Here is a 230,686-nt window from a genome sequence, read left to right on the forward strand (position 1 = left end):
CTTCATCGGGGGCAGTGAGATTGATAATACCGAGAGCTTGTGAAAGTTCCATTTAAAAAGGGTCCATGTTGTGCATGAACCCTTTTTACACGAGCCACCGGATCGGTCAACTGATCCTTAAACGATCGGCATTAGCCGAATGGCCCCTTAGTTTTTATACAGATGGATCACTCAACACACAGAATACGCGTGGTGTTGGTGGTACCAATGGTACTCATCACATCGCCCTGGGTGACGATAACCAGATCGCCAGAAACCAGGTAACCTTTGTCACGCAGCAGGTTCACCGCATCGTTTGCTGCGGCAACACCGTCGCTTGGGCTATCAAAGAACACAGGCGTTACACCGCGGTACAAAGAGGTGAGATTCAGCGTGCGCTCGTGGCGAGACATAGCGAAGATTGGCAAACCGGAGCTGATACGAGAAGTCATCAGTGCGGTGCGGCCTGATTCAGTCATAGTGATGATTGCAGTAACACCTTTCAGGTGGTTTGCCGCGTACATCGCAGACATTGCAATCGCTTCTTCTGTGTTGTCGAACTGTACGTCCAAACGGTGTTTGGAAACGTTGATGCTTGGGATTTTCTCAGCACCCAGGCAAACACGCGCCATTGCCGCGACGGTTTCAGCAGGGTATTGGCCTGCCGCAGTTTCTGCAGAAAGCATTACCGCATCGGTACCGTCCAGCACGGCGTTCGCTACGTCCATGACTTCTGCACGAGTTGGCATTGGGTTGGTAATCATCGACTCCATCATCTGGGTCGCAGTGATAACCGCACGGTTAAGCTTACGCGCACGACGAATCAGGGTTTTCTGAATACCGACCAACTCTGGGTCGCCGATTTCAACACCCAAGTCACCACGGGCAACCATCACCACGTCTGATGCCAGAATCACATCGTCCATTGCCTCTTCACTGCAAACGGCTTCGGCACGTTCCACTTTAGCGACAATTTTCGCATCACAACCCGCTTCGCGCGCCAGGCGACGAGCGTAGTTCAGGTCTTCGCCACAACGTGGGAAGGAAACTGCCAGGTAATCAACGCCGATTTTCGCAGCCGTCAGGATATCGGCTTTGTCTTTATCGGTCAGCGCTTCAGCGGACAGGCCGCCACCCAGCTTGTTGATACCTTTGTTGTTCGACAGCGGGCCACCCACGGTGACTTCGGTGAATACTTTCATGCCTTGTACTTCGAGCACTTTTAACTGTACGCGACCGTCATCAAGCAGCAGGATGTCACCGGTTACAACGTCAGCTGGCAGACCTTTATAGTCGATACCGACTTTTTCTTTGTCGCCTTCGCCTTTGCCAAGGTTGGCATCAAGCAGGAATTTGTCACCAATATTAAGGAAGACTTTGCCTTCTTTAAACGTGGATACACGAATTTTTGGCCCCTGCAAATCGCCCAGAATAGCGACATGACGACCCAGTTTCGCGGCAATTTCACGAACTTTATCAGCACGGATCTGATGATCTTCTGCGGTGCCGTGGGAAAAGTTCATACGCACCACGTTAGCGCCAGCAGCGATAATCTTTTCCAGATTATTGTCGCGATCGGTGGCTGGGCCTAAAGTGGTAACGATTTTGGTTCTACGTAGCCGTCTGGACATGTATTACTCCGTTGACTGAAACAACTTTGGTGTTGCGTTAACAAAAGATTCGGAAAATCAGAATGCGTTAAAAACGCAAAGCAACAACTTAACCGAATGACCTAAAAAGTTACAGCTTTGTTATGGAAACTTAAGTGTTTTCGCCAGAAACAAACAGTCCCTTATCAAAACGCGATTCCTTGAGCGCTTCTTTGACTCGCTTCAAGTTATCTCTGAATTTTGCACCCCGGCGTAAAGTAAAACCGGTTGCCAGTACATCTATTACCGTTAATTGAGCAAGCCTCGACACCATGGGCATATAGATATCGGTATCTTCAGGCACGTCGAGTAATAAAGAGAGTGTCGCTTCGCGGGCGAGCGGTGAACCTTCTGAGGTTATCGCCAACACAATGGCATCGTTTTCACGCGCCAGTTGTGCGAGCTCCACCAGATTTTTAGTTCGCCCGGTATGCGAGATGAGTACAACGACATCTTCTTCACTACAATTCATGCAGCTCATGCGTTGCAAAACGACATCGTCAGAATAAATAACAGGTACATTAAAACGAAAGAATTTGTTCATTGCGTCATGCGCTACAGCGGCTGAAGAACCTAGACCGAAGAAAGCGATTTTTTTGGCCTGGGTGAGTAAATCCACAGCGCGATTGACTGCTGCCATATCCAATGATTGCCGTACCTGGTCAAGGCTTGCCATAGCGGATTCGAAGATTTTGCCGGTATAGGCTTCAACGCTATCGTCTTCGTCAACATTCCGGTTTACATAAGGAGTGCCATTCGCCAGACTTTGCGCTAAATGTAATTTAAAATCTGGAAAGCCTTTAGTTTCAAGGCGGCGGCAAAAGCGGTTGACTGTCGGTTCGCTGACATCGGCACTGCGGGCAAGGGTTGCAATGCTTGAGTGAATGGCATCTTGTGGTGCGGTAAGAATCACTTCTGCGACTTTACGTTCTGATTTGCTAAGGTGTTCCAGTTGAGACTGGATTTTGTCCAGCATATTCATAGGTGTCCGGCATTCATGGATTTTGTCGATTTCAACAAATGGAGAAATCGTGACGCGATTTAGCAAGAATATACGCTTGCCCATTAGTGATTGGACAAGTTAATCGATGTAAGGATGTTGTTTTTTTTCATAACATGATCAGTGTCTAACTTTCGACATGATATACATCAACAACGAAACTTCGAAAAATTCGATTTATTGCCGTGAAATGGCACTGGTGGCCAAATCTTGCCCATGAATGCGATCAAATAATGGCTGAAGACTTACCTGAATTCAGCAAAAGCAGTACATTGTTCTGTAATTAAATTACACACGGGCCGGTACATCCCCCCAATAATTCGAGTTGCAGCCAACACCTCTGCAACTTGAAGTATGAGCGGGAAAACCGGGACATCCGAAACGAGGAGAAAAGACATGGCGGTAACACAGACAGCTCAGGCATGTGACCTGGTGATTTTCGGCGCGAAGGGCGACCTTGCGCGTCGGAAACTTCTGCCATCCCTGTATCAACTGGAGAAGGCAGGGCAGATCCACCCGGAGACGCGCATCCTGGGCGTGGGCCGCGCTGATTGGGATAAAGAGGCTTATACCAAAGTAGTGCGCGAAGCGATCGAAACCTTTATGAAGGAAAAGATCGACGAAAGCCTGTGGGATAAATTGAGCAGCCGTCTCGATTTTTGCAACCTGGATGTTAACGATACTGCAGCCTTTACCAAACTCGGTAAGATGCTCGATCAGCAAAATCGCGTCACCATCAACTACTTTGCTATGCCACCGAATACTTTTGGCGCAATCTGCAAAGGTCTGGGCAAGGCGAAACTCAACGCTAAACCTGCTCGTGTTGTCATGGAAAAACCGCTAGGCACCTCGCTTGCGACATCCCAGGAAATCAACGACCAGGTTGGCGAGTATTTTGAAGAGTGCCAGGTCTATCGTATCGACCATTATTTAGGTAAAGAAACGGTACTGAACCTGCTGGCATTACGTTTTGCGAACTCCCTGTTTGCCAATAACTGGGATAACAAAACTATCGATCACGTGGAAATCACGGTAGCAGAAGAAGTGGGTATCGAAGGGCGCTGGGGTTACTTTGATCAGGCCGGGCAGATGCGCGACATGATTCAAAACCACTTGCTGCAAATTCTGTGCATGATTGCGATGTCTCCGCCGTCCGATCTCACCGCAGACCATATTCGCGACGAAAAAGTTAAAGTGCTGCAATCACTGCGCCGTATTGACCGCAGCAATGTGCGCGAAAAAACCGTGCGTGGGCAGTACACTTCCGGCTTTGCTCAGGGCCAAAAAGTACCTGGCTACCTGGAAGAAGAGGGCGCGAACAAGTCCAGCAGCACCGAAACCTTTGTTGCAATCCGTGTGGATATTGATAACTGGCGTTGGGCGGGTGTGCCGTTCTACCTGCGTACCGGGAAACGTCTGCCAACCAAATGTTCCGAAGTTGTGGTCTATTTCAAAAGCCCGCCACTGAACCTGTTCAAAGATTCCTGGCAGGATCTGCCACAAAACAAACTCACCATCCGTCTGCAGCCGGACGAAGGTGTAGATATTCAAGTGCTTAACAAAGTTCCAGGGCTTGAGCATAAGCACAATCTGCAAACCACTAAACTGGATCTGAGCTACTCCGAAACCTTCAATGAAACCCATCTGGCAGATGCTTACGAGCGCCTGTTACTGGAAACCATGCGCGGTATCCAGGCACTGTTCGTGCGCCGTGATGAAGTTGAAGAAGCATGGAAGTGGGTCGATTCCATCACCGAGGCGTGGGCTGCGGACAACGATGCACCTAAACCTTATCAGGCGGGTACCTGGGGGCCAGTTGCGTCCGTAGCAATGATCACTCGAGATGGGCGTTCGTGGAACGAGTTCGAATAAATCCGCGTCATCCTTCGAGTTGCAGGGGTGTTGGCTGCGCTCTCTCACCCGACAAATCGGCTGAAAGCTGATTTGAACGCTGCTTGCAGCGGCCCCAAGGGGTGAGGCCCATAAGTGGGCCGAGTAATCACTTACTTATGTAAGCTCATCGGGATTAATGAGAGACTCCTGTCTCTCACCGGAGGCCAGCCTTTGGCTGGTCAAATTCGTTCCCGACGAATTTGTCGCTGCGTTTGCCGCCTACCTGCAACTCGAATGATTTAGCGGATTGAATAGGTGTTATTTTGCAAAAACTGCGTAACAAATGATTCATATTTTACCGGTAACATGATCTAACACCCGTACTGTGAAAGTTTTTTAATTTAAAAGCCCTGACTGGATTCACCAGCAGGGCTTTTTTATTTACACTAGCTGAAGCGATTATGCCCTGATGGTACGGATTGCCGCCTCACGAGAAGAGAAAAGAGCCGGTAACGTCGACCACCTGCCCAAAGCGACGGCAGCCACTTTATGAGGACTTGTTATGAATCCTAATTTGTTACGCGTAACAAAACGCATCGTTGAACGCTCCCGCCAAACCCGCGAAGCCTATCTGGCACGAATTGAAAAAGCGAAGTCGAACACCGTGCATCGCTCTGAATTAGCGTGCGGCAATCTGGCACACGGTTTTGCCGCTTGTCAGCCAGAAGATAAAGCCGCGCTGAAAAGCATGCTGCGTAACAACATTGCGATCATCACGTCCTATAACGACATGCTTTCCGCTCACCAGCCGTATGAGTATTACCCTGACCAGATTCGCAAAGCATTGCATTCAGTGGGTGCGGTTGGGCAAGTTGCCGGTGGCGTCCCTGCTATGTGTGATGGCGTGACGCAAGGGCAGGATGGGATGGAACTGTCATTGCTGAGCCGCGAGATTATCGCAATGTCTACGGCAATCGGCCTGTCTCATAACATGTTCGATGGCGCGCTGTATCTCGGCGTGTGCGATAAAATCGTTCCGGGTTTAACCATGGCTGCATTGTCCTTTGGCCATCTGCCGGCGGTATTTGTGCCCTCAGGCCCAATGGCAAGCGGTTTACCGAATAAAGAAAAAGTACGTATTCGCCAACTTTATGCTGAAGGCAAAGTGGATCGCATCGCGCTACTGGAATCAGAGGCTGCTTCTTACCACGCACCGGGTACTTGTACATTCTACGGTACCGCCAACACCAACCAGATGGTGGTTGAGTTCATGGGCATGCAGTTGCCTGGTTCTTCATTTGTTCACCCGGATGCGCCTCTGCGTCACGAACTAACCGCTGCGGCAGCACGGCAGGTCACGCGTCTGACCGGAAATGGCAATGAGTGGATGCCGCTCGGTAAAATGATTGATGAAAAAGTTGTCGTAAACGGCATCGTTGCCTTGTTGACCACTGGTGGTTCAACTAACCACACCATGCACCTGGTGGCGATGGCCCGAGCGGCTGGCATTATCATCAATTGGGACGATTTCTCCGATCTTTCCGATGTGGTGCCATTGTTGGCACGTCTGTATCCAAATGGCCCGGCGGATATTAACCACTTCCAGGCTGCAGGCGGTGTACCAGTACTGATGCGTGAATTGCTCAAAGGTGGTTTGCTGCATGAAGATGTGAACACTGTAGCGGGCTTTGGTTTGCATCACTACACCATGGAGCCATGGCTGGATAATGGCCAACTGGCCTGGCGTGAAGGCGCAACAACCGCGCTCGATACTGATGTTATCGCGACCTTCGAAAAACCATTCTCAAAACATGGCGGTACAAAAGTACTTAGCGGCAACCTGGGTCGTGCAGTCATGAAAACGTCTGCAGTGCCGGTGGAAAACCAGGTTATTGAAGCGCCTGCTGTCATTTTCGAAAGCCAACATGACGTTTTACCTGCGTTTGAAGCAGGCCTTCTGGACCGTGATTGCGTGGTTGTTGTTCGCCATCAGGGGCCAAAAGCGAATGGCATGCCAGAATTACATAAACTTATGCCGCCACTTGGGGTATTATTGGACCGCTGTTTCAAAATAGCGTTAGTCACTGATGGACGGCTGTCGGGCGCATCCGGTAAGGTGCCCTCTGCAATCCATGTTACCCCAGAAGCTTATGATGGTGGGCTACTGGCAAAAGTCCGGGACGGCGATATGATTCGCGTCAACGGTCAAACGGGTGAACTGACATTGCTGGTCGATGATGCCGAGCTTGAAAAACGCACTGCATACCACCCGGATCTCAGCGCGGAACGCGTTGGCACCGGTCGTGAACTATTTAGCGCGTTACGCGAACAGTTATCTGGCGCGGAACAAGGCGCGACCTGCATTAAATTTTAAAGACCGGATGTAGCGGTTGCTGCTCTGGAAACGAATTATAAAGTTGGTTGAAGAGGCTTGAGATGAAAAACTGGAAAACTACTGCGGAACAGATCCTGAAAACAGGACCGGTTGTCCCGGTTATCGTAATTAACAAACTGGAACACGCAGTACCAATGGCTAAAGCATTAGTTGCTGGCGGCGTGCGCGTTCTGGAAGTGACTCTGCGTACTCCATGTGCAATGGATGCAATCCGTGCTATCGCTAAAGAAGTACCAGAAGCGATTATTGGTGCGGGTACCGTTCTGAACCCAGAGCAACTGGCAGAAGTTACTGAAGCTGGCGCGCAGTTCGCAATCAGCCCAGGCCTGACTGAGCCACTGTTGAAAGCAGCAACCGAAGGCTCCATTCCATTGATCCCAGGTATCAGCACTGTTTCTGAACTGATGCTGGGTCTGGACTACGGCTTGAAAGAATTCAAATTCTTCCCTGCTGAAGCAAATGGCGGCACCAAAGCACTGCAAGCTATCGCAGGTCCATTCTCTCAGGTTCGTTTCTGCCCAACTGGTGGTATCACTCCGGCTAACTACCGTGACTACCTGGCGCTGAAAAGCGTTCTGTGCATCGGTGGTTCATGGTTGGTTCCGGCTGACGCGCTGGAAGCTGGCGATTACGATCGTATTACTACTCTGGCTCGTGAAGCAGTCGAAGGCGCTAAATAACACGTCATCCTTCGAGCCGTAGATGCGTTGGCTACGTTCACTCACCCCGGTCACATAGTTATCTATGCTCCCGGGGATTCGTTCTCTTGCCGCCTTCCTACGACTCGAATGATTCGTGTTATTGAATCCCTGCTCAGATGAGCGGGGATTTTTTTATCCTTTGACGATTACCGCTTTGGTTGCAGCGATAGCATGTGCAATCGCATTTTCCACGCTGGAACCCGTTGCCAGTGCCACACCCATTCGGCGTTTACCGTTAATCTCAGGCTTACCGAACAGCCGTACTTGCAAACCTGCGCCTACTGCTGCACCCACATTGCCGAATTGCACGTTGTCGCTGCTCAATTCTGGAAGGATCACCGCAGAAGCTGCCGGGCCGTACTGGCGAATGTCACCAATCGGCAAGCCGAGGAAAGCACGGACGTGCAACGCGAACTCTGAGACATCCTGAGAAATCATCGTCACCATGCCAGTGTCATGTGGACGAGGGGAGACTTCACTAAAAATAACCTCATCGCCACACACGAACAGTTCGACGCCAAACAAACCGTAACCACCCAACGCCTTCACCACTTTTTCAGCGATTTCTTGCGCGCGGCCCAGAGCGATATCGCTCATTTTCTGAGGTTGCCAGGATTCGCGGTAGTCGCCATCTTCCTGACGGTGCCCGATTGGGGCGCAGAAATGCACGCCATCGACAGCACTAATAGTCAGCAGGGTGATTTCGAAATCGAAATTAACCACGCCTTCGACAATCACTTTGCCTTTACCTGCGCGACCGCCTTCTTGCGCATACTCCCATGCTTTGGCTAATTGATCTGCTGTGCGGATGAAACTTTGCCCTTTACCGGAAGAACTCATCACTGGTTTAACGATACAAGGCAGACCGATCTCTTCAACTGCCTGTAAAAATGCCTCTTCGCTTTGAGCAAAACGGAAGCTGGAGGTTGGCAGAGCGAGTTCTTCTGCTGCGAGGCGGCGAATACCTTCGCGGTTCATGGTCAGCTTTGTCGCGCGCGCGCAAGGTACAACGCACTGACCTTGCTTCTCAAGCTCAACCAACATGTCAGTGGCGATGGCTTCAATTTCGGGAACGATGAAATCTGGCATTTCTACAGAGACCAGCTTCTTAAGCTCGGCACCGTCGAGCATATTAATGACGTGGCTGCGGTGAGCGACATGCATCGCTGGGGCATCTGCATAGCGATCTACGGCGATAACTTCCAGACCAAGACGCTGGCATTCAATGGCCACTTCTTTTCCTAATTCGCCTGATCCTAACAACATGACACGTGTAGCTGACGGACGAAGTGCTGTTCCCAAAATTGACATAATCTGTATACCCGAACGGAGAAAATAGACCGGCGGATTATAAACGAAAACGTTTGCGTGCGCAGCGAATTTCCCACTTGCGATACAGGGGTAATATCATTACACTGTTTAAATAAACAGTTAAACCGGAGCTGCAAAATGGCGGTTGAAATCAAATACGTTGTTGTACGAGAGGGGCAAGAAAAAATGTCTTTTGCCAGTAAAAAAGATGCGGATGCCTATGACAAAATGCTCGATCTGGCAGAAGTATTGAGCGAGTGGCTCGTACACAGTCCTGTTGCTCTCGAAGAGGGGCAAAACGATGTGCTGGCTATGTGGATGGCAGAAAACAAAGACGTGCTTTCCTCCGTGCTTAAAAGCGGCAAATTGCCGGACGTGGAAAGTACTGAAACTGCCGGTGAAGTCGCAGATGAAGCCGATAACGCTGAAGAGTCTGTTGCAGACGATAAAGTGGCTGAACACCCGCGTAAGCGCACCAAAGCGGCATAAGTTTTAACGCGTCGGGTTACCGGCGCGGTTCTTTTCTCATCTTTAGCCTTATCAGACACTTCTTGACAGCCTTTGGCTTAACCTCAGATGTTAAGTTCTCACAAAGGGTGTCTCTAATGAGCAATTGGTTACAGCAGCTTCAGTCTATGCTGGGGCAAGCGACACAATCCATCCAGAATCACACTGGTCAGAATCAATCCTCACAAACTCCTCAGGGAAATAATTCTCAGGGGCTGAGTAAGTTACTGGTGCCTGGCGCACTCGGTGGGTTAGCGGGTTTGCTGCTGGCGAGCAAATCGTCACGGAAACTACTGACCAAGTACGGCACCAGCGCGTTATTGGTCGGCGGTGGTGCGGTTGCGGGAAGCGTACTGTGGAACAAATATAAAGACCGAGTGCGTGAGGCCCATCAGGGTGAGCCGCAGTTTGGGCAGCAGCAGTCGCCTGTCGATGTTCGTACTGAGCGCCTGATTACCGCTTTGGTGTTCGCTGCTAAAAGCGATGGTCATATTGATGATAAAGAACGCCAGATTATCGAGCAGCAACTACGTGATGCCGGTATCGAAGGGCCGGGGCGTAATCTCATTCAGCAAGCTATCGATCAGCCTCTTGATCCGCAACGCCTTGTGCAAGGTGTTAATAACGAAGAAGAAGCGCTGGAGCTTTACTTCTTAAGCTGCGCTGCAATCGACATCGATCATTTTATGGAGCGCAGTTATCTCAATGCGCTTGGGGATGCGCTAAAAATCCCGCAGGATGTACGCGAAGGCATTGAACAAGATATTCAGCAACAGAAACTAAATCTGCCGGGTTAATCCCGGCATTTTCCCTAAAATCCCACGTTACGCTTGCAAGGCTGTCTGAATTTGCCACCCTTACAGGGTGTTAACTCAAAAAGAAAAATGACATGCCACCAAAAGCAAAAAAAATCCCCCACACCATGACCATGCATGGTGATACCCGAATCGATAACTATTACTGGCTGCGCGATGATGAGCGCTCTGATGCACAAGTGCTTGATTATCTTCATCAGGAGAATGATTACGGTCATCAGATCATGAGTACGCAGCAGGCATTGCAAGAGCGCCTGCTCAAAGAAATGATCGATCGAATCCCCCAGCGTGATATTTCTGCACCGTATACGCAAAATGGTTATCGCTATCGCCAGATTTTCGAAACCGGTAATGAATACGCTATTTATCAGCGCCAGTCTGTGGTGTCGGAGGAGTGGGAAGAGTGGAGCACGCTGGTAGATGGCAATCGTCGTGCTGCCCACAGCGAGTTTTATACCATGGGCGGCATGAGCATTACCCCTGATAACACCGTCATGGCGCTGGCAGAGGATTTCCTCTCACGCCGCCAGTACGGCCTGCGTTTGCGCAATCTGGAAAGCGGGAACTGGTACCCCGAAGTGCTGGATAATGTCGAAAGTAGTTTTGTCTGGGCGAATGATTCCGCCACGCTTTATTACGTCCGCAAGCATCACAAAACGTTATTGCCGTATCAGGTCTGGCGCCACACTGTAGGGCATCCATCCTCCGAAGATGAATTAGTCTACGAAGAAAAAGACGAAATGTTTTATGTCAGTGTGCATAAAACCACCTCGAAACACTTCGTTCTAATTTATCTCAGCAGTGCTACCACCAGCGAAGTACTGTTGCTGGATGCCGAGCTAGTAGATGCGCAACCGCAAAGCTTTTTGCCACGCCGCAAAGATCACGAATATACCCTCGATCACTTCCAACATAATTTCTATCTGCGCTCGAATCGGGAAGGTAAAAACTTTGGTTTGTACCGCACAAAAGTGCGTGATGAAAGCCAATGGGAAGAGCTGATTCCTCCGCGCGAAAACGTCATGCTGGAAGGATTTACGCTATTTACAGATTGGCTGGTCGTTGAGGAAAGGCAGCAAGGGCTGACCAGCTTGCGTCAAATTAATCGCAAAACTCGCGAAGTGACGGGAATTGCTTTTGATGACCCCGCTTATGTCACCTGGCTTGGACATAACCCGGAACCGGAATCTTCTCGTCTGCGTTACGGTTACTCATCAATGACCACGCCAGATACATTGTTTGAGCTGGATATGGATACCGGCGAGCGGCGCGTGATTAAACAAACCGAAGTTGCAGGTTTTGACGCCAGTCATTATCGCAGTGAACATTTATGGGTCACAGTACGTGATGGCGTGCAGGTGCCGGTTTCTTTGGTTTACCATCGCGAACATTTCCAGCGCGGGAAAAACCCTTTGCTGGTATATGGCTATGGCTCTTACGGAAGCAGCATGGATGCGGATTTCAGTAGCAGTCGTTTAAGCCTGCTCGACCGAGGCTTCGTCTATGCCATTGCGCATGTACGCGGAGGCGGCGAACTCGGCCAGCAGTGGTATGAAGATGGTAAGTACCTGAAGAAGATGAACACCTTCAATGATTATCTGGACGTCTGTGATAGTTTGCTTAAACAGGGATACGGCAACGAAAACTTGCTCTATTCGATGGGCGGGAGTGCAGGCGGCTTACTGGTAGGGGCTGCAATTAATATGCGTCCGGGGCTGTTCCACGGTGTTGTTGCACAGGTGCCATTTGTTGATGTTTTAACGACGATGCTCGATGAGTCCATTCCACTCACGACTGGCGAGTTTGAAGAGTGGGGAAATCCGCAAGACCCTGAGTATTACCACTACATCAAACAATACAGCCCGTACGATCAAATCACCGAACAAGCCTACCCGCACATGCTGGTGACCACAGGACTGCATGACTCCCAGGTGCAATATTGGGAGCCTGCCAAGTGGGTCGCAAAACTGCGTGAATTACGTAGAGATGATAATTTGCTATTGCTATGTACTGATATGGACTCAGGGCATGGTGGGAAATCGGGCAGATTTAAATCTTACGAAGGTGTGGCTCTGGAGTTCGCTTTCTTGATAGCCCTGGCACAAGGAACTTTACCAGGGCGGGCGGGATAGGCTGTTACTAATCCTCGAGATAATGCTTTAATGTCATTCTAAGATCCGGCGCTAATTCTTTGATGTTATTCAACATCCATCGCAAGTAGCCCGGATCTTTATCTGCAATTTCCGCAATCGGCTCGCCGCGATATTTACCAAATGCCATGGTTTTCACAAGTGCAGGGCGACCTGTAATGGTCACCATTTGGTCTGGAGTCCAGCCTGACTCATCCATAATGCGAATCAATAAAGCAGCGGTGATATAGCAATCAAACAGCGCGCGGTGATGATGCAGTCCGGCAGGTGTTTCAACTTCCAGCTTGAGGGATTTATATAAACCCATATTGCTATATTTGATGCCAGGCCATAAACGACGCGCCAGTTTTACCGTGCAAATCCACTCGCTATCGGGCAGTTCAGGCAGCATGCGCTGGTCAAAACTGGCGTTATGAGCCACGTAGTACGGGCTGCCGTGATAGCGTGGAATAACATCCTCAATCCACGGTTTATCTGCGACCATCTCTTCGGTAATTTTGTGAATGGCCATCGCCTGGTAGCTAATAGGACGATCCGGGCGTACCAGGTCACTCATCGGATTAACAATCTTGCCATTGACGATATCGACAGAGGCAACTTCTACCACGCCACCCTGTAGACCACAGGTTTCAGTATCAATAATGCGCAGCATATCTACTCCATCAAGTCTTAGCGTATTTTCTTAATGCGCTAGCGTAATGGAATGATTTCACCGTGCCAACCTTTTGCATCACGTCTTCCAACTGCGAGTAGCTCGCCATGATCGGCACGAACCACTAATTCACCTCGATCGTCCCAACAAGCGCTGCGTCCCGCTGACCGATATTTGCCGGTAGAAAACGCATGGTTAGCTAATAAAACGGGTAAATTATATTTATGGGCCCAGCGTTGCAGATACATTTCATCTTTCTGGTAGGTGATTTCATTAATGAATTTTCCCGTGGCATAAAGACTTGCACCCATTTCAGCTGCACTACGTGGCCAGGTTTCTTCATCGCTGTCGGTGCTAAAACCCATTGCCACGCTACGATTGTGCAAACCTACCAATGGCGTGTGTTGATCGGGGAGATCAATATCGCAGGTTTGCGGTTTACAACAGGCAACTCGGGAACCATCAGGCAAAAAACCCACCGATCCTGGTGATATTCCTTGTTCACTGCGTAAGGGTAGACCCACAACAATAGTCATTTGGTGTTTTACCGCGGCATCTTGCAAAGGATTCAGGCGTTCATCGGTGAAGGGAAGGGCGCAGACGTGATGGTTGTCAATGTTAAAACCGGTGAGGGAAAGTTCGGGGAAAATCAGCAGATCTATTCGTTCAGCAACTGCGCAGCGAACAAAATCTAAATGATGTGTGATATTCGCATCGAGGTCATCGGGTGTGGCGCCATATTGCGCTGCAGCAACATTCCAGACAGGCATACGTTCTTCCTTAATCAATCTACCCAACGGCCATCATCCTATGGCCGTAACAGGTAATTCCTGTGTTTAGATATATAAACCGGGAAAAATCTTAACACCATTTTTGTCAGGAAGTTTAGTGGGGATAATATTTATTTCACTTTAGGTTCGTACGGCAGTTTGGACAAATTGACTGAAGCCAGTCGATGAGCAGTCAGTCTTTCTCTGAACCAGTCACGCAAATGCACAGGTTGCTCGCGTTCTACCACTTCGGCGATCACCGGCATATTGTAGCGTTCCTTAAATGCCACGCCAGCAGCCGCGAGATCGACGTTGATCTTATCCATTTCGTCCTGGGGTAATTCAGCAAGATTGTGATTCATATTGGCCTCGTGTTTTTTGCCGCAAAGGTACTTGTTGATATCCGTGATGACAAGTCTTTACATTCATTGATAGCTGTTCTCATCTCGACTTAACCTGGGCTCAAGGTTATCCTTTTGCCGTCTCGAATAAGAAAAAGGAATAGTTGATATGGCTTTCACCCGAACTCGTCTCATTACCATCGCCACTCTCTTTACCGCACTTACTGTTTCCAGCTCAGCTTTCGCGCACGCGCATTTAAAGCATCAATATCCAGCGGCAGATGCTGCGGTAACGGCTGCACCACAGGCGATTACCCTTAATTTCTCTGAAGGAGTTGAAGCGAATTTTAGCGGACTTACGCTCACCGGGCCACAGCAAACAGTCGTGAAGACTGGCACGGCTAAGCGCAACGAAAAAGATGATAAGCAGCTTATTGTTCCAGTCGAAGAGGCTATGAAACCGGGAGATTACCAGGTTGATTGGCATGTAGTATCCGTTGACGGACATAAGACGAAAGGGAAGTATCACTTCTCGGTGAAGTAAGCCGGATGCTACCAGGTTTCTATATCGCGCTGCGATTTATTCATTTTGCTGCATTAATGGTGCTGCTTGGCAGTACCATCTCATGCTCATTGCTTGCTCCTCAAGCGTTTAAGCCGGTTCTCATTCGCCGACTAAAATGGCAATGGCATTCCGCCGTCTGGATGACGTTGCTAAGCGCAATATTATTGTTATGTGCTCAGGCTGGGATGATGGGCAGTGGTTGGCGAGATGTCATTAATCCCCAGATTTGGTTGGCGGTTCTTGGAACGAGCTTTGGGTCCATCTGGTTGTGGCAGATATTATTGAGTGTGGTGACACTTGTGGTGTTGCTGCTTAAACCGCGCCCTTTGCAGTCAATGTTAATGATCCTTGCGGCGGCACAACTTATTTTGTTGGCAGGTGTCGGGCATGCCGCGATGCGTGAAGGGATTGTAGGTGGCTTACAACGCTTAAATCATGCAGTGCATCTTCTTAGTGCTGGCTGGTGGGCTGGCGGATTACTGCCGCTTTTGATGTGCATGCGCATGGCTCAAAAACCACGCTGGCGCGGCAGTGCCATTACCGCGATGATGCGTTTTTCGCGTTACGGGCATCTGGCGGTTGCTGCCGTAATACTCAGTGGACTAATCAACAGCCTGATGATTTTAGGCTGGTCTCTACCACTGGAAAGTAACTACATGCGCTTCTTGTTGGTGAAGGTTGCCTTTGTTGCCGTGATGGTTATCATCGCCCTGTATAACCGCTATTTTTTGGTGCCGAGATTTAATCGTATGCCAACAGCCACAAAACAGTTTATCCAGTTAACGTGGCTGGAAGTTATTCTGTCGGTGGTGGTGCTCCTTGCTGTTAGCATTTTCGCTACCTGGGAACCGTACTGAAGACGTTATTAGCTCAAGAGATATTCATGAAAAAAAGTATTTTGACGCTGTTATTGCTGGCTTGCGCAGGTAGTGCATTAGCCGCACCGCAAATTATCACCGTAAGCCGTTTTGAAATGGGTAAAGATAACTGGGCGTTTAACCGTGAAGAGGTAATGCTAAGTTGCCGCCCTGGACATGCGCTCTTTGCAATCAACCCAAGTACCTTGATGCAATACCCGTTAAACGACGTAGCGCAACAACAAGTGAGCAGCGGTAAAACCACTGGCCAGCCCATCTCCGTGATTCAAATTGATGATCCTAAGACACCGGGACAAAAAAAGAGTCTTGCTCCATTTATTGAGCGTGCTGAGAAATTGTGTAGCTAAAATGCGATAACTCACTAATTAAAAATAAAAAACCGCAATAACCGTAGACCGGATATTGCGGTTTTTGTCTAAAATATTACCTGCGCCGCAGTTTTTTTCTGAACACTTTTGCGCCGGACTGGAAAACCTGCGCCGGTAATCTATTCTTAGAAGGCAAGGCGATGTCTGCCTGCATTAATGCCAACTTTTAGCGCACGGCTCTCTCCCAAGAGCCATTTCCCTGGACCGAATATAGGAATCGTATTCGGTCTTTTTTTATTTATCTTTATATACAAGGACTTAGGTTGGTCGTTCCGAAATTTCTCCGAATTTCCATATCCGGTTTTTTTGCCCTGTTAAATCAATGTAAACATTTTCTCCCTCACATCCAAGTACTTTTCGAGCATTTTTGTAGGTGAAAGTGAGATGGTTTAAACTAAAAAAAACCAAAACACTCTTCAAAAACTCCTGTTTACCTGATGTCAGAACCCGTTAACATACTGAGCTTTTTATTAAATATCATTTCAGTAGGGACGGGATTTCAACCGTGGCGGATTATCATCCCTTAAATCTTCTGCGTTCACCTGATATTGTTCTCAGTTTTCCAGGTTTGTTTATTTTCCGCGAATAATTATAGTCTTGATTCATTTTTCGCATCATTAATGCAGCAGTCCCACCACTTATCGCACCCAAAGTATGCCCTGCCAACATTTATGTATTTGCTATGTTTTCTGACTGCGCTTCAATTTTCGATTATTTATCATTCTAATATGAGGTGGCAGTTTTGAGGAGATACTTAATTCTTTTAATATTTTGCTGTTCATTTTTAGTCTGTAGTTGGAGTTTCGGGTGCAAGTAGATAGCTATTTTTTTCTTTGATGAGATCATTTGACATGGGTTGCCGCATATTTTCACCAGTAGGAGAAATCTGGGACATGAACCATTTATTATATAACTCATCAAATCGTTTTGAGATAAACAGGTTTTTTAACTCATCATTGATGATGGACTCTATTTCATCTGCATCTTTAGCTATCACCATTCCATAGGGTATTACGTCACCAAATCCTTCAGCACTCATTTGATAGTCATCTCTGTCCGCCATTTCAGCTAACTTGCTATGTATGATAATGTCATCAGTGACAAATGCTGAGATGTGCCCTTGTTCTAGTAAATCAAATCCTTCATCGAAACTTCTCATCAGCTTAACAGAGATCGAATAGTTAATATTTTGGTTCATTGCAGAGAGTAATAATGCAGATGTTCCGCCACTAATAGCCCCTACGGTTCGCCCAGAGAGCATTTCGAGGCTATTTATATGCTGAGATTTTTTAGCCAGAAAATTTGTCCGTGTAAAAAACCATGGCTTTGAAAAAGTAACGAATTTATTACGTTGCGCTGTATTTCCGGCAATTGCGCAGAGAATGTCTGCTTTATGATGAGATATATATTCAAAGCGCGCGGCTGAGGCAACTTCTACCCATTGTATATTTATATTTGTGTTGTAGCGTTTTTTTATACTGTCGACAACCCCCTGGCAGATATCCACCGCCATGCCAGTCGGTTTTCCATTTACCTCCCAGGAAATAGGCTTGGAACTACCCACCCATGCCAAGGTAATACTATGCGTGCTAAGTATTTTATTAAGCACAGGATCGGCTACAGCATTGCTGCAAAAAAATATCATAGCAGCCAACATAAAAGAACCAATCATTTTACAATAAGTCAAATGACTAAACAAAAGTAAGCCCCCATTAATTAAAATGGCTAAAGTAAAATTATATTTTTCGAAAATATCGGCAGTATTGTAATTGCTTTTATGTTGGTTTACTAATAATTGTCTTTCTAATAATAGCCATTAATATCTATATTTGTGGCATGCCTCAATATTCATCATCCTGAAATCATCTACATGAATACCCATACAAGCCCAGAGGATAGGTCCGAGATAGGGGGCATATTAATTAGCATCCTTACTATCCTCTCTGTACAATCACGCCCGACCTGAAGTTCGCTACAACTAATAACGACAAACCTGCAAAGACAAACTATGACCACAACTCAAACTGAAACACATCGTCGGGAAAACTCTCTCGCCTCGGTTTTGCGTAGCCCGCGTTTGCTCGCGCGTGAATCCCTTGCGGGAGTAGTAACGGCATTGGCACTTGTACCTGAAATCATTTCATTCTCAGTCATCGCGGGGGTTGACCCGAAAGTCAGCCTGGTCGCCTCTATTGTGCTTTGTTTATCCATGTCAGTGCTTGGTGGGCGCCCCGCAATGGTGACAGCTGCTGCTGGCTCAGTAGCATTAGTTATCGGTCCAATGGTGCATCTGCATGGCGTTGAATATATTTTCCCTGCAGTATTGCTGGCAGGGTTAGTCCAGATTCTGTTCGGCGTCACAGGGCTTGCTCGTATGATGCGCTATATACCACTGTCAGTGATGACAGGGTTTGTAAACGCGTTGGGCATTCTCATTTTCTTTGCCCAGGTACCACATATTTGGGGGGATAACCCGCTGGTCTGGGGGCTGTTTGCGCTCACCCTGGCAATAGTGCTGTTTCTCCCTCGGGTATTTAAAATGGTTCCGTCGCCGTTGGTGGCGATTATTGTCATTACAGCGGGATGCATTGGGATGGGGTTATCTGTACCAACAGTGGGTGAGGCGGGACCAATGGCTACTGGATTACCCGGACTGACAGCGTTGTTGGTGCCCTTGAATCTGGATACTTTACGAATTATCTGGCCTTGCGCTTTGAGCATCGCCTTCGTTGGCTTAATGGAATCGTTGTTAACCGCCAAACTTGTTGATGAGCTGACTGACACACCTTCGAGTAAACGTCGTGAATGTTGGGGGTTGGGAGTATCTAACATATTCGCCGGTTTTTACGGTGGTATTGCCGGTTGCGCCATGATTGGCCAGACCATGGTCAATGTGGAACTTGGTAAGGGGCGTACACGTATCTCGACAATTGCTGCCGGCCTGGTGCTGTTGCTGTTAGTCACCGGTTTAAGCGAATTGATGGCAAAAATCCCGATGGTGGTTTTAGCCGGAATTATGGTGATTGTGGCGGTGAAAACGCTCAACTGGCACAGTGTTAAACCTGCTACCTTGAAAAGAATTCCATTTCCTGAAACTTTAGTGATGGTAAGCACTGTCGCAGTGACCGTTGCGACCGGGAACCTGGCGTTGGGTGTCGTCGGTGGCGTGGTTTTTGCGATGATCTTGTTTGCTCGCCGTATTGCCCACGTAGTACGCGCGGAAAGAACATTATCTGAAGACGGGCAATCTGTAAGATATACGGTAACCGGGCCGTTGTTTTTTGCCAGTAGCAACGATTTGGTTGAACATTTCCAGTATGCCGACGATCCGCAAAACGTGATTATTGATTTGTCTCAGGCTCAAATTTGGGATGTATCGACAGTTGCCGTGCTTGATGCTATCGAAACCCGCTATCAACGCTATGAAAGCAAGGTACAAATTGTCGGTCTCGATTTACGCAGCAGTGACTTCCACGAGCGGCTGAGCGGCAAAATTTGAATACCACTCACGCGTTAATCCAGATTTATTTGATGAGAAAATGGCAAAACTGTGAATCTGCCGTTATTTTTACAATGTTAAGGCTGCTAGATTAGCTTTAGTTCCAGAGTGAAACGGAGGTGCCAGATAGTTTTGAAACTGATCCTCAAAAGTAAACTGGTGGGTTCGTGGTAGGTTTAATGACCACATTCCCTTGGGGCGCAAGCCATATTTCATCGCTTTAAGAAGCGTAGTATTTACCAGATAACTCGTATCACCTCTCTAAAGGCTGCATTTATGCAGCCTTTTCTATTTGTGGCTCTGACTCGCTTTTCCTTCAATTTCCCTACTTTCGAATGCAGTGTGCTGATTGTGTCTCAAACCGTATGGCGGCAAAATAAGTAAAAAATCGTACGCCAATAATACGTTTGAAGGATATGAGCATGGTTAATGCAGCACCTCGTCTGGAAACTGAACGTCTAATTCTCCGCCATTTTACGCTGGATGATTTTCCGGCATTAGCTGCCTGTTGGGCGGACCCAGAAATGGTGAGGTTTATCGGTGGTGGACAACCGCAAGGCCCAGAAATGACCTGGGGAAGATTGCTGCGTTACATCGGTCATTGGCAGGCGATTGGTTACGGCTATTGGGCTGTCTTTGAAAAAGAGACTGAGCGTTATATTGGTTCGTTTGGTTTTCAGGACGCACAACGTGAGTTAACTCCGGTGCTTGAACTTCCGGAAGCGGGATGGTCACTGATTCCCGCTGTGCACGGTAAAGGCTATGCCAGCGAAGCGCTCAACGCAGTTCTGCAATGGGCGGACCGTGAGTTAGCGACACCAGTTTGTTGCATTATTGATGATGACAACCTGCGTTCTATCTATCTGGCTGAGCGATTTGGCTTCCAGTTCCAGCATTTTGTTGAATACCACGGTAAGCAAATCAAAATGTTCATTCGTCCTGCCCGCTAATCATTGCCCCCACTGGTTTATAATTAAGCAATTAATAAACAAAGTGGGGGCGATATGTATCAGCGAATAGACGGCGAAGAGTGGCGGCATGTGTTTATTGTTGGTGATTTACACGGCTGTCTCTCTGAATTAAGTAGCCAGCTTAAACTTCATCATTTTGATTATCATCAGGATTTACTTATCTCGGTGGGGGATCTTATTGATCGCGGTGCAAACAGCCCTGGATGCCTGGCACTGCTCGGTAGTAAGTGGTTTAAAGCAGTGAAGGGCAACCATGAAGCGATGGCTTTAGAGGCGCTCGACGAAGGTGAGGGAATGCTCTGGCAGATGAACGGTGGTGAGTGGTATCGGGAATTGCCAGAACAGCGTCAAAATAATGTGCAGCTAGCCTTACTGAAGTGCCGCGATTTGCCGTTGGTAATTGAACTTCATACGCATGACAAGACGCTGGTTATTGCTCATGCAGACTACCCTTCAGGGCATTACAGTTGGAATCAGCCCGTCGATGAACATTTACTGGTCTGGAGCCGGGATCGGCTTAATAAGAATTTACAGGGGCGAGGCGAGGATATCGGCGGAGCTGATGAGTTCTACTTCGGCCATACGCCGCTCAAAGAAGTGAGTCATTTTCATAATCAATATTATATTGATACCGGCGCGGTGTTTGGTAATAAGCTGACTATGGTGCAGGTTCAGTAACTCTACAACGAGCTGTATTCTTGCGCCGGGCGCCAGAAGCTATCAATAAAATCTTCAACCGGGAAACAGCCACCGTAGCGTATCCGCTGCTCATCCATAGCGAACAGGCACTGCTGTTCAGTATTAAAGACATCTACCACGATATCTTCGCAGCCGCCGTCCAGGTAGCAAACAAATAAAACCAACGCAAACATGATTGCCTTTGAGTTGCACCGTTTGGCTTAATTGTAGGGGAAGTCACGAGAAGAGGGTAATCAGTGCCAATTAATTAACCCGTCTGGGCGACGGGTCACTTTGAGTTATGCAAGACGCATGACCCAGGCATCAGATTTTTGGTCGTAATGTTGACGGTAGAGGACTGAATGTTCGCCATCGAGGACGGCGGGAATACTTGTTTCATCATCCCAGGCATCAAGTTGCATGCACAGGTCCGGGTCGGATTTACAAGGGATGCTCAACGTGCGGTCCCCTTGCTGCTCGCCATGTAATTCAGCATCATCAATTTCGAAGATGCCTATTCGTACGCTAGTTTTCGTCATCACGCTCTCCTTGGGTCTGGGTACATGTGGTATGACCAGTAAGGTCTCTCACAGTAGAGCGTAGACAAACGTACAAAAACTGCAAACTACATGGCGACTATTTTTTTACCCATCAGCCCCTGGCCGCAAACAGTTTTCCGTCGCGAACCAATTCACGCGGATAGCTATTTTTCAGGCGAGATCCAACTTTTCTTGCCAGACCAAGAGGTTGTCCCTGGTATGTCACGACAACCTCATTTAGCTCGGGGGATACATCTGGGTAAATATCGCGACCGTGATACCACTCGTCCGCTTCAAATTCAGTAAGCGCAAATCCTAGCGGTGAATCGCCAGGCACCAGGGCTATGACGGCTTCATGCTGCCAGCGATAGCCTTTGTTGTATTGCTCAGCAAGGCGTAAACCAATACGTGAAAATCGAACTTGGCCAAATAGCGGAATAATCTCTTTGGGGAATAGCCAGATTTCTTTATCTCTCAACCAAAGTTGTTGGTCATCTTGCCAGGCGATCCCAGACTGTTTTGCAGCTGCGGTCACTTCCGCAGCTTGTTTTCCATGCATTGGTACAAACGGGAATTTCCCAACTTTGTAACCTGGGGCCGGGAGCGCTTCTACGGATGCAGTTTTGCGCAGGCGTGCAACGAAGAATCCTTCGCAATCGTAAATTTGCGGGAAAACATGCAAGTAGCCTTCGGCGGTAATAGCTTTATTCGCTTCCGGGAATAAATCGTTAAGCGGGGCGATTTCAACTGCATCAGGCCACTCATCCAGTAACCACTGGCAAATCTGCTGATTCTCTTCACGGTTTAAAGTGCAGGTGGAATAGATCAACGTACCGCCGGGGCGCAGCGCATGAAAAGCGCTGGCAATAAGCTCACGCTGCGTATCGGCAATGCTGGCGGTGCTTTCTGGCGTCCAGTTGCGCAGGGCGTCAGGGTCTTTACGCACCACACCTTCACCTGAGCATGGGGCATCCAGCAAGATTGCATCGAAACACTCCGGTAGCGCAGCACCAAATACTCGGCCATCGAAATGTGTCAACGCGACGTTGCTGATACCACAGCGGCTGATGTTAGCGTGTAGCACTTTAACGCGACTGGCGGAATATTCATTGGCGAGGATTGCACCATGATTGCCCATACGCGCTGCAATTTGCGTGGTTTTGGAGCCTGGAGCCGCTGCGACATCCATAATTCGGTCCGGTTGATTGCCGTCAGCAAACAGCGCCGCAACGGGCAGCATGGAACTGGCTTCCTGAATGTAGAACAGGCCACTCAAATGTTCGGCAGTACTACCCAGCGGCAGGCTTTCTTCATCATCACGTTCAATCCAGAACCCTTCTGCGCACCACGGAATCGGCGTCAGATGCCAGTCATAAGAGGCGACAAGCGCAAGAAAATCATTGACCGAAATCTTGAGGGTATTAACACGCAAGCTGCGACGCAGTGGCCGCTGGCAATACTCGATAAAGCTCTCGATAGATTGATCTGCCGGGAGTGCATCGCGAATAACATCAAGAAAAGCTTGCGGGAGAAAGGCGGTGTGAGAATGAGCCACTAAGGAAGTCCAGAAAAAAATGAAGAAGGGATGGTAACACAAACGCCCCGGTGAGACACCGGGGCGAAGGTATTAGCGAGGCAGTGCGGTGCCCCATTGACGCCACTCTTTAGGCTCACTTTGCTCTAGCAGGAAATGTTTACCCGTTTCTGCTTTCGGCGCCAGTGGTGTACCAGGCGGCGTGGCGAAGGCGATACCACCGCGGATGAACTGGTTGAAGGTGCCGGTTTTCACTACACCACCCGTCAGACCGAAATCGAGACTATAACCAGAGGCCAGCCAGAATACTGAGCTATCACGCACCAGGTGCTGGAAGCGCTTGCTGATACGCAGTCCAACCATCACGCGGTCAGAGAGGTTGCCGAGGGTTAATCCGGTCACCGTACCTACTTCGATACCGCGGAATAGCACTGGCGTACCGATGTTTAATGCGCCCGCTTCAGTCACTTCTACTACGATGTTCAGACCGTCTGAGTAGCGGGAGTCAGTAATAGAGGCTTCCTGCAATTCGAAGTCACGACGTGCTGCGCCGCGGCCAGGTTCAACGTTGATATAAGGCTGGAGAATAGTATCGAGATTATCCACGCCGGAGGCCGAAATTTTCGGGGTGACGACAGAGAAGCGCGTGCCGCTGCGGGCAAATGTCTCAACAAACTCAGGGTAGAGTACTGCTTTGGCTTCTACTTCACTGCGTGAAGCTGTCAGATTCAGCGACTCAAGTTGCCCTATATTTATGCCCAGATAACGGATTGGCATACCGGCAGAAAGTTTACCAGCATCGAAAGTGTGCAGCGTTATCTGACTGCCTACCGCACGAGCGGCAGTTTCAGAGGCGTAGAGCATTCGCTTGTCGCCTTTTTTCAGGCCGACGCTGGCGCCGCTTAAGTTGTCGAAACTGATAGCACCTTTTAAGGCACGCGAAAGCGGGGAAGCCTGAACGGTAAGTCCACTGCCATTGAGTTGCACACGAGCGCCACCTTCGGCCCAGAACACGCTATTGGAGGTCAGCAGGTTACGGTATTCCGGTTTGATATTTACATCAATGTCAAAACTGTTAGCACGAGGACGTACGCTGATAATTTCCCCGACCTGGAATTTACGATAAAGCACCACGGAGCCGGTCTGAATATCTGGCAGGCTGGCCGCGGTTAACGTCAACGTGGTTGTTGGTAGGTCGCTCAGGCTGTTTTCCACCGCCTTTTCAAGGTTGGCATAGAGTGGATAGCTATCTTTCATAGCACCTTTGTTACCTGGAATGACTCTGACACCGCCGTTGACCCATTCGCTGGCGCTGGCACCCAGGAATTCAACGCCATCAATACCCAGCTTTACATCAATACGGCTGTTGACGACGAATTTGCTGTCGCCCTGAATCAAATGCCGATATTCAGGATCAATGGCTGCGGAGAAGCTGACGCCTTTGGCCGACAATTTGCGCTCAAGAATCTGCCCCACCTGCACACCATGCAAAATAATCGGCTGGCCTGCATCAATGCCATAACTTTCCGGTGCCGTCAGGTTCAGGGTCAGAACATCAGGCTGCTGCAAGAGAGTTTTATCGCTCGGGAAGACCACAAAATGGTTTTGCGGTTCACCTTCACCGGGTACCAATTCAAAAGTACTTCCCGTTAACAGGCTGCTGATATTCGGGTTGCTGAGGGAAATCTTAGGGCTGCGCAACTCAATGCGCGTCCCGCTCCGCATCAGATTGACCACGCTTGGGTCCACCGTCATTTGGCCGGTTACCGTGCTGCCCGGATTGAGGTTTAGTTTGGTCAGCGTTCCGACTTCAAGCCCTTGATACATCAGCGCAGTTGAACCGGCGTTTAAACCTTGTCCGCTCGGCAAATCAAGATCGATGATTACGCCACGCTGGCTATGCGCCAGATCTTCATACAGGCCAAACTCATCATCAGCTTTGGCTTCGGCTGAGTTTTCCGGCGAGTCAAAGGCGATAGCGCCGTTGACCAATGCCGCCAGGCTTTCTAGCTGAACTTGCGCACCGGAAAGACTGACGTTGGCTTTTACGCCGGATACGTTCCAGAAGCGGCTGCCTTTTTTCACCAGTTTGGTAAAGCGGCGGTCAACCAGCACGTCAATCGTCACGCCCTGCTGGTTCTTATTGATGGTGTAGTCATACACTCGGCCTACCGGAATTTTGCGGTAATAAACTAGCGATCCACTGTTGAGCGAACCTAAATCCGGTGCGTGCAAGTGAATCATCAGCTCGCCATTGTTAAGGCGATATTTCGGCTGGGTATCGAGCGCGGAGAAGTGATCTTTCGGCTCGCCTTTGCCCGGCATCATGCCGATATAGTTGCCGCCAACCAGCGCATCCAGCCCGGAAACACCCGCAAGAGACGCCTTGGGTGTGACCAGCCAAAACTGGGTATCTTCACGCAGCGCGTCTTTCATATCGCTTTTCACGCTGATTTTTACTTCGATTTTGCTCAGGTTTTTACTGAGGCTGACGCTTTGTACCGTACCGACTTCAACACCCTGGTAACGTACAGGCGTGCGCCCGGCAACGATGCCGTCAGCCGAAATAAAATCAATGGTCGCAGTCGTGCCGCGTTCTTCCCAGGTCGTCCACATCAGCCAGCCGGCAATCATCAGTGCGATAATTGGCAGTAACCAGAAGGGCGAAATACGGCGTTTAGTTTTAATTCGCGCTTCAGTCGGTGAAGCGGGCATTTCCTGACTCATGTGCGTCCCAAAGTAGTCGGCTATCAAGCCATTCGACTGCAAGAATAGTTAAAATAACCGCCGCGCCAAAATAAAACGCAGCCGGTCCCATAGTAAATGCCAATAGCTGGTCACGATTAACCAGCGACATCGTAAGCGAGATTACGAAGAGATCGAGAATGGACCAGCGCCCAATCCAGGTAATAAAGCGTAGCAGTGTTATCCGCGTCTTAAGCCCTTTCTCACATTTAAAATGAATGCTGACCAGCAATGAAATCAAAACGATAACTTTGATAAAAGGCACCAGGATACTGGCAATGAAAACCACAGCGGCGACGGCAACATTACTGCTGGCGAGGGAAAGAATACCGGAAAGAATCGTATCTTCCTGGCGTGAACCATTGACGTAAAGAATCGAAATTGGCAACAGGTTGGCCGGCAGGAGGAAAATTAACGAACCGATTAATGCTGCCCAGGATTTTTGTAAGCTGTGGCGACGACGAGCTCTTAATGGCACATGGCAACGAGGACAACGCCCACGGTTGTCAGGCACTCCTGTGAAATGGCAGCCAAGGCAAACGCGTAACTGGGGACCCCACGCTCGAGAAGGTCGCTGGGGATAAAAACGAGCCCATAGCTGTTCTACATTTAGGTGAATTAGGGTTAACAAGCTCAGCACCACTAATGCAATAAACGCCACGAGACCTACGCCCGGTTGGATAAATGCAAACTCTCTGACTTTGATGCAGGCCACACCGATAGCGACCAGGTAAATATCTAACATTACCCATTCTTTGAGCTTATCAAGCATGAGTAAGACCGGGCGTAAATTCATCCCAAGAATATTACCAAAGTAGAGGTAGGCAATTGCGGCGACTAATGTTGCTGGCGCACCCACAGCACAGAACAACACCATTGCGGCTGTCAGGGGATCACCCTGGCTAGTCATCTGCCATATGCCCTGGAACAAGTTGGCATCTATTCGCGTACCCAGTAAATAGATGCGTACCAGAGGCTCGGAAAAAGCGACAGGCATAAGCAGTAGCATGGCAATTGCCATCGCCGCCAGGCGAGTAAGTGACCAGTCGCGCCCATGGTAAACTTTGGCATCGCAGCGCGGGCAATACGCGCTCTGCGAGGATTTAACCGACGGTAACGAGAAAAGTGTATCGCATTGGGGGCAACGCTGATAACGTGCCTGCGGTACAGCATGGCTAATGGCGTGTATTTTCATGTGTCATCGTAAACAGGGAAAACCGCTGGCGCATGGGGTATCTCAATGGGTTATGAAATATTCGTTAAGCGTATAGTAATTCATTGAATGATACACCTTGTGGCATAAGGCATTTAATGCTTATTTTACTATGCTATGCAGTTGAGTAAGACAACATACTATGGTTAATCAATGAACAAAGAACAATTTTACGCGGACTTGAACCGCGATTTCAGTGCGTTAATGGCAGGTGAAACAAGCTTTTTGGCGACGTTGGCAAATACCAGCGCGTTGTTGTTTGAACGTCTCGAAGGCGTTAACTGGGCAGGCTTTTACCTATTAGAAGGCGAGACTCTGGTTCTGGGACCTTTCCAGGGCAAGATTGCTTGCGTTCGTATCCCGGTAGGAAAAGGTGTTTGTGGTACAGCGGCTTCCACTAAAAGCATCCAGCGCGTCGAAGATGTGCATGCTTTTGATGGTCACATCGCTTGTGACGCTGCCAGCAACTCCGAAATTGTCCTGCCGCTTACGGTAAATGGCGAGCTAATAGGTGTTCTGGACATTGATAGCACGGAGTTTGGGCGCTTCACACCTGAAGACCAACTCGGCTTATCTCAACTGGTGACGCAGCTTTCGCTGATGCTTGCCGACACGGATTTTAAAAAATTCTTCACTCGTTAGCATGATAAACAACGGATAACGTGGCATTTGCTGATAGCGTCATTATAATGTCGCCTGTTCATGCCTGCGGATTGTTGGCAACTCCGTTGTAATCAGGAAATTTCATGGAAAATCAACCTAAGTTGAATAGTAGCAAAGAAGTCATCGCCTTTTTGGCAGAGCGTTTCCCACAGTGCTTTAGCGCTGAAGGTGAAGCCCGCCCCCTGAAGATTGGTATCTTCCAGGATTTGGTCGCGCGCGTTGAAGGGGAGATGAGTCTCAGTAAAACTCAACTTCGTTCCGCGTTACGTCTTTACACTTCAAGCTGGCGTTACCTATACGGTATTAAAGTCGGCGCAACCCGTGTTGATCTCGACGGTAACCCTTGTGGTGAACTCGATGAGCAGCACGTAGAGCATGCTCGCAAGCAGCTTGAAGAAGCAAAAGCTCGTGTTCAGGCACAGCGTGCAGAACAGGCAGCGAAAAAGCGTGAAGCGGCTATTGCTAACGGCGAAACCGTTATCGATAAACCTCGTCGCGAACGCAAGCCTCGTCCTGCTCCGCGTCGTCCAGAAGCTACAGAACGTAAACCTCGTGTAGAAAAACCGGCGCCGCAAGCTCCGCGTGAAGAAAAACGCACTCCGGTTACAGACATTTCTGCTTTGCAGGTGGGTCAGGCAATCAAAGTCAAAGCGGGTAACAACGCGATGGATGCCACAGTACTGGAAATTACCAAAGATGGCGTCCGTGTACAGCTGACTTCTGGTATGGCAATGATCGTACGCGCAGAACACTTGCAGTTCTGAAACGGAGGCCAGACCCGGGCATGAACAAATTCTTTAAGCGTACGGCTGTCGCTAGTCTGTTGTTTCTTGCAGGTAGCGCACTGGCCGTCGAAAACATCACGCAAGCTTCTCAAATCCCGCAGTTAAAGGAAGAGACACAGCATGCAACGGTGAGTGAGCGTGTAACTTCACGCTTCACTCGCTCGCATTATCGTCAGTTTGACCTGGATGAAAATTTTTCCGCAAAAATTTTCGATCGCTATCTAAACCTCCTCGACTATAGCCACAACGTGCTGCTAGCCAGTGACGTAGAGCAGTTTGTGTCGCGGAAAAAACAGATTGGCGATGAATTGCGCACCGGTAAACTGGACGTATTTTACGATCTCTACAATCTGGCCCAACAACGTCGTTTTGAACGTTATCAATACGCGTTGAAGGTGCTGGAAAAACCAATGAATTTCACGGGTAACGATACCTTTAACGTTGACCGCAGCAAATCGCCGTGGCCTGCAAACGTTACAGAGTTGAATTCCCTGTGGGATAGCAAAGTTAAGTTTGACGAACTGAGTCTGAAACTGACCGGCAAAACCGATCAGGAAATTCGTGAAACGCTGACCAAGCGTTATCAGTTTGCCATTCGCCGTCTGGCTCAATCCAATAGCGAAGATGTTTTCTCGCTTGCGATGACCGCCTTTGCCCACGAAATCGACCCGCATACCAATTACTTATCGCCACGTAACACTGAACAATTCAATACCGAAATGAGTTTATCTCTGGAAGGTATTGGTGCTGTGCTGCAAATGGACGATGACTACACGGTTATCAACTCGATGGTAGCGGGTGGTCCTGCTGCGAAAAGCAAAACGATTACCGTTGGTGACCGTATTGTTGGTGTCGGCCAGACAGGGAAACCTATGGTTGATGTGATTGGCTGGCGTCTTGACGATGTCGTTGCGCTGATCAAAGGGCCAAAAGGTAGCAAGGTTCGCCTGGAAATCTTACCGGCAGGTAAGGGTACCAAAACACGTGTGGTTACGTTAACCCGTGAACGCATTCGTCTTGAAGATCGCGCCGTCAAATTGACGATTAAAACGGTCGGTAAAGACAAAGTGGGTGTCCTGGATATCCCAGGCTTCTACGTTGGTCTGACAGATGATGTCAAAGTCCAGCTTCAGAAGATGGAAAAACAGAACGTGAAGGGCGTGATCATCGATTTACGCTCTAACGGTGGCGGTGCATTGACCGAGGCTGTCTCACTTTCTGGCCTGTTTATCCCAAGTGGCCCAGTTGTTCAGGTACGTGATAACAACGGTAAAGTGCGTGAAGATAGCGATACTGACGGCGTTGTCTACTACAAAGGTCCACTGGTGGTGATGGTTGACCGTTTCAGTGCTTCGGCTTCTGAAATCTTTGCAGCAGCAATGCAAGACTATGGTCGTGCGCTGATTGTGGGTGAGCCTACCTTCGGTAAAGGCACTGTTCAACAGTACCGTTCTTTGAATCGAATCTATGATCAGATGCTGCGTCCGGAATGGCCTGCGCTTGGTTCTGTGCAATACACTATCCAGAAGTTCTACCGTATTAATGGCGGAAGTACTCAGCGTAAAGGTGTAACGCCTGACATCATGATGCCTACCGGTACTGAAGAGACTGAGACTGGCGAGAAGTTTGAAGATAATGCGCTCCCTTGGGATAGCATTAACGCCGCTACTTACGTTAAGTCAGGCGATCTGACTCAGTTTGAGCCGCAATTGCTTAAACTGCACCAGGATAGAATAGCAGCCGATCCTGAGTTCCAGTACATCATGAAGGATATTGCTCGCTTCAATGCCCTGAAAGATAAACGTAATATTGTTTCCCTGAATCTTGCTCAGCGTGAGAAAGAGAATCAGGAAGATGATGCTACGCGTCTGGAGCGGATTAATGACCGCTATAAACGAGAAGGAAAAGCACCGTTGAAGAAACTCGACGACCTGCCGAAGGATTATCAGGAACCTGATCCTTATCTCGATGAAACGGTTCATATCGCGCTGGATTTTGCAAAAATGCAGCAAGATAAACCAGCTGAGCAACCAGCTCCTGCTAAGTAACTCCTCCAACGGGCACAAAATTTTGTGCCCGTTTTTTTTACCTCTATCAAGCCGCGTAAATCAACCTCTCCTTTAATGTAAAGTTATGTATTATTAACTACTTGGCAACGATGAATGCTTGAAAATAGCAAGCTTGCCCCTACGATGTGGGGTAACGCAGAATGCGTATTTTTAACCGAGGTAAAAAGAAAATTATGATGCGTATCGGGCTTTTCCTGTTGACCAACCTTGCAGTCATGGTCGTTTTCGGGCTAGTGCTAAGCCTGACGGGGATCCAGTCGAGCAGCGTACAGGGTCTGATGATCATGGCGGTGTTGTTTGGCTTTGGTGGTTCAATCATCTCATTACTGATGTCCAAATGGATGGCATTGCGTTCAGTGGGCGGGGAAGTGATTGAGCAACCGCGCAATGAAACAGAGCGCTGGCTGATGGAAACAGTGCGCCAACAGTCTCAGCAAGCGGGTATCGCCATGCCGCAGGTGGCTATTTACCATGCGCCAGATATTAATGCGTTTGCCACAGGCGCTCGTCGTAATGCATCGCTTGTTGCGGTTAGCACCGGCCTTCTGCAGAACATGAGTCGTGATGAAGCAGAAGCGGTTATCGCGCACGAAATCAGCCATATCGCGAATGGTGACATGGTAACCATGACGCTGATTCAGGGCGTGGTGAACACCTTCGTAATCTTTATTTCTCGTATCATCGCGCAAGTCGCTTCTGGCTTCTTGTCTGGTAATCGGGATGAGGGTGAGAGCAACAACGGCAACCCGTTTGTCTATTTTGCCATTGCGACTGTGCTGGAACTGGTATTTGGCATTCTGGCAAGCATCATCACAATGTGGTTCTCACGTCACCGTGAATTCCATGCTGATGCTGGGTCTGCAAAATTGGTTGGTCGTGAAAAAATGATTGCCGCACTGCAGCGCCTGAAAACCAGCTATGAACCGCAAGAAGCCAGCAGCATGATGGCGTTTTGTATCAATGGTAAGGCGAAGTCTATGAGTGAATTGTTCATGACTCACCCGCCATTGGATAAGCGTATTGAAGCGCTGCGTAACGGCGAGTATCTGAAGTAGTCATTATCTGAAATGAAAAAGCGTGCCATCGCTGGCACGCTTTTTTTATGCCTGAGAAGTCGTAGGTTGGGACATGCGTAAACTGCTAACAATGGCGGCGATGGTCGCAAAACTCCCTGCCAGTAAAAGCGAGGCATGCGTTCCGTGAATCGCGAAAAGGTTGAACATCAAAGCCACCAGAGCTGCACCGCAACTTTGTCCTAACAATCGAGCCGTGCCTAACATGCCACTGGCACCGCCGCTGCGGTTACGCGGTGCTGATGAAATGATTGTGTGGTTATTAGGTGACTGGAACAAACCGAAACCAGCGCCGCACAAAAGCATGCGCCAGATGATATCGATATCGGTAGGGTTGTGCGGTAACAACGCTAAAGCAAATAAACCGAATGCCATAACAACAAGCCCGAGCCCACCCAGCAGCCCTGCATGTACTCGCCCAATCAAATGACCAGCAACCGGTGCCATTATCATTGTTGCAATTGGCCACGGAGTGAGAAGTAGACCCGTTTCTACTTCGCTGCGTCCTAATGTTGATTGCAAGAAAAAGGGAAGTGAAACCATCGCTAGCATTTGAGCAGCGAAAGAACAAACAGACGTTCCCATAGATAATGAAAATACAGGAATACGCAATAAATCCACGGGTAATAGAGGGAAGGGGAGTTTCAATTGGCGACGAATAAAGAAGAAGCCAATCACAGCTAATGCAACGAGCTCGGAAATGATCAACCATCCTGACTGCCCTTGGGCAAAACCACTAATTGCCGAGATCAGCAGGCCGAACGTCAAGGCATTCATAATCGCACTAGGGATATCGAAGCGTTGGCCTTGCGATTTTTGTTGATTGGGGGGCAGAAAACGAATTGCCAGCAATAGCGCGAGAATACCAATTGGCACATTAATCAAAAACAGCCATTTCCACGATGCGACAGAAAGAATCGCGGCGGCAATAGTGGGGCCGGCAGCTGAGGATACGGCGACAATAAACGAGTTAATCCCCATCCCACGGCCGAGATATTTTTGCGGATAGATAAGCCTGATGAGAGCAGTATTGACGCTCATTAATGCAGCACCGCCAAAGCCCTGAAGCACACGAGCAAACGTCAACATGGGCAATGAATTCGACAGCGCGCAGAATAACGATGTGATGCAGAACAGAATCAGTCCGCACTGATATACCCGGCGATAACCAAAAATGTCGCCTAAGAATGACATCGACAGTAACGAAATAATTATCGCGATTTGATAGCTGTTCACTATCCAGATGGATTCTGCCGGACTGGCGTTTAGTTCTCGTGCAATAGTTGGAAGTGCTACGTTTGCGATCACGCCATCCAGAACTGCCATTGTGATACCCAACGCAATGGCCAAAATAGCACCATAGCGCTGCGGTATTGGCAGCCCATCAGCAAGGGTTTTATCCATAAGGGAAATTTAACTTCATGGGTGATTTATTCGAAGAGCAATAATAATAGCACTAAATTTAAGGGATATGTCGCAGATTTGTAACGAAATAGAATAGATTCATTGCGATGACATGGTAGTCAACTTATACTAAAAACCAGTTCTGATTTTTATAAAACAAATGCGATCGAGGTGATTTAATGGCTATCGCAGATCTGGATAAACAACCTGATTCTGTCTCTTCTGTCCTGAAAGTTTTTGGCATTTTACAGGCGCTTGGCGAAGAACGCGAAATTGGTATTACTGAATTATCGCAACGCGTAATGATGTCAAAAAGCACCGTCTATCGCTTTTTGCAGACTATGAAATCCCTGGGTTATGTTGCTCAGGAAGGCGAATCTGAAAAGTACTCGCTTACCCTCAAGCTGTTTGAGCTTGGTGCGCGTGCATTGCAGAACGTTGATTTGATTCGTAGCGCAGACATTCAAATGCGAGAATTATCGCGTCTGACGAAAGAAACCATCCACTTGGGTGCGTTGGATGAAGACAGTATTGTCTATATCCATAAGATTGACTCAATGTATAACCTGCGCATGTACTCGCGCATCGGTCGTCGTAATCCATTGTACAGCACCGCAATTGGTAAAGTGCTTCTGGCGTGGCGAGATCGTAATGAAGTGCGTGAAATCCTTGCTGATGTGGAATATAACCGCAGCACTGAGCGTACTATCATGAGCACTGACGAATTGTTGGATGTCCTGGATACCGTGCGTGAGCAGGGTTACGGTGAAGATAACCAGGAGCAGGAAGAAGGTTTACGCTGCATCGGCGTACCTGTTTTTGACCGATTTGGTGTCGTTATTGCTGGGTTGAGTATTTCATTCCCGACACTTCGTTTTTCCGAAGACAGACTTCATGAATATGTAGCGATGCTTCATGACGCAGCTCGAACTATTTCTGAACAAATGGGTTATCACGAATATCCATTTTGATGAAATAGAAAACGCCGCTATTTAGCGGCGTTTTCTTTATATGTTCCTAGTTACCCGTATCGATAACTTCATCACTTTTACGCAATACTGGGCAATCGCTAAGTCCGATAATTCCACTACTGGTATGAACAAATTGTGCTGTGGTGACATTTCGAGCAGTTAGGTATTTGCATTGAAGCCCCATACCTGCAGCATTTTCATGACTTCCAATCAAAACTCCATATCCAGAGAGGAGTAAACCGATCCACAAAAGCGCTATTACAATAATAGTGCGGATCACAATACGCATAGGTACCTCTTATTATTAAGTAATTAGACTTCTAAGCGTAGCGGATTGCGCTGTAGTAGCAATGTGATGATTCTTAAATAATATACGTGAGAGTTATGTGTCGTTTAGGCTGTCTATGCCAGACTTTACAATAAATAGGAAAGAGGTGGAGAGAGTAGTGAGAAAGTACAGATGGCTTATTCTGATTGCAGTTTTTTTCGTCTGCCTGCTGCTATGGACCCAAATGGTCAACGTAATGTGCGATCAGGATGTACAATTTTTCAGCGGCATTTGTACAATTAATAAATTTATACCTTGGTAGTGTGTTTTTATCCACATAGTGCTTACCTTAAGACCCGGCAGGTGTAGAATAGTGCGTTTTGCTGAGGTGGTAATATGAACGAATTAAGTGTTGGCGCGTTGAATATCGTGTCCCTGACAGTTTCCCTGGTGGTACTGGTTATCGGCCTCGTAATGTGGTTCTTTGTTAACCGTGCGAGTAGCCGGACCAATGAACAGATCGAACTTCTTGAAGAGTTGCTGGATCAGCAAAAGCGGCAGACTGCTCTGTTACGACGTTTGTGTGAAGCGAACGAGCCTGAAGTAGTTAAGGAAGAACCAGAAGTAACAAAGGAAGATGACGAAGTGGAAGACGATTTTATTCGTCTGGTCGCTGAGCGTTAATCCTGATAAACCTGTTTGTGTTGCTGTGGAGTGACCATGCGGTGGAAAAATCCTTGGTTTGATCCCCTAAAATCTCATCACCTAATCGACGGTTTTCGTAATCTGGAGTCAAGCTTACGAAAACCGGGTGATGTTGAACGTTGGCGAAAAGAGCGAAAAGCGCAGGGATTGCCCCATCCTCCGAGTAATGGTTATGCCGCTTTCACTGAACGTTGGTGGCAAAAGGCTGAACTCCAGGGTAAGGATGATCGGCTATGGTGGTTAGGGCATGCAACGGTATTGCTGCGTATCAATGGTCTGTATTTATTGACCGACCCCGTGTTGTCCCAGCGAGCTTCCCCATTATCGTTTGCAGGTCCTGAGCGTAAGACTCCATCCCCAATTCATATCAGTGAATTGCATCAACTTGATGCCGTTTTGATTTCGCATAATCATTACGATCACCTGGACCGTTCCACCATTCGACAGATTGTCCGTCGTTTCCCCGATACTCATTTCTTTGTCCCGTTGGGCTTAAAACAGTGGTTTACCCGTCGAGGTATACGCCATGTGACTGAGCTTGACTGGTGGCAGAGCATTACCCTGCAAGGAATGACTTTTACAGCGGTGCCGGCACAGCACTGGAGCATGCGTTCATTCTGGGATCGTAACCGGAGTTTGTGGTGTGGGTGGATTATAGAAAGCAGCCACTTAAGGATATGGTTTAGCGGTGATACGGGCTATACAGCAGGACTTGCTGATATTGCTTTGTTCAGAGGCCCCCTGGATGCGGCATTGATACCAATAGGAGCTTATTCTCCACGCTGGTTCATGAGTAGCCATCATATGGATCCGCAGCAGGCGGTTACGCTTTGGCAGCAGTTGGGCAGACCTTTTACGGTTCCTATCCATTGGGGCGTATTTGAACTGGCTGATGAATCACTGGACATGCCTCCGCAAGAGCTACTAACCGCACTTGATGATGAAGGCGAGGAAAGCCGACTCTTTTCGCCGTTGTGTATTGGTCAAAGTTCACACTTATTTAAAATTAAGACTTAAACATTATTAAAAAATTTTAAGACGCTATTACGGACTATCTTTTGGTTACTTTATTACATCGAAAATATAGCGAAACGTTTTTATTGCCTCATCATGAAGCATGGGTTGATTAAACTTTCATTCTTTTGGTGCAATATAATCAGACAACCGCTCAAGGTTTATTCATTTTTCTATTCTCGCTATTTCTTATATCAATTCTATTGTTTTCGTAGCAAAGTGAAATTGTTCATTTTTTGCATAGCTATGCTAAAAAAATCATAAGCATAATGCCTATGATATCGACTTTTTCGCACTTCGCCTGGACGAAAACATATCTTTGGGCTATGGTAAAAACGTTGTCTGTGGTCGTCATATGAATGCACGGAATCATCTTTGTCTACTGTTAATCTATGCACAAATTGTGCATTTCATTTTCATTACAATATGAGTTTCGGAATTTGTGCGACAGATCGATACACGCCGAAAAATGGCTTGCCATTGATTGCGTTGTATGTGATAACACGTTGGGTTAAACGAGGTACAGTTCTGTTTATGTGTGGCATTTTCAGTAAAGAAGTTCTGAGTAAACACGTTGTCGTTGAATACCGCTTCTCTGCCGAGCCTTATATTAGTGCCTCATGCAGTAATGTCTCTGTTTTAGCTAAGTTATGCCTCCGGGCAAAGAAAACAATCTAAGGAATTTTGCAAAATGGCAAAGATTAAAGGTCAAGTTAAGTGGTTCAACGAGTCTAAAGGTTTTGGCTTCATTACTCCTGCTGACGGCAGCAAAGATGTGTTCGTACACTTCTCTGCAATCCAGGGTAACGGCTTCAAAACTCTGGCTGAAGGCCAGAACGTTGAGTTCGAAATCCAGGACGGCCAGAAAGGCCCTGCAGCGGTTAACGTAACTGCTATCTAATTCGGCTGAATTAGACCTGGCGCGAATAACGCCAAATTTTGATGAAAGCCTCGCTCTTGTAGCGGGGCTTTTTCATGTCTGAATGTTGACCATTATTTTTCTATGTGTTTCTGGAAAGCTCTCCCAGTTATGTCTTGTAGCAAAGCAGCGCATCTTGTAGCACTGTTCCTGTCCGGTTAGTTTCCCCATTATGTTTAAATTTTCAATCGCTTAGTTGTCGTTAAGGATTGAATGTGAGAAAAACCGCCCCTGGAATCGTGGGTAATTTTATTCAGTGGCGTTTTGCTCTTCTTTGCATCGCTATCTTTATGTGTCTGGTGTTCTTGCTGGGACGTGTTGCCTGGTTGCAAATCATCTCACCCGAAAATCTGGTCAAGCAGGAAGACATGCGTTCTTTACGTGAAGAACCCATTGTCGTACCTCGTGGAATGATAGAAGACCGCAATGGCAGACCGTTGGCGGTGAGCGTGCCGGTAAAAGCAATCTGGGCTGACCCGAAAACAGTAATGGAAAAAGGTGGCGTGCAAATCAGTAGCCGCTGGCAGGCCCTGGCAACAACCTTACACATGCCACTTAATGAAATTGCTGCACGCATTCGCCGTAATCCAGCCGATCGCTTCATTTACCTCGCCCGCCAACTTGATCCACAGCAAGCGCAATACATCGAGAGCCTGAAACTGCCAGGGATTTCATTACGGGATGAATCACGTCGGTTTTATCCCGCAGGCCATGTTGCAGCAAACTTGCTCGGTTTTACCAACATTGATGATCAAGGTATTGAAGGCATTGAGAAGAGTTTTAATCGCCAGTTGACGGGCAAAGCGGGCGAGAGACTGGTTCGTAAAGACAGGCATGGGCACGTCATAGAAAATATCACGGAAACTCCAGCAAACCCTGCTCATAACCTCATGCTAAGCATTGATGAACGACTGCAAACGGTGACGGAAGACGCACTGAGTAATGCTGTCTCCTGGAATAAAGCTGAATCTGCCGCAGCAGTTATCCTGGATGTGAATACTGGCGAAGTATTAGCGATGGCGAGTTGTCCGACGTTTAACCCAAATAATCGTGATGGTGCCACGCTGAACGATTTCCGTAATCGGGCAATTAGCGACACTTTCGAGCCAGGTTCAACCGTTAAACCGATGGTAGTCATGACCGCGCTGCAGCAGGGGATTGTTCAACCTGATAGCGTCGTGGACACCCATCCTTATACCATTGATGGTCACCGTATACGCGACGTCGGTTACTACCCGCAACTTACGCTGACCGGAATCCTGCAAAAATCGAGCGACACAGGGGTTTCACGCCTTTCTCTGGCGATGCCAATCCAAAAGTTGTTGGATACCTATAAGAACTTCGGTTTTGGAATGCCAACAGGATTGGGGCTGACAGGGGAAAGCAGTGGCCTGTTACCGCACCGTAAGTTCTGGGGAGAGTTGGATCGCGCCACATTTTCCTTTGGTTATGGTTTGATGGTCACACCTCTGCAACTGGCGCATGTTTACGCCACTATCGGCAGCTATGGCATTACCCGCCCACTTTCTATTACCCGTGTTGACCCGCCAGTCGTTGGGCAAAGGGTGATGTCTGAAACCATTGCCCATCAGGTTGAACATATGATGGAAAGTGTGGCACTGCCTGGCGGAGGCGGGATTAAAGCCGCGGTACGTGGCTATCGAGTTGCCATTAAAACCGGAACGGCCAAGAAAATTGGCGATGATGGCAAATACATCGACAAATACATTGCCTATACCGCAGGTGTCGCTCCTGCGAGTAATCCGCGCTTTGCGCTGGTGGTGGTAATTAACGATCCGGAAAATGGCGCTTACTACGGCGGTGCAGTTTCGGCACCGGTCTTCAGCCAGATAATGAGCGATGTGCTGCGTCTGGAGAATATTGAACCTGATGGTTTGCCACAAGGGGATACCAATTTAACGGTGTTAAATAAGGCTGTTGTCGAGGGTCCGGCAGGTTAGTGGCTTTTCGAAGCGGGGCGTAAGCGGTACACTTGCGCCCTTTACGATTGCCTGGAGTTCTTATGTCTTATCTTTGCCCGCTTTGTCATGCACCGCTTGATCCCGAGGGGAAGAGCTTTGTTTGCCCGCAAGGCCACCAATTCGATAAGGCAAAAGAGGGATATGTTAATTTGTTGCCGGTTCAGCATAAGCGTTCAAAAGACCCGGGCGATAGCAGCGAAATGATGCAGGCCCGCAGAACATTCCTTGATGCCGGGCATTATCAGCCGCTGCGCGATGCTATCTGCCTGATATTGGAACAGGCAGCACCGGTTACTTTGCTGGATATAGGCTGCGGGGAAGGGTATTACACTGCTGGTTTTGCACAGATTGTCGCAAAACATGAAGGAATGACCTGGGGATTAGATGTTGCAAAAGTAGCGATTCGCTACGGGGCAAAGCGCTATCCGCAGGTGCAGTTCTGTGTGGCATCAAGCCACCGTTTGCCGTTTGATGATAATAGTCTAGATGCCGTGGTGCGTATTTTTGCCCCGTGCAAAGCTGAAGAGCTAGCGCGGGTGGTGAAACCCGGCGGCATCGTCATCACCGCCACGCCGGGCCCACGTCATTTAATGCAGCTGAAAGGTTTAATTTATGACAATGTGGTGCTGCACAGCACCGAGTCCGAGTCTTTACCTGGTTTTATAGCAGAACAGACGCAGCGCATTGGCTGGCCGATGACGTTACAGGGAAATGAAGCGGTTGCGCTATTACAAATGACGCCGTTCGCCTGGCGTGCCCGCCCGGAAGTGTGGCAGGCTTTGACGGCTGAAACGGCATTCGCTTGTGAGACAGATTTTGTCATTTGCGTCTGGCGACGCGAATCATCAGTTTAATGTGCTGAAGTGGCTATAAAGAATCTGACAACCAATCCCAATTAGCACCACACCGCCGAGGATCTCGGCGCGCTTACCGAGCAGAGGGCCAATAAAGCGGCCCAGCATCATACCCAGCGTGGACATAATCATGGTCGCGCAACCAATGGCCAGAGCGGTTTCAATAATATTAACTTGCAGGAATGCGAGGCCGACACCGACTGCCATGGCATCAAGGCTAGTGGCGATAGCCGTGGTGACTAATAGCCAAAATCCATGACGTTGCAGCTTTGGCGCTTCTTCGTCATCGTTACCGCGCACACCTTCATAAATCATACGAATGCCGAGAAACACCAGCAGGATAAATGCAACCCAATGATTCCATTCCAGCACGACCTTGCTTGCCAGAAGACCCAGGCACCAGCCGATAAGCGGGGTGATGGTTTCGATGACGCCAAAGATAAGCCCGGTTCGTAACGCTTCGGAAAACTTAGGTTTATGGAGAGAGGCACCTTTCCCGATTGATGCAGCAAAAGCATCCATCGACATGCCAAAAGCGAGAATAATAGTAGCGGAGAGATTCATACAAATGCCTCAGTTGGGAATATCCATATACACGTCAACCATCCCCAACTTAAATGATGGTTACGTGCCTATGGTCTCGCCTACTCAGTATTTGAGTCGTACATGCCACGTTATAAATCTTGCTTAAACAAGTAACGAGTATGTTGACATGTACATTTTCGCAATCGCGAAAATCGGCTACTCCCCAACGACGGGCGCAACCTTAACATATTCTTTAAAGATAAAACAATAATTGAAGCTATTATTCTCAACGCTTAAATGATAACGATTTTCATTATCTTTAATTGATAAGCGAATCGTTAAAATAAGAGCACACTAATTGTGCGAAATAGCAGCGGCTATATTTTATAGATCGTACAAAAAATATAGGAATATAGACTTTGCTATGTTGTTAACCTATTGAGTCACAACCATTAACTTATAAATCTTCTCAAGGTCATCAATGTTTTTCACCCGGATGAGCAAGCGGCGTTGTTCTAATTGCAATACCAGAACACCATCCTCAGATAAATTCATTTCTTTAATTCGGGAATATAAAACCCATACATTCGCGAAGAAGAAACCTTCTGTTTTAAACAGTAGTTTAGGTTGTCTAATCCACGAAATATAAATAGCAATGAGTGCCAGCGCAGATAATAACCAGGTGGTGACCGGAGCGCCGCCAGAGGTGACGTTGTTGTAGATGAGGATAGCAACCAACCCGAAGAAAATGGTTCCGTCGATACGGTTGCGCCGCAGAAGGGGAACTTTTAGCAGGGTTTTGCCTTTGAGCTTATCCATGATGAACTCATCGTAAACCGCCCAGGCAAGCAACAGCACAATAAATACCAGCAGAACTACATCCGTCAAAGTCATAACACTACCTTCACTCTAAACAATAAAAAACCGGGGCAAGGGCCCCGGTTCGTATCACAAACTAATTACAGGCCTAGCAGGCCGATAGCATAACCGACAATACCAATAACGAAGAAGCCCATGATGATCCACAGCGCGTTGACTTTCTTACGCAGCAGCCACATACAAGCAAACGTTAACAGCAGTGGCACAAGACCCGGCATCAACTGATCAAGAATAGTTTGAACAGTGGTCACTTTCACAGCGCCAGTCTGGTCGGTAATCTTCGACACGACTAGCGGTATATTAACGTGTGTCCACTTGTTAACCAGCGCCCCCATGACAAACAGGCCGAGAATTGACGCCCCCTCAGTCAGTTTTTGCAGGAAGCCGCCGCCCATATCCTTAACGATATCGATCCCTTTGCGGTAACCGTAAGCTACACCGTAATAACGAGTCAGCAAACGCACAGCGTTAAACAGGATGAAGAACAACAGTGGGCCAAGCAGGCTACCGCTCATTGCGATACCAGCACCAAGTGCTGCGAATACTGGACGTACGGTACCCCAGAAGATAGGGTCGCCTACACCAGCCAGCGGCCCCATCAAACCAACTTTGATACCGTTAATGGCACCATCGTCAATCTCTGCACCGTTTGCACGCTGTTCTTCCATCGCCAGCGTAACGCCCAATACAGGAGCCGCAACGTATGGATGGGTGTTAAAGAATTCCAGGTGACGCTTAATTGCTTGTTTACGAGCATCGTTATTTTCAGGATACAGGCGTTTAATTGCCGGAATCATTGAGAAGCAGAAGCCCAACGCTTGCATACGTTCGAAGTTCCAGGAACCCTGGAAGAGGTTTGAACGCAGGAACACGCCACGAATATCACCTGGGGTGAGTTTCTTCTCGGTAGTCGTTGTTTTGGTGGTATCAACCATTTCGCTCACCTATTAATCTAATTCGTTATCGAGATCGTTAGCACCGGCAGCAGGTGCTGGAGCACCGGCAGAACGGTTGTATTTCGGGCTCAACTGGATGTACAAAATTGCCATCACAGCACCAATCACACCCAGTGCTACCAGGTTGAAGTTGGTGAAAGCCGCGGTAACGAAGCCCAGATAGAAGAATGGCATCAGGTAGCCTGCGCGCATCATGTTGATGACCATCGCATAACCCACAACAACAATCATGCCACCGGCGATGTTCAGACCGCTGGTTACCACTTCAGGAATGGCATTCAGCAGGTTCTGTACTTCACTAGTGCCGACGGAAACTGCGACGATAACGGCAGGGATTGCGATACGCATTGCTTGCAAGAACAGGGAAGAAACGTGAATCCAGGAGAGCGCCGATAGGTTGCCACTTTCGGCGGCCTTATCTGCTGCGTGCTGGAAGCCCACTGTAATAGTACGAACGATAATGGTCAGTACCTGGCCTGCTGCTGCCAATGGAATGGCCAGAGCGATACCAGAACCGATGCCCTGATGCCCGGCTATAACCAGTATGGTTGAGATAATTGACGCAAGTGCGGCATCGGGAGCAACTGCCGCACCGATGTTCATCCAGCCCAGCGCGATCATTTCAAGCGTACCACCGATAATAATACCGGTTTTCATATCACCGAGTACCAGACCGATTAAGGTACAGGCGACCAGCGGACGGTGGAACTGAAATTCATCGAGCACCGACTCCATACCGGCAATACAGGCTACGACAAACACCAGCACAATCTGAAGAGTGGTAATCTCCATTGTACTTCTCCTTAAACGTGTGACTTATGTGTGAAAACTGAGCAAAACGTAGAATTAAGCAAATCACATCAGTAATTAGCTTTTCACCTTCGCGATCAGATCCATCATTTTCAATTTTTGATCGGTTGAAACTTTACGGGCTTCGAGCTCAATGCCGCGCTCGTTAAGTTTCTTGAAGGCTTCAATATCTTTTTCATCGACAGAAATCGCGTTGTTAACCTGGGTTTTACCCTGGCGGAACGCCATACCACCGATATTGACTGACTTAATGTCCACTCCACCTTCCACGACGCGTTCAACATCGGTTGGGTTGGTGAACAGCAGCATCACACGGTCGCCTGCATATTTCGGGTTATTCCACACGCGAATCATTTTAGCGACGTCAACGACGTGTGCTGTCACACCAGGAGGAGCAACTTGCGTCAACAGTGTTTTACGCACGGTATCGGCTGCTACTTCATCGCTGACAACAATAATGCGTGTGACATTAGTTTCTTTGGTCCAACGGGTTGCAACCTGGCCATGAATTAAACGGTCATCTATACGCGCCAGACCGATATTCATGTAGTCCTTCGGACCCATTGGCTTGAGCGGTGCTGCGGCTTTAGGTGCAGCAACAGGCGCAACAGTTACAGCCTTTTCAACAGGTTTAGCTTTCAGGGCTTTAACCCCTTCACGACCTGTTTCAACAGCGATTGCCACTAACTCATCAAAGGAAGGGTTATCATCACGAGCCATCAGGGTTTCAACCAGCATCGGAATATTGACCCCGGCGACGACCTCGTAATGCTCTTTATCGACGACAATACGGCTGGCTGCATTAAACGGGCTACCACCCCAAGTATCGACAAGAAACAGCACACCTTTGTCGGTGTTCAGGTTTGCCAGTTGAGCGTTATATTTTTCAATAAGAGTTTCGGCGTTTTCACCGGGAACGAAATCTATCCAGCCAACGTTTTCTTGTTCGCCCAATAGCATTTCTGCGGTTTTCAGCAATTGTTCTGCTGCCCAGCCATGCGTGCCTATGACAATAGCAATAGTCACTTGCTACCTCCTGTGTTGGTATAGCCACACCCTTAAAAGGTGTTTTGTAGATTATCCGTTTCTCAAGCGAATCGATTCAGATAACGGTATGAGTAAAGATGTGTAACTTAAGACCGATTTATTTTAGTCAGTGAAAAAAATATTTTATGTGATGAAGATCCGTAATTTAGGTTTGCTAACAACTTAATGATTCGCCGGACAAATAATGAACGAGGTCAATGACAGTAAAATTGCAAAATCAGGTAAATCTTTGCAAAAGGGTATTTTGCTCTGATATTGTTTGCATCTCGTTTAATTGCTTAGGAGTAAAGGGCAGTAGCCCACCGTATGGACCGTCATCGACGTCTTTTCAATTTCAGGTCTGAAAACTCAGTCCTTCACATTGGCGTTCCACGCCCCGTTAATACCTCAATTTGCCTCTTTGCGTCCGCCTTGCGCGCGATGCCGATGAGTTATTCCCAAAGCAGGAGCTTGTCATGGAACTCTTAATGGATCCCCAAATATGGGTGGGTTTACTGACGCTGATTGTGCTGGAAATAGTGCTGGGTATTGATAACCTGGTCTTTATTGCCATCCTTGCAGACAAACTTCCACCAAAACAACGAGATAAAGCCCGACTTATCGGTTTATCCTTGGCTTTGGTGATGCGACTGGGCCTATTGTCGTTAATTTCATGGATGGTGACGCTAACGCAACCGCTGTTCAGTGTTGGCGAAATGACGTTCTCCGGGCGCGATCTCATTATGCTATTTGGTGGCCTATTCTTGCTGTTTAAGGCAACGACGGAGCTACATGAGCGGCTGGAAAACCGCCAGCATGATGATGGGCATGGCAAAGGTTACGCCAGTTTCTGGGTTGTGGTTTTACAGATTGTTATACTGGATGCGGTGTTTTCACTGGATGCGGTTATTACCGCGGTGGGCATGGTAAATCACCTGCCAGTGATGATGGCGGCGGTAGTTATCGCGATGGGTGTGATGTTGTTGGCGTCCAAACCGTTAACGAATTTTGTTAACCAACACCCTACGGTCGTCGTGTTGTGCCTGAGCTTCTTGTTAATGATTGGTCTGAGCCTGGTAGCAGAAGGCTTCGGTTTCCATATTCCGAAAGGTTACCTGTATGCGGCAATTGGTTTCTCGATAATCATCGAGTTTTTCAACCAGATTGCGCGCCGTAACTTTATTCGCCATCAGTCAAATGTGCCGTTACGTGCCCGTACGGCTGATGCGATTTTGCGTTTGATGAATGGCAAACGCCAACAGCGTTCGTCAAACGAAGACAACAAAACCATCACGCCAATTGAAGCAGAATCTTTTGCTGAAGAAGAGCGTTACATGATTAACGGTGTACTGACTTTGGCATCTCGTTCGCTACGCAGCATTATGACGCCGCGTGGGGAAATATCATGGGTTGATGCCGATAAAACCACTGCTGAAATACGCGAGCAGCTGCTGGAATCTCCGCATAGCTTGTTCCCGGTTTGTCATGGTGAGCTTGATGAAATCATCGGCATCGTGCGTGCCAAAGAGTTGCTGGTAGCGCTGGAAAATGGTGGTGATGTGGTTTCTATTGCTGCACGTTCACCTGCAATTGTGGTTCCGGAAACACTGGACCCGATTAACTTGCTGGGTGTGCTTCGTCGTGCTCGCGGTAGTTTCGTTATCGTTAATAATGAGTTTGGTGTGGTTCAAGGCCTGGTAACGCCGCTGGATGTTCTGGAAGCTATCGCCGGTGAATTCCCTGATGCCGACGAAACCCCCGAAATCGTGCGTGATGGCGATGGTTGGTTAGTTAAAGGTTCAACCGACCTGCATGCGATTCAGCAGCATCTTGATATCAACAATCTGGTGAATGATGAGGAAGACATTGCCTCTATCGCCGGTTTGGTTATCGCGGTGAATGGCCAAATCCCTAAAGTGGGTGATTTCATTGAGCTGGCTCCGCTACGCATCCAGATTGTGAAGGCCAACGATTACCGTGTGGACTTGGTTCGTGTGGTAAAAGAACGCTCTGAACATGAAGACGAAGAAGAGTAAATTAGCGTAGCGGGATAATGGGAATAACGTGACCATTCCTGCGTGGGGGCGGCGTGCTGCTCCCAAGCCAGCGTGGAAACTCCTTCAAAGGCATTGGCCGCGCATACAAAAAACCTTGTAGTACATTTACGCCGTGGTTACGCAGATACTCTGCTTGCTGCGGCGTTTCAACACCTTCCGCAACTAAGCCAATATGTAACCGCTGCGCCAGCGCAATAATAATGTCAGTCACTGTCGAATTGACCGCATCGGTCCCAATCGCTGCAGTAAACGACTTATCGATTTTCAGCACGTCTGGATTTAATGTTTCGAGATAAGCCAGTGAACTTTGGCCTGTACCGAAATCGTCAATGGCTAAATCGACCCCCATACGATGTAAATCGCGTATCACCCGAAGATCGACATCTGGTAAGGCATCACGCTCCGTAAGTTCAAGGGTGAGTTTCTGGATGGGGTGGACTGGAAACCAGTAGTGGCGCAAATCTTCGATAACTTCCCCATTATGGAAATGGCTAGCTGCGATATTGATCCCGATATTGAAATCAGGGGATTTCGGAAAGATATCAAGATTACGTACTGTTTCCGAAAGCACAAAACGTGTTAATGGTGCTATCAAATTTTGTTGTTCGGCAAGCGGGATAAAGACCTCGGGTGAAATCCAACCCTGGCGGGGATTATTCCACCGCAAAAGTAGCTCCACACCAACACATTGAAGATTACGTGAGCTGACGAGTGGCTGGCAAAAAACTTCGAACTCATCCAGGGCAAGCCCAAGATTAATTTCCCAGGAAAAACTCATTCGGTTCGCGGTGGCAAGCCACGTGATATAGCCAATTAACATGCTTAGGATCAGTGCCAGGGGCAGTTGCGTTGGCATATTTTGTAATGCTAGCTGACTGGAGGATGGGCCAATAATAGTGACGGAAAAAGGAAATATATCGGATTCCAGTTCATGGCTGACTTGCCCGTCGTCAACAGTAATTCGGGGTAGTAACCCTTTCCCATATTCATAATGTGAATCGGCGACATTTAACATCGCGCGGGAGACCCAGGGACGTCTGGGTTCAAGCATAAATCCCGATAGCAACTCAATATTTATAATTTGCATGACTCCGTCATGCTGACTATTGCGCAGAGGATGCCAGGACAGAAGAATCGGCGTGCCTTTAAGTAGCGTATGGTCTATCGAGAGGAATAAGAGTGGTATTGATGATGGCAAGCGCGGCTGGACCAGATCAATGGGTATTGAGCGTGGGCCAAAAATACTTGAGCAATAAAAGATATCATCCTTAATTAAGCCAATATCACGTACTGTTTGCATACGCGCCACTAATTCACGCATCCTCAGTTGCGCGGCTTCACATGATAACCCCATTAACTGCATCGCATCTTTGCTTGCCAGATCAAGCGGTACCAGGACGTTTTCAAGTGAACTGACTGCTCGTTGGTTAAATGCGTGCATACGTTGTTCATTTGAATCACGATCGGCAATATAGCGCGCGCTGAGTGTCAGCAGCAGGACTATTACGGCTAACGCAACGCAGACAGTTAAACGCCTGCGGCGATAATCTCTCAATATGCGTTGTGCCGTCTGCATCCGCGACCACCTTGTTTAGAACCGCGACCGAAATCGGCACACAGAACAATCCAAGTGTAGTGGGGGATTGGGTATCCGAAGGGAAAATCATACTTTTAGATGAGCGCTCATGGAGTCTTTCGTGCAAGCGTCGCAGACACGACGCTTGCTATTTTAGTGAATATTTAAATAAACATTTGGCTTATCAAACCCAGGTGCGTTTTAACCCCCACTTTCATAGCATCCTCATCCAACAGGAAGTGGGGATTGTGGACATTCCAAACAGCGCCTTTGTCGGGATTTCTACAACCGACGAAAATAAAGCATCCTGGAACATGTTGCTGATACGAAGAGAAATCCTCACTCCCAAATAACGGTGTTGTTACCGTGTGCAGCGTTTGAGGAGGGAAATTTTCTTCGATAACTTTGTGCGCAATCTCGCAGGCAGAAGCATGATTATTCCCTACGGCATAACCTGCTTGCCACTGAATATCAAAACTTGCTCCGTGAGCGGCAACAACTCCTGCAATCACTTGCTGCATGAGTTGCGGAACCTGCTCACGCACTTTTTGGTTGTGTGTGCGCAGTGTACCCGCAAGATGGGCACTATTCGGGATGACATTGTAGCTTTCACCCGACTGGAAAGTGGCGATGGTTAATACTGGCGCGTGCAGAGGGTCGAGCTTGCGGGCGACAATTTGCTGCAATGCGCTGACTATTTCTGCACCGATAACTATTGGGTCAATACACAGGTGCGGCATCGAGCCATGACCGCCTTTCCCGGTTATCACAATATCGAAATTATCGCTTGATGCGCTGAACACGCCTTCTTTCAGTGACAAGGTTTGCGTGGGCTTATCTGGCATCACATGCAGACCAAAGATGTATTCGACATCTTGCAGCACGCCCAAATTTACTAGTTCTTGAGCGCCGCCCGGCGGCACTTCTTCCGCATGCTGGAAAATAAAACGTACCGAGCCTTTGAGCTTGTCCTGAAAATGACACAGCACTTTTGCCGCACCCATTAACATCGCCGCATGGGCATCATGTCCGCAGGCATGCATCACACCAGGTTTACATGAGGAGAAAGCTTCGCCGCTCTCTTCCTGAATCGGCAGGGCATCAATATCCGCACGTAGTGCCCATACGGGGCCGGGGAGTTTTCCCCTTAATTCGGCCACAACGCTATTTGGTGTAAGACGACGCAACTCAAGCGGCCCAAAGCTTGCTAACTCTGCGGCGATAAAATCAGCCGTGGCTTGTTCCTGAAAAGAGAGGTCCGGGTTGGCATGAATATGCTGGCGCCAGCGAGACACGTCATGGGCCACTTCGTCAGTCAGAATATCGATATTGAAAGTCATAATAGCTCCGTTATTCGGTCACAGTGTTCAGCGCGGTTCTTTTTGCCATCAATGGTAAGACGGCCAGCGCTGCGCAGATCATCGACAAGGAAAGGAAGATAAACGTGGTGTAGTAGTCCTGGCTTGTGCCAATGAGGTAGCCCATCACGATAGGAGAAACAAAACCGCCCAGGGTACCACCGGTATTAATCAGGCCAATTGCCGCCCCCATGGTTTCTACTGGCAGGCGTTTCATCGGCAAAGTGAAAGCCGTGACAAAACTGCCCATCAAAAAGACCTGGCCAAGAAACAAGAACACACTGGCGGTGACGGGCGAAGGCATGTGGTAAATGGTGAAGATGCACAGAGCACTGGCTATAGAGCAGCCAACAATCACCAGTGGCTCGCGTCCCTGAAAATATTTACCGACCAGCCAACCGGTACCAAGCGATGAAATCCAGATACCTAAGCCTCCGGCAGCAATCACAAGCCCTGAGGTTTCAAGCGGCATATGGCGCTGTTGTACCAAAAACTTTGGTAGCCAGGCCATCAAGCCATAACTGGGAATATTGATGCAGAAGATAGAAACGAATAGCAGTATCACGGTTGGATTTTTCAACAGCGTGCGATAACTGGTGGTAGAGGTGGCTTTCGTCGTGACGGGTGGTTTACTCACCAGCATAAAGATAACTATGGCAACTGCGCATGCCATCAAACCGAGCCCGGCAAACGAGCCGCGCCAGCCAATATGCGTTAATGCGCTGACTGCCACCATCGGGCCAATGGTCATTGCAAGCCCGGCGGATGAGAGCAGGATTGATTGGGCGAATGTTCGTTTTTCAACGCTAAAGTTACTGACCACCGCTTTGGCGCAGGAACATGGGTATCCAGAATGACCGATTCCCGCCAGGAAGCGGAAGACTATCAACATACCAAAGCTTAACCCCAGAACACCGAAACAAAGCGCAAATCCACCGAGCAGGCAGAGTGAAGCAACCAGCATGCTACGAAAACCAATGCGGTCATTTAGCCAGCCTGCCGGTATCTGAAACAGTGAGTAAGAGAGGAAGAAAATGCCGGTGATGTACCCTAGTTGCTGTGTGGAGACGCCAAACTCTTTTTCGATAGGCAATAATGCGAAGCCCATCACCGTTTTATCTATATAGACAATGACATAGCCCAGAAATAACAGGAAAATCATCAAGGAGTGACTTTTTTTCATCGTGCGGACCCTTATGCGGAATTCCGTTCCAGGAGCGAATCGCCCCGTTGGTTGCAGCGTTCATATGGATAACTCTGATAGCTATATAAGCAGTGCGGGTATTCTCGCAAAAGATGCAATTTTGTTTGGGGTGATGCTTTTTATTGATAGGGGTGTGCATGAAGTATTTGCCGAAAATGCAGCAGTTACATGTCTTCAGACAAGTGGTGCGCAGCCGCAGCATCCGTGGAGCTGCGCGAGTAATGGGGCAATCTCAGCCGGCGGTGAGCAGAACATTACGAGAGCTGGAGCAAACTTTATCAGCACAACTATTTCTGCGCGGAAACGAAGGCATCACCTTAACTGAGGCAGGAGAGGCATTTTCCCGCCGGGCTGAGTGGATTCTGGAGGAACTACAGCGTGCGGCCGAGGAAGTGGAACAAATTAACCACTTTTCACAAGGCAAACTGACCATTGGTTTTTCATCATTGATTGCATTAAGTGTTTTTCCGGCCGTAGCTGACAGCTTTAAATCACGCTTGCCGCAAGCTAGTTTGCATATCAAAGAAGGGCAACTGACAACATTGCTGCCGCTATTGCAACAAGGAGAGCTCGATCTGGCTATTGGGACAATCAATCCTGCCAAAGTGCCGGAAGATGTCATTGTTGAGCCGTTGTTTAGCGCACCATTCTGCGTTATTGCCCGGCGTGAGCACCCCTTAGCGCAGTCGACATCACTTGCCCAATTACGTAGGGCGAAATGGTTATTACCGGAAGCAAATATCGGTTATTACCAACAGCTACAAGATGAACTCAATGAGTTTTATGGCCAGATGCATGAAGCACCGATTCGAACAGACTCAGTGATTTGTGGGCTCAACATGGTGCTGCATTCGGATTATTTGACGATAGTCGCCCGAGCGATGAGCACACCATTATTCTTACAAGACCGGCTGACCGTATTACCAATAACGACGCTGCCGTCGGCACAGTATTGCGTTATCTGGTCACAGAAGTCGGACTTAACAGCAACTGCGCGGCAATTTTTATTAGCGCTGCGTCAGCAGTGTCAAAATTATCCGTGGTAGGTTTGGCAGAGTAGGTTGGCCCTCTTTGCAGAGGGCCAGAAGGGATTAGTCACACTGTACTTTGATTGCCAGGCCGCCACGTGAAGTTTCACGGTATTTGGCGTTCATGTCTTTGCCTGTCTCGTACATGGTCTCGATAACCTTATCGAGAGAGACACGCGGTTCACTGGTACGGCGCATCGCCATACGAGTAGCATTAATCGCTTTTACCGAGGCAATGGCGTTACGTTCGATACAAGGCACCTGAACCTGGCCTGCAACCGGGTCACAGGTTAAACCCAGGTTATGTTCCATACCGATTTCTGCTGCAACACAAACTTGCTCTGGGCTTGCGCCTAAAATTTCAGCAAGGCCTGCGGCAGCCATAGAACAGGCCACGCCTACTTCACCCTGACAGCCGACTTCTGCACCAGAAATAGACGCATTCATCTTGTAGAGCGCACCAATTGCACCTGATGCGAGGAAGTAGCGGATATAGGTATCCGGGCTGACTGACTCGATAAAGTGGTCATAGTAAGCAAGCACAGCAGGAACGATACCGCAGGCACCGTTAGTAGGTGCAGTTACTACACGCCCACCAGCAGCGTTTTCTTCGTTAACGGCCAGCGCAAACATGTTCACCCAATCGACCACATTCATTGGGTCGTTAGACAGTTTATCGCTAGAAACCAGCATACGGCGCAATGCAGAAGCACGGCGTGGCACACGCAATGGGCCAGGCAGAATGCCTTCGGTGTTCACACCACGGTCGATACAGGCACGCATGGTCTGCCATACGTTGGCAAAATACTCTTCAATTTCTTTACGGCTATGCAAAGCCAGCTCGTTCTGCATGATCACGCCGGACAGAGACATGCCAGTTTCTTTGCAGTGCTTAAGCATCTCTTCGGCAGAATTGAACGAGTAAGGCACGACGATTTCGTCGGTCGCTTCTTTGCCGAAATGTTCTTCATCAACGATAAAACCACCGCCGATGGAATAGTACGTTTTGGTGTAGATCTCTTGATCGCCACTGAACGCGTGAATAGTCATGCCGTTTTCATGCAGAGACAGGTTGTCGTTGCGGAAACACATACCTGAATCTTTCGGGAAATCGACTTCATGGCGGCCCTGGGCTAGCCACAAACGACCACGGGTTTCAACATCACGGATAAACGCCGGGATTGAATCAATATCGACGGTCGCGGGTTCGTTACCTGCAAGACCCATGATAATAGCGATGTCGGTATGGTGCCCTTTACCTGTCAGAGACAGGGAACCGTAAACATCGACAGCGATACGCGTCGTGCTTTCCAGTAATCCTTTTTCGACCAGATCATCGACAAACAACTTACCGGCCTTCATCGGACCGACGGTATGGGAACTGGATGGCCCAATGCCGACTTTGAACATGTCGAATATGCTAATCACACAAAACTCCTTCCAAGGCACCAGATAAATAAAATTTGCTGCTGCAAAATCGCAGTCAGCTAGTTTAAAAATTTATTGCTCACTGTAGTAAACTATTCACATGAATTAAACTAATGGTTAACTGTAACTTGACTAATCCGGCCTGAAAATGCGGTTGTCGGGGGATAAGTCCAGAGTCATTCACCATTTCTTTTACCCATGATGCAAATAAGGGAATAAAACTTCAGCAAGACACTCTGCTAAATATAGCCGTTTTTACAGGATTAAAGAGTGATCAGGGTTCCACGCTTATCTGCAAGGCTAATTCACGGATGATTCCGGCCGTCATGCCCCAGACAAAATAGTGCTGATACCAGGAAAGCCAAACCCTGTGGGCGTTGCCACGACGGTGAATATCCAGCGGATGGTAACGGCCAAGTGTAAGGGCCTCCATCAATGGCATTTCAAATACTGCCGCGACTTCATCCTCGCTGGCATGGTAGGGCAAGTTGGGCGGAATGATGCCGACGACCGGGGTGACCTGAAATCCCGTAACGCTATCAACCGATGGCAAAGTACCAATCACTTCGACACTGTCAGGAGAAATGGCGACTTCTTCCCAGGCTTCGCGCAGCGCGGCCGCAATTAACGACTCGTCCGTGTCATCAACCGCCCCACCGGGGAAGGCCACTTGTCCGGCATGTTTGCGCATCATGGCAGAACGCTGTGTCAGCAGCAGTCCGGGTTGCGGGCGGCGGACGATAGGGATCAATACGGCGGCCTGGCGTTTATTACCGCTCATCCGCGTTGCTGGCGGTTGTAGCAGTTGAAAACGCGATAAAAAATCGTTCATGGTCAAGGAGGAACCAGACATTCATCAACTCTCTAATTGCGGCAGAATACGATTAACTTTATCAAAGGTTTCCTGATATTCCGCAGATTCAACACTATCGGCAACTATGCCACCACCTGCAGAGCAGTAAAGTTTGCCGCCTTCGGCAGTGAGTGTCCTGATGGTAATACTGGTGTCCATATTGCCGCAGAAGCTCAGATATCCAATGCTGCCACACCAGGCATTGCGCCGTTGCGGCTCCAGTTCTTCGATGATTTCCATGGCGCGGACTTTTGGTGCCCCGGTAATAGAACCACCCGGGAAGCACGCACGCAGTAAATCTGTTGCCTGTAGATGTTGTGGCAACTTTGCAGTGATCGTACTAACGAGGTGATGAACTGCCGGGAAGGGCTCGACAACAAACAGTTCTGGCACTTTTACGCTACCTGGCACGGCAACCCGGCCAATGTCATTCCGCAGTAGATCGACAATCATCAGGTTTTCGGCCCGATCCTTTGGCGAGTTGGCAAGTTTTTCAGCTTGCTGCGCATCGTCAATCGGATCGGTAAGGCGCGGCAAAGTACCTTTAATTGGGCGCGTTTGGATATTCTTGCCTTCGAGCAAAATAAAACGCTCGGGAGATAGGCTGAGAATTACGCTTTCCGGTAGACGAATAAAGGCGCTAAATGGTGCTCGATTAGCGGCATTCAGTTGCTCGAATGCTTGCCACTCATCACCTTCGTAACAGGCGTTAAAGCGCTGCGCGAGATTGACCTGGTAACAATCACCGCTTTTGAGATATTCCTGTACCTGCCGGAATTTAAGTCCATACTGCTCGCGGGTCATACTGGAGCGCCACGCGCTTGTCAGGCGAAACGGCTTAACAACCGGGGCTATTTGCGCTTCCAGCCAGTTAAGTCGTGCAGAACATTCACCCCAGCAAATAAGCGTGAGCTTTTTTAGTTTATGGTCGGCAATCAAAGCCCAGTCATAAATGCCAATTGCCATGTCCGGAGTGTTGAGATCGGCCTGTGCAATTTCTGGTACTTTTTCGAAATGACGACCCAGATCATAACCAAATAACCCTAACGCACCGCCTAAGAAAGGTAATTCCGGGTGAGTTGCTGATTGGTAGCCAAAACTGTCCAGCGTTTGCTGCAACAGTTGTAGTGGGTCGCTATGATGTGTCGAGCTGACTCCTTCCACGCAGATTGTCGTTTGAGCGCCACGGGTTACTAAGGTTGCACGCGGCTCGGCCACCAGAATATCAAAGCGATTATGGGGATGTTCAGCAAAACCGGAATGCAGCAGCATTGCCCATGGTTGCTGTGCAATAGCTTTGAAAGTGTGTTGAACGGCATTCGGATGCCATGGCAAAGTGCGAAAAGTTAGAGTTTGCAACGTCATAAACCACAACTAAAAAAGAGACAGATCATCCTGCTTACCTGGAAACCCTCTGGAATCAATGAAAGCAGCGTGAAATAATTAACCCAGGCAATGTAACAGGAGTCGAAAATGATTTCAGGATTACCCTCATTATCCCACGAGCAACAGCAAAAAGCCGTTGAGCGAATTCAGGAACTGATGGCTAACGGCATGAGTAGTGGCGAAGCTATTACTTTAGTGGCCGCAGAGATTCGTGCCAATCACACAGGTGAAATGGTCGCAGTCCGTTTTGAGGATGATGATGTCGGCGACGCAGAAAACGACGAAGACACCGCTAACGATGATGACGAAGAAGAACACTACGTCGATCATTACGAAGAAAACGACGACGATAAGTAAAGCGGGCCGCAGCCCGCGTAGTTTCAGACTGCTGCGATAATCTTAATTTCTACTTTGTAACGCGGATTCATCAATTTTGCCTGCACGGTACAACGTACCGGCGCATGGCCCGCGACTACCCACTCATCCCAGGCCTTATTCATCGCGGAAAAGTCAGTACTTTCTGGCAGGAAGATCGTGGTATCAAGAATTTTACTCTTATCGCTGCCTTGTTCGAGCAGAACTGCGTCGATTTGCGCAAGGGTGTTTGCGGTTTGTTCGTAAGCATCAGCATCCAGATTTTCCGGCACACCGGTATAGTACAGGGTGTTGTTATGAATCACCGCATCTGACCAACGTGCTTCCGGTTTTATACGCACAATACTCATTACTGTTTCCTTTTCAGCTCACTTATATTTGCGCTACAGCCTGCCACAATCTGCAGGTTGCTTCCACAGGCTTGCTGGATTAACACCGCTCACACTGACATAATCACTGTCAATAAACCCAGGGGGTATTGTGACAGACGATTTTGCAGCAGATGGCCAACTCGCCACGGCGATAAAAGGTTTTAAACCGCGTGAACCGCAACGCCAGATGGCACAAGCCGTCACCAAAGCTATTACTTCCGGACGAGAGCTGGTGGTGGAAGCAGGTACAGGCACCGGTAAAACCTACGCTTACCTGGCCCCGGCTCTGCGTTCAGGCAAAAAAGTCATTATCTCAACCGGATCAAAAGCTTTGCAAGATCAGCTTTTTTCCCGTGATTTACCCACCGTTGCAAAAGCACTCGATTTCAAAGGGCGGCTGGCGCTACTTAAAGGGCGATCTAACTATTTGTGTCTTGAGCGCCTGGAGCAAAATGCGCTGGCGGGTGGTGATCTTCAAGTCCAGACGCTGAGCGATATCGTTAAACTGCGTGGCTGGGCGATTGAAACCGTTGATGGAGATATCAGCACCTGCGCAAGTGTTGCTGAAGACTCAGCCGTTTGGCCAATGGTCACCAGTACCAACGATAACTGTCTTGGGCAAGACTGCCCGCTCTACAAAGATTGTTTCGTAGTTAAAGCACGTAAAAAAGCCATGGATTCGGATGTGGTGGTAGTGAACCACCATCTCTTTCTGGCCGATATGGTGGTGAAAGAGGGCGGTTTCGGTGAACTTATTCCCGAGGCCGAAGTGATGATTTTCGATGAAGCGCACCAAATCCCCGATATCGCCAGCCAATATTTCGGGCAGTCAGTTTCAAGCCGCCAGTTGCTCGATATTGCCAAAGACATCTCTATTGCCTATCGCACCGAAGTGCGTGATGCGCAGCAATTGCAAAAAAGCGCTGACCGTCTGGCGCAGAGCACACAAGATTTTCGTCTGCAAATGGGCGATCCTGGCTATCGCGGTAACTTACGTGAATTACTGGCTGAACCGTCAATTCAACGGGCCTTGCTGCTACTCGATGACGCGCTTGAACTTTGCTACGACGTCGCAAAACTCTCACTTGGCCGCTCCGCATTACTGGATGCGGCATTTGAGCGGGCAGTGATTTTACGCGGACGTATCAAACGACTCAAAGAGGTTGATACCCCAGGCTACAGCTACTGGTATGAATGCAATGCGCGCAACTTCACGCTTGCTCTGACACCGTTATCGGTTGCCGATAAATTCCAGGAAGTGATCAGCCAAAAAGCAGGAACCTGGATCTTCACCTCGGCAACGCTTTCAGTAAATGATCAACTTAGCCACTTTACTGAACGCCTGGGGATCGCTAACGCAGATACACTGTTACTAGCCAGTCCGTTTGATTACGCCAGCCAGGCATTATTGTGTGTGCCGCGTGGACTACCAACACCCAACCAACCGGCAGCAGGTAGGCATCTTGCCAAAATGCTCAAGCCGCTAATCGAAGCCAATAATGGTCGTTGCTTCATGCTGTGCACATCTCACTCGATGATGCGTGATTTAGCAGAACAATTTCGCGCCACCATGACGCTGCCAGTTTTACTGCAAGGTGAAACCAGCAAAGGCCAGCTATTGCAGCAGTTTGTCGATGCCGGTAATGCCTTGCTGGTGGCAACCAGCAGTTTCTGGGAAGGCGTTGATGTGCGCGGTGATGCGCTCTCCCTGGTGATTATCGACAAGCTGCCGTTTACCTCCCCTGACGATCCGTTGCTGAAAGCACGCATGGAAGATTGCCGTCTGCGTGGTGGAGATCCCTTTGAGGATGTGCAACTTCCTGATGCTGTTATCACCTTAAAACAGGGCGTAGGCCGCTTAATCCGCGATGTCGATGACCGTGGCGTGTTAGTGATTTGCGATAACCGACTGGTGATGCGTCCCTACGGTGCAGTATTCCTCAATAGCCTGCCACCGACGCCGCGTACGCGGGATATAAATCGGGCAGTTGAGTTCCTTAACTTCCGTCCGTCGCAGTAATTTGTGCCAGGCTATGGTATGATGCGCGCCGATTTTTGACCCCACTTTTTACCGCCAGAGGTTGGCAAATCATGCGAATTTTAGCCATCGACACCGCGACAGAAGCTTGTTCGGTTGCCCTGTATAACGAGGGGACTTCCTGTGCCCGTTTCGAACTCTGCCCACGTGAACATACCCAACGCATATTGCCGCTTGTCCGCGATATTCTCAATGAAGGGGGCGTTGGTCTGACCGCATTGAACGCCCTTGCTTATGGCCGTGGTCCTGGTAGTTTTACCGGCGTGCGCATAGGCATTGGTATTGCGCAAGGGCTGGCCTTGGGTGCTGAATTGCCGATGATTGGCATATCAACACTTGCCACCATGGCGCAAGGCGCATGGCGTGTGACGGGAGCTACCCGTGTGCTGGCCGCAATTGACGCACGTATGGGGGAGGTTTATTGGGCTGAATATCAGCGTGATGAAAATGGTGTCTGGCACGGTGAAGAAACTGAAGCGGTGTTAAAACCTGAAGCGGTTGCTGAGCGGTTGAAACAACTACAGGGTGAGTGGGCTACTGTTGGAACGGGTTGGCAGGCCTGGCCGGATATGGCTCAGGGCAGTGAACTGGTCATCCATGATGGAGAAGTCACCTTGCCTGCGGCGGAAGATATGTTGCCTTTGGCGATTCAGGCATTGAATGCCGGACAGACAGTTGCGGTTGAACATGCCGAACCGGTTTATCTGCGTAATGAAGTGACCTGGAAGAAACTGCCTGGCAGAGAGTAGTTCCCGACGTTTTCGTGAAGCGAAATTGCGTTAAGGAGAAAGGATATGGCTGGTTTACATGTCAGGATTGTTACCCGGGTTTTAGCCATCGCGGCAGTCATTGTGCTTAGCGGTTGCGTCAGCATACCTGATGCCATAAAAGGCACCAGCGCCATGCCTCAACAAGATTTAGTCCGGGTGATGAATGCACCACAGCTCTATATCGGGCAAGAAGCACGCTTCGGTGGGCGAGTGGTGAATATTGATAACAAGCAGGGCAGAACAAGGCTGGAAATTGCCACCGTTAATCTCGATGAAGGTGCGCGTCCAGAGTTAGGTGAGCCTTCCAAAGGGCGTATCTACGCGGATGTTAACGGTTTCCTCGACCCTGTAGACTTCCGCGGTCAGTTGATAACCGTGGTTGGCCCAATTACTGGTGTAGTTGAAGGTAAAGTGGGTGAGAGTGCGTACAAGTTTATGGTGATGCAGGTGAATGGCTATAAACGCTGGCGTGTCACTCAACAAGTGGTAATGCCACCGCAACCGATAGACCCGTGGTTCTGGGGCGGGCCGTATCCTTATCGTGGTCGTTACGGCTATGGCGGTATGTGGGGCGGCGGATGGTATAATCCAGGCCCTGCACAGGTGCAGACAATCGTAACTGAGTAACAAATTGCTTTACTGAAACGAAGAGGCAGCGGCATGTCCGCTGTCTCTTCGTTTTATCATGGAATAAAAATAATTAGTGATGCGCTTCGCAACCTTAAATCAGTCTAATTAATAAACTGGTACGCTGAGTTAATATTATGTTAACAGCGTGTTTATATATTGGGGTTGTGATGACGACGAATATTAAATTCAGAGGTGGATCCTTGAAGAAGGTTTGGCTTAACCGCTACCCAGCCGATGTTGCGGCTGAGATAAATCCTGACCGTTATCAGTCCCTGGTTGATATGTTTGAGCAAGCAACGGCACGTTATGCCGATCAGCCTGCATTCATGAACATGGGTGAAGTGATGACGTTCCGTAAACTGGAAGAGCGGAGCCGTGCGTTTGCTGCGTATTTACAACAGGGTCTGGGCCTGCAAAAGGGCGACCGTGTTGCGTTAATGATGCCGAACCTGTTGCAGTATCCGGTCGCGCTGTTTGGTATTCTGCGCGCGGGTATGGTGGTGGTGAATGTTAACCCACTGTACACACCGCGTGAGCTTGAGCATCAGCTTAATGACAGCGGTGCCAGTGCGATTGTGATTGTCTCGAACTTCGCTCACACCCTCGAAAAAGTAGTCGAAAAGACCCAGGTTAAGCACGTTATTTTGACGCGTATGGGCGATCAGCTCTCTGCGGCAAAAGGTACGTTGGTTAACTTTGTTGTTAAGTACATCAAACGTCTGGTACCGAAATACCATCTACCTGATGCCATTTCATTCCGTAGTGCTTTGCAACATGGCTACCGTCTTCAGTACATCAAGCCTGAAATCATCAACGATGACCTCGCATTCCTGCAATATACCGGCGGGACGACGGGGGTTGCCAAAGGGGCGATGCTGACACACCGCAATATGTTAGCGAATCTTGAACAAGTTAGAGCGGCCTACAGCCCGCTACTATTTGAACGCAAAGAGCTGGTTGTTACCGCATTGCCGCTCTACCACATCTTCGCTCTGACCATGAACTGCCTGCTATTTATTGAACTTGGCGGACAGAATTTGCTAATTACCAACCCACGTGACATTCCAGGGCTGGTTAAAGAATTAGCTAAATATCCATTTACCGCAATGACTGGCGTAAACACGCTGTTTAATGCGCTGCTCAACAACAAAGAATTCCAGCAGCTCGATTTTTCAAGTCTGCACCTTTCCGCGGGTGGCGGTATGCCTGTCCAGCAAGTAGTAGCCGAGCGTTGGGAAAAACTGACAGGACGCTTCCTGCTTGAAGGTTACGGTCTGACCGAGTGTGCCCCATTAGTGAGCGCCAATCCTCACGATATGGATTACCACAGCGGCAGTATCGGTTTGCCAGTACCGTCCACCGAAGTAAAACTCATCGACGATGAAGGTGAAGAAGTCCCTCCTGGCGAACCAGGGGAGCTTTGCGTCAAAGGCCCGCAGGTGATGTTGGGTTACTGGCAACGTCCGGATGCAACGGATGAAATTCTGCAAGACGGTTGGTTGCGTACCGGTGATATCGCGGTAATGGACGACGAAGGCTTTATGCGCATCGTCGATCGCAAAAAAGATATGATTCTGGTCTCAGGCTTTAACGTCTACCCGAACGAAATTGAAGACGTCGTTATGCAACATAGTGGTGTGCTCGAAGTTGCCGCCGTTGGTGTTCCGAGCGGTGCTTCCGGCGAAGCGGTAAAAATCTTTGTCGTGAAAAAAGATGCATCGCTCACCGAAGAGGCGCTAATTGTTTTTTGCCGCCGTCATCTTACTGGCTACAAAGTGCCTAAGCTGGTGGAGTTCCGCGAAGAGCTGCCAAAATCGAATGTAGGCAAAATATTACGACGAGAACTACGTGACGAATCGGTCAGTAAAGGCAACAATAACGCCTGAGCTCCGAGTCAGTCGCCCTAACGCCGGTTCTGCCGGCGTTTTTTATGGGCGCAAACCTAAGAGAACTGAATTTGACTTACCAAATGATTACTACCGATGAAGGCCTGGCTACCGTTTGTGAGGCTGCACGTCAATTTCCGGCTGTTGCGCTGGATACTGAATTTGTTCGTACACGGACATATTACCCGCAGCTGGGTTTGATCCAGCTGTACGACGGGGAAGCTGCTTCGCTTATCGACCCGCTGACGATTTCTGATTGGTCACCATTCAAAACGTTGTTGCAAGATACTGCTGTGATTAAGTTCCTGCACGCTGGCAGCGAAGACCTGGAAGTGTTCCTCAATGCGTTCGGCATGTTACCTGACCCGTTTATTGATACACAGATTCTGGCGGCCTTTAGCGGGCGTCCACTCTCTTGTGGTTTTGCCACCATTGTTGAGTCGTTTACCGGTATTGCACTGGATAAAAGTGAATCACGCACCGACTGGCTGGCACGCCCTCTGACTGAGCGCCAGTGTGATTATGCTGCCGCTGATGTGCTCTATCTGCTGCCTATTGCGCACAAGTTGATGGAAGAGACACAAGCAGCGGGCTGGATGGAAGCGGCCCTGGACGAATGCAACCTGATGGCTTCCCGTCGCCAGGATGTTCTCGACCCTGAAGAAGCCTGGCGTGAAATTGGTAACGCATGGCAGTTAAGAACGCGCCAGTTGGCTTGCCTGAAGAAACTGGCATCATGGCGTCTGCGCAAAGCGCGTGAGCGTGATATGGCGGTCAACTTCGTGGTGCGTGAAGAACACCTCTGGCAAGTCGCACGGTACATGCCAGGGTCTTTAGGTGAGCTTGAACACCTTGGCCTGAGCGGCAGCGAAATTCGTTTCCACGGCAAAGCACTTCTGGCTATGGTGGTCGAAGCCCAGGCATTGTCCGACGACGAACTGCCTGAGCCATTGAGCAATTTGGTTGATATGCCGGGATATCGCCGCGTATTTAAAGCTATCAAAGCGTTGGTTCAGCAGGTGAGTGAAACTTGTGGGTTGAGTGCAGAGTTACTCGCTTCACGCCGACAAATTAACCAGTTGCTGAATTGGCACTGGCAATTAAAAACCCAGACTACACAGCCGGAATTAATCAGTGGCTGGCGTGGACGTGTAATGGGTGAAGCTTTAAAAACGTTGCTGGCTGATTTTTAATATTTGCTGAAGGTTACTGGGAATAATTACAGGGTTTTTACCAGGTGGTAATTGAATATAGCCATTAACCTTTAAGAATAGTCTGTATTTAAACATTGTCAGTTCGTAAAAATAAATAAGCCTCCGGGATAATTCCAGGAGGCTTATTACGTAAAATGTATTACGCGGATTTGGTTGTTGCTTCCTGCGTTTCTGGCAACGTGACGTTAAGCTCCAGAACAGAAATATCGTCATCTTTTTGATCGAGAACGACTGTTAACATCTCAGGATCGATTTTTACATATTTGCAAATGACTTCCAAAATATCGCGTTTTAGCTGCGGCAAATAATGAGGTTCACTATCACCACGGCGACGCTCTGCGACGATAATTTGCAGACGTTCTTTTGCAATGTTGGCGGTGTTCTTTTTCCGTGAGAGAAAAAAGTCTAGTAATGCCATAACTTATCCTCCGAACAGGCGTTTGAGGAAGCCTTTCTTCTCTTCTTCAATGAAGCGGAAAGGGCGATCTTCGCCAAGCAGACGCTCAACAGTATCTGCATAAGCCTTACCAGCGTCAGCCTCCTGGTCAAGAATGACCGGCTCACCCTGGTTTGAAGCACGCAGCACAGATTGATCTTCAGGAATAACTCCGACCAATGGAATGCGCAGTATTTCCAGCACATCTTCCATGCTTAGCATGTCGCCGCGGTTTACACGGCCCGGGTTGTAGCGAGTTAACAGCAGGTGTTCTTTAATTGGCGATTCACCGTTTTCGGCACGACGAGATTTTGAAGAAAGAATGCCGAGGATGCGGTCTGAATCGCGCACTGATGAAACTTCAGGGTTAGTCGTGATAATTGCTTCATCAGCAAAATAGAGCGCCATTAATGCGCCTGTTTCGATACCTGCAGGTGAATCGCAAACGATAAACTCAAAGTCCATATTTTTCAGATCTTCGAGTACCTTCGCCACACCTTCGCGGGTAAGGGCATCTTTATCGCGGGTTTGCGATGCGGGAAGAATGTAGAGTTGCTCGGTGCGCTTATCTCGGATCAATGCCTGATTTAATGTGGCATCGCCTTGAATAACGTTAACGAAGTCGTATACCACGCGGCGCTCGCAACCCATGATTAAATCCAGGTTACGCAGGCCAATATCAAAATCGATAACGACGGTTTTTCTTCCCTTTTGGGCCAAACCCGTAGCGATGGCCGCGCTGGACGTGGTCTTACCGACGCCCCCTTTACCCGACGTAACAACAATAATGCGTGCCATAAAGGAATTCCTTGTTAAAAGGGCTTAATTCAAAGATTGAACGGAGAGAGCACCACTCGCCAAACTCAGGCGCGCCGCTTTCCCATAATAATTGGCTGGTATTTGTTCACTTAGCCAGTATTCTCCCGCTATTGAGACCAGCTCAGCAGCAAGATTAGTACAGAATATTTGTGCATCACGATCGCCACTGGCGCCCGCCAGAGCACGGCCACGCATCATGCCGTAAACATGAATATTACCATCTGCTATAAGTTCTGCACCGGCACTGACGTGATTGGTGATAATCAAATCACAGTTTGGCGCATAAATGCGCTGACCGGAACGAACCGGGGCATCAATCAAACGCGTTTTTGTGATCGGGGTAACAATTGGTTCTACTGGTGCCGCAACCTCAGCGGGAGTGGCCCTGGAACGCAAATTCTTTTCTTTCCCTTCAGTCAGAAGTGGCAAGCCAGCGAGTTCAATTTCCCTCTTCAAAGCTTCGTCTTTACAACCACTTATACCGACTACTCGCAAACCGGAAGCAACTACCGCTTGCTGGACTTTCTTCCAGTTAACTGAACCATCGAGGCTGGCAACATTCACCACCACTGGTGCATTTTTCAGAAAGGCCGGAGCCTGGGATACTTTGTCCTGAAGGGCCTGGAGAATGACTTCGGGTTGTGCATCATGTAAATGAAGCACTGATAAGGTAAAACTGCTGCCTTTTAACTCGATTGGCGTGTTTGACATCCTGGCCTTACTCAATTCAGTTTTAATCCCCACCTGTGTGGGACGATATTCCGAAGTACATCTGGCATGTTATAGTCACAGATATATTCAGGCAAGCCACCATCTGGCGAAAATAGAGTAAAAAAAATGTTTTGTGTGATCTACAGAAGTAGTAAACGTGACCAAACTTATCTTTATGTCGAAAAAAAAGACGATTTCTCACGCGTACCTGAAGAATTGATGAAAGGTTTTGGTACCCCACAATTGGCAATGGTATTACCGCTTGATGGGAGTAAAAAACTGGCTAATGCTGATTTTGATAAAGTAAAACAAGCTCTCAAAGATGTTGGCTATTATTTACAATTGCCACCACCGCCTGAAAGTTTGTTAAAAATGCATCTCGAAAACAGTCCGAAAAAATAAGTTTCAGACTACTGCCAAATCTTTCCTGAACATAAAGGTAGATGATATTTAGAACAAATAACCGCGGGGAAAAAGATGAACACTCCAGCAATTTGTTTGACCGTCATCACCTTTATGTTGACTAGTTTTAGCGCTCTATCTTCTGACGAGCAGGCGCAATCCATTGTTAATCCCTCAGTTGCGACGCAGCCAGAGACTACGCCTGCACCTACAACGCTTGCGCAGCAAGGGCGAAACCCCGCGGAATTTCCGGCCTTTGTTGAGACACTAAAAGAACAAGCCCGCCTCCAGGGAATTAGCGATAGCACCATCAACAAGGCATTCGCCAGCATTCATTTCGTTGATCGGGTCATCAAATCCGACCAGAGCCAGCTTGAAAAGAAAATCATGCTGGATGAATATCTCTCTCGGGTGATTACGCCACAAAAGATTGAACAAGCACGCGCGCAGTATCAGCTGCACCGAAATGAATTAGAAGCCATCAGCAATCGTACTGGTGTACAAAGTCAGTACATCGTTGCTCTGTGGGCGATGGAAAGCCATTTTGGCGAAATTCAGGGTAAAGAGGACATCGTTTCTGCGCTGGCAACGCTGGCATTTGAAGGGCGGCGTGAAGCGTTCTTTACCAAAGAGTTGATGGCTGCATTAAAAATTCTCGACCAGGGCCATATCACCGTGCAAGAGCTTAAAGGTTCATGGGCGGGGGCAATGGGGCAAAGCCAATTTATGCCAAGTTCCTATTTGCGCTATGGCGCGGATGGTGATGGTGATGGGAAAGTTGATATCTGGACTAACATCAGTGACGTTTTTGCTTCAACCGCTAATTATCTGGAGACTGAAGGATGGAAGGCGGGTGGAGAATGGGGCAGAGAAGTCACGCTTCCCGAAGGTTTCGATAGGTCGCTTGCCGGAACCAAAACAGATCAGGGTAAAACAGTCAGCCAATGGCAAAAATTAGGTATCACGTTAAAAGACGCAACCACGCCACCTGCACCTACTCGAAAAGCCTGGATTATCACGCCTGATGACAACCTGGGGCGCTCGTTCCTTGTCTACAATAACTTTCGTACCATCATGCACTGGAACCGCTCTTACTACTTTGCGATAAGCATCGGTACCATGGCAGATGCGATTGCACAATAACTCTTACACGTCGGTATTCAGCCGCAATTTTTTTCTCTAGTATCAAAGGTAATTAACACAACGACGCAGAGGAAAGGCATGTATCAGCATCATAACTGGCAGGGTGCGCTGCTGGATTTTCCGGTCAGCAAAGTAGTGTGTGTAGGCAGTAACTACGCAAAACATATCAAAGAGATGGGCAGTGCAACGCCGGAAGAGCCGGTGTTGTTTATTAAGCCCGAAAGCGCGTTGTGTGATATTCGCCAGCCGCTGGTTCTACCCCAAGGTTTGGGGTCGGTGCATCATGAAGTTGAGCTCGCGATTCTGATTGGATCTACGCTTAGACAGGCTACAGATGAGCATGTTACCAAGGCCATTGCGGGATATGGCATAGCGCTTGATCTGACGCTTCGTGACTTGCAGGGGAAATTAAAAAAAGCGGGTCAACCCTGGGAAAAAGCGAAAGGGTTTGACAATTCCTGCCCGATTTCTGGGTTTATTCCAGCCAGCGAGTTTAACTGCGATGCGCAAAATACGCCTATTGCATTAAAGATCAATGGCGAAGTTCGCCAGCAGGGCAGTACTTCAGACATGATCCATAAGATCGTGCCTTTGATTGCTTATATGAGCCGCTTTTTCACCTTACGAGCCGGTGATGTGATCCTCACCGGAACACCGGAGGGTGTGGGGCCGCTTGTGAGTGGCGACGAACTCGAAGTTAGCTTCGCAGACCGCAACTTAACCACCCGCGTTCTATAATCAATTTGCCGCCATAGGGCGGCAAAACTTGCATCTGTGTCCCAGACTGTTTATAAGGTGCGCTTGTTTTTTTATTACCGGACAAACATCATGACTACAGCACCGTTCTGGCAGCGCAAAACTCTTGACGAAATGAGTGACACAGAGTGGGAATCACTTTGTGATGGCTGCGGCCAGTGCTGTCTGCATAAATTGATGGATGAAGACTCGGATGAAATTTACTTCACCAACGTCGCCTGTAAGCAATTAAACATCAAAACTTGTCAGTGTAAAAACTACGAACGCCGCTTTGAGTATGAGCCAGACTGCATCAAGTTGACTCGTGATAACTTGCCAACCTTTGAGTGGTTACCGCACTCATGCGCGTACCGCCTATTGGCTGAAGGCAAGGACTTACCGGTATGGCATCCCTTGTTGACAGGTTCAAAAGCCGCAATGCATGGTGAACGGATTTCTGTGCGCCATATTGCAGTGAAAGAGTCAGAAGTAACTGACTGGCAAGATCATATATTAAACAAACCTGAGTGGGCAGACTAAACCACCAGCTTCGAGAAAGAACACAAAAATAAATCGTACAAAACGAAATATTTATGATACGGTGTTCTTTCAATAACAAATAAAAGTAGGTTTTTATCCAGTATTTAACATTTAAGTGTCCGTCATGTGGCGGTTCACAGTATCGCACCTCCCCTTACGATGTCCGAGAAACAAATCCCTATGGCGCTGTTTGTATCTTCTGTAAATCAGGGATGCACCTTCTTCATCGTCCGATGAGTGCGATTCATCAATATAGTGTAGCTGCTCGCTAAGAGCGAATTGCGCTGGTTTTGCTTTCCCCACTTCTGCACTGTTAACATTCAGCCTCCATAACGGAGGAATAATGAAAAAAATAACATTACTAATTGGGGCAATAATCCTCAGCGGCTGTTCATCGCCTGAGCCCGTGGCACCTAAACCGCCGCAGGTTATCGGCATGCCGAACCCGGCGTCAGTTTACTGCAAAGACAAAGGCGGTGAATTGAGAACGGTGAAAACCGATCTGGGTGAGCGTGGCGATTGCATATTGCCAAGTGGCGAGCGAATAGATCAGTGGACGCTTTATCGTCGCGACCACTAATAATAAAAAAAACCGCCGAGGCGGTTTTTTTATTTCTGCAAGATGAGATTAGCGACCGAACAGATCACGGCGTTTAGGTTTGAAAGGCTGAGCAATCAATACCAGCACGGCAATTACCAGGAAAATAGCAAAAATTCCCACCAACCACTGCACCATATCCAGCGTGAGGAATTCCCACTGGCGCACTGAACAGTCACCTGTTGCCACAAACACTGACGGTAACCACTTATCAAGCGGCAACCAGCTTGGGAAACGCGCGGCAAAGTCACAAGTCACAAACGGGGAAGGGTGAAGCTGAAGCATGGTGTGTTCCCACGCTAATTGCAGACCTTTCCCTGCACTGTAGATCCAAAGCGCAATTCCGGCATAACGCAGCGGTGTTTTTGGCGCAATGGCACCGACAATCCCTGCACCCATAATGCCAAACAGTGCGCAACGCTCGTAAATACACATAACACAAGGTTTCAGCATCATGACGTGCTGGAACCACAATGCCACCATTTCCAGGGCAAAGGCTGTTAATGCCAGTAGAAGCCAGGCACCGCGCCCACGGGAGCATTGGTTTAAATATCGCAACATAATCAGTATCCCTGCAGCATGCGTTGAGTCGGCAGTGTAAACGAATTCGATTTCTGCGCCAGTACGCACATCAAAATAACACGCTAATTGAATGTTATTCAGACAAATAAGGTAAACGGGCGCTATACCGCCCGTTAGAATAACTTAATGCGGTATGGCGTTCATCAACGGTGATGAAATCCAGCCGGCATGCAGCATCCATTCGGTTGCGGGTACGAGGCTAAATTCAACACCTAACAATCCAACGATGGTCAATACCAGCGTATACGGTAGAGCCATCAGCACCATACGGCCATAAGAAAGACGAATCAGCGGAGCCAGCGCGGATGTGAGCAGGAATAAGAAGGCTGCCTGGCCATTTGGTGTAGCAACTGACGGCAAGTTAGTACCGGTGTTAATCGCCACTGCCAGTAACTCAAACTGCTTGAGGTCAATAATGCCGCTGGTTAGTGCAGTTTTCGCTTCGTTGATATAGACGGTGCCGACAAACACGTTATCGGAAATCGATGAAAGGATGCCGTTAAATAAATAGAACAGCGCCAGTTGCGAATGTGGTTCGGCCTGCAATACAAACTGAATAACAGGTGTAAACAGATGCTGGTCAATTATCACGGCGACTACCGCAAAGAACACGGTCAGCAGGGCGGTAAACGGCAGCGCTTCGGTAAAGGCTTTGCCTATCTGGTGCTCATCAGTCACACCACATAATGAGGTGGCAAAAATAATCACTGAGAGGCCAATTAACCCTACTTCGGCTAAATGGAGTGCCAGAGCAATCACCAGCCAGATACCAATCAGTGCCTGAACGATCAGTTTTACACGATCCTGACGGGTGCGTTTTTGCGCACTTTTAGTGTCGTAGTCTTGCAAAATCCCACGTACCTTTTCTGGCAGTTTCTCACCGTAACCGAGTATTTTAGTGGACTCCAGCAATACACAAGTGAGTAAGCCGCAGATAAGAACCGGAATGGTCACCGGGGCCATACGCAGGAAGAAATCGCCAAAGTGCCAGCCAGCATTTTTCGCAATAATCAGGTTTTGCGGCTCGCCGACCATCGTCATCACACCACCCAGCGCGGTGCCCACACCAGCATGCATCATCAGGCTACGTAGGAAAGCGCGGAATTGCTCGAGTGTGCTGCGAGTGTCGGAATCAAGTTGGGTGTCATCCTTAATACCATCTTCAAGATCGCCAGTCGACGCGACGCGGTGGTAGATGTCATAGAAGCCAACCGCCACGCTGATGACTACAGCGACGACGGTAAGAGCATCGAGGAAGGCCGATAAAAATGCGGCTGCGATACAAAATGCGAGGGAGAGCAGAATCTTTGAGCGAATGCCGAGCAGGAGTTTGGTAAACACCAACAGCAGGAGCTGTTTCATGAAATAGATGCCCGCAACCATAAATATCAGTAGCAGCAACACTTCAAGATTTGATGCAATTTCTGCACGTACATGGTCTGGCGTTGTCATTCCAATGAACACGGCTTCAATAGCCAGCAACCCGCCAGGTAGTAGCGGATAACATTTCAGAGCCATTGCCAGAGTGAATATAAACTCGGCAACCAACATCCAGCCTGCAACGAATGGACTTACGAACCAGAATATTAAAGGATTTATGACTAAGAAAGTCAGTAAAGTCAGCTTATACCAATTAGGTGACTGACCTAAAAAGTTGCGAAAAAGCGCACGCCCCGTAGACATTTCCATCGTAGAATTTTCATGCTCCAGTTATCCGTAATATCTCAAAGTGCAGGCGAAGTGATACTTTCTCCCCAAAACTTAAAACAGAAATATTTCGGATAAAGATAAAGTTGCGTCAATTGAGTTGTTTCAGGTTACCTGCGCATAAGATATCAATCAAGGTATAGGAATATTCTTTGGTTGTGCGATGCTCTGCAAAATTAAACCATGATTCCAAATTTGGCGCCCCTCGCTGCTACCTGCGCCGCATGGCATCTGGTATGATGAGTCTCTTTAGCAAAACCTGTGTAATGGAAAGCATACTATGGTCATTAAGGCGCAGAGCCCGGCGGGTTTCGCGGAAGAATACATCATCGAAAGTATCTGGAATAACCGCTTTGCCCCGGGAACAATTCTTCCTGCTGAGCGTGAGTTATCTGAGCTAATCGGTGTGACCCGTACCACATTGCGCGAGGTGCTTCAGCGCCTGGCGCGTGATGGCTGGTTAACGATTCAGCATGGCAAGCCGACCAAAGTGAATAACTTCTGGGAAACCTCCGGTTTAAACATTCTGGAAACTCTGGCGCGTCTCGATCATGACAGCGTGCCGCAGTTGATTGATAACCTGCTGTCAGTGCGAACTAACATTGCGACCATCTTTATTCGTACTGCTGTTCGCCAGCATCCGGATAAAGCGCAAGAAGTGTTGGCTACCGCAAACAGCGTTGAAGATCACGCTGATGCGTTCGCTAAGCTTGATTACAACATTTTCCGTGGTCTTGCTTTTGCTTCCGGCAACCCAATTTACGGGCTGATCCTCAATGGAATGAAAGGATTGTATACCCGCATCGGTCGTCACTACTTCTCAAGTCCTGAAGCGCGCAGTCTGGCGTTAGGTTTCTACCATCGTCTGGCGGAAATTTGCCAACAAGGTTTGCACGATCAGGTATTTGATACTGTTCGTACCTACGGGCGTGAAAGTGGTGAAATCTGGCATCGGATGCAGAAAAACCTACCGGGTGATTTGGCAATGCACACCCGTTAATCTGGCCATGTCATCACCATCTGTAAAATGAAAAACGCTTCCTTCGGGAAGCGTTTTTTTATGCTTACAAACTATTGAGTCGCGGTGGGCAACGTTCGAGTAACTCAACGCTGCCATCTTCGTTTTGCTGTTCAAGCGTTACGTCAAAGCCCCACAAACGATGTACATGTTTGAGAACCTCACGACGCCCTTTATCTAGCGGAGCACGGTTATGCGGGATATAGCGCAGCGTCAGCGAGCGGTCGCCGCGTAAATCAACGTTCCAGACCTGAATATTAGGTTCAAGGTTACTGAGATTGTACTGTGCAGAAAGCTCAGCACGAATCTTGCGATAACCCTCCTCATTGTGAATCGCCGCAATTTCCAGATAGTTATTGCGGTCGTCATCCAGCACCGTAAACAGGCGGAAATCACGCATCAGTTTTGGCGACAGGAATTGGCTGATAAAACTTTCATCTTTGAAATCACGCATCGCGAAATGCAGCGTTTCCAGCCAGTCTTTGCCCGCAATATCCGGGAACCAGTAGCGGTCTTCTTCGGTCGGCGACTGGCAAATACGCTTGATGTCCTGGAACATGGCAAAACCCAGTGCATATGGGTTGATGCCGCTGTACCAAGGGCTATTGTACGGTGGCTGGAATACCACATTGGTATGGCTATGCAGGAACTCAAGCATAAAGCGGTCAGTCACTTTTCCTTCATCGTACAGATGGTTAAGGATGGTGTAGTGCCAGAACGTCGCCCAGCCTTCGTTCATTACCTGGGTCTGTTTTTGTGGATAGAAGTACTGGCTAACCTTACGCACAATGCGCAAAATCTCACGCTGCCAGGACTCCAACAACGGCGCATTCTTTTCCATAAAATAGAGCAGGTTTTCTTGTGGCTCTGAAGGGTAACGACGCGCTTCGGCAACCGTTTTTTCTTCTTCACGGCGTGGTAGGGTACGCCACAAGGTGTTCACCTGGCTTTGCAGGTACTCCTCACGACTTTTCTGCCGCGCAGTCTCTTCCTGCAACGAAATTTTTTGTGGGCGTTTATAACGGTCAACGCCATAGTTCATCAGCGCATGGCAGGAGTCGAGCAGGCGCTCCACTTCGTCCACGCCATAACGCTCTTCGCATTCGGTAATGTATTTACGGGCGAAGATCAGGTAATCGATAATCGAACTGGCATCGGTCCAACTGCGGAACAGATAGTTGTTTTTGAAGAATGAGTTATGCCCATAACAGGCATGGGCGATCACCAGCGCCTGCATCGTAATTGTGTTTTCTTCCATCAGATAGGCGATGCACGGGTTGGAGTTGATCACTATCTCGTAGGCCAACCCCTGTTGCCCATGTTTGTATAGCCGCTCCGTTTCAATGAATTTCTTACCAAACGACCAGTGCGGATAGTTAATCGGCATCCCAACGCTCGAATAGGCATCCATCATTTGTTCGGAGGTAATCACTTCAATTTGATGAGGATAAGTCTCCAGCCGATAGAGTTTGGCAACACGATCTATCTCGGCGAGGTAGACATCAAGCAGCTCGAACGTCCAGTCAGGTCCATCACTTAGACGTTTAGAATCCTTTGTGGCGGAATCAGTAACAATAGCCATCAGCGCGCCCTCATTGTTGGCGGCTCTCTCTGGATGGAAAGCCTCACTTTCAAGAATAGACAACTCCTGAAACTTAGCAGCGGCAAGCAAAATTTTTTCGACGCGATTAACGTATTTCAATGCCCCGCGTTTAACTCAATAAGTAGCATAATATTTTGTAGAAAATATTTTACCAGGCAGGAGATTCTAATTATCGATATGCGGCGATAACGGGGCAGGATGTGAGGAAAGTCACTATAACAAAGCCATATGTTGAATAACATTTTCAACTGAGTTATCAATTTGTAATCAGAAGATTATTCTTTTAGCTAAATGGTGGAATCGGTATGCGAGTTGTGGTGCTGGGAAGTGGCGTAGTCGGAGTCAGCAGTGCCTGGTATTTACGCCAGGCTGGGCATGATGTCACGGTTATCGACAGGGAAGCGGGGCCGGCAATGGAAACCAGTGCGGCGAATGCCGGGCAAATTTCACCGGGCTATGCCGCTCCGTGGGCGGCCCCAGGTGTGCCACTTAAAGCGATTAAATGGATGTTCCAACGCCATGCGCCGCTGGCGATAAGCCTCGACGGTACGCAATTCCAGCTCAAGTGGATGCTGCAAATGCTGCGCAACTGCGACATGCGTCATTACATTGAAAACAAAGGCCGTATGGTGCGCCTCGCGGAATACAGCCGTGATTGTCTGAAAGAGTTGCGACATACCACCAATATTCAATACGAAGGACGGCAGGGCGGCACGCTGCAACTGTTCCGTACCGCTCAGCAGTATGAAAATGCCGCCAAAGATATTGCAGTACTCGAAGATGCTGGCGTGCCATATCAATTGCTTGAGGCAAGCCGTTTAGCCGAAGTTGAACCCGCGCTAGCTGATGTAGCTCATAAGCTCACAGGCGGCTTGCGCTTACCGAATGATGAAACTGGCGACTGCCAGCTATTTACGCAAAACCTGGCTCAGATGGCGGCAGAGGCCGGTGTTGAGTTCCGTTTCAATACTTCGGTTGATCGTCTGTTGTACGAAGGCCAAAGTATTTACGGCGTGCAGTGCGGCAAAGAGGTCGTGAAGGCCGATGCTTACGTCGTTGCTTTCGGGTCATACTCCACCGGCCTATTGAAAAATATCGTTGATATTCCTGTCTATCCACTCAAAGGTTATTCGCTGACTATCCCCATTGCTGATGAGCAAGGCGCACCTGTTTCGACTATTCTCGATGAGACATACAAAATTGCTATCACGCGTTTTGACAAGCGTATTCGCGTTGGCGGAATGGCAGAAATTGTCGGCTTCAATACGGAATTGCTACAACCACGCCGCGAAACCCTGGAAATGGTGGTTCGTGATTTGTACCCGCGTGGAGGGCATGTTGAGCAAGCCACATTCTGGACGGGCCTGCGCCCAATGACGCCAGACGGTACGCCAATTGTTGGGCGTACACCGTTCAAAAATCTTTGGCTTAACACCGGGCACGGGACGTTAGGCTGGACGATGGCCTGTGGCTCGGGCCAGATGCTCAGCGACTTAATTTCAGGAACAACGCCCGCCATTCCCTTTGACGATCTCGCGGTTGCGCGTTACTCCCCAGGTTTTAGCCCGACGGGCTCGCAGCGTTTGCATAACGCTCATAATTAAATTTGAACAAGGAGAGGACAATGCCCCGTCCTGTTGTTGCGACGCTGAATCTCAGCGCGCTACGTAACAATTTAAATGTTGTTCGCCAGGCAGCTCCTCATTCGCGTGTCTGGTCGGTGGTTAAAGCGAATGCTTACGGTCATGGAATTGAGCGTATCTGGTCGTCGTTAAGGGAAACCGATGGTTTCGCGATGCTTAATGTTGAAGAGGCGATCCTGCTGCGTGAGCTAGGTTGGAAAGGACCGATTTTGATGCTGGAAGGGTTTTTCCATGCCGACGAGTTGCCGCTATTTGACCAGTATCGTTTGACCACCAGCCTGCACAGTAACTGGCAGGTAAAAGCTTTAGCTAATGCCAAACTCAATGCACCGCTGGATGTTTACCTGAAGATGAATAGCGGAATGAACCGCCTCGGGTTCAGCCCTGACCGCGTGCATTCTATCTGGCAGCAACTGCGTGTTATCCCAAACGTCGGTCAACTTACGTTGATGGCGCACTTTGCTGATGCAGAACAACCTGATGGCATCATTGAACCAATGAAGCGGGTAGTGCAGGCGGCTGAAGGTTTAGATTGCCCGCGCTCGCTCTCTAATTCGGCGGCAACGCTGTGGCACCCGGAAGCGCATTTCGACTGGGTGCGTCCAGGGATCATCTTGTATGGCGCATCGCCGAGCGGGCAGTGGTGTGATGTTGCCACCAGCGGCCTGCAACCGGTCATGAGTCTACAAAGTGAAATTATTGGCGTTCAGAACCTTAAACCGGGCGATACAGTGGGTTATGGCAGCCGTTATCGGGCAAGCGGTGAACAGCGCATTGGTGTAGTGGCCTGTGGTTATGCCGATGGTTATCCGCGTATCGCGCCGACGGGCACGCCAGTGCGCGTTGACGGCGTGCTGACTCACACTGTCGGTGCCATTTCCATGGATATGTTGACCGTAGATCTCACGCCTTGCCCGAATGCCGGGATTGGTAGTCCGGTCGAACTGTGGGGCAACACGGTGAAAATTGATGATGTGGCTCATGCCGCGGGAACGGTGGGATACGAATTAATGTGCGCTCTGGCACCGCGCGTGCCAGTAGTTACAACATCCTGATTATTGTTGCATTAACGCTCTTTTGCACATCGGTATTGGTATGGCGGGTAAGTTACATTACCCGCCATATTGTTTTATTACTCTGTCTCTTCACTCTCGACGCGCACACCAATCTTACGCACCTGGTTATCTTCTTTCTCGGCCACTGTCCATATCATGCCCGCGAACTCCACCTGGTCACCCACCACCGGCGCGCCGCCTAACATGCCCACCACAAACTCACCCAATGTTTGTCGAGTATTGACGTTATCATCAAGTTCAAGGCCGTAAATGGTCGCGACATCGCCAAACTGGGCGCTGGCTTCGAGAATAAAATCACCGAAGAAGCGTTGGTCGAGTGCCACTGGTGGCGACTGGCTAAACATCTTACCCAGAGCCGGTAAGTCGCGCTCACGACCAATGACGCAGAGCACATCACCCACTTGCAAACGCGTGCGGTCGCCTGGTTGCATCAGAACATTGTCACGGAACAAGGCGGCAATTCGTGTGTCTTTCGGCATTTTCAGATCCCGCAAAGAGGCACCGATGCACCATTTGTCTTCGCTAAGCTGATAAACGAACTGCTCCCAAGGGTTTTCCGGATGAATATCCAGGCCAACACGGGATACAGGCCAGCCGACAGGCGGAACCACAACTTTGGCTTTTTTCGCCGCCCAACCGAGTGACGTGCCTTGTAATAACAGCGACACCAGGACCACAAAGAAGGCGACATTAAAGAACAGGCGCGCATTTTCAAGGCCCGCCATCATCGGGAATACAGCAAGGATGATGGGCACCGCGCCACGCAGGCCGACCCAACTGATAAACACACGCTCGCGCAGGTTAAATCCACGGAACGGCAACAAGCCGAGGAACACAGACAATGGACGAGCAAAGAAAATCATCCAGACAGACAGCAGCAGTGCCGGAATGGCAATCGGCAACAGATCGGTTGGATTGACCAGCAAGCCCAGCACCAGGAACATGCCAATTTGCGCAAACCACGCCAGTCCATCAAAGTTTTGCAAGATGCCAAAACGACTGCGAATAGGGCGGTTGCCAAGCACGAAACCGCACAAATAGACCGCCAGAATACCGCTGCCGTTTAATGCGGTGGTGATGCCAAATACCATAATCCCACCGCTTAATGCCAGCAGTGGATACAACCCCTGCGGCAGGGTAATACGGTTGATCATTTGCAACAGCAAATATCCGCCGCCAAGGCCAAGCACAATGCCCAGACCAAACTGCTGAATAATATCCACCAGGAACATCCAGCTCAGGCCGGTTTGCCCATGCTGAATCATCTCGATAAGCGTGATGGTTAAAAACACCGCCATTGGGTCGTTACTGCCGGACTCAATTTCGAGCGTTGCGCCGACACGTTCGTTCAGCCCTTTGCCGCCGAGCAGCGAGAACACGGCTGCCGCATCGGTTGAGCCGACGATGGCTCCAATCAGCAAGCCTTCAATTAAATTGAGATTAAACAGCCAGGCTGCAGCCATGCCAGTCAAGCCTGAGGTGATGAGAACACCAACTGTGGCAAGTGATAGTGCGGGGCCAAGGGCTACGCGAAAGGAGCTCGCCTGGGTGCGCATGCCGCCATCAAGCAGAATCACCGCCAGCGCCAGGTTACTGATTAAATAAGCGAAAGGATAATTATCAAACGGAATGCCGCCAATACCATCGATCCCCGCCAACATACCAATAGCGAGGAAGATAACCAGAATGGGGATACCAAGACGAGAGGAAAATGAACTTAATAAGATGCTACAAGTTACCAGTACGGAACCTAAAATAAACAGACTGACTATTGCCCCTGCGTCCAAAATTATCTTTCTCCTTTGCGCCTGTATCTATTCGTGTGGAAAATATTAACACGGAAACTATTGATTCATCGTGCTATCTGAGGGGCTGAAACGACTTTTTTTACCTGATTACCGGATGGCCACTTACGGTGAGGCTGGCGGTTTGCCCGTCATGCTGTAGTTCACCAAAAGCTCCCAATGGCAGAGTGACGGTTTCTGGTTCATGACCAAACGGTAAACCGCGCAGCACGGGAATGGATAACCGCTGCTCTAACATGCGACACATTTCATCGAAATCATAACCGCCGTCGTAGTCACTTAACGTTGCCCCGTTGAAACTACCGAGAATCAGGGCCTTCTGACGCGCTAAAATTCCGGCGTGGTGGAGTTGCAATAACAGGCGCTCCACGCGGAAAGGATGCTCGTTAATATCCTCGACCACTAAAATGCCACCATCAATCACGTTGAGCCACGGCGACCCCAGCATTGAAACCAGCATCGCGAGGTTGCCACCCCACAGCGTCCCGCTTACCGAACATGCAGGCGTTGGGCTTTGCCAGGTGAGGGTAAACTGCGGCTCAGTAATCGCCTGCCAGAAATGCTGCCAGGTAAAGCTGTTTAACTCATCGGCACCAAAATTACCTGCAAGCATCGGCCCGCTGAAGGTAATGGCACCTGTCTGGGATAAGAGGGCTAACTGGATTGCGGTAAAATCGCTATGCCCGCAAATAATCGGTGTACGTTCGTGGAACGCGTGCCCAAGGCTCGAATAGTCAATATTTTCAAGCAAACGAGATGCACCATAACCACCGCGCACCGCCAGAACGATATCGCATTCCTTCGGGAGTGCGGATAAATCCTGAATGTCAGCAAGTCGTTGGTCGTCAGTTCCGGCGAAACGCTGAAAGCGCCGGGTCACGACGGATTGGTTTTCCACTCGATGGCCCGCGGCTTTCAGGCGTTCGATACCGCGCGCGGCAGCAGCCTGATTAACACAGAAACCTGAAGGGGCAATCAAACGAATCGTGGACATGGCATTTCCTTGCTGAAAGTGAATTGGTTATCATGCCGTTATCAAAGGTGGTTGTCATCCGCCAGGCGGCGATGAATCAATGTTGTTTACCCCACAAATTTCAATATTCCGGGTAATTTTATAAGGATAGATGCGTGAATATCAGATGGCTCATTGTAATGGTTTTGTTTTTAGCAGGTTGTTCAAGCCATACCACCAAACAGCCCGAGTGGGACCCTACAAAACCGGTGCAACGCGCATTAACCTGGATGCCAATAACCGATCAGGCGGCAAAAGAGTGGGGCGTTAGCCCGCGTGTGATTACGGCGATTATTGCTGTGGAATCAGGCGGTAATCCTACGCTTGTCAGTAAGTCTAACGCGGTTGGTTTGATGCAGATTAAAGCCTCAACAGCTGGGCGCGATGTGTATCGCCATCTGGGATGGGGCGGCGAGCCGTCAACCAGCGAGCTCAAAGATCCGGCGCGTAATATTTCGATTGGCACGGCTTATTTAAGTATCCTGGAACATGGCACTCTGGCTGGTATTGAAGATCCGCAAACTATGCAATATGCGTTGCTGGCTTCTTATGCCAACGGTGCAGGAGCTCTGCTCAGAACCTTCTCATCGGATCGCAAAAAGGCCATTAACGAGATTAACGACCTGAGCCCTGACGAGTTTTACGATTATATCGCGAAGAATCACCCGGCACCTCAGGCACCGCGCTATCTGTATAAGGTGTCGCGTGCTTTAAACGCTATGTAACAGAGCCCAGCCGCACGTCCCAGTCGCATCGTTTTCTATGCGTCTGGGGTTTGCGGCCTTGTCGCATTTATGCAAATCGCATTCTTTAGTGTCTGTCTTAAACTGTTTACTTCACTCGTTCTGCTTTTTCACGCGCCGATCGTTCCAGCGAGAAGATAATGCGCTGTAGCTCGCGCTCAACGGCCGGGTTTACATTCAGGAAGCGGAAACTCAGGCGAGGTGTGCTGATAGTCTGATTTTTACCGTCGATGACTTTTCGCTCCGAAAGCGTTATCAACTGCATATCAAAGTGAAACTTACCCCACTGCACTAAATCTATTTCCACCTGTGAGAAACGCATTCCTGCGCTCAACCCTTCTGGCAGAGGCCCGTCAAGCAGTGCGCCCATTCCCCCTAATGACAAATCACATAGCCTGAACTGGAAAGGTGAGCCATTAGAGAGCGTGGTATTGCAGAGGTAATAGGGCTGAAGTGGGGCACTGATACGAAAGTATTCCCGACGTTGTACGAACCACAAAGCGGGAGGTAGCGGGGCATGGAATGCCGGTAAGTTCAGGTAACTTATCACCTGCATCTTAGGCATTATAAATTCTACCTTTGCTCCTTCCGTCTCAGCGATGAACTGTATGTTGGTCGCTTTTTGCGCCGCCTGATTTTCATGCCCCTGGCTTCCAAAATCCACTATCAAACCAGTCGCCGTAACCTCAAGGATTTTGCTGATAAATTGCCCCGATGGCCAACTCAGACGAACCGGTACTTGGTTTTTATGGAGATCACGTAACACGCCTAATACTGCCAGAGGACTTTGTTTCAGAAACTGCTCGTTATAGTTACTCAAGGCCAGGTCCATGTTGTAGTTTTTTGAAAGCGGTAAGCAATCTTATCGGCAATAATGTAAAAAACTTAAGATAAATCTCAAGGCGCTATGCGGATAAATTCAATAACTTAGTGATGCCAGTCACATTTTCCTAACATTTGATTATACTTAGCGTACCGACAGACAAAACCCGCGGCGAAACTGATGTGGGTTCTGGCTTGTTACCACACACAATAATGAAGAGGATGTTCAACATGGGTATTCTGGCCTGGATTATTTTCGGTTTGATAGCTGGTGTTATCGCAAAACTAATTATGCCTGGTAAAGACGGCGGCGGTTTTATCGTGACCTGTATTTTAGGGATTATTGGTGCTGTCGTTGGTGGATGGATTGCAACATTTCTTCATATCGGCGGCAGTGTCACGGGCTTTAACTTGCCAAGTTTCCTTGTCGCAGTAGCAGGTGCGATTATTGTTTTGGTTATTTATCGCATGGTTCGCCGGTAACTATCCTCGTCATACTTGAAGTCGCCTCGGCGTTGGCTGCACTCACTCACCCCAGTCACTTACTCGAGTAAGTGACTGGGGTGAGTGAGTTTGCCGCCTTGATGCAACTCCAATTATTTAGAGCATAGGTCTTTACCTATTTTGTAACGGCCCCATTTGGGGCCGTTTTACGTTTACTACTTTTGCGTGAAGAAATCGTTGTACAACATGTAGAGATGCGCGGCGCTCCAGGAGAAATTCGGTGCCCCCTGTTGCGCGCCATTGAGCGGATTATAGTTCTCGCGAATTGGACCATCGCTCATCAGGCCATTGGCGTGGGCAAAGAAACGATTAGCCATCTCCACGGCATCGGCACGATAACCGTACCGCTCCATTCCTTTTAACCCGAAGTAGAATTGATCCACCCACACTCGTCCACGCCAGTAAATATCAGCACCAAATGCCGGATTCGTCAGTGCTGCAGTCCCTAATGGCACGTAAGTATTAAACTCTTTTGGATCTTTCATGACCTTCACGACGGCATCAGCATGGGATTGAGTGGCAGCACCATTAAATAACGGTGACCATCCTTCCGGTCCCTTGCCACGCGCAACTATAGGTTTGCCGGCACAGCCATTGGCCAAAGGTTTATCTTCAATCCGAATGTCGTAATAGAAGCCGGTGGCATCGTCAAACATACAGGTGTTGATATAGCTGGCCAGTTTCTTAGCGTGATGGCTAAAGCGTTGTTCATCTTGCGGTTTGCCGAGAATTTTCGCCATCTCAGCCAGGTAGCTGCTGTCGCTGTACATGTAACTGGCCTGGTCAACTGACTCCTGCAAAAGTGAAAAACCGACAAGGCGCCCATTTGAGTCGCGGTTTTCAGCAAACAGCACCTGCCAGTCTTCGCGTTTGCCGCCTTTATCCAGATAACGTTGCAGCTGGTCAGGGTCGATAAAGCCAAATACGGCAGCATCATCACGCCCGGACTCCCACGAAGCAGCAACCTGAGCCGGAATATCAATGCTGTCATACTTCCCGCTACGCAAAACCCGGTTGTAGTTCGCAAGCCCCACCATCTTCTGTTCTTTATTGCCGCGTTTGACGGTAAAGATCATTTCACCCTTTGCGGTGTTATGGGCTTTGTCACGAGTGGCACCATACTCAGGTACACCATTTCTGTTGTGGTCACGGTTACGTAACCACCAGTCATGATAAGCCACCAGATGCGGATACATTTCCTCAAGCCAGGTTTTATCCCCCGTGGTTTTGTAGACTTCCATCACAGACCATGCGGCAAGGCTTGGCTTGGTATTGCGTTCATTCCAGTTGCTGCCATCACCGCCACGCTCAGGGCTGGTGTTATAGGCAATCAAATCTGGAACAAAGCCCGCATCCCATGGGCGTAACGGGTCATCGGTTGGAATCTGCCAGGCGAAGACTGCGCGGATGTTATCTTTTGCCACGTCAGGATTGAAATGTGCCATAGCGTAAGCCTGCTTCCAGGTATCCCACGGCCAGGTCTGGTTACCGGAAAACCAGCGTCCAGTTACAGAGGGTGTTACGGAGTCAAATTTCATCGCACCTGCCACGCCACGCCAGTTTCCATTCAGCGTTTCGATAGCTTTTACTGCCACACGGGTTTGTGACGCCGTCGCGGCAGGGTTTTTTAGCCCTGATTTCAAATAACCTTCCCAACGCTGCTCGGATGCTGTCTGGTAGGGTTGGGGATGCTTGAGAATATCGGTGATTTTACTTTGTTCTTTTTGTACTTCAGCAGCCGTCAACAAATGAGAATAAGTGGTGTAGAGGGTGGTCGAGCCTTCAATGTTGGCTTTTGCAATAAAGCGGTGACCGTCAATTTGGGTGCGCATCGGCAGCGTTTTATGGATTTGGTACTGTGATTGACCAGAGGTCATCAGGTTTGAATCGGCACGCACTTTGCCAAAAGTGACATTCAGACCATCTGATGTGGCATGTAGCGTGCGGGTGTAGCCCGGGAACGCCTGCTCAATGGTTTCATCAGACTGAGGTTTTTGCTCCTGAAGATGATACTTCTCCAGTAACTCGCCATCCCAAACCAGCTCCAGCGGCGCATCGGTAGTGATTTCTGTTTCCAGCAAGGAAGTGCGTGATGTTACAAAGCGCAGCGTCATTTTCACTGTGACACCAGGGGAGGTAAGTGTCTGTATCAACGCCCCTGGAATGCTGTATGCCTTCATTGTAAATGCGATTTTCTTGCCGTTCTGGTACACACTCAGACGGTCGAAATTATTCGCCATAAAGTTGATGTACTCTTCGGTCAGCAAAGCTGGGCCTGGGAAACCACCCATCCCTTCGCTACTTGCTGGCAGCAAGTGCCCATGCCAGGCGCCATCATCAAAAAGCGGATTAAATCGTTGATGTTCGTCGAAATCGTAATCAAGCATCGCCTGTGGCGCGCCGGTGCGATCGATAACGTTCTGGAAATCATTGGCCTTTAATGTGGTGGTGTCGTGCTTTGTTGAATGGCAACCCGCGAGCACAAGCAGCATCGCGAGCGGGGCAAGACGGAAAATTGTTTTCATGAAGTATCCTTACCAGTAGAAATATTGCATCACGAAGACCGAATTGCTGGCCTCGGTGGTGTCGTTATCAAGATAAAAACGGCTGTCCAACGCGGTGGCGAACTTCCCGCCAAAATACTCATACCAGATACCAAACTGTGCATAAGAGGTTGTTTGATCCTCCTCAGTATCCAGTTCATGTTTTGCGTAACTGTATGCGGTAGAAAGATAAAAACCTTTAGCAGGCTCAATCATGCCGCTGACCATCATCCCGCTCTCACTACCAGGATTATTACCATCGCCTTTACCGGTATGGTGCCAGACTCGTCCTGCGAGGTGTTTACCCTGCAAACCCAGTAGATACATCTGCCCGGTACCGTCGGTCATTTCCAACCCGCTCAGCATGGTTAAATCATCGAGAATGTCGTACTGGAGGTAGCCATTGATCATCGCCTGATAGGTATATTTATCTGAATAGCGGTCATATTTACCGAAGTGCAACCACGCTTTGCTCTCGTCGACACGGCTCTCTGGAGCCGCTGTGACACTGTAATGCAGCTTCCCAGTCAGGTTTTGTATCTTAGCGGCGTAGGTTAAATCACGCGTGTTGGGGATGACATAACCATACTCCGGTGTGAAATCTCCCCACCATTGCAAATCATCCAGCGATGAATCGTTACGGGCACTTAAAATAAACTCGGTGCCTTTATCGGTACGATAGCCACCATAAAAACGGTTAATTCCACCTTCGAAACCGCCCCAACTGTGATCCGGCACCCAGGCATTACCATTATTGTCTGCCTGAACCGTCCAGCCTTCCCCATATAGCAGACCAAACCAGTTACCGTGTTTGACCTCAAGACCACCTTCGATATAAGTCCCGTCGCTGTATTTATGCTTGTCGTCGCCATTTAGGTAAACGCTGCCACCCAGGCCCATCTCGCCATAAAAACGAAAGGCGGTGTTACTTGTATCTGCTGTAAACGAAGGTGGTTGCGGAGTCTGGCGTTCTGCCGGAACAACGCTTTCCGCTGCCAGCAATGCCCCTGCGGGTGAGAACAGTAATAGCAGCGTTACCATAGAGAAAATCTTAACCATGTAATCCATTCCTTGTTGTTATTGCGGTTATCGATCCGTGGAATGCCGTTCATACTAGTTAAATATTTACTAAAATATACACTTAAATCGGTAAAGCGATAAGTGGATCACAATGCGAGTAGGGCTATACACGTAGTCGCAATGCCATTAAGCTATTGTTTTCACCTCTTGATTATTGGGATCTTATGGCTACATTGAAGGAAATCGCTCATGCGGCTCAGGTATCGGTGGCTACGGTTTCACGGGTCCTGAATGACGATCCCACACTGAGCGTGAAGAGTCAGACACGTCAGAAAATCCTCGAAGCGGCAGAGCGGCTGGAATACAAAGTCCCCAGCGCCAAACGCCAGGCCGGTCAACGTCTTACCTTTGCAGCTCTTTATACTCATGGGCAAGAGCTGGAAATCAACGATCCCTATTACCTGGCTATGCGCTATGGCATTGAAACTCAATGCGAAAAACTCGGTATTACGTTAGTTTCCTGTTACGACTTCAAAGGCGATCGCCCATTGGTGGCAGCCGACGGTTTACTGGTAATTGGTAAACCCCAGCCTGCAACACAGGCTGTGCTTGAGCAGCAGGATTTGCCATTGGTGTATCTTGATGGGGTAACTAACGATCCACGGTTTGACTGCGTAAGCGTTGATTTAGCGAAAATCAGCCAGAAAGTGATCGACTTCTTTATTTCACGTGGCTACCTGCGTATCGGTTTTATCGGTGGCAGGGACGACCCGGAATATGCCGATCAACGCGAACAGGCGTTTGTTGATTATGGGCGTAGTAAAAAAGTCGTTCAGCCGCAGGATGTTTACTATGGGGACTTTAGTAGCCAGGCCGGATACCAGTGCGCGATGAAAATGCTTGCATCATCAAGCGATTACCCACCAGCCTTGTTTGTGGCGACCGACTCTATTGCGATTGGTGTTTTACGCGCTCTGCACGAACACGGTATCAAAGTGCCAGAGCAACTGGCTCTTATAAGCGTCAACGATATACCTACCGCGCGCTTTGTTTACCCGGCACTTTCAACGGTCAGAATTCATTCCGAAACCATCGGTGCGCAGGGCGTTAACCTGCTGATGGAACGACTGCGTGATGATCGTACCATCCCGCTGTCGGTATTTGTCCCCAGCTCTTTGCAATTGCGTGACACGACAACATCTGAGTAAAATCAATAATTAATCTCATAAGCCCTGCTGGTTTCTTACACCAGCAGGGCTTTTTGTTTTATACCTCGTGTTGATTTATTGTGATCGCCACGTCATTTAGTAAACTTTAATTTTTAGTTTTACTAAATATTTACTATTGTTTGCCCATACCCACGTAATGAGGATGTTGGCGTGAACAATTGGGAAAACATAGAAAAACAATCTGAGAATCGACTGCCACCGCGCGCCTGGTTCCACGGTTATGACAGTGTTGAAAAGGCAAAAGAGCTAAACCGCGAGCAAAGCCTGGGCTTTTCGTTGCTAAGCGGGAAATGGGCATTTAACTATTTCGACCATCCACAAAAAGTCCCTGCCGAGTTTTACCACCAGCCTATGGCTGAATGGGGTGAAATTACTGTTCCGGGAATGTGGCAAATGGAAGGCCACGGTAAACTGCAATATACCGATGAAGGTTACCCGTTCCCTATCGATGTGCCTTTTGTGCCCACCAACAACCCAACCGGTGCTTATCAGCGCCAGTTTTCGCTACCGTCAGACTGGTTACAACGCCAGGTCATTATTAAATTCGACGGCGTAGAAACCTATTTTGAAGTTTATGTAAATGGCCACTATGTAGGCTTTAGCAAAGGCAGCCGCCTGAGCGCCGAGTTTAATCTCAGCCCGTATGTGAAGGCCGGGGAAAACTTGCTGAGCGTCCGGGTGATGCAATGGGCTGACTCCACCTATATCGAAGATCAGGATATGTGGTGGATGGCCGGTATTTTCCGTGATGTTTATCTTATTGGTCAGCCGCAAGTTCACGTACATGACTTAACCGTGGTGACGGAATTTGATGAAAATTACTGTGATGCTGAGCTCCAGGTATCGTGCGATGTAAACAATATATCGGCCACACCTCTCACGGGTTTACAGCTGCATGCACAATTGTTTGATGGTGAAAAATGTATCGCTGAACAAAGCCTTGATGCACTTAGCGTACAGGACAGTGCCACCTGCCAGTTCCTGATACCGGTAAAACAACCGAAGCAGTGGAATGCTGAGCACCCCAATCTTTATTTACTGTTGCTGACGCTGCGCAATAACCACGGCGAAATCATCGAAGTGGTGCCGCAGCAAGTCGGGTTCCGCGACATCAAAGTGCGGGACGGCTTATTTTACGTTAATGGTCGTTACCTGAAATTGCATGGTGTGAACCGCCACGATCACGATTGCCTGAAAGGCCGTGCAGTCGATATGGCGCGTGTTGAGCGTGACATCATCCTGATGAAGCAACACAACATCAACTCAGTACGCACCGCCCATTACCCGAACGACCCGCGTTTCTATGCATTGTGCGACCAGTACGGTCTGTTTGTGATGGCAGAAACTGATGTCGAGAGTCACGGTTTTGCAAACGTTGGCAATATTAGCCGCATCACCGACGATCCAACGTGGGAACAAGCCTACGTCGAGCGTATTGAACGCCACGTTCTGGCGCAGAAAAACCATCCTTCTATCATCATCTGGTCCCTGGGTAACGAGTCAGGCTACGGCTGCAATATACGTGCGATGGCTGCACGCTGTAAGCAACTTGACCCCACTCGTCTGGTGCATTACGAAGAAGATCGTGACGCCGAAGTCGTGGACGTGATTAGCACAATGTATTCCCGCGTCTCAATGATGAATGCCTTTGGTGAATACCCTCATCCGAAACCACGCATTATCTGCGAATACGCCCACGCAATGGGCAACGGGCCAGGCGGGTTAGCGCAATACCAGGCTGTATTTAATCAGCATAAAAGTTTGCAAGGGCATTACGTCTGGGAGTGGTGCGACCATGGGCTGCTGGTGCATGACGAGCAGGGGCGTGAGCGCTATCAGTACGGCGGTGATTACGGCGACTACCCAAACAACTATAACTTCTGCATGGATGGGCTTATCTATCCGGATCAACGTCCAGGCCCAGGCTTGCGTGAGTACAAGCAGGTGCTTTGCCCGGTCAATATTCGCCAGACGCAGCAGGATGATGTGTTGCTGGTGGAGAACCGTTACTGGTTCAGCACACTTGGTGACATCGAGTTTAAAGTCGCATATCAGGTCGATGGTAAAACCATCGCACAGCAAACACTGTCACTGCCACACTTGCTGCCAGGTGAAGCCGAAGAGCTGCAACTGACTGCACCTGAGTTGCCAGCAGGTGAAGTGTTTATCAATGTTGAAATTGTTAAGCGCAGTGCGACAAGCTGGAGTGATGCGATGCACTCGCTTGGTCAATTCCAGATCTTGCGCCAGCAGGCGGTTTCTCGCGAGCTATTGCCACTCAATCAGCACAGCGCATTACGCTGTGAAACGCAGCAAAACAGCCTGGTTATCAGCGGTAATCAATTTGCTCTGACTTTCTGTCGCCTGAGTGGTGAGCTGGTTTCATGGTTGGTAGACGGTGAAGAGATTGTTGGGCGTGCGCCGCATCTGACCTTCTTTAAACCGACTATCGATAACCACAAACAGGAATTTGAAGGTTTGTGGCAGCCGTATCACGTGCACCTGATGCAGCATAATTTCCGCACCATGCGTCATTTGTCGCAAGGTGAAGATATTGTCGTTGAGATTACCAGTACGATTGCACCACCAGTGTTTGATTTCGGGATGCGCTGTACTTATCAGTGGCGCATAACTCCCGCAGGCCATGTCAGCCTGGATTTATCAGGTACTCCATATGGAAATTATCAGGCCATTGTTCCAAAAATCGGCCTCGATTTCGGCATCAGCACTCGCTTTAAACAGGTGGAATATTATGGCCGTGGGCCAGGTGAAAGCTACGCTGACAGCTGCCAAAGCAATCTGATTGGCCATTACCGCCAGCCGGTAGAAAGCCTGTTTGAAAACTACCCGTTCCCACAGGATAACGGCAACCGCCAGGATGTGCGTTGGTTGAGCGTTGAAGATGAAAAGGGTAACGGTATTTTCATCCAGCCCTCTAAGCCGATTAACTTCAGCCTATGGCCATATAGCGCAGAAATGTTGCAACAGGCGCAGCACATTAATGAGCTGGAAAAGGGCGATTACCTGACATTAAACCTCGATGATCAAATCCTCGGACTTGGCTCCAACTCATGGGGTTCCGAAGTGCTGGATTCATTCCGCGTTTACCTCAAACCATTCCACTACGGTTTCACTATGGTGCCGTTCAGTAAAGCGCAGGAGGAGACGGTTGATCTCGCGAAATACGATTTCCAACCGCAAACCAACCGCGCACTTTCTTGATAGGGCAAACGTAATGATTATTTTAAATACCTTAGAAGATTTTAAGCAGATTTATCGTGCGGGGAAAAAATGGCAGCGTTGTATCGAAGCTATTAATAACCTCGAAAATATTCAGCCTAATATTTTTTATTCAATTGGTGATTCCCTGGTTTATCGCCTTGCAGAAGGCCCAATAAATAACATGGATTTATTTGAAGGGAATCGCCGTTATTTCGATGTTCATTATTACCTTGCGGGACAAGAAACCGTTGAGGTTGCAGCGAAAAACGAGTTAACCCCAGAAATTGCTTACAGCGATGAAACTGACCGTGAGTTTTTGCGCGGGCAGGGTGTTAAACATCAGCTTAAAGCCGGAAACGTCATCATCTGCGAAAACCACGAAGCACACCGCTTCTCGCAGGGGAAAGACGTCAAAAAAGTGATTTTAAAAGTCACGATTGAAGAAACGTATTTTCTAAATAAATAGGGTGTTAAACGCCTGACTGGTGTCGGATGGCTAAAGCGCCATCCGACCTACGAAAAAAATTATTAAAATTTACCCTACAGTGTGGAGTTCGTATGGCTTCAACAAACAGAAATACTATTGGCAAGTTCGGGTTATTAGCGATGACATTTGCGGCGGTGTTTAGCTTCAATAACGTCATTAATAACAATATTCAGTTAGGTATCGCATCGGCACCGGTTTTCCTGGTGGCGACACTCATTTATTTTATTCCGTTCTGTTTAATCATCGCGGAATTCGTCTCGCTGAACCGTAATTCCGAAGCGGGAGTTTATGCCTGGGTGAAGAGTGCGTTAGGTGGCCGCTGGGCATTTATCACCGCCTACACCTACTGGTTTGTTAACCTGTTTTTCTTTACCTCGTTACTACCGCGAGTTATTGCCTACGCCTCGTATGCGTTCCTTGGCTATGACTACATTTTCACGCCGTTAACGACGGCAATAATCAGCATTTGCCTGTTTGCTTTCTCCACATGGATTTCAAACCACGGGGCAAAACTGTTGGGGCCGATGACCTCAGTCACCTCCACACTGATGCTATTACTTACCTTCTCCTACATCATTCTTGCAGGGGCTGCCGTGATTGGCGGCGTCGAACCGGCTGACCCAATCAACGTGCAGGCGATTACACCGCAGTTTAGCTGGGCATTCCTCGGGATTATCGCGTGGATTTTCCAGGCCGCGGGTGGTGCTGAGTCGGTTGCGGTATACGTCAATGACGTAAAAGGCGGCAGCAAAGCCTTTGTTAAAGTGATCATTTTGTCTGGTTTATTCATCGGTGGCCTGTATACCGTCTCCTCACTGCTGATTAACGTCTTTGTTCATAAAGCCGATTTGCACTACACCGGCGGTACGGTGCAGGTATTTGAAGGGCTGGCGAATCACTTTGGCTTGCCAACGTCGCTGATGAACCGCTTTGTCGGGATTGTCTCCTTTACTGCGATGTTTGGCTCACTGCTGATGTGGACTGCTGCTCCGGTGAAAATCTTCTTCACCGAAATTCCAAAAGGTATTTTTGGTGAGAAAACCGTGCGTCTTAACCAGCATGGTGTACCGACTCGTGCAGCGTGGATTCAGTTCCTGATTGTTATCCCATTGATGCTTATCCCAACCGTGGGTTCGGGTAGCGTACAGGAGTTGATGAACACGCTTATTAACATGACCGCTGCTGCTTCAATGTTACCGCCGCTGTTTATCATGCTTGCCTATCTGAACCTGCGTATGAAATACGATGAGGTCAATCGTGATTTCCGTATGGGCACACGGATGCAGGGGATCACCATTGTGAGCGTGTTGATCGTCATTTTCACCGTCGGGTTTATTGCCTCCACATTCCCGACCGGTGCCAGCATTATGACAATCGTGTTTTATAACGTCGGTGGGTTGGTTATCTTCCTGGGCTACGCCTGGTGGAAGTACAACAAATATGAGAAAGGGCTGGATGCCAGAGCGCGGTACGAAGCGGATACACCGCTTGCACAAATTGCGCTGGAACAACAGCAGGGAAAGCCAGCTTCACCGCTCGCAGGTGAGGTAGCGATAACTCGCCAACCATAGAAAAACGGCCCCAAACGGGGCCGTATCTATGTTTCACAGGTCGGATTAGCGAAGCGACATCCGACACTGGCGTTAACAAAACTTAAAAATCATATCCCACGGTTGCAATAACAGAACGCTCTGCACCCCAGTAGCAATAGCCGGTACCGTAACAGCCCGCAACATAATCACGGCCTGTCAGGTTAGTGGCGTTAACTTGCACGAAAGCCCCTTTCAAAGATGGCGTCCACGCGCCCATGTCGGCACGCACCATCGCATCAAGCAGAGTGACAGAAGGTACACGCAGGGTATTTTCGTTATCCGCCCATTGCTTGCCAATGTAGCGTACGCCCGCGCCCAGACTGATACCTAAGTCGGCTTTGAACATTCCCCACAAGCTTGCCATTTGGTCAGGCGTCACATACGGCGTGTTACCGTCGTTACCGTCGATTGCATCCTTAAAGCGTACTTTGTTGTAGGTGTATCCAGCGATGGTTGAGAAACGCTGATTCCACTGTGAACGCGCTTCCAGCTCAACGCCCTGCGAGTGAACTTTACCTGCTGGCTCAAAGTAGCTGCCCTGAACCACACGATTACCGACATCTTTTTGCGTCAGGTCGTACAGCGCAACGGTATACATATCTACTGTGCCAACCGGCTGATATTTCACACCCGCTTCGTACTGCTCGGCAGTGGTCGGCTTCAGCAATTTGCCTTCAGCATCAGGCAGAACCTGCGGTGTAATTGCCTGGCTGTAACTGACGTAAGGAGAAATCCCGTTGTTAAACGCATACAGCAGGGAGGCACGTCCGCTGAAATGATCATCGGTGCGGTTATCTGTCACATCACTGTCAATGGCTTCAGCCACGATATGGCTTTTGGTCACCATATGGTCGTAACGACCAGACAGCATCATATGCCACTGATTCCACTTCATATCATCTTGTAAATAGACGCCTGTTTGTTCGTACTGACGCTTACCTGCTTTGGTCAACAGACCCTGGTTGATAGTGGAGTAAGTCGGGTCACGCGGATCGTAATAGTAGAAACCGCCAGGTCCACCGGACTCGCCAGTCCATGGGTTTAAGTTGGTGGTATAAGCAGAATCGTCAGACAGGTTATTGGTGTATTTATGGAATTCCCCACCAAGCACCACTTTGTGGTCCAGTTCGCCGGTAGCGAAATCTGCTTCCAGTTGGTTATCGATGGCGTAAGCGTCGAGTGATGAGGTTTCACCGCTGTAATAACGCGTCAATTCGTCGTGCGCGGCATCTGCCCAACCAATCTGGTATGCCTGCTTGAGGCCCACGTTTGAGTGGGTATAGCTGGCGTTGGAGCGGAATGCCCAAGTGTCATTAAAGTTATGAGCGAACTCGTAACTGTAAATCTGCTGGTGGCGTTTGAATTCGTCATTACCCGGTTCTACATCAGAGAAACCGGTGCTGAGTTTACGGCCAGTAGACGAATAGAGACTACCATCAGCCGGAACCGATCCGTGGAAGCCACCGGAGGGATCTTTTTCCAGGTATGCACGCATCACCAATGAGGTATTTTCGCTCGGTTGCCACAACACAGACGGGGAGATGGCATAGCGTTCTTCACGCGTTTTCTCATACTGGGTATCAGTATTTTTTGTCATACCGATGAGGCGCCAGGCCCATTGATCGTTAATCGCATTGGTATAGTCGAATGCAGTGCCGGTGGTATTGTTGTTACCGTACATGGCACGGACGTGGCCTTCCTCAATGAACTGTGGGCGCTTTGAGGTCTCCATCACCAGTCCGCCAGGAATGGTTTGCCCGTAAAGAGCTGAAGAAGGCCCTTTGATAACGTCAATACGCTCAAGGAACCATGGATCAACCTGCACCACGTTGTAGCTGCCGCCGTCACTCATCAGGCGTAGGCCGTCAAGGAAGATGTTATTCACATCACCGCCGTGGAAACCGCGCAGTGCGACGGTGTCATAACGCGTTGCACCACCAGCAAAACCAGTGAAAGCGCCCGGTGTGTAGTTGAGTGCGCTGTTTACAGATAATGCACCCTGATCATCAATTTGTTGACGAGTCACGACAGACACCGACTGACCAGTAGTGATTAACGGCTCATCAGTTTTGGTGGCACCACGGCTGACCGTCGCGCTGTAACCCTGAGTTGGGCTGGTGGAGGTTTCTGTCAGTGTGTCGGTCACAATAACGGTATCTTCCGCCATCGCGTAGGTTGGAGCAGCAAGAGCAAGCGCGCAGAGTAAAGCGGAGCGCTTTACGGTAAATGCCAGTTTCATTTAGTTATTTTCCCGAGAAGGTCTTTTTGTTATCACCTGAAGAGCCGATCTGTGTCGGAGAGGTTGGTATAAATTCAGGCGATCTTACAACGAATAGGAATGCGAATTATTATCGTTATTGTTATTGTAAGCAAGTGCAAATATTGGCAGGTGTAGAATTAAAACCCATGAAAATATTGGTGTTTTTACAGGAGGCAGACGGTAGTGGGAGAGTTTTTTACTCCTTCTCCTTGAGAGAAGGAGAAGGAGGGGATGAGGCCGTTGGAACGACGTTACTGGGTTGAGGCCGCCGTAGGTTTTATAGTTTCAGTCACAGGACCCGGTGTTGCTGAAGGCAATTTATCCGGTGTGGAATCGCAGGGCTTCTCTGTACCGCATAACAAATCGAGCATTTTCAGCGTCACACCGTTGGTCCAGCCAAAACCATCCTGGAGAGGATATTCTCCGCCACCACCGCCTGTGCCCGTGCTGGATACATCATACTTTTCAACCAGTTTCTGCTCGCGGTTGTAGGTATGCTGCACATTGGTGAGGAAGCGCCAGGTGACTTCCATGGCTAAATCTTTATGCCCATAGTTCTGCAGCCCTTCGGTGGCCACCCATTGCAGCGGAGCCCAGCCATTTGGTGCATCCCACTGCTGGCCCGTTTTCAGATTGGTTGTCGCAAGCCCTCCGGCTTTAAGCAGTTGCGCACGGGTGATAGTTGCCATTTTGTCCGCACGCTCTTTCGAGGCCGCATGCACATAAAGCGGGAACAGTGCGGCGGCGGTCAACTGAGAACGAACAGCATTAGTTTTGAGATCGTAATCGGCATACCAGCCCTGTTTGCTATTCCACAAATGCGCTTCCATAGCTTTCTGGCGAGCATCGGCCAGTTGCTGGTATTGCGCTGCTGCACTGGTGTCTTTCGCCACAGTGCTGGCGTGCGCCAGCGTTTTTTCCATCTGGAATAACAGGGCGTTTAAATCCACCGGCACGATTGAGGTGGTGCGAATCGAACCAAGTTGTTCTGGGTTATCCATCCAACGAGAGCTGAAATCCCAACCAGAGGCGGCAGCGGCACGCAAATCACGATAGATTTCTGTTGCCGGGCGATTCGGGTTGTTTTTCGCTGTAGTCACATCATCCAGATAAGATTCAGTACGTGGCGTATCTCTGTCATCCCAATAGCGGTTCAGGACTGAACCATCTTTAAGTTTCACCACACGCAGGTTTTCAGAGCCCGGTTGCAGCGTATCGCTGCCCTGCATCCAGTAGGCGTACTCTTTTTTCAATTGCGGCAGGTAAGTGGTATAGGTTTCATCACCGTTGTGGCTGGCCAGCAGTTTGACCATAAAAGCAAAGAACGGTGGTTGCGAACGGCTCAGATAATAACTGCGGTTGCCATTGGGAATATGCCCCCAGGCATCAATTTCATGGGCAAAGTTATCCACCATATCCTGCACTTTGTCCCAGTGACCGCTTTCCGCAAGCCCGAGCATGGTGAAATAGCTGTCCCAATAATAGACTTCGCGAAAACGCCCGCCGGGTACGACATACGGCTTAGGTAACGGCAGCAACGAGTCCCATTTATCAACGCTGTCTGTGGTGCGCGTTAGCACCGGCCACAGGCTATCGATATGTTCACGCAGCGTCTGTCCTTCAGGTGGAACATATTTTTCACCCTCGCGCGGCAAAGTGAAGTTCACATTCACAAAATGACGTAAATCGAAGCCAGATTGATTGCGCTGCATGCGGTAGTCCGCAAGGATCATTAACGGATCGTTATTAGGAACCGCATCTGCAAATGTCTTTTGGTCAGGGAATAATTTTGCAGTCTGGACATCGGTAAATAACGGGCCAAGGAGCACATCTGGTGGCTGGGGCTGCGGTTGTTGTTCGTCAGCCGCCGAAGCGGGCAAGGTAAAAGCGACGAACGCACAACCGATAGCTATTTGAATCGCAAGCAATAAACTACGAGGACGGCGCAAAGCAGGATTTATCATCTATTGTTCTCCTTTTCATGATCGCGTGAAGTTTTAGCGATCAACCCTATGAAAACCTTAGACGAATTTGCGGGCAGTACCAGGTGCCATGTCGCATATTAAAGGAAAGCAGATAATTTACCGCTGGCACTGGCGCTTACCCTTGCGGATTAATCAACCATGTTCCTGCTTTTTCCACAGACAACGTCATGTTTCGCGTCTGGTTATTATCACGCAGGGTAATCTGGTATTTCCCGGCAGGCAGTTGCAGGAAACCATAACCATTAGCGCCAGGTGTGATTTTTTCTGTTTTGCCATTCACATCCAACTCTTCACCTTCATTCATGCGGACATAAACGCGCGCCAGCATGCCGTCAGTGGCGGGTAGAGCAGTTGGAGTTGCCACCGGTTGGACTTTTTGTGCCGCGGGTGTCTCAAGTTTCGCTGTCTCGGAAGTCGGCGTTGTCGAGAAATGGCCACCAAAAATTACCGCACCTACAGCCACGCCGACCAACAAACTGGCCGCTATCTGTAGTGGCAATTTGTAGCGTTTGCGTAACGGAGACAGCGGGGTAATCTCGGCATCTTCCAGAGCAACCAACATGGTGCCTGGTTGTTTTAGCGATGTGAGGCCATTGATGCCGCTCATCGGAATCTCGGCAAGGGCCGCAAATTCAGCAATAGATTGCGGGCGGTCTTCAGGTTTTAGCGCCAGGGCGTGATCGACGGCCTGCAACAAACTGTGGGAATAGCCTTCAGGGCGATTCTTCGCGAGCTTAACGCAAGGGTCCTGAATTGTGCGGGTAACACTGGCTGGGGGGCAGGTGCCTGTTATCAAAGTATAAAGAATGGCGCCGAGTGCGTAGATATCAGTCCACGGCCCTAGTTGGTTTTCGAGATCGTCAGCGTACTGTTCCAACGGGGCAAAACCAGGATTAAGCGGCGTTTTAATCTCGTCGCTGTTTTCTGCATTGGCGCGCAGTGGAGCACCTGCATTAAGTAGCAGCGGCGCTCCGTTGTCCTGAATCTGAATACTACGCAGGGACAAATCACGATGAATAAATCCTTCGTCGTGCAATGTGGCCAGCGCCCCGCACAGCATCGGTAATATGCTGCGTAACCAGGCATCGTTGATGATTTCGGGATGTTGCTGATGCAGCTCGGCAAGCGTCATGCCGCTGGAGTAACGTGTTGCCGCATAAGCGGTTTCGTTTTGCGTCCAGAAGCTTAAAACCTGAAGCAGGTTTGGGTGGTTGAATTGCGCAAGCTGACGAGCCGACTGCACAAAACGATTCATGCCCGAGCTGAACGCCTGGCTATCTTGTTTACTGCGCAAAACCAGCTGCATATTATCGCTACGAATGGTCAGCGCACGTGGCATAAACTCATTGATAGTTACCGGTCGTTCGAGTTGATGATCCCACGCTTTATAAACCACGTTGGTATTGGTGGACTCAGTCACTTGCTGAATTTCAAACTCGTCGAAACGGAAACCTGGTGGCAGAGCTTCGGGAAGTTCTTGTTCGTAATCTTTATCAGTCATGATGGCCTTTCTCTGCACGAAATCGACGAATGTTCACAGGTTATTTCTGGGCGCGCCATGCGCCCACCGCCGGATCACGCAATTGCGGACGCAGGGAGTCAATCAACAGCAAGGTAATAGGTGTATCTGGCGCAAGCCATGCCGACCATACTTTGCGTACTTGGTTTAAACGCGCCTGAATTCCTGCCTCATCAACCGTCATTTCACGTGGAACTTCAACAGCCACGGTTCCGGTGGCTTGCCAGCCATTTAGCTCGGAGTTATAGGGCAAAATCATCCAGCTTTGCGGCGCGTGTTCATTACTGACGACCATGCGTTCATTGTTCAGGCTGGTGATAAGCAGGCTGTCAGAACCCGCATCGGCGCTCAGTCCACTGACCGGGAAACCATGTACGAAGGTCATCTCATTGCGTTTTTCGCCGTGAATACCGCTTTGAATGATTTCACTACGCCCATTTAGCCAACCGCCGTTTTCACATTTCCCGTTGGGGATAAACATTGCCGAAGCGTTGGCGTCTCCTTGCCAGAAGGTGCGCAGATGGCAGCCATCCTGCAACGTAAACTCCTGCCATGGGGTGCGGTCAGCTAACGGCGAGTTCTCATCGGAATGGGGTAGTGCATTTGGTTCACCTGAAACTACTGGCGCAACAATGACTGCCCAATCACTGTTTTTGGTCGCGGTGCCGACGGCAAGCGTCTGGCCTTGTGGATCTTCCAGTTTCCAGCTCACCAGTTGAACAGAACTACACTGGCTTTCCAGCAAGGTGCCAAGACGCGGCATAAAAACGTTAAGCACAGATGGATTTTTATCGCCATTGGCTACGATTCGTAAGGGGAGTTCAGCAGCACACCAGCTCTGTGGCGTGTTGTTTTGCACATCATCTATCCAGACATCCAGCTTTTGCGAAGGAGACTGAACGATACGATAGTTCCCAGCCCATACGGTTGTAGATGCCAGCAACAGCGCCAGACCCGAAAGCCAGAGTTTCATAGAAATCCTTGTTAGCCGAGCAATATTAAATAAAAGGCCGTGACACAAAACGCCTTTGATTAATCAATAATCCAGGTGCCGCTATTAGCGTTCTGACAGGCTTTGCTGGCGTCATCGACGGCAACACAAGTCGTTTTCTTAGAAGCCTTACGCGGACGTGGGCGATCTTTTTTTAGCGTCTGGGCGTAAAGTTCACTTTTGACCAGAGCGCGCGCAGGAACATAGCCCAACATTTCTTGTTTATCTTGCTCTGCAATCGCGAGCCATTTGTTCTCGACCTCGCCAAGCACGGTATAACTTTGTCCGTTTTCAAGGGTACTTATCACTTTCCCACCAAAATCCGGCTTGCTCAAAATAGAGCCCGGGTAGAGAGCCCGATAACTGGCGTTAACTGGGGTAAACTCTTGTGGCGCGGCTACAGCGTAACGGTGTGTGAGGGTGACGCCATTGATTTCACTAGTCACGATAGTATCGTCCGTCATTTTTGGCGGCGGTGCTTTACAACCTACTACAGTGGCAACAACAGCAATGATCAACAGGCTTCGCAATTTCATCGTAACTTTCCCTGAAAATATGATTCAAACCTGGTCGCCGGGAGGAGGTAAAAATGGCGAAGAAGAAATCCAGGAATCTGAAGGATTATTCACACTGCTTATACATAGTAACTTTAATTTTACATCGCTTGATTCACAATTCAATGGCGATGTAACTGATTGACATCATTAAGTGTTAAGTGGGTCAAGAACAGGGGCAAGAGTGATGATTCACGGGTTGAATGTTATATCCTTACAGGTTAGCAGTAGCATATATTATAAAACATCATTTTAATTTTAGGACGGAGTATGACGATGGAACCGTTATTGCCTAATATCTGCGATTTTATTGCACATGTTTCGCCACTTAACACGCTCCCGGTGGAGGCGCAAAATGAAATCGCGCGCTCCATCAGCATTAGCTATCTGGCGGTTGGCGAGACGCTGCCTTTCGATATTGCGGCTGTTGAGCGCTATCTCTACATCGTACGTACCGGTTCGCTTGAGCAACGCTGGAGTGATGGGGTGCTACGTGCCCGTCTGGGACCAGAAGACTTGTTTGGTTTCACCTTCCTTGAAGGGATTCCGGGTAATCCTGAAGATTGTTACAACGTCACTGCTATCGAAAACACGCTGCTATACCAAATCCCGCATAGCGTGCTGAAATCGATGCTGCAAAAATATCCCCAATACGCGACACACTTTTCGATTAACGCTCATGAACGCCTGAATGGCGCGATGGACATTGTCTGGAGCGATGAAGACAAAGGCATGTTTGTGCGTAAGGTTGGCGACTTGGCGAGCAGCACGATTTCTGTTGTTGAATCAACAACGTCCATACAAGAAACGGCCAGGCAGATGCGCTGGGTCGATCGCTGCTCAACGGCAGTGGTAATGGATGCTGATGAAATTATTGGCATTATCAGTGACCGGGATATGACGCGACGCGTAGTGGCGGAAGGCTTTGATATCTCGCGCCCGGTTAGAGAAGTGATGACTGCAGCACCGATAACTGTGTCATCGGGTGATCTGGTGATGCATGCGGTGGCGCTGATGATGCGCCACGGTGTCAGTAGCTTGCCGGTCGTTGATTGCCAAAAACCAGTCGGCCTACTGACGGCTTCGGATCTGGTGCAACATCATCGCGTGCAGGCTATTTTCCTGATCGAGCGCATTAACCATTGCCAATCTGTCGCTGAGTTAGCCGTTCTTAAAGTTGAACGCCAGGCAATATTCGAAGCTTTAGTGGAGGGGAATTTACGCAGTGGTGTGGTTGAAATGGTGATGTCGATGCTGATGGATGCCTTCACCCGCAGGTTAATTGAACTTGCCCTTAGCGAGTTTGGCGAGCCACCTTGTGAATTCGCATGGATAGTGGCGGGTTCGCACGCCCGAAATGAAGTTCATGTTCATTCCGACCAGGATAGCGCGATTATTTTGCCCGACAGTGCAGGTATTGAAGAGCAAATGTGGTTTTTACGCTTTGCCCGATTTGTTTGCCTGGGGCTTGATGAGTGTGGCTATCCATTATGCACTGGCCATTTTATGGCGTCGGAGAGCCGTTGGTGCCAGCCGCTATCGGTATGGCAAGCCTGTATTCGCAAATGGGTCATTAACCCGGAATATACGCAGCTATTGAATGCGACCGTATTTCTGGAGACGCGCGCATTTTACGGCAACACCTGGCTGCATGATGCATTTCAACAATCGCTGCTGAACGATATAGCAGCTCATCCTGGCTTCTTACGTTCACTCACCCGTGATTCGGCCAATACTTCGCCACCGCTTGGTATCTTTAACAATCTGGTGCTGGAAAAAAGTGGCAACGACAGTAAGACACTTAACATCAAACGCTTTGCGCTAACGCTTATCATCGACTTGTCGCGGATTTACGCGCTGGCAGCAGGGTGCAGTGAAACCAGCACCGAAGCGCGTTTCCATGCCGCACGCGATAAAGGATTGATGTCACCCGGTGGGTGTACAGACATCATTGATGCTTTTCATTTTTTAACCAGGCTGCGTTTTAACCACCAGTTGTCGCAGCTGCGTAAAGGAATTACCCCCGATAACCAGATTGACCCGCGTGAGTTTGGCAGCTTTGAGCGCAAGCATCTGAAAGATGCCTTTCGGATTATTTCCCGCCAACAAGAGCTGGCCCGCATGCTGTTTGTGAAGGGGTAATAATGAGTTTTCTATCGCGTATTTTCCCGCCTTCACGAGAAACTCGTTTGCAGACCGAGCGCGAGCAGTGGCTGCGTGAGCCTGGTTTAAGCCATGCATTAAAAAAGCTATTAGAAGCCCCACTACCAGATTTCAACGCGGCCGTAACTCATGTTCCCTGGTTGGTGTTTGATTTTGAAACCAGCGGCCTTGATGCCTTTACGGATTGTATTTTATCGATTGGTAGTGTGGTTGCCGAAAACGGGCAAATCGGGCTTGCGAGCGCGCAGCACCACTATATTTCCACCAGTAATCCGGTGAATGCGCGTAGCGCGATTATCAATCACATCACTCCGGAAATGCTGCGCGAGGGCGTTGCCCTGGATGAAGCCATGGAGGCTTTGTTCGCGAGCCTGATGGGGCGAGTGGCCGTGGTTCATGGCCGAATGGTTGAGAGGGCGTTTATTAACGCCTGGCTGTTTACGCGTTACGGGCGGGAAGAGCTGCCCTTACTGTGGATTGATACGCTGGAGCTTGAGCGACGTCATCAGCAAGCGGCAAGACGCATGCAGAACGACTTGCGGCTATCGAGTATTCGCCGTGATTACCATCTTCCTGATTACCCGGCGCATCATGCATTGTGCGACGCAGTGGCGACAGCAGAAGTACTACTGGCACAGATCCGCGCGCGCTCGCACGCCCACGACTTGCCGTTTAATGCGTTTCTATGCGATTGAAGTAAATTCTGGGCTGAAGCGAGAGTTAATTGCTGAGACTGCGGTGCAGTTATAATTTAAACCTCAATATGTTTAATTTATGGTGATTTAACTCACAGATAAGCTCACTACTATTAGACAAATATATCCATTGCAATAATGTATTATTATGTTTAACGAGAGTTGATTTATTATGATTATCGTAATTAATTCATATGCAATCTCTAAGTGGTTCAACATTGACACCATTATCGTCAACCATCGCCCCTAGTCCCCCTCCTGATTAATGCGATATAAACAAGCGCAGCTGCTGCGTCATCTGTTTTGTTTCGCATACCCCAAATGATTATGTCCTGTTGGCGAAATACTCACGCCTGATTTCCTATTTGCCTTTATCTGGCAAAGTTTAGGGTTATGGCGGTAATTCTGCCTATGTTTGTGCGGCATAATACCATTAAGGGATACATGCAGCTTATGACAGCCATTCATAATAGGTGAATGACTGCGGGCCCTGCTATATATAAATATGATTAAGGATTTCACAATGAATAACTTCAAACATTTGCCAGAACCATTCCGTATTCGTGTCATCGAACCTGTTAAACGCACTACGCGTGAACACCGTGAAAATGCCATTATCAAATCAGGCATGAATCCATTTTTGCTCGACAGTGAGGATGTTTTTATTGATTTACTGACAGACAGTGGTACGGGTGCTATTACCCAGAATATGCAAGCTGCAATGATGCGTGGCGATGAAGCCTACAGTGGAAGTCGAAGTTATTATGCCTTGGCCGATGCGGTTAAAAATATTTTTGGCTACCAGCACACTATTCCTACTCACCAGGGGCGTGGTGCAGAGCAAATTTATATTCCTGTATTAATCAAAAAGCGCGAGCAGGAAAAAGGCTTGGACAGAAGCAAAATGGTCGCGTTCTCAAACTATTTCTTCGATACCACCCAAGGGCATAGTCAAATAAACGGTTGTACCGTGCGTAATGTTTATATCAAAGAGGCGTTTGATACCTCTACTCGCTATGACTTTAAAGGTGATTTTGATCTCGAAGGGTTAGAAAAAGGAATTGATGAAGTCGGGGCCAGTAATGTTCCTTATATTGTTGCTACAATCACCTGTAATTCTGCTGGTGGGCAACCTGTCTCAATGGCAAACCTGAAGGCAATGTATCAGCTTGCTAAAAAATATGACATTCCGGTAGTCATGGACTCAGCACGTTTTGCTGAAAATGCCTATTTTATTCAGCAAAGGGAAGCTGGCTATAAGGATTGGAGCATAGAGGAAATTACCCGGGAAACATATAAATATGCCGATATGTTAGCCATGTCTGCGAAGAAAGACGCCATGGTTCCCATGGGAGGATTACTCTGTATCAAAGACGATAATTATTTTGATGTTTATACCGAGTGCAGAACGCTTTGTGTTGTCCAGGAAGGCTTCCCAACGTATGGCGGTTTAGAAGGCGGCGCAATGGAGCGCCTTGCAGTAGGGCTCCGTGATGGCATGAATCAAGACTGGCTGGCTTATCGCATCGCGCAGATTCAATATTTGGTAGACGGCCTTGAAGCTATCGGTGTTACCTGCCAGCAGGCGGGTGGCCATGCAGCGTTTGTTGATGCGGGTAAATTACTGCCGCATATTCCTGCAGAACAGTTCCCGGCTCAGGCACTTGCCTGTGAGCTATACAAGGTTGCAGGTATTCGTGCTGTTGAAATCGGCTCATTCTTACTGGGCAGAGATCCTAAAACAGGCGAGCAATTACCATGTCCGGCAGAACTGCTCCGTTTAACCATTCCGCGGGCAACCTATACCCAATCACATATGGACTTCATTATTGAAGCCTTCAGTCATGTAAAAGAAAATGCAGTTAATATTAGGGGATTAACTTTTACATACGAACCAAAAGTATTACGCCACTTTACCGCTAAGCTCAAAGAAGTTTAATTAATTATAATCTGCCTGGAATGGCCATATTTCCCGTGGCCATTCCTTTTCTGCGTGAAGGTATATAGATAAAGAAAAATAACATTAAATAGGAGGCCATATGGAAGATAACTCCAGTGCCAAACATTCATCTTTTTGGGGAATTATGGTTATTGCAGGAACCGTAATTGGTGGAGGAATGTTTGCTTTGCCGGTAGATCTTGCCGGAGCCTGGTTTTTTTGGGCTGCATTTATATTAATAATATCTTGGTTTTCAATGCTGCATTCCGGTCTGTTGCTGTTAGAGGCTAACTTAAACTATCCTGTAGGTTCCAGCTTTAACACTATTACAAAAGATCTAATTGGAAATAAATGGAATATTGTAAGTGGAATCACTGTTGCCTTTGTTTTGTATATATTAACTTATGCTTATATTTCGGCAAATGGTGCGATTATTAGTGAAACCATTAGAATGAATTCAGGGGTTAACATGAACCCCAGGGTTATAGGGATTTCTACAGCTGTTTTTGTTGCTTGTGTCTTATGGTTTAGTTCGCTTGCGGCCAGCAGGATTACCTCTCTATTCCTCGGCATAAAAATAATTGCTTTTATTATTGTCTTTGGTTCACTTTTCTTTCAGGTGGATTATTCGATATTAAGTGGCACAGGTGAGGGTGGTGAGGTTATGCAATCATACTTCCCTTATATTTTTATGGCGCTACCTGTATGTCTGGCCTCCTTCGGTTTTCACGGCAATATTCCTAGCCTCATCATCTGTTACGGGAAGAAAAAAGATAAATTAATAAAAAGTATTGTCTTTGGTTCTTTACTTGCTCTGATTGTCTATCTGTTTTGGTTGTACTGTACAATGGGTAACATCTCACGTGATAATTTCAAAGGGATTATTGCCTCGGGTGGGAATGTTGACTCTTTGGTAGGTTCATTCCTCGGAACAAACCAAAGCGGTATGATTGAGTTTTGTTTACTTCTTTTTTCTAACCTGGCTGTAGCAAGCTCCTTTTTTGGCGTCACGTTAGGGTTGTTCGATTTTCTGGCTGACTTATTTAAATTTGATAACTCACATATCGGTCGGCTTAAAACAACATTACTCACTTTTCTGCCTCCCGCATTGTTATACCTGATTTTTCCTAATGGTTTTATTTATGGCATAGGCGGTGCCGGACTCTGTGCAACAATATGGGCGGTCATTATTCCTGCCATTCTTGCATTAAAATCAAGGAAAAAGTTTCCTGAGCAGATATTTACAGTTTGGGGTGGCCGAGTCATTCCCGCTGTAGTTATTGTCTTTGGGGTAGTTGTGATTTTTTGTTGGTTTGGAAATATGTTAAATATTTTACCCAAACTTGGATAATAAAAACTATGCCGGATAGAAGTCACTGTCTTCCAGACTCGACTCGTCCGGCATCTCTACCCACACTGATGTCATTGCCTGTCGTTGCCTATCATGCACTTGGGCCTCTGGGGTGATTAAGTTGTACAACCTGCGGCTAACACCTCACGGTTCACCGCCAGCAGGAGGGGCAAGAGTGCTCTTTACCTGCTACAAACTTAAATGATAAATATTACATCAGCACTGCATCCGCTCCTAAATTCGATATATCACCCAATACATCCAGCCACAGACTAGTAGAATATTCTTGAGATGGGTTTGTCTCAATTATATATCGCTAATTAATGTTCTTTATTATTCCTGAGCCATGTTGATTTTAGGCAGAAACAGTTAAGCATATCTGCTATAACAATCGACGAATATTGTTCCCAGGCGTTAAAAGGTATCGCTTTCGACACGGTATTAGCCATTGTTAATTAACTCATCATTCATACAACATACCTTGCTGATATTTTGAAGTGTGTAACGAGAAGGTTGTGTTTACTGAAATAATGGCGGGTTTATTTGTTTTAATAATTAACATCAAATAACAAGTTCTACCGCAACAGGTAGGCGATAAATGCAAAACATAAGCGGAAATAGACCGCGCAACACAATATGAAGGCTTTTATGGGCAAGACAATCATTACTCAATTTTCTTATCAGTTTGCAGCAACGAATGAACCCGTTGCTCGGGCGGTCGACGGGGATACGTTAACCTTCAAAACACAAGACTGCTTTTCAGGACGAATTGTTGACCAGTCTGATCTAACCACCTCCTTTAACTACGATACGGCCAACCCTGCAACCGGGCCGGTGTTCGTCGAAAGTGCGCAGCCAGGCGATATTCTGGTGGTCGAAATTCTCGATATCCGTGTTGCGGCACGTGGTGTAGTCACCACTTTACCAGGCTGTGGCCCGCTTAGTGATACCCAGGAAATTCGCACTAAGCCTGTTGAAATCATTGACGGTAAAGCGCTGTTCAACGACCTTCAAATTCCTATCGACCCAATGGTTGGTGTGATTGGTGTTGCCCCGGCGCATGGCGAAGTCCGTTGCGGATTCCCGGGAAATCACGGCGGGAATATGGACTGCAAACAGATTAAGAAAGGTGCGGTGCTCTATTTACCGATTCAGGTAGAAGGTGCGTTATTTGCTCTTGGCGATCTCCACGCGGTGATGGGTGATGGGGAGTTATGCGGTACGGGGCTGGAAATCTGCGGGGAAGTGGACGTACGCCTAACGATTCTTAAGGGGCAGTCTATTCAATGGCCGGTGCTGGAAACGCCAGAAAAATGGTACACCATCGCCAGTGCTGCACAATATCCCGATGCGTTGAAACTTGCCGCTGAGCAAATGCAGTCGCTTATCTGCAAGGCGTACGGCTGGGATCTGACCGACGCTTATCTGTACATGAGTTTGCAAAGTGACACTGAAATTTGCCAGGCATGCAAACCGTGTCTGGTTGATTTGATTGTGCGTATTGGCACACCAAAAAGAATCGATAAGCCGTTAATTTCCCGGAGTGAAGCATGAAGAACGCATCCGCTGAACCAACATTGAAAGTCACTCTGAGTTATAAAGATTTGGTTATCTACGGCCTTGTCTTTATGGTCATCATTGCGCCAATGTCCATTTTTGGTTTTGTCAGTAAAGAAAGTCACGGCATGGCACCGCTGGTGTATGTAGTGGGCGTCGCGTGTATGATTTTTACCGCGTTGAGCTATCGCAAAATGTCCCGCCGCTACCCGATTGCGGGTTCTGTTTATGCCTACGTCAATAAAGCCACTAACCCGCATATCGGTTTCCTTGCAGGCTGGCTGATTATGATGGATTACCTCTTTGCACCGGCATTGCTATACGCAATGACTGCGACCTGGTGTACTGACTTGCTGCCGTTTATTCCAGGCTGGGTGTGGATTGCATTCTTTATGCTGACAAACTGCTGGGTGAATATTCGCGGTATTGAAAATACGGCGAAGGCCGATATTTTCATTTTCAGTATTTCTGCTCTGGCGCTAATTGTGTTCCTGGTAGTAGGCATCAACTATATTGCGCATGGCGGTGGTGTGGGAGAGTTTACCCTGACACCGTTCTATCAACCGAATGTCATTAACCCGCAATTCATTGGTACGGCCGTCACAATTGCAGCGCTCTCTTTCCTTGGTTTTGACGGAATTAGTACGCTTGCTGAAGAGGCTAAAAATCCGACTAAAGATATTGGTAAAGCGATTATTGCCGCGCTATTTATCGTCGGTGGGTTGTTCATTCTGCAGTGTTATATCGCAACGCTTATCCAGCCTGACTTTATGAAGATGGATGCGGATAGTGCCTTCTTTGATGCAGCATTCCTTGCGGGTGGCGCACCGCTGAAGATTTTCCTGCTGGTCGTTAACATCCTTGCGGTGGGCATTGCCAACACATTAGCGGCACAGGCTGCGGCTTCACGTATTGTCTTTGGCATGGCGCGTGACCACTTCCTGCCTTCTATGTTTGCCAAAATCCATCCAACCTACCGTACGCCATGGATCAGTACCATTGCGATTGGTGCGCTGTCTTTGGTTCTCGGGTTATCGCTGTCGATAGACTTCCTGGCGAAGCTGATTAACTTCGGCGCGATGAGTTCGTTTATCATTTTAAATATCAGCGTAATTTGGATGTTCTTTATCAAAGAGAAACGCCGCAATAGTGTGCGTGAAATTCTCTCCAATCTGTTATTCCCGCTGATAGGGACTGCCATTTTGATGTATGTCTGGGTGAATTTCGACTCAGCCACCATGAAGATAGGCTTTACCTGGCTTGTGATTGGTATCGTGATTGGAATGGTGAAGACTCGATTCTATAAGCGTTTACCGAAGCCGGTGGCTCTTACCTGATATGTAGTGTAACTGCGGTCAGCCCACTGGTGACCGCAGTTATTAGCGCGACTTCAGTTCTTTTCCTGAGTGTTAATGACTCCCGCACGATTAAGAATATTTTCTATCTCAACCTTCATCTCTTCCGTTAACGGCGTGGCCGGTGGCAATGAATACACCGGGATATTCAGGCCTGCCAGGCGTAGGGCATATTTCACTGCGTTGTAAAACGGCAAGTCCATACTATAAAGCGGCGGTATCCAGGACAGCGATTGTTGTAATTCAATGGCCCGTGAAAGATCTTGTTTGCGCCATGCATCAAGGATCCCACAGGTCAGTTGCGGGGCGAAGTTCGCGCTGGCGGGGATGCAGCCATCACCACCGAGGATCAATGTTCCCAGCAGGTATTCATCATACCCGGCGAAGATCGCAAAGTCGGGTCTGTCCGGTTTCACCGCGTGGATGGTTTCACGAATATGGGACAAGGTATCCACGGTATCTTTCAGCCCGACAATATTTGGGCAGCTTAGCGCCAGCTCACGAATAACAGGCACCGGGATAGCCTGGCCTGTCAGGGCGGGGAAGTTATACAGAAGAATCGGCAACTCAAGTGCGCTGGCGATGGCTTTGTAATGACTCAGCAGATTTGCATTACTTAACGGGTTGTACCACGGGTTGACCACTACCACGCCACTGGCACCCAGTTTTTGGGCATGAAGCCCGGCATCAATGGTCTGTTGTGTGCCACAGTGGGCAATCCCTATCAAAACGGGCTTTCTACCTGCAACCTTCTTTATACAAAACTCTGCAACCTGTGCCCGCTGTGCTTCAGACATATGGGCAAATTCTCCGGCGCTGCCGAGAAAGAACAAGCCATTAACAGGCGATGAGACCAGGTGTTCAATTAACATTGCCTGTGCGACACCATCGAATTCACCATGCGCATCAAACAATGTAGGAACCGGGGGGATAACACCACTAAAACGAGGTTGCTTCATTAGCTACTCCTGCAGGTTTTTTGAGTTTATTGTCCGTGAAAAGCTCATTGCTGAATCTGTGAATGGTATTAATTGTAGCGGAACGAGAGATTGTGAAAGCCGATTATGTCGCATTACTGAACTGTTGTTTTAATTACGTACATTAATCGTTCGGGGAAAGGGTTTGCGACCACCAGGGGATGATGGTCGCAGGTAAATCAATATGTGTGGTGGTGTGAAATTGATAAACAATCAGTGCTCAAGCATCTCATGGACAACTTGTTCTTTGGACAAATTGTATTGGTAAAACGTCGGCCAGTTATCCATCTCATTGAGTAAGGATTGCTGTGAATCATTCCCCATGAATATATGGAAATGTTCGGATTTACGTGGGGAGATAATATGGTCGCTAAACTGCACGTATTTAGGTGCTTTTGATTGGCTGTCTTTGCATTCAAACAGATAGCGCACGCCTTTTTTCCCTGAAGTGTAAGTCAGGATTTTATAACCGGCGTACGTGTACTGGCAGGAATTTACCGTGTCACCGCGATGGAATTCGATGACGTTATTCTCGATGCCAATCATATCAATATCAGTGGCATAGCCTTTCTTGTAATACTCTTTATATTGCGCCGCAGTTTTGCTGCTATTGTTGCGCGCTTTTTTCTCCATCACCACATCTAAGTCGCCGTTTAACAGATAAGGATTGACTGACTGCCACACTCCATCCCAATCGCTTAGTGCACGATCCTTCACCTGTGTATTTTCAAACACGCCTTCGCTGGCTTTCTTTTCCGTCTCGGTTAAAGACGTTCCATGCGAATGACCATGCGCGAGTGTGTTACCACTACTGAGTAGAATGCCAAGGCTGAGAACCATAGCGGGGAGAGATGATTTCATAAAAATACCGATTGTAAGTAGAAATGTATTGTTATGTTATAACATTTTAATGTTGAGGTGCAATAGAGAGGTTGAATAACCCGGAATATCTGTAGAAGCGTCAGCAAAAATCGGCCTGTTTTATCAGGCTTTCTTCTGGAATCTGTATCATAAACAGAATCAAACATCGGCTTAACCTCTGCATTTCTGGTGTCATTACTGCGTACTAAATCCAGCTTTTCGCGCGATAACTCAAGCAGTAGATTGTCTGCCTTAGGTTTGAAAACTATCTTTTCAACGAGTTTAACTATTTTTTAACGTGTACTTTTTTCATTATGGGACGTTTATGGGCATTAATGGTTTTCACAGATAGCGTCGATATCTCCGCGATATAACATAAGTCTTTTTCCTGGAGCAATAAGCTTAAAACGTAACTCTCCATCGGTGTTAATAGCAGTTTTTTAAAAAGTTGAATAATTCGCTCGATTAATTTTACCTTTATTATATTAATTAAGGCTATTTGTGTGTTAAACACACGTTGTATTTCGCTTCCACGCATTAAATGAATTGAAAAAAGTTGAGAGATAATGTATTCATTCTTTGTCAAAAATGTTTTATCTTCCAGGTTGTTTGTCATAAAAATAATGTCGCTTATCTGACCGAAGTTAAAATGGGGGTTTATTCTTGATAAGTAATTAAAGTTAATTGTTTTAGATTGTCAATGAATTTACTGACTATCGAGTAAAAAATATTACGTACAACTGTATCAAAAAATTGTCATTGCTCCATGTGATAAAATTCATTGCATTTCTCTTTTAAATGTTGGTGGGTGAAAATATATTATAGGAATACTTATCATAAGTGACATAATTACTTATAAATTGATGGTTTAAAAATTCAGACCTAAAAGTATCGGTCAAATTGGAGATAGGGGTTCTATTTTGATTTTTAAATGATGCCATAACTAATTGTTTTAATTAAGTGTTTCTAAAATTTATCTGGTAGGAAGTTTATCTTATTCAGTATTCCATTTTTAATTATAATGTATTCACCGTCATTGAGTTTCTTAAGAATATCCATTACTCTACTGCGAGAAAGCATACTGCGGCTTGTAATGAATTTCACTGCCGTAGTGGAGTAACGCTCTTCAATCGGTAATGATTTTAATAAATTTAAGTGATGTTTTACAATGTGATATGCATCTCGGGCTATTAGGTTAATATCACGCTCAACATAAACTTTGATTATCCTCCCAAGTACAATCGCTACTTCATACCACATTCCTTCCTGTTCAATAATTCTCAACGCTGACTCTCTTGGAACACTCCTTACACTTAACTTACTATGTGCGGAAATTATAATATCAGGTTTATGCGGAACCATTACCAGGCCAAATATTGCTGGGGCCGAAGTCTCTTGGATTAGGAGGCGATCAGGCTGGCGATAAAATGCAAAGGTTCCTGATTCTATTAGTAATATATTTTGCTCGTCACATTTAAAATCGAAAAAAATTTCATTCTTTTTGTAAGTATGCTTCTTGCCAATATCGTTCATGGCGGTAAAAATTTTTTCTACAGCAGCGGTATATTGCGTTTCTACATCCAGTAGATTATCAACCATTTTGTCCATAAAATTCTCACTAAGTTAGTTGTCTCAGCAGTGATCTGCGCATCGATAAATATAACGTATAGTTAATTTAATATATATAGTGATTTTACAGCGTAAGAAAAAATTTCTGAAGTGCTAAGTTGGATTTTTAGTCCGATATTGGATTTAAAATCCAATAAGAGGCGTGCACCCCAGTTGTGTACCGGAAGCATCCTTGTAAGATGCGTGTTGAGATTTCACTCAATTGCGAAAAAAAGTTCCCCGAAGCAATATATAATTCAAGTCCATATTGCCAGGTAGACGAATTCCATTTTCGGATTTTGCCCTTATTGCAAAGGAATTGCTGAAATCTCTTTTAATATTCATTTAACCCAGTGCTTTTATCAAAATTTCGGAGTGTGTATGAACAATAAATCTTTAAATATTCTGAACTTAAGTGTATTTAGCATCGCTTTGCTTACAGCAAACATTGCGTGCGCGGATAATAAAATTACTTTTACAGGAAAAGTAATTGATACAGCTTGTACAGTAGTAGTTAATGATGGTACAGCTACGCTTGATTTAGGTGAAACACCCGTTACCGATCTTGCAGTTGCCGGACAAACAGGTGCACCAAAAACATTTCCTATTGCTTTAACAGCTTGCCCTGCTGCTGCTGCTGGAGTGCCAACTAAGGCATACATTAAATTTAGTGGCTCGACAGAGGGAGATAATACTTATTTTAAAAATGACCTGACAGATGCTGCGGCAGCAGACAATGTTGGCATCTTGATAAAAGATCCAGCAGGAACTGCAATTATTAATAATGATGGCAATACTGTAATCAATATTAACCCGGCAGGTGGCGATCAAACTTATAATTATGTTGCCAGCTTAGTTGCCACGGCACTTGGGGCAACTAAGGGTAATGTTTCTACAGCTGTGACCTATAACGTGAGCTACGAATAAATATATTTCCTACCAGGTTCTGAGATATTTTAATACAGCACCTGGTAAATTTAATGAGTAATAAGTATGAATTTTAAAGAACGCATCTCATTTTATTTTCTTCTATTAGCTATTTTCACCGGTGGTGTGCAAGCCAGTGTTACGGTTGGTGGGACACGAGTAGTTTATGATGGCAGTAAAAAAGAGACTTCACTTTCTATTACGAATAAAGATAATGTTGCAAATTTGGTTCAGTCTTGGATTAGTCCAATAGATAAAAATGGCCCATCAACGGATGCAATTATTATCACGCCGCCACTATTTCGTCTTAATGTTGGTGAAAAAAATGTTCTGCGTATTGTACGCTCAGGATTGGCATTGCCAGAAGATAAAGAAAGTATGTATTGGTTAAATGTAAAAGGTATTCCGGCGACCACGGGAGAACAACCAAATAATAGTGTGCAAATAGCAGTTAATAATCGTATTAAACTTATTTATCGCCCTAGAATGTTAAAGGGGACTTATCCTGAAAACGTTACGGGGCAGCTTAGTTGGAAATTAACAGGGGATATTCTTTCTGTCCGCAACCCAACTAAATATTATATGAACTTTGCAGAAGTGAAAATAAATGACAAAAGTATATCTTCAACGACTTTTGTTGCACCCGGACAAACAGCCAGTTATACAGTACCAAAAGGAGTAAATTCAGGAGGGATTACCTGGAGAATCTACAACGATTTTGGTATGGCTGGCCCTGAGCATAAATCCAATATTTGATAAGTGCAGTATATTTTTTGCAAAGCAATATGAGGTCTAATGGAATGCTATGAGTTATAAATATAATTATTCCGTTGTATCTTGTGTATTGGCATCAGCCTTATTACCTGTTGGTCATGTAATTGCTGAAGAACGATTCAACCCTGCGTTACTTGAAATGACAGAGTCTAAAATGTCTTCCGTGGATCTTTCAGCGTTTGAGAAAGGCGAGCAAGCACCGGGTACTTATCGACTTGATGTTTTTATTAATAATGAGCAAGTTGATACGCAAGACATTACATTTATCTCTAGCAAGGATGCTAGAGGATCAACTATGTTACAAGCATGTTTTACCTCTCAGCAGTTAAAATCATGGGGGGTGAAGATTGAGGAATATCCAAAAATTAGCGTTAACTCAGATCATTGCGCTGATTTTTCGGCAATTCCTCAAGCAACTTCTATACTGGATTTTAATAAGCAAAGATTAAATGTCAGCATCCCTCAGGTTGCACTGGAATCAATGGGGCGCGGTTATATTTCACCTGAGAAATGGGATGAAGGGATTAATGCCTTGTTGTTCAATTATAGTCTAAATGGAATGACTACGAAAAATCGACAAGGTAGCCACGATACGGTTAATAGCCAATATGGTAATTTTCATCCCGGGGTTAATATTGGTCCTTGGCGCTTCAGGAACTATTCAACATGGAGCCATGACACTAATGGTGAAAACGAATGGGATTCTGTAAATAGTTATATATCGAGAGACATTAAACCGTTGCGTGCACAATTTACGGCGGGTGACAGTAGCACATCTGGTGATATTTTTGACAGTATGGCATTTATGGGGGCACAGCTATCTTCAGATGAAGATATGACACCTGACAGCCTGAAGGGATATGCCCCTGTCATCCGCGGAATCGCCAGAACTAACGCTGAAGTGACTGTTTACCAGAACGGGTACAGTATTTATAAAACTTCAGTCGCTCCAGGGCCTTTTGAAATCAACGATATGTTTCCAACGGGTGGGGCTGGGGACATGTCTGTCACCATTAAGGAATCCGATGGTAGTGAGCAACATTTCACTGTCGCCTACGCATCATTGCCCATTCTGCAGCGTGAAGGTCACTTCAAATATTCAACGACGATGGGTAATACGCGAACAGGTGGTAGTAAAGATGCAAGTTTTGCTGAATTAACGGCCATTTATGGCTTGCCGCAGGGTTTTACTGTTTATAGCGGAATTGAGGCCACAGATATTGATTTTCACTCTGCTTCTCTGGGGCTGGGTGTAAACTTAGGTGACTTTGGTGCTATATCTACTGACGTCACTCAAGCATGGTCGACGATAAATAGTGGAAACCAAAAGAATGAAACGACTCAGAAAGAGAGTGGTCAGTCTCTACGTTTACGCTATAGCAAAAATATGCTTAAGACAGGAACCAATGTCACCATTGCCGGTTATAGATACTCTACTTCCGGCTACTATTCATTGCAGGATACGTTGCAGAGTTATAATTATGATGATTCTGATGACAACAAAAGGCGTAAAAACAGAACGGAACTCTCCATTGCGCAAGATATTATTTATGGTTCATTATCTGCCAATTTGGTCCATGAATCTTATTGGAATAATAAAAAAGAATCCTCTGTTAGCTTAAGCTATAACAATAGTTGTAATGGGATTAGTTATGGTTTGAATTATTCTTATAATATTAGCGCTGAAAACAGCGAAGGCGAGCATGATGAAAACGATCAACAATTTTCATTTAATATCAGCGTGCCGCTAGATAAATTCCTGCCATCGGCTACAGCTACTTATAGTCTGAATACCAGTAAAAATGGGCCTGCCACTCATAATATTGGCATGAATGGTACAGCATTTGATGATCGTACACTTAACTGGAATGTTCAGGAAGGTTATTCAGAGACTAATAAAAAAACCAATGGCGGAGTAAGTGCTAATTATAAGGGGCAAAATACCCAACTTACTGGCGGCTATGCCTACGATGCAAATGTTAATCGTCTCAATTATGGTGTGCAGGGTGGGATATTAATTCATTCTGAAGGAATAACCTTATCTCAACCTTATAATGATACTGTTGTTTTGGTTAATACATCGGGCGCTGAAGGTATACCACTAAGTAACCAGGCTGGTATTAAAACTGATAATAAAGGCTTTGCGGTTGTACCATATGCAAGTCCTTATAGAAAGAATAGCATCTCACTTTCCACTGACAACCTTGAAGACAATAATCTGGAATTGGAGGAAACTAGCAAAAATGTTATTCCTACACGCGGGGCTGTTGTTGTTGCAAAATATAATGCTAACCTTGGTTATCGTGCATTAATAACATTATCTCGCTCTCAAGGGAAGCCTATACCATTTGGTGCAACGGTGACGAATAGTGTTGCTGACATTGAAAAACGCCATAGTAGTATCGTTGGTGATGAACAAAAAGTTTACTTTACCGGACTTGATGAAGCAGGAAAATTACTAGTTGTTTGGGGGGAGGGCAATGATGAACAATGTACTGTGAATTATCATTTGCCAGAAAAGAAAAGCGAATCAGGTGTGGAAATTCTTCATGAAAAATGTAATTAATATACTCTGCGCATGCATTTTATTATTTGTCGCCTCTAATGCTTCTGCATTAAAGAGCTCTGATCAAATAAATATTGATATAACAGGTGAGATTGTTGCACCGTCTTGTAATGTAGCCGTGGCTGATACTGTAGAGCTAGGCCAATTTTCACGCTCTGATCTATCAAGTCCCGGAGCGAGCAGTGGGTTAATTACTGTTGACATTAACCTTAGTGGTTGTTCAGATCAGGCATCATTAGCGACGGTTACATTTTCTGGGACACCTTATTCAGCAGACCCAAGTTTCTCGAGTGTTATTTATGCAAATGATATTGTTGAAGGTAGCCAGGATATAGGTCTTCAACTGTTTAACTTAGATGGAAAACCCATTACTAATCTGGCAAGTGGAGTCAACTATAACTTTCCCATAAATACTGAGACGGGTACTGGCACATTCAAATTTGCATCGCGTTTATATTCACCTCATGGTACACCTACCGCGGGTGATTTTAAATCAACAGTAACCCTAGGTTTTACTTATCAATAATTTCGGCATCCCCTATGAAAAATGTGTTTAATAAAATACTAAAAACCACAGCGGTTATTTTTTTAATGTGCGGAACATTTGTTTCTCATAATTGCTATGCAACATGTACACGTAATGGAGGTCTTTTTGCTGACAATAGTATTTCAAGATCAATGGTTAGTCTCCCTGAGGAGATAGTTATTGAAAGTCGGCAATATGTATCTGGTGAGGTCCTTTATACTTCCGGCGTACATGAAGGTAACAATCCACAACTAACTATAGCTAACTGTGGTAGCGGTTATAAAGTTGGCTTTTTTTACAATAATTCCCCCCAGGTTGAAGGGGCGACATATAGCGATGTTATGCCAACAAATATCGAAGGGATAGGTGTCCAGGTCCTGGTATATAACCAGGCGGGTCCTTATGATGGACAGATGACAGTAGATAACAGTTGGCGTGATGGATCTGGATCTAGAGGTGACCATACGTTAAGAGGGTCCTCCTATATGATCTGGCTTGTCGCAACAGGAGCCCCGATTTCTGCCGGAACGTTAACTTTTGGGAGTCCTGTTGCACAAGTTGAATTTCGGGAAAGTGCTTCTCGCAGTGCTGCTGGTGTCGTTGCTTCAGACTTGGCCCTTTCCAATGCAGATGTGATTATTAAAGCTGTGGGATGTTCAGCAGATGTCTCCGCAATAAGCTTTCCTTTTGGCAAAGTCGACTTGGGTCAATTTGATGGGCAAACTAAGGTAGGTTCGGTACCCACACAGGATGTCAATCTGAGTTGTGAACCGGGAACGAATGTGTCTTTATCTGTCACAGCGGCTGAATCTAAAGAAGATGATGTAAATCATACGGTGATAGCGCTTACCGGGGCTGGGGATGAAGGTGTTGCCAGCGGTGTTGGAGTGCAGTTGGGTTTAAAAACCAGCCAGTACAATAGTGGCTCTAATGGTTTACAGTTGAACACCCCCATCTCACTCATCACATCAACTCGAAGTAGTGGAAAGGTTACCGCCGGTGGAGCTACTGCGCAGGAAAAATTAACCTTTAGCGCGGTATATTACAAAACCGCAGCGGTGGTAAAACCTGGTAAAGCGAATGCTACAGCGACACTAACCTTAACCTATAACTAATCTATTATAATTTTTTGCTTGATAATGTTCGCGAGGTGTACAAATGACGGGAGCATATCGCTATCTTTGATACTGGCAAATCCAACTAATAACCCTTTGGATTTCTGTTGATTAAAGTAATAACGCGATAACGGCCTGACTAAAATGCCTTCTGCATTCGCCTGTTTTGCAATCTGCATATCATCTGCGTCGGGCGGAAGTTGAATAATCAGATGCAGCCCGGCATTGCTGTTGAAATAGCCCAGATACTCTTCACCTAAATGCTGCTTAATTAACTCAACCAGTTGGTTACGACGTTTGCTATATAACTGGCGCATTTTGCGAATGTGCGCGGCGTAATATCCTTCTTTGATAAATTCAGCAAGGGCTGCCTGAATGACCTGATGGCCACTACGGTATAGCTCGTTATGCACCTTTTTCAACGGGGCGGCTAAGGGTTTAGGAAGCACCACGTAACCCAGTCGTAGCGCGGGATACAGCGTTTTACTGAAGGTGCCGATGTAAATAACCGGGCTATCTTCTTCAAGCCCCTGAAGTGAAGGAATGGGCTGGCCTGAGAAACGAAACTCGCTGTCATAATCATCTTCTACAATCCAGCTGTGGAACTCCCGAGCCTGGGAAAGTAATAACTGACGGCGCGGTAAACTCATTACTGAACCCAGCGGATATTGATGCGAAGGGGTGACGAAAATCAATTTCGGCTTTTCAACCGGCAATGCTTGCGGAACCAGCCCCTGGTCATCGACTTCAAGTGCTGAAATACTCACGGCGTTCATGCGTAAGATATTTTTAATTCCCCAATAACCGGGTTCTTCAATCCAGGCATGGTCACCAGGGTTACACAACGTACGAGTGACTAAATCCAGCGCCTGATGAATTCCTTCGGTTATCAATATTTGATCGGTTGAGCATTTCACACCGCGCGCGGTACGTAGATAATCTGATAGCGCAGCCTTTAAATCCTCCAGCCCACCTACCGCATCATAAGTGAGATATTCGGGGTTTAAGCGCCGGGAAATACGATCATAAATCTTCTTAAAAGTCCGATGCGGGAAGCTGTTTACATCAGGCACGCCGGGAATAAAGTCCCCCCATTGTGCAGGGCTGGCACTGGCGTTCTCAAGCAGTTCAAGGCCGCGTAGCGACAGGCTCGAGCGGTCTTCAGGCTGGGCGGTCTGGAGTGTTTTCGCAACTTGTGTGTTGAGGTTATCAAGCACACTTTCGGTGACAAACGTGCCACTGCTGGTGCGCGTCGAGATATAGCCTTCAGCCTGTAACTGCTCGTAGACCCGCAAAACCGTATTACGCGACAGTACCAATTCGCTGGCCAAATCGCGGGAAGGCGGCATCCGCGTGGCCGGGCGTAGACTCCCCTCGAGAATGCAATTACATATCGCAACATAAAGTTTCTTATGAAGTTTCTCGGCAGGTGTCTGGCTAAATGCCTGCTTAATCACATCTACGGCAAGTGAACGCATTTGGATCCTAATAATAAAACGATTTGGCACTCGATTCAGGTACCAGATACTGTCTAAATGGATCTCGTAATTCAACCTGTAAATCTGTTTTGTGTGCGAGGGATAAAAAAATGAGTAATAACGAACTCCATCAACGTCGTCTGGCTGCTACTCCGCGCGGGGTAGGTGTGATGTGTAATTTCTTTGCCCAGACGGCAGAAAATAGCACCATCACGGATGTAGAAGGGAAACAATATATCGATTTTGCTGCGGGCATCGCCGTGTTGAACACCGGCCATCGTCACCCACGCCTGGTACAGGCTATTGAGCAGCAACTCCATTCATTTACACATACCGCTTATCAGATTGTCCCTTACGAAAGTTATGTGTCACTGGCGGAAAAAATTAACAAAGTGGCTCCGATTTTTGGGCCTAAGAAAACGACATTTTTTACCACCGGCGCTGAAGCCGTTGAGAACGCCGTGAAGATCGCCCGTGCTCATACTGGCCGCCCAGGCGTGATTGCCTTTAGCGGTGGGTTCCACGGTCGTACCTATATGACTATGGCGTTAACCGGCAAAGTGGCTCCCTATAAAATCGGCTTCGGGCCATTCCCTGGCTCCATTTATCACGTGCCGTATCCGTCGCAGTTGAACGGTACTTCGACTGACGATGCGGTGAAAGCCATTGAGCGACTGTTCAAGTCCGATATCGAAGCCACCCAGGTAGCCGCGATTATCTTTGAGCCAGTACAGGGCGAAGGTGGTTTTAATGTAGCACCGCCTGAATTTGTGGCTGCGATTCGCCAGATTTGTAATACCCACGGCATCGTGATGATTGCCGATGAAGTGCAAAGCGGATTTGCCCGTACCGGTAAAATGTTTGCCATGGACCATTACGCGCATCAAGCCGATCTCATGACCATGGCGAAAAGCCTGGCAGGTGGCATGCCACTGTCAGGTGTGGTGGGTCGAGCGGAAATCATGGACGCGCCAGCACCTGGCGGTCTGGGGGGAACTTACGCAGGTAACCCTCTTGCGGTTGCTTCGGCTCATGCGGTGCTGGATGTGATTGCGGAAGAAAAACTGTGCCAACGTGCAGACACATTAGGTGAGCGGCTGACAAAAACGCTGCTTGATATTAAAGAGAGTTGCCCAGCATTAGCTGAAATTCGCGGGTTGGGTTCGATGATCGCCGCTGAGTTTTATGACCCATCAACAGGTGAGCCATCTGCCGCTATTGCCCAGCAGATTCAACAACGAGCATTAGAGCAGGGGTTATTGCTACTGACCTGCGGCCAAAATGGCAACGTAATTCGTTTCCTCTATCCGCTGACTATTCCGGATGCTCAGTTTGACCAGGCATTAAATATTATTAAGAACGCGACGCAATTGTGAGACTACAGATGATTGAATTAAACAATGCAGACTTGCTGCTAACTACCTGTCCGCTTGATGGTGAGTGGAGTAATGCACTGTCTGGTAAAACAGCCCCAGTTTTGAATGCTGCGACAGGCGAGAAAATCGCTGAGGTTCCTTTTATGGGGCAGGCCGAGACAGTACAGGCAATTACTGCGGCTGAAGTCGCGCAAAAAGAGTGGAAAAAACAGACTGCGGCAAGTCGGGCCAAAATCCTGCACAGTTGGGTGAGCCTGATTCACGAAAATAGCGAAGATCTAGCCCGATTGATTACCCTCGAAGGTGGCAAACCGCTTGCTGAAGCGCGGGGTGAAATTAACTATGCGGCTTCGTTTATTACCTGGTTTGCTGAAGAAGCGAAAAGGGTGGATGGCGTCTTGTTGCAACCTACCAGTGCCGATCAGCGTTTTATCGTCTCCAAACAGCCAATTGGCGTTTGTGCAGCCATTACGCCATGGAACTTCCCGGCGGCGATGATTACCCGCAAAGTAGCTCCGGCATTAGCGGCGGGTTGTGCCATTATCGTCAAACCGGCCGAGCAAACACCGTTAACCGCACTGGCACTGGCAAAACTGGCTGAAACAGCAGGGCTTCCTGCGGGGTTGTTGCAGGTCATCACTGGTGATGCAAAAGAGATTGGTGGCGAGCTTTGTCGCAATGCTACGGTTCGTAAACTCAGCTTCACGGGCTCAACCGAGACAGGGCGCTTATTGATGGCGCAATGTGCACCAACGATTAAGAAATTGTCGCTGGAACTGGGTGGGAACGCGCCGGTTATCATTTTCGATGATGCTGATATCGATCTTGCCGTTAAAGGCATCATGGCGTCCAAGTTCCGCAATAGCGGCCAGACCTGTGTTTGCGCTAACCGCATCTACGTTCAGAGCGGAATTTATCAGGCGCTGAGTGTTGAGCTAGTCAAAGCGGTTGAGGCTCTGAAAGTCGGTAACGGCATGGATGACGGGGTCACTCAGGGGCCACTGATTAATGCTAAAGCGATTGAGAAGGTTGAGCTTCATATTCGCGATGCTCTGGATAAAGGGGCCACGGTGTTAACGGGCGGGCAAAAACATACATCAGGTGGGAATTTCTTCTCGCCAACGGTCGTGGCCAATGTCACGCAAGAGATGCGTTTTGCCAGAGAAGAGACATTCGGCCCGGTTGCTCCGCTATTTAAATTTGAAACTGATGATGAAGCAGTGAATTACGCCAATGACACGGAATTTGGCCTGGCTGCTTATATCTTTACCCGTGATGCGAAACGCCAGTGGCAAATTCCGGAAGCACTGGAATATGGCATGGTGGGAGTGAATACCGGGTTGATTTCCAATGAAGTGGCGCCATTTGGCGGGATTAAACAATCGGGTCTCGGCCGTGAGGGTTCCCGCTTTGGTATTGATGAGTACTTAGAAATGAAATATGTCTGCGTGAAACTCTAAACCCTTCATACCTCGCGCCGCAGCACCGTAGGTCGGATTAGCGCAAGCGACATCCGACTTTTTCTCTGAGCTGTTCACCCCAGATTGACCCCAAAAAACTACCCATCTGCGAATGTTGCAATCATGCTCACGATCTTAACAATTATGTGACATTAGGCGTATACATATAACATATTATGTTTTATAAAATATGAACACTGCCTGCCCTTATGCCACATAAAGAGAAAAGATATGGAACAGACGACAGACAAAGAAAATCTGCAACATCAGCCAGTTAAAGGCGAGCAATTCAACCGCTCGATAGGGCTGATGTCTAACTTCGCGCTGGGATTTACCTACCTATCACCACTGACAGCGGTTTACTCACTGTTTGCGCTGGCGGTAACGCTTGCCGGGCCACCGGCAATCTGGTGGATTCTTATCGTTGCCTGTGGCCAGTTGCTGGTGGCGCTGGTATTCGGTGAAGTTGCATCCCAATACCCAATTACTGGTGGTTTGTACCCATGGGCAAGAAGGTTATGGGGGAAAAAATATGCGTGGATTGCAGCCTGGATTTACCTGTGGGCTTTAGTCGTCACCATTACTTCTATCGCTGAATACACCTCCACCTTTGTTGCGTCCTTATTTCACTACGCAACCAGCGCAGGCAACATGATGCTCACATCTGTCGTGCTGCTGCTGATAATGATGGGCGTGAATATGTCCGGAACGAAGAATTTAGCCCGTGTCGCCAAAATTGGCTTCTGGTGTGAAATAGTCAGTGTCATTGCGTTAGGTATCTATCTGTTAATATTCCACCGTTCCCAGCCATTCTCTGTGGTATTTGACTCGATGGGTGTTCTGGCATCCGATGGTAATTACACCACTGCATTTATGTCTGCATCACTGATGGGTTTGTTTATGTTCTTTGGCTTTGAAGCATGCGGTAACGTGGCTGAAGAGGTTAAAAACCCAGGTAAGAAGATTCCAATCGCCATGATTCTGAGTATTGTCTTTGGCGCAATTTCCGCGGTGATTTCGATTCTGGGTTATCTGCTGTCGTCCCCGGACTTGATTAACATTGTGAACGGTAAAATTGCTGACCCAATCCCAACAATTCTGAACCAGGCGCTGGGTGAAACAGGTGCAACCATCTTTATTGTGGTCGCTATTATCGCCATGCTCTCTTGTATTCTGTCACTGCAGGCTGCATTAAGCCGTCTGATATTCTCCTTCTCTCGCGATAAGATGTTGCCGGGTAGCGAGTGGATGTCCAAAATCTCTAAACATAGCGTGCCGGATAACGCCATGATTGTGAGTTGTTTATTGCCGGTGATTATCTGCGTCTGGGTCTACTTCCAGCCGGATAGTCTGGCTCGTATCACGGCCTTTGCGGTTATTGGAATCTATATTTCATTCCAGATGGTCGTACTGGCTGCGCTTCGTCAACGGCTGAAAGGCTGGAAACCAGCAGGTGAGTGGACTGTGGGTTCATGGGGATTAATCGTAAACGTTCTGGCGTTAGCCTATGGCCTGTGCGGTATTTGGTTACTGGCGCAACCGGCCGCAGGTGAAAGCTTTATTGACCGTTGGACGGTATTGGTAGGGCTTGCGATTGTAATTATCTCAGGACTGCTTTACATGTTCATCACTAAGCCGTTTGGCCGTTCGAACGCACCAGAAAATGATGCGATTGAGTATGCGCGAAAGCTGAGTGTTGAACAGAACTAATACATGCGTATTTAAAGGGAGGATTAGCGCTAAACGCTAATCCTCCCTAAATTTATGTAGCCTGATACAAATTAAAGTAATCATTCTCAAAGACAATCTTCGCCACACTGATATCCAGCAAATCGCCCACCCGGAAACGAGGATGCGTTGAAAAAACAATCCTGCTGTCTTTGTTGGTCAGAATGACTTTATTATCGGCAGCGTAAGGTAATAACTCATCCTCAACGCGGCTGACCAATAAATCTATTGCAGCTACACCTAAGAATTGCTGATTAAAATAAACCGGTACAGCGCTAGTGATGGTGTAAGACGTATTACAGATATAGTCGACGTAGGGGCCATGAATAAATGCGTTACCGACAGCTGGAGCTTGCTTAAACCACTCAAAGGTTCTGAAATCCAGACGCTGTTGCGTGGCCTGGTCTAAATCAAGATTCACCTGTTTTACACCATCAGCTTTCTTATACCACCACTCGAGCAGCCAAAACTCTTTATTACTTCCTGAGCCTTCGATATGGCTGGCGAAGCCAGCACCGGAGCAGTAAACATTACTGTTTAAGGTCGCTTTGATGTGATCCTGAATGGTTTTTCTGACGGAAGGCTCAAGCAAATGCTCCAGATTAACATCCTCAATTTCTGCCAGTGACGTTTCAATGTCACGGGCAAGCAAACCGGTGGATTCAATGGTGGAGTTAATGATGCTATCAATTTTTTCGGTAAGGGCATGGAGTGATGTTGTTAATAGCATATTTATGCCTATTTTTATAGTTTGTCAGGTTGCACTGTATTTCAATTTATTTTCTATCAGATAGAAAGTAAACGTATCGATTAGCTTTTTGGCGATGTTAACTGACTCGGATTCATTGTGTGAAGACAGAGTATTAATTAACGTGGTGTATAGCTCAACAATCTCACGGTGGATATTTTCTGAACGGAACAAAATAGCCGCCAGCGACGACCATTCGGACTGCAAAATTAGCTCCTGGTTAGCGAGACGCGCTGACTGAGAACAGGCGGCTATGGCTAACAAACAACGCATATCAGCCTGAGTGCGTGCTTCAGGTGATGTCGCTAAATTGAGCACTTCAACAAATTCACGTAGGCGAGTGATATCTGCGTTCGTCATACGACGTGATGCCAGACGTGTGCTGTGGCTAATAATAGCGCAATGCATTTCACCTAAATCCGACAAATAATCGGTACTTAGGGTCTTAAATGGATTAAGGGTATTACTGAATTCCCAGACTTGCTCGCAAACAAAACTACCGCCATTACGCCCACGCACAGTGTGAATTAATTTGTTGGCACGCAGCGTATTTAACGCTTCACGGATGGTGATGTGCGAAACCCCCATCATTTTTGCGAGGTCGGCTTCATTCGGTAATTGCTCATTTGCCTCAAGCAAGCCGGTAATAATGGCATTTGAAAGACGCTGAACTATCTGATCGGAACGGCTGGCCTGGCCTATTGGCGCGAATATCACCGCATGAGTAATCATAATTTTCCCTGGTGAGATAATCCTTTAAATAGTTCACTGAACATAGCATACAACCCCTTGTTAATGAAGGAATGCTTATGTGTTGATGCTGGTCCACATGCAACATATGTCGCTCGTTTGGAACCTTTCCATCGCGCTTTATGAACGCTGCGCAATTGCACATTAAAATATCACGTCGGAATGGGATGTATATCATGTTGTTAGCAAAATGTTATTGAATTCGCGCCACATAAAACATATTACATAATATAGTTTATGTTTTAACGAGCGGAGAGCGTAATGAACATCCTGAAGCATTTTATCAATGGGCAATATGTAGCAGGTTCGGAGGATAACCTCTTTGAGCTGGTAAGCCCGGTCAACGGAGAGACCTACGCGCTGTCGCCAGGTGCAGGCCGTAGCGAGGTAGATCAGGCCTATAGCGCAGCGAAAAGCGCGTTTGCCGTCTGGAAACATTCAACCCCGTCCCAAAGACAGCTGGCACTGTTAAAACTGGCCGACGCGATTGAACACAATGTGGACCGACTGGCGCTAGCGCAAAGTCAGGAAACAGGGCAGTTACGCCACTTTATCGAAAAGGAAGAGATCGCAGCATCCTGCGATGCACTGCGTTTCTTTGCCGGTGCGGCGCGATGTCTTGAAGGCAAAGCCTCATATGAATATACCCCCGGTTTAACTTCAACTATTCGCCGCGAGCCGTTAGGGATTGTCGGCCAAGTCACGCCGTGGAACTACCCGTTTATGATGGCGGTGTGGAAAATTGCCCCGGCATTGGCGGCAGGGAACACCGTGGTGCTTAAACCTAGCGATACCACGCCTATCAGCACCTTAATTCTGGCGGAACTTGCCGCGCCAATTTTCCCACAGGGCGCGTTTAACGTGCTGCTTGGCAAAGCTGAAACTGGCTCCCTGGTGGTATCGAGCACAGAAGCGTCGTTGGTTTCAATCACCGGCTCGGTACGTGCGGGTTTACAGGTAGCGGCATCTGCTGCTGCAAACCTCACCAAAGCTCACCTCGAACTTGGCGGCAAAGCACCGGTTATCGTTTTTGCCGATGCCGACATTAATAAAGCGGTAGACATTATCACTACCGCGGGCTTCTTTAACGCAGGTCAGGATTGCACCTCGGCGACGCGCATTCTGATTGAAGATTCCATTTATGAATCATTCCTCGAAAAGCTGGTAAGCAAAACCCGCGAAATCAAATTCGGCGTGCCGGAAGATAAGGATGCGTTGTACGGCGCACTGAACAGCCGCAATCAGTTAGAGCAGGTTAAAGGTTTTATTAGCCGACTGCCGGCGCACGCCAAAATCGAAACCGGCGGTAAGCCTGGCGCTGGCCCTGGTTTTTATTTCGAACCGACGATTATTTCCGGCCTTGAACAATGCGACGAGGCGATTCAGCACGAAGTCTTTGGCCCAGTGATGACCGTGCAGAAATTCTCCTCAGAAGAAGAGGCGCTGGATAAGGCGAATGACGTGGAATATGGCCTGGCATCCAGTGTCTGGACCAGTAATCACGGCCGCGCCCAACGCTTCAGCATGCGTCTCGATTTTGGCACGGTGTGGATTAACAACCATATACCGCTGTGCGCTGAAATGCCCCACGGCGGCTTCAAGAAATCCGGTTATGGGAAGGACTTGTCTTCCTACTCGCTCGATGAGTACACCCGTGTGAAACACATTATGTGCGATACCTCTGACTCTTAAAATTAAGGTGATGAAATGAAAGCAATAAAAGTTGCCGTACTCTCCTTCGCTCTATTCTCAAATCTGGCGTTGGCGGATGTTTCCCCGTTGACGGTGGTTAAAGATTATATGTCCGCATGGAACGCCCATGATTCGGCAAAAGCTGCACAATATTTAGCCTCAGACGTGGTTTATTACGATGCAGCAAATGGCACGCCGGTTAACGGGAAGGCAAACGCGGAAAAAGACGTTATAGGCGCTTTTATTAAAGCCGTACCGGACCTGACATGGAAAATGACCAGCAAGCCAGTCTATGACCACGACACCATCGCCTTCCGCTGGGAATTTAGCGGCAAAAATAGCGGTGAGTGGGCTGGCAGCCCGGCAACCAATAACCCGATTAAATTTGAAGGCGTCAGCTATATCACCGTCAATAATGGCAAGATTACATGGCAAGGCGATTACTACGACTCTAAGAAGCTGGATGAAGAATTAAAACCACAGGCTAAATAAGTAAGGTCTTTTATGTCCATAACCAGACGTGATTTTCTCAACGGAGTTGCCATCACTATTGCAGCAGGGTTAACACCTCTTGACCTTGCCAAAGCTGCCGGTAATGCCCGCGCGGTTATCGGGGAGGATTACTATCCACCCCAACTTACCGGGTTACGCGGTAACCATCCCGGCTCATTCGAGATGGCGCACGCCATTGGCCGTGACCATGAAAAATTCAGTACTGACCATCTTCCGATTGAAGAAGAGTACGATCTGGTTATTGTCGGCGGCGGGTTAAGCGGCCTTGCGGCAGCCAGTTTCTGGCACGACCTGATGGGTAAAGAGAGCAAAGTGCTGGTGCTTGATAACCATGATGATTTTGGCGGGCACGCGAAGCGCAATGAGTTTAACGCCGGCGGCAAAAAAATCATTGGCTACGGCGGTAGCGAAGCCTTTCAGTCGCCAACGCGTAACTTTAGCCCGGTGGTAAATGGCCTGATGTCTAAAGTCGGCGTTAGCGTAGCGCGCATGAAGCAGAGCTTTGAGGTCAATTTTTACCCGGACTTAAATCTGAGCCGTGGGGTTTTCTTCGACAAAAAGAACTTCGGTGAAACCAAAATTGTTGGCGGCGATCCTGGGCGCGCAGTCGCCGATGATATCCCGCCAGACAGACTCAATGGCCGCAGCCTTGAGGCATTTATCAATGATTTCCCGTTAAGTGAGAGCGACCGCAAAGCCATTCTGGATTTGTATGTTAATCCGCAGGATTACCTGAAAGGGATGTCGGTAGACGAGAAAACCGAATGGATGGACACTCACAGCTACCGGGATTTCCTGGTGGAAAAAGTGGGGCTGAGCAAAATGGCCATCATGTATTTCCAGCAACGCACCAATGACTTCTTTGCTATCGGCATTGAAGGTGTGAGTTGTGGTGATGCTCGCACTTGCGCATTGCCGGGAATGGACAAGATGGGCTTGCCTCCTCTCGATGAAGAATCCCTTGCCGATTTGGAAGAGCCTTATGTCTATCATTTACCTGATGGTAATGCGGGCCTGGCTCGTTTGATAGTCAGGCACCTGGTGCCCGAAGCGCTACCTGGCAACACGATGGAAGACTCCATCACCTCCAGGCTGAATTATCAAAAACTCGATAACAAAGAGAACAGTACCCGCATTCGCCTGAGCAGCATTGTGATTAATGCGGCCAATACCGATGATGGCGTGGTGGTGACCTACGTTAATGACGGCAAAGCGCATCGCGTCAAAGGGCGTAAGGCCATCATGGCGGGCTACAACATGATGATCCCGTATCTGGTGCCTGAAACCCCGGAAGAGCAAAAGGCTGACTTGCGCCTGAACGTCAAAGCGCCGCTGGTATACACCAATGTGGTGGTCAAGAACTGGCATGCTTTCACCAAACTAGGTATCCACGAATTCTATTCTCCTGCGGCCCCTTACAGCCGCGTGAAGCTCGACTATCCGGTGAGCATGGGAAGTTATCACCACCCGCAAAACCCGGATGAACCTATGTGCCTGCATATGGTTTATGTACCCACATACCCGGGCAGCAAAATGAGTGCCCGCGAACAGTTCCGCCAGGGGCGAGCATATTTGCTCGGCACCACTTTTGATGCTCATGAAAAGATGATCCGCGAACAGCTTCAGGAAATGCTGGGGCAAACCGGATTTGATCATGAACGGGATATCACTGCTATAACCGTGAACCGCTGGGCTCATGGCTACGCTTATTACGCCAGTGCGTTGTTCGATGATATGGATAAGATGCCGGAAATTATTGAACGGGCGCGTAAGCCTATCGGGCGAATCGCGATTGCGAACTCCGATTCAGACTGGGATGCCTATGCGCATACCGCGATTGACCAGGCGTGGCGCGCGGTCAATGAACTCAAGGCGATGGGATGAGCTGACATGAAACAGACTTTATTAGCTATCGGATGCATTTTATATACCGGTCATGCAGCGGCCATCTCCGCGGGTGAATACATGGCAAAGGTTTCGGACTGTGTGGCTTGCCATACCGCCGAAGGTGGCCAACCGATGGCGGGAGGGAAAGCATTTTCCACGCCGCTTGGGAATATTTACGCCACCAACATTACGCCAGATAAAACCTCCGGTATTGGTCAGTATTCGTATGAAGATTTTGAGAAGGCAGTAAGGCAGGGGATTGCGAAAGATGGTCATCCACTCTATCCCGCAATGCCTTATCCCTCGTATGCCAGGATGTCCGATAAGGACATTCGCGATCTCTATGACTATTTCATGAAAGAGGTTCCCGCCGCTGACGTGAAAAATAAAGAGAATGATATTCCATGGCTGCTCTCCGCCAGGTGGCCACTGCACATCTGGAATTGGTTATATGTTGAGGATGCTCATCCCGATAATGCAGCGCTAAAAACTACGGAGCAGGATAAAGAATTACTGACCCGTGGTGCTTATTTGGTTGAAGGTCCAGGCCATTGCGGTGCCTGTCATACGCCAAGAGGCGCATCAATGCAGGAAAAAGCCTATGATGGAACCAGCGATATTTACCTTAGTGGCGCAACAATTGATGGCTGGTATGCGCCATCACTACGAAATATCTCGATGTCAGCTGAGGAATTAAAAGATCTTCTGCGTGAGGGAAGAAGCCAGCATGGGGCAATATCGGGGCCAATGAGTGAAGTCGTTACGCAAAGTACGCAATATCTTACCGATGGTGATTTAGATGCTATTTCCTTTTATTTGCTGAACTTCAATCACAAAAACTCAACGCCCGTTGCAAAAGATGGCTCAATAACTTATTCACCGACGGATGGGAAAACACTCTATTCGATGTATTGTTCGACCTGCCATGGTGATGACGGTAAAGGCAAAGATTTTACCGTGCCTTCTTTAGTGAATAACTCAATAGTCACGGCGAAAGATCCAGCATCACTGATTTCGGTTATTTATCAAGGTGCACAAACACCGCAAACCAAGGGTAATATTTCCTTCAGAATGCCAGCATATAAAGATTCGATGTCAGTTGATGAAATGGCTAATGTGGTTAATTATGTGAGAGGGAATTGGGGGAGTGGTGCAACACCTATCAGTAAGGATGATGTTGTGAAAATTAAAGAAGTGCAGAAATAATTATTTATTGCCTGAGTGGACGGTGTAATGGCTTATCCACTCAGGCAAACAGATCACTATGGCAACCAACTGTTAACGAATCACCTTCCTCGTATTAACCAATATCAAGAAGGATATTGACATCTACATCAGCTAAATTTTTATTTATGGATAATTCTTTAATGTCGCTGGCTTGTGTGTCATCTTCAGCGCGCATAAGGTTGTGTGGCTCATCATCGATGATGGCAACGTTCAAGGTATTGGGTGTATATATTCTATATTGGCATTTTTATGAAAAAGTATTTATCTCTTTTATTTGTTATGTGTGCATTTCCAGCGTTTTATACTCATGCAAATGATAGCCTTGTGAATATAAAGAAAAATCACAAAATAACATTGAGCTATTCGTATAATGATTTCCCTTTCTCATATGTTGATAATGACAAGCCAGTAGGTATGGCGATTGATATATGTCGTGATGTTGTTGAACAGCTAGAAAAAGAGCTAAATATCCCTCATATTGAGATTAATTGGGTTGGGGAAAAACAGAGTGTAACTTTACAAAAAGTAAAAGAACATACTGTTGATATGACATGTTCGGCAATTACCCGTACAGATTCACGCCTTAAAAGTTATAATTTCTCTAACCCCTATTTTATTACCACGACAGTGTTACTTTCTAAGAAAAAGGAATCTGTTCAGGAAGCAAGTCAATTGCGGGGTAAAACAATTGCAGCCGTTTCTGGTGGTTCCGCCATTGAGCGTGTTAACAAACTGAACCGTAAACTGGATTATTCGCTTCTGATGGTAACGACCCAAGATTTTGCTTCGGCTTTAACACTCCTCAAGTCTGAAAACGTCAAAATGTTAGCTAACGACGAGGTCTTACTCGCCGCATTTAAAGCTGGTGACCCCGAGAATTATGTCATCAGTTATGTCGACTTCGGCGATATGGATGCTTATGGCTTAATGATGGCAAAAGATTCCGTTGAATTAACCGGTCTGGTTAATCAATCTTTAGGCGAAGTTATCAACAGTGGAAAATACGTCGAACTGTATAACAAATGGTTTATGTCGCCCGTCCCGCCATTACAGCAAAATTTGCATATGCCAATGAGTAAAGTATTACAGCATTATGTGAAAGCAAGTGCGCCAGGCGCGACATACCGTGCGTCGTCACCTGAATAACTGCGGGTTGTCAAAATGTTAAGCTGTAAGGTACAAAAAATAACCAGCAGAAAGAATAAGCCAGGGGCCAAAGGCTACTGGCTGGTTTAGCTTTTGGCGTTTCAATAAATGCATAATTACCGCCGCCAATAAGCCACCCATAGCCGCAATCATGACTAATTGTGGCAAAACTTCCCAGCCTAACCAGGCACCAATAGCCGCCAATAATTTAGCATCGCCACCGCCAAGTGCGGCTCTCCCGGTCAATTTTGTGAAAATGACTGACAGCAACGCAAACGCCAGATAGCCGCACATAGCACCGACCACTGCATCCTGTAGGGTGACAAAGCAACCGTTAAAGTTCACCAGCAAACCACACCAAATTAAGGGTAGGGTGAGGGCATCGGGTAATAACATCGTCCGCGCATCTATAACAGCAAGCGTTAATAACACAGATATAAAAAACAAACTCGCCGCGAGCTGTATTCCAGGTGGCCATAACACTCCTGCAAAGACAAATAACGTAGCACAGGTTAATTCGACCAGCGGGTAGCGCACGGGAATGGGTTGCTGGCAGCAACGGCTTCTCCCGCGCAACAGGCACCAACTCACGACCGGTAGTAAATCGCGGCGTAATATTGGATGCTGGCAAGAACAGCAGGTTGAGAGTGGCCAGCACAAATTATAGGTAGGTCGGGAAGGGACTGGGATATTCAGCGTAAGCAAAGCCTCATCCTGCCACTGGTCGGCGAGCATTTTGGGTAAACGCCAGGCGACAACATTTAAAAAACTACCGATCAGTAACCCCAGAACACCCAGCATTGCGCCCCAGGTGATGGGATAAAAAGAAGCTAGTTCAATTAACACCATCACCATCACCAGTCCGACAGTGCCGTTACGCGGAACGTTTGCCCTTCAAACGAGAAAATACTGTCATCAGGTTCAATTTTCATAAGCTTTACTCCGGCACCGACTGCGGCTCCCTCGTGATAATCATTGCCGTTAAGATTGATAACGCTTTTGCCCGTTTCACTGGAGTACACGTGAGCATTGTATTTGATGGAAGGCATTCGCCGCCGAGCGTCTTCGGATAACTGCTCAAGGCCTGGATAGGTATCTTCATTCGCCATTTTTTCATCCGACACGACGCTGCCTGGTTCTTCGGCCTCTGGTGACTCTTCCTCTGGAACGGCTTCCGATTCTGCTTCTGGTTCGGCAGGCAAAGGCTGTGTATTAAACGTCAGCGTGTTGCTAACAATGCGCCAGGGTTGGGTTGCCTGATGTAGTACTTCAACTCTTTTGATAGTCGGCGGATTATGCAGGCTGTACCAGCCGTAGCAGGCAGCAGCCCCTGAGAGTGCCGCAAAGGTTAAGCACGAACACCAGGTTAAAATCAGAAACCCTTTAGCTGACAATCTCGAGTGTGGTTTGAGAGTAAGTGACAGGTTCATGGTTTCTCCTGCTGCGTCGTGTTGTTGGTCGCCTGGTCGCGGGCAGGAATCGTGCCATCAAGGGTAGGGATCTCCAGTCCAGGCTGGTTGCTCAGGCGCAGTAATGTTTGCTCTCCTGCAATCCCATCAGCAGGCAGGTGCTGCAGTTTTTGATATGCGAGGATTCCCGCCTGAATTTTTGCACTCTTTTCACTCACCGGCGTTTTTAATGCTGTCGTGAGTCGTTGAGCCACCCATTGAATATCTTCTGTCGGGCTATGATTGGTGACGTGAGTCACGCCGCTGGCAGGCATTTGCCAGATTAACGTGGCATCTTTTTGAAAGCGCTGATTAAGCCAGTCGAGGGAAACCTCCCATTCCTGGTTGGCGAAAAGAAGTGATGCCTTGCCATCGTTGACGTGGCTGAGCACCGCAAACCAGTGGCCAAAAGTCTTATCTTTGAGATGCACGACAGCGGGATAATTCAGGGAAACTAACTCACTTAACTCGCCAAAAGTGCGAAAGCAGCGCAGCCCAGCGGGGGATATTGTCTCGCATGGCGATATGTCATCCGTACTCTCATAACCCCAGGTTGCGCTCAGTAACGAAAAGGCATCACTCTGATTGCGGGCCTTATTTACAGCAGCCGCAAACGACGCCTGAGCTTTAGGGTCGGGTGCAATACTCACCGGAACTTTGACGGTGCGTACTTGCGGTTGCGGCAGCCATCCCCACTGTTTCCAGCTAAACCCGCCGACAACAAACACAAGCATGCAGGCCACGACGAGGGTCATGGCTCCGGGCATTCCGCCAATATCGACCCGCCCCGTGACCTTGTGAGCAGCCTGCGCGGCATGTGATGAGGTTATGCGCCAGCGCCTTTCCAGCGCTGCATCCACTAACATTTGCTCGCAAAGGCGATTGATAATGCGCGGAATACCTTTGCTGGTGCGCGTAATGACACTGACAGCACCACGCGAAAAGATAGGGTGCAAACAGCCCGCTTTTTGCAGGCGAAACCGCACTGCCGCGTCTACATCTTCGGCCGACAGCGGTGTGAGGAAATAGCGTGCTGTCACGCGTTGCTTAACCTGAACCAGGCTGGAGTGGTCGAGGTTATCTTCAAGTTCTGGTTGGCCGATAAGCACAATCGACAACAATTTTCTGTCGTCAGTTTCAATATTGGTCAGGGCGCACAGTGCTTCAAGCTGGGCCAGGGAGAGATGCTGCGCTTCATCGATTAGCAATACCGCCTGTTTTCGCCCCCTGTGGTTATGACGTAAAAAGGTCTCCAGATCGGTTTCTTCGGGCAGATGAAACGCGCGGCAAATTTGCGTCATTAGCGCTATGGGGGAATTTAACGGGGCAATCAAATATGCCGTTTCGGTTTCGACTCCCGCATGCAGGCAAATATGGCGAGTCAGGGTGGTTTTACCGGTGCCGGGTGAACCTACCAGGGTCATAAAACCACCTGACACAATGGTGTGATGCAGCAGGTTCAGGGCTTCCCGATGCGCCGGGCTAAGATAGAGATAATCGGGGTCGGGCGAGAGCGTAAAGGGTGCCGCATTCAGCGCGAAAAAATCCTGGTACATGGTTCATGTTCCTCTTACAGGCGCTTACCAACGCCCTGATGTTTCGAAGGTATAACGGCCTTGTGATTCATGACCGGCACTTTGCGCCAGTAGCATCAATAACGCAGTCGGGAACGTAGGGCCGGGCGTGACCTCACCTTGCAAGCGATACTGTTGTACTCCCTGTAACAAGAGCTGCCCTTTGCTGTGAAGTTGTTCGGAGGTTTGCGTGATGTCGGCAAGCCATTGCTGGTTCACGCACTTGATGCGCAGGCGGGTATCGCCGGTATTCACAGTCGCGGCGATATCCACCAGGTTCCCATTACTCCAGCGAATATCGGCTACTGCCTCAATACAGTTGCGAGGAGTAAAACGAAGCTGTGTCAGATGAGCGTTTATGTCGCCACTGAGTTCGGCTGAAAGTCGCATGGCATTGCCCAAAACCGCTGCCGGGAAACGCAGCGTAGCCTCCTGAATGCTCCATTCGCCGTTCCAGCCAACGATCCCGTGACCGTTAATCATGCGAGGATCAGCCAGTTCAATATCTGCCGCGATCTTTCCCTCGAACAATCCCGCACTACGCCAGTTCCAGCTAAGTGGGCCAACTTGTTGCTTGCCCAGCACTAAGGACTGCACCTGGCCTTGCCAGAGCGTGCCGCTGGCGCCCAGTAATGAGACTCCCGCGGACAAAGGTAACCAGGCTATGACCAGGCGGGCGGGTATCATCAACATCAGCCCCAACAGGTAACCCAGTACCAACGGCAGTAGCAAATATCGTCTTTTCATGAGCGGCTACGCCCGGATAGCATTAAACGCTCCACCTGCACATTGCCCTGGCCTTTATCGGTCAGTTCAACCTGCTGCGGGACGATGCCATATTGAAGTTCAAGGGTTTGTAGCCAGTTTGCCAGCGAAATAAAAGGCAGTGGCGTGGCGTATCTGATCTCCAGCGCATTGTCGTTTTGCGTCACTGGCGGGGCAGGCAGATGTGCATCGGTGCTGGTGCGGGTCATTACATCGGCCATATTGGTGACTGGCAGCGAAATCGCCGTTTTTTGCCCGATCTCACTTTGCATCTGGGCCAACTGTGCCTTCATTTGCTCAAGGCGCGACATTGCCGGGTGATTCTCTTTTTGGCGTTTTGGTTTCCGGTTGAGATAAACCGTAACCGTTCCCGATCTGGTGTTTTCTTCAGCGATGCGCAGTGAGAATCCGGCGGGAATTCGCTGTTCGATAGCCTGTAATGCGATGGTCGATGTGCCTGAGAGTTGCGCTTGCAGCTCCTTTTGCGCAGCATCAAATTGCAATGTTTGCACGCGAACAGTAGAGGGAAGCACGCTATCAAGTGTTCGGGCTAAAGGCAGGAATTGGCTGTTTCGCTCCTCCATCTTCTTTTTAAATGCAAACCACGGGTCACTCACCGGTTTGCTATCCGGGAAGGCGTGGCGGTAGACAGCTGTCATCTGCTCCTGAAGCGCAGATTGCTGGTGGCTCAGGCTGAGACTCTCCAACCCACGGGCTGCAAGTACCATAACCAGGCTTGCGACCAGCAAATACACTGGCGTGCGCCACACACCAAAGCTGCCGGATTTATTCCTCTGTGGGCGATATGTGCCTTGCAGCAAGGAGACGGGCGGAAGATGGACCGCGCGCAGCGGCATGGTTTGTGTTGTGGTTTGCCACCCGGAGACTTGCGTTGCGGGTAAACAGGTTATCAATTCATCTTCAAGCACCATGCCTTGCCAGCGCGATTCACGAATCAGATGCTGTTTATCAAGTGACCAGCGATACCCACCTACAGTTTGCGGCAGCGCTAAAACATCAGGCAGCATCCGGCTGGCTTGCAAACCGGCCTCATCCAGCCAACGCAACCACTCCTGCATTAAGGTGTGTTCTACCGCGGCCAGATGAACTGATGGTGATTCGTGGGCAAGCACCGCCACATGCAATCGGGCCGGGTCTTCAACTACTTCATCTTCGAGTAGAAAAGGCAGCGCGTTGCGCGTTTTATGCGTCAGTCTTCCTGGCAAGTTGACGGAGCGCAGCACCAAATCGCAGGCTGGCACCAGCGCAATTACCTGGTTGCCATTGGCATATTCCTGCAAGCTTGCGAGCATTGCTGCATCGGGCACCTCGCCGGAAAACAACAGCCGATCGTCTGCGGAGAATAGCCACCAGAACATGGGTTGATGTGCATGGCTTGCGAGACGGATTAATAAAGTTTCACTCATGGCCAAACTCCCGTCTCACGACTGCGAACAATAACCTTGCGGTCGCTGGCGCGATAAAAATGGCTGATCATTCGGCTGTGTTGTTGTTGGTTTTCGATGGTGAGCGACGAAACAAAATAGTCACTGTTCACCGTAAGAGATCGAGAAATTTCGGGGCCGGCGATACGCTCATCGCCGCCAGGAATAAGGGCTAAAAACTCATCGACACTTTTCCAACCTTCCGTCGGGCGGCGTTTAATCAGCTCACGGGCTGACTGAACGGACAGGATATTCAGAAACAGTGCAGACAACAGCGGCGCCTGTGGCTCCTCAAGCGTGTTGATATTCACCGCAAGAGATCGCTCGGGAATAGCGCAAACCAGTGGCTTGAGTGCTTGATATAACTCTCCACTTATACCTTTGACGGCACGTAATTCGCTCAGGTGTCTCATCGGTTGGTTAGCGGGCAAATAGGGCGGATTAAGCGCCATGTAGTCATGGTCTTCTGCCCCTAATAGTTGTGGGTCACTGTTAGCATCCAACCAATCCTCGACGGTCGCCGCGAGCTTCCGGGCGCGCAGGTTGTCTACCTCAAGCCCCTGTAAAAGGGAGACAAATACCTGTTCGCGATACTGGGCCAGATTGTCCGGGTTATTCTCGTCATGGTTTTGTAGGCTGTTGAGATTAAAGCAGGCTTGCTCATCACGGATCTCAGCACGCAGTGCAACCTCGTTAATCGGCCAGACCTCTTGCTGTGTGGCCCAATACTGCGCTCGGGAGGTTTTTTGTGGGCTATCCATCATGTCCTGATATAACACTCGGGCGACGAATGCTTCACCTCCCAGAAGATACTCATGCATCTGTAATTGACTCAGTAGCGTATGGCTGCGCTGCCACATCTGCCGGTAACGGGCCGTCATTTGCGAAGCCAGAAGAGCCATAACAGAAAGCAAAAGTAAGACGACAAGCAAAGCCATACCTCTTTGATATTTCATTGGGCATTCTCACTTGCGGCCAGCAGAAAGCGCCGCGTAATGAGACCGTAATCGGGTAACTCCAGCGTGACCTCCACCGCTTGTGGCAGTTCGCGCACCGCCGTCCATTGTGTTAACCAGTGGCCGTCGCGGTAATAACGTAGGCGGAATTGCCGCACCGACTTCAGCACCACAGTTTGGTTAGGTTCGGTGCCCGGTAGGTTATCCGGGTAACGCCATGTCACTCGTTCAAGTTGTGAATCCTGTAAACGCCAGCCCAATTTTTGCAGCTCGCTGCGGCGCAGGCGGGCATCGGGATTAAACCAACCGCTGCGGGTAAATATCACGCCATCACCTTTGCTTTGCAGCAGGCCATCGGCTGCGCTAAACACCGTATTCCCCGGAGCGCCCGCCTCACGCACGGTGCGTGGGAAGCTCTGGATAAAGTCATTTTCCAGTTGCTGCATGGCAAAACTGAGCTCGGTCAGCCGTGAGATCTTTGCCTGGGTCACGGCGTTGTTACGTAATACACCCTGAAATACCGCCTGAGCCGTGAGGGTTAGTAGGGCGAAAATCACCAATGCGACCAGCACTTCCAAAAGCGTAAAACCCCGCTGATTGCTGTTCATGGCTGACGGAAAAAATAGCTACGCAGTTGAATGCGCGGATCGTCGTTCGGCGTGGAACGCACCTGGATTTCAACGGCGCGTAACAATGGATCTCTTGTAGTCTCTCCCAGGCGTTGCCAGTACCAGTTACGCCCTGCGAACGGCTCTTTTCCGGAAACCTTTTCCAGCGCTGGCCAACCTCCAGCCAGGCGCAGATCGACCATCTGATTTTCCGCGACCCAACTGCCAAACAAGCTTTCTTCCATAGATTGCAGTGCCATCATTTGGCTACTGAGGCTGTTCATTAATGCAAGGCTGGCGCCGGCAAAAATGACCATTGCCACCATCACTTCCAGTAATGTCATTCCGCGTTGCTTCATGGTGTGGTGTCCGTAGCATCAACCAACTGCACTTCACCTGCTTCGCTGACGATTAATGTCGCGATGGCCTTTCTTTGCGCGAAGGCGCGCAGCTCAAATGGAGTGACTTCACCACCGGGAAACAGCAGCAACTGCGGCTTATCGTCCTGTTCATCTGCTGGTGATTCGTCAAGCAGTAGATCCTGTTGCGTCAGCTGTAATGTGATGGTTTCGCCATCAGGTTGCTCCACTGCTGATATAGCCCGCCAGCCGCGAGAACTGCTGAGATCCTGCACCATAAATTGATAGCCGTGAGCCCTGATGCTCAGGCCCAATAATGAACCCTGAGCCATCGCTTCCATGCGTTGCACTGGAATGGCATCGGCAAGCCGGGCCAGCATTTCGCGCCCCTGTTTTTTGGGGGAGTTTGCCGGTAACGCCATCACAACCAGACTTGATGCCGTAGCGATGATTGCCACGACCAGCATCATTTCGATGAGCGTAAATCCCCGGTTGCTCGTAGCCCTGCTCATTAGCTTTTGGCTCCGCTCATATCCCAGTTGCCAATATCGTCATCGTTGCCCGCTTGCCCATCAGGGCCTGCGGAAAAGATATCAACCGAGCCATGCTCGCCGGGGCTGACAAGTTGATAAGCGTTTTGCCATGGATCTTCCGGAAGGCGTTTTATATAGCCGTTCTGTTTGTAGTTTTTCGGCACCGGTGCGGCTTCCGGTTTGTTGAGTAACGCATCTAACCCCTGTTCGGTGGTGGGGTAGCGCCCATTGTCGAGTGTGTACATATCCAGCGCATTTTCGAGTGCCACAATATCGGTGACCGCTTTTTGTCGGTCGGCCTGATTTTTATTACCCATCAGATTCGGTACCACAATGCTGGCAAGAATCCCGAGGATGACGATCACCACCATAATTTCCAGCAAGGTAAAACCTTGCTGCTGAGGCTTACGCATAACGACTCCTTTTCAATGACTGATCATGTTATTTAGTTGCAAAATAGGTTCGAGAATTGCCAGCACGATAAACAGCACCACGCTTGCCATACTGACCACCAGCAGTGGCTCGAACAGGCTCAGTGCGAGGGTCATCTCTTGCTGTAACGCGTTATCCTGGTTGTCAGCTGCACGAGACAACATGCTATCCAGGGTGCCGCTTCGTTCGCCGGAGGCAATCATATGCAGCATCATCGGTGGGAACAGGCGCGTCTGTTCTAAGGCTCCGCGCAAGGTGCTGCCTTCGCGTACTCGTTGTTGGGCAAGATTGATGCGTAGACGCGCTTCAGCGTTTTGCAGCACTTCACCACTGATCTGCATGGCATCCAGTAGCGGTACGGTGCTGGCATTGAGAATACTGAGTGTGCTGGCAAAACGGGCGGTATTGGTGGCCCGGCTAAGCCTGCCTGCTATTGGCAAACGCAGCACTAAATTGTGATAACGCAGGCGATTTGCCGGGGTTTTTAACCAGCGACGCCAGTAAAGTGCCGCACCGGTTATGGCAACCAGAAAAAGCACGCCAAAACGTTGCAGCATTTCGCTGCATCCCATCAGCAGGCGGGTACTGAGCGGCAGTTCCTGTTTCATGTGGACAAACTGCTCCACCACATTAGGGACGACCGTCACCAGTAAGATGGCGATGACACCTACAGCCACCACGGTAAGAACACAGGGGTAAACCATCGCCTGGCGCAGCTTGTTTTGCATCTGCTGACGCTGCTCGGTGTAATTTGCCAGCCGCATTAATACATCATCGAGGTGGGAAGACTTTTCACCAGCCGCCACCATGGCGCAGTAAAGGTCATCGAAGGCGGCAGGGCTCGCAGCCATGCTTTTTGCCAGCGTTTGCCCTTCAAGGACACGACTACGCACGCCGTTAATCACACTCTGGATGCGGGCTTTTTCCGTCTGGTGCGAGACCACATTCAGGGCTTCCTCCAGCGGAATTGCCGATCCCAGAAGCGTGGCAAGCTGGCGGGTAAACAGGGTTAATTCACTTTTGCGCATTCCCGGGGCGCGGCGGAATGAAAAATGACGGGAGGCGCTTGTTGATGCGCCCACTTCGCTAATTGAGACAGGGAGTAATTGCCTTTCGCGCAGTTGTTGGCGAGCGTGACGGACGGAATCCGCCTCAAGCGAACCTTGTTTTGACTTGCCTTTACTGTCCAGTGCCTGCCAGCGGAAATCAGCCATGATTATTCCTCCCGGCTCACGCGGAGCACTTCTTCGAGTGACGTCACGCCTTGCCGCACCTTTTCCAGGCCGTCATCGCGCAAGGCCGGTGTACTGGTGCGAATAAGCGCTTCCAGCTCATCCTCCGTAGCATCGTGGTTAAGCGCTTTGCGAACGGATTCATCGATAACAACCAATTCGTGTAGCGCGGTGCGCCCGCGATAGCCGGTGTGGTTGCAGCATTCACCGCCGACCGGTTGCCATAGGTGGGTAACATCGCTGCCAAAGCCGTAACGCAGGCGTTGCTGTTCATCCAACAATTGCGGGGTTTTGCAGTGCAGGCAGAGTGTGCGCACCAGGCGTTGGGCAAGCACTGCCGTAAGTGAAGAGGCGAGCAAAAACGGCTCCACGCCCATATCTCGCAAGCGAGCAATGGCACCAATGGCACTGTTGGTATGCAGCGTCGAGAAGACTAAATGCCCGGTCAATGAGGCCTGAACGGCAATCTTCGCGGTTTCGGTATCGCGGATTTCGCCGATCATTACCACATCCGGATCCTGGCGTAGGATTGCGCGCAACCCCCTGGCAAAAGTCATATCGACTTTAATATTGACCTGTGTCTGGCCGATGCCATCGAGGTCGTATTCGATGGGGTCTTCCACCGTCAAAATATTGCGCTCGTGGTTATTAATTTCAGATAGCGCGGCATAAAGAGTGGTGGACTTACCCGAACCCGTTGGGCCGGTGACCAGAATAATGCCATACGGCTTACGCACCAGTGTGGACATGGTCTGCTGTAAACCCGCTGACATTCCCAAGTGAGAGAGCGCCAGATGGACGGTGTTTTTATCCAGCAGGCGCAGCACGACCCTTTCCCCGTGGCTTGAAGGCAGCGTTGAGACACGGACATCGACGGCCCGCCCGCCTATACGCAGGCTAATACGCCCATCCTGCGGAACACGTTTCTCGGCAATATCGAGACGTGCCATGATTTTGATGCGTGAGATAAATACCGCCGCCAGTTGGCGCTGTGGCTGGATAACCTCACGTAAAACACCATCGATACGAAAGCGAATCGCAAGCCGGGACTCGTAGGTTTCAATATGAATATCGGAGGCAGCAAGTTTTATCGCTTCGCCCAGCATGGCGTTGATCAGGCGAATTATCGGCGCATCATCCTCCATATCGAGCAGGTCTTGCGTACCAGGCAGCTGCCCGGCGAGATCGCTAAAACTCACGTCGTTACCCAAATCCTCCATTAACTGGCGCGCTTCGCTGCCATCGCGTTGATACTCTTTGATCAAGAGTTGCTCAAATTGCGCTGCGGCGACGGCGTTAACCGAAAATGACTGGCGCATGACACGACGTATTTCCAGCAGGATTTGTGGCCTGAGTTCGCCATGATGTATCAGCACTGGCGTCTCATTTTGCCACTGCACCAGCACGCCGTGATCGCGGGCAAAGCTAAAGGGGAGCTTTACCCATTTTCGCTCCTCACTCATTGAAGAAGCCTCCGCGCGGTCGGGCACCCGGTGTTGCAGGCAGAGTCAGGTCAGGGGTGGGGAGGGCGAGAGGATCGCGATTGAGACGATCGGATTTTTGTTCATCACGGAACTGGCGATATTTTTCATTGGAGACGCCGTTATAACTGGCGCCATCGCGCAGGATGACCGGATGAATGAACACCATCAGGTTTTGTTTGCTGGTGCTGGTGCTGTTGTAGCGGAACAGATAACCGAGCAGCGGAATATCACCGAGGATCGGTACTTTGCTGACGCTCTCGGTGGTTTGGTTGTTCAGCAAGCCGCCGAGCACCACGGTTTCGCCGCTTCTGACCATTACCGCATTGTTGATGGTGCGGGTGTTAAACGTGGCACCCAGATCGCTCCCGGCCGAAGATGAATCAACGGAACTGGCGGAGGCCACGCTTGAAACCTCCTGCTCAATATTAAGCAGCACGCTTTCACCGTCATTAATCTGCGGGATAACCTTGAGCTTAGTGCCCACCGTTTGCGCTCGACAGTGTTGTACACGCTGCCGGTTGTACTGGCCTGGCTGCCGGTAATGACCGGGACTTCCTGGCCAACGTTTATGGCCGCTTCTTTGTTATCGAGCGTAACGATGCTTGGCGTGGCGAGAATATTGCTGCGTGAGTTGTTGGCAAGTGCTGTAACCAGCCCGCCCCAATTACCGTTATAAAAACCGGCGGCGATACCGTTAAAACTACTGAGTAAGGCAGCACTGCCAGACGAGCCGTTTTTCCGGTTTTCGGCGGCGACCACGGCGCTTATCGGCAGCCCGGTGCTGGTAAATTGGGTTGCGCCACCATTTTCGTTAAACCACTGCACGCCGAAATTGAGCGCGTCGCCATCCTGCATTTCTACAATGACTGCCTCAATCAACACCTGGGCGCGGCGGATATCGAGACGATTGATGATTTGTTCCAGCGCCTGCATAGCATCAGGCTGCGTGGTAATAACCAGTGAGTTGGTTTGTTCATCGGCAACAATGCTGACCTCTTTGCCGTTAAATGTACTGCTGCTGGCACCGGCACCCGTGCTGGCAGGCGCGGTTTCACCTTTGGCTGGTTGGGATGGCGATGAGTTTGCGCCGCTCAGGACCGCAACCAGGTTTTTCGCCTGGGCGTATTTAAGATAAAAAACGCGAGTGTTCCCCTGGTTTTGCTCTTCACGGTCAAGCTGACGGGCGATAGTGATTAAGTGCTGGCGTCCCTGCGCGCTGCCGGAAATCACCACGCTATTGGTACGTTCATCAGCCACCACGTTCGGTGCCAGACCGCTGCCTTTACGGTCGTTTTTGTTCAAGCCATTAAGGATTAAACCCATCTCACGTGCAGAGGCGTACTTTAATTTAATGATGTCCGATCGCTGATTACCGGCTGAATCTACGCGGCGCACAATTTCTGCCAGACGATTCACAACCGCCGCACGTCCGGTCACCAGCAGCACATTGGCGGATTCGTAATGCACCACATTTCCGGCCCCGGCGTTATCGTTAAGCTGGCGCAAAAGTGGAGCGAGTTCTTTCACATCGACGTTTGAAACCGGAATAACGCGCGTCACCACTTCGTCACCGGTTCCCGCATGGTAATCATCGGCCAGCGGGATAGCTGCGGTTTTGGCATTGGCAGCTTTCACCACCTTCAGCACGCCACTGGCTCCTGGCACTACGGCGAAACCGTACACATCCAGCACACTCAGGAAGAACTGGTAGTACTGCTCATCATTGAGCGAGTCATAGCTACGAACGTTGACGACACCGCGCACGGCGGGATCGATAATGATGGTTTTATGCAGGTTTTTACTGACGATATTAATAAATTCCTGAATATCGGTACTTTTGAAACTGGCGCTGTAATTGGCTCCCCAGGCAGCAGGCAAGAGAGCCATCAGCAGAGTGAGGCTCTGGGCAATTCTTGTTATTTGTAATGACATACCCAACCTTACTTTATTGATAAATCTACAAAAATGTTCTTCTCAGCATCATCACGCACAATAGTGATATCAAGCTGCGTCAATGTGCTGAGTTGGCCCATAAACTTTGCGGCCTCTTGCGGCTCGCGTAGGTCAAAGCCATTGATGGCGATTGCCAAATCGTTGGGCTGTAATCCACTTTGCTGAAAAAGCGTGGCCTCTTTGCCTGGATTGAGGCGATATCCCTGCATCACGCCGTCTTTGTTCACCGGTGTGATTGCCACCATCTCCAGCAATTTTTTCGGCTCTTTCAGTAACTGATTCCGGGTAGTCGCAAGTGTGTCAGGTACGCTTGCGGCTGCGTCGTCATACAACCGTAGGATTTCATGCTGCCCCCCGTTAAGCAGTTCAACATGGTCATCTTTAATCGCGACGACACTCGCCTGTGTTCCGTTGATAACATCATGAATACCGTAACTATTTTGATGTCCACCTTGCTCAATAATCACCAGTGAACTTTCTGATGAGCTACTGACTATCACCCCGGTCAGTCGTACTTTTAGCGAGGAGAGTGTTGCCACTTGTGCTATCTCTTTATCCCCGCCTGGGAATAGCGTCTTGAACCTGATTTCAGCAGGTGTGGCCTGCGGGTTAGCGTTGTGTGCCTGAGCCGGAATTGGTGTTTGCGGATAAAGCATTTCACCAATACGCCATGTAGCGACAGCCAACTGATAGCCAAGACCACAGAGCAATACCACTGTCACCATCTGCGCTAAAAATGGCTGAGAAAAACTCAGCCTGAACACCGGTTTACTCATTAACACTGATTGCCTTATTAACCAGGGCGAGAACGAACTCGCCCTGGATTGACTTACTGACTTACGGTGACAAAATCAGCGGCGTTCACTCCCGCCGGCAGTGCAAGCGCACCCGGAGTGGTGTTGCTGACTACAATTTCCTCGCTAACGTTGAAGGTCACAGGTTCACGACCCGTTACGTCGGAAGAAGGAGACACCCAGGCCTTGTAGGTGCCAGGCTCAACAATCCACTGGTTCTTTTGCGGGTCAAAGCTTGCCAGCGTTTTGGCAGGGATAGTGAAGGTCAGCTTCTGGCTGGCACCGGGTTGCAGGCTGTCTGTTTTGCTGAAGGATTTAAGCTCAAGAGCGGGTTTTTTCAGCTTAACTTCTGGTGCGTTGATATAAACCTGGGCTGCTTCTTTACCGGCAACGTTGCCGGTGTTGGTCACCGAAACGCTGAATGTGATGCCACCTTTTGCGCCATTACTCAGGGTGTTCGACTCGACTGCCGCGCCGTCATAACCAAAGGTGGTGTAAGAAAGGCCGTAGCCGAACGGCCAGGCAACCGGTTTGCTGAAGGTGCTGTAGTAGCGGTAGCCCACGTAGATGTCATCGTTATAAGAGATTTCATCTGGTGTGCCGTCTCCGTTGGTGTCTTTGCCCGGGAAGGTGGTTGCGGAAGGGACATCGGCATAAGACTGTGGAATGGTTTGTGCCAGTTTGCCCCCAGGGTTGACGACGCCTGAGAGCACGTCGGTGATGGCAAAGCCCGCCTCCTGGCCCGGCAGATATGACAGCAAAATGGCATCAACTTTATCGGCCCACTCGCTGGTATCGACGATGGCAGAGACATCCAGCACGACAACCACTTTCTTGCCTGCAGCATGGAATGCATCAGACGTATTCTGAATCAAATTGAGTTCATTTTCGGTCAGCAGGTAGTCGCCACGGGTATTGGTGCGGTCCACACCTTCACCCGCGATTCGCCCGATAGTGATGAGTGCTGCATCATTGTTCTGCGCAGCACTTTCAACCACTGCCGGGTCAATTGCCGGGTCGTCACAGGTAAAGTAGGTGCCGATCGAGGCCACAAAGCCCGGGTGCTCTACTTTATTTTGCGCGTAGTAATCGCGATAGAATGAGGTTAGCGACTCATCAACGGTGTACTGCTGTTGCAAGCCTTCGGAAAGCATAATGGTCGCTTCATTGTTAACCTGGCCGCTACCTGTGCCACCTTTGATAGTTTCAATCTGGCTCACCCCAAAACTTGCGAGCTTCAAACGCGGTGTTAATGGCAGCGCCTGGTTGTCATTTTTTAACAACACCATGCTCTCTGCCGCAGCCTGGCGTGCCAGTACTCGGTGCTGTTCGAGGTCAGGTTTATTGGACGCGGCGTAGTTGTTATAAGAAGGGGACTGGAAGACTTGCGAGAGAATATGTTCCACGTTAACCGTGACATCTGCTTCGCTAATATCCCCCTTTTTATAAGAGTCTTTCAGTGCGGCCAGCACACCGGTATTGTTGAAAGCACCGGTTACCGGGTCGGTAAATCCACCAGGTTCAATCAGGTCATTACCCGCTTTTAGCTGTTTCCAGCCGGTCAGTTCTGGAGTCCCGGCGAGCCAGTCGGACATTACCAGCCCTTTAAAATCCCACTCATTACGCAAAATATCGGTCAGCAGGTCGCGGCGTTCGTTGGTGTAAGTACCGTTCAGTTTGTTATATGACGACATCACCGCCCACGGCTGCGCTTCTTCTACGGCTATCTGGAAACCGCGCAGATAAATCTCACGCATTGCGCGCGGCGAAACGATGGTATCGATGGAGTTACGGTTGGTTTCTGAGTTGTTGGCAACAAAGTGCTTAATGGTGGTGCCGACTTCATTTGACTCCACACCGTCAACCATAGCGGCGGCAATTTTCCCGCTCAGCAATGGGTCTTCAGAGTAATATTCAAAATTACGCCCGTTCAGCGGGTTACGTTGAATATTCATACCCGGCGCGAGAATAAAGTCGACGCCATATTCTTTAATTTCTTCGCCCATCGCTTTACCCACTTGAGCCACTAATTTTGTGTCCCAGGATGAAGCCAGCAAAGAACCAATTGGCCAGGCAGTGGCATAGAAAGTTTCAGAACTACCGTTTCGAGTACTATTGATACGCAATCCGGCGGGACCATCGGCTAATTTTGCCGCAGGAATATCCAGTTTGTCGCTTTTTACGCCATTGATATAACCAGCAACACCGGATACATCATTTTTATTATTGGTTGCCGGGAATTCACCATTCCCTAGATCCATTCCAGGCCCGACCACCATATTAAGCTTTTCTTCAACGCTCATTTTACCGGCGGCTTCTTTGGCCATTTTTTGGTAATACGCGGCGTCTTTTACTTGTGAGACAGGCGGTTCTTCCTGGCTGTCGTCATCATCGTCGTCATTACAACCAGAAACCATCCCGGCTAATGCCAGGGTGAGACAGATTGTCAGGGTATTCAATTTTGATTTAACGCTTAAGGATTCCATTGTTATTGGCCTTATTTATGTAGGGTATATATCCAGGTTTCGCAAAGGTAAGTACATCAACAGCAGCGGAATAATAACCAGATAAATGGCGGGCGACTTTGCAATGGAAAGCTAATTCTGTGCTCCTGGGAGCAGGGCGTTTTTTTGTGAGTGGTATCTCAAAATAATGCAGGATGCTACAATACATTAACATTACAAAAACAATATTAACGTTCAACTTTGTGCAAGGTCCACATGCTTACCAGAAGCGTATCTAATTCAATATATAGGACAAGTCTTAATAATTTACGTCAAAAAGGAATTGACACAAATAACTTGTTAGGGGGCCTGGGTTTGTCAACTCATGAAATAGACAAACCCTACGGGCGTATTACTGAACATAACCATTACCAATTGATGGCAAAAATTAGTGGGCTTAACAAAACGCTCTATGGGAGTGCTATTCCGGAAACTATTTACATTAATAGTGTTGAACATTCCCACGCTATTTTTCCAGAGTTAATAGGTCTGTGCCTGAATGAAAAAACACTGGAATCAGCATTATGGAGTTTTTCGGATAACCGGTTTTTGATTGGCAACTGTGATGATCTTTTTATAGAAAAAGGGCAGTCACATACTCGCATAAGATATAAAAACCGGGCGCCACACTCTGTTAATAACCCTTCAGCCATCTTTAATCTGGTGTTGCTTGGCAGTATATTGAAAAGTTATTCCCCAGGTATGAGTATGCAAATAGAGCTTACGGACTCAGCGGTTCACCATCAGACGCTGGTGAACGATCTGTTTAACAAAACCTGTTTGCTGCGCCAGGAGCACGATGCCATTATTCTGGAAAACCGCTACCTGGATTGTGAAAACGCCTCATTTAACCCGCTGCTAAATCGCTTACAAAAGAGCCATGTAAGCGCACTCAAAAAACAAATTTTCAAAGAGCCACCGCTGACCACGGCGGTGAATGCAATTATTGAACAGTGTTATTTGTCAGGGCAGGAAACTTCAGCAAACTCAATACTGGAAAAGGTATGCCAGGATCTGCGGATTAGCCGCTGGACACTCAACCGCCGCCTGCAACTCGAGTCAGCGACTTTCACTCAGCTTCTAAACCAGCAGCAGTTGCTACTGTCGATGCGTATGCTGCGTGAATCAACGCTCTCGATTCAGGAAATCAGCGACTGCCTGGGGTTCTCTTCGCATTCCGTTTACTCACGATTCTTTAAGAATCATGTCCAGCTATCTCCTTTGCAGTTTCGGGATAAAGGTCGGGGCTGTGAGAGCGGTTGTTGATGTCGAAACTCGTGGGGGGCTGGTTTAAACGCATAACATCCCAGGACATACCGGAATTGGCGCTACGAAGGAGGCCAACTCCGGTATTTCTTCTGCCTCAACACTTGCCAGCAAATTTTCCGTGAATATTTTCGACGAATGCCTGCTCTCTGCCGGGTATAAGATGATTGTTGAACATAAAATTGAGGTGATGCTTATTGATTGGCGCTGATTTGTTGGTATTAACAGCAGTCGATTTAATTACGCCAAGACGTCTGATTTCTGCTTTTGCACCTTCATATATTCCGGCACACCCCTTCCATACTTCTAAATGCTGGTTGAAGTATTTTTCAGTAATATGGCACCACGCAGACCATTTTCCATCTCTTCCTGCCTCACGGTATTGCCACACCTGGGGGGCAAGGTCAGACAGTCGGTATGCAATTAGCTGTTTTGCCATCTCATAAATTTCTGTTTGGCCGGCATCGTCTGCGTATTCATCAAGAGTGAGATTTATTATCTCCTGAAGTCTTTCAATGGTAATACTCATTTTTCAATCCAGTTATTTAAATATGGCCCTGCCAAAGAGACAGGGCATTAATGATAAAAAGTGATGGTTTCTATAAAGATATTAATTAGAACATCTTCAGGACATTCAGGAAGAAACGTGCTTTGTTGCCGTTGTAGCCATAAGCCTCTTCCGATGCTACGGAACGGGTAAGCGGGAAGGCGACCTCACCGGTTATATGAAGATCTTTATAGGGATTAATCCGTACTCCACCGCCCAGCGAAGCCAGACTTTCACTATCGGTATAACGGGGTTCATTATTCCAGACCTTACCCACATCCCAGAAACTGTAATATTGTACGGGGATAGGATATTCATTAATGACATGTAATTTGGAATATTGCAGCTCAAGCTTACCAGCAATACCATTATCACCGGAGATCTCAGAAGCATCATATCCTCGGCCAAACTGGCTGCCGCCGACACCAAATTGTTCAGGTGTCAGTAAAGCTTCGCCAAATGCTGTCTGGGCGGACATCGCCATATATATTGCAAGGCCTTGAGTAATCGGGTCCAAATTCTGCAATCGTTGCAAGTCGAGCTGTAGCTTCGTGAAGTTAGTATTTCCGCCTTCACGTGAAGGGTTATTACGCCCCTCATGGCTGGCTCCCATTACATGCAGCCCCTGGCTTAACTCCGCTTTCATCAGGTTACTGCCGCCATGGCTATCGACGAAATCCCAGCTAGTGCCCACTCGCAATGCACGAATACGGTCATCACTGGATGGGGTGTTATCGGGGTCATTAAAATATTCTGAGGTTCCGTTATACCAGGTGAAGGCAACAGAACTATTGATATTTTCCATTCGCGATCTCAGCCAGGGGTGGTTAAGACGCGCGATAATATTATCGCCATGACTGTTAGCATTTAAGAAACTATAAGTATCCGGGTATCCATCGTTATGTTGATACAGAATACTCATGGTAGTGCCATAGCGATTAATTGGGGCTTCATATTGCCCTTCATAAAATGCCATGTAATTACTTTCAAAAGAGTGGCCATAGCGAAATGAAAGACGATCGCCTATATCTAATGGATTGTTCAGATTGAGACCACCGTAACCTTGCCATGATCCATAATGGCGGCTATCTCGGTTATCAAGCCCTAAAAATCCGTCCCAACGCTTCAATTTGTTATTAATTAACAGATCAGAACCTGCTTTTTCAGAGGAAGGACTCAACGTTGCCCGGGCTTCATTACCCGGAAGGTCATTCATCAGTAATATATTTCTTTCAAGCTCGGTTGCAGTTAACGGAACATCATTGCGAATATTTTCAGCATAACGTTCAGTCGCGCGATTGGTATCTCCCTGAATATTCGTATTATTGATACGACCTTCGGTGACATGCAATTCTAACAACCCATTGTTAATCTGCTGAACAGGAATGACAGTTTTGACCAGCAGATAACCATCCTGACGATAACGATGGGTTATCTGCGCCGCCGCACTATTAATTTGCTGCAAAGTGACATCTCTACCTTCAAGTGCAGCATAGAGAGGGCGAAGTTGCTCTGCACTATAAACCGTCACCCCTGTCAGTTTAATATGATTAACACGGAATGGCCGCGAGGTGCCCGATGAAAATAGAGGCTTTGCTTCCTGGACATCTAACATTCTGGGGGTCTTTTCGACATCAATCAGCTCGCCATCAGGACCAGATAAATCGCCACTGCTGACTTTTCTCCCGGAAGCATCAGGAACTTCCATCCGGCTGGGATCGTTGGCTTTGAATATAGAAACAGATGCCGCCTCACAATGTGCAATAAATGCCGATGCGAGAATGGCTCCACCTAATATTTTCAAAGTATGGCTGGGTACCCAGATAATTTTTCTTATGCTATTCATCTTAATTTCCCTCTCTATTTTTTTCTAAATCCCTGACGGTTGGAATTAAAGTGCGATTCCAGTCCGGGATGCGGAATTTGCCTTCCTCAATGGCATTCGTGATATAGCCAATCACTTCCTCACGGGCAGGAAGTTGTTCCTCAGGTTCCCCGTAGCTGCGAGGTTTGCAAATTAGTTGTACCGACCAGGCTCGGACAATTGCAGGACTTGCAGTATCGCTGGCCATAATCGATGAAGGGGACTCTATGGTGGTGCAGCGCTCGCCATTTGCTCCACCCGTTAGGGAAATGCCCGTTGAGCGCATATCAATAACGCCTGGATTTGTAGGTGTTGGAGGATTATCCACTGGTGGAACAATAGGATTATCAATAACTGGGTCGTCAGTTACGGGTAAATTATCTATGGGTTTTACATCGACTGGTTTATTGTCAATAGGTTTGTTATCAATAGGTTTGTTATCAACTGGAGGCTCAACCGGAGGCGTAGGATCAGAAGTTGGCCCCAGAATTTTGAGCTCACCATTAATAACGGTCACCAGATAGTTAGCGCTAATAGTATGACTAGCATGGTCAATACTATAGCTACCAATATTTTCCCCAGCCTCGCGGCCCAGCGTGACACCCTGTTTATCTTGCGCAAATTTCCACTGGCGCTCATCGATAGTAAAAGTAAATGTTGGGTCAGTTTCACCCACTTGTTTTATATGATTATCGGCAACGACAACCAACGAAGCCGGAGTTATTGTCATGGTGGATGTGTTAAGTTCAACCGCATAACGTTTATCTACGTCAGTACCACCACTGATTGTTTTTTCGACACTATACTGACCGACATTAGTATTTAGTGCGGGCCGGGAATAATCAACAGTAAAAGTATTGCGGTTTTCATCGTTTAATTGCTGGGCGATAAAGTTATCAACCTCGATGATTTTATTCATCGCGTCATTTTTTATTCGGCTTTCTATGATTGCAGGGTTACTGTCACCATAAATACGTGTCGCATCCTCAGAATTAGCATTAACTTTAGCCTGATAGGTTGTTACCTGTATTGAGTCAGCAGCGTTTTTTGTTGAAGACAACATATAGATCTTCGCTTGCTCGTAAAGATTGCGATAACTATTAGGATTGTTTTCTTTGGCAATCCACGGAGCGTCATCCATTAAGAACCCTAAGTTTGCCTGGACTTCATTGGTTTTAGTTCCGAGGTTAATAATAAGTTGCTGGCTACGATTACTTTCCGGGTGATACTGGATTTCCTCATCAAAAAGAGCGCCATTAATTTTCTGGCCCTGATAAGGTTTTACTCCCCAGCCATTTACTTTTCCGTTGTAGTCTATTTCTATTGCAGTATATGTCCCATTATTGGCCTGGAATGCGAAACCGACTGGTAGTGAATTGGTGAATACATCATTTAAATAAACATCTGATAGTTCAGGATTATTGGCATTAGCTTTAATTGTCCATTTCTGTTTGTTACTGTCTAAAAACGTAATGCCCGTAACCAGGTAGTCAGAGTAATCAAGGAATTTGATAAACTCTGCTTCCGGCAGCGTTATAACATTACCATCTTTGTCGATGACCTTATAATTTTCAGCCGAGAAGACGAGGTAATCAAAAGCTTCATTACTGCTAAGTGTTATGCCGCTATCATTATATTCATCTGCCGAAACCAGTTTTTCACCCACCAACTTTAACTGCTCACTGGAGATATCTGCCAGACTTTCAGGATTGTCGGTAAGAGGGGAGTTAATCGAAATATTGGGCCCATAGGCAGTATTACCTGTTGCATTGGTCTGGCTATAAGTAAATATCCCGTTCGTTGCGCGTCCAGCCAGTTTTTCCGCATAATTCAGCTCACTGTTCATGCGCACACTAGCCCCTTGTAATGCAACTTGCGAGGCTTTGAGTGCAGTATTACTCTCCTGGAAAATAGAACCTGAGTTGGAGGTTTTTATCCAAGCAATACCGCTTCCCAAATCAATAATCGCGCGTTTATTCCACGCCGATTCCCCGGTTTGTCCTTGAGCATTATCTTTTAAAACTACATCACCGGTCGCTGCAATAAAGAGATTGCCGCCCTGGAGAATAATCGGGGCATTAATATAAACACTACCGCTATCTTCATGCAGATCCTTGCCAGCGTAGCTCTTTCCCTGTGTTGGGTTCCCTGATGCTATTAGTGATAGCGTGGCACCAGTCCCGTTTGCCTCAAACACCTTTTTCACCACAATCGGTGCATTGATATTAATTCGTGCTGAAGCGGTGATTTCAACTACACCCTGTTGTTCCAGTGCCCTGGCAACGGCAAGATTGGAAACGGTCCAGTTCCCGGTATCACTGGCGTTCGGAATATCATTTGAGGCACTGGTGTCGTCACTGACGGTGACAATCTCCGGGTCCAGAAGCCATTTGCCGGAGGCCACTGTGCCCGATAGATCAATTTCGGCATCTTTAGTGACATTGAGTTGCCGTCCGGATGTTTCAATCACTCCGCCACGCTCGCCACCTTTTACACTGGCGCTTCCGGCAAAATGCGTTTGATTTTCAGACCAGGCAACAATAGTGCCTCCATCTGTTTTTCCCTGGGCTTTTAAAGAAGCCCCTTTATTCACCGAAACAGTTTTAGCACGCGGTACAGAGCCTTTGCCCTGGTAATCACCGCCGACTAATATCCGGCCACCTTTATCAACGGAACCTGAGGCATCAATACGCGCAGTGGGAGTGAGCGTGACATTTTCTCCCAGTAAATGGATTTCACCGCCTTGAGTGCCTTTTGCCGAAACAGTTCCCGAAACCAGTGTTTTCTCAACATGACCTAAAACAATGGTCCCGCCTTGTTCTGAGACAGAGTCTGCAACGACGGTTCCACCCAGATTAATCACCGAATCCAGATGCCCGGCCGCCCGTTGGGCACTCATAGTAATCACACCGCTACCCACATCAATATGGCCGGTATTGTGCACCCCACCTGTAAGCCCGGAATTAACCTGTGCGTTTGAGTCGCTTGTTTGGGTAATGGCGATATTAATCAGGCCATCACCATGGAAGTCGAGGGTGGCAGCAGGACCGGTTGCCAGCATCGCTTTACCCTGGCGTGCCTGAATAACGCCACTGTTTGCAACTTGTGCACCTAATAGTGTGACCATTCCGTTATCGGCGGCGGTAATTTTACCGGCATTACTTATCATGCCGCTTAGAGAAATATCCAGCTTCCCTGATTGCTCAAATTTTTTTAATTGTTCATCAGTAATCATGCCAGCACCTGCGACCAGCGACTGAGTGCTTATTTTTGAATTTGGGCCAAACCAAATCCCATTGGGGTTAAGCAGAACTAACTGGCCATTAGATGTCAGTACACCAAAAATATTACTGGGATCTTTACCGGTGACACGGTTCAAAGTTACAGAAGAACCATCAGGCTGTTTAAAATGAACTTTATTATCAGCACCAATACTAAAATCTTTCCAGTTAATGACTGTTCGGGCGGTTTGCGTATCAACCTGCATACTCTGCCCATTTTTTGATATCTGAACCTGCCCGGCTACTACGCTGGATATTTCTGGTAAAGATTGCGCTGCATAAAGGGGTTGTGGGGGAATAATGGCAATCGCCACTGCGACTGCGATAATAAATGGATTAGTGAGTGGATCAATTAATATCCCAGAGTTTCCTTTTCTTGATATGACTTTTACTTCGTCCAAAGTGTACCATCCCAATTAATTATAATGGGTTAAACTTTAAAAGGATGGTCCCTTAATAAAAATATATACAACGACAACGATATATTGCCATTGACCTTATTTTCCGGCTTTTGGCTTAGGGAGCATCATTTGCGATAGCAGTATCAGGATTAAAAATAACCACAACGATAAAGCGTGGTCTGATTTTAGACTGATTTATAAACAGGGGAATTACACGCAGTACATTACGGATTTAGTTTTATGGTTGTTCGTAAATGATGACTCTAACCAGTCGGGGTAGGCCATTTATCGTAAATGCAGCCATACAGGGCAGGGAAATGCGTAAAGCATCTAACCTTAAGGTTTTTTTAATCTTCACAACCCTCTCAGTGGCCAATCAGGTTTTTTATCTTAGTAAAGTTTAGTTCTGCCACATTTCTCACCTTTGTTTAAAAATGATAACAATTTTCATTAGCATTCCCATTTTGCTGTGGTTTAATCCGCCTCGCTATGCATTCTGGTGTTATGTACTCATTATTATGAAGGATTAACTTATGAAATTTGGCGTATCGTCCCTGTGTTCAATCGCAATGGTGACTTCCTCTGTTTTGCTGACTCCGTTCGCCGGTGCGGCCGATAACAATGAAGGAATCGTGGTTTATAACGCGCAGCATGAAAACCTGGTTCAGTCGTGGGTTGACGGTTTCACCAAAGAAACCGGCATTAAAGTTACATTGCGTAATGGCGGCGACAGCGAGCTGGGTAATCAACTGGTTCAGGAAGGCAGCAAGTCTCCGGCGGACGTGTTTCTGACTGAAAACTCCCCGGCGATGGTGCTGGTCGATAACGCTAAATTGTTCGCACCTCTGGATAAAAGCACTCTGGAACAGGTTGCACCAGCCTATCGCCCTGAACATGGCCGCTGGATTGGTATTGCCGCACGTAGCACCGTGTTCGTCTATAACCCGGCAAAACTGAGCGAAGCGCAATTGCCGAAATCCTTAATGGATCTGGCGAAACCCGAGTGGAAAGGGCGCTGGGCAGCTTCTCCGTCAGGGGCTGATTTCCAGGCTATCGTCAGTGCTGTTCTGGCATTGAAAGGCGAAAAGGCAACGCTTGAGTGGCTCAAAGCAATGAAAACCAACTTCGTGGCTTATAAAGGCAACAGCACCGTGATGAAAGCGGTCAACGCCGGGCAGATCGACGGCGGGGTCATCTACCACTATTACCGTTTCGTTGACCAGGCCAAAACGGGCGAAAACAGCAAAAACACCGAACTCCACTACTTTAAACATCAGGACCCAGGCGCGTTTGTCAGTATCTCTGGTGGCGGCGTGCTGGCTTCAAGCAAACACCAGCAGCAGGCTCAGGCATTCATGAAGTGGATTACGGGTAAATCTGGCCAGGACACTTTGCGTACCAATGATGCGTTTGAATATGCAGTAGGCGTGAATGCTGCCTCTAACCCGAAACTGGTTCCGCTGAAAGACCTGGATGCGCCAAAAGTTGAAGCATCCTCGCTCAATAGCAAAAAAGTCATTGATCTAATGACTGAAGCTGGTCTTCTTTGATTCCTTAATATAGCGATGAGTGTCTGATGTCCGTGGTCAATATTACCGATAGCCTCAATATTAACAGCCGTACAGTGCAACGCCGGCCCGCGTTTGTGATGGTGCTGTTGGCGATTGTCTTCTCAATGCTCGCCCTGATACCGCCCGCTTTTGTTGTGGTCATCGGTTTTGATACTGGCTGGGAAACGGTTAAGGCACTCATCTTTCGTCCGCGTGTTGGTGAGCTACTCAGCAACACGTTGCTGCTGGTGGCTATTGCTGTGCCACTGTCTGTGGCGGTGGGCACATTACTTGCCTGGCTTACTGAACGAACCACGCTTGCGGGTAGGCGCATCTGGTCGATGCTTGCCGTAGCACCGCTTGCGATTCCCGCCTTTGTACAAAGTTATGCCTGGGTCAGCGCAGTGCCATCAATACATGGCTTATCGGCAGGCGTATTTTTGTCTGTATTGGCGTATTACCCCTTTATTTATCTCCCTGTTGCGGCTGTTTTACGCCGTCTCGACCCGACGCTGGAAGATGTTGCCGCCTCGTTGGGTACACCGCCATGGGCGGTCTTTTTCCGTATTGTTCTGCCGCAACTAAAGCTCGCGATCTGGGGCGGAGCATTGCTGGTGACGCTGCATTTGCTGGCGGAATATGGACTGTATGCGATGATCCGTTTTGATACTTTCACCACGGCCATCTATGACCAGTTCCAGTCGACATTCAGTGGACCTGCGGCCAACATGTTGGCAGGCGTACTGGCGCTATGTTGCCTGGTATTTCTGGCACTTGAAGGTGTCACTCGGGGCAAGGCGCGTTACGCGCGAGTGGGAGCCGGATCCCCACGCGAACAAAATCGTCTGCATCTGAATGCACCGTTGAGTGTTTTGGGCCAGCTATTTTCCCTTACCGTGATACTGCAGGCATTAGTTGTCCCGCTCGCGGTGTTGTGCCGTTGGCTGTGGCTGGGCGGTATCGAAAACTGGAATCATGCCGATCTCTGGCTTTCACTGCGCCAGACCTTGCTGCTGGCATCAGGCGGTGCGCTGCTGATTATTCTCGCCGGGGTCCCGATAGCCTGGCTCTCCGTGCGCCATCCGCGCCCGCTGTTTCGTGTGCTTGAAGCGTGTAATTACTTTACTAGCTCGCTGCCGGGGATTGTGGTCGCACTGGCGTTAGTCACGGTAACCATTAATTACGTGCGTCCTATCTATCAGACTGAAATTACGTTGTTTCTTGCTTATTTGCTGATGTTTACGCCAAGAGCGTTAATCAACCTGCGCGCAGGTATTGCTCAAGCCCCTGTAGAGCTGGAAAACGTGGCTCGCAGTTTAGGTAAAACTCAGGCTCAGGCCATTTGCAGTATCACTTTGCGGCTTGCAGCACCAGGTGCTGCCGCTGGGGCGGCGCTGGTCTTTCTTGGTATAACCAATGAGCTCACCGCAACACTATTACTGTCGCCATTGGGCACCCGCACGCTCTCGACGGGCTTTTGGGCTCTCACCAGCGAAATAGATTATGTTGCCGCCGCACCTTATGCGTTGCTGATGATCCTTATCTCGCTGCCGCTTACCGGAATTCTTTATGTGCAATCTCAAAAACTAGCGGGTCTGTAAGATGATTGAACTTGCGAATATTTCTAAAAAATTTGGTCAGACATCGGTACTGGAAAATCTCAGCCTATCGGTACTACCTGCGAGCCGTACGGTGATTGTTGGGCCATCAGGTTCGGGGAAAACCACGTTACTGCGCATTCTCGCCGGTTTTGAAACGCCGGATAGCGGGCGAATCACGCTATCCGGCAAAACGCTTTTTGACGAGAACACCTTTATTCCCGCACACCAGCGCGGTATTGGGTTTGTGCCGCAGGAAGGTGCGCTTTTCCCGCATATGAAAGTGGGCGATAACATTGCCTACGGCTTGAATGGCTCAAAACATGAAAACCGCCGACGCGTGGCGGAATTGATGGAGGTGGTATCGCTCGACAGTCGCCTGCAACATCACTGGCCGCATGAGATTTCTGGCGGGCAGCAGCAGCGTGTGGCGCTGGCTCGGGCACTGGCACAAGAGCCAGTATTAATGCTTTTGGATGAGCCTTTTTCGGCACTCGATACCGGGCTGCGAGCTGCAACCCGCAAAGCCACGGCTGAATTACTGACCCATGCTGGTGTCGCCTCTATTCTGGTCACGCACGATCAACATGAAGCCCTCTCTTTTGCCAGCCAGATTGCGGTGATTCGTGATGGGCGCTTTACACAGGTTGGCTCACCCGTCGAGGTCTATTCGCAGCCTGTCGATGAGGCCACCGCGCTGTTTCTTGGCGATGCGTTGATATTCAACGCGCAACTGAGTGGGGGATTTGCACGCTGTGAGCTGGGTAATATCCCAGCGGATAACACTCAATATAGCGGCGAGAGGCGTATTATGCTGCGCCCGGAACAAGTGGTTATTTCGCCACTCAAGACCGATTCAGAACCTCAGCCTGTTGTGACGATCATGGATGTGGATTTTACCGGTTATCTTTCGACGCTGACGCTGGCATCACCGGGTTGGCCGACACCTTTGCAGGTGAAAACCATCAGCCAGCAAAACTGGCAAGTTGGGATGGCGGTGAAACTTACGGTCAACGGCCATGCTTGCGTGCTGGCGGGGTAAGGTTGGCTATTACTGTGTAAAACCGCCGCCACCCACCAGGGCTTGCGCGCACCATTTCATTAATTGAACGGTGCCCGCAAAGCGTTATGCCTCTACCCGCTGTGAGTTAACCCCGGCATTCGCGGAATAAATCGCTGCCCGGCTGGTAGACACTGGTGCTGATGTCCCAAAGCCCGAGAACCGACGAGAACAGGTTGTCATGGGAGTACGGTTTTTTCGCCGCATTATCTTGTAAACAAGAGATGTTGATGTGTTTCACGGCGATAAAGCCCGGTGACATCCACACCTGCATCGGGATATGCGTTTGTTGATCCGGGGCCAGTTTGTAAGGCGTACCATGCAGATACAGGCCACTTTCTCCTAATGACTCACCGTGATCGGAAACGTACAGCAGCACGGTGTTGTATTGATCACTGTATTTTTTCAGTTTCTCAATCATTTGCGCTAATACATAGTCGGTGTGGCGAATGGTGTTGTCGTAGGTATTGACCAACTGCTCCTGGGTACAGTTTTCAATATCACTGCGTGAACATTCCGGCATGAAGTGGCGATGCTCTGCTGGGTAACGCTGGTAATAAGTCGGCCCATGGCTGCCAATCATATGGAAGGCGACCAGTTTGTCTCCGGCCATTTTAGCCACTTCAGCATCAAGATTTTCCAGCATCACATCGTCATAACAGGTTTCGCCATCACACAGTTTCGGGTTATCAGTTGGCTTGGTTTCGATAGTCGGAATGCGGCTACACACACCTTTACAGCCTCCATCGTTCTCTTTCCACAGCAGTGAAACACCCGTTTTCTGCACGATGTCGAGGAAGTTATCGCTGTTGTACGCTTTCTTGCCGTCGTAGTCAGTGCGGTTCATATTCGAGAACATGCACGGTACGGAAACAGCGGTGGCGGTACCGCAGGAGTGAACATCTTTAAATGAGATAACGCCGCCCGATTGGCTGGTAAAGGCGTTGGTATCACGCGAATAACCGTTCATCGAGAAATTCTGGCTACGGGCCGTTTCACCAATCACCAGGAACATCAGCGTTGGTTTTTCTTTATTGGCAACACGTTTGGCATCATCGCCCAGCGACTGGAAGGGTTCTTTGGTCGTAAAGTACGTATCCTTCAGATAGCGAACGGTACTGTAGACGTAGTTAGCCGGAATAATTTCTTTGTTAAGCGTTGAGTTGTTACGCCCAACCGAGGCGTAATCCTGGTAGTAAAGCGCTGCAACACCTGCAATAAGCGCCAGCGATGCCACCATCGACAGCAGGCGATATGCGATGCCTTTGTACCATTTTGCTGGATATTCAATTTTAATTAAAAACAATAAGATAGCAGGCAGTACGCCGGTCAAAAGAATCCATAAAATAATTGAGCCATTCAGATAGGAATGCGCTTCTTGCGGGTTCGTTTCAATGATGTTTTCAATCATCGATTGATCAAACATCACTTTATATTTCAGCGTCGAATAACTGACCATTGAGCCAGTAATTAGCAGCAAGGCAAAAAATGGCTTCAATAGAAAACGAATAGAGAAGGGCATGAAGACAAAATTGAGAGCCGCAACTAACACGAAAGGTATGGAGATAACGAAACCGATTTTTACATGCTCAAGATGGGTCAAGATATCGTAAAAATGCAGTAACACGGGCCAGTTGAGTAAGAAGGCAAAGACGACCGCCAACAGTAAAATCAGCGGGATGACCTTCATCCTGAAAAGTACGGGCATTAACATCTCCAACAGGTTCATTTTTATACTATTGATACACAGGCGAGCAGGATGGGTTTGCCATCGGAATTTCTGCCATAGACCACAAGCGGTGTATGTGTGAGTGTGATTATTAATGACCAACCTTAATTTAACCTTAATGTATTCCATGAGATAAAAATTAAACGGCTATTAAATGAATGCATATAAAAGAAAGGAGAGGGGAACTTTTTGGTTTTCTGGTTTTTGTGACAATTCCGTGAACTTAATTGCCAGGTGTTTATCTCGGTTTATTTATTCAAATTACTCACATCTTAATATTGACCTAAGAAATCTCTGCTAAGTTGGTTTTAATTTAACAGTGGTTTAGATAGCAGCATTGTGAATCAATCATGTTGTGCTTTTATTTAATTAATCTGCTTCATGATTAATAAAGTTTCTACTTAATTACAGGGATATCCAATGAGTGAATTTCTGCCCTTCTCACGGCCCGCTATGGGACAAGAAGAACTCGCCGCTGTAAGTGAAGTTTTGCAGTCTGGTTGGATAACAACAGGCCCCAAAAATCAGGCGCTCGAACAGGCATTTTGCGAGTTAACAGGCAATAAACACGCTATCGCAGTCAGCTCCGCGACGGCAGGCATGCATGTGGCGTTGATGGCATTGGGCATCCAGGCTGGTGATGAAGTGATTACCCCTTCTTTGACCTGGGTTTCCACTCTCAACATGATTGTGTTGTTAGGTGCCGAACCGGTGATGATCGATGTTGACCGCGATACCCTGATGGTAACGCCTCAAAGCATTGAAGGGGCGATTACGCCACGCACGCGCGCCATTATTCCTGTGCACTACGCCGGGGCTCCAGCAGATATCGACGCTATCCGCGCGATAGGTGAGCGTCACGGAATCCCTGTAATTGAAGATGCAGCACATGCCGCTGGAACCCACTATAAAGGCAAGCATATTGGCGACCGTGGGACGGCAATTTTCTCCTTCCATGCCATTAAAAACATGACGTGTGCTGAAGGCGGATTGATTGTCACTGACGACGAGCAGCTTGCAAACCGGATGCGTAGTCTGAAGTTTCACGGGCTCGGTGTTGATGCTTTTGACCGCCAGACATTAGGGCGTGCTCCACAGGCAGAAGTGATCACTCCAGGGTACAAATACAATCTCGCCGATATTAATGCAGCAATTGCCCTGGTGCAGTTAAACAAGCTTGAACAAAATAACGCGCGGCGTACTGAAATAGCTGAACGTTATTTAGCTGAGTTGGTCAATACGCCTTATTTACCGCTTATCCATCCTCAATGGGCACATAAACACGCCTGGCATCTTTTTATTTTACGTATTGATGAATCTCGTTGCGGAATTACCCGCAATGAATTTATGGGGGCTTTAAAAGAGAAGGGAATTGGCACTGGGCTGCATTTCCGGGCCGCTCATACACAGAAATACTACCGCGAACGCTACCCAACACTCTCTTTGCCTGATACCGAATGGAACAGCGACCGTATTTGCTCCATTCCGTTATTTCCAACGATGTCCGATGACGACGTCTCGCGCGTAATCAATGCATTACGTGAAGTTGCAGGAAAATAATATGATGACCCCTTTACCGATCCACAAAGTCTCTGTGGTTATCCCGGTTTATAACGAACAAGAAAGCATACCCGAGCTTATCAGGCGCACTACGGCCGCGTGCGAAACCTTGGGTAAGGATTACGAAATTTTGCTGGTCGATGATGGCAGCAGCGATGAATCCGCCTCCATGTTGACTGATGCTGCCCAGTTGCCCGGCAGCCATATTGTTGCGGTGTTGCTCAACCGTAATTACGGCCAACACAACGCGATAATGGCCGGGTTTAGCCACGTCACCGGGGATTTGATTGTTACCCTCGACGCTGATCTGCAAAACCCGCCGGAAGAGATCCCGCGCCTGGTGGCAAAAGCTGATGAAGGCTACGACGTGGTGGGGACAGTACGCCAGAACCGCCAGGATACCTGGTTCCGTAAGCGAGCTTCACGCCTGATTAATCGCCTGATTCAAAGCACGACTGGCAAAGCGATGGGGGATTACGGCTGCATGTTGCGCGCCTATCGCCGCCATATCATTGACGCGATGCTTAATTGCCATGAACGCAGCACTTTTATTCCTATTCTGGCAAACACCTTTGCCCGTAAAGCGACCGAGATTCCGGTGCATCACGCCGAGCGCGAGTTTGGTGATTCCAAATACAGCTTTATGCGTTTAATTAACCTTATGTACGACCTGGTGACCTGCCTGACCACCACGCCGCTGCGCATGCTGAGTGTTTTCGGCAGCATTATTGCGGTGCTGGGCTTCACGCTTTCAGTTCTGCTGGTTGTTTTACGTCTTGCCTTCGGGCCGCAATGGGCGGCGGAAGGGGTGTTCATGCTGTTTGCGGTGCTGTTTATGTTCATCGGCGCGCAATTCGTGGGCATGGGACTGCTGGGTGAATACATCGGCCGAATTTATACCGATGTCCGCGCCCGCCCTCGTTATTTTATTCAGCGCGTAGTTAGCCGCGACTCAGTCTCAACTTCAAAGGAAAATCATCAATGAAAGCTGTTGTATTTGCTTATCACGACATTGGGTGTGCAGGCGTTAATGCACTGGTAGCTGCCGGTTATGACATTACGGCTATTTACACCCACCCTGATTCACCTTCTGAAAATCATTTTTTTGGGTCAGTGGCTCGCACCGCCGCAGAACATGGCATTCCGGTTTATGCCCCGGATGATGTGAATCACCCTTTGTGGGTTGACCGTATTAAATCCGCTCAGCCCGATGTGATTTTCTCGTTTTACTATCGCAATTTGCTGTGCGATGAAATTCTCAATAGCGCGACGGTAGGGGCTTTTAACCTACATGGTTCGTTGCTGCCGCATTACCGTGGCCGTGCACCGCTAAACTGGGTGCTGGTGAAAGGCGAAACTGAAACGGGCGTCACGCTGCATCGTATGGTTAGCCGTGCAGATGCCGGTGCTATTGTGGCGCAACATCGAGTGGCTATTGCCCCGGAAGAAACGGCATTAACGCTGCATCATAAATTGACTAAAGCGGCGTCTCACCTGCTGGAAGGTATTCTTCCGGCGATCAAAACCGGGTATTTCCCGCAGGTTGAGCAAGATCACAGCAAAGCGACCACTTTTGGCCGACGCACGCCGCAGGATGGCTGCATCAACTGGCAATCTCCGGCCCATGAAATTGATAATCTGATTCGCGCGGTGACCGACCCGTGGCCAGGTGCATTTAGCTATGTGGGTGGCGCTAAATTTGTTGTCTGGAAAGGACGCGTGCTCGAAGGGCTTCAGCCGGCGAAAGCGGGAACAGTGCTATCCGTAAGTCCGCTTATCATTGCCACCGGTGGCGGTGCACTGGAAATCGTTACCGGTCAAACCGAAAACGGCGTCTACATGCAGGGTTCACAACTGGCGCAAACCCTTGGCCTGGTGGCGGGTGCATTGCTTAGTAACCAACCGGTATCAGCAATAAAACGTCGCACTCGCGTGCTGATCCTCGGAGTGAATGGTTTTATCGGCAACCACCTGACCGAACGCCTGTTGCAGGACGATAACTTCGAAGTTTACGGCCTGGATATCGGTTCTGATGCTATCAGCCGTTTTATCGGCAACGAACGTTTCCACTTTGTGGAAGGTGATATCAGCATTCACTCCGAATGGATTGAGTATCACATTAAGAAATGTGATGTCGTGCTGCCGCTGGTTGCCATCGCTACACCCATTGAATACACCCGTAACCCACTGCGCGTGTTCGAGTTGGATTTTGAAGAAAACCTGAAAATCATCCGCGACTGCGTGAAATACCAGAAGCGCATTATCTTCCCATCTACGTCCGAAGTTTATGGTATGAGCACCGATAAAGTGTTCGATGAAGATAACTCGAACCTGATTGTTGGGCCTATCAATAAACAGCGCTGGATTTACTCGGTTTCAAAACAACTTCTTGACCGCGTTATCTGGGCGTATGGCGAAAAAGAGGGCTTGCGCTTCACGTTATTCCGTCCGTTTAACTGGATGGGGCCGCGCCTGGATAACCTTAATGCCGCACGTATCGGTAGCTCGCGCGCAATTACTCAATTGATTCTTAACTTGGTAGAGGGTTCGCCGATTAAGTTGATTGATGGTGGTAAACAAAAACGCTGCTTTACTGATATCAGCGATGGTATCGAAGCGTTGTTCCGCATTATCGAGAACAAAAACAGCAACTGTGATGGGCAAATCATCAACATCGGCAACCCCGATAACGAAGCGAGCATTAAAGAACTGGCGCAAATGCTGCTGGAGAGCTTTGAAAAACACCCATTACGTAGCCATTTCCCGCCGTTTGCCGGTTTCCGCGAAGTGGAAAGCAGCACTTATTACGGCAAAGGTTATCAGGATGTGGAGCATCGCAAGCCGAGCATCCGCAATGCTCATCGCTTAATAAACTGGAAACCAACGGTTGAGATGGAACAAACCATTGATGAGACCCTGGATTTCTTCCTTAAAACAGTTGAACTGACGGAACCTCAGGCATGAGAAAAGTTGGCCTGCGCATTGATGTAGATACATGGCGAGGCACCCAACAGGGGGTTGCGCATCTTCTTGAGATCTTAAGTTTGCACGGTATTCAGGCCACATTTTTCTTCAGCGTTGGCCCGGATAACATGGGCCGCCATTTATGGCGGCTGGTGAAACCGCAATTTCTGTGGAAGATGCTGCGCTCAAAAGCAGCATCGCTCTACGGTTGGGATATTCTGCTGGCGGGTACGGCGTGGCCGGGTCGTAAAATCGGCGCAGGTAATGCAGATATTATTGCGGCGGCAGCCGATCACCATGAAGTCGGCCTGCACGCCTGGGATCACTTTGCCTGGCAAACCTGGGCGGGTGTCTGGGATACCGAGCAACTCGAGAAGCAAATTCAGCTTGGGTTGGATGCGTTGAGTCAGATTATCCAGCAGCCAGTGACGTGTTCCGCTGTCGCGGGCTGGCGCGCCGATCAGCGCGTGGTGCGGGCAAAAGAGCGGTTTGGTTTTAGCTACAACAGCGACTGTCGCGGCACCACGCCATTTCGGCCACTTTTACCCGACGGCTGCTTTGGGACAGTGCAAATCCCGGTGACGCTCCCGACCTGGGATGAAGTGATTGGTGATGGCGTCAGCCGTGAAGGCTACAACCGTTTTATTCTCGACCGCATCAAACAAGACGCTGGCACGCCGGTCTACACCATCCACGCCGAAGTGGAAGGGATTGTGATGCGTAAAGACTTTAGCGAATTGCTCACCATGGCCGCCCTTGAAGGGATTCAGTTCTGCCCATTAAGCGAACTGTTGCCGGAGGATTTGTCCACGCTGCCGTCGGGCAAAGTGGTGCGCGGTGTTATTGCTGGCCGAGAAGGCTGGTTAGGAAGCCAACAATTAATCGAGCGTTAAACAGATGAAATCAGCAAAGTATTCGCTAGTTCTGTTACTGGGTTTTGCTCTGCTTTACCTGCTTCCCATTGAGTTTCGCGCGCTCTGGCAACCGGATGAAACCCGCTATGCGGAAATCAGCCGTGAAATGCTGGCTGCGGGGAACTGGATTGTCCCGCATTTTCTGGATGTACGTTATTTTGAAAAACCGGTCGCTGGATACTGGATCAATAACCTCAGCCAAATGCTCTTCGGCCATAACAACTTTGCGGTACGTTTTGGCTCGGTGTTTTCTATCACGATTAGCGCATTGTTAGTCACCTGGCTGGCATTTCGTTTATGGCGTGATAAAGCCACGGCGGTTATGTCCGGTGTGATTTTCCTCACCTGTTTGCTGGTTTATGGTGTCGGCACCTATGCGGTTCTCGACCCGATGATCACGCTGTGGCTGGTGGCTGCTATGTGCAGTTTCTGGTGGGCGACAAATGCGCAAACGACGGTGGCAAAAGCAGGGGGCTATCTGCTGCTCGGCCTGGCTTGCGGCATGGGAGTCATGACAAAAGGTTTTCTGGCGCTGGCGGTCCCAGTATTAGGTGTATTGCCGTGGGTGATTGCCCAAAAACGCTGGAAAGAGGTGCTGTTGTTTGGGCCACTTGCAGTATTGAGTGCGATTGCCATTACCTTGCCATGGGCACTGGCTATCGCTAAAGCGGAGCCAACTTTCTGGCACTATTTCTTCTGGGTTGAGCATATCCAACGCTTTGCTGAGAAAGATGCGCAGCATAAAGCGCCATTCTGGTATTACATCCCGTTCCTGATTGCCGGATGTTTGCCGTGGGTTGCTTTGTTGCCTGGCGCGCTAAAGCGTGGCTGGCAAGAGCGCAAAATAGAGAGCGGAATGCTTTATGTCCTGGGTTGGGTGGTCATGCCGCTGCTGTTTTTCAGTATCGCGAAAGGCAAGCTGCCCACCTATATTCTGCCGTGCTTCGCACCGCTGGCCATCTTGCTGGCACGCCATGCGACACAACTGGCTGCGTCATCAAAAACTTTAAAAGTGAATGGTTGGATCAACACTGTTTTTGGTGGGATTTGTACGCTGGTTATCCTGCTGGTGCTGGCACCATGGGGGCTTGCGAAACATCCGGTCTATGCCAGCAATGAAGTACTCAAAGTAATCCAGGCCAGCATCGCGTTTCTGGTTTGGGCGCTGGTGGGGTATTTCACCACGCGCAACCACGCGAAACTCTGGCAATGGGCCGCGCTGTGTCCGCTTGGCCTGGCTCTGTTGGTTGGCGGGGTTATTCCAGACAAAGTTATCGATTCTAAACATCCGCAGGCCTTTATCGATGTGGTACGCCCGGAACTGGAGAACAGCCGCTATATTCTTGCCGACAGTGTTGGCGTGGGTGCCGGTATTGCCTGGGAGTTAAAGCGTGACGACATTACGATGTATGCAAAACCAGGTGAGTTGAACTACGGCCTGACAAACTTCGCTGATGCCAAAGATAACTTTGTCTCTCGCGAAGACTTTGCCAACTGGCTGGCAACACACCGTAAAGAAGGGAATGTTTCTTTGGTTATGTTGCTGTCGAAAAACAAAGTGCCAGAAGACAATGATGTACCAACGCCAGATCAGCTCTATCGTAAAGGGCGCTTTGTTCTCTTCTTCTACGAACAAACGCCATGAGTTATTTGCTGATTGTGCTGGCCAGCCTATTGAGTTGTGGAGGCCAGCTTTGCCAAAAACAGGCCACCTGGCGACCTGGTCGTCGCCACTTATCCGGCTGGCTGGCATTAAGCGTTACGTTACTCGGTTGCGCTATGCTGTTGTGGTTGCTGGTGTTACAGCGCATTCCCGTCAGCGTGGCCTATCCGATGCTAAGCCTTAATTTTATCTTTATCACTCTCGCCGCGCGCTTTATCTGGCATGAGGTTGTTTCGCTTCGGCATTGGTTGGGGATTTTGTTGATTATCGTTGGGATCTCCATTCTGGGAGGGGCTGCCTGATGGGCTACTTCTGGGCATTGATGAGCGTGCTGTTAGTCAGTTGCGCGCAGCTCATCATGAAATGGGCGATGATGGCATTGCCACCGGTTGAAAAGCACGACGAACTGCTTGCCGCTTTTATGAGTGCAACACCTGGTGCACAAGCATTAATCGCCGGGTTACTTGCCTATGTCTTTTCAATGGCCTGTTGGTTTTTTGCATTGCGGCAAATAGCGCTGAGTAAAGCTTACCCGCTACTGAGTCTAAGTTACGTTCTGGTGTGGGCTGCGGCTATCTGGGTTCCGTGGCTGGGTGAGAGTTTCAGTATGGGCAAACTTGTCGGCGTGAGCGTGATTTTCCTCGGCTTGCTGTTGGTTTGTCTGCCAGAAAAAAATCGTTAATCCCGATATGCTGTTTTCTTCTAACTGATACCTTTTTGGTTTTATAAACCACAACAGGCATCCTGCTATAGTCGTTTCATTACACATTGGCAGTTATTTTTTAAGGAAAAAAGCGTGCGATTGACAATACCTCACTTACGGATTGGGGCTGTCTTGCTGGCAGGTTTGATGCTGGCGGGCTGTGACCAACAAAGCAGTAATGCGAAACATATTAAAGTTGGTGTGATTAACGGCGCAGAGCAGGATGTGGCGGAAGTCGCGAAAAAAGTCGCTAAAGAGAAGTACGGCCTGGAAGTGGAGTTGGTCGGGTTTAGCGGTTCATTGCTACCAAATGACTCCACCAACCATGGTGAGTTAGATGCTAACGTTTTCCAGCATCGTCCATTCCTCGAGCAAGACAACAAAGCGCATAACTACAAATTAGTGGCCGTGGGTAATACCTTCGTGTTCCCGATGGCCGGTTATTCGAAAAAAATTAAGACGGTAGATCAATTACAAGACGGTGCCACTGTTGCAATCCCGAATGACCCAACCAATCTGGGGCGTGCTCTTCTGCTGCTGCAAAAAGAAAAGCTTATCACTCTGAAAGAGGGTAAAGGACTGCTGCCGACCGCGTTGGATATTACTGAAAACCCGCGCCATCTGAACATTATGGAGCTTGAAGGAGCACAGTTACCGCGAGTGTTGGACGATGCGAAAGTTGATGTGGCGATTATTAGTACGACTTACATCCAGCAAACAGGCTTGTCGCCGGTGCATGATAGCGTCTTTATCGAAGATAAAAACTCGCCATATGTGAACATCCTGGTTGCACGTGAAGACAACAAAGATGCGGAAAATGTGAAAGAGTTCCTGCAATCTTATCAGTCACCAGAGGTGGCGAAAGCGGCCGAAAAAATCTTTAATGGTGGGGCTGTTCCTGGCTGGTAATCACTGAAGTCATTGCAAAAACGAGTAGATTGATGGGCTGTTGCTAACAGCCCATTTTGTTATTTACGACCCAGCAAGAAGCCAAATACCACACCAACCGCCGCGGCAATCGCTAAACCGGCAATAGGGTTGGTTGACACCTGATCCCGCACATTATCTGTTGCATCTCTTACTGCGTAACTGGCTTGCGACGCATACTTTCTGGCCGCACCCTTAAATTCATCATCAGGGTTATTGGTATGTCTGCCATATAACTCCCTGGCAGTGCCTGCTGCTTCGTTGAGTTTGTCTGTTGTTTTGTCAAACATACTGAGCTCCTTAGATTTAATTGCGCAACTAAGTGTAGTTGAGAGAACCGGAGAGAAATGTTTTAAACCGAGAATTCAGACAATGTGAGAAAATCTCGCTAAGTGGGCGTTTTATCCCGGCATAGCGTTAGCGGTGATTAGTCTAAATGGCAGGAAAACAGGCAACTGCTCCTTCTCGCAGTTGCCTGTTTTCAGAGACAGAAAAAGCGTATCAAATTAACTCGGGCAGCCCTTTCAGGATCTTATCGAGCGTAACGGGATAATCTCTCACCCGCACTCCTGTCGCGTTATAGACGGCATTGGCGATGGCAGCGCTCACGCCACACAACCCCAGTTCACCGACACCTTTGGCTTTCATGGGTGAGGAGACAGGATCGGTATCGTCGAGGAAAATCACCTCCTGCACGGGGATATCGGCATGTACCGGTACTTCATAGCCTGCAAGGTCGTGGTTAACGAAATAGCCTAACCTGGTATCGACGGCTAACTCCTCCATTAGCGCGGCCCCGATCCCCATGGTCATCGCACCAATAACCTGGCTGCGGGCTGTTTTAGGGTTAAGAATTCGGCCAGCAGCGCACACTGCTAACATTCGGCGAACGCGCGTTTCACCGGTTGCAATATCCACTCCGACTTCAACGAAATGTGCTGCAAAAGTGGATTGCTGGAATTTCTTTTCGAGCTCACCAAATTCAATGTCATCCTCAACCGTTATTATCCCCGTTGCGGCGGCCTCCTTAAGAGGGGTTGAGCGGTCACCCTGGCGTATTTGTTCATTACCAAACACTGCCTGTTGCGGGTCAAAGCCCAGTTTGTTTGCCACGGCCTCGCGCAACTTCACACAGGCGGCATAAACCCCGGCCGTTGAACTATTGGCACCCCATTGGCCACCTGAGCCTGCCGAAACCGGGAAATCGGAATCCCCCAACCGCACCACGACTTTTTCTAGCGGTACGCCCAACATTTCAGCTGCTGTCTGGGCAATGATGGTGTAACTGCCGGTGCCGATATCCGTCATATCGGTTTCAACGGTGACGATACCCTGTGCATCAAGATGAACGCGTGCGCCCGATTTCATCACCAGGTTGTTACGAAAGCCTGCCGCAACACCCATGCCGACAAGCCAGTGCCCATCGCGGACTTGCGCAGGCTGAGCTTTGCGCTGCTTCCAGCCAAAGCGGTCGGCTCCGGTACGCAGGCATTCAACCAACTGGCGGCGCGAAAAAAATCGCTCAGGGTTGGCAGGGTCAACCTGGGTATCGTTGAGAATGCGAAACTCAACCGGGTCGATACCCGCTTTGGCGGCCACCTCATCAATAGCGATTTCCAGCGCCATTAATCCCGGCGCCTCTCCTGGCGCACGCATGGCATTGCCTTCTGGCAGGTCAAGTTTGGCCAGACGCAGCCCGGTATGGCGGTTGGCACCTGCGTATAACAACTCACTTTGCTGAACGGCTGTTTCCGATGGGCCTCCGGCAAGATTACCGGACCAACTCTCATGTGAGATTGCGCTAATCCGCCCGGTTTTATCCGTACCGATTTGAATATGCTGAATAGTTGCCGGGCGATGAGTGGTGTTATTGGGAATCAAGGGTCTTTGCAAAGCAATTTTGACGGGACGTTTTGCTGCGCGAGCACCAAGTGCTGCCAGCAGCGCATCGCTACGTAGGAACAGCTTCCCGCCAAAACCACCACCAATATAGGGTGAATAAACCCTTATATCTTCTTTGGGGAGTTTCAGCGTTTTAGCCAGGTCACTGCGACACCAGTCAATCATCTGATTGGAGGTCCATAAGGTAAGCTTATTTCCATCCCACGCAGCCATAGAGGCGTGTGGTTCCATCGCCATGTGGCTTTGGTCTGGGGTGGTGTAGGTGGCATCAAACTGCACCGCAGAAGCGGCGAAAGCACTGGCAAAATCACCGGTTGATTTGTCCGGCTCTTCTTCAGATGCGGTAGTGACGGCGGGTTTTTCCTCGGCAAGATTGTATACACCCTGTTCGCGGCGGTAATCGACTTTAATCAGTTCTGACGCCGCACGAGCTTGCTCGAAGGTTTCTGCGACCACAACGGCAATGGCCTGGTGATAGTGTTCAATCGTCGGGCCTGCGAGTAGCCTTGCCGGGTTTTTTTCACCTTTTCCAAGCGGGCCTGCATTATCCATAGTCACAAATGTAATCACGCCAGGGGCTGCGCGGGCAGCTTCTAAATCAATTGAGTTGATATGCCCTTTAGCAATGGCGGAGCCCACCACATAGCCATATGCCACATTGGCTGCTTCGTTATGCCATTCGTAGGCATAGTGAGCAGTGCCGGTCGTTTTCAGGTGGCCATCAATACGATCATGGGGCTGCCCCACAACGTTGAGCTGGTCGATTGGATTATCTTTTGCCGGAGTATCAAATTTCATTGGCTTATCCCCGCGCTTGCGTCAGTACAGAGGCGAGCGTGCGCTGCGCCAGTATCAGTTTGAACTCATTTTCAGGAGTAGGGTGCGCATCGGCAAACAGCCGCTCATAAACCTTTTGGCTGCCGTTGCTCAACAGTTGATCAGCTTCCTCAAGCCGCCACGGTTTGTGCGCAACGCCACCAAGAGCCACGCGTCCGGTTCCATCGGGCTGCACAATGGCGGCAACCGAAACCAGAGCAAAGGCGTAGGAGGCGCGGTCTCGAACTTTGCGATAGATATGTGTGCCGCCCAGAGGTGGAGGCAAGGTAACGGCAGTGATCAGTTCACCTGAAGTGAGTGCTGTTTCCAGATGCGGTGTGTTACCCGGTGCGCGATAGAAATCTGCCAATGGGATTTTGCGTACCTGTCCGTTGGGACTGACCGTCTCGACCACAGCATCGAGCAGGCGCATGGCGACGGCCATATCGCTGGGGTGGGTTGCGATACAGGCTCGGCTGGCCCCGACCACCGCATGCTGGCGGCTAAAACCCTCAAGAGCGGCACATCCACTGCCGGGAAGCCGCTTATTACAAGGTTGGTTGGTATCATAAAAGTAGGGGCAACGCGTGCGCTGGAGCAAATTACCAGCAGTGGTTGCCTGATTGCGCAACTGGCCTGATGCTCCCGCGAGCAGCGCTCGGGAAAGTACCGCATAGTCGCGACGAATACGCGTTTCTGCCGCGAGATCTGTATTGCGCACCAGCGCGCCAATGCGCAGACCACCCTCGTCCGTTGACTCAATTTTGTTCAGCATAAGAGCGTTCACGTCAATCAAATGGGTTGGCGTCTCTATTTCAAGCTTCATCAAATCAAGAAGATTCGTTCCCCCGGCAATAAATTTGGCACCAGGATTACGTTGGGCGCTCGCTGCCGCTTCGGCCGGGGTTTTCACTCGCTCAAAAGTAAAAGCTTTCATGATTTTTGCCCCCCTGCCACATCTTCAATGGCCGCAAGAATGTTGGAATAAGCACCGCAGCGGCAGATGTTGCCGCTCATGCGTTCACGTATTTCGTCGGCGGTGGCCTGAGGAGGTGAATTCAAATCGGAGGTGACGTGGCTTGGAATGCCCATTTCGAGCTCTTTTAGGACCATAACGGAGGAGCAAATTTGCCCAGGCGTGCAGTACCCACATTGAAAACCGTCATGCTTGATAAAGGCGGCCTGCATAGGGTGCAAGTTATCCGGTCTACCGAGACCTTCAATGGTGGTGATTTCGGCATCCTGCTGCATCACGGCAAGGGTCAGGCAGGCGTTTATCCGGCGACCATCGACGATCACTGTACATGCGCCACACTGGCCGTGGTCGCACCCTTTTTTGGTCCCGGTAAGATGCAGGTTTTCGCGCAGCGCGTCCAACAGTGTGGTTCGCGTATCAACGTCCAGTGGGTGGGATTCGCCGTTAACATTTAATGTTACGCGCGCCAATTCAGGCGGGGGAGTGGTGGTATTTGCGCTCGATCCAAAAGCGTGAGATGGCGTCATCGCCACGGTCGCGGCCGACACAACACCAACCTTGAGAAGCTCCCGCCTGGTCAGGCGAAAGCCATAATACTCAATATTGAGGTAGTGATTACCGCTGCTGTTGCTGCTTGCACTATACAAGTGCCTTTTATTCGCTTCATGGTCATGGTTGCTCATACCGCCTCCAGTGTTCGAAAGATTGAACCAGGAAAATGGAAGTCTCTGCGATGCTCAAATTTTTATAACGAACTATTAAGCATAGACGGCGCAGGCGTTGGGATTATTCCTGAATTCTGCCAAGAGGGGAGTTACAAGCGGCGTATCCATAACTAACCGCATACTCTGCCAGAGATGACATGCATGTTGTGCGGACACAGAGATAGTGTGGCTGCCATTGCTTAATGCTGAAGTGAAAGGTGATTAACATAAAATGCTCACCACACTCACCGAATCACAACAAATGAGCATTCATGATCTGTATCAAAATCATACCATCCATATAAAATATATATACCAAAGCTATGCGCCATATCATTGCTTGAGGATAGGGGGATATATATATTCAGCTCATCGCCTACCGGTGTGATCAATACGCGGTTTTAACTATATTACGCAGATGTAACGAGGTTAATTTTCATGATTAAAAATGCATTCGTGGAAAAAAATAGTGACGGAAATATTGTCGTTCGTGTAGAAGATAAACAGTTATCGACATTTGATGATTATAATTCCGCATTAGAATGGGCATTTTCAATTGGTTATCGTGTTTACAAAAAAGAACCTACTACCGATAAGCACGAAGAGTGTTGGGTTAAATATATACCTACGAGCCATCTATAATTTTGTTTCAGATATACGGTCATCATCTGGTTGCAATGGAATCTTTAAGAATCTAATCCGCTTTAATTAATATTGATTTAATAGGCATGCGAATGGAGTTAAGACATATTCGTTATTTTCTGGCCGTTGCCGATGCCAAAAGCTTTACCTATGCAGCAGAAGTGCTGGGTATTGGCCAACCGCCTCTCAGTATACAAATACGAGATCTGGAAAATGAAATTGGTACCAAATTGTTTCATCGCATCGCCCGAGGCGTTGAATTAACCTCCGCGGGAACCGCATTTTATGATGCGGTAAAAGTGTTGCCGGGTTTGGTAGAAGAAGCAAAATCATCAGCACTTCTCGCTTCGCGTGGCGAACTTGGGGTGCTTAAAGTTGGTTTTACTTCATCTTCGTCATTTAATTCCGTGGTCACGCGTAGTATTAAAAAATTTAAAAGCGATTACAAAAACGTCAGCCTGCAATTAGATGAGGCGCATACCGATAATCTCATTAAAGCCGTAGAAAATGGCGCTATTGATGTGGCTTTTGTCCGTACTGACCATCTTTATAGTGAACTGCTGGAACTTCATTTAATTCTCCAGGAGCCTTTGGCAATTGTGTTGCCTGAGCAACATCCGTATATCGCGCAAAGTCATATCACATTGAATCAGTTGGCAAATGAAGAGATGATTCTGTGTCCGCGAGATTACAGTGTGCACCTGCATGACACAATCGTTGCGTTGTTTGAAAAAGCAGGTTGTGTCCCAACGGTGAAGCAAACTGCACCACAATTATCATCCATTATTAATCTGGTTTCTGCAGGCGTTGGAATCTCGATTGTTCCCTCATCAATGAAAGCCATGAGTCACTCATCATCCGGTGTTGCATTTTATGATATCACGGAAGAGGGAGCTTATATTCCATTGGCGTTAGTCAGCCGGGTACATGAGCGCTCGCCAATTGTGAAAAAGTTTATTAATAATGTCGCTGCAGCACAGGCTGAAATAATGTCTGATGAATAAAGAAATCGCTTAATATATAAATAAAACGGTATCTGTCTTGCATTCGACAGGTATCGTTCAATCTATGGAATTCAAAGCAATAGCTTAAATACAGGGTGATCGAGTGTGCATGTCAATTTTTATTGCCATGGTACTGTTTATCCAGAGTAAAGAGTGAATGAAGAAATCTATTTTTTCGGTGCATCGTGACAGGCCGATAGGCCCTCGGGAATTATATATTCATCACAATTACCGCATAATACATGGCATCCGCATCGCTGTAGCGTTCGTATTGACATTCCTGATAATCAGGATGGCGAATTTACCAGACCATTCCTGGCCACTTATTACACTCGTGGTGGTTATGGGGCCAATAAGCTTTTGGGGGAATGTTATTCCTCGCGCATTTGAACGTATGGCAGGTACGTTAACCGGTGCGATATTGGGTATCATCGCCTTGCATATTGAAATGTACTCATTGCCTTTAATGATGGCATGGTGCGGTTGTGCACTATTTATATGTGGTTATTTAACAATGAGTAAGCGTCCATATGCCGCCTTGCTTATTGGTATCACAATGGCGGTAGTAAGTAGTGCTCCGGCTGGTGATTTTCAAACTGCATTATGGCGTAGTACAAATATTATCCTTGGCTGTATTCTGGCAATGCTTTTTACCAGTATCTACCCGCAACGGGCCTTTATTCACTGGCGTATCCAGTTAGCGAATTTTTTTACTGATTTTTCGAAAATAAATGCTACGGGCTTCTCCTGGAATGTTCTGAGTCGGCCAAACCTGACGAAACTGGACTCACGAATACTCGGGAATGTGGTGAATATGCGCAACCTGATTATGCCGGCAAGTCGAGAGGCTGGAATATCTAAAGAGCTTCTAAACGAGATTCAGTCCATTGCCCGAGATATGATCGCTACGCAAGTATTACAGTCTAATGCTCATTGGGCCTCGCGCAGCAGCCGCTTTCTTATTCTGAATTCGCGCACTCTTGCACAAGTGCAGCAGATGACTCAGAAAACGTTGCAAACACTGGCCATGGCTCTGCATGAGGGAAATCCATCACCCGCGGTGGCAAATAGCGAGCGTTTGACTGATATAACGAAAGAATTGCATGAGTTGTTAGTAGCCCATCCGGGGGATGAGGTCGTTGAAAATGCTATCCACGGGTATGTCTGGTTGAGCCTTCAACTTGCTCTCAAGCTTGAAAAACTATCAACTTTAATCACTCATGCTTTAACAGAGCAGAGAGGTTAATACATCTGGGGTGAACCAAAGCTCAGTAGAATCATTTCAGACACCAGGCTCGTTTTGATACCTGGCACTGTGGGATGGGGTTTTCATATATGCAAGAAAGTGATTTAAGTAGGGTGCAGATTATTTTCATACCTCAATATTTTTGCTCCAAATAGGAGGCCTTTAAACAGGCCTCCGGGAAAAAGCTTAGCCACCTGCCATCATTAAAACCTCGTCCACAAAGCTTTTAGCTCGGGAAATATCATGCTCATCAACATGTTCGATGATCAGCGGAATATTCGGGTATTTTTGCGCTAACAGTTCTACATAGAGTGGGTAATTCAGCGAGCCTAATCCGGCGGCTGGCAATTCCACCGAACCTGCGCCACGGAAGCTGTTATGTTCAGCTGCGCCGCCGCCAAACTTTTCGGCAACCGCATCGGTACGTATGCAGTCTTTGGCATGGGCAATTTTGATTTTGCTTTCCAGCACATCAAAAATGCTATAGAGGGTTTCATCAATAGCGTCGATATTTTTATCATCAAAATAGTTGGTTGGGTCCAGCGCCAGGCCTAAACCTGGATGGTCAACTTCGCGCATTAACCGGGCGACCTGGCTAACAGAGCCGATGATATTATTGACGTAGTTTTCGACCAGGAACACAGCGTTGTGCTCATAAGCAAAAGTCGCTAACTCTTTGGCGATGGCTTTAAATTCCTGATAAGCCTCTTCTGTGCTGTTTTTTGGATCGTAAAGCCAATCGCTGTCTGTGTTGTAGGTGCCCGTTTCACTGATCACATAAGGGGTGCCAAAGTCACGTGCGTGGGCGAGGATTTCCTTCACTGCGGCAATATTTTCTGCACGTTTTTGCAAGTCAGGGTGGACTAAGTTGGTATAGGCGGAAATAGCTACGATAGGCAGCGAAGCGCGGCGAAAAGCATCGCGTACCTGATGTGCTTTTGCCGGAGTAATATGCCCGCGCCGTAAATCAACATCAGTAAACTCAAGGTCTAATTGCACACAGCCCATACCCGCCTGCTTAATTTTATGGATAGTCTCACTCAGGGTGTAGGGGTAATAACCTGTAAATATGCCAACGTTAATCATTGTGTATTCTCCGGTAATATTTCGTTGAGATAGACAGTTCGTTCTTCCTGAATAGAGACATAGCTTGCTTCAATGCAAGCCAGGGTCTTGAGATTATCTTTTGCACTAATTTGTGGTGGAACATGATCTTCAATGGCGCACATTAAATTTGCCATGGTGCCGATGAAGGCATCAGGGAACCATTGCCTTACCCATTGGGGTGATATCCATTGCCCTGGATAATAGTGCGAGGCCAGTTTCAATGTGCTGCCACAATATTCCGGTTCGCGGCGATGCCAGCCAAAATCGCCTTCGGTAAGACCTGCCGTTCCTTCAACGCGCCAGTTGATGTAATTATTTTTGGCACATGGCTCACCTGGCCACGCCCACACATCATCAAGGCTTGTTGCAATCAGGCCGTTCGCGTACTGGAAGGTGTATTGGGTGATCCCATCGGTATGTTCAAATGAAGTGCGTGGGTCAGTCCGGCATACTGCGGTGACTTTTACAGGGTCGCCAAATAAAAACCGGAAAGCATCAATGTGGTGGATAGCCATGGCATACAGCTCAAGCTTTTTATATTGCTGTAAAAAGATCTGCCAGTCAGGAATTGCACGCATATCAATACTGGCAATTACCGGGGTACCAATCAGTTGATTCTCAATAATGTATTTCAATGCGCGTATCGACGGGTCATAGCGCATATTCGAATTTACCGCGACAGGGATGCCACTTTTTTCACTAAGTCGGACAATCTCTTGTCCATCTTCCAAAGACATTGCGAGAGGTTTTTGGCAAAGAATCCCTTTGATGTGTTTGGCTGGAGAATCTGGCCCACAAATAAAGCGCACAATCTCGAGTTGCACATGGGGTGGAACGGCAATATCTACAATCTCGATTTGCGGATCGCAGACCATCTCCTGCCAGGTGGTATAGACCTTTTCGATACCAAACAACTCAGCGAGCCGATGACAATGTGTCTGTTCTCTGGAGGTAATGGCGTATGTTGTGAAACCCGCTTTTTGGTATGCCACAAGGTGGCAATGTTCAACAATAAAACCGGCACCAATAATCCCGATTTTATAATCCGGTCGTTTTGGAAGAACGGGTCGCGTGGCGTGCTCTAATTGACGTAATAAAGTATCCATAGAACCCTCAGTAATCGCGGTGAAGTTGAGAGAGATGGATTCACTTTAGACTGCAGTGCCAAATAGTGTCATAGGTGGAATTCTCCACAACATGGATGCAAATCTCAGGGCAATGGTTATGTGAGTCAGTTCATAAATACACCAGTTTATGGTGCGAATATTTTGCAAAGGGCTAGCGGGGGGGAATAAAACAGCCTCTGATTACCAGAGGCCGCAAGATTACTGTTAAAAGAAGGTTTCCATTTGAATCCCGAAACTCCACTCGCCACCGGCAGTAAAGTCTTTCTCGCCGAGCGTATCGTGCGGGCTGTAATTATCCAGCGATTTATCCCAGTTCATCCAGGTTGCGAAGAAGCGCAATTCAGGACGGCTGAAGAATGGCGAAATATTGTCAGCGCGGAAGGTTGGGGCAAAGGTCAGCTTGTAAAAGTTACCGTGGACTTTCTGGTAATCAAGATAACCATTCGGGTCTAAATCCATATATTGCCAGGAGGCTTCGTATCCTAATACAAAGTTTTCGGTGATATTTTGCATTAAGCGACCATTAAGGGTGATCCAGCGGTAGTCATCATTTTTTACGTAACGATCGCTACTATGCTGTGCCAGCACAGAAGGGGCAAAATCCCAGTCTTTGGCAAGATTCACGATACCGTAGCTTGCCAGGCGCAGCGTTTTCGCATCCGATAGTAATGCAGGGTCTGTACCGATATTTTTAACTTCGGCACCCAGGCCTTGCCCCCAGGAAATAGCACTGCGTGATTCACCTTTAGTCAGGCCATAGAAGCTATCGGTTTTGTAGCCCAGCAATGTGGTGTAACCCTGGTCTGCCGCATTAAAGACTTTTATTCCGTTCGGGATTTGTCGTTCATCATTATCTTTAGCTTTCATTCCACTGACATATAACTGTACTGGGCCAACGTAGTTATTTGCCGTCAGGATATAGTTCTGAACGTCATTATTTACGATGTCTACGTCACCAAAACTACGACCAATAAATGAAAAATTACTGTGGATGTCGTCACTCCACTTGATGTCGTAAATACCGCCACCCGTACCATTTAGTGCGATAAATTTTGAATCAAGCCATGGGATTTCAAAATTATCACGATCCACTCGTTTACCAGCCCATAACGTAGTGTCTTTAAAAATACCGGTAAAACTTGGCAAGGAGGCAATTTCTGCGAACACCTGGCTGACGTTTAAAGTGCTGGAGTCTGCTGTCCAGTCGTTATAACTCTTTTGCTGATCGGCGATCATCGTCATAAAGCGTGTTGTTGCGCCGTTATCAAGGCGTTGTTTTTTCTCCAGATAAACTTCGACGTAGGTATCTGGTTCATTACCAAGACGCCCAACCGCGCCACCTGTTTGCCCTGCAGGGGTCAAATAAGGGCCACCCTGGGCGTGACGGGCATTTTGTGTTGTCATCATTCCTGAACGTGCGTAGCCATGAAGTTCGAAATAACCATTGTCATCCGGGGTGACTTTCTCAATATGTTTGGTGCGTTTTTCTAAATCCTGCGTCGTTTTTTGCGCCTGTTGAGCTTGTTGTTCGCTGTGTTGTATTTGAGCCTGTAATTGTTCATTCTTTTGCTCGGCAATAGTGGCTCGGGATTCTGCTTTTTGCAGTCGTAATTCTAATTGATTAAGGCGTTCTTCAATGGTTAATCCAGGGGCGGCAATGACATGAGGAATCGATAATATATTTATAAGCCCGCAGCCTATAAGTGCAGCAGAAGTCATTTTCATATTATTCTCGTCAATCGTTTGTCAGATATAAAAAAAGTAATGAAAAGCCCTGCGCCAGTTAAATGGCGCAAGCGCAGGGTTTATTTATTTTATTTTTCAGTTAATCGAGGTGATATATTTCTTCCATCTCAACCCATAGAGTTCCTTCTGGCTCTCCATCTAGCGGCTTCTGGCAGGGGCCAGTTTCTTGCCACCACTCTTGAGTTTTCAGGTGTGCAGACATCTTTTTCTGATCGGCTTCGTAATCGTCACCCATATATTCAAGATAACTGAACAGTAATCCATTTTTATAATAAATAGAGAAGTTACGTAAGTTACATTCTTTAATCATGGCATTGACTTCAGGCCACGGGTTAGCATGTAACGCTTTATAATATTCCAGCTTCTCAGGCCTGACCTGAACAACACAGCCGAAACGGCGTAATTTACTCATGGGCCTATTCCTTATTATTAATAACTCCTGCACGTAGCAGAATATTTTTTATTTCAATTTTCATTTCTTCTGTTAATGGGGATGCCGGAGGCAGTGAATGCACAGGTATATCTAGCCCAATTAACTGCAAGGCATATTTCACTGCGTTATAGAATGGCAAATCCATACTATAAAGAGGCGGTATCCAGGAAAGCGACTGCTGCAATTCAACTGCTCGCGAGAAATCTTGTTTACGGAACGCGTCAAGAATTCCGCAGGTGAGTTGGGGTGCAAAGTTCGCGCTAGCCGGGATACAACCGTCACCCCCAAGAATCAAGGTGCCTAGCAGGTACTCGTCATAACCGGCGAAAATGGCGAAGTCAGGGCGGTGCGGTTTCACTGCATGAATCGTCTCGCGGATATGCGATAAGGTATCGACGGTATCTTTAAGGCCGACAATGTTGGGACAGCTCAACGCCAGTTCGCGGATCACGTTAACAGGAAGCGGTTGCCCGGTCAGCGCAGGGAAGTTGTAGAGAATAATCGGCAATTCAAGTGCATTGGCGATCGTTTTGTAGTGGTTTAGCAGGTTCGCTTCACTGAGCGGGTTGTACCATGGGTTAACCACCACAGCGCCACTCGCACCAATTTGCTGGGCATGCAGACCGGCAACAATCGTTTGTTGCGTGCCACAGTAAGCGATACCGATCAATACGGGTTTTCTGCCGGCCACCTGGCGTACGCAAAACTCAGCAACTTGCGTGCGCTGGGCTTCCGACATATGGGCGAATTCTCCGGCGCTGCCGAGGAAAAACAGGCCATCGACTGGCGATGACAGCAAATGCTCAATGAGTATCGCTTGTGCAACGCTATCAAATTCACCCTGTTCATTAAACAGAGTGGGAACCGGGGGAATGACACCACTAAAACGAGGCTGACTCATGATTTTCTCCAGCAGGTTATTGAATACGTGGTCCATGGAATGCTTGTTGGTAAAGCGAGACTATCGCCTCAAGCGTGACCGCACGTGGGTTGCCACTGGTACAAATATCGTCCAGCGCTGCTTGTGAGAGTGTCAAAATATCTTTTTCTTTCACGCCCACCTCGCGCAGAGATGCCGGGATATCCACATCTTTATTTAACTGCCAGACGGCATTTACCGCAGCTTGGCGAACCTCAGCCAACGGTAACGTACTGGCGTGCTCAACACCCATCACTCGCGCGATATCACGGTATTTTTCACCGGTAAAATCAGCATTCCATTCCATTATCCAGGGCAGCAGAACCGCATTCGCGACGCCGTGAGGCGTGTTGTAAAAGGCACCAAGCGGGTGAGCCATACCGTGAACCAGTCCTAACCCAACATTCGAGAAACCCATTCCCGCTATGTATTGCGCGAGAGCCATTTGTTCTACCGCTTCGGGCTGTCCTGCAAAGGATTGACGCAGCGATTGCGCGATAAGCTCAATCGCTTTTAGGTGGAGTGCGTCGGTTAGCGCCCATGCTCCCAGGGTGATATATCCTTCGATTGCGTGGGTGAGTGCATCAATTCCGGTTGCGGCTTTTAGCGGCGCGGGCATGGCATCCATTAAGTCGGCATCAACAATGGCAACCTGGGGAATATCGTGTGGGTCAATACAGACAAATTTACGCTGCTTTTCTTCGTCAGTTATCACGTAATTGATGGTGACTTCTGCCGCAGTGCCCGCTGTGGTGGGGATGGCGATAATTGGCACGCAGGGTTTGGTGGTGGGTGTAAATCCTTCCAGACTGCGAACGTCTGCAAATTCAGGATTGTTAATAATGATGCCAATCGCTTTGCTGGTGTCTTGTGGTGAACCGCCGCCGATGGCAATCAGATAATCGGCATCGCATTGGCGGAAAGCCTCAACGCCATGTTTCACCACGTTAATTCCCGGGTTAGGGACGACGCCATCATAAAGTGACCAGGCTTTATCGGCATTATCGAGTAACTCGGTGATCTTCCCGACGATCCCGCATTTCACCAGCCCTGAATCAGTGACGACCAACGCTTTTTTAAATCCACGACGCTCAATTTCTGCAATCAGCTGATTGCGACTTCCACGCCCGAACCAGGATGTTTCATTTAATATCATTCGTTGTGACATTATTACTGCTCCTTGTCGTTAAGCGCAGGCGAAGGCGCTCGCACCTATTAATAAGTGTGACCTTGCCTGCAATTAAAACATTTTTTATTTAACTGATTTTATCGGTAATACAAAAAATGATGATGCAAAAACAAAGATGATTGCGGCAATAAAAAGAGTCGAATAGTCATTATTAAATGTTGATAATAACCATGCGGATAATATTGGACTGAAAGATTGCGGTAACACAGTGGCAATGGTTAAAATACCCATGTCTTTGCCTGCTTGTTTTCCACCACCGGGTAATACTTGGGTCATCAGTGCCATATCAATAGAGGTATAAGCACCGTAACCAAGACCCAGAATCGCCGCATAATAATACATACCGTTGAGCGTCGGCACGAATAGCGGGACCATCAGGCCAATTGCCATCAGAATACTGGAGGCAAAAACAAAAATTTTACGGCGCTGATACTTATCTGAAAGATAGCCCGACACCAGACCGGAGAACAGTAATGTCACCAGGGTAATAACCGAAATAGTCCCGATGGCATAGTTAGAGTCTTTAACACTTAAACCAATGTAGTCCTGAAGAATATACAGCTGATAGGTTACAACTCCTTGATATCCCAGGAACATGGCGAAGCGGCCTAAGAACGCCCATCCAAAATCAGGATATTGGCGTGGGCTTACCCAGAAACTTTTGAAGAAGGTGCCCCATTTGAATGGTTCAACTTCAAGTGCGCGGCTAGAGGGCTCGCGGTTTATCAGGACAAACGCTACACAACAGGCGATGATCGCAAGACCAAACACCAGGTAACCGAGTTGCAGGTTATATGCCAGATAACCGGCGACAATAATACCGACCGTACCGCCAGCTGTTGAGCCAGCCCCCACAAACCCAGAAGCAATACCACGGTTTTCCGGTAAGAAGCGGTCTGCGACTACGGTGGCGAGGGGCCCGTTCATACAGTTAAGCGAAACGGCTGCCATAAGCCAAAACACGGCGATACCGGCAACGGTGGTGGTCATTGAAATCCCAAAAATTGCCAGGCCGCCAATTAGAGCTCCTCCGACAATCCACGGTGCACGCCGCCCCCAGGTTGAACGGCAACGGTCGGATAAGGCGCCTGCAATTGGTTGAGCAAAAATGGTAAATAACAGCGCCGAGGTCATGACAATCGCCAGGTTATTGGCTTTATTTGCCGGATCGATCTGCGCTATATGGTTAGGTAATAAAACAGAAATAACACCGCAATAGAGAGCCAGTAATACGAAGAAGTTAGTAAACAATGAAGCAAGAAGTATCCGCTTTCTTCTCCCGGTTACGTGCAGTGTATTTTCTGATGCCTTATCTATAAACTTACCGCCTGCATTTGTAGGGTGCAGTGCATTACTATTATCAGACATGCTTATTTCCTCAATTATTTTTTTCAGTAGGGTACTGCGAAATAAACGACATCCAGACCTTGTTCCTTATTTGTCATTCCCCTCCTGACTCTGATAAATAAATATTACGAGCATTCCCACCCATAATGGCGTGTTTGTCGCGGGCATGCAGATTGGCGATTGCCTTTTCGACACATTGTTTCCAACGAGAATACCCCCCGGCTAAATTGACCACTGGCCAGTCCCCCCCAAATAAGCAGCGATGAGCCCCAAAGCTGTTAATCGCGTGATGGATCCACGGAGCGAGTTGTTCATCGTCCCATGTTTGCCAGTCCGCCTCGGTAGGTAGCCCGGAAATCTTGCAGCACAGGGAAGGGAACTCAGCCAGTTGCGCGAACGCGTCTTGCCATTCTTGCCAGGCATTGTTGATAATCCCTGGTTTCCCCATATGGTCCAGCACTACCCTGGCATTCGGTTGGTGCGCAAACAGCCAACTCAACAGATGATGCACCGCCGGTAATTGATGTGCCCGGACACATAAATCGAGAACAAAACCTTCCTGAGCGGCTGCCAGCAAACCTGCGCGGTAATGGGCATCGTAAAACAATGCATCAGGTTCATTTTGAAGCGAGCGACGAATACCGACTACGCGCGGCAGGGTGCGTAACTGGCGTAGCAGCGGTATTACCGCCTCTCCATTTTCTAGCGGTGCCCAGGCCACGATACCGGCAATTTGAAAAGGCGAATGTTCTGCCCGTTCGTTAATCCAGTTCACCTCAGCCAGCGCCTGATCCGCTGTGCAGTCTGCCTGTACCACAATGGCGGCATTCGGGGCCGTACCTTCTGCGGCTAAATCTTCCGGCAAATGTGGATGGTTGAGCGCCGGAACATCACTAAGCCAGCCGTAGTGCAGAATACGTGGGTCCCACAGATGCAGGTGGCTGTCTATTAGCGTCATTTTTGGGCCTTTCCCCCATTGCCTGGCAGCACATCCCAGCCAATATTGAGAACGGGTGCGATCAGCTCATCAATTTTTTGCAGCAACGCGGCATCCAGCGGTTGTTCACACCAGCGCACGTTATCAAGCATGTTTGCATTGCTGGCGGTGCCGATAACAGTGGTGGCAATACCCTGTTCAGCCGCCGTGGTCAGTGCAAACTGCAATGCGACCTGGGAAATATTCACGCCTTCACGATCGCACAACGCAGAGACGGCACGGCAGGCATTCTGTATATCTTCGTGTGCCGGGTGCCAGGCTGGCGCGCCGCCGCGAGTGAGTAATCCCATCGAAAGTGGGGAGGCATTCAACACACCGATCCCGGCCTGGTTTAATCGCCTGGCAACATCGCCTAACCGGCGGTCCTGTAACGTCCAGGTACAGTAGGCCATGACGGTATCGACTTTCTGCTCCACGGCCAGTTTTTCAAGCAGTGCAAGGTCGTAGCCAGTGATGCCAACATGCCGTACTACGCCACTTTGTTGGAGTTCACGAAGCGTCGGGAGTGCTTCTTCAACTAACTGGTGCAAATCACCGTATTCGATGTCATGACACTGAATAACGTCGATGTAATCAGCACCCAGGCGAGCGAGACTTTCATCAATGCTGCGCAAAGTGGCTTCGCGGGAGAAATCCCATTGGCTGTCGCCATAGCGACCTACTTTGGTTGCGAGGGTATAACTTGCGCGTGGGACGCCCTTCAATGCGCCACCCAATGCGGTTTCTGCTTTGGTTAAACCGTAATAAGGTGCGACGTCGAAATAGTTAACGCCGTGTTCTAGTGCTGTGGCTACCGTATCATTAGCTTGTTGTTGTGATACCGGGTGATAAATACTGCCAAGTGAGGCAGCACCCATTGCCAGTACGGGAACCTGAATGCCTGTGCGCCCTAAAGCTACTGTTTTCATTTTTCCTGTTCCTTTTTCATTCATTATTTTGCGCAGCCCTGAGGGACAAGCGCAGCCCGGCACGTTCTGGACGAACATGAGGCCCTTGCGGAAGCGTCCAGCTACCTTCATTCAATTGTTGTGCAAGCGTGGTTTCATCAAACGTGATGCCAAGCCCTGGCGTGTTGCCCAACATGATCCCGCCATTTTCGATGCGCTGGTCGACGTGCAAGCCCAGAGGGAAACTGAGATCTTGAATTTCACAGCTCATATGGTTGGGAACAGCCGCTGCAGCGTGCGCAACAGGGTTTGCGTTATAGCCAACGGGGCTTACCGGTAAACTGAAAGCATGAGCAAGGTTTGCTACGCGCAGGAAATGGCTTATTCCCCAACACATGCCCGCCTGCAAGACATCCACCGCTTGTTCGCGTAACAACGGCTGGAACTGTTCGATACCCGTGAGGTTTTCCCCGGTAGCGACAGCACAGTTTGTTTGCTGGCGAATAAGCGCGTGGCCTGCGGCATCCCAACGTCTGACAGGTTCTTCAATCCAGGTCAGATCAAGTGTTTCTTCAAGGCGTCGCACATAGCGCACCGCTTGTTTGGCGCTCATCGACTCATTCACATCAATCATCATTGCGGGAGACGGTGAATTAAGCAGATACACTTCCCGCACCGCTCGTAAGCGTTCAATATCTTGTTCAACATCGAGGCCACCTTTAATTTTGAAGGCACTGAAACCACGTTCAGCAAAACGGCTGTGCAGGTTGACGAGTTCTTCCAGCGATAAAGGGAAATCCAGCCCGGAGGCATAACCTGGAACAAAGGGCTGACGCGCGCCAAGTAACCGCCACAACGGTTGGTTCGCCAGTTTCGCTTTCAGGTCCCACAGCGCCATGTCCACCACGCCAATCGCGCCAAAGACACTGCCGGCATGGCCGCTTTTAAATACCCATGACTGCATACGGTCATAAAGTGCGGTTACCGCGCGTGGGTCTTCACCTTCAATTGCCGGAAAGATGCGTGCAATATCGGCATGCCCACCGAGGCCGATGCCAGAAACTCCCTCATCTGTTTCCAGGATAAGCAGGGGAACTTCTGTTACGCCAGACTCAACGGTGCCGTTAACATCGCCAATCGGGCGACCCCAGCGATGAACAGTTTTTAGCGTGCGCCAACCGGTGATTTTCATGCGATCAACTCCTGTTCCAGCGCCTGGGTTTCGGAAAGGGGCGTGCGTAAATCAATCACCATGCGACCTTGAATGCTGCCGCTCTCCATTTCTGAGAAAATGTCATTTATTTCATCGAGTTGACGAGAATGAACCACTGGCTTAACGCGCCCGGCAAGCGCATGTTCGAAGGCTTCGGCTAAATCCTGACGAGTACCGACCAGGCTGCCGACAATCTCAATACCATCAAGAACAGTTTTGACGATATTCAAGTCCAGGTTACCAGGGGGGACGGCGACGCAAACGACTTTGCCACCGGCTCGGAGGCTGTCGACCGCTTGATTAAATGCGCTACGAGCTACGGCAACCACAACAGCGCTATGCGCCCCACCCGAGGTGATTTCATGGATCCGCGCAGGCACGTCATCACGCATGGCGTTTAGCGTTATCTCAGCACCTGATTCACGAGCCAGAGCAAGTTTATCGTCCTGAATATCGATGGCGATAACCCGGGCGTTAAAGACATTGCGTGCATACTGAATCGCCATGTTGCCAAGCCCGCCTGCACCCCAGATAGCCAGCCACTGCCCAGGGCGAATACCTGACACTTTGATGGCTTTATAGGTGGTGACGCCGGCACAGGTAATACTGCTGGCGATTAATGGGTCAAGCCCGGCAGGCACTTTTACCGCGTAATCAGCTTTGACAATACATTGCTCAGCCATAGCACCATCAACGCTATAACCTGCATTTTTAACCTTACGACAGAAGGTTTCTCGTCCACTAACGCAGTATTCACAGACTCCACATCCTTCATAGAACCAGGCAATACTGACGCGGTCACCAATATGCAAACTGGTGACGTCATTGGCGATAGCACGCACAATACCGATACCTTCGTGACCAGGAACACGGCCCGGTACGGGGCCAAAATCTCCCTGAACTACATGTAAATCGGTATGGCATACGCCACAGCATTCCACTTCGACTAAAGCTTCCCCGGCCTCTAACGCACGTAGCGTTATCTTTTGGATTTCGACTTTGCCAGGATGGCGCTGGCTAACGACGGCTGCTTTCATGATCGTTCCCTGTTATTTGAGCTCTGGTACAACGTTGTCACGGATACGCTGGCGTCTTGCTACGTAAGCGGGCAGGGGCTGCACACCCGATTGTTCGGTAAACCAGGCAAAGGGGTCAGTACTGGCAATCAGTGCAAAATTAGCCCATGGATTGAATGAACCCGAGCGGATGACCACTTTTGCCCGATGGGCAATGTCGTGGCATAAGATTTCGTGGCTGGCTTCGTGGAATTCCGCGCCGGAGCCGGTGTAGATGGTTTGTACATCACGATAAAGCTGCGGATGGCAATCACGCACTTCACTGGCAAAATGCACTTCTTCGGCAAACATCTCCTGACGCAGCACGCGCAGGATCTCCAGTACATCAACAGTGCCAGGCCAGAATCCCAAATCAATACGTTTTGCATGTGGTGGGATCGGGAAGCCGGCATCTGTCACTAATACAATGTCGGTGTGACCGAGAGTGGCTAATGCAGCGGCGAGTTCAGGGTGTAAGATTCTATCGGGTCTCATTTTTATTATTCCTCTGCAACGAGCATGGTTTTCATAAAGCCATCCACATCTGCGCGGTAGCGATAGGAAGGGACAGTTTCCCAGTCGGTACAACACAAGGCCGCAGTGGCATTCGCCAGCAAGACGGCTTCGGCTATCGGTTGGCCTTCATCAAGTGCAACGGCGAGTGCCGCATTAAAGCTGTCGCCTGCGCCATTACTGTCCACAACGTCGACTTTACATGGCGGGATTTCTTGCGTGCCGTTGTGACTAAAAACAGCGGAACCCGCGTCACCTAATGTCATCACGACATATTTGCAGCCTGTTTCCAGCAAGAGATCGGCAATTTCCCGGTTGCTGCGGGCATCATCTGGCTCAAGTCCCAGTGCGACGCGCGCTTCGGTTTCATTGGGTGTCAGGTAATCAATTGCACTCAGGTCAATCCCACGCAAATTGCGGGCGGGTGCAGGGTTGAGGATCGTTGTTTTGCCCAAATCCTTTGCTTTTCGAAGCCCATAGAGTGCAGTTTCCAAAGGGATTTCAAGCTGTGCCAGGGCAACGTTGCTTTGCTTGAGTTGTGGCAATGCCTGATCTACCAGCGCTGGGGTAAAGAGCTTGTTAGCACCCATATCCACGACAATGATATTGCGTGCTTCGTTATCTTTGATGATGAGCCCGGCGCCCGTTGGCAATTCGGCAGACAGGGTCAGCGCCTGAATATCCACGCCTTCTTGCTGCATCAGGCTGACAAATTCATGTCCAAACGCATCATCACCCACCACACCCGCATAAGAGACATCAGCCCCCAGGCGTGCTGCTTGCACCGCCATGTCAGAACCTTTGCCTCCCCAGGTTTGGCGAAAATCCTGGCCAATTAGCGTTTCACCAGCCAATGGAATGCGGTCAGCCGTCATAACCAATGCTTTCGCGTAGCTACCGAGAATAAATACACTCATCACATACTCCGTTAATTGTGCTGTTTGTTTTCATTGAGAATGCCGTCGGTCAGATGCCGACGGCTTCCATCGATCAGTAAGCGTTGATGTCCCCGGTCAGGCCTTTCACCAGTTCAGGGCCTGAGCTGGTGCCTACCAGTTCTGCACCGGCAATGAACATTTCTCTCATTTTTTCCAGCGTGTTGACTTTACCGGAAACTTTTACGCGGCAAGGTGCCTGAATATTCGCTTTGAGAAGTTGAACATCTTCCACGGTTGCAGCACATCCACCTTTGCCCCAACCACTGGATTGTTTCACCCAATCAATGCCTGCTTCGTAGGCAAAACGCGTCGCTTTGATTTTCATTGCTTCTTCGGTAATGAAGCCAAATTCCAGCATCGCTTTGACCTTCATGCCCAAATCATGTGCCACGTGGGTGACTTCTTTGAGCTCGTTAAAATAAAGGTCATCCATACCACCGAGTAAAAAGCCTGGGTTTGGTGGGAAGTCGAACTCATCCGCACCTTCTTTAGCCAGTTCACGCACCACAGCAATTTTCATTGCGGTGGTGTCATTGGCTTGCGGGAAGTTCACGGTGGTTGCAACACGTACGCCACTGCCTTTCAGTACATCTTTTGCTACGGATACCCAACAAGGCGCGATCATCGCAGCGTCAAACTGATACTCCAGGCAAATATTCAGGTGCTGGATGAGCCCTTCACGAGTCAAATCTGGGCTGACGTTAGTGAACTGGATAGCCTTGGCTACCTGGCGGGGATCGTTAAAATCAATCATTTACTTCTACTCCTGTTGGCTAAGTTAACGCACGGCTAGTTATGCGGTGAATCTGACGTTTACTTTAGGCAGCTTTGGCAGAAAGCGTGATAGTTGGGATTCCCTGCAATATGGACAGAATTTCCATGTCAACAAAGTTGTGAGCTTGTTCAAAAATCTATCAGTGCTCTAGCGACATAACATGTTTTTGACGCGAGTCCATGCCACGATGAACTAAGGTGTCTGCAGCATTTTCTTGTTCAAAATGGAAATCCGGAATGGAAAAACTTGCGCAAAAAACACAGGTCCTGGCGAACTGGTATCGGGAGTCAGATAAGTTTTCAACCCTGATGAATTACCAAATTCTGCGCGCAGGCCATATCCAAACCGCGGAAAATTTTCATGTTCGGCGGCAGTCGGTTGTTGGGCATGAGCTGATCTTTTGCCTGAAGGGAAGTGGCTTTGTCCGGTTAGAACATAACCTTTATGAAGTGAAGGAAGGCTGCCTGGTGTGGTTACCCGTTCGTTGGCCACATGAACACTTTCCCCATAAAGATGAACCATGGGAAATATTGTGGTTGCGCATTGATAGCGAAAAACTCAGTAATATCATGCAGATATTAGATGTTCCGCAAAACCCAGTGTTCCAGTTCGATAACCCTGAAAAGGTCACTGACATTTATCACCATATTTTTAGTTTGATGAAAAGCCACACTTTAGTAACTGATGCGCATTGTGACGAACTCTGTTCCAGACTTATTTTTACCTTACTGGAGAATCGCAGTTCCGAGGTAACCAAGTCTCCAGTCATTACTCACCGCGGGCTTGGTCGGCTTATTTATCAGATACATAGCCATTACAGCGATGACTGGGATATTGATAAGTTTATGCAATATTGCCAGGTCAGTAAGTCGCAACTATTTCGTTTATTTCAAATGACGTTTAACCAAAGTCCATTACGCTGGTTAAAAAATTACCGTCTGTCGCAGGCACGCCGCTTGCTGGTGGAGACGCAGGAATCGATAGGTCGAATATCAGGGCAGGTGGGGTATAACGATCCGCTCCATTTTTCCCGCGATTTTCATCGTGCGGTTGGGTTATCGCCAAGTGAGTTTCGCCGCCGGGAGCAACGAATGGATTGAGGAACAGCGCTGAGCGTGGTTTGCATCTGAAATGTTGAATGCAATCAGTAAACAGAGGCAAGAAACAGTCGACCAATTGATCCAGTTTATAATTGAGCAGAATACTTAACTGCATAATACCGGCCGACCTCCGCAGGTGCGGGGTTAAGCGCCAGCTTTTTCTGGCGACGAAGGTATATCTCAATGGAAAGGCGAAACTTTCTGAAAAGCGTTGCAGCACTATCAACTATTGGTTTGGTTCGTCCGGCATTTTCAGGAACCAAACGTGTTGATGACCCGGCAATCGCATCTTCTGATACCTCCCGCCGTTTTGTGGTCACACAAACGTATAGTCTCAAAGCGCCGGCAGGCTCCCAGGGCAAAGTTAATTTGTGGATACCTGTACCAGAAGACACTTCATTTCAGACCTTGCTCGACCTTTCCTTCAACGGTAACTACCAGAAAGCCAGCCTGACGGCTAATAACCGTTATGGTGCCAGAATGCTTTTTGTTACCTGGCCAGATTCTGAAGGCGCGCTGGATATTCGCGTTGATATGACGGTCGAAACCCGTGATTGGGAAGTGCTAAAAGACAATAAACTGGCCGACTGGTTGCTACCTGAGCAAGACGCAGTCATCCCGGACGAAATTAAACCTTTCTTGCTGGCTACTCCCCATATTCCTGTCGACGGTATCGTTAAAGAGACAGCGCTGAAAATTGTCGCTGGCGAAAAGGCACCGATAAAACAGGCTCGTTTGATTCACGACTGGGTTAGCACGCATATGCATCGCGATGATGCTGTGATTGGTTGCGGTACGGGTGATGTGGGCGAAATACTTAAAGCGGGCAAGCTTGGTGGTAAATGCACCGACATTAATTCCGTCTTTGTCGCATTGTGTCGTGCGGTAGGTATTCCTGCGCGCGAAATGTTCGGTATTCGTCTTGGTGCCAGCCGCAAGCTTAGCGAGTATTCGAAGAAAGCTTTCGGTAGCGCTGATGAGCAGGGTATTGCAAAAATAAACGGGGGCCAGCATTGCCGCGCGATGTTCTGGCTGGCGGGCTTTGGCTGGATCCCGGCCGACCCGGCAGATGTCACCAAGATGCGTCTGACCGAGAAGAAAGAGAATGGTGACCCGGCTGTAAAAGCGGTTAGCGATTATCTCTTTGGCAATTGGGAAATGAACTGGGTGGGCTTTAATCACGCACGTGATTTCGCGCTTTATCCAGCAGCAGAACAAGGTGATGTCAACAACCTGGGTTACCCGTATGCCGAAGTAGATGGCGATCCTTTAAACTTCTACGATCCGGCAGCATTTAGCTATGACTACGTCAGCACCGAACAGCATTAAGGGTAATTTAGTCACGTTGCTGGCGGCATTAATTGCCGCTGGCGCTTCAACACTGTGCTGCATTGGGCCGTTGTTGTATCTGTTGTTTGGTATTTCAGCAGCAGGACTCACAGGGATCCCGACGCTACCCTGGTTACAAATTCCCATGGTAATCGTCTCCCTGGGATTGATGGTTCGCGGATTCTGGCGGCTCTATTTGTCCCCTAAACCAATATGCACAAGTGTTGTCAGCCGTCGCGTGCTGGTCTTGTTGTATTGGTTATCAGTACCATTGGTACTGTTCCTGACCACTTATCCGTATGTCTTACCCTGGATTTGGGAAAGTATGGAATGAAGCGATTTTTATGCCTGGGGCTGCTTTTGTTGACGCCTCTGAGTTGGGCGGCCAATAAAATGGTCACGATAGATATAGGGCAGATGAACTGCCCGCTGTGTGTTATTTCGATAAATCAGGCTTTGCGCAGTACCGATGGGGTTATCAAAGCAAAGGCGTCATTAAAAACGCATCAGGCACAAGTCATTGTTCCGGAGAATTTTGATAACCAACAACTGCTATCGGCCATTGCTAAGACAGGATTTACCGGCCAAATTCACGCGGTGGATGAGGCGCAATAATTCCTGTTACCGCGACGATTGTGATTGCTGGAATCTCATTGGCGAATCACCACCTCCCGTGGAGGTGGTGATTGTTTATCTGGTGGAGCGCCCCATTAACCGGATAAGCAACCCACACAGCGCTGCAAACGTTGCCAGCCCAACCATCCCCGTCCAGCCGAATGTTTCCAGAGCTTTACTACCCAGCGTTGCACCTACTGCCATGCCGACAAACACGACGGTAAACATAATGGCGTTCAGGCGACTACGGGCAGCCGGATTTAACGCGTAGATAATGGTCTGGTGTGCCACCAGTGAGGCTTGAATACCCAGGTCAAACCCGACCGCACTAATGGCGATAATAGCCAGTTGCACAGGGACGGGAACAAACGGCATCACAAACATCAGGGCAAAGGAGATAACAACTAATGCAGCTGCAATTTTCGTGACGAAATCAGGGCCACGACGGTCAGAGAGTGATCCTGCCAGCGGTGCGGCGAGCGCGCCTGCGGCACCGGCGAGTCCAAGAGTACCGGCTACCGCGGAGCCCATATGGAAGCGCTCTGCCAGCATAATCGCAAGCGTTGACCAAAAAGCGCTGAATGCAATCGACAACACCCCTTGTGCCAGAGCGGCACGACGCAAAGCCGGATACTCCATCCACAGTTGGCCTAATGAGCGCAGTAGCGCGGGATAACGGAGTGTGGTTTGTGGCTTGAAAGAGGGTAGTACGTACCAGAGTGTCAGTGTGACGACCCAGACACCTACCGCTGCAATAGTATAAACACTACGCCAGCCCCAAAGTTGTGCCACGATGCCGCTAAATACACGTGAAAGCAGAATGCCCGCCAGAAGCCCTGTCATCACCATTCCCACGGTTTTACCCCGATTGCTGTCAGAGGCCAGTGTGGCGGCGGCAGGGATAATATCTTGCGCTACGGTCGCAACCAGCCCAATCGCCAGACTGCTGAGCAATAGCACATGCCAGGAAGAGGAGAATCCGCACAGCAGTAACGTCAACGAAAGCAGGGTGCCTTTAATCAGAATGATACGACGGCGGTCAAAGCGATCCCCCAGTGGGGCGAGCAATAAAATGCCGAGCGCATAACCAATTTGCGTCAGTGTGGGTACCAGACCGACATCACCGACACGGGCATGGAACGTGCTGCCGATAATCCCCAGCATTGGCTGGCTATAATAAATTGAGGCAACACTAAGACCCGCGCCAAGGGCGAGAAGAAAAACAATTTTTCCAGACAGCATGGTGTCGGATGTTGATGTGGTCATTGTGGAAAGCTGGCTCATGGCTCGCTCCTGTGGGTTAATGTGCGGCCATTCTTGTCATTTTTTGCTTTCGGTTGTAGCCCCCGCAGGGGTAAAACTGTTATACACTTAACGTATGAATAAAAACTTTAATCCTGCTGGCGACCGTATAGCCATTTTGCAAACCTTTGTGCGAATCGTTGAGAGCGGCAGCCTTTCAGCCGCAGCCGCACAAATGGATACTACCCAGCCAACAATAAGCCGACGCTTACAAAGCCTTGAACAAATGCTTGGCGTTAAGTTAATCCAGCGTACGACCCACACCATGAAGCTGACTGATGATGGCGAACGTTGCTATCAACATGCGCGCAGGTTGATTGAAAACTGGCACCTTCTGGAAGATGAAGTCAGTGGTGCCAGGGATGAACCTGCCGGGGTGCTGCGCGTGCGTGCGCCACACGCATTCGGGCAGGATCAGCTGATTGGGCCGCTTGGCGATTACCTGACGCGCTATCCGCAAATCAATATTGAGTGGATTCTCAACGATCGTTCGCCGGATTTTATCCCTGAAGGGATTGATTGCGCGATTCATGTTGGGGCAATCACCGATCCTTCAGTGGTTGCCATCTTACTGGCGGAAGTACCGCGTATCGTGGTGGCTGCTCCTTCACTGCTTGCAAGCCATGGGCCGGTCAATGAAGCCACGGACTTGGTGACACTCCCCTGGGTGGCACTGAGTAGTTTTTATCGCAACGAAGTGACGTTAAACGAGGTAACCAGCGGTGACCCTTTCCGCTTCGATATTACGCCAAGACTGAGCACTGATAGCCTGTATGCGGTGCGTAAGGCTGCTTTAAACGGATTGGGTGTAGGGATGGTTTCATCATGGGTTGTGAAAGAGGATTTGGCGGAAGGCACGTTGCAGCATGTTCTCCCTAATTGGCAGGCTGCACCTTTACCCATCTATCTGCTCTATCCTTACGCGAGTTACTACCCGGCCCGTCTGCGCAAATTTATTGAGCTAATGAAAGAGGTGATGCCTGGTCTAACCGGCACCCGCTCTGCGCGTTAATCAGGTCGTGAGCCATTTCCCTTTTTCAGTACGTCACATTAATGGTAACGGTATCGGCGTAATTATCCGGGGCGTAGTTTGCATTGGGTACGGTTGCGTAAACGGTATATGCAGTGGTCGATCCGGTACCGGTGCCATTGACACTGTTTGCTGTAATACTTCCCCATGGAGTCCCGGCCTGGCCCGACGTTGAACGCAGTTGATAAGGGACTAAATCGGTATTGCTCCCGCTCCCGCTAGTTTTCATTTGCCCACTTCCTGTGGTACTGCCGTTCGATGGACTCAGCCCTATCGAATAAGGGGTGTTATTCGAGCAGGCGACACCAAGAGTATTACTCGATGCGATATTGGATTGATTCATTGTTACCGGGCCAATACTTATATTATTGACGAAGCTAATGTTGCATTGCTTAGTCACGACAGCAGTCACGTTAAACGGGAAACTCGGGCCGGTTCCATTGCCGCAGTCAGCTGGGGGGAGGGCCAGGCCTGTATTCGTGGTAACACTTGCGGTGGCTGAATTAAAAACATCTAAATAGCTACCGGGAGCGGCGGTGATTTGGGGTGTCGTAAGCTTTGCGTAAACCGTCAGACTACCTGTTACTGGCGTGAGATTGAGGAGCGTTATTTGGGCCATAGGAGGAGGGGTTCCAGCCTGGTTCTGATTTCCCCAAACGACAGTATGAGATTGGTTTTGATAGAGTTGATAGTTTAATGTGCTGGCTGGTGGGCCAGCAAAAGACATGCCGTGAGGGTTAGTCTGGCCATTACTCGACGCGCCAATATTAAAGCAAAGAGTGATCGCGCTAAGCACATCTGTAAGGACTTTGCTGCACGAATAGCTGAACGTCATCGACGTTTCAGCACCTGTGCTGGACAGTGGATTTACATTCCCAAAATTAATGGGCTGCACGCCACTTATTGAGCAACTCAGCGCGTGGCTAACACCAGGACACAAACTTAAGGCGGCAAAGAAAAATAACGCTCTTAAACGCATACAGGTTTCCTTTCTCTAAAGAAGTCCAATTCATCTCGTCCTTAGCGACAAACAAATGGGCCAAGTTGCGCAATGCTGGCAGCCTTCTGCGGGTAATCGAACTGCACTGAGCAAGTGCCTTTGGTGGCCATCACTTTTAATCTGTTATGCAGTTCCAGCGTATCGAAATAAACCAGCCCATCAAAACCCACGATGGTTTGCTGGCTTTGCTTAGCATTCAGCTCGACCTGTGTCCCTTCCTCAATCGGTTTTCCTTGTGCATCAACCACGATTATTTGCGCGGCGCGAACCGGTGTAATACCAAATTTGACTAGCGAGCCAGAACGGTCGGCAGGCGTTGCGTAAGCATTAACCTGGTCGATACGCGTGTTGGCGGGTAGGTTCATTGGGTCGATGCTTAACAGATTATTTTCATAGCTTTTAATTGGTGTGACTAACAGCAAGCCCTGGCTGTTGCTGGTGCCGATGAGATTGTTTTGCAGTTTGATGGGTAAATCAGGAATACCGTCGGTGGAGACAACGGCAAAGCCATCATCAATTGTGCGCGCGGCAAACAAACCGCCACCCATCATCACCAGGGAACCGCTACCCCCAGCATAGGCATACTGTGTATCGGAGGTGCGGTTAAAACCGCTATAAACTTTGCCATAGCGACCCAGGTAACCCAATTCTCCCTGGCCGTTTTGTCGGGACGATTGTTGGCTTGCTGCCAGGTTCCAGCCCCAACCCCCATCTGAAGGCTGGGTACGGCTGGCATTAACCATATAACCGGTTTCCTCATTCGTGCGTTGTACTGTGCTGCTGGCGGTAAGGTTATTACTAAGGATAAATGTGGCAGTCAGGTACAGGTTCCGATCCCGGCTGTCGTCTACGTTTTGATTCACGCCAGCAGTGAGGTAGATATTATTTGCTACCGCGGCATACCAGTTTGCACCCGCGTAACGTACTGACGTTTCATGTGGGTAGCGATATTGCAGGTAGCTCAGACTGACATTGCCATATGAGGGCATGTTGTACCCAACGACAACATTGCTATTAAGTGATGGTGGTGCTGAACCATAGCGGCTGGCGATATCACGGTAATCACCTGCGGTGGCAATCGTCGAGGTGCTGAAGTTAAAGTTGCCGCCAATCCAGCGATAACCCAGGCTGTACAATATTCCGTTGTCTCCCGCGTCTGTGCTCATCGCCAGAGACGTTGATAGGGTGCCAACACGACCGCCAGGTATCCAGTCCATACTGAATCCAGAATTGAGCAGCTGTTTGCTTACCTCAGAATGAACGCCACCTGTAAAACTGTTACTGATACCCCGCCGCCAGGTTCCACTAAACGAAGGTGTGCTGGCGTAATCAAATGAAGTGATCCCGTAATTTTCGCGTACCACACCCAGTTCAGCTGACCATTGTGTCAGGCCTTCGCGTAATAGCTGCTGATCCTGGTAAAAGGAAAAGCTCTGTGTCGTCGTTCGTCCCAACGCATCAGTCATATTCACCTGTGCGTAGCCCGCACCGCTGATATTTGGCTGGGTGTTGATTTCAAAATTACCCGCAGGGACTTCGCCGTTATAATATTTCATGCCATTTATAAATAATTCCACATTTGAAGGCACCGTTGCCGAACCTAAAAAAGAGGGTAGCGGTGTGGTCGGCATATTAGGTTGCAGGTTGAAATCAGTGCCAATTTGAATACCCGCGATGCGTGTCGGGCGCGACCAGGTAAGACTGCTGGTGAGTGTGTCACCGAGGGTTAAGCTAAGGAGGTTGTCAGGAAACGATGACCGCCACTGCGTATCAAGACGACTGAAATTGTTATCGGCCGTAACTCCATCAGTTTGCGTGGAGTATTGAGTTAATTGAGTCGAGCTCAGCACGCCTGCAGAATTAAATGCGCGTAATTCAGTAAAGCTGCTGACGTTACTTCCATCGCCTTGCGCTGCGTAAACATCATAATTGAGTAACATCCCCCGTGATGTGGAGACGACGGGCGGAGGAATATCAACTTGATTGATTTTAGTGGTATTTAAATTCAAGGTGTTAAGAGGGGCTGTCAATTTTAGTGTTTGCAATGAAACATCATAATCAAATTGTAATTGGCTTAGACTATCAAGACGAATCGATTGAGCCGACTCATCAGGTAATTTAAACCCTATTTTTTGTAATATTTCTTTGTCGCTATATAATTTATCTGCAAGCTCACTAAAATGTTCGATGCCAATATGGTTTCCATTCAGGGTGACATCAAGATACAAGTCTATTGCATTGGAATGATCGTTATCATTACTCATCACTTGTGTGATGGGATTATTATCATTGGCCGAGGTAATTCCTGGCGTTAACATTCCACCGAGCAGAAGAACTATCATTATTCTAATGATTACCTTAAAGTTCCTGCACCTTTTTTTGTCCATTTATAGTAACTTCTAATTTGCTTCCGGGGGCAGTATCCGAGGCAGGGAAAGGCAATTTCCAGCGCATGGTAGCGCCTGGAAGAACGTATCCCAATAGCCCTTGTGTTATCTCTTTTCTTCTACCTTGCGTGTTGATATATGAAGCACCAGACAACTGAGCATGGCTATTCCCCTGATTGCTCACTTCAAGAAATGCTTCACCACCAATACGTTGGATTCCCCACTGCAATTTTGCTGAATGATCGCTGGTACCCTTCGGTTGAATAAAAACGGGAACTGAATAATGCAAAACGAACTGAATTTTATTTTTTTGTAGTTCGGCTGGAGGTAGTTCATTGATTGACAGCCTATAAGCTTCTTCCACGTTATTTGAGGCGGGCCCCATGTGAATCACTCGAATTAACTGTTTCTCTCCGGGTGCCAGTTTGAGCATTGGCGGGCTAATAACCAGATTCTGAGAAGAGTTGAGCTGGTCTTCATAACTTTGCTGATTCCAGCTATAAACGCGAACTTGCGCATTTATGGTCTCTTCACCCTGGTTCATTAACCAGATGCCATCAGCATTTTGTATATTTTGAAGGGTCAGTGTCACAGGCGAAACTTGTAGACCGCTTGCCACTGTATTTTGTGGAAAGATTGCCGCCAATAACAGGCACATCATCCCAACAGCCGTTCGCGTCTGTGGCTTCATTTTTATAAATAACCCTTTGTATTAATAATTTACGTTAACGGTTACGGTGTCCGCATAGCTATCAGGTGCAAAGTTGGCGCTGGCGGCGACGGCATAAACCGTATAGGTTTGCGCCACTCCTGAACCAGTTCCTCCAACACCGTTACCTACTGCTGTGGTGGTGGCAGTATTACCCCAGACGGGACCTGTGCCTGATGTTTGATGTAACTGATAAGGGACTTTATCGCTGTTTGTTCCACTGTTAGCGACTGATGACATAGACCCAGCACCTGTTGTATTGCCTCCATTAGCTGTGGATGGTGCAAGGCCGATGAAATAAGGAGTGGTTCTTGAGCACTGGACAGTAAAGGAGCTATTCCCGGTTGTGTTAGTTGCAGTACTACCGACAGAGCCCAGATTAATATTTGCGCCCGCGTCTGTGGTTACAACGCACGAAGCAGTAATAGTAATTTGTACCTGAAATGTGTTGGTTGCCACGACGGCATTTGCAGATGGAACAAAAGCAAAAAACATGAAAGGAAAAAATATGCGCATTTTAATGATTGATTTCATATCTTTGCACCTATTCAGATACCTGCGGTTTGTCAATAATGCATACGGATGAATGTTGTATGTCTATTAAAACCATAGAATGAGGTGCATTTTTATGCCAATTTCAGGATGTATTAAGTTTTTTAATATGATCAGATGCGCACTTTAAGTTTTATTAGGCGAGTTTGATAATTGCATCCAGGAAAGTCTGCTATAAGTCATTTCGGGCTGAAATGCAGGATATAAAAACTGGCAAAATTAGAATAATTTCAGTTGTAAACAATCACAAAAGTAAAGGAGATATGGTGTCTTAACATTCTAATTAAGAAAGATATTCTCTATTTAGATAACGTAATAGCTCAAGGTTGGGATTATTGAAAAGGGGGAGTGCGTGAGGTATTTATGGTGGCAGGCTTTTCACATTGTTGAAGCTAATATATGTTGATGCATCCGAAACTATTCAGTCGTGAAAAAACGAAATAAAGCTAAAACTTCGGCCCAGACATTAAATTCCGCTATTAAAAATAACCAAACCTTAGTCGAAAAACATTAAGCCTGTTACAGGGTGGTGAAGTTAATACTGGATGTTTGTTCATAAGTAATCAAACAGCCAGGGCCTTCTCATGCTGTTATAAATGTGTAACAAAACCTTCTTACACTGCTCACTTCTGATAACAATATCGAAAGGAAGCCATGATGAGCAGACCTCTTAAGCCGTTATTTAAACAGGAACACAACGACGAAATCACTAACCGCAGCGCTAACCCCGTTTTTTCCGATGTTGCCAGTGCGTATTTGAGCCGCCGCCGATTCCTGCAAATGGGGGCAGTCGCGGGCGCCGCAGTAGCCTTCCCGACGTTATTAAAATCCCATGCTGCATGGGCGGTAGAGACGGCTCTGGCACGTCCTTCTTCCCTTGGTTTTACCAGTATTGAAGTTTCAACGGATGATACCGTGCGGGTGCCGGAAGGCTACATCGCGCGACCATTTTATCGCTGGGGAGACGCCGTAGGTTTAAAGGGTAACCTGCCGGAATTTAAAACCGACGGCAGTAACACTACTGATGAACAGGCCGCTCAGGCGGGAATGCACCATGATGGTATGGCATGGTTTAGTTTGCCGCAGGGAGGAACCGATCCCAATCACGGTTTGCTGGCGATGAACCACGAATATATCGACAACGGTTTGCTGTTTAAAGACGGTGTGGCGAACTGGAATCTGGATAAAGTGCGCAAGGGCCAAAATGCGATGGGCATTTCGGTTATTGAAGTGAAAAAAGAGGGCGATAACTGGAGCGTGGTTCGTCCATCTGAGTTTGCGCGTCGTATTACTGTGAACACACCGATGACCCTCACAGGGCCTGCCAAAAATCATGCATTAATGCAAACTGCGGACGATCCGCAGGGTGAACGAGTGCTTGGTACTATGCAAAATTGTGCCAACGGCCATACACCATGGGGTACTTACCTGACTTGCGAAGAAAACTGGTCGGATATTTTCGTTAAAAAAGCTGCGCCAAATGCCCTTGAAAAGCGCTATGGCATTAGCGACAGCGATGAATCTTACCGCTGGAACGAAGTCGATCCACGCTTTAGCGTGGATGCAACGCCTAATGAGCCTAACCGTTTCGGCTGGGTGGTAGAAATCGACCCTTATAATCCGTCATCGACTCCGCGTAAACATACGGCATTAGGGCGCTTCAAGCATGAAGGCGCTGCGATTACCCTGGCGGCGGATAACCGTGTAGTTGCTTACATGGGTGATGATCAGAAATTCGAATACATCTATAAGTTCATTTCTACAAATCAATATGATGCCAGCCTGCGAGATGCTGCCATGGACCTGCTCTCCGAAGGCACGCTGTATGTGGCGAAATTCAATGACGATGGTAGTGGCACCTGGCTGCCGCTGGTATACGGACAATCGGGTCTTGATGAAACTAAAGGATTTACCAGTCAGGGGGAGTTGCTGATTAAAACGCGTCTCGCTGCTGATGCCGTTGGTGCCACAAAAATGGACCGCCCTGAGTGGATTGCGGTCGACTCGCACGCAACGGGCAGTGTCTATTGCACCTTGACCAACAATAGTGACCGAGGCAAGGAGGGCAAAGCACCCGTCGATGCCGCCAACCCGCGCGCTAATAATGTCTACGGCCACATCATGCACTGGACGGAAGAGAACGGTGACCCTGCATCAACCGCCTTCAAGTGGGATATCCTGGTGCTAGGCGGCAAGCCGGATAGTGCAGATGAGAAAACCAAAGGCTCAATGAAAGGGGCGGAGTTTGGCAGTGCAGATGGGTTATCGTTCGACCATCGCGGTGTGTTGTGGATTCAGACCGATGTCTCCTCCAGCACTATCAACAAAAAAGCCTATGAGGGAATGGGCAACAACCAGATGCTCGCCACTGTTCCTGGTACCAACGAATATCGTCGTTTCCTGACTGGTCCGCGAGGCTGTGAGATAACTGGCATCGCCTTTACCCCAGATAACCGCACGCTATTTATTAATATTCAACACCCCGGTGAACCAGGTGACGATATCAGCGATCCGGCAAATCCTACAGCCGTCTCCACCTGGCCTGACGGTGATAAAAACAGTCGCCCACGATCTTCCACTGTGGTTATTGTTAAAGCTGATGGCGGGGTGATTGGTAGCTAATTAACAGCTTTACAGGTCAGCGGAACAGGGATGTTTTGCTCAGAGCCTGAAGAAAAGGTGAGGGGATAACGGCAGTCTGACATTAAGTACGTTAATCCCATGTTCCTGTTACAGGAGAATCACCTCTTAAATAATTAAAGAGTAGCACTCGCACTGTAGTAAAAATATCAACCACTAAAGTATTCATCATGAAAATGGTGACGCTTCTATATATTACTTTATAAAATGCATTGTGCTTTTATTATGCAGTCATAATTCTGAAAAAGTACTTTATAAGGAATTATTATTCACCCCCTCCGTTGTTAATGCTATTTTACTCAGAATATTGCCTTGTCTTGAATTTCCTTCTTATTTTAACGTTTGGATTGCTGAGCGCGTTTTTTGTCGCCGGTGATTTTCCATGGATGCCATAAAAGGAGTTAATTGTGTCAAGTTCTTTTCAGAATGAAGTACCTAAAGCACGCGTAAATATAAAATTAGATTTGCACACAGGGGGAGCACAAAAGAAAGTTGAATTACCTCTTAAATTAGTTGTTATGGGTGATTACAGCAACGGGCAGGAGAGTCGCCCACTGTCTGAACGTGAAAAGATAAATATCAATAAAAATAACTTCAATAGCGTGCTTTCGGAATTTTCCCCGACTGTAAATATTACTGTTGAGAATACTCTTACTGGTGATGGGTCAGAAGAAAGCGTCAAGCTTTCTTTCAGTGAGATGAAAGATTTTGAGCCGGAACAGGTTGCTCGGCAGATCCCGCAATTAAAAGCCATGCTGGCTATGCGTAATTTATTACGCGACCTTAAATCTAATTTATTGGATAACGTTACTTTCCGAAAAGAGCTTGAAAATATCCTGAAAGACCCATCGCTGAGCAATGAACTGCGCGATGAACTTAATGCCCTCGCACCGAAAGCGTAACCCTCCCGAATTAACGGATTAACACGAGATAATGCTGATGTCAGTTAATAATGAAAATACTTCATCCGGTACCCAGACCACTGTACTGGAGCGCTCTGAAGCTGGTGGTGTTTACGCTTCTTTGTTTGAAAAAATAAACCTCAACCCGGTTTCCGGTCTGTCTGATATTAATGTCTGGCAGGACAATCAAGCGCTGGCTGATGCCACTGCTGATGAACGTGTAACCGCGGCCGTGCAGGTGCTGTTACAGCGTCTGAAAAACTCCGGTCAGAGCGTTGAAAAACTCGATAAAACTCTGCTGGATTACCATATTGCTGAGCTGGATTACCAGATTAGCCGCCAGCTTGATGCAGTAATGCATCACGACGATTTCCAGAAAGTCGAATCCGCATGGCGTGGCCTCAAGCACCTGGTTGACCGTACTGATTTTCGTCAGAATGTGAAAATCGAAGTGTTGGACGTTTCCAAAGATGATCTGCGTGAGGATTTCGAAGACTCCCCGGAAATCATCCAGAGTGGCTTGTACGCGCACACCTATATCGCTGAATACGACACCCCAGGTGGTGAGCCAATTGGTTCAGTGATTTCAAACTACGAATTCGACGCAAGCCCACAAGACGTGGCGCTGATGCGCAACATCTCTAAAGTGTCTGCTGCGGCACATATGCCGTTTATCGCTTCTGTTGGCCCGAAATTCTTCCTGAAAGATTCCATGGAAGAAGTGGCTGCGATTAAAGACATCGGCAACTACTTTGACCGTGCTGAATACATCAAGTGGAAATCTTTCCGCGAGTCTGATGATTCCCGTTACCTCGGTCTGGTGATGCCACGTGTACTTGGCCGTCTGCCATATGGCCCGGACACGGTGCCAGTCCGCAGCTTCAACTATGTTGAAGAAGTGAAAGGCCCGGATCACGACAAATACCTGTGGACCAACGCATCATTCGCATTTGCTGCCAATATGGTGAAAAGCTTCATCAAAAACGGCTGGTGCGTGCAGATCCGTGGCCCGCAAGCGGGTGGTGCAGTGACTGACCTGCCAATTCACTTATATGACCTCGGCACCGGCAATCAGGTTAAAATTCCGAGTGAAGTGATGATTCCCGAAACCCGTGAATTTGAGTTCGCCAACCTGGGCTTTATCCCGTTGTCGTACTATAAAAACCGCGATTACTCATGCTTCTTCTCTGCGAACTCTGCGCAGAAACCTGCCTTGTATGACACAGCCGATGCGACAGCTAACAGCCGCATCAACGCACGCCTGCCATATATCTTCCTGCTGTCACGTATTGCTCACTACCTGAAGCTTATTCAGCGTGAAAACATTGGTACTACTAAAGACCGCCGTTTGCTTGAACTGGAGCTGAATACCTGGGTACGTGGTCTGGTCACTGAAATGACCGATCCAGGTGACGACCTGCAGGCTTCTCACCCGTTGCGTGATGCGAAAGTGACCGTGGAGGATATTGAAGATAACCCAGGCTTCTTCCGCGTGAAACTGTACGCCGTACCGCACTTCCAGGTTGAAGGAATGGACGTGAATTTATCCCTTGTTTCGCAGATGCCTAAAGCGAAAGCGTAATCAGGAGCAGGGATGAAAATTTACCGTCCATTATGGACTGACGGGGCATTTCTGGCCCCACAGCAATTTCAGCAACAGTCCCGTTGGGATGCTTTTGTCGCTGAAAACGTGGCCCAAATGGGATTGGCAAACCCGTGGGGGGTTATCGATGTGGCATTTGATAACGGCTCGTTGGCACTTTCACGGCTGAATGCACTGCGTCTGTTGATTCGCTTTCCAGATGGCACGCTGATTGACACTGAGCTGGCGGATAATCTGCCACCGGCTTGCGATTTGTCATTGGTGTCTGATCGCGAAAGTGTGGACGTTGTGCTTGCCCTGCCGCTGTTGTCAGCTAATGGCGGTAATCTTGATGATGGGCAGGACAGTGAACGTCCTCGCCGCTGGCGACAAGAGTGGGTGACGGTACAGGAGCTTGCCGGTCATGAACGTACCGAACTGGCTGTTATGCGCCATGCCGTCACACTGCGTTTTGCTCACCAGGAAAATAGCGCTTACCTGACATGTCCGGTGGTGCGCCTGCTGCGTAATGCACAAGGGCAATGGATCCAGGATGCGAATTTCATCCCGCCGATGTTGCGATTGTCAGCAAGCCCCGTTGTGTTGACAGCGCTAGGGGACCTTCTCCATCGCCTGCAGGCACGTCGCCGCCGTCTGATGGCCATGCGTCGCGAAAGCAATGAACGTATGGCCGATTTCGTTGTGGCAGATGTGTCATTGTTTTGGCTGCTCAATGCATTAAACAGCGCTGAACCCGTGTTGACTGAACTTCATCAGGCACCTACGCGTCATCCTGAGTTGTTCTATCGTGAACTGGTGCGCCTGGCTGGCAGTTTGTTGACGTTCTCCCTTGAACATAAAGCTGAAGACATTCCGCTTTATCAACATCACGCACCTGAACAGGTTTTCCCGCCACTATTTACTCTGCTGGATGCGTTACTTGAAGCTAGCCTGCCATCACGGATGGTGGCCATTGAGCTTATCCGCGAAGGGCAATTCTGGACAGGTTCACTGCATGATGCTCGCCTGCGCGAAGGGGCTGATTTCTACCTTTCTGTTCGCTCAACTATTCCCAATCATCTATTGCAGACGCAGTTCCCGCTGCTGTGTAAAGCGGGCAGTTTTGAAGATGTATCCGATGTGGTGAACGTGGCGCTGAACGGTGTGGTGATGAAACCACTGTCACATGTTCCGGCGGCCATTCCTCTGCGTCTGGAGAACCAGTATTTCGCCCTCGATCTGAATGGCCTGGCGGCGCAGGCCATGCTGGAAGCGGGTAACTGCGCGTTCTACACGCCAGGATCACTTGGTGATATCCAACTCGAACTGTTTGCGGTATTACGCTCATGAGCAAAATAAAACCTTCTGTCGTTGATGAGATCTTTTATCCCTGCTGGCTGATGGTCAGCCAGTTGCGTAATGGCCAGGAAATTAAGGACGGAGAAGCGTTGTATCGTCGTGCCTGCGGTTGGGTGGACGATGCGCGTGAAGCTCTTTCTCGTAACGGTTTCAACGAAACCAGCACGGAGCATATGCTTTATACCCTTTGTGCGTTACTTGATGAGAGTGTGCTGAACCGTCCGAAGCCGGACAGTGGGAACACTAAATGGCTGCAGAATCCTCTTCAGGCGCGCTATTTCAATACGCTGAACGCTGGTGAGGAGCTGTGGGAGCGTATTCGCGCCGTTTTGCAGGAGCCTGCGCCCGATACCGCCGTACTAACCTGTTTCTACCGTGCACTGACGTTAGGATTTGCGGGCCGCTATCGCGAGCAGGGCGACGAACGCCGTGAAGATGTGGTGCGTAAGCTGAGCCAGCAGGTGCCGCCTTTTTCCTCTGCTCAGGAAACCCCTGTGGTTTCCCGATCATCGCGTTTGCGCACCGGGCGCAAAACGTACTGGTTTTCGTGGGTACTTGGCGTCGCAATACTGGTCGCACTGTGGTTTTTCCTGTCAAGCACGCTCGCGAATCAGCTCTCTCAACTGGCAGGGATCAAATAACTGATGCGCAGGTTAACGCAATTCCTGTTGCTGCTGCTTGGTACCGGCCTCGCGCTGTTGCTGATTCTTGGCTTCTGGCCGCTGGGAACGGGCAGCCGCGTGGTGCTGAGTCTGCTGGTTGTCATTTTAAGCGGTGCTGCTGGCTATTTTCAGTGGCGTAAAGACCGCAACAATAAAATTGCCCATCAGCATATTGCGGACTCCATCCTGCCACCGGAAGATTTCCAGGGTGCAGTGGTGCTGGTTTGTGGTGACAGCGAATCGCTGTTTTCAGCTTCAGTTCTCTTCAGGGAAACCCGTCAGGGCTGGTATTTGCAGGTCAAAGCACCAGAACAGCTTCCACTATTGGCACAGCATCTGGCTGAGGTTCGCCCGGCACTGATTGCCCAGATCTCCGTGCTACTGGCCGTTGCGCCGGAACAACATCAGGACGAGGACGATTTCATTCAAAAACTGCGCATCTGGCATCGTGCGATTGTGCAGTGCAAAGGTTGGCTTGCCGGGATTCCGCCGATGTGGATTGGCATCTGGGTTTCACCGCCAGCAATGGAATCAACTGAAATGGAATGCTGGTATACCGCCACTCCAGGCCAGAAAGCCATTCAGATGCGTGAGGCGGGTGCGGTTGTGATACCGCTGGTTGAGTGGGAGCGTGAACAAGATGGCCGCAACAGTCAGGAAAAACTCAGTTCAGTTTTCTGGATTGAGTGCCTGGTGGCGTGGGCTAAGACTCACGTTCAGGATGTTCTGGCACAGCGTCAGGGAGATCTCCCGGCGCTGATTCCATGCGCATGGGGGGCCTGCTTGACCCCGGTTACGGGGCGTTCCAACAATCTCTGGCAGACACATGTTGCAGGCGTAACCTCGTTGCCACCAACTGCATCTGCAACGCAGAGTTACCTGCCATTACCAGATGTGCTGCTGCCATTTATTCCTCGCCGCCGGGGTGTCTCCCAACTGATGCAGACCTGGCAGATTGCCGGCTTACTGTGTGGGTTATTCCTGCTGTTTGCCTTGCTGGCCTCATATATCAATAACCAACGATTAATTCGCAACGTAGGCGATCACCTGGCGTTGTATCACCGGCTTACAGGAACACCCGCATCCCCAAAAACGATTGCTCAGCAACAGTTACGTGCTGATGCCCGTTTGCTTGATCAGTGGCAACGTAGTGGTGCGCCCATACGCATGTCTTTGGGACTCTATCAGGGGATGCGCCTCATCGCGCCACTTGAGGCCGCCATCAATAGTTGGGCTCCACCGCCTCCGCCGCCTCTGGTCATCAATAAAATTGTTCAGGGTCCGAAAACCGTGCGTCTTGACAGCATGTCGCTGTTCGATGTGGGCAAATGGCAGCTTAAACCAGGCTCTACCAAAGTGCTGGTGAGTGCGCTCGTCAATATCAAAGTCAAACCAGGCTGGCTGATTGTTGTCGCTGGGCACACCGATGATACCGGCGATGACAAGTCCAACCAGATTCTTTCCCTCAAACGCGCTGAATCAGTCCGTGACTGGATGCGTGACACCGGTGATGTGCCGGAAAGTTGCTTTGCGGTACAGGGCTACGGCGAAAGCCGTCCACTGGAACCCAATGATTCAGATTCAAATCGCGCGGTTAACCGCCGCGTTGAAATCAGTCTGGTGCCTCAGGCAGATGCTTGCCAGGTACCGGGCAAAACAACATCACCGGCTAAGGGTGATGTCACAACCTACGAAATGGAGAAGTAAACATGGCTATTCCAGTCTACCTGTGGCTGAAAGACGACGGCGGTGCGGATATTAAAGGCTCCGTAGATGTTAAAGACCGTGAAGGCAGCATCGAAGTGGTGGCGCAGGAACACAACCTGTACATCCCGACCGATAACAACACCGGAAAATTAACGGGCACCCGTATCCATACCCCATTCCTGTTTACCAAAGAAATCGACTCTTCAAGTCCATACCTCTACAAAGCGGTAACGACTGGCCAGACGCTGAAATCTGCTGAATTCAAATGGTATCGCATCAATGACGCAGGCCAGGAAGTTGAGTACTTCAACACCAAACTGGAAAACGTCAAGCTGGTGAAAGTCGCACCAAAAATGCATGACATCAAAAATCCTGCGATGGAAAAACACAACCATCTGGAAATGATTGAACTGCGTTACGAAAAAATCACCTGGACTTACAAAGACGGCAACATCATTCATTCCGACTCCTGGAACGAACGTACTACCGCGTAAGGCTGCACTCACAGCAGACGGGAAACCGTCTGCTGTTTTTGTTTGCCCGAACGAAGCGTAGGGCGAATACGCAACTCGCCATCCGACAAAGTGTGGGCAAACAAAAACAGCAAAAAAATCATCGACCTTATGGGCCTGGGTTTCCTGCAAAGGAGAAGGCTAAGGGCGGTAGCGTACCCAATCAAGGAGCCAGCATGGATAACCAGTCAGCCGTATTACTTCGTCGTTTAAACCCGTACTGTGCCCGCGCGCTGGAAGCAGCCGCCACGCTGTGCCAGAGCCGGGCACATGCGGAAATTACTGTCGAACACTGGTTGCTTAAACTGCTTGAGCTCGGGGAGGGGGACATCACTGTGCTGGCCCGCCGTTACGAATGGGACATGGACAATATTTGGCAGAGTTTGCTGGCACACCTTGATACCATGCCGCGCTCCGTGCGCACCCGACCACAATTGGCCGAACTTCTACTGAATCTGATTAAACAGGCATGGCTGATTGCATCGCTTGAAGACGACGATGCACAAATCCGCAGTCATCATCTGCTTGCGGCGTTAACTGATAAACCGTCAATTCTGGTCTGCGACAGTTTGTGGCCGCTGCTGAGTCTCTCCCGCTCGCAGCTTGAGCGCCTGAAACCACTGTTGGATGTGCAGTCAGATGAACGTGCCGAACTGCAACAGCAAGAAAGCCTGAACCGCGAACCGTCCTCACTTACGGAAGAAAAACCGACCAGTGTTTCCGGCAACACCCTGAGCGAAGCACTACAGGCCGCACTCGATAAATTCACTCTCGATGTAACAGCCAAAGCGCAAGAAGGGAAAATCGACCCGGTCTTTGGCCGCGACAACGAAATCCGCCAGATGGTCGACATTCTCTCGCGCCGCCGTAAAAACAACCCGATTCTGGTGGGCGAGCCGGGCGTGGGCAAAACCGCATTGGTGGAAGGACTCGCGCTACGCATTGCTGAAGGCAACGTGCCGGACAGCCTGAAAACCGTCAGCCTTCGTACTCTGGATCTTGGCCTCTTGCAGGCGGGCGCAGGCGTAAAAGGCGAATTTGAACAGCGCCTGAAAAACGTCATCGACGCGGTACAACACTCCCCGACGCCAGTGCTGCTGTTTATCGACGAAGCGCACACCATTATCGGCGCAGGCAACCAGGCGGGCGGAGCAGATGCCGCCAACCTGCTGAAACCAGCACTGGCACGTGGCGAGTTGCGCACTATCGCGGCCACCACCTGGTCTGAATACAAACAGTATTTCGAGCGTGATGCTGCATTGGAGCGCCGTTTCCAGATAGTTAAGGTAGACGAACCGGATGATGAGATGGCCTGCCTGATGTTGCGCGGCCTGAAATCCCGTTACGCGCAACATCACGGCGTGCATATTACCGATGAAGCCGTGAAATCCGCAGTCAGTCTGTCGCGCCGCTACATCACGGGCCGCCAGTTGCCGGACAAAGCGGTTGACTTGCTTGACACCGCGTCTGCCCGCGTGCGTATGAGCCTCGACACGCTACCGGAAGAACTCACCCGCCTCAAAGCGCAAATCACTGCGCTGGAAATGGAAAACCATGCGCTGCTGGAAGATATCGCGCTGGGTAGCAACAGCCATGGCGAGCGCCTGGAGCAAATTGAGCAACAGACTTCTGCGCTGAACGAACACCTCGCCGCGCTGGAAACCCAGTACCACGCGGAAAAAGCGCTCACCCAACAACTGCTGGAAGTTCGCCAGGACATTAGCCGCCAGGCCGACGTCAATGCGCTACAACAGCAACTCAAAGATTTACAAGGTAGTGCTCCACTGCTGTCGCTGGATGTGGATGTGCGCACTGTCGCCACCGTGATTGCAGACTGGACCGGCGTGCCGCTGACCAGTCTGCTCAAAGACGAACAGACCGATTTGCTGATGCTGGAAAACCACCTCGCCAACCGCGTGGTCGGCCAGGACACGGCGCTTATCGATATGGCGCAACGCCTGCGTGCCGCGAAAACTGGACTTACGCCAGAAAACGGCCCGCTGGGCGTGTTCCTGTTGGTCGGCCCGAGCGGTGTGGGTAAAACCGAAACAGCGCTGGCCCTGGCCGACAGCCTGTTCGGCGGCGAGAAATCCCTGATCACTATCAACTTATCCGAATACCAGGAAGCGCACACCGTTTCCCAGCTTAAAGGCTCGCCTCCGGGCTACGTGGGCTACGGTCAGGGCGGCATTCTGACCGAAGCAGTGCGCAAACGTCCGTACAGCGTGGTGCTGCTTGATGAAGTGGAAAAAGCGCACCGCGACGTCATCAACCTGTTCTACCAGGTGTTTGACCGTGGCTTTATGCGTGACGGCGAAGGGCGTGAAATCGACTTCCGCAACACTGTGATCCTGATGACCGCCAACCTTGGCAGCGACCACATCATGCAATTGCTGGACGAACAACCGGAAGCCACCGACAGCGATCTACAAGAATTACTGCGACCGATCCTACGCGATCATTTCCAACCCGCTCTGCTGGCCCGCTTCCAGACGCTGATTTACCGTCCACTGGATGCTAAAGCGTTAAGAATCATTGTGGAAATGAAGCTGGCACAGGTCGCGAAGCGCCTGAAAAACCACTACGGCCTGCAAACAACCATTGACGAAAGCCTTTATGACACCCTGGTTGCCGCCTGCCTGCTGCCAGACACTGGCGCGCGCAATATCGACAGCCTGCTGAACCAGCAAATCCTGCCGGTACTCAGTCAACAACTTCTGCAACGCAAAGCCGGGCAGCAGAAAACCCACAGCCTGGCGCTGGGCTGGGATGAGGAAGAGGGGATTGTGCTGGAGTTTGACGAGCAATAACGGAGGTTTCAGATGGTCGATCAATTAAAAGAAGGCGGGGCTCGGTTACTGACTTCTGGCGAGATTGGTTTAGCAAAAACGGTATTTGGTTCCACCATAGATTACAGCACGGTGTGGATCCACAAGGGCAGCTATCTGCCTTTTGATCTGCAGGATGTGAATACTGCGATGACGCCAAATGGGGAGCTGTATTTTCGTGACTGGTACAGGGATGATTTTTCGACAGCACTTCCTTTTCTTAAACATTTGTTTATCCATGAAATGAGCCATGTCTGGCAACGGACGAAAGGGATGAATGTTATTGGCAGGGGCTTAATCAGCTGGATGGTGAGCTATCGATATAGGCTTGATGGTCGACTTTTAAATGAATATCCCATGGAACAGCAGGCTCAAATAATAGCTGATCATTTTTCCCTACAAACAGAAGGTTATAGAGGATGGTGTAACCTGATAATAAATAACGATATAACTCTAGATGGGGATATCAGCGAAACTATCATCCGGCAGAGATATAAAGACACTCTGCGGGGGTTCCCTTGGTGAAAAGGAAAAAAACTCGCCTTTTACATACAACACTTCTCCTTTCCAGTCTGACAACACTGGCTGGTTGCCCGGGGTCAGGCGACAGATTGCAACCTGATGAGGAAGCCCGCGTCAGCATGATGAGTAATAGAGTATGTTTTGAAATCGGTGATGCAGACAATTATCAACTTTCAGCTATCGCTATTAGCCCCAGAGGTACACCTTTTAATCAACAGAAATTTATGTTCGGCTCTTATTTGAAAATAGCTGATGGAAAGTTGTGTATTCCTCCATCCTTCTGGCCTTTGCCGGATAAAGGACAATTTATTGTCAGATATATTCTGACATCTGTAACACAGAGTTCACCTCCCAAGAGAGTTGTCACAGGAATTGAAGTTTCGAATGGACAAGTTTTTGGCATCTCATTAACTGATCAAGAGGCTTTGAGATAACTTTCAACATCTGTTTATCCATGAAATGAGCCATGTCTGGCAACGGGCTAAAGGGATGAATGTTATTGGTAGGGGCTTTATCAGCCGGATGGTCAGCTATCGCTATACCCTTGATGGCGATATTTCTGAACCAATGATACGTAAACAATACAAAAACGAATTACGGGGTTTCCCATGGTGAAGACGACAGGCTTTCGTGTGTTATGGCCTGCTTGTTCGCTTGCCTTGTGTTTATTGATGCTGACTGGATGTCCGGGGCCGGGCGACAGAATGCGTTTTGATGAAACAGCACAGGTCAGTCAGCAGGGGGACAATGTATGTTTTAACATTACAGATGCTCGGGATTATCAGCCTGCAAATATGGGGATCAATCCCCGCAGCACACCTTCAAAAGAAAAGAACTTTAATTTCTCACCAGGCCTTACTGTTGCTGATGGGACATTATGTATTCCACCTTCTTTTTACCATTTCCCGGATAAGGGACAGTTCATAATCGAGTATCTATTAATTTCAAAAAAATATGATGAGCCGCGGAGTTTCGTTATCACCCTGGAAATAAACGGCGGGCGTATTTATAACGTGACACCGACCGAAAGAGAAATATCACTGCCATATAGTCACTAGGGAATAGGTATGAATAAAAGTATTCAAAAAGGAGGGCTGCGCCTCTTAACAGTAGGAGAGATAAATCTTGCCAGTTCTGTTTACGGTTTCAGTATTCACTACAATAAAGTATGGATACATTTAGATAGTTATCTACCTTTTAATCTACAGAATCCGCAGCAGGCAATGAGTCCGAATGGTGAAATGTGGTTTCTGGAGGCGAAATATCAGAATGATTTTTCACGTTCTCCTGGACCGAGCTTCAAACACCTTTTTCTTCATGAAATGATGCACGTTTGGCAACATCAACGTGGGATGTGGGTAAGAACCAGAGGATTAATGTCATGGGCTGCTGATTACACTTATAGTTTAGATAAGCCTAACTTGCTTGATTATGGACTAGAACAACAGGCAAGTATTGTTAGTGATTTTTGGTTATTAAAACATTATGGTTTCTTTGGGCATAGCAATCTTTATGATTATAGAGACTACAATCCAGCTGAACCGATAAAAGATCTAATTGCTAAGTATGAAAAGGTGTTAGGGAAATTTCCAGGATGAAAAAAATAATATTGGTAATTTCTTTATGCGCTTTAATAACTGGTTGCCCTGGGGGAGAGCGTGAAGGAAAAGAAATCGGGGAATTTAAACCATTTTATGTGGATAAAGGAAGGGTATGTTTTAGTGTAGATAAGAGGGATGTATTAAGTCGTTATAGTTTATATTCTAACTATGATGGTGAAAAAAGGCTTGCTGTTAACGAGGGGCTTAAACTTTCTTATCCTGATACATGCGTAAATGTAGATCTTGATGCTGGCTATCGATATTCCTCAAGTTATAGTCTGAATAGTATTGACTACCATTATGAATTTTTCATCGATAATAACTGGAATGTAACAGGGGTAAGGCGATAAATGAAATTACACAGCCAGGTCCGCTGTGTAATTTTCTACAAACCTGCCTGTGTAAAGTAAAGCACCATTAATGATAAAATTTTTATTGATGTGGCCAATTTTAAATAATGGCTTTACAACTAAATACATATTAAAAACATAACGATAAACCTCTATCATTTAATAGCTATATAACGTAACGGCTAGTGTATATAGACCACTACCATGGAGTGATATTCATGAATCTTACTGATACCTTATCAAAAATAACAGGAACTACTCTTAACCGTTACCATCTTGATATTCCTTCCTGTCATTCTCCGCTCGATGTGGAAAATTTTTCGGGTTTGGAAGCACTGAGTGAACTGTATTATTACACCATTCATTTCACCAGCTCGGACAAAGACCTTGATGCCACTCAGTTACTGAATAAACCGGTCAGCCTGACGATGGGGACGGGTTTATTACAGAGCCTGACTGAGCAGAAGGTTGTGCACGGTGTCGTGACGGGTTTTGAACGCATCAGCAGTTCGGCCGATGAAGCCAAATATGTCATTACGCTCGAGCCCTTCCTCGCCCTGCTGGACAAACAGTTCCGCACCCATCGTTTCTTCGTGAATAAATCGGTGCCGGACCTGGTGGCGCAGATACTCGATGAGCATGGTCTGAAGGGCTGGGAATATGAATTTTCCCTGAAACAAAGCTATACGACACGCGAGCAGATAAACCAGTATCAGGAAAGCGACCTGGCTTTTATTCAGCGCCTGCTCTCGGAGGTGGGGATCTTTTACTTCTTCACCCTGCAGCCCGACACACAGACCGAAGTGGTGCATTTTGCCGATAAACAAAGTGCCTATGAATTCGGCAAAACCCTGCCGCTGAACAGTCCGTCGGGCATGAATGACAACGGCGTGGAATCGGTGTGGGGGCTGAATGTACAGCACAACGTGGTTGAGGCGAGCGTGACCGCCAAAGACTACAACCACCGTGAAGCGCAGAAAGTACTGCAGTCCGCGAAAGCGGATATGACGCGTGGCGAAGGTGAAGGCACCACCTACGGCGAGGTGTATCACTATAAGCCGCGCCACCTGGACACAGGGGCGAAAAGCGACCCGACAGCGGAAACCGGTAACTTCATGGCGCGTCTCGACCATGAACGTTTTCTGTCAAAGCAGACACTGATTACCGGCTCAGCAAATGACGCGAACCTCAGCCCCGCTCAGGTGCTGACGGTGACGGAATTGGCCCTTGTCCCGACGCTGCCTTCAGCCCTGAACAACGGTGTTGTCATCACCAGAGCCTTCTACAGCGGCAGCCGTAAAAACGCGCTGGTGGTGAACTGGATGGCGGTTCCGTACAGCGAAACGCTGTGCTGGCGCGCACCACTTCTGGCCCGCCCGAAGGTCAGCGGCACCATGATGGCGCGCGTCACCAGCGCAAAAGCCAACGACATCTACGCCTGGCAGGATGCATCCGGCCTGTACCGGGTGAAGTTTGACGCCGACCAGGACGACAAAGCGCAGGGCCAGGAAAGCATGCCGGTACGCCTCGCCAAACCCTACGGCGGCGATGTGTACGGTATCCACTTCCCGCTGATTCAGGGCACGGAAGTGGCGATAGCGTTCCATGACGGTGACCCCGACCGCCCGTATATCGCCCATGCGTTGCATGACTCACGGCATACCGACCACGTCACGGAAGCCAACAACACCCGCAACGTGGTGCGCACCCCGGCGAACAACAAACTGCGCATGGAAGACAAGCGCGGTGAAGAGCATATCAAGCTCAGCACCGAGTACGGCGGCAAGACGCAGCTGAACCTGGGCCACAACGTGGACGGTGCAAAGGCTAAACGTGGTGAAGGTGCCGAGCTGAGGACGGATAAATGGGTCACTATTCGTGGTGGCGCAGGTGTGTTTATTACCGCAGATCGGCAGGAAAGCGCTGCGGGTTTACAGCTCGAAATGCAGGCAGCGCTCGATGGCCTCAAAGCAGCATTGCAGGATGCCGAAGGGATCCGTTTTGCAGCCGAATTGGCAAAAGCAGAACTGGCTGATATTGCCCGTCAAAAGTCACTCATGACAGATGCACTGACTGAATTGAAGAAACAGGCATTGCTTTTATCAGCACCTGCGGGCATTGCCCAGATAACACCTGCCAGTATTCAACTCTCATCAGGTGAAAATTTGATTGTGACAACGGGAGCAGATGCAGATGTCAGCATAGCGAAAAAATTCCGTCTGGGGGTAAAAGAAACTATCAGTATATTCGCCCAAAAAATGGGCATTAAGATTTTTGCCAGCCAGGGCAAAGTTGAAATTCAAGCACAAGACGATGCAATGGATCTTTTTGCAAGAAATACGCTAACTGTTGCCAGCAGGGATAAGGAAGTCTTTGTAACTGCGAAAACAGAACTGACCTTGAGTTGCGGCGAAGCTTATATTCGTCTGAAAGATGGTGATGTGGAAATAGGCACACCAGGTAACATCCGAATGAAATGCGGTAATTTACAGAAAATGGGGCCAGCTACCCTCACCAGGACAATCGAACTGACTGATCCCTGTGCAACGGCAATGGACAGTGCAGGATCGGAGCAAAGCCCCGATGTCACGATGAATTAAGGAGCACCACGAATGACGGACACTATTTCATACGACTATTCATCGCAGGCACAACAGGAGCAGCATCAATCAATAAAGGCGCAACTTATCCACCATTTTTTACGGTTAGATATGCGCTGTATATTGCTGATTGATGCAACAATACTTCGTTGCCGGAATAATAAACCCGAGTTAATTGACGCACTGGAAAGTCGGGGAGTAATAAAAATTCCCGTAGCCCCACAATATCTCACGGATGAGTTTTTCCCCTGGCTTATCTCGCTTGACTTATCTTTGCCTGAAGACGTTCTTATTTTGGACGAAAGTCTAAGGCTGGCTCTGAGTGAAATAGAACCGCAGCAAATTAAAAATGGAAGTGGAAGGTTAATTAGCGGCTGGTTAGCAAGTAACGCCTCGGCAGAGGAAACGGCGCTTCACATCGGAAAAAGTGCACTGCAAAGCAATAACGAAAAAGATATTTTACTCCGTTATTATGATCCCGCCGTAGCACTATTGCTTTGGGGCATACTGGACAGCTGGCAAAAACAGCGACTCATGGGCCCTGTGACGGGTTGGTTGACTGTTGATGGTGATGGGCAACTCATTAAGAGAACAGGGCTTGAGCAACAGACAGTTCAGATGTCGCATTCTATATCACTGAGTCCTGAATGCTGGCGGGATATAAAATTAATCACGGCCATTAATTCCATCCTCTGTGATTATCGGCAAGAGAATATAAATGAATTACGTCTGGGAGAGTTGTCAGTGTTGCAGAAAGTATTGCCTGCACTTAAACGAGCCAGCAATTATTCATTTTGGAAAAAAAGTGATCTTACTGCTTATGGAATGCACGCTCTGATGATTTCATCCGATTTTGACCTCCATCCGGATATATTACGACGCCTGAAAATTGAGTGCTCAAAACAGGATCCAAGTTATCTGGATGCGATTGCAACAGTCAGTGAAACGCTCTGGGAAAAAATCCGAACAGGTGATCATTAAAAATCACAGGCTTTTGTTGAGATAATATAAGGAATTAATTCATGGCAGATCATCATTGTGACTGCAAGTCTCAAGGGCCAGCACTATTGCCGGTAAGATATGTAGTTGCACCTGACCACCAACCAGGTTCTCTGCCCGGTTGGGCCGCTTCCGGCGCAAAAAAATACCCCGATCATGAAAAATATCATTATGCGCTAAGGGCTATGCGCCGGGGATTTTTATATATTTATTATCCATTCTTATCTAAATGGGATGCCTGGTCTATCAGCGACGATGGCAGTTTGTGGAAACAGTTTTCTCCTGACAATGCGATAAAAAAAACCGAACCGGACTGTAGGCAAGGTACTTACAACCAGGGGGGCAAAGATTTTATTACGCTAATTCCCGAAGTCATGGATAACGATATTTGGGTAGCCTTTTCACAATCTCCCTGGACGGCATCGACACTTGCACGCTATCAGAATGAAAGCGATCGCAGCAAAAGAATGCAATGCCTAAGTTCATCACAGTGGATTACGCCAACAGCGGCCCCCTGTGCAGAGGAAGCTACAGAGGAAAACATTTCAGTCATTCTGGATTATATGGCAGCCAGCAGCGGGGGACTTTCTCCCGCAGCATCACTGCCGTGGGGAACTCCAGGGGAGTTTCGGGTGAGCCATGTAACAAGTGAAGGCAACTACAGTCTTGTAACAAAAGTGCAACCACTGGAAACACTTTATCCATGGAAGAGTATGAGTGAGGGGGTTGCCAGCAGTACAGCACAACAAATGAAACAGCGAGGAGTCAAAGCTGACGGTACGAAAGTTACGCCGCTCATTTTTGCTTTACATGACACTGTAGGGATTGCCCATGAACTGACTGGCTGGACGAATGATGTTCTTGCATTACCGAAAATATTTGGTGATGAACGGGCCCTGGAATTTTCAACGCAGAGTCTGATTAATGGTGCGGAACAGATCATTTCCAAAACGGCAGAACAAAAAGTGGCGGCTCGGCTGAAGGTCACTTTTGATGAAAATCCTGTCGGGCTAGATATGGCTTATCAGATGTATTACGCCAATGAGCGGAGTAAAGGGGTTCCTGCCAACGAGATCATGAGCCGTGAGGAATACGAAAATCAGGGAAAGGAAACTCAGCAAAAAACTAGCCTGAGATTCCAGGTTGCGGACGACCTGGCGAAGTACAAACGCATGCTGAATCAGACGAAACTGGATTCGTTCATTGCTTGCGGCGAGACATTAATCGATCAGGTTGATGAAAAGGTAACAAGCCTTATCGGCTTCAGAATCAAATGGCTGCAGGATGAGGCGTTTATTGCCGCCACCCAGGATTTTTATTCTGATTACGCAGTCGATAATCTTACTTACCGTGAAATTGTCGCGTTTGCGATTTCTGGGATAAACATTGTGAACGCGGGAAAATCTTTGCTGGATGAGTGGATAAATGCTTACACCACTTCCAGTGAAAAAAATCTTGTCTGGCGAACGCATTTTTACAATAACCCGGAACTGATGGCAGAGGGGGAGTCATTATTGGGGCAATGCCGCCAGTGTACGTCTGACCCAATGAGCCAGAGCGGCCTGCTTTATTTCTTCGAAACCAACGGCGCCAAGCTCAATAAGATCTTTAAAGGTTTCGAGAAAGCGACGGCCGCGCTTGCGAAACCCCCAAAGCCAGATGCGTTGCTATCAACGCGTTTGCTCTATACCGTCGATCAGTATATGGCCACGGTTGGAGAGCGGGTTTTCTCTTCCACTCGCGTGGGTTTTGTTATGGACACTACAGGAGATGCGATTAACCGGACCATCTTCTCTTTGGTCTCAGGAAAATCGGTGGCGCAGACAAAAGCATTCCTCTCCACTTACTTCGGCTGGGCTACGGAACGGCGTGTTTACCTGGATGGCCTGGGTTTCTTTGGCCCTGTGCGACGTGAAATCAGTGAAAAGCTGCGGGTTGCCAGTAATAAATTTACTGAGATGGATAAAGCCTACAGCAACTATGAAATGAAGGATCGCAACCAGTATGCGGCTAAAGCCACCAGTATTAAGATCCTGGTGTTAATTTTTAATGTGGTTGAACTGTATAACCAGTTAGACCATTACAAAGGTGATGCCGTCAGTTATGCGAAAATATCCAGCGCCATTCTCGCCACCGCAGGAGGGATGGCTGATATTGCAACGCCGGCATTTGAGCATGGTGTGGCTGCAGGTAATACTCTGCATCGTTTAAAATTCATCGGGGCAGGGAGTTCATTAGTTGCTTCGGGAATATCGTTGGGGTTGGACTTATCTAAGTTTAGATCTGAAAGCGATGAGAGGAACAGTGATAAACGTATTGTCTATAAAAGCTTGTACTTTGTTAAAGTTTTAAATGATATCGCTACATTAGTAAGTGCAGAAGGAAAACTGATGAGTGCGCTAATTACCCGATTTGGTTGGGCTACTGAAGAGGGCACTTTAGCAGTATGGGTAGGTAAAGCAGCTGCGCCACGTCTGATTTTCCTGGGGATAGAATGGGTCGGTGTATTATCGTCCTGGTGGTTAGCAATTGGGATAATGGTGGTTGAATATGTTGTTACTGAATACTTTTCCCGTGACGATTTACAGATCTGGTATGAACAGGGCATTTTTGGCAATGACAATACCCTGAACAGCGACGGGCTAAAGCCGGAAAAAATGACGGTTCTGATTGAAGAACGCAGAAATTCGTTAATGGCCTGTTTACACAAAATGGCCTCTCCACCTCAGGAAGTAACGCCAGTAATGCCAAAAACAATTATGTTCTGGCCGTTTAACATCAATACCGAAACAGAAGATTACGAGGCATAAACGTTAGCAAAAGGCCTAATCAATTTGCTCAGGGAGAGATAATGACATACGAAACCATAAAATTTTCTGATGCCCCGCGTCCTACCCGGACTGTATTAAAAGAAAAACACCCGGCTTATAACTTTCTGAAAATACGCAGTGAACTGGTTGCCCTGCAGGAGCGTATAACACGAATAGAATCCACGCGGGGTGAGCGTAATCTGTTACCTGAGTTACGTCATCAGGTAGAAAAACTGGAGCAGGATCTTAAAGAGGCTCCACCAGACCCAATATTACCGCCCCCGGCTCCGCTGATAAAAATTACCGGCGTGCTTGAGGCTTTCAACTGGCGGCGGGTTGTACACTATTTTGACCCTAAAGCTTACCCGCAGACTCAGGAATATTTTGCCCGTCACGAAGAGCGAGTGGCCAATGCCGCTGTGGTTATGGCAGTCACGGGGGAAAGCGCTACGGCGCAGGGGATGGTGCTAAACGGTGACCGAATTCTGACTTGTTCATGGCATGTTACGGGGCAAATAAATGGTAAACAATTTTCCGGCTGGCTCGGACGCTGCTTTTGTAAAGCAGGGGAAGAGGTTGAACTGATAGTCGCACCAGTGGGGGATGAATATCTGGTGTACGCGCTGGCTAAGCCTCAGGAGCGTTCCATCAGTATGACGCCAGGCTGCTACCGCGGGAAAAGACAGGCACGCTGGGGAGGGACCTGGTTCTGGTTGGGAATTCTAAGCGTTGCACTCGCCGGAGTTATAATCACCTGGCTTATTACCGATGGTTTTGTGGGATTATTCTCACAGGATCTTTATGAATCTTTACTTATCGGTATCTTTTCGGGAGGGGTATTCATGATCGGCCCGGCATTATACAGCGTATGGTGCCGTCATCCTTTCCCGGAAGAAGACCTGGCCGAAGAAATATTCACCGTGATGGGCTGGAAGAACGTAACGGATATTAATCTGCGTAAACTTAACTGGAAAAGAAAAAGACAATGGAAACGCACAGGGAAACCGGAAAATCCGTTTAAGGACCAGACGCCATTTCTGTATGCCGGCTGGGGAAGGGAATTTTATTACTATTAATAGTGACGGGCTAAAACCGAAAAAAATAACGATTTTTATTGAGGAGTGCAGAAATTTTTTAATGGTCTGTTTACAGAAAATGGCCTCCCCACCTCAGGAAGTAACGCCAGTAATGCCAAAAACAATTATGTTCTGGCCGTTTAACATCAATACCGAAACAGAAGATTACGAGGCATAACCGTTAGCAAAAGGCCTAATCAATTTGCTCAGGGAGAGATAATGACATACGAAACTTTAAGATTCTCCAATACCCCTCGCCCCACGTGGAAAGAAATTACGGATAAAGAAAAGTACCCTTGTATTGACTTCCTTAAGCTCAGAAAGCAACTGGTGCACTTGCAAGACTACATAACAAATATAGAGTCCACTCGGGGGCAGCGAGACAAGTTACCGGAGTTGCGCAAACAGGTACAAAAACTGGAACTCCAGCTTGCAGACGCTCCACCTGATCCGGTATTACCGCCTCCAGTTCCACTGATAAAAGTCAGTGGAAAGCTGGAAGCATTTCATATGCGTTTGAGCCTTCACTACTTTGATCCGAAAGCTTATCCGCAAACTGATGACTATTTTACTCGTCATGAAGAACGGGTCGCCAATGCTGCAGTGGTCGTCGCTGCAGGTGGGCAAAGTGCTACTGCGCAGGGAATGGTGGTTAGCAGTGACAGAATTAGTCGGCTTGCGTGGCATGTGACAGGGCAAATAAACGGTAAACGTTTTTCTGGCTGGTTGGGATATACCTTTTGTCAGGTGGGCGAAGAAGTTGAACTGATTGTCGCGCCAGTGGGAGATGAATATCTGGTGTACGCGCTGGCTAAACCTCAGGAGCGTTCCATTAGTATGACGCCCGGCTGCTACCGCGGGAAAAGACAGGCGCGCTGGGGGGGGACCTGGTTCTGGTTGGGAATTCTTGGGGTCGCTATTTTCTCAGTTGTAGTTATTGCTGTGGTGAATGATGGCCTCAGGATGCTTATTAATCTAGATCTATATGAAATGTTAATAACCAGTTTTGGACTGGGGGGGAGTATCATTTTAGGTCCTGCTTTATACAGCGTATGGCGACGCCATCCTTTCCCGGAAGAAGACCTGGCCGAAGAAATATTCACCGTAATGGGGTGGAGGAATATTACGAATATTAATCTGTGCAAACTAAACAGGCAGCGAAAAAGACAATGGAAACGTACGGGGAAACCGGAAAACCCCTTTAAGGACCAGACGCCGTTTTTATATACCGGTTGGGGAATGGATTTTTATTACTATTAGCAGGGACTGGCTATGAATAATACGAATTTAAAATTTTCTGATGCCCCACGTCCTACCCGGACAATGTTAAAAGAAAAACACCCGGCTTATAACTTTCTGAAAATACGCAGTGAACTGGTTGCCCTGCAGGAGCGTATAACACGAATAGAATCCACGCGGGGTGAGCGTAATCTGTTACCTGAATTACGTCATCAGGTAGAAAAACTGGAGCAGGAGCTTAAAGAGGCCCCACCAGACCCGATATTACCGCCCCCGGCTCCGCTGATAAAAATTACCGGCGTGCTTGAGGCTTTCAACTGGCGGCGGGTTGTACACTATTTTGACCCTAAAGCTTACCCGCAGACTCAGGAATATTTTGCCCGTCACGAAGAGCGAGTGGCCAATGCCGCTGTGGTTATGGCAGTCACGGGGGAAAGCGCTACGGCACAGGGGATGGTGCTAAACGGTGACCGAATTCTGACTTGTTCATGGCATGTTACGGGGCAAATAAATGGTAAACAATTTTCCGGCTGGCTCGGACGCTGCTTTTGTAAAGCAGGGGAAGAGGTTGAACTGATAGTCGCACCAGTGGGGGATGAATATCTGGTGTACGCGCTGGCTAAACCTCAGGAGCGTTCCATTAGTATGACGCCGGGTTGTTACCGCGGGAAAAGGCAGGCGCGCTGGGGAGGAACCTGGTTCTGGTTGGGAATTCTCGGGTTTGCTCTTGCTAGTGTGATTATTGGCTGGCTTATTATTCATGGTATTTCAGCTCTATTCTCACGGTCTCTTTACGAAAGTCTGTTGATATTCATCGTAACAGGAGGGGTGATCGTTATCACCCCGGCATTATACAGCGTATGGCGACGCCATCCTTTCCCGGAAGAAGACCTGGCCGAAGAAATATTCACCGTGATGGGCTGGAAGAACGTAACGGATATTAATCTGCGTAAACTTAACTGGAAAAGAAAAAGACAATGGAAACGCACAGGGAAACCGGAAAATCCGTTTAAGGACCAGACGCCGTTTCTGTATACCGGCTGGGGAAGGGAGTTTTATTACTATTAATAGTGACGGACTAAAACCGAAAAAAATAACGATTTTTATTGAAGAACGCAGAAATTTTTTAATGGTCTGTTTACAGAAAATGGCCTCCCCACCTCAGGAAGTAACGCCAGTAATGCCAAAAACAATTATGTTCTGGCCGTTTAACATCAATACCGAAACAGAAGATTACGAGGCATAACCGTTAGCAAAAGGCCTAATCAATTTGCTCAGGGAAAGATAATGACATACGAAACCATAAAATTTTCTGATACCCCCCGCCCTACCTGGAAAGAATTTAACGATAAAGAAAAGTACCCTTGCGTGGATTATCTCAAGCTCCAAAGTGAGCGGGTGATTTTAAAAGAACGTATTGCACGAATCGAATCTACCCATGGGGAGCGGAATCTGTTGCCAGGATTACGTAAACAAGAGCAAATACTTGAGCTACAGCTTCAGGATGCTCCGCCAGATCCGATTTTACCGCCTCCTGCACCGCTGATAAAAATGACTGGAAAGCTGGAAGCATTTCATGCTCGGTTAATTCCACATTACTTTGATCCGAAGGCTTATCCACAGACTCATGACTATTTTGCCCGCCACGAAGAGCGGGTGGCCAATGCTGCTGTGGTCATTGCTGCCGGTGGGCAAAGCGCCACAGCACAAGGGATGGTGCTTAACAGTGACAGGATACGTAAACTCGCCTGGCATGTGACAGGGCAAATCAATGGTAAACGTTTTTCGGGTTGGTTAGGTTATACCTTTTGTCAGGTGGGCGAGGAGGTTGAACTGATTGTTGCGCCAGTAGGGGATAAATATCTGGTGTACGCTCTGGCTAAACCTCAGGAGCGCTCCATCAGCATGACGCCGGGTTGTTACCGTGGGAAAAGGCAGGCGCGCTGGGGAGGAACCTGGTTTTGGTTGGGTATTTTGGGCGTTGCACTCGCTGGAGTTATAATCACCTGGCTTATTACCGATGGTCTTGCGGGGTTATTCTCACAGGATCTTTATGAATCTTTACTTATCGGTATTTTATCGGGAGGAGTCTTTATGATCGGCCCGGCATTATACAGCGTATGGCGACGCCATCCTTTCCCGGAGGCAGACCTGGCCGAAGAAATATTTACCGTGATGGGCTGGAAGAACGTCACCGATATTAATCTGTGCAAACTAAACCGGCAGCGAAAAAGACAGTGGAAACGCACGGGGAAACCGGAAAACCCATTTAAAGACCAGACACCATTTCTCTATACCGGCTGGGGAAGGGAATTTTATTACTATTAATTATTTACCAGGCATTGGGTCGATGTAATTATAAAGAGGTGAATGTGTTTTCCGGAATTGTAAGATTAAATGATAAACTGAGTAGTGGCGGCATTGTCACATCTGCATCCTCCACAATGATTATTGATGGCATAAAAGCCGCATTAGTTGGTGATGATGTCATATGTCCGATTGTAGGGCATGGCAAAAATAAAATTATAGAGGGTTCAAGTGAATGGGTTTCCGATGGGAAACTTGTGGCATTCCATCAATGCAAATGCCTTTGTGGATGTTATGTTATTACGAGTGTTCCTGGTACAGGGATAGGTTGAATATATGTCATGGGATATACCTGCTTTAGAAAAACCTCAGAAAACACCTACACTGAAAATTAATAAATTGTTCAGTGTGTTTTTTTTATGTCTGTTGGTTGTTGTTCTTGGGTGCATGATTTACTACTACTCAAGCCATAATACAAACGCATTTTTGTTCTTATTTACCTTGAGCCTGACATTATCTATTTTATTTGGCATTGTTGCTGGATGGATTATTCTCCGTACAGGAATGTTAATGGAAAACAATGAACTCATTGAAGTAAGCAATAAAAAAGTAGAGAACATATATAGTAAATGGGCATCTGAATTCATTCCTGTTATTGATTGTTCCTCTGTCTTTCCAGATACGATTGAAATTGATAAATTCAGTCGGGGTATTGAGTTTAATATCATTGGTGATAAATCAATAAAGTTCTCTGAAGGAATTGATTACACCGCTGTTTTTCAAGAGCTTCTATCATCTTTACGTTATAAATTGCTGACCCTTTCTCAAGCAGAAAAAATCGAAATTAGGTTGTCAGGTACTGAGACATCCTATCTTTCTCTTTGGCGATCATTTTCTCATGCCTGGATAACTCTCGGCCTGCCCGCAGAAGCGGTAGCAGTTCCCGTTTTTCTTGTTAAAAACTTTACAAATCAAATTAATGAGTGGCTTGAGCATCCAGGAGATAAGTATCGACTGGTTGTCATTTGTAATCCTCTGGCATCTGATGATGCTCAACATGTAACAAGCGATGCTGCCTGCGCCTGGTTATTGGCACCTACTGGTACAGCAGAACAACTCCCACAAAAAGCACGTTTGTACCGGGCCATGGATACTGACAGCACCGAACTTCAGTCTGATTTATCCAACCTGCTGAAATATCAGGACGGTACTACGGGAATAGAAAAATTATGGTTTGATAAATTAACTGAAAAAAATATTGTTAATAAAGTATCTCAAATATGCAATGAAGCCTTGAAATCCGGGGAGGACTCAAACCTGTTATCACAACATTTTACGGAACTCATTTTGGGCAGGCAGGGGGACGATAGCATATGGATAACAATGGCATTAGTGCTTCTGCATGGAAAAAATAATAATGCGAGTAATTTAATTGTTTCCCAGTGTGGGGCCAAAACATTACTTGTGCAGATGAAAAATATATCACTTCATGAGGGGGCGTTGTGAGCAATAGTCGGTCAATGAGGCTGTGGGGGCTGATATTACTTGTCTGCTTCCTGGGGTTAGTCGTTGCGATGACTATTTACTTTGGCAGAAGTTATTTCAAATTGGACGGATATAAAATGCAGTTTGGTGCATGGTGTATCACTATGCTGGTAATCATGGTGGGGCTCAAATTTATCCGGTTAGGCTCCCGACAATCAGTGCTGCGATCATTGCCGTCATATCAGTTTCTTTCCTCCTTTCGGGGAAAAAATGGGCAGAAGCTCAATTCAATGTTTAACCATACATCTTCAGCAGATGAATCTAGAGTCAGAGCTAATCAAAGTCCCATGCAGATAGCCCCCCAACAAGCTTTGCGCCAGATCTACGGTCGCTTCTGGCCCCGTAAAGTCCGCATTCTGCTGTTAACCGGCAGCGCAGCCGACGTCGAACAGCTTGCTCCTAATCTGACTTCTCAATACTGGCAGGAAGACAGCGGCACCGTGCTGCTGTGGGGCGGCGACCTGGGCGCACCGGCTGACAGCGAGTGGTTGAGCGCGTTGCGTAAACTGCGCCGCCGTCCGCTGGATGGCGTGGTGTGGGTGACCTCTGCATTTGTCTGCCAGAGCGAAACTAAAAATACGCTCTCCGCCGATATGATGGACAACGTGTCGCAGGCATTTGCTACGCGTTATGAACAACTTGGCTGGCGTTTGCCGTTGTATGTCTGGTCGCTACATCCTTCTGAATCCACACAGTCCGAGCGCATTACGCAATCTGTCGGCTGTTTACTCCCTGCAAGCTGTAAACCTGAAGAGTTTAGCGTTCTGCTTGCAGGGTTGGTTCCTGAGCTAATTGAACAAGGGACACAGCAGGTCATCACCAGTTCGCAACACCTGTTTTTACTGCAGCTCGCTGACCAGGTAGCCAATAACCCTGACTCCGTGGCAGCACCGCTTGCCACTTTGCTCAATCCCTATCGCCCTTTACCATTGGCCGGAGTGATATTCAGCCCGGTGTCGATGGATGCAGAGCGCTCAGTGAAACATCACTGGGGCAAGGATAACCGTTGGGATGTACTGCTGAACTCCCTCCCATCTTTACCCGCAGCCCTCGCACCAAAGGCGTTAGGTTTTGCCTGGCGTAGAACGCTGGCAACCGCTGTTGCCGGGGTAATGGTGCTGTGGGGCGCAGGAATGGTGGTCTCATTCCTGGTTAACCGCGATGCTATCAATACCAGTGAATCACAAGTTAAACGTGCGGCAGATGTAAAGCAGCCATTGCCTTCGCGTTTACAGGCACAGCTGGATTTGCAGCAAATTCTTGGCCGGTTGCAGTACCGCCAGCAGGAAGGTGCGCCATGGTATAGCCGCTTTGGTCTGAGCCAAAATGATGCGCTGCTGGCATCACTCTGGCCGCACTATGGTGCCAGCGCTATTCCCCTGTTGCGAGACGCAAGCGCAGAGCACCTTGAAGGGCAACTCACTTTACTGGCACAGCTTCCTCCGGACGATTCACAACGCGAGAAACTGATTAAACCCGCTTACGACCAGTTAAAACTCTATCTGATGCTGGCCCACCCGGACCGAATGGATGCGGCCTGGTTCAGCAAAACGCTGCTCTCCGACTGGCCACAACGTGCTGGCGTAGTAAATGGTATCTGGCAAGGAAGCGGCCCGTCGCTACTGGCGTTTTACGCGGCAAATCTGGCTCACCATGCGGAGTGGAGTCTGGCACCGGATATGAACATGGTAAATCAAGTGCGGACGTTATTAGTGCGACAGATGGGGGCGCGCAACAGTGAATCCTCGCTCTATCAAAAAATACTGGTTCAGGTTGCCCATCAATATGCCGATTTGAGTCTGGCAGATATGACCGGCGACACCGACGCAGAACGTATTTTCACAACTGATGCGGTAGTACCCGGCATGTTCACCCGTAAAGCGTGGGATGAAGCGGTTGAACCGGCAATCGAGAAAGTGGTTACCGGCCGGCGTGAAGAGATGGACTGGGTGTTGAGTGAAAACAAAGTCTCCGTTGTCGAACAGAGTTCGCCAGAAGAGTTGCAGCAACGGTTAAAAGAGCGTTACTTCGCTGATTTCTCCGGCAGTTGGCTTGAGTTTTTAAACAGTCTGCACTGGCAACAGGCGCAGACATTATCGGATTCCATTGACCAGCTCACTCTGATGGCGGACGTACGACAGTCGCCGCTGGTTGCATTGATGAATACGCTGAGCATTCAGGGTAAAACTGGTCAGACTGGCGCTGGGTTGTCGGATTCCCTGGTGAAATCAGCCAAGAATCTATTAAACCGCGATGAGCAACCGACGATTGACCAACAAGCCGGAGCGCAGGGGCCGCTGGATGAGACCTTTGGCCCGGTCCTGGCACTTATGGATATCAACGCTCGTGGACAAGGAAGCTCGAACCTTAGCCTGCAAACTTTCCTGACTCGCGTCACCCAGGTTCGTCTCAAACTTCAACAAGTCGTTAATGCTGCTGACCCGCAAGCGATGGCGCAAACCCTGGCGCAAACGGTGTTCCAGGGCAAAGCCATTGACCTGACTGAAACCCGTGATTACGGCAGCCTGGTGGCGGCAAGCCTTGGCCAGGAATGGAGAGGATTTGGACACGCTTTGTTTGTGCAGCCGATGGACCAGGCATGGCAACAGGTGTTAACACCTGCGGCAGAGAGCCTGAATACCCAATGGCAGGCGGCGATTGTTGATGACTGGAACAGTACCTTTGGCGGCCGTTATCCGCTGAAAGACACCAGCAGTGAGGTATCACTTCCTCTGTTGGCGCGCTATCTAAATAGCGACAGTGGGCGCATCTCACGCTTCCTGCAGACTCGTCTGAACGGTGTACTGCATAAAGAAGGGAGCCGCTGGGTACCGAACAGTATTAATGCTCAAGGGCTGACTTTCAGCCCGGCGTTCCTCAATGCAATGGACACCCTGAGTCATCTGTCTGATGTGGTGTTTGTCGATGGTGAAGCCAGCATTCGATTCGAAATACGTCCAGGCACAGCGAAGGATGTGATGCAGACTGACCTGGTTGTCGATAGCCAGAAACTCAGTTATTACAACCAGCTCCCGGCCTGGAAGCGCTTCACCTGGCCACATGATACTGAAGCATCAGGAGCAAGTCTGAGCTGGATTAGTACTCAGGCCGGTACCCGCCAGTTTGCGGATATGCCAGGCACCTGGGGGCTGATACGCCTACTCGATAAAGCCAGTGTCAGACCATATCCAGGCGTGAGTAGCAGCTTTAATATCACCTGGACTGCTCAGGACGGCAGGCCGCTGAACTACACCCTGCGTACCGAAGCTGGAGAAGGTCCACTGGAGCTACTGAAGCTGCGCAACTTCGTGTTACCGACACAAATATTCAGCGTCAACGCTGCAACCAGTTCCATCACGGAAGGTGAAAACTGATGTCCACACTGCACACCTTACTGAACGCCTGTCATTCTGATGGGGTGAACCTAATGCAGCAGGCACAACAACAACTCCTGTTGTGGGATAAGTGGTTAGCTCCCGTTTCAGCGAGCTCCCCGACCGGGGATGATCCTGGCTATGACGACGATTTCCAGCAGATGCGTGAAGAGGTGAACAAACTTTCTGGCGCCAACACTGAACTGGTCTGTGGGCTGGCTGAAAAACTGCTGACGACCACCTGCAAAGATGTGCGCGTCGCGACGTACTACATCTGGGCAAGGTTGCATACTGATGGTGAAACCGGGCTGGCTGATGGTCTGGCCCTGCTGGCCGGGCTAATCCAGCGTTTTGGCGATGCATTGCATCCACTGCGTGCTAACAGCCGCAAACTGGCACTGGAATGGATGGCGGGTAGCCGGGTATTGGATAGTTTGTCTCTGTATCCGGAAGTCGCAAAAACAGACTTTGAACGCATCGCCGGGGCGCTGTCATTAGTGGAAGAGG

The 230,686-nt window shown here is 48.6% G+C and carries 201 protein-coding genes, 3 pseudogenes and 1 riboswitch (1 of these 205 cut by a window edge); of the genes and pseudogenes, 113 read left to right on the forward strand and 91 right to left on the reverse strand.

The window, feature by feature from the left end; translation table 11 throughout:
- Nucleotides 1–167 precede the first annotated feature (167 nt).
- Both pyk and LVQ77_RS00010 read right to left on the reverse strand, forming a co-directional pair.
- Complete coding sequence (gene pyk / locus LVQ77_RS00005) at nt 168–1,610, reverse strand: pyruvate kinase (protein WP_064511938.1); 1,443 nt, start codon at nt 1,608–1,610, stop codon at nt 168–170.
- Between the two features lie 130 nt (nt 1,611–1,740).
- Nucleotides 1,741–2,610 (reverse strand): MurR/RpiR family transcriptional regulator, encoded by an 870-nt coding sequence (locus LVQ77_RS00010; protein ID WP_034455124.1) that lies wholly within the window; start codon nt 2,608–2,610, stop codon nt 1,741–1,743.
- A gap of 414 nt (nt 2,611–3,024) precedes the next feature.
- Between LVQ77_RS00010 and zwf the strand changes: the two genes are divergently transcribed.
- The 3 genes from zwf to LVQ77_RS00025 all read left to right on the forward strand — a co-directional run bounded on the left by zwf (nt 3,025) and on the right by LVQ77_RS00025 (nt 7,536).
- A complete protein-coding gene (gene zwf, locus LVQ77_RS00015; protein WP_151994620.1) occupies nt 3,025–4,500 on the forward strand; it encodes a glucose-6-phosphate dehydrogenase in 1,476 nt (491 codons plus the stop codon).
- 523 nt (nt 4,501–5,023) lie between these two features.
- Nucleotides 5,024–6,835: a phosphogluconate dehydratase gene (edd, locus tag LVQ77_RS00020; RefSeq protein WP_232903325.1), complete on the forward strand. Its 1,812-nt coding sequence runs from the start codon at nt 5,024–5,026 to the stop codon at nt 6,833–6,835.
- 62 nt (nt 6,836–6,897) lie between these two features.
- Nucleotides 6,898–7,536, forward strand: a complete 639-nt coding sequence (locus tag LVQ77_RS00025) for a bifunctional 4-hydroxy-2-oxoglutarate aldolase/2-dehydro-3-deoxy-phosphogluconate aldolase (protein WP_034455128.1) — start codon at nt 6,898–6,900, stop codon at nt 7,534–7,536.
- A 153-nt stretch (nt 7,537–7,689) separates the two neighbouring features.
- Here the strand turns inward: LVQ77_RS00025 and purT are convergent, their stop codons facing one another.
- Complete coding sequence (purT, locus tag LVQ77_RS00030; RefSeq protein WP_232903326.1) at nt 7,690–8,868, reverse strand: formate-dependent phosphoribosylglycinamide formyltransferase; 1,179 nt, start codon at nt 8,866–8,868, stop codon at nt 7,690–7,692.
- 138 nt (nt 8,869–9,006) lie between these two features.
- Between purT and LVQ77_RS00035 the strand changes: the two genes are divergently transcribed.
- The 3 genes from LVQ77_RS00035 (at nt 9,007) to ptrB (ending at nt 12,322) form a co-directional block, all read left to right on the forward strand.
- Nucleotides 9,007–9,357 (forward strand): YebG family protein, encoded by a 351-nt coding sequence (locus tag LVQ77_RS00035; RefSeq protein WP_232864823.1) that lies wholly within the window; start codon nt 9,007–9,009, stop codon nt 9,355–9,357.
- A gap of 116 nt (nt 9,358–9,473) precedes the next feature.
- The gene (locus tag LVQ77_RS00040) at nt 9,474–10,172 is read left to right on the forward strand and encodes a tellurite resistance TerB family protein (protein WP_232903327.1); all 699 of its coding nucleotides are present in this window, start codon (nt 9,474–9,476) and stop codon (nt 10,170–10,172) included.
- A gap of 92 nt (nt 10,173–10,264) precedes the next feature.
- Nucleotides 10,265–12,322 (forward strand): oligopeptidase B, encoded by a 2,058-nt coding sequence (gene ptrB / locus LVQ77_RS00045; protein ID WP_232903328.1) that lies wholly within the window; start codon nt 10,265–10,267, stop codon nt 12,320–12,322.
- 7 nt (nt 12,323–12,329) lie between these two features.
- On the opposite strand, the gene exoX is transcribed toward ptrB, so the two are convergent.
- The 3 genes from exoX to LVQ77_RS00060 form a co-directional block, all read right to left on the reverse strand.
- Nucleotides 12,330–12,992, reverse strand: a complete 663-nt coding sequence (gene exoX / locus LVQ77_RS00050) for an exodeoxyribonuclease X (protein WP_064511929.1) — start codon at nt 12,990–12,992, stop codon at nt 12,330–12,332.
- Nucleotides 12,993–13,030: 38 nt separating this feature from the next.
- Complete coding sequence (locus LVQ77_RS00055; RefSeq protein WP_232903329.1) at nt 13,031–13,762, reverse strand: carbon-nitrogen hydrolase family protein; 732 nt, start codon at nt 13,760–13,762, stop codon at nt 13,031–13,033.
- A gap of 131 nt (nt 13,763–13,893) precedes the next feature.
- Nucleotides 13,894–14,124, reverse strand: a complete 231-nt coding sequence (locus tag LVQ77_RS00060; RefSeq protein WP_151994612.1) for a DNA polymerase III subunit theta — start codon at nt 14,122–14,124, stop codon at nt 13,894–13,896.
- 148 nt (nt 14,125–14,272) lie between these two features.
- Here LVQ77_RS00060 and yobA point away from each other — a divergent pair, with 148 nt between their 5' ends.
- Genes yobA through LVQ77_RS00075 form a run of 3 tightly spaced genes read left to right on the forward strand, consistent with a single transcriptional unit; the run spans nt 14,273 to nt 15,893 of the window.
- Nucleotides 14,273–14,647, forward strand: a complete 375-nt coding sequence (gene yobA / locus LVQ77_RS00065) for a CopC domain-containing protein YobA (RefSeq protein WP_232864827.1) — start codon at nt 14,273–14,275, stop codon at nt 14,645–14,647.
- Between the two features lie 5 nt (nt 14,648–14,652).
- Complete coding sequence (gene copD, locus LVQ77_RS00070) at nt 14,653–15,525, forward strand: copper homeostasis membrane protein CopD (protein WP_232903330.1); 873 nt, start codon at nt 14,653–14,655, stop codon at nt 15,523–15,525.
- 26 nt (nt 15,526–15,551) lie between these two features.
- Nucleotides 15,552–15,893: a YebY family protein gene (locus LVQ77_RS00075; protein WP_151994609.1), complete on the forward strand. Its 342-nt coding sequence runs from the start codon at nt 15,552–15,554 to the stop codon at nt 15,891–15,893.
- 805 nt (nt 15,894–16,698) lie between these two features.
- Here LVQ77_RS00075 and LVQ77_RS00080 read toward each other — a convergent pair.
- Nucleotides 16,699–17,613 carry a transporter substrate-binding domain-containing protein gene (locus LVQ77_RS00080; protein ID WP_232903331.1) on the reverse strand — a complete coding sequence of 305 codons (915 nt, stop codon included), beginning with the start codon at nt 17,611–17,613 and terminating at the stop codon, nt 16,699–16,701.
- Between the two features lie 309 nt (nt 17,614–17,922).
- Here LVQ77_RS00080 and LVQ77_RS00085 point away from each other — a divergent pair, with 309 nt between their 5' ends.
- From LVQ77_RS00085 to LVQ77_RS00095, 3 genes are all read left to right on the forward strand, one after another.
- Nucleotides 17,923–19,413 (forward strand): SulP family inorganic anion transporter, encoded by a 1,491-nt coding sequence (locus LVQ77_RS00085; RefSeq protein WP_232864890.1) that lies wholly within the window; start codon nt 17,923–17,925, stop codon nt 19,411–19,413.
- A gap of 422 nt (nt 19,414–19,835) precedes the next feature.
- The gene (locus tag LVQ77_RS00090) at nt 19,836–20,363 is read left to right on the forward strand and encodes a GNAT family N-acetyltransferase (protein ID WP_232864891.1); all 528 of its coding nucleotides are present in this window, start codon (nt 19,836–19,838) and stop codon (nt 20,361–20,363) included.
- Nucleotides 20,364–20,417: 54 nt separating this feature from the next.
- Nucleotides 20,418–21,062 carry a metallophosphoesterase gene (locus LVQ77_RS00095; protein ID WP_232864892.1) on the forward strand — a complete coding sequence of 215 codons (645 nt, stop codon included), beginning with the start codon at nt 20,418–20,420 and terminating at the stop codon, nt 21,060–21,062.
- Nucleotides 21,063–21,064: 2 nt separating this feature from the next.
- Here LVQ77_RS00095 and LVQ77_RS00100 read toward each other — a convergent pair whose 3' ends face one another.
- The 5 genes from LVQ77_RS00100 to yebS form a co-directional block, all read right to left on the reverse strand.
- On the reverse strand, nt 21,065–21,256 hold the full coding sequence (locus LVQ77_RS00100; RefSeq protein WP_064511919.1) for a YdfD/YebW family protein: 192 nt from the start codon (nt 21,254–21,256) through the stop codon (nt 21,065–21,067).
- A 105-nt stretch (nt 21,257–21,361) separates the two neighbouring features.
- Nucleotides 21,362–21,601, reverse strand: coding sequence for a YebV family protein (locus tag LVQ77_RS00105; RefSeq protein ID WP_034455162.1), 240 nt, complete (start codon nt 21,599–21,601; stop codon nt 21,362–21,364).
- A gap of 112 nt (nt 21,602–21,713) precedes the next feature.
- Nucleotides 21,714–23,156 carry a 16S rRNA (cytosine(1407)-C(5))-methyltransferase RsmF gene (gene rsmF, locus LVQ77_RS00110; RefSeq protein WP_232864893.1) on the reverse strand — a complete coding sequence of 481 codons (1,443 nt, stop codon included), beginning with the start codon at nt 23,154–23,156 and terminating at the stop codon, nt 21,714–21,716.
- Nucleotides 23,157–23,228: 72 nt separating this feature from the next.
- Nucleotides 23,229–25,862 carry a PqiB family protein gene (locus tag LVQ77_RS00115; protein WP_232903332.1) on the reverse strand — a complete coding sequence of 878 codons (2,634 nt, stop codon included), beginning with the start codon at nt 25,860–25,862 and terminating at the stop codon, nt 23,229–23,231.
- Entirely contained in the window at nt 25,831–27,075 is a 1,245-nt protein-coding gene (gene yebS, locus LVQ77_RS00120) for a membrane integrity lipid transport subunit YebS (protein WP_232864948.1), read from the reverse strand. Before yebS ends, LVQ77_RS00115 begins: the two co-directional genes overlap by 32 nt.
- A gap of 171 nt (nt 27,076–27,246) precedes the next feature.
- On the opposite strand from yebS, the gene msrC reads away from it, so the two are divergent.
- From msrC to htpX, 4 genes are all read left to right on the forward strand, one after another.
- Nucleotides 27,247–27,735, forward strand: coding sequence for a free L-methionine (R)-S-oxide reductase MsrC (gene msrC / locus LVQ77_RS00125; protein WP_151994565.1), 489 nt, complete (start codon nt 27,247–27,249; stop codon nt 27,733–27,735).
- Between the two features lie 104 nt (nt 27,736–27,839).
- Nucleotides 27,840–28,520: an RNA chaperone ProQ gene (proQ, locus tag LVQ77_RS00130; RefSeq protein WP_232864949.1), complete on the forward strand. Its 681-nt coding sequence runs from the start codon at nt 27,840–27,842 to the stop codon at nt 28,518–28,520.
- 20 nt (nt 28,521–28,540) lie between these two features.
- A complete protein-coding gene (prc, locus tag LVQ77_RS00135; RefSeq protein WP_064511869.1) occupies nt 28,541–30,589 on the forward strand; it encodes a carboxy terminal-processing peptidase in 2,049 nt (682 codons plus the stop codon).
- 194 nt (nt 30,590–30,783) lie between these two features.
- Complete coding sequence (htpX, locus tag LVQ77_RS00140; RefSeq protein ID WP_034457026.1) at nt 30,784–31,665, forward strand: protease HtpX; 882 nt, start codon at nt 30,784–30,786, stop codon at nt 31,663–31,665.
- Nucleotides 31,666–31,710: 45 nt separating this feature from the next.
- Here the strand turns inward: htpX and LVQ77_RS00145 are convergent, their stop codons facing one another.
- Nucleotides 31,711–33,087 carry an MFS transporter gene (locus LVQ77_RS00145; RefSeq protein WP_232903333.1) on the reverse strand — a complete coding sequence of 459 codons (1,377 nt, stop codon included), beginning with the start codon at nt 33,085–33,087 and terminating at the stop codon, nt 31,711–31,713.
- A gap of 179 nt (nt 33,088–33,266) precedes the next feature.
- On the opposite strand from LVQ77_RS00145, the gene kdgR reads away from it, so the two are divergent.
- Nucleotides 33,267–34,058: a DNA-binding transcriptional regulator KdgR gene (kdgR, locus tag LVQ77_RS00150; protein WP_034455177.1), complete on the forward strand. Its 792-nt coding sequence runs from the start codon at nt 33,267–33,269 to the stop codon at nt 34,056–34,058.
- 46 nt (nt 34,059–34,104) lie between these two features.
- Here kdgR and LVQ77_RS00155 read toward each other — a convergent pair whose 3' ends face one another.
- The gene (locus tag LVQ77_RS00155; protein WP_034455179.1) at nt 34,105–34,347 is read right to left on the reverse strand and encodes a YobH family protein; all 243 of its coding nucleotides are present in this window, start codon (nt 34,345–34,347) and stop codon (nt 34,105–34,107) included.
- Between the two features lie 157 nt (nt 34,348–34,504).
- Here LVQ77_RS00155 and mgrB point away from each other — a divergent pair, with 157 nt between their 5' ends.
- The 7 genes from mgrB (at nt 34,505) to rlmA (ending at nt 39,800) form a co-directional block, all read left to right on the forward strand.
- Nucleotides 34,505–34,648: a PhoP/PhoQ regulatory lipoprotein MgrB gene (mgrB, locus tag LVQ77_RS00160; protein ID WP_072009397.1), complete on the forward strand. Its 144-nt coding sequence runs from the start codon at nt 34,505–34,507 to the stop codon at nt 34,646–34,648.
- A gap of 74 nt (nt 34,649–34,722) precedes the next feature.
- Nucleotides 34,723–35,010, forward strand: coding sequence for a YebO family protein (locus tag LVQ77_RS00165; RefSeq protein ID WP_232864951.1), 288 nt, complete (start codon nt 34,723–34,725; stop codon nt 35,008–35,010).
- 36 nt (nt 35,011–35,046) lie between these two features.
- Complete coding sequence (locus LVQ77_RS00170) at nt 35,047–36,048, forward strand: MBL fold metallo-hydrolase (RefSeq protein WP_232903334.1); 1,002 nt, start codon at nt 35,047–35,049, stop codon at nt 36,046–36,048.
- Between the two features lie 531 nt (nt 36,049–36,579).
- Nucleotides 36,580–36,723 carry a DUF2627 domain-containing protein gene (locus tag LVQ77_RS00175; RefSeq protein WP_072009398.1) on the forward strand — a complete coding sequence of 48 codons (144 nt, stop codon included), beginning with the start codon at nt 36,580–36,582 and terminating at the stop codon, nt 36,721–36,723.
- A gap of 13 nt (nt 36,724–36,736) precedes the next feature.
- On the forward strand, nt 36,737–36,946 hold the full coding sequence (cspE, locus tag LVQ77_RS00180; RefSeq protein WP_001062678.1) for a transcription antiterminator/RNA stability regulator CspE: 210 nt from the start codon (nt 36,737–36,739) through the stop codon (nt 36,944–36,946).
- Between the two features lie 233 nt (nt 36,947–37,179).
- Nucleotides 37,180–38,925, forward strand: a complete 1,746-nt coding sequence (gene ftsI2, locus LVQ77_RS00185) for a peptidoglycan DD-transpeptidase FtsI2/PBP3(PARA) (RefSeq protein ID WP_232903335.1) — start codon at nt 37,180–37,182, stop codon at nt 38,923–38,925.
- Nucleotides 38,926–38,987: 62 nt separating this feature from the next.
- Nucleotides 38,988–39,800, forward strand: a complete 813-nt coding sequence (rlmA, locus tag LVQ77_RS00190; protein WP_232903336.1) for a 23S rRNA (guanine(745)-N(1))-methyltransferase — start codon at nt 38,988–38,990, stop codon at nt 39,798–39,800.
- Here the strand turns inward: rlmA and mntP are convergent.
- The 5 genes from mntP to manX all read right to left on the reverse strand — a co-directional run bounded on the left by mntP (nt 39,792) and on the right by manX (nt 43,996).
- A complete protein-coding gene (gene mntP, locus LVQ77_RS00195; protein ID WP_064511863.1) occupies nt 39,792–40,364 on the reverse strand; it encodes a manganese efflux pump MntP in 573 nt (190 codons plus the stop codon). The genes rlmA and mntP overlap by 9 nt on opposite strands.
- 10 nt (nt 40,365–40,374) lie before the next feature.
- Nucleotides 40,375–40,562: riboswitch (yybP-ykoY riboswitch) on the reverse strand.
- A 198-nt stretch (nt 40,563–40,760) separates the two neighbouring features.
- A complete protein-coding gene (locus LVQ77_RS00200; protein WP_154148782.1) occupies nt 40,761–41,219 on the reverse strand; it encodes a DUF986 family protein in 459 nt (152 codons plus the stop codon).
- A 65-nt stretch (nt 41,220–41,284) separates the two neighbouring features.
- Entirely contained in the window at nt 41,285–42,139 is an 855-nt protein-coding gene (locus LVQ77_RS00205) for a PTS mannose transporter subunit IID (protein WP_034495941.1), read from the reverse strand.
- A gap of 12 nt (nt 42,140–42,151) precedes the next feature.
- Nucleotides 42,152–42,952, reverse strand: coding sequence for a PTS mannose/fructose/sorbose transporter subunit IIC (locus LVQ77_RS00210; protein WP_151994554.1), 801 nt, complete (start codon nt 42,950–42,952; stop codon nt 42,152–42,154).
- 75 nt (nt 42,953–43,027) lie between these two features.
- Entirely contained in the window at nt 43,028–43,996 is a 969-nt protein-coding gene (gene manX, locus LVQ77_RS00215; protein ID WP_134182089.1) for a PTS mannose transporter subunit IIAB, read from the reverse strand.
- Between the two features lie 476 nt (nt 43,997–44,472).
- Between manX and yoaE the strand changes: the two genes are divergently transcribed.
- The gene (gene yoaE / locus LVQ77_RS00220; RefSeq protein WP_232903337.1) at nt 44,473–46,032 is read left to right on the forward strand and encodes a TerC family protein; all 1,560 of its coding nucleotides are present in this window, start codon (nt 44,473–44,475) and stop codon (nt 46,030–46,032) included.
- A 1-nt stretch (nt 46,033) separates the two neighbouring features.
- On the opposite strand, the gene pdeD is transcribed toward yoaE, so the two are convergent.
- The 3 genes from pdeD to LVQ77_RS00235 form a co-directional block, all read right to left on the reverse strand.
- Nucleotides 46,034–47,629 carry a cyclic di-3',5'-guanosine monophosphate phosphodiesterase PdeD gene (gene pdeD / locus LVQ77_RS00225; protein ID WP_232903338.1) on the reverse strand — a complete coding sequence of 532 codons (1,596 nt, stop codon included), beginning with the start codon at nt 47,627–47,629 and terminating at the stop codon, nt 46,034–46,036.
- Between the two features lie 164 nt (nt 47,630–47,793).
- A complete protein-coding gene (locus tag LVQ77_RS00230) occupies nt 47,794–48,969 on the reverse strand; it encodes an amidohydrolase (protein WP_232903339.1) in 1,176 nt (391 codons plus the stop codon).
- Between the two features lie 10 nt (nt 48,970–48,979).
- Nucleotides 48,980–50,170 carry an MFS transporter gene (locus LVQ77_RS00235; RefSeq protein WP_154148788.1) on the reverse strand — a complete coding sequence of 397 codons (1,191 nt, stop codon included), beginning with the start codon at nt 50,168–50,170 and terminating at the stop codon, nt 48,980–48,982.
- A gap of 158 nt (nt 50,171–50,328) precedes the next feature.
- Between LVQ77_RS00235 and LVQ77_RS00240 the strand changes: the two genes are divergently transcribed.
- Nucleotides 50,329–51,237, forward strand: coding sequence for a LysR substrate-binding domain-containing protein (locus tag LVQ77_RS00240; RefSeq protein ID WP_154148790.1), 909 nt, complete (start codon nt 50,329–50,331; stop codon nt 51,235–51,237).
- A 45-nt stretch (nt 51,238–51,282) separates the two neighbouring features.
- Here LVQ77_RS00240 and sdaA read toward each other — a convergent pair whose 3' ends face one another.
- The 3 genes from sdaA to pabB form a co-directional block, all read right to left on the reverse strand.
- Nucleotides 51,283–52,647: an L-serine ammonia-lyase gene (gene sdaA, locus LVQ77_RS00245; protein ID WP_151994549.1), complete on the reverse strand. Its 1,365-nt coding sequence runs from the start codon at nt 52,645–52,647 to the stop codon at nt 51,283–51,285.
- 274 nt (nt 52,648–52,921) lie between these two features.
- Entirely contained in the window at nt 52,922–53,500 is a 579-nt protein-coding gene (locus LVQ77_RS00250; protein WP_232903340.1) for a CoA pyrophosphatase, read from the reverse strand.
- Nucleotides 53,501–53,503: 3 nt separating this feature from the next.
- Nucleotides 53,504–54,865: an aminodeoxychorismate synthase component 1 gene (pabB, locus tag LVQ77_RS00255; protein ID WP_370644895.1), complete on the reverse strand. Its 1,362-nt coding sequence runs from the start codon at nt 54,863–54,865 to the stop codon at nt 53,504–53,506.
- A 108-nt stretch (nt 54,866–54,973) separates the two neighbouring features.
- Between pabB and LVQ77_RS00260 the strand changes: the two genes are divergently transcribed.
- Nucleotides 54,974–55,243, forward strand: coding sequence for a YoaH family protein (locus LVQ77_RS00260; RefSeq protein ID WP_064511851.1), 270 nt, complete (start codon nt 54,974–54,976; stop codon nt 55,241–55,243).
- Between the two features lie 23 nt (nt 55,244–55,266).
- Here the strand turns inward: LVQ77_RS00260 and LVQ77_RS00265 are convergent, their stop codons facing one another.
- A complete protein-coding gene (locus LVQ77_RS00265) occupies nt 55,267–55,611 on the reverse strand; it encodes a RidA family protein (RefSeq protein ID WP_232903342.1) in 345 nt (114 codons plus the stop codon).
- 130 nt (nt 55,612–55,741) lie between these two features.
- Here LVQ77_RS00265 and yoaA point away from each other — a divergent pair, with 130 nt between their 5' ends.
- From yoaA to rnd, 5 genes are all read left to right on the forward strand, one after another.
- On the forward strand, nt 55,742–57,652 hold the full coding sequence (gene yoaA, locus LVQ77_RS00270; protein WP_232903343.1) for a DNA repair helicase YoaA: 1,911 nt from the start codon (nt 55,742–55,744) through the stop codon (nt 57,650–57,652).
- A gap of 71 nt (nt 57,653–57,723) precedes the next feature.
- Entirely contained in the window at nt 57,724–58,419 is a 696-nt protein-coding gene (gene tsaB, locus LVQ77_RS00275; protein ID WP_154148802.1) for a tRNA (adenosine(37)-N6)-threonylcarbamoyltransferase complex dimerization subunit type 1 TsaB, read from the forward strand.
- A 45-nt stretch (nt 58,420–58,464) separates the two neighbouring features.
- Nucleotides 58,465–59,067, forward strand: a complete 603-nt coding sequence (locus tag LVQ77_RS00280; RefSeq protein ID WP_064511847.1) for a Slp family lipoprotein — start codon at nt 58,465–58,467, stop codon at nt 59,065–59,067.
- A 203-nt stretch (nt 59,068–59,270) separates the two neighbouring features.
- On the forward strand, nt 59,271–60,956 hold the full coding sequence (gene fadD, locus LVQ77_RS00285; protein WP_154148806.1) for a long-chain-fatty-acid--CoA ligase FadD: 1,686 nt from the start codon (nt 59,271–59,273) through the stop codon (nt 60,954–60,956).
- Between the two features lie 71 nt (nt 60,957–61,027).
- The gene (rnd, locus tag LVQ77_RS00290; protein ID WP_232903918.1) at nt 61,028–62,149 is read left to right on the forward strand and encodes a ribonuclease D; all 1,122 of its coding nucleotides are present in this window, start codon (nt 61,028–61,030) and stop codon (nt 62,147–62,149) included.
- A gap of 160 nt (nt 62,150–62,309) precedes the next feature.
- On the opposite strand, the gene minE is transcribed toward rnd, so the two are convergent.
- From minE to minC, 3 genes are read right to left on the reverse strand one after another with little or no spacing between them, the layout of a single operon-like run.
- Nucleotides 62,310–62,588 (reverse strand): cell division topological specificity factor MinE, encoded by a 279-nt coding sequence (gene minE, locus LVQ77_RS00295; protein WP_034455225.1) that lies wholly within the window; start codon nt 62,586–62,588, stop codon nt 62,310–62,312.
- 3 nt (nt 62,589–62,591) lie between these two features.
- Nucleotides 62,592–63,404, reverse strand: coding sequence for a septum site-determining protein MinD (gene minD, locus LVQ77_RS00300; RefSeq protein ID WP_064511844.1), 813 nt, complete (start codon nt 63,402–63,404; stop codon nt 62,592–62,594).
- A 24-nt stretch (nt 63,405–63,428) separates the two neighbouring features.
- Nucleotides 63,429–64,136, reverse strand: a complete 708-nt coding sequence (gene minC / locus LVQ77_RS00305) for a septum site-determining protein MinC (RefSeq protein ID WP_232903919.1) — start codon at nt 64,134–64,136, stop codon at nt 63,429–63,431.
- 126 nt (nt 64,137–64,262) lie between these two features.
- Here minC and LVQ77_RS00310 point away from each other — a divergent pair, with 126 nt between their 5' ends.
- From LVQ77_RS00310 to LVQ77_RS00335, 6 genes are all read left to right on the forward strand, one after another.
- Nucleotides 64,263–64,538: a YcgL domain-containing protein gene (locus LVQ77_RS00310; RefSeq protein WP_034455230.1), complete on the forward strand. Its 276-nt coding sequence runs from the start codon at nt 64,263–64,265 to the stop codon at nt 64,536–64,538.
- A gap of 75 nt (nt 64,539–64,613) precedes the next feature.
- Entirely contained in the window at nt 64,614–65,681 is a 1,068-nt protein-coding gene (locus LVQ77_RS00315) for a lytic murein transglycosylase (protein ID WP_232903344.1), read from the forward strand.
- A gap of 78 nt (nt 65,682–65,759) precedes the next feature.
- Nucleotides 65,760–66,419, forward strand: a complete 660-nt coding sequence (locus LVQ77_RS00320; protein ID WP_151994540.1) for a fumarylacetoacetate hydrolase family protein — start codon at nt 65,760–65,762, stop codon at nt 66,417–66,419.
- Between the two features lie 90 nt (nt 66,420–66,509).
- Complete coding sequence (ycgN, locus tag LVQ77_RS00325; RefSeq protein ID WP_064511840.1) at nt 66,510–66,956, forward strand: cysteine cluster protein YcgN; 447 nt, start codon at nt 66,510–66,512, stop codon at nt 66,954–66,956.
- 95 nt (nt 66,957–67,051) lie between these two features.
- Nucleotides 67,052–67,228: a cold shock small protein YmcF gene (gene ymcF / locus LVQ77_RS00330; RefSeq protein ID WP_370644967.1), complete on the forward strand. Its 177-nt coding sequence runs from the start codon at nt 67,052–67,054 to the stop codon at nt 67,226–67,228.
- Between the two features lie 71 nt (nt 67,229–67,299).
- Entirely contained in the window at nt 67,300–67,536 is a 237-nt protein-coding gene (locus LVQ77_RS00335) for a putative hemolysin (protein ID WP_151994539.1), read from the forward strand.
- A gap of 48 nt (nt 67,537–67,584) precedes the next feature.
- On the opposite strand, the gene dsbB is transcribed toward LVQ77_RS00335, so the two are convergent.
- Together dsbB and nhaB are read right to left on the reverse strand one after the other, a co-directional pair.
- Nucleotides 67,585–68,115 carry a disulfide bond formation protein DsbB gene (gene dsbB, locus LVQ77_RS00340; RefSeq protein ID WP_232863428.1) on the reverse strand — a complete coding sequence of 177 codons (531 nt, stop codon included), beginning with the start codon at nt 68,113–68,115 and terminating at the stop codon, nt 67,585–67,587.
- Between the two features lie 144 nt (nt 68,116–68,259).
- Nucleotides 68,260–69,825 (reverse strand): Na(+)/H(+) antiporter NhaB, encoded by a 1,566-nt coding sequence (gene nhaB, locus LVQ77_RS00345; protein ID WP_232903345.1) that lies wholly within the window; start codon nt 69,823–69,825, stop codon nt 68,260–68,262.
- A gap of 298 nt (nt 69,826–70,123) precedes the next feature.
- Between nhaB and fadR the strand changes: the two genes are divergently transcribed.
- Nucleotides 70,124–70,843, forward strand: coding sequence for a fatty acid metabolism transcriptional regulator FadR (gene fadR, locus LVQ77_RS00350; protein WP_232863430.1), 720 nt, complete (start codon nt 70,124–70,126; stop codon nt 70,841–70,843).
- Nucleotides 70,844–70,907: 64 nt separating this feature from the next.
- Here the strand turns inward: fadR and LVQ77_RS00355 are convergent, their stop codons facing one another.
- The gene (locus LVQ77_RS00355; protein WP_064546553.1) at nt 70,908–72,443 is read right to left on the reverse strand and encodes a SpoVR family protein; all 1,536 of its coding nucleotides are present in this window, start codon (nt 72,441–72,443) and stop codon (nt 70,908–70,910) included.
- A gap of 326 nt (nt 72,444–72,769) precedes the next feature.
- On the opposite strand from LVQ77_RS00355, the gene LVQ77_RS00360 reads away from it, so the two are divergent.
- The 3 genes and pseudogenes from LVQ77_RS00360 to LVQ77_RS22425 form a co-directional block, all read left to right on the forward strand.
- Nucleotides 72,770–74,068: a D-amino acid dehydrogenase gene (locus tag LVQ77_RS00360; RefSeq protein WP_232903346.1), complete on the forward strand. Its 1,299-nt coding sequence runs from the start codon at nt 72,770–72,772 to the stop codon at nt 74,066–74,068.
- A 20-nt stretch (nt 74,069–74,088) separates the two neighbouring features.
- A complete protein-coding gene (gene dadX, locus LVQ77_RS00365) occupies nt 74,089–75,162 on the forward strand; it encodes a catabolic alanine racemase DadX (RefSeq protein WP_232903347.1) in 1,074 nt (357 codons plus the stop codon).
- A pseudogene (locus tag LVQ77_RS22425) lies at nt 75,120–75,311 on the forward strand (hypothetical protein); the annotation flags it as partial. The gene dadX and the pseudogene LVQ77_RS22425, both read left to right, overlap by 43 nt.
- Here LVQ77_RS22425 and LVQ77_RS00370 read toward each other — a convergent pair.
- Nucleotides 75,240–76,970, reverse strand: a complete 1,731-nt coding sequence (locus LVQ77_RS00370) for a potassium/proton antiporter (RefSeq protein WP_232903348.1) — start codon at nt 76,968–76,970, stop codon at nt 75,240–75,242. The pseudogene LVQ77_RS22425 and the gene LVQ77_RS00370 sit on opposite strands and share 72 nt — an antisense overlap.
- A 100-nt stretch (nt 76,971–77,070) precedes the next feature.
- On the reverse strand, nt 77,071–77,982 hold the full coding sequence (gene ldcA, locus LVQ77_RS00375; protein ID WP_232903349.1) for a muramoyltetrapeptide carboxypeptidase: 912 nt from the start codon (nt 77,980–77,982) through the stop codon (nt 77,071–77,073).
- Between the two features lie 134 nt (nt 77,983–78,116).
- On the opposite strand from ldcA, the gene emtA reads away from it, so the two are divergent.
- On the forward strand, nt 78,117–78,725 hold the full coding sequence (gene emtA / locus LVQ77_RS00380; RefSeq protein WP_232903350.1) for a membrane-bound lytic murein transglycosylase EmtA: 609 nt from the start codon (nt 78,117–78,119) through the stop codon (nt 78,723–78,725).
- Nucleotides 78,726–78,831: 106 nt separating this feature from the next.
- Here the strand turns inward: emtA and ycgR are convergent, their stop codons facing one another.
- Complete coding sequence (ycgR, locus tag LVQ77_RS00385; RefSeq protein ID WP_232903351.1) at nt 78,832–79,563, reverse strand: flagellar brake protein YcgR; 732 nt, start codon at nt 79,561–79,563, stop codon at nt 78,832–78,834.
- 233 nt (nt 79,564–79,796) lie between these two features.
- Here ycgR and LVQ77_RS00390 point away from each other — a divergent pair, with 233 nt between their 5' ends.
- Nucleotides 79,797–80,048 (forward strand): GlsB/YeaQ/YmgE family stress response membrane protein, encoded by a 252-nt coding sequence (locus tag LVQ77_RS00390; RefSeq protein ID WP_034455252.1) that lies wholly within the window; start codon nt 79,797–79,799, stop codon nt 80,046–80,048.
- 176 nt (nt 80,049–80,224) lie between these two features.
- Here LVQ77_RS00390 and ygjK read toward each other — a convergent pair whose 3' ends face one another.
- Nucleotides 80,225–82,594: an alpha-glucosidase gene (gene ygjK / locus LVQ77_RS00395; RefSeq protein ID WP_255666785.1), complete on the reverse strand. Its 2,370-nt coding sequence runs from the start codon at nt 82,592–82,594 to the stop codon at nt 80,225–80,227.
- A gap of 9 nt (nt 82,595–82,603) precedes the next feature.
- Nucleotides 82,604–83,644, reverse strand: a complete 1,041-nt coding sequence (gene ygjJ, locus LVQ77_RS00400) for a protein YgjJ (protein WP_370644968.1) — start codon at nt 83,642–83,644, stop codon at nt 82,604–82,606.
- Between the two features lie 212 nt (nt 83,645–83,856).
- Between ygjJ and ebgR the strand changes: the two genes are divergently transcribed.
- The 4 genes from ebgR (at nt 83,857) to LVQ77_RS00420 (ending at nt 90,141) form a co-directional block, all read left to right on the forward strand.
- Entirely contained in the window at nt 83,857–84,840 is a 984-nt protein-coding gene (gene ebgR, locus LVQ77_RS00405; protein ID WP_232903353.1) for a transcriptional regulator EbgR, read from the forward strand.
- Between the two features lie 171 nt (nt 84,841–85,011).
- On the forward strand, nt 85,012–88,083 hold the full coding sequence (ebgA, locus tag LVQ77_RS00410; protein ID WP_232903354.1) for a beta-galactosidase subunit alpha: 3,072 nt from the start codon (nt 85,012–85,014) through the stop codon (nt 88,081–88,083).
- 13 nt (nt 88,084–88,096) lie between these two features.
- Nucleotides 88,097–88,549 (forward strand): beta-galactosidase subunit beta, encoded by a 453-nt coding sequence (locus LVQ77_RS00415; protein ID WP_232863440.1) that lies wholly within the window; start codon nt 88,097–88,099, stop codon nt 88,547–88,549.
- A gap of 92 nt (nt 88,550–88,641) precedes the next feature.
- Nucleotides 88,642–90,141 (forward strand): amino acid permease, encoded by a 1,500-nt coding sequence (locus tag LVQ77_RS00420; protein WP_232903355.1) that lies wholly within the window; start codon nt 88,642–88,644, stop codon nt 90,139–90,141.
- Between the two features lie 82 nt (nt 90,142–90,223).
- Here LVQ77_RS00420 and LVQ77_RS00425 read toward each other — a convergent pair whose 3' ends face one another.
- From LVQ77_RS00425 to LVQ77_RS00445, 5 genes are all read right to left on the reverse strand, one after another.
- The gene (locus tag LVQ77_RS00425) at nt 90,224–92,401 is read right to left on the reverse strand and encodes a TonB-dependent siderophore receptor (RefSeq protein WP_232903356.1); all 2,178 of its coding nucleotides are present in this window, start codon (nt 92,399–92,401) and stop codon (nt 90,224–90,226) included.
- Between the two features lie 272 nt (nt 92,402–92,673).
- Nucleotides 92,674–94,386 carry an alpha,alpha-trehalase gene (locus LVQ77_RS00430; protein ID WP_232903357.1) on the reverse strand — a complete coding sequence of 571 codons (1,713 nt, stop codon included), beginning with the start codon at nt 94,384–94,386 and terminating at the stop codon, nt 92,674–92,676.
- Between the two features lie 136 nt (nt 94,387–94,522).
- Nucleotides 94,523–95,908 (reverse strand): serine/threonine protein kinase, encoded by a 1,386-nt coding sequence (locus LVQ77_RS00435; protein ID WP_232863444.1) that lies wholly within the window; start codon nt 95,906–95,908, stop codon nt 94,523–94,525.
- 40 nt (nt 95,909–95,948) lie between these two features.
- Entirely contained in the window at nt 95,949–96,899 is a 951-nt protein-coding gene (locus LVQ77_RS00440) for a hypothetical protein (RefSeq protein WP_232903358.1), read from the reverse strand.
- Between the two features lie 59 nt (nt 96,900–96,958).
- Nucleotides 96,959–97,453, reverse strand: coding sequence for an SH3 domain-containing protein (locus LVQ77_RS00445; RefSeq protein WP_151995711.1), 495 nt, complete (start codon nt 97,451–97,453; stop codon nt 96,959–96,961).
- Nucleotides 97,454–97,747: 294 nt separating this feature from the next.
- On the opposite strand from LVQ77_RS00445, the gene LVQ77_RS00450 reads away from it, so the two are divergent.
- From LVQ77_RS00450 to LVQ77_RS00475, 7 genes are all read left to right on the forward strand, one after another.
- Nucleotides 97,748–99,613 (forward strand): putative nucleotidyltransferase substrate binding domain-containing protein, encoded by a 1,866-nt coding sequence (locus LVQ77_RS00450; RefSeq protein WP_232903359.1) that lies wholly within the window; start codon nt 97,748–97,750, stop codon nt 99,611–99,613.
- Between the two features lie 2 nt (nt 99,614–99,615).
- Complete coding sequence (locus LVQ77_RS00455; RefSeq protein WP_232903360.1) at nt 99,616–100,329, forward strand: exonuclease domain-containing protein; 714 nt, start codon at nt 99,616–99,618, stop codon at nt 100,327–100,329.
- Between the two features lie 172 nt (nt 100,330–100,501).
- Complete coding sequence (locus LVQ77_RS22295; protein WP_134183203.1) at nt 100,502–100,579, forward strand: tryptophanase leader peptide; 78 nt, start codon at nt 100,502–100,504, stop codon at nt 100,577–100,579.
- 273 nt (nt 100,580–100,852) lie between these two features.
- Nucleotides 100,853–102,268, forward strand: a complete 1,416-nt coding sequence (gene tnaA, locus LVQ77_RS00460) for a tryptophanase (RefSeq protein WP_232903361.1) — start codon at nt 100,853–100,855, stop codon at nt 102,266–102,268.
- Between the two features lie 100 nt (nt 102,269–102,368).
- Nucleotides 102,369–103,619 (forward strand): low affinity tryptophan permease TnaB, encoded by a 1,251-nt coding sequence (gene tnaB, locus LVQ77_RS00465; RefSeq protein WP_232863449.1) that lies wholly within the window; start codon nt 102,369–102,371, stop codon nt 103,617–103,619.
- Between the two features lie 648 nt (nt 103,620–104,267).
- Nucleotides 104,268–105,173: an acetamidase/formamidase family protein gene (locus LVQ77_RS00470; protein WP_232863450.1), complete on the forward strand. Its 906-nt coding sequence runs from the start codon at nt 104,268–104,270 to the stop codon at nt 105,171–105,173.
- Nucleotides 105,170–106,513: an APC family permease gene (locus LVQ77_RS00475; protein WP_151995716.1), complete on the forward strand. Its 1,344-nt coding sequence runs from the start codon at nt 105,170–105,172 to the stop codon at nt 106,511–106,513. Before LVQ77_RS00470 ends, LVQ77_RS00475 begins: the two co-directional genes overlap by 4 nt.
- A 53-nt stretch (nt 106,514–106,566) precedes the next feature.
- Here the strand turns inward: LVQ77_RS00475 and LVQ77_RS00480 are convergent, their stop codons facing one another.
- From LVQ77_RS00480 to LVQ77_RS00490, 4 genes are all read right to left on the reverse strand, one after another.
- The gene (locus LVQ77_RS00480; RefSeq protein WP_232903362.1) at nt 106,567–107,490 is read right to left on the reverse strand and encodes a dihydrodipicolinate synthase family protein; all 924 of its coding nucleotides are present in this window, start codon (nt 107,488–107,490) and stop codon (nt 106,567–106,569) included.
- Between the two features lie 231 nt (nt 107,491–107,721).
- On the reverse strand, nt 107,722–108,369 hold the full coding sequence (gene zinT / locus LVQ77_RS00485) for a metal-binding protein ZinT (protein ID WP_232903363.1): 648 nt from the start codon (nt 108,367–108,369) through the stop codon (nt 107,722–107,724).
- Nucleotides 108,370–108,655: 286 nt separating this feature from the next.
- Entirely contained in the window at nt 108,656–108,985 is a 330-nt protein-coding gene (locus LVQ77_RS22300; RefSeq protein WP_370644898.1) for a helix-turn-helix transcriptional regulator, read from the reverse strand.
- 350 nt (nt 108,986–109,335) lie between these two features.
- Complete coding sequence (locus tag LVQ77_RS00490) at nt 109,336–109,977, reverse strand: helix-turn-helix domain-containing protein (RefSeq protein WP_232903364.1); 642 nt, start codon at nt 109,975–109,977, stop codon at nt 109,336–109,338.
- Between the two features lie 381 nt (nt 109,978–110,358).
- Here LVQ77_RS00490 and LVQ77_RS00495 point away from each other — a divergent pair, with 381 nt between their 5' ends.
- The 5 genes from LVQ77_RS00495 (at nt 110,359) to LVQ77_RS00515 (ending at nt 115,885) form a co-directional block, all read left to right on the forward strand.
- A complete protein-coding gene (locus tag LVQ77_RS00495; protein ID WP_232903365.1) occupies nt 110,359–110,904 on the forward strand; it encodes a fimbrial protein in 546 nt (181 codons plus the stop codon).
- A gap of 66 nt (nt 110,905–110,970) precedes the next feature.
- A complete protein-coding gene (locus LVQ77_RS00500) occupies nt 110,971–111,660 on the forward strand; it encodes a fimbria/pilus periplasmic chaperone (protein ID WP_232903366.1) in 690 nt (229 codons plus the stop codon).
- A 49-nt stretch (nt 111,661–111,709) separates the two neighbouring features.
- The gene (locus tag LVQ77_RS00505; protein ID WP_232903367.1) at nt 111,710–114,244 is read left to right on the forward strand and encodes a fimbria/pilus outer membrane usher protein; all 2,535 of its coding nucleotides are present in this window, start codon (nt 111,710–111,712) and stop codon (nt 114,242–114,244) included.
- The gene (locus tag LVQ77_RS00510) at nt 114,228–114,770 is read left to right on the forward strand and encodes a fimbrial protein (protein WP_232903368.1); all 543 of its coding nucleotides are present in this window, start codon (nt 114,228–114,230) and stop codon (nt 114,768–114,770) included. The genes LVQ77_RS00505 and LVQ77_RS00510 overlap by 17 nt, the downstream gene beginning before the upstream one ends.
- Nucleotides 114,771–114,784: 14 nt before the next feature.
- The gene (locus tag LVQ77_RS00515; RefSeq protein ID WP_232863458.1) at nt 114,785–115,885 is read left to right on the forward strand and encodes a type 1 fimbrial protein; all 1,101 of its coding nucleotides are present in this window, start codon (nt 114,785–114,787) and stop codon (nt 115,883–115,885) included.
- On the opposite strand, the gene pdxR is transcribed toward LVQ77_RS00515, so the two are convergent.
- Nucleotides 115,882–117,363: a MocR-like pyridoxine biosynthesis transcription factor PdxR gene (gene pdxR, locus LVQ77_RS00520; RefSeq protein WP_232903369.1), complete on the reverse strand. Its 1,482-nt coding sequence runs from the start codon at nt 117,361–117,363 to the stop codon at nt 115,882–115,884. The two genes, LVQ77_RS00515 and pdxR, sit on opposite strands and share 4 nt — an antisense overlap.
- Before the next feature lie 110 nt (nt 117,364–117,473).
- On the opposite strand from pdxR, the gene puuE reads away from it, so the two are divergent.
- The 3 genes from puuE (at nt 117,474) to LVQ77_RS00535 (ending at nt 121,909) form a co-directional block, all read left to right on the forward strand.
- Nucleotides 117,474–118,739 carry a 4-aminobutyrate transaminase gene (gene puuE / locus LVQ77_RS00525; RefSeq protein WP_232903370.1) on the forward strand — a complete coding sequence of 422 codons (1,266 nt, stop codon included), beginning with the start codon at nt 117,474–117,476 and terminating at the stop codon, nt 118,737–118,739.
- Between the two features lie 11 nt (nt 118,740–118,750).
- Entirely contained in the window at nt 118,751–120,199 is a 1,449-nt protein-coding gene (locus tag LVQ77_RS00530; protein ID WP_232903921.1) for an NAD-dependent succinate-semialdehyde dehydrogenase, read from the forward strand.
- Nucleotides 120,200–120,430: 231 nt separating this feature from the next.
- Nucleotides 120,431–121,909, forward strand: a complete 1,479-nt coding sequence (locus LVQ77_RS00535) for an APC family permease (RefSeq protein WP_151995721.1) — start codon at nt 120,431–120,433, stop codon at nt 121,907–121,909.
- 52 nt (nt 121,910–121,961) lie between these two features.
- Here LVQ77_RS00535 and LVQ77_RS00540 read toward each other — a convergent pair whose 3' ends face one another.
- A complete protein-coding gene (locus LVQ77_RS00540) occupies nt 121,962–122,657 on the reverse strand; it encodes a cache domain-containing protein (RefSeq protein WP_232903371.1) in 696 nt (231 codons plus the stop codon).
- A gap of 24 nt (nt 122,658–122,681) precedes the next feature.
- Nucleotides 122,682–123,407 (reverse strand): FadR/GntR family transcriptional regulator, encoded by a 726-nt coding sequence (locus LVQ77_RS00545; protein WP_232903372.1) that lies wholly within the window; start codon nt 123,405–123,407, stop codon nt 122,682–122,684.
- Nucleotides 123,408–123,686: 279 nt separating this feature from the next.
- Here LVQ77_RS00545 and LVQ77_RS00550 point away from each other — a divergent pair, with 279 nt between their 5' ends.
- The 5 genes from LVQ77_RS00550 to LVQ77_RS00570 all read left to right on the forward strand — a co-directional run bounded on the left by LVQ77_RS00550 (nt 123,687) and on the right by LVQ77_RS00570 (nt 129,890).
- Complete coding sequence (locus tag LVQ77_RS00550) at nt 123,687–125,117, forward strand: gamma-aminobutyraldehyde dehydrogenase (RefSeq protein WP_232903373.1); 1,431 nt, start codon at nt 123,687–123,689, stop codon at nt 125,115–125,117.
- Between the two features lie 15 nt (nt 125,118–125,132).
- Nucleotides 125,133–125,609 carry an ester cyclase gene (locus LVQ77_RS00555; protein ID WP_232863465.1) on the forward strand — a complete coding sequence of 159 codons (477 nt, stop codon included), beginning with the start codon at nt 125,133–125,135 and terminating at the stop codon, nt 125,607–125,609.
- 12 nt (nt 125,610–125,621) lie between these two features.
- Entirely contained in the window at nt 125,622–127,514 is a 1,893-nt protein-coding gene (locus LVQ77_RS00560; RefSeq protein ID WP_232903374.1) for an NAD(P)/FAD-dependent oxidoreductase, read from the forward strand.
- A 6-nt stretch (nt 127,515–127,520) separates the two neighbouring features.
- Nucleotides 127,521–128,723 carry a cytochrome c gene (locus tag LVQ77_RS00565; protein ID WP_232903375.1) on the forward strand — a complete coding sequence of 401 codons (1,203 nt, stop codon included), beginning with the start codon at nt 127,521–127,523 and terminating at the stop codon, nt 128,721–128,723.
- 270 nt (nt 128,724–128,993) lie between these two features.
- Nucleotides 128,994–129,890 carry a transporter substrate-binding domain-containing protein gene (locus tag LVQ77_RS00570; protein WP_232903376.1) on the forward strand — a complete coding sequence of 299 codons (897 nt, stop codon included), beginning with the start codon at nt 128,994–128,996 and terminating at the stop codon, nt 129,888–129,890.
- Nucleotides 129,891–129,908: 18 nt separating this feature from the next.
- On the opposite strand, the gene LVQ77_RS00575 is transcribed toward LVQ77_RS00570, so the two are convergent.
- From LVQ77_RS00575 to LVQ77_RS00645, 15 genes and pseudogenes are all read right to left on the reverse strand, one after another.
- A complete protein-coding gene (locus tag LVQ77_RS00575) occupies nt 129,909–130,739 on the reverse strand; it encodes a prepilin peptidase (protein WP_232903377.1) in 831 nt (276 codons plus the stop codon).
- Nucleotides 130,740–130,744: 5 nt separating this feature from the next.
- Nucleotides 130,745–131,320, reverse strand: a complete 576-nt coding sequence (locus tag LVQ77_RS00580; protein WP_232903378.1) for a general secretion pathway protein GspB — start codon at nt 131,318–131,320, stop codon at nt 130,745–130,747.
- Complete coding sequence (locus tag LVQ77_RS00585) at nt 131,317–132,894, reverse strand: ExeA family protein (protein ID WP_232903379.1); 1,578 nt, start codon at nt 132,892–132,894, stop codon at nt 131,317–131,319. Before LVQ77_RS00585 ends, LVQ77_RS00580 begins: the two co-directional genes overlap by 4 nt.
- A gap of 24 nt (nt 132,895–132,918) precedes the next feature.
- Nucleotides 132,919–133,659, reverse strand: a complete 741-nt coding sequence (locus LVQ77_RS00590) for a type II secretion system protein N (RefSeq protein WP_232903380.1) — start codon at nt 133,657–133,659, stop codon at nt 132,919–132,921.
- Nucleotides 133,656–135,104, reverse strand: coding sequence for a type II secretion system protein GspL (gene gspL, locus LVQ77_RS00595; protein WP_232903381.1), 1,449 nt, complete (start codon nt 135,102–135,104; stop codon nt 133,656–133,658). Before gspL ends, LVQ77_RS00590 begins: the two co-directional genes overlap by 4 nt.
- On the reverse strand, nt 135,101–136,078 hold the full coding sequence (gspK, locus tag LVQ77_RS00600; protein WP_232903382.1) for a type II secretion system minor pseudopilin GspK: 978 nt from the start codon (nt 136,076–136,078) through the stop codon (nt 135,101–135,103). Before gspK ends, gspL begins: the two co-directional genes overlap by 4 nt.
- On the reverse strand, nt 136,075–136,686 hold the full coding sequence (gspJ, locus tag LVQ77_RS00605; RefSeq protein WP_232903383.1) for a type II secretion system minor pseudopilin GspJ: 612 nt from the start codon (nt 136,684–136,686) through the stop codon (nt 136,075–136,077). The genes gspK and gspJ overlap by 4 nt, the downstream gene beginning before the upstream one ends.
- Nucleotides 136,683–137,045 carry a type II secretion system minor pseudopilin GspI gene (gspI, locus tag LVQ77_RS00610; RefSeq protein WP_232863476.1) on the reverse strand — a complete coding sequence of 121 codons (363 nt, stop codon included), beginning with the start codon at nt 137,043–137,045 and terminating at the stop codon, nt 136,683–136,685. The genes gspJ and gspI overlap by 4 nt, the downstream gene beginning before the upstream one ends.
- A complete protein-coding gene (gene gspH, locus LVQ77_RS00615; RefSeq protein WP_232903384.1) occupies nt 137,042–137,557 on the reverse strand; it encodes a type II secretion system minor pseudopilin GspH in 516 nt (171 codons plus the stop codon). The genes gspI and gspH overlap by 4 nt, the downstream gene beginning before the upstream one ends.
- Nucleotides 137,557–137,991: a type II secretion system major pseudopilin GspG gene (gspG, locus tag LVQ77_RS00620; RefSeq protein ID WP_232863478.1), complete on the reverse strand. Its 435-nt coding sequence runs from the start codon at nt 137,989–137,991 to the stop codon at nt 137,557–137,559. Before gspG ends, gspH begins: the two co-directional genes overlap by 1 nt.
- Before the next feature lie 12 nt (nt 137,992–138,003).
- On the reverse strand, nt 138,004–139,224 hold the full coding sequence (gene gspF, locus LVQ77_RS00625; RefSeq protein ID WP_232863479.1) for a type II secretion system inner membrane protein GspF: 1,221 nt from the start codon (nt 139,222–139,224) through the stop codon (nt 138,004–138,006).
- Nucleotides 139,225–139,226: 2 nt separating this feature from the next.
- Nucleotides 139,227–140,705, reverse strand: a complete 1,479-nt coding sequence (gene gspE, locus LVQ77_RS00630) for a type II secretion system ATPase GspE (RefSeq protein ID WP_232903385.1) — start codon at nt 140,703–140,705, stop codon at nt 139,227–139,229.
- Nucleotides 140,698–142,658 (reverse strand): annotated as a pseudogene (gspD, locus tag LVQ77_RS00635) (type II secretion system secretin GspD). The gene gspE and the pseudogene gspD overlap by 8 nt, the downstream one beginning before the upstream one ends.
- An 8-nt stretch (nt 142,659–142,666) precedes the next feature.
- Nucleotides 142,667–143,455: a type II secretion system protein GspC gene (gspC, locus tag LVQ77_RS00640; RefSeq protein ID WP_232903386.1), complete on the reverse strand. Its 789-nt coding sequence runs from the start codon at nt 143,453–143,455 to the stop codon at nt 142,667–142,669.
- Nucleotides 143,456–143,508: 53 nt separating this feature from the next.
- Complete coding sequence (locus LVQ77_RS00645; protein WP_232903387.1) at nt 143,509–145,959, reverse strand: beta-glucosidase; 2,451 nt, start codon at nt 145,957–145,959, stop codon at nt 143,509–143,511.
- A 726-nt stretch (nt 145,960–146,685) separates the two neighbouring features.
- Between LVQ77_RS00645 and LVQ77_RS00650 the strand changes: the two genes are divergently transcribed.
- A complete protein-coding gene (locus LVQ77_RS00650; protein ID WP_232903388.1) occupies nt 146,686–147,243 on the forward strand; it encodes a helix-turn-helix domain-containing protein in 558 nt (185 codons plus the stop codon).
- Between the two features lie 97 nt (nt 147,244–147,340).
- Here LVQ77_RS00650 and LVQ77_RS00655 read toward each other — a convergent pair whose 3' ends face one another.
- From LVQ77_RS00655 to LVQ77_RS00665, 3 genes are all read right to left on the reverse strand, one after another.
- A complete protein-coding gene (locus LVQ77_RS00655) occupies nt 147,341–147,772 on the reverse strand; it encodes a hypothetical protein (RefSeq protein ID WP_232903389.1) in 432 nt (143 codons plus the stop codon).
- An 85-nt stretch (nt 147,773–147,857) separates the two neighbouring features.
- Entirely contained in the window at nt 147,858–149,636 is a 1,779-nt protein-coding gene (locus LVQ77_RS00660) for a ShlB/FhaC/HecB family hemolysin secretion/activation protein (RefSeq protein ID WP_232903390.1), read from the reverse strand.
- Nucleotide 149,637: 1 nt separating this feature from the next.
- Nucleotides 149,638–153,336, reverse strand: a complete 3,699-nt coding sequence (locus LVQ77_RS00665; protein WP_232903391.1) for a two-partner secretion domain-containing protein — start codon at nt 153,334–153,336, stop codon at nt 149,638–149,640.
- A gap of 533 nt (nt 153,337–153,869) precedes the next feature.
- On the opposite strand from LVQ77_RS00665, the gene LVQ77_RS00670 reads away from it, so the two are divergent.
- From LVQ77_RS00670 to LVQ77_RS00680, 3 genes are all read left to right on the forward strand, one after another.
- Nucleotides 153,870–154,886: an iron ABC transporter substrate-binding protein gene (locus LVQ77_RS00670; RefSeq protein ID WP_232903392.1), complete on the forward strand. Its 1,017-nt coding sequence runs from the start codon at nt 153,870–153,872 to the stop codon at nt 154,884–154,886.
- A 98-nt stretch (nt 154,887–154,984) separates the two neighbouring features.
- A complete protein-coding gene (locus tag LVQ77_RS00675) occupies nt 154,985–156,487 on the forward strand; it encodes an ABC transporter permease (protein WP_370644970.1) in 1,503 nt (500 codons plus the stop codon).
- A gap of 1 nt (nt 156,488) precedes the next feature.
- Nucleotides 156,489–157,526 (forward strand): ABC transporter ATP-binding protein, encoded by a 1,038-nt coding sequence (locus LVQ77_RS00680; protein ID WP_232903394.1) that lies wholly within the window; start codon nt 156,489–156,491, stop codon nt 157,524–157,526.
- A 106-nt stretch (nt 157,527–157,632) separates the two neighbouring features.
- Here the strand turns inward: LVQ77_RS00680 and LVQ77_RS00685 are convergent, their stop codons facing one another.
- Complete coding sequence (locus LVQ77_RS00685; RefSeq protein WP_232903395.1) at nt 157,633–159,252, reverse strand: phosphoethanolamine transferase; 1,620 nt, start codon at nt 159,250–159,252, stop codon at nt 157,633–157,635.
- A 441-nt stretch (nt 159,253–159,693) separates the two neighbouring features.
- Between LVQ77_RS00685 and arnB the strand changes: the two genes are divergently transcribed.
- The 8 genes from arnB to nlpA all read left to right on the forward strand — a co-directional run bounded on the left by arnB (nt 159,694) and on the right by nlpA (nt 167,986).
- Nucleotides 159,694–160,833: a UDP-4-amino-4-deoxy-L-arabinose aminotransferase gene (gene arnB / locus LVQ77_RS00690; RefSeq protein ID WP_232863485.1), complete on the forward strand. Its 1,140-nt coding sequence runs from the start codon at nt 159,694–159,696 to the stop codon at nt 160,831–160,833.
- A 1-nt stretch (nt 160,834) separates the two neighbouring features.
- Nucleotides 160,835–161,818, forward strand: coding sequence for an undecaprenyl-phosphate 4-deoxy-4-formamido-L-arabinose transferase (gene arnC / locus LVQ77_RS00695; RefSeq protein ID WP_232863486.1), 984 nt, complete (start codon nt 160,835–160,837; stop codon nt 161,816–161,818).
- Nucleotides 161,815–163,797 carry a bifunctional UDP-4-amino-4-deoxy-L-arabinose formyltransferase/UDP-glucuronic acid oxidase ArnA gene (gene arnA / locus LVQ77_RS00700; RefSeq protein WP_232903396.1) on the forward strand — a complete coding sequence of 661 codons (1,983 nt, stop codon included), beginning with the start codon at nt 161,815–161,817 and terminating at the stop codon, nt 163,795–163,797. The genes arnC and arnA overlap by 4 nt, the downstream gene beginning before the upstream one ends.
- Nucleotides 163,794–164,690 (forward strand): 4-deoxy-4-formamido-L-arabinose-phosphoundecaprenol deformylase, encoded by an 897-nt coding sequence (gene arnD / locus LVQ77_RS00705; RefSeq protein ID WP_232903397.1) that lies wholly within the window; start codon nt 163,794–163,796, stop codon nt 164,688–164,690. The genes arnA and arnD overlap by 4 nt, the downstream gene beginning before the upstream one ends.
- Nucleotides 164,691–164,694: 4 nt before the next feature.
- Nucleotides 164,695–166,356 (forward strand): lipid IV(A) 4-amino-4-deoxy-L-arabinosyltransferase, encoded by a 1,662-nt coding sequence (gene arnT / locus LVQ77_RS00710; protein ID WP_232903398.1) that lies wholly within the window; start codon nt 164,695–164,697, stop codon nt 166,354–166,356.
- Nucleotides 166,353–166,676, forward strand: a complete 324-nt coding sequence (arnE, locus tag LVQ77_RS00715; RefSeq protein WP_232903399.1) for a 4-amino-4-deoxy-L-arabinose-phosphoundecaprenol flippase subunit ArnE — start codon at nt 166,353–166,355, stop codon at nt 166,674–166,676. The genes arnT and arnE overlap by 4 nt, the downstream gene beginning before the upstream one ends.
- Entirely contained in the window at nt 166,676–167,056 is a 381-nt protein-coding gene (gene arnF, locus LVQ77_RS00720) for a 4-amino-4-deoxy-L-arabinose-phosphoundecaprenol flippase subunit ArnF (RefSeq protein ID WP_232903400.1), read from the forward strand. The genes arnE and arnF overlap by 1 nt, the downstream gene beginning before the upstream one ends.
- A gap of 114 nt (nt 167,057–167,170) precedes the next feature.
- Complete coding sequence (gene nlpA / locus LVQ77_RS00725; protein ID WP_232903401.1) at nt 167,171–167,986, forward strand: lipoprotein NlpA; 816 nt, start codon at nt 167,171–167,173, stop codon at nt 167,984–167,986.
- 59 nt (nt 167,987–168,045) lie between these two features.
- On the opposite strand, the gene LVQ77_RS00730 is transcribed toward nlpA, so the two are convergent.
- The 4 genes from LVQ77_RS00730 to paoA form a co-directional block, all read right to left on the reverse strand.
- Entirely contained in the window at nt 168,046–168,294 is a 249-nt protein-coding gene (locus LVQ77_RS00730) for an ElaB/YgaM/YqjD family protein (protein WP_064511796.1), read from the reverse strand.
- A 211-nt stretch (nt 168,295–168,505) separates the two neighbouring features.
- Nucleotides 168,506–170,704: an aldehyde oxidoreductase molybdenum-binding subunit PaoC gene (gene paoC / locus LVQ77_RS00735; protein ID WP_232903402.1), complete on the reverse strand. Its 2,199-nt coding sequence runs from the start codon at nt 170,702–170,704 to the stop codon at nt 168,506–168,508.
- A gap of 4 nt (nt 170,705–170,708) precedes the next feature.
- Complete coding sequence (locus tag LVQ77_RS00740; RefSeq protein ID WP_232903403.1) at nt 170,709–171,659, reverse strand: FAD binding domain-containing protein; 951 nt, start codon at nt 171,657–171,659, stop codon at nt 170,709–170,711.
- Nucleotides 171,656–172,279 carry an aldehyde dehydrogenase iron-sulfur subunit PaoA gene (gene paoA, locus LVQ77_RS00745; protein WP_232903922.1) on the reverse strand — a complete coding sequence of 208 codons (624 nt, stop codon included), beginning with the start codon at nt 172,277–172,279 and terminating at the stop codon, nt 171,656–171,658. The genes LVQ77_RS00740 and paoA overlap by 4 nt, the downstream gene beginning before the upstream one ends.
- A gap of 561 nt (nt 172,280–172,840) precedes the next feature.
- Here paoA and LVQ77_RS00750 point away from each other — a divergent pair.
- From LVQ77_RS00750 to LVQ77_RS00760, 3 genes are all read left to right on the forward strand, one after another.
- A complete protein-coding gene (locus LVQ77_RS00750) occupies nt 172,841–173,044 on the forward strand; it encodes a hypothetical protein (RefSeq protein ID WP_232863494.1) in 204 nt (67 codons plus the stop codon).
- Between the two features lie 92 nt (nt 173,045–173,136).
- The gene (locus LVQ77_RS00755) at nt 173,137–174,048 is read left to right on the forward strand and encodes a LysR family transcriptional regulator (protein WP_232863495.1); all 912 of its coding nucleotides are present in this window, start codon (nt 173,137–173,139) and stop codon (nt 174,046–174,048) included.
- A gap of 157 nt (nt 174,049–174,205) precedes the next feature.
- Nucleotides 174,206–175,294: an FUSC family protein gene (locus tag LVQ77_RS00760; RefSeq protein ID WP_232903404.1), complete on the forward strand. Its 1,089-nt coding sequence runs from the start codon at nt 174,206–174,208 to the stop codon at nt 175,292–175,294.
- A gap of 186 nt (nt 175,295–175,480) precedes the next feature.
- Here the strand turns inward: LVQ77_RS00760 and LVQ77_RS00765 are convergent, their stop codons facing one another.
- The 14 genes from LVQ77_RS00765 to deoC form a co-directional block, all read right to left on the reverse strand.
- Nucleotides 175,481–176,380: a sugar phosphate isomerase/epimerase family protein gene (locus LVQ77_RS00765; RefSeq protein ID WP_232903405.1), complete on the reverse strand. Its 900-nt coding sequence runs from the start codon at nt 176,378–176,380 to the stop codon at nt 175,481–175,483.
- On the reverse strand, nt 176,377–177,507 hold the full coding sequence (locus tag LVQ77_RS00770; RefSeq protein WP_232903406.1) for a Gfo/Idh/MocA family protein: 1,131 nt from the start codon (nt 177,505–177,507) through the stop codon (nt 176,377–176,379). The genes LVQ77_RS00765 and LVQ77_RS00770 overlap by 4 nt, the downstream gene beginning before the upstream one ends.
- 225 nt (nt 177,508–177,732) lie before the next feature.
- The gene (locus tag LVQ77_RS00775) at nt 177,733–179,253 is read right to left on the reverse strand and encodes a carbohydrate porin (protein ID WP_232863499.1); all 1,521 of its coding nucleotides are present in this window, start codon (nt 179,251–179,253) and stop codon (nt 177,733–177,735) included.
- 100 nt (nt 179,254–179,353) lie between these two features.
- A complete protein-coding gene (locus tag LVQ77_RS00780) occupies nt 179,354–179,686 on the reverse strand; it encodes an L-rhamnose mutarotase (protein ID WP_232903407.1) in 333 nt (110 codons plus the stop codon).
- 4 nt (nt 179,687–179,690) lie between these two features.
- Nucleotides 179,691–180,608 (reverse strand): dihydrodipicolinate synthase family protein, encoded by a 918-nt coding sequence (locus LVQ77_RS00785; RefSeq protein WP_232903408.1) that lies wholly within the window; start codon nt 180,606–180,608, stop codon nt 179,691–179,693.
- Between the two features lie 16 nt (nt 180,609–180,624).
- On the reverse strand, nt 180,625–181,794 hold the full coding sequence (gene fucO / locus LVQ77_RS00790; protein ID WP_232903409.1) for a lactaldehyde reductase: 1,170 nt from the start codon (nt 181,792–181,794) through the stop codon (nt 180,625–180,627).
- 84 nt (nt 181,795–181,878) lie between these two features.
- The gene (locus LVQ77_RS00795) at nt 181,879–183,183 is read right to left on the reverse strand and encodes an MFS transporter (protein WP_232903410.1); all 1,305 of its coding nucleotides are present in this window, start codon (nt 183,181–183,183) and stop codon (nt 181,879–181,881) included.
- A gap of 73 nt (nt 183,184–183,256) precedes the next feature.
- Nucleotides 183,257–184,120, reverse strand: coding sequence for an amidohydrolase family protein (locus tag LVQ77_RS00800; protein ID WP_232903411.1), 864 nt, complete (start codon nt 184,118–184,120; stop codon nt 183,257–183,259).
- Nucleotides 184,117–185,067 (reverse strand): aldo/keto reductase, encoded by a 951-nt coding sequence (locus LVQ77_RS00805; RefSeq protein WP_232903412.1) that lies wholly within the window; start codon nt 185,065–185,067, stop codon nt 184,117–184,119. Before LVQ77_RS00805 ends, LVQ77_RS00800 begins: the two co-directional genes overlap by 4 nt.
- 16 nt (nt 185,068–185,083) lie before the next feature.
- A complete protein-coding gene (locus LVQ77_RS00810) occupies nt 185,084–186,238 on the reverse strand; it encodes a mandelate racemase/muconate lactonizing enzyme family protein (RefSeq protein ID WP_232863506.1) in 1,155 nt (384 codons plus the stop codon).
- Complete coding sequence (gene adhP, locus LVQ77_RS00815) at nt 186,235–187,296, reverse strand: alcohol dehydrogenase AdhP (RefSeq protein WP_232863507.1); 1,062 nt, start codon at nt 187,294–187,296, stop codon at nt 186,235–186,237. The genes LVQ77_RS00810 and adhP overlap by 4 nt, the downstream gene beginning before the upstream one ends.
- Before the next feature lie 12 nt (nt 187,297–187,308).
- Nucleotides 187,309–187,809, reverse strand: coding sequence for an RbsD/FucU domain-containing protein (locus LVQ77_RS00820; RefSeq protein ID WP_232863508.1), 501 nt, complete (start codon nt 187,807–187,809; stop codon nt 187,309–187,311).
- Between the two features lie 5 nt (nt 187,810–187,814).
- Entirely contained in the window at nt 187,815–188,744 is a 930-nt protein-coding gene (locus tag LVQ77_RS00825; protein ID WP_232863509.1) for a ribokinase, read from the reverse strand.
- A 73-nt stretch (nt 188,745–188,817) separates the two neighbouring features.
- Nucleotides 188,818–189,519, reverse strand: a complete 702-nt coding sequence (gene deoC / locus LVQ77_RS00830) for a deoxyribose-phosphate aldolase (RefSeq protein ID WP_232863510.1) — start codon at nt 189,517–189,519, stop codon at nt 188,818–188,820.
- 257 nt (nt 189,520–189,776) lie between these two features.
- Here deoC and LVQ77_RS00835 point away from each other — a divergent pair, with 257 nt between their 5' ends.
- The 4 genes from LVQ77_RS00835 (at nt 189,777) to LVQ77_RS00850 (ending at nt 192,584) form a co-directional block, all read left to right on the forward strand.
- Nucleotides 189,777–190,640 (forward strand): helix-turn-helix domain-containing protein, encoded by an 864-nt coding sequence (locus LVQ77_RS00835; protein ID WP_232903413.1) that lies wholly within the window; start codon nt 189,777–189,779, stop codon nt 190,638–190,640.
- 183 nt (nt 190,641–190,823) lie between these two features.
- Nucleotides 190,824–191,969, forward strand: coding sequence for a transglutaminase-like domain-containing protein (locus LVQ77_RS00840; protein WP_232903414.1), 1,146 nt, complete (start codon nt 190,824–190,826; stop codon nt 191,967–191,969).
- A complete protein-coding gene (locus LVQ77_RS00845) occupies nt 191,941–192,303 on the forward strand; it encodes a mercuric transporter MerT family protein (protein WP_134182255.1) in 363 nt (120 codons plus the stop codon). Before LVQ77_RS00840 ends, LVQ77_RS00845 begins: the two co-directional genes overlap by 29 nt.
- Entirely contained in the window at nt 192,300–192,584 is a 285-nt protein-coding gene (locus LVQ77_RS00850; protein ID WP_151995752.1) for a heavy-metal-associated domain-containing protein, read from the forward strand. The genes LVQ77_RS00845 and LVQ77_RS00850 overlap by 4 nt, the downstream gene beginning before the upstream one ends.
- Nucleotides 192,585–192,659: 75 nt before the next feature.
- Here LVQ77_RS00850 and LVQ77_RS00855 read toward each other — a convergent pair whose 3' ends face one another.
- The gene (locus LVQ77_RS00855) at nt 192,660–193,868 is read right to left on the reverse strand and encodes an MFS transporter (RefSeq protein ID WP_232903415.1); all 1,209 of its coding nucleotides are present in this window, start codon (nt 193,866–193,868) and stop codon (nt 192,660–192,662) included.
- A gap of 94 nt (nt 193,869–193,962) precedes the next feature.
- Here LVQ77_RS00855 and LVQ77_RS00860 point away from each other — a divergent pair, with 94 nt between their 5' ends.
- Nucleotides 193,963–194,898 carry a LysR family transcriptional regulator gene (locus LVQ77_RS00860; RefSeq protein ID WP_232903416.1) on the forward strand — a complete coding sequence of 312 codons (936 nt, stop codon included), beginning with the start codon at nt 193,963–193,965 and terminating at the stop codon, nt 194,896–194,898.
- A gap of 25 nt (nt 194,899–194,923) precedes the next feature.
- On the opposite strand, the gene LVQ77_RS00865 is transcribed toward LVQ77_RS00860, so the two are convergent.
- From LVQ77_RS00865 to LVQ77_RS00880, 4 genes are read right to left on the reverse strand one after another with little or no spacing between them, the layout of a single operon-like run.
- The gene (locus LVQ77_RS00865) at nt 194,924–195,895 is read right to left on the reverse strand and encodes a Csu type fimbrial protein (protein WP_232903417.1); all 972 of its coding nucleotides are present in this window, start codon (nt 195,893–195,895) and stop codon (nt 194,924–194,926) included.
- Nucleotides 195,896–195,936: 41 nt separating this feature from the next.
- Nucleotides 195,937–198,258, reverse strand: coding sequence for a fimbria/pilus outer membrane usher protein (locus tag LVQ77_RS00870; protein WP_370644902.1), 2,322 nt, complete (start codon nt 198,256–198,258; stop codon nt 195,937–195,939).
- Between the two features lie 16 nt (nt 198,259–198,274).
- Nucleotides 198,275–198,994 carry a fimbrial biogenesis chaperone gene (locus tag LVQ77_RS00875; RefSeq protein ID WP_370644903.1) on the reverse strand — a complete coding sequence of 240 codons (720 nt, stop codon included), beginning with the start codon at nt 198,992–198,994 and terminating at the stop codon, nt 198,275–198,277.
- 21 nt (nt 198,995–199,015) lie between these two features.
- A complete protein-coding gene (locus LVQ77_RS00880) occupies nt 199,016–199,546 on the reverse strand; it encodes a Csu type fimbrial protein (RefSeq protein ID WP_370644904.1) in 531 nt (176 codons plus the stop codon).
- Between the two features lie 675 nt (nt 199,547–200,221).
- On the opposite strand from LVQ77_RS00880, the gene LVQ77_RS00885 reads away from it, so the two are divergent.
- From LVQ77_RS00885 to tssA, 25 genes and pseudogenes are all read left to right on the forward strand, one after another.
- On the forward strand, nt 200,222–202,186 hold the full coding sequence (locus LVQ77_RS00885) for a PhoX family protein (protein WP_232903418.1): 1,965 nt from the start codon (nt 200,222–200,224) through the stop codon (nt 202,184–202,186).
- A 425-nt stretch (nt 202,187–202,611) separates the two neighbouring features.
- Nucleotides 202,612–203,106: a type VI secretion system contractile sheath small subunit gene (tssB, locus tag LVQ77_RS00890; protein WP_232903419.1), complete on the forward strand. Its 495-nt coding sequence runs from the start codon at nt 202,612–202,614 to the stop codon at nt 203,104–203,106.
- 31 nt (nt 203,107–203,137) lie between these two features.
- Nucleotides 203,138–204,688: a type VI secretion system contractile sheath large subunit gene (gene tssC, locus LVQ77_RS00895; RefSeq protein ID WP_232863518.1), complete on the forward strand. Its 1,551-nt coding sequence runs from the start codon at nt 203,138–203,140 to the stop codon at nt 204,686–204,688.
- A gap of 12 nt (nt 204,689–204,700) precedes the next feature.
- A complete protein-coding gene (gene tssK / locus LVQ77_RS00900) occupies nt 204,701–206,038 on the forward strand; it encodes a type VI secretion system baseplate subunit TssK (RefSeq protein ID WP_232903420.1) in 1,338 nt (445 codons plus the stop codon).
- Nucleotides 206,035–206,688, forward strand: a complete 654-nt coding sequence (gene tssL, locus LVQ77_RS00905; RefSeq protein ID WP_232903421.1) for a type VI secretion system protein TssL, short form — start codon at nt 206,035–206,037, stop codon at nt 206,686–206,688. The genes tssK and tssL overlap by 4 nt, the downstream gene beginning before the upstream one ends.
- A 3-nt stretch (nt 206,689–206,691) precedes the next feature.
- A complete protein-coding gene (locus LVQ77_RS00910) occupies nt 206,692–208,416 on the forward strand; it encodes an OmpA family protein (RefSeq protein WP_232863521.1) in 1,725 nt (574 codons plus the stop codon).
- A 2-nt stretch (nt 208,417–208,418) separates the two neighbouring features.
- The gene (hcp, locus tag LVQ77_RS00915; RefSeq protein ID WP_151995764.1) at nt 208,419–208,910 is read left to right on the forward strand and encodes a type VI secretion system effector Hcp; all 492 of its coding nucleotides are present in this window, start codon (nt 208,419–208,421) and stop codon (nt 208,908–208,910) included.
- Nucleotides 208,911–209,104: 194 nt separating this feature from the next.
- Nucleotides 209,105–211,738 carry a type VI secretion system ATPase TssH gene (gene tssH, locus LVQ77_RS00920; RefSeq protein ID WP_232863522.1) on the forward strand — a complete coding sequence of 878 codons (2,634 nt, stop codon included), beginning with the start codon at nt 209,105–209,107 and terminating at the stop codon, nt 211,736–211,738.
- A gap of 12 nt (nt 211,739–211,750) precedes the next feature.
- A complete protein-coding gene (locus LVQ77_RS00925) occupies nt 211,751–212,281 on the forward strand; it encodes a type IV secretion protein Rhs (protein WP_232863523.1) in 531 nt (176 codons plus the stop codon).
- The gene (locus LVQ77_RS00930; RefSeq protein ID WP_232863524.1) at nt 212,278–212,712 is read left to right on the forward strand and encodes a putative T6SS immunity periplasmic lipoprotein; all 435 of its coding nucleotides are present in this window, start codon (nt 212,278–212,280) and stop codon (nt 212,710–212,712) included. The genes LVQ77_RS00925 and LVQ77_RS00930 overlap by 4 nt, the downstream gene beginning before the upstream one ends.
- Nucleotides 212,711–212,893 (forward strand): annotated as a pseudogene (locus tag LVQ77_RS00935) (type VI secretion protein); the annotation flags it as partial. The gene LVQ77_RS00930 and the pseudogene LVQ77_RS00935, both read left to right, overlap by 2 nt.
- Entirely contained in the window at nt 212,887–213,336 is a 450-nt protein-coding gene (locus LVQ77_RS00940) for a putative T6SS immunity periplasmic lipoprotein (protein WP_232863525.1), read from the forward strand. The pseudogene LVQ77_RS00935 and the gene LVQ77_RS00940, both read left to right, overlap by 7 nt.
- Nucleotides 213,337–213,345: 9 nt before the next feature.
- A complete protein-coding gene (locus LVQ77_RS00945) occupies nt 213,346–213,876 on the forward strand; it encodes a type IV secretion protein Rhs (protein ID WP_232863526.1) in 531 nt (176 codons plus the stop codon).
- Entirely contained in the window at nt 213,873–214,229 is a 357-nt protein-coding gene (locus LVQ77_RS00950; RefSeq protein WP_232863527.1) for a putative T6SS immunity periplasmic lipoprotein, read from the forward strand. The genes LVQ77_RS00945 and LVQ77_RS00950 overlap by 4 nt, the downstream gene beginning before the upstream one ends.
- A 218-nt stretch (nt 214,230–214,447) precedes the next feature.
- Nucleotides 214,448–216,829 carry a type VI secretion system Vgr family protein gene (locus LVQ77_RS00955; protein WP_232903422.1) on the forward strand — a complete coding sequence of 794 codons (2,382 nt, stop codon included), beginning with the start codon at nt 214,448–214,450 and terminating at the stop codon, nt 216,827–216,829.
- Between the two features lie 12 nt (nt 216,830–216,841).
- Nucleotides 216,842–217,810, forward strand: coding sequence for a DUF4123 domain-containing protein (locus LVQ77_RS00960; RefSeq protein WP_232903423.1), 969 nt, complete (start codon nt 216,842–216,844; stop codon nt 217,808–217,810).
- A 41-nt stretch (nt 217,811–217,851) separates the two neighbouring features.
- Nucleotides 217,852–220,638 carry a T6SS effector BTH_I2691 family protein gene (locus tag LVQ77_RS00965; RefSeq protein ID WP_232903424.1) on the forward strand — a complete coding sequence of 929 codons (2,787 nt, stop codon included), beginning with the start codon at nt 217,852–217,854 and terminating at the stop codon, nt 220,636–220,638.
- A gap of 41 nt (nt 220,639–220,679) precedes the next feature.
- Nucleotides 220,680–221,714 (forward strand): putative type VI secretion system effector, encoded by a 1,035-nt coding sequence (locus tag LVQ77_RS00970; RefSeq protein ID WP_232903425.1) that lies wholly within the window; start codon nt 220,680–220,682, stop codon nt 221,712–221,714.
- 219 nt (nt 221,715–221,933) lie between these two features.
- Nucleotides 221,934–222,974 carry a putative type VI secretion system effector gene (locus tag LVQ77_RS00975; RefSeq protein WP_232903426.1) on the forward strand — a complete coding sequence of 347 codons (1,041 nt, stop codon included), beginning with the start codon at nt 221,934–221,936 and terminating at the stop codon, nt 222,972–222,974.
- A 12-nt stretch (nt 222,975–222,986) separates the two neighbouring features.
- Nucleotides 222,987–224,021, forward strand: coding sequence for a putative type VI secretion system effector (locus LVQ77_RS00980; RefSeq protein WP_232903427.1), 1,035 nt, complete (start codon nt 222,987–222,989; stop codon nt 224,019–224,021).
- Nucleotides 224,022–224,240: 219 nt separating this feature from the next.
- Complete coding sequence (locus LVQ77_RS00985) at nt 224,241–225,281, forward strand: putative type VI secretion system effector (RefSeq protein WP_232903428.1); 1,041 nt, start codon at nt 224,241–224,243, stop codon at nt 225,279–225,281.
- A 44-nt stretch (nt 225,282–225,325) separates the two neighbouring features.
- Nucleotides 225,326–225,592, forward strand: a complete 267-nt coding sequence (locus LVQ77_RS00990; RefSeq protein WP_232903429.1) for a PAAR domain-containing protein — start codon at nt 225,326–225,328, stop codon at nt 225,590–225,592.
- Between the two features lie 4 nt (nt 225,593–225,596).
- Nucleotides 225,597–226,766, forward strand: a complete 1,170-nt coding sequence (locus LVQ77_RS00995; RefSeq protein WP_232903430.1) for a KPHS_23130 family T6SS system protein — start codon at nt 225,597–225,599, stop codon at nt 226,764–226,766.
- A 326-nt stretch (nt 226,767–227,092) separates the two neighbouring features.
- On the forward strand, nt 227,093–230,179 hold the full coding sequence (locus tag LVQ77_RS01000) for an ImcF-related family protein (RefSeq protein WP_370644905.1): 3,087 nt from the start codon (nt 227,093–227,095) through the stop codon (nt 230,177–230,179).
- Nucleotides 230,179–230,686, forward strand: the 5' end (the start) of a protein-coding gene (gene tssA / locus LVQ77_RS01005; RefSeq protein ID WP_232903431.1) for a type VI secretion system protein TssA. The gene runs 1,100 nt beyond the window's last position; only the first 508 of its 1,608 coding nucleotides appear in the window; the start codon lies at nt 230,179–230,181; the stop codon falls past the right edge of the window. The genes LVQ77_RS01000 and tssA overlap by 1 nt, the downstream gene beginning before the upstream one ends.

It is taken from the genome of Buttiauxella cochleicola, assembly GCF_021282435.1.
GTDB classification, from domain to species: Bacteria; Pseudomonadota; Gammaproteobacteria; order Enterobacterales; family Enterobacteriaceae; genus Buttiauxella; species Buttiauxella massiliensis.

Coding starts and splice junctions, on each gene's coding strand:
- pyk (WP_064511938.1), bottom strand. CDS start 1,610: ATGTCCAGACGGCTACGTAGAACCAAAATCGTTACCACTTTAGGCCCA.
- LVQ77_RS00010 (WP_034455124.1), bottom strand. CDS start 2,610: ATGAATATGCTGGACAAAATCCAGTCTCAACTGGAACACCTTAGCAAA.
- zwf (WP_151994620.1), top strand. CDS start 3,025: ATGGCGGTAACACAGACAGCTCAGGCATGTGACCTGGTGATTTTCGGC.
- edd (WP_232903325.1), top strand. CDS start 5,024: ATGAATCCTAATTTGTTACGCGTAACAAAACGCATCGTTGAACGCTCC.
- LVQ77_RS00025 (WP_034455128.1), top strand. CDS start 6,898: ATGAAAAACTGGAAAACTACTGCGGAACAGATCCTGAAAACAGGACCG.
- purT (WP_232903326.1), bottom strand. CDS start 8,868: ATGTCAATTTTGGGAACAGCACTTCGTCCGTCAGCTACACGTGTCATG.
- LVQ77_RS00035 (WP_232864823.1), top strand. CDS start 9,007: ATGGCGGTTGAAATCAAATACGTTGTTGTACGAGAGGGGCAAGAAAAA.
- LVQ77_RS00040 (WP_232903327.1), top strand. CDS start 9,474: ATGAGCAATTGGTTACAGCAGCTTCAGTCTATGCTGGGGCAAGCGACA.
- ptrB (WP_232903328.1), top strand. CDS start 10,265: ATGCCACCAAAAGCAAAAAAAATCCCCCACACCATGACCATGCATGGT.
- exoX (WP_064511929.1), bottom strand. CDS start 12,992: ATGCTGCGCATTATTGATACTGAAACCTGTGGTCTACAGGGTGGCGTG.
- LVQ77_RS00055 (WP_232903329.1), bottom strand. CDS start 13,762: ATGCCTGTCTGGAATGTTGCTGCAGCGCAATATGGCGCCACACCCGAT.
- LVQ77_RS00060 (WP_151994612.1), bottom strand. CDS start 14,124: ATGAATCACAATCTTGCTGAATTACCCCAGGACGAAATGGATAAGATC.
- yobA (WP_232864827.1), top strand. CDS start 14,273: ATGGCTTTCACCCGAACTCGTCTCATTACCATCGCCACTCTCTTTACC.
- copD (WP_232903330.1), top strand. CDS start 14,653: ATGCTACCAGGTTTCTATATCGCGCTGCGATTTATTCATTTTGCTGCA.
- LVQ77_RS00075 (WP_151994609.1), top strand. CDS start 15,552: ATGAAAAAAAGTATTTTGACGCTGTTATTGCTGGCTTGCGCAGGTAGT.
- LVQ77_RS00085 (WP_232864890.1), top strand. CDS start 17,923: ATGACCACAACTCAAACTGAAACACATCGTCGGGAAAACTCTCTCGCC.
- LVQ77_RS00090 (WP_232864891.1), top strand. CDS start 19,836: ATGGTTAATGCAGCACCTCGTCTGGAAACTGAACGTCTAATTCTCCGC.
- LVQ77_RS00095 (WP_232864892.1), top strand. CDS start 20,418: ATGTATCAGCGAATAGACGGCGAAGAGTGGCGGCATGTGTTTATTGTT.
- LVQ77_RS00100 (WP_064511919.1), bottom strand. CDS start 21,256: ATGTTTGCGTTGGTTTTATTTGTTTGCTACCTGGACGGCGGCTGCGAA.
- LVQ77_RS00105 (WP_034455162.1), bottom strand. CDS start 21,601: ATGACGAAAACTAGCGTACGAATAGGCATCTTCGAAATTGATGATGCT.
- LVQ77_RS00115 (WP_232903332.1), bottom strand. CDS start 25,862: ATGAGTCAGGAAATGCCCGCTTCACCGACTGAAGCGCGAATTAAAACT.
- yebS (WP_232864948.1), bottom strand. CDS start 27,075: ATGAAAATACACGCCATTAGCCATGCTGTACCGCAGGCACGTTATCAG.
- msrC (WP_151994565.1), top strand. CDS start 27,247: ATGAACAAAGAACAATTTTACGCGGACTTGAACCGCGATTTCAGTGCG.
- proQ (WP_232864949.1), top strand. CDS start 27,840: ATGGAAAATCAACCTAAGTTGAATAGTAGCAAAGAAGTCATCGCCTTT.
- prc (WP_064511869.1), top strand. CDS start 28,541: ATGAACAAATTCTTTAAGCGTACGGCTGTCGCTAGTCTGTTGTTTCTT.
- htpX (WP_034457026.1), top strand. CDS start 30,784: ATGATGCGTATCGGGCTTTTCCTGTTGACCAACCTTGCAGTCATGGTC.
- LVQ77_RS00145 (WP_232903333.1), bottom strand. CDS start 33,087: ATGGATAAAACCCTTGCTGATGGGCTGCCAATACCGCAGCGCTATGGT.
- kdgR (WP_034455177.1), top strand. CDS start 33,267: ATGGCTATCGCAGATCTGGATAAACAACCTGATTCTGTCTCTTCTGTC.
- LVQ77_RS00155 (WP_034455179.1), bottom strand. CDS start 34,347: ATGCGTATTGTGATCCGCACTATTATTGTAATAGCGCTTTTGTGGATC.
- LVQ77_RS00165 (WP_232864951.1), top strand. CDS start 34,723: ATGAACGAATTAAGTGTTGGCGCGTTGAATATCGTGTCCCTGACAGTT.
- LVQ77_RS00170 (WP_232903334.1), top strand. CDS start 35,047: ATGCGGTGGAAAAATCCTTGGTTTGATCCCCTAAAATCTCATCACCTA.
- LVQ77_RS00175 (WP_072009398.1), top strand. CDS start 36,580: ATGTGTGGCATTTTCAGTAAAGAAGTTCTGAGTAAACACGTTGTCGTT.
- cspE (WP_001062678.1), top strand. CDS start 36,737: ATGGCAAAGATTAAAGGTCAAGTTAAGTGGTTCAACGAGTCTAAAGGT.
- rlmA (WP_232903336.1), top strand. CDS start 38,988: ATGTCTTATCTTTGCCCGCTTTGTCATGCACCGCTTGATCCCGAGGGG.
- mntP (WP_064511863.1), bottom strand. CDS start 40,364: ATGAATCTCTCCGCTACTATTATTCTCGCTTTTGGCATGTCGATGGAT.
- LVQ77_RS00200 (WP_154148782.1), bottom strand. CDS start 41,219: ATGACTTTGACGGATGTAGTTCTGCTGGTATTTATTGTGCTGTTGCTT.
- LVQ77_RS00205 (WP_034495941.1), bottom strand. CDS start 42,139: ATGGTTGATACCACCAAAACAACGACTACCGAGAAGAAACTCACCCCA.
- LVQ77_RS00210 (WP_151994554.1), bottom strand. CDS start 42,952: ATGGAGATTACCACTCTTCAGATTGTGCTGGTGTTTGTCGTAGCCTGT.
- yoaE (WP_232903337.1), top strand. CDS start 44,473: ATGGAACTCTTAATGGATCCCCAAATATGGGTGGGTTTACTGACGCTG.
- pdeD (WP_232903338.1), bottom strand. CDS start 47,629: ATGCAGACGGCACAACGCATATTGAGAGATTATCGCCGCAGGCGTTTA.
- LVQ77_RS00230 (WP_232903339.1), bottom strand. CDS start 48,969: ATGACTTTCAATATCGATATTCTGACTGACGAAGTGGCCCATGACGTG.
- LVQ77_RS00235 (WP_154148788.1), bottom strand. CDS start 50,170: ATGAAAAAAAGTCACTCCTTGATGATTTTCCTGTTATTTCTGGGCTAT.
- LVQ77_RS00240 (WP_154148790.1), top strand. CDS start 50,329: ATGAAGTATTTGCCGAAAATGCAGCAGTTACATGTCTTCAGACAAGTG.
- LVQ77_RS00250 (WP_232903340.1), bottom strand. CDS start 53,500: ATGTCTGGTTCCTCCTTGACCATGAACGATTTTTTATCGCGTTTTCAA.
- pabB (WP_370644895.1), bottom strand. CDS start 54,865: ATGACGTTGCAAACTCTAACTTTTCGCACTTTGCCATGGCATCCGAAT.
- LVQ77_RS00260 (WP_064511851.1), top strand. CDS start 54,974: ATGATTTCAGGATTACCCTCATTATCCCACGAGCAACAGCAAAAAGCC.
- LVQ77_RS00265 (WP_232903342.1), bottom strand. CDS start 55,611: ATGAGTATTGTGCGTATAAAACCGGAAGCACGTTGGTCAGATGCGGTG.
- tsaB (WP_154148802.1), top strand. CDS start 57,724: ATGCGAATTTTAGCCATCGACACCGCGACAGAAGCTTGTTCGGTTGCC.
- LVQ77_RS00280 (WP_064511847.1), top strand. CDS start 58,465: ATGGCTGGTTTACATGTCAGGATTGTTACCCGGGTTTTAGCCATCGCG.
- minE (WP_034455225.1), bottom strand. CDS start 62,588: ATGGCATTACTAGACTTTTTTCTCTCACGGAAAAAGAACACCGCCAAC.
- minD (WP_064511844.1), bottom strand. CDS start 63,404: ATGGCACGCATTATTGTTGTTACGTCGGGTAAAGGGGGCGTCGGTAAG.
- minC (WP_232903919.1), bottom strand. CDS start 64,136: ATGTCAAACACGCCAATCGAGTTAAAAGGCAGCAGTTTTACCTTATCA.
- LVQ77_RS00310 (WP_034455230.1), top strand. CDS start 64,263: ATGTTTTGTGTGATCTACAGAAGTAGTAAACGTGACCAAACTTATCTT.
- LVQ77_RS00315 (WP_232903344.1), top strand. CDS start 64,614: ATGAACACTCCAGCAATTTGTTTGACCGTCATCACCTTTATGTTGACT.
- LVQ77_RS00320 (WP_151994540.1), top strand. CDS start 65,760: ATGTATCAGCATCATAACTGGCAGGGTGCGCTGCTGGATTTTCCGGTC.
- ycgN (WP_064511840.1), top strand. CDS start 66,510: ATGACTACAGCACCGTTCTGGCAGCGCAAAACTCTTGACGAAATGAGT.
- LVQ77_RS00335 (WP_151994539.1), top strand. CDS start 67,300: ATGAAAAAAATAACATTACTAATTGGGGCAATAATCCTCAGCGGCTGT.
- dsbB (WP_232863428.1), bottom strand. CDS start 68,115: ATGTTGCGATATTTAAACCAATGCTCCCGTGGGCGCGGTGCCTGGCTT.
- nhaB (WP_232903345.1), bottom strand. CDS start 69,825: ATGGAAATGTCTACGGGGCGTGCGCTTTTTCGCAACTTTTTAGGTCAG.
- fadR (WP_232863430.1), top strand. CDS start 70,124: ATGGTCATTAAGGCGCAGAGCCCGGCGGGTTTCGCGGAAGAATACATC.
- LVQ77_RS00355 (WP_064546553.1), bottom strand. CDS start 72,443: ATGGCTATTGTTACTGATTCCGCCACAAAGGATTCTAAACGTCTAAGT.
- LVQ77_RS00360 (WP_232903346.1), top strand. CDS start 72,770: ATGCGAGTTGTGGTGCTGGGAAGTGGCGTAGTCGGAGTCAGCAGTGCC.
- dadX (WP_232903347.1), top strand. CDS start 74,089: ATGCCCCGTCCTGTTGTTGCGACGCTGAATCTCAGCGCGCTACGTAAC.
- ldcA (WP_232903349.1), bottom strand. CDS start 77,982: ATGTCCACGATTCGTTTGATTGCCCCTTCAGGTTTCTGTGTTAATCAG.
- LVQ77_RS00390 (WP_034455252.1), top strand. CDS start 79,797: ATGGGTATTCTGGCCTGGATTATTTTCGGTTTGATAGCTGGTGTTATC.
- ygjK (WP_255666785.1), bottom strand. CDS start 82,594: ATGAAAACAATTTTCCGTCTTGCCCCGCTCGCGATGCTGCTTGTGCTC.
- ebgR (WP_232903353.1), top strand. CDS start 83,857: ATGGCTACATTGAAGGAAATCGCTCATGCGGCTCAGGTATCGGTGGCT.
- LVQ77_RS00415 (WP_232863440.1), top strand. CDS start 88,097: ATGATTATTTTAAATACCTTAGAAGATTTTAAGCAGATTTATCGTGCG.
- LVQ77_RS00420 (WP_232903355.1), top strand. CDS start 88,642: ATGGCTTCAACAAACAGAAATACTATTGGCAAGTTCGGGTTATTAGCG.
- LVQ77_RS00425 (WP_232903356.1), bottom strand. CDS start 92,401: ATGAAACTGGCATTTACCGTAAAGCGCTCCGCTTTACTCTGCGCGCTT.
- LVQ77_RS00430 (WP_232903357.1), bottom strand. CDS start 94,386: ATGATAAATCCTGCTTTGCGCCGTCCTCGTAGTTTATTGCTTGCGATT.
- LVQ77_RS00435 (WP_232863444.1), bottom strand. CDS start 95,908: ATGACTGATAAAGATTACGAACAAGAACTTCCCGAAGCTCTGCCACCA.
- LVQ77_RS00440 (WP_232903358.1), bottom strand. CDS start 96,899: ATGAAACTCTGGCTTTCGGGTCTGGCGCTGTTGCTGGCATCTACAACC.
- LVQ77_RS00445 (WP_151995711.1), bottom strand. CDS start 97,453: ATGAAATTGCGAAGCCTGTTGATCATTGCTGTTGTTGCCACTGTAGTA.
- LVQ77_RS00450 (WP_232903359.1), top strand. CDS start 97,748: ATGGAACCGTTATTGCCTAATATCTGCGATTTTATTGCACATGTTTCG.
- LVQ77_RS00455 (WP_232903360.1), top strand. CDS start 99,616: ATGAGTTTTCTATCGCGTATTTTCCCGCCTTCACGAGAAACTCGTTTG.
- LVQ77_RS22295 (WP_134183203.1), top strand. CDS start 100,502: ATGATTATCGTAATTAATTCATATGCAATCTCTAAGTGGTTCAACATT.
- tnaA (WP_232903361.1), top strand. CDS start 100,853: ATGAATAACTTCAAACATTTGCCAGAACCATTCCGTATTCGTGTCATC.
- tnaB (WP_232863449.1), top strand. CDS start 102,369: ATGGAAGATAACTCCAGTGCCAAACATTCATCTTTTTGGGGAATTATG.
- LVQ77_RS00470 (WP_232863450.1), top strand. CDS start 104,268: ATGGGCAAGACAATCATTACTCAATTTTCTTATCAGTTTGCAGCAACG.
- LVQ77_RS00475 (WP_151995716.1), top strand. CDS start 105,170: ATGAAGAACGCATCCGCTGAACCAACATTGAAAGTCACTCTGAGTTAT.
- LVQ77_RS00480 (WP_232903362.1), bottom strand. CDS start 107,490: ATGAAGCAACCTCGTTTTAGTGGTGTTATCCCCCCGGTTCCTACATTG.
- zinT (WP_232903363.1), bottom strand. CDS start 108,369: ATGAAATCATCTCTCCCCGCTATGGTTCTCAGCCTTGGCATTCTACTC.
- LVQ77_RS22300 (WP_370644898.1), bottom strand. CDS start 108,985: ATGACAAACAACCTGGAAGATAAAACATTTTTGACAAAGAATGAATAC.
- LVQ77_RS00490 (WP_232903364.1), bottom strand. CDS start 109,977: ATGGACAAAATGGTTGATAATCTACTGGATGTAGAAACGCAATATACC.
- LVQ77_RS00495 (WP_232903365.1), top strand. CDS start 110,359: ATGAACAATAAATCTTTAAATATTCTGAACTTAAGTGTATTTAGCATC.
- LVQ77_RS00500 (WP_232903366.1), top strand. CDS start 110,971: ATGAATTTTAAAGAACGCATCTCATTTTATTTTCTTCTATTAGCTATT.
- LVQ77_RS00505 (WP_232903367.1), top strand. CDS start 111,710: ATGAGTTATAAATATAATTATTCCGTTGTATCTTGTGTATTGGCATCA.
- LVQ77_RS00510 (WP_232903368.1), top strand. CDS start 114,228: ATGAAAAATGTAATTAATATACTCTGCGCATGCATTTTATTATTTGTC.
- LVQ77_RS00515 (WP_232863458.1), top strand. CDS start 114,785: ATGAAAAATGTGTTTAATAAAATACTAAAAACCACAGCGGTTATTTTT.
- pdxR (WP_232903369.1), bottom strand. CDS start 117,363: ATGCGTTCACTTGCCGTAGATGTGATTAAGCAGGCATTTAGCCAGACA.
- puuE (WP_232903370.1), top strand. CDS start 117,474: ATGAGTAATAACGAACTCCATCAACGTCGTCTGGCTGCTACTCCGCGC.
- LVQ77_RS00535 (WP_151995721.1), top strand. CDS start 120,431: ATGGAACAGACGACAGACAAAGAAAATCTGCAACATCAGCCAGTTAAA.
- LVQ77_RS00540 (WP_232903371.1), bottom strand. CDS start 122,657: ATGCTATTAACAACATCACTCCATGCCCTTACCGAAAAAATTGATAGC.
- LVQ77_RS00545 (WP_232903372.1), bottom strand. CDS start 123,407: ATGATTACTCATGCGGTGATATTCGCGCCAATAGGCCAGGCCAGCCGT.
- LVQ77_RS00550 (WP_232903373.1), top strand. CDS start 123,687: ATGAACATCCTGAAGCATTTTATCAATGGGCAATATGTAGCAGGTTCG.
- LVQ77_RS00555 (WP_232863465.1), top strand. CDS start 125,133: ATGAAAGCAATAAAAGTTGCCGTACTCTCCTTCGCTCTATTCTCAAAT.
- LVQ77_RS00560 (WP_232903374.1), top strand. CDS start 125,622: ATGTCCATAACCAGACGTGATTTTCTCAACGGAGTTGCCATCACTATT.
- LVQ77_RS00565 (WP_232903375.1), top strand. CDS start 127,521: ATGAAACAGACTTTATTAGCTATCGGATGCATTTTATATACCGGTCAT.
- LVQ77_RS00570 (WP_232903376.1), top strand. CDS start 128,994: ATGAAAAAGTATTTATCTCTTTTATTTGTTATGTGTGCATTTCCAGCG.
- LVQ77_RS00575 (WP_232903377.1), bottom strand. CDS start 130,739: ATGGTGTTAATTGAACTAGCTTCTTTTTATCCCATCACCTGGGGCGCA.
- LVQ77_RS00580 (WP_232903378.1), bottom strand. CDS start 131,320: ATGAACCTGTCACTTACTCTCAAACCACACTCGAGATTGTCAGCTAAA.
- LVQ77_RS00585 (WP_232903379.1), bottom strand. CDS start 132,894: ATGTACCAGGATTTTTTCGCGCTGAATGCGGCACCCTTTACGCTCTCG.
- LVQ77_RS00590 (WP_232903380.1), bottom strand. CDS start 133,659: ATGAAAAGACGATATTTGCTACTGCCGTTGGTACTGGGTTACCTGTTG.
- gspL (WP_232903381.1), bottom strand. CDS start 135,104: ATGAGTGAAACTTTATTAATCCGTCTCGCAAGCCATGCACATCAACCC.
- gspK (WP_232903382.1), bottom strand. CDS start 136,078: ATGAAATATCAAAGAGGTATGGCTTTGCTTGTCGTCTTACTTTTGCTT.
- gspJ (WP_232903383.1), bottom strand. CDS start 136,686: ATGAACAGCAATCAGCGGGGTTTTACGCTTTTGGAAGTGCTGGTCGCA.
- gspI (WP_232863476.1), bottom strand. CDS start 137,045: ATGAAGCAACGCGGAATGACATTACTGGAAGTGATGGTGGCAATGGTC.
- gspH (WP_232903384.1), bottom strand. CDS start 137,557: ATGAGCAGGGCTACGAGCAACCGGGGATTTACGCTCATCGAAATGATG.
- gspG (WP_232863478.1), bottom strand. CDS start 137,991: ATGCGTAAGCCTCAGCAGCAAGGTTTTACCTTGCTGGAAATTATGGTG.
- gspF (WP_232863479.1), bottom strand. CDS start 139,224: ATGGCTGATTTCCGCTGGCAGGCACTGGACAGTAAAGGCAAGTCAAAA.
- gspE (WP_232903385.1), bottom strand. CDS start 140,705: ATGAGTGAGGAGCGAAAATGGGTAAAGCTCCCCTTTAGCTTTGCCCGC.
- gspC (WP_232903386.1), bottom strand. CDS start 143,455: ATGAGTAAACCGGTGTTCAGGCTGAGTTTTTCTCAGCCATTTTTAGCG.
- LVQ77_RS00645 (WP_232903387.1), bottom strand. CDS start 145,959: ATGGAATCCTTAAGCGTTAAATCAAAATTGAATACCCTGACAATCTGT.
- LVQ77_RS00650 (WP_232903388.1), top strand. CDS start 146,686: ATGCAAATAGAGCTTACGGACTCAGCGGTTCACCATCAGACGCTGGTG.
- LVQ77_RS00655 (WP_232903389.1), bottom strand. CDS start 147,772: ATGAGTATTACCATTGAAAGACTTCAGGAGATAATAAATCTCACTCTT.
- LVQ77_RS00660 (WP_232903390.1), bottom strand. CDS start 149,636: ATGAATAGCATAAGAAAAATTATCTGGGTACCCAGCCATACTTTGAAA.
- LVQ77_RS00670 (WP_232903392.1), top strand. CDS start 153,870: ATGAAATTTGGCGTATCGTCCCTGTGTTCAATCGCAATGGTGACTTCC.
- LVQ77_RS00675 (WP_370644970.1), top strand. CDS start 154,985: ATGGTGCTGTTGGCGATTGTCTTCTCAATGCTCGCCCTGATACCGCCC.
- LVQ77_RS00680 (WP_232903394.1), top strand. CDS start 156,489: ATGATTGAACTTGCGAATATTTCTAAAAAATTTGGTCAGACATCGGTA.
- LVQ77_RS00685 (WP_232903395.1), bottom strand. CDS start 159,252: ATGCCCGTACTTTTCAGGATGAAGGTCATCCCGCTGATTTTACTGTTG.
- arnB (WP_232863485.1), top strand. CDS start 159,694: ATGAGTGAATTTCTGCCCTTCTCACGGCCCGCTATGGGACAAGAAGAA.
- arnC (WP_232863486.1), top strand. CDS start 160,835: ATGATGACCCCTTTACCGATCCACAAAGTCTCTGTGGTTATCCCGGTT.
- arnA (WP_232903396.1), top strand. CDS start 161,815: ATGAAAGCTGTTGTATTTGCTTATCACGACATTGGGTGTGCAGGCGTT.
- arnD (WP_232903397.1), top strand. CDS start 163,794: ATGAGAAAAGTTGGCCTGCGCATTGATGTAGATACATGGCGAGGCACC.
- arnT (WP_232903398.1), top strand. CDS start 164,695: ATGAAATCAGCAAAGTATTCGCTAGTTCTGTTACTGGGTTTTGCTCTG.
- arnE (WP_232903399.1), top strand. CDS start 166,353: ATGAGTTATTTGCTGATTGTGCTGGCCAGCCTATTGAGTTGTGGAGGC.
- arnF (WP_232903400.1), top strand. CDS start 166,676: ATGGGCTACTTCTGGGCATTGATGAGCGTGCTGTTAGTCAGTTGCGCG.
- LVQ77_RS00730 (WP_064511796.1), bottom strand. CDS start 168,294: ATGTTTGACAAAACAACAGACAAACTCAACGAAGCAGCAGGCACTGCC.
- paoC (WP_232903402.1), bottom strand. CDS start 170,704: ATGAAATTTGATACTCCGGCAAAAGATAATCCAATCGACCAGCTCAAC.
- LVQ77_RS00740 (WP_232903403.1), bottom strand. CDS start 171,659: ATGAAAGCTTTTACTTTTGAGCGAGTGAAAACCCCGGCCGAAGCGGCA.
- LVQ77_RS00750 (WP_232863494.1), top strand. CDS start 172,841: ATGATTAAAAATGCATTCGTGGAAAAAAATAGTGACGGAAATATTGTC.
- LVQ77_RS00755 (WP_232863495.1), top strand. CDS start 173,137: ATGGAGTTAAGACATATTCGTTATTTTCTGGCCGTTGCCGATGCCAAA.
- LVQ77_RS00760 (WP_232903404.1), top strand. CDS start 174,206: ATGAAGAAATCTATTTTTTCGGTGCATCGTGACAGGCCGATAGGCCCT.
- LVQ77_RS00765 (WP_232903405.1), bottom strand. CDS start 176,380: ATGATTAACGTTGGCATATTTACAGGTTATTACCCCTACACCCTGAGT.
- LVQ77_RS00770 (WP_232903406.1), bottom strand. CDS start 177,507: ATGGATACTTTATTACGTCAATTAGAGCACGCCACGCGACCCGTTCTT.
- LVQ77_RS00775 (WP_232863499.1), bottom strand. CDS start 179,253: ATGAAAATGACTTCTGCTGCACTTATAGGCTGCGGGCTTATAAATATA.
- LVQ77_RS00780 (WP_232903407.1), bottom strand. CDS start 179,686: ATGAGTAAATTACGCCGTTTCGGCTGTGTTGTTCAGGTCAGGCCTGAG.
- LVQ77_RS00785 (WP_232903408.1), bottom strand. CDS start 180,608: ATGAGTCAGCCTCGTTTTAGTGGTGTCATTCCCCCGGTTCCCACTCTG.
- fucO (WP_232903409.1), bottom strand. CDS start 181,794: ATGTCACAACGAATGATATTAAATGAAACATCCTGGTTCGGGCGTGGA.
- LVQ77_RS00795 (WP_232903410.1), bottom strand. CDS start 183,183: ATGTCTGATAATAGTAATGCACTGCACCCTACAAATGCAGGCGGTAAG.
- LVQ77_RS00800 (WP_232903411.1), bottom strand. CDS start 184,120: ATGACGCTAATAGACAGCCACCTGCATCTGTGGGACCCACGTATTCTG.
- LVQ77_RS00805 (WP_232903412.1), bottom strand. CDS start 185,067: ATGAAAACAGTAGCTTTAGGGCGCACAGGCATTCAGGTTCCCGTACTG.
- LVQ77_RS00810 (WP_232863506.1), bottom strand. CDS start 186,238: ATGAAAATCACCGGTTGGCGCACGCTAAAAACTGTTCATCGCTGGGGT.
- adhP (WP_232863507.1), bottom strand. CDS start 187,296: ATGAAAGCAGCCGTCGTTAGCCAGCGCCATCCTGGCAAAGTCGAAATC.
- LVQ77_RS00820 (WP_232863508.1), bottom strand. CDS start 187,809: ATGAGACCCGATAGAATCTTACACCCTGAACTCGCCGCTGCATTAGCC.
- LVQ77_RS00825 (WP_232863509.1), bottom strand. CDS start 188,744: ATGAGTGTATTTATTCTCGGTAGCTACGCGAAAGCATTGGTTATGACG.
- deoC (WP_232863510.1), bottom strand. CDS start 189,519: ATGATTGATTTTAACGATCCCCGCCAGGTAGCCAAGGCTATCCAGTTC.
- LVQ77_RS00835 (WP_232903413.1), top strand. CDS start 189,777: ATGGAAAAACTTGCGCAAAAAACACAGGTCCTGGCGAACTGGTATCGG.
- LVQ77_RS00840 (WP_232903414.1), top strand. CDS start 190,824: ATGGAAAGGCGAAACTTTCTGAAAAGCGTTGCAGCACTATCAACTATT.
- LVQ77_RS00845 (WP_134182255.1), top strand. CDS start 191,941: ATGACTACGTCAGCACCGAACAGCATTAAGGGTAATTTAGTCACGTTG.
- LVQ77_RS00850 (WP_151995752.1), top strand. CDS start 192,300: ATGAAGCGATTTTTATGCCTGGGGCTGCTTTTGTTGACGCCTCTGAGT.
- LVQ77_RS00855 (WP_232903415.1), bottom strand. CDS start 193,868: ATGAGCCAGCTTTCCACAATGACCACATCAACATCCGACACCATGCTG.
- LVQ77_RS00860 (WP_232903416.1), top strand. CDS start 193,963: ATGAATAAAAACTTTAATCCTGCTGGCGACCGTATAGCCATTTTGCAA.
- LVQ77_RS00865 (WP_232903417.1), bottom strand. CDS start 195,895: ATGCGTTTAAGAGCGTTATTTTTCTTTGCCGCCTTAAGTTTGTGTCCT.
- LVQ77_RS00870 (WP_370644902.1), bottom strand. CDS start 198,258: ATGATAGTTCTTCTGCTCGGTGGAATGTTAACGCCAGGAATTACCTCG.
- LVQ77_RS00875 (WP_370644903.1), bottom strand. CDS start 198,994: ATGAAGCCACAGACGCGAACGGCTGTTGGGATGATGTGCCTGTTATTG.
- LVQ77_RS00880 (WP_370644904.1), bottom strand. CDS start 199,546: ATGAAATCAATCATTAAAATGCGCATATTTTTTCCTTTCATGTTTTTT.
- LVQ77_RS00885 (WP_232903418.1), top strand. CDS start 200,222: ATGAGCAGACCTCTTAAGCCGTTATTTAAACAGGAACACAACGACGAA.
- tssC (WP_232863518.1), top strand. CDS start 203,138: ATGCTGATGTCAGTTAATAATGAAAATACTTCATCCGGTACCCAGACC.
- tssK (WP_232903420.1), top strand. CDS start 204,701: ATGAAAATTTACCGTCCATTATGGACTGACGGGGCATTTCTGGCCCCA.
- tssL (WP_232903421.1), top strand. CDS start 206,035: ATGAGCAAAATAAAACCTTCTGTCGTTGATGAGATCTTTTATCCCTGC.
- LVQ77_RS00910 (WP_232863521.1), top strand. CDS start 206,692: ATGCGCAGGTTAACGCAATTCCTGTTGCTGCTGCTTGGTACCGGCCTC.
- hcp (WP_151995764.1), top strand. CDS start 208,419: ATGGCTATTCCAGTCTACCTGTGGCTGAAAGACGACGGCGGTGCGGAT.
- tssH (WP_232863522.1), top strand. CDS start 209,105: ATGGATAACCAGTCAGCCGTATTACTTCGTCGTTTAAACCCGTACTGT.
- LVQ77_RS00925 (WP_232863523.1), top strand. CDS start 211,751: ATGGTCGATCAATTAAAAGAAGGCGGGGCTCGGTTACTGACTTCTGGC.
- LVQ77_RS00940 (WP_232863525.1), top strand. CDS start 212,887: ATGGTGAAGACGACAGGCTTTCGTGTGTTATGGCCTGCTTGTTCGCTT.
- LVQ77_RS00945 (WP_232863526.1), top strand. CDS start 213,346: ATGAATAAAAGTATTCAAAAAGGAGGGCTGCGCCTCTTAACAGTAGGA.
- LVQ77_RS00950 (WP_232863527.1), top strand. CDS start 213,873: ATGAAAAAAATAATATTGGTAATTTCTTTATGCGCTTTAATAACTGGT.
- LVQ77_RS00955 (WP_232903422.1), top strand. CDS start 214,448: ATGAATCTTACTGATACCTTATCAAAAATAACAGGAACTACTCTTAAC.
- LVQ77_RS00960 (WP_232903423.1), top strand. CDS start 216,842: ATGACGGACACTATTTCATACGACTATTCATCGCAGGCACAACAGGAG.
- LVQ77_RS00965 (WP_232903424.1), top strand. CDS start 217,852: ATGGCAGATCATCATTGTGACTGCAAGTCTCAAGGGCCAGCACTATTG.
- LVQ77_RS00970 (WP_232903425.1), top strand. CDS start 220,680: ATGACATACGAAACCATAAAATTTTCTGATGCCCCGCGTCCTACCCGG.
- LVQ77_RS00975 (WP_232903426.1), top strand. CDS start 221,934: ATGACATACGAAACTTTAAGATTCTCCAATACCCCTCGCCCCACGTGG.
- LVQ77_RS00980 (WP_232903427.1), top strand. CDS start 222,987: ATGAATAATACGAATTTAAAATTTTCTGATGCCCCACGTCCTACCCGG.
- LVQ77_RS00985 (WP_232903428.1), top strand. CDS start 224,241: ATGACATACGAAACCATAAAATTTTCTGATACCCCCCGCCCTACCTGG.
- LVQ77_RS00995 (WP_232903430.1), top strand. CDS start 225,597: ATGTCATGGGATATACCTGCTTTAGAAAAACCTCAGAAAACACCTACA.
- LVQ77_RS01000 (WP_370644905.1), top strand. CDS start 227,093: ATGCAGATAGCCCCCCAACAAGCTTTGCGCCAGATCTACGGTCGCTTC.